Below are 227,581 nucleotides of genomic sequence, written 5' to 3'. Positions count from 1 at the left end.
GGACGCTGCTGGTGGTCACGCCCGACACCGACCATCTCACCGAGTTGGTGGCTGCCCTCGATCTGCTGCGGGTGGCCCCGGACAAGGCTGGCCGGGTGACCGACAGCCTGGGCGGGCACTTCACGCCGGTCAGCTCAGCCGTCCACCGGGCGGAGCTGACACTGACCCGACCGGAGGCCGCCAGCCTGGTCGGGATGGGCCCGAGCGCCTGGCACACCGACCCGGACGCGCTCACCGCCCGGCTGGCCGCCCTTCCCGAACCGGTCCGGGTGACGGTGGCGGTCCGGGTGGACGGGTACCGACCCCGCTGACCTCAGGTGGAGAGGTCGACCTCTTCCCAACCGGGCGGCTCGTCGTGGTACGGCCCGCGCAGGATCACCGCCCACTCCAGCGCCCACCGCCGCTGCCCGATCGCGTTCGCGTCGACCAGGCCCGGCGCACGCCGACCGCCGCGCTCGGTCTCCAGGTACGCCCAGTCCAGGCAGTAGTGCAGGTCGAGCAGGGCCGCCGCGTCGGCCGGGTGCTGCGGCGCCGTCAGGATCCGGGACCGCCAGTACGGGAAGGTCTCCCCTTCGGCGATGTGCGGCAGCCGCTCGACCAGCCGCTCGTCGACGGCGAGCGTGGGGTCGAGCTGCTTGGTCAACCCGAGCACCCAGGCCAGTGCGAAGAGCGCGTCGTGGTGCAGCACGAACGACCGGTGGTCGCCCTTGCCGCCCATCACGAACTGCCACTCCGGCGGGGTCACCGCGTCGACCAGGTGCGAGCCGAGCAGCCAGCTCATCGCCGCCTGCGGAGGCATGCCGAAGCAACGCGCCAGGATCAGGTGCAGCACCGCGATCCGCGCCTCGATCTCCGCGGTCGGTCGCAGGTCGATCTGGTCACCCGGCTCCCAGACGAGGGGAAACTGGGGCGGTGGCAACGGCAGGCCGAGCCGGGACAGTTCGTCCAGGCTCGCCTCGCGCACCTCACGGGGGTCGGGGGCAGCAACGGTCACGGCGGATCTTCCTGTCTGCTCGCGCCGGCGCAAGGCCGGTTGTCCCCCCTTGGCCTGCGACAATAGCGCTCCCACGGGACCGGCACCATGCCCGGGCGACCCCGGATCTGTCAGCTGATGCGTTCGATGACCAACGACGTCGCCGCCGGGGCCGTCGCCGCGATCCGTACCGCGTTGGCGGCCTCGGTCAGCGCGGCCGGAATCCGCGTCGCGTCCTCGGCACGCAGCTCGTAGAGCGGGTCACCGGCCCGCACCTCGTCACCGGGCCGCTTGTGCAGCACCACCCCGGCCGGCACGCTGACCGGGTCCTCCTTGCGCGCCCGACCCGCGCCGAGCCGCCACGCCGCCACCCCCATGGCGTACGCGTCGACGGCCGCGACGTACCCGTCCCGCTCGGCGCGGACCACCTCCACCTCGGCCGCCGCTGGCATCGGCGCGTCCGGGTCGCCGCCCTGCGCCCGGATCATCGCCCGCCAGGAGTCCATGGCCCGTCCGTCGCGCAGGGCCGCCGCCGGATCGGCGTCCGGCAGGCCGGCGGCGTCGAGCATCTCCCGGGCCAGGGCGAGGGTCAGCTCCACCACGTCGGCCGGCCCACCACCGGCCAGCACCTCGACCGACTCGGTCACCTCGACCGCGTTGCCGATCGCCAGGCCGAGCGGGGTGGACATGTCGGTGAGCAGGGCGACCGTCCGCACCCCGTGCGCACCGCCCAGCTCGACCATGGTGCGGGCCAACTCGCGGGCCTGGTCGACGGACTTCATGAACGCGCCCGAGCCGACCTTGACGTCGAGGACCAGCGCGCCGGTCCCCTCGGCGATCTTCTTGCTCATGATCGAGCTGGCGATCAGCGGGATCGCCTCCACGGTGCCGGTCACGTCGCGCAGCGCGTACAGCTTGCGGTCGGCGGGCGCGAGCCCGGTACCGGCCGCGCAGATCACCGCACCCACCTCGTCCAGCTGGGCGATGAACTCGTCGTTGCTCACCGTGGCCCGCCAGCCCGGGATGGACTCCAACTTGTCCAGCGTGCCGCCGGTGTGCCCGAGACCCCGGCCGCTCAGCTGCGGCACGGCCGCGCCACAGGCGGCCACCAGCGGGGTGAGCGGCAGGGTGATCTTGTCGCCGACGCCGCCGGTGGAGTGCTTGTCGACCGTCGGCCGGCGGACCGCCGACAGGTCCAGCCGCTCACCGCTGGCGATCATCGCGGCGGTCCACCGGGCGATCTCCGGCCCGGTCATGCCGTTGATCAGGATCGCCATCGCCAGCGCGGACATCTGCTCGTCGGCGACAACCCCCCGGGTGTACGCGTCGACCACCCAGTCGATCTGCGCGTCCGACAGCACACCCCCGTCCCGCTTGACCCGAATAACGTCAACAGCAGCAAAACCACTCATCAGAAGATCATCCCTAGTCTGTTGCAGATCCCGACCGACGGCCGGTGACCACGAGGGGCGGGGGCCGACCGTGCCCGGCGGAGGGATCAAGCCTGACCGCCCGGAGCCGGGCACGGTCGGCCCAATCCCCACAGCTCAACCCCAGCGAACCGGGATCTCCATAGGCGGCTCACCCTCGCCAGCCCAGAAGATCGTGCCGGTGGCGTCCACCACGACCACGCGGGGCGTCCGCGCCAGACCCCAGGTGATCGCCTCAGCCGGGTCGTCCCAGCTCGGCGCCTCCTCCAGCACCCCGGTTTCGGCGCCGACGTCGTCCCCGGCCGACCGCTCCCAGTACGCCGTCCAGACCTGCTGACCAGCGGACATGTCCGGGTGCACGAAGACGGTGCCGCGCCCGCGCCAGGCGGCGAGCCGCTCCGGGACCACCGGCACGGGTGTCTCGCCGGTGACGGCCTCCAGGTCCTCCACGCCGAAGGCGTGCGGCAGCAGTTCGGCCATCCGCAGTGGCCGGGTCTTGCTCTCGATCAGGCACTCCGGCCCGCCGTGCTCCCAGAGCAGCTGCCGACAACGGCCGCACGGCATCAACGGCTCGCCGGTCGCGTCGACGCAGGAGAGCGCCACGAGCCGACCACCGCCGGTGGCGTGCAGGCTGGACACGACCCCACACTCGGCGCAGAGCGTCACCCCGTAGGCGGCGTTCTCCACGTTGCAGCCGACCACCACCCGGCCGTCGTCGACCAGCGCGGCCGCGCCGACCGGGAACGTCGAGTACGGCGCGTACGCGTGCCGCATCGCCTCGATGGCGGCGGCGCGCAACTGCGCCCAGTCAATGTCGGTCATGCCGCCCATTCTGCCGAGGTAGCCCAGGTCACGCGCGCGCAGGGCCGAGTCCCACACCCCATCGTGTTGATCAAGAAGTTTGCGTCAGGATCGGCGATTCTCCTGACCGAAACCTCTTGATCAACACGAGAGCGGGGTTGGTCAGCCCTTGATGTACGGCTTGCCGTCGGCGGCTGGGGCCCGGACTCGGCCGACCAGGCCGGCGACGGCCAGGATGGTCGCCAGGTAGGGCAGCATGGCCAGGAACTGGCTGGGGATCGAGCTGCTGATCGCGCCCAGGTAGGTGGCGAGCTGGTCGGCGAAGCCGAAGAAGAGCGCGGCGAGCAGTGCGCCGGTGGGGTTCCACCGGCCGAAGATCAGCGCGGCCAGCGCGATGAAGCCCTTGCCGCCGATCATGTTCTTGGTGAACGAGTAGAGCGCGAGGGTGTAGGACGCGCCGCCGATGCCGGCGACCACTCCGGCCAGCAGTACGTTGCGGTAGCGCACCCGCAGCACCTTGACGCCGAGCGTGTCGGCGGCGATCGGGTGCTCACCGACCGAGCGCGTACGCAGACCCCACCGGGTGCGGAACAGCCCGATGTGGATCACCAGTACGAGGAGCAGCCCGACGTACAGGAAGATGTTGCCGCGGAACAACGCCGGCCCGAGCACCGGGATGTCCTTCAGCAGCGGGATCTCCCAGTTGCTGAAGCGGGGCGCGCTGTTGTACTTCTGGGCGTCGGTCTGCATCAGCCGCTCGTAGAGGAAGCCGGTGACGCCGACCGCCAGCAGGTTCAGCACGATGCCCATGACGACCTGGTCGACCAGGTAGCGGATGGCGAAGACGGCGAGCAGCAGCGAGATGAACGCGCCACCGATGGCGGCGGCGACCAGGCCCACCCAGACGCTGCCGGAGATGCTGCCGAACAGCGCGCCGCTGAACGCGCCCATCAGCAGCTGGCCCTCGATGGCGACGTTGACCACGCCGGAGCGTTCGCAGAGCACCCCGGCGAGCGCGCCGAAGATCAACGGCAGGGCCAGGATGAACGTGCCCCGGATGATGTTGACCAGCGGCATGAAGTTCTGACCGACCGGCGCGGCGGAGACCTGCCAGCACAGGAACGACAGCACGAAACCGACGAGCCCGACACCGAGCACGACGAGGAACCACCGCTTCGGCACCCCGGCGAGCAGCGCCGCGCCGGCGGCGATCGTGATGATCCCGAAGAGGATCGCCCCGATCGTGCCGTTGATCTCCAGTGCGGCACCGGCCGCGTCGTCGCTGAGCGTGAACCGGGCCTGCTGGTCGGTGGCGAGCGCGCCGAAGAGCACCGCGGACAGCAGGCCGAGCCCCAGCAGCGTGAGACCGACCTTGCGGCTGCGGGTCCAGAAGCCCTCGTCGACCGGGGCGACGGCGATGTCGGGGACAGCCATGGTGGACATGAGTTACCAGCCCTTCGCCAGGCTCGTCTGCAACCGGGCGGCACGCGCGGCCCGGAGCTGGAAGATCGCCTTCACCAGGGCCGGCGCGGCGATGAAGATGACGATCAGCGCCTGGAGCACTGTCACCAGCTCCAGCGAGATCCCGGAGTACGACTGCATCCGGTTACCACCGGCCTGCAGCGCCCCGAACAGCAGCGCGGCGAGCAACACCCCCCAGGGCTTCACCCGCCCGAGCAGCGCCACCAGGATGCCGTCGAAGCCGATCTGCGCGACCACCAGCGGGGTCAACGCGCTGGCCGTGGAGCCGAGCACCATGTTCGAGCCGCCGAGACCGGCCAGGATGCCGGCGAAGACCATGATCAGAATGTACGTCCGGGTGACGCTGATGCCGGCGGTCCGGGCGGCGTCCGGGTTGGCGCCGACCGCGCGCAGCTCGAAGCCGAGCGTCGAGCGGTTGAGCAGCCAGGCGACCGCCCAGGTGGCCAACACGGCGAGCAGGATGCCGGCGTGCACCCGCAGGTTGTCGCCGAGCAGTCGGGGCAGCTGGGCGGAGCTGTCCACCGCCTTGCTGATCGCGTCGGTACGGGTCGGGTCCTGCACGCCGTTCTGCACGATCAGCCAGGTGAGGAAGTACGTGGCGACGTAGTTGAGCATGATCGTGTTGATCACCTCGTGTGCGCCGGCGCGGGCCTTGAGGATGCCGGGGATGAAACCCCAGATCGCTCCGCCCAGCGCGCCGGCCAGCACCGCCACCAGCAGGTGCAGGCCGGGCGGCAGCGGCAGCAGGAAGCCGGCCAGCGCCGCCATGATCACGCCGATGGTGGCCTGGCCCTGGGCACCGATGTTGAACAGACCGCCGCGGAAGGCCAGCGCCACCGACAGACCGGTGAAGACCAACGGCGCCGCGTAGGTCAGCGTCTCCGAGATCGGCGCGAGCACGGCCTGCCAACCACCGTCGCCGTTCAGCCAGGCAGTGAATGCTTCGGGGTCGAAGATCGAGCCCTTGAACAGGTTCGCGTACGCCTCGCTGACGAGCGTCCAGCTGGAGTTGATCGCATCGGACGGGCGGGAGGTGATGTACGAGTAGGTGGAGAGCACCGCCGGATCAGAAATGATCATCAGCACCGCGCCGACCACGACCGCCAGCACCAACGACAGCAGCGTCACCGTGAAGGTGTTGGCCGCCCAGAGGTTCTCCAGGAACATCCGGCCCAGGCTCGGCTTCGGCTCCGGCTCCCGGTCCGGCTTCGCCACCGGGCGCTGCGGCTCGGTCGACACCTCGGCCCGTTCGGTGTTGTCGAGCGCGTCCTGCGCGGCCTGCGCCTCGCTCGCCGGTTCCTTGTCCGAGGAGCCCGACTGCGGATTGGGGTCGCTCATGCCGTCACTCCGCTTCGCTGCGTGACGCCATGAGGCACCAACGCCCTGCAACTCCGATTCGCTCGCTGCCGCTCGCTCACGCCGTCACTCCGCTTCGCTGCGTGACGCCATGAGGCACCAACGCCCTGCAACTCCGATTCGCTCGCTGCCGCTCGCTCATGCCTCGTCCTCGCTCGCGGAACCGTCGGCACCCGCCGGGCTCTCGTCTGCCGCGTCGGGTCCACCGTCGGCTGGGGCCGCGACCGCGTCGTGGGCCGCGTCCGGGCTGATGCCGGCCATCAGCAGGCCGATCTCCTCACGGGGGGTGTCCGGGCCGACGATGCCGATGATTCGACCGCGGTACATCACCGCGATCCGGTCGGCGAGCCCGATCACCTCGTCGAGTTCGCTGGAGACCACCATGACGGCGGTGCCGACGTCCCGTTCGTGGATGATCTGGCTGTGGATGAACTCGATCGACCCGACGTCGACGCCACGGGTCGGCTGGGCGGCGATGAAGAGCTTCAGCGGCCGGGACAGCTCCCGGGCCACGATCACCTTCTGCTGGTTGCCGCCGGAGAGGGTGCCCACCGCCGCGTCGGCCGATGAGGTACGCACGTCGAACTGCTCGATGCGCTCCTTCGCCGACGCCGCGATCGCGTCGGGTTTCAGCGCGATCCCGGAACCGAACGGCGGCCGGTCGTAGATGTCCAGCACCAGGTTCTCCGCGACGCTGAACTCCTTGACCAGGCCGTCCACGCTGCGGTCCTCGGGCACGTAACCGACGCCCGCCCGGAGCACCTTCTTGGGCTTCCAGCCGTCGATCCGTTCGCCGGCCAGGCTGACCGTGCCGGCGAGCACCGGGCGCAAGCCCATGATCGCCTCGATCAGCTCGGTCTGGCCGTTGCCCTGCACACCCGCCACGCCGAGCACCTCGCCGGCGCGCACGGTCAGGTCGACGCCGTCGACCGCGCGGATCTGCCGGTCGTCGTCGACGACCAGCCCGGCCACCTCCAGCACCGGCTCGCCCGGGGTGGCGGGGGACTTGTCGACGGTGAGCCGGACGTTACGCCCGACCATCAGGGCCGCCAGCTCGTCGCGGCTGGCCTCCGGCGAGGCGGTGCCGACGGTCTTACCGCGTCGGATCACCGTGATCCGGTCGGCGATGGCCTTGACCTCACCGAGCTTGTGGGTGATGAAGACGATCGACTTGCCGGCCGCCTTCAGCGACCGCATGACCGTCAGCAGTTCCTCGGTCTCCTGGGGGGTGAGCACCGCGGTCGGCTCGTCCAGAATGAGCAGGTCGACGTCGCGGGTGAGCGCCTTGACGATCTCGACTCGCTGCTGGACGCCGACCGGCAGGTCCTCGACCACCGCGTCCGGGTCGACCCGCAGGTTGTAGCGCTCGGACACCTCGGCGACCTCGCGCCGGGCCCGACGCCGGTCCAGGAAACCGGCGATGCCGCCCCTGACCTGCTCAGCCCCGAGCATGATGTTCTCGGCGACGGTGAAGACCGGCACCAGCATGAAGTGCTGGTGCACCATGCCGATCCCGGCGCCGATCGCGTCGGACGAACCCTTCAGCTTCAGCGGCTTGCCGTCGACCAGGATCTCGCCCTCGTCGGGCTGGTAGAGCCCGTAGAGCACGTTCATCAGGGTCGACTTGCCCGCGCCGTTCTCGCCGAGCAGGGCGTGAATCTCTCCAGGCTCCACCGTCAGGTTGATGTGATCGTTGGCGACCAGATCACCGAACCGCTTGGTGATGCCGCGCAGTTCGAGTCTCAGCGCAACCTCCTGGAGTGCGAGCGATGGTGCAGCCTAGCTGCCGGTGGAACCGGCCGGACCGGACCGGCCGCCGTGGTGCGCGATCGGCCGCTCCGACCCCTCGGGTGGTACCCGCAGAGCTGGAGCGGCCGATCGGTCGTACCTGTCCCCCGCCGACCCTCCTGATGATCTCACCGGAGGGGCCGGCCGGTTGTCACTTGGTCGGCTGGGCCGCCGAGGTGACGGTGATGGTGCCGGCGGCGATGTCCGCCTTGATCTTGTCGACCTCGGCCTTCAGCTCGGCCGGAACCTTGCTGTCGAAGTCGTGGTACGGGGCGATCGAGACACCGTTGTTGGCCAGGGTGCCGACGAAGCCCGGGTTGGCCGGCAGCTTGTCACCAGCGGCGGCCTTGAGCACGGCCTCCTTGACGGCGTCCGGGATGTTCTTGACCACGGTGGTGATGATCGCCGCGCAGTCCGGGGTGCTCTCGCAGCCGTCCACGTCCACCCAGATGGTGCTGTACTTGCCGTTGGAGGCCTTGGCCGCGGCGGTGGTGCCGAGGCCGGAGCCGCCGGCGACCGGCATGATGATGTCCGCGCCCTGGGCGACCAGCGCGTCGGAGACCTTCTTGCCCTCGTCCTGCTTGGCGAAGTCGTTGGTGAAGGAGCCCTTCTGGGTCTCCTTGTTCCAACCCAGCGCCTGGACATTCTTGCCCTTGGTCTTGTTGTAGTGCGCCACGCCGTCGACGAAGCCATCCATGAAGATGGTCACCGGCGGGATCGGCAGACCGCCGTAGGTGCCCACCTTGCCGCTCTTGCTCATCCCGGCGGCCAGGTAGCCGGCCTGGAACGCGGCCTGGGCGGTGTCGAACTGCATCGGGTAGATGTTGTCCAGACCCGGGTTGGCGTCGACGATGCCGAACTCCTGGTTCGGGTTCGCCGCCGCGATCTTCTTGGTGGCGTTGGCCATCAGACCACCGACCGCCAGGATGAAGTTGCACTTCTGGTTGACGTACTGCGTCAGGTTCGGCTCGTAGTCGGCCTCGGCCTTCGACGCGACGAACTTGATGTCGATGTTGTCGTTGGCGGCCTTAGCCTCCTGCAGACCCTTCCAGGCCGAGGTGTTGAACGACTTGTCGTCGATGCCGCCGACGTCGGTCACCATGCAGGCGCTGAACTTCTTGGCGCCACTGCCGGCGTTGTTGTCATCCTTGGGGGCCTCGCCGCAAGCGGCGGCGGTGAGCGCGAGCCCACTAACCGCGACGATCGAGGCGATCCGCATCCCACGCACCGAGCGCAAGACGTCTCCTTCCCATTGCACACCGCGCCTTGTGCGGTGGCAGCCCATCAGCCGACCTGCGGGTGTGCCGCCGGCTGTCCCACGTTACGGACGGGAGCGTACGCCCGCGTCCACCCACCGGCCGACAATCGTGCACGACTGTTGAGCGCCTGTTACCCGGGTGTAACCCTTGCGTGGGGCACGTCACTCTTCGTGCTGGTAACCGAGCGCCTAGGTGTCCGCAACGTCCGTTTCTTGGAGGCGTTTCCCTCCCCCGGACGTTACCGCCAAAAGACCGCGACCGCCGCGTTGACCAGGGTCAGACCGACGATCGCGAGGAAATGACCGCGGTTGACCACGTCCCGCTTCCGGGAGAAGAAGACCATGACGAAGATCAGTAGCGCGATCACCAACTTCGTCACAAGCTTCGCCGGTGCCGGCTCGTCGCCGTCGCGCAGCGGCGCGGCCAGGCCCAGCCCGGTCAGCAACTGGATCACCGAACCCCAGAGCATGGCCTGGTTGATCCGCAACCGGCCGCTGGCGTACTGGGCGATCGAGCCGCCGAGCAGCAGAGCGAACCCGATCAGATGGACGTAGAGGAGGATGAGTCTGAGAGCTTCCACGGTCGCCATCCTTCCCTATGAACGACGGATCGTAGTAGTGGGAACCGCCGGCGGGCGCGGATCAGGCCAGTCACCCGTGCGCTGTCGGGGTGCGGCGAGAAGAGCCGGCTCGCGCGCCGCTGGCGACTCCGCCCGGCCGTCACCGGCGAGCGCGACAGCGACCCATCCGGCGATGCTCACCGTGGCCAGGAGCAGCACCGGCAGCGTCACCCGTTGCACCGAGGTCGCCAACCACCATTCGATCTCGTTCGGCCCGGTCAGGTAGGTCCCGATCAGCACCACCAGGTAGTAGCCGTTGAGCGCCCACACCCAGCCGTCGGACGCCAACCCGGCGGCCCGTCGTCGCCCACGCAGGAACAGGGCGCCGACCAGCGCCACCACCGCGGCACCCACCAGCACCAGACCCACCACATCCCACATCGCCGCGATGGTGACCTGGAACCGCTGGACCCTCTGGGCCCCCTGGTCCGCGAAGGTGCCGTTGGTGATGTCCGACTTGGCGTCCAGCACGCGGACCAGCACCGCCCAGGCGCCGCCGGCGAGCACCGGCAGCCAGACCAGCGCGGCGCGCCGCAGGTCGGCGCGGCCTCGCACGGTGACCAGCACGGCCAGGCCCGCTACGGCGATCAGCCCCTCGTTCTTGCTGAGCGCCGCGACGGTCAGCAGCAACAACGGCAACAGGGGCCGGCGCAGCGGATCCGCGCCGAGCAGGAGGGCCACCGCCGCCGCGGCGAAGGCGGCGGACCAGAGCGCGTCAGCGAGCCCGCCGGTCACCGCGTACAGGACGTTCGACCAGGTCGCCAGGCCCACCGCGATGGCCAGCACCCAGGCCACCCACGCGGACACCCGAGCCAGCGTCCGGCGGACCAGGTAGACCAGCATCGCGACCGCGGAGACGGTGACCAGCGCGCCAACGAGCTGGGCGGTACGGAAGTCCGGCTCGACGACGCTCCACACGGCCGCGACGGGCGCGGAGGCGAGGGGCGGGTAGTCGGTGTGCGAGAAGACGAATGCGGGGCTGCCGATCGCCGTCCGCGCGTACTCGCTCCCGTTGGCGAAGTAGCCGGCGTGCAACCACCAGATGGAGTGCGCGTCCCACCGGGAGGCCGGCTCGAAGATCATGAGGCACGGCGGGAGCAGGGGTAGCACGATCAACAGCGCGTGCCGCCACCCGCCGTACGGCACCGGCTCGCCGGGGCGACGCAACAGCCACCCGGCGCAGACCAGCCCGGCGGCCAGCACCAGGGCGATCCAGAGGAGCAGCGGACCGCCGACGACCAGCATCAGGACCACCGCGACCGTGCTCAGGAGCGCCGCCGCCAGGGGCGCGAAGAGCAGGGCGAGGAAGGGACTGCGCAGGATCGCGAAGGCCAGCGGGAAGCCGGCGACGAGGAGGGCGAGCACGGCGAGGAGCGGGGTGAGATCCATGTCGTCAGTCGGCCTTCCGTACCACCAGCCGCACGCCCGGGCTGGTCGGACGCTTCCGAACCACCGAGGCGACGCCGACCGAGTAGTCCCACGGCGCTCCCTGGACGACCACACATCCGCGCAGCGCGGCGAGCTCGTTCAACCGCTGATGCCACAGCTCCCTGTTTCGGCGGGGCTCGACGAGCGAGATCCGGCTGCCCGGGGGCACCTGCTCGACGAACTGCTGCCAGAGCGCCTCCATATCCACCTGGTGGTGGAATGCTGGGAGGTCGTGTTTCCGGTCACCCATCAGGACGACGCCCTGACCGGTGGCCTGCACGGCGCCCTGGACGGCCAGGAGGAGGCAGCCCACCCCGACGAGCGCCACGACGACCCGGGCGATCATGGCCGAGCCCCGGCGCTTGGTGGACGTCATCGGTCAGCGAGCGTCTTGGCGGGGATACCGCCAGGACGACGCCGGGCCCGTTCCCGGCCCAGGATCCACAACGCCTCGACTCCGTCCCGCCAAGTGATCTTCTTGCCCTCGGTACGACCCCGCGCCCGGTAGGTGATCGGCACGTCGTAGGGGCGGATCCGCCGGCGCAGCAGTTTGCCCGTCACCTCGGCCTCCATGCCGAACCCACGGGACCGGATGTCCAGCGACCGGTACAACTCCACCGGCATCAGTTTGAAGCACGTTTCCAGGTCGCCGATGTAGGAATTGAATAATACGTTCGCCGCGGTGGTGACGCCCCGGTTTCCGACCACGTACCAGAAGCTGTACGCGCTGTGGCTGCCGAAGGTGCGGTTGCCGTAGACGACGGTCGCGTTCCCCTCCAGCACCGGGGCCAACAGCTTCGGAATGTCCTGGGGGTCGTACTCCAGGTCGGCGTCCAGGATCACCATGTACTCGCCACGGGCGCTGTCCACGGCCGTCTTGATCGCCGCGCCCTTGCCGGCGTTGCGCGGGTGGGTGACGACCCGCAGCCGCGCGTCATCCATCCCAGCGAGGATCTCCGCGGTGCCGTCCGTGCTGCCGTCATCGACAACCACGATCTCGATCTCACACGGGTACTGCACGGCGAGCGCCTGCTTCAGGGCCTCCGCGACGCGGTCCGCCTCGTTGTAGACCGGCATCAAGATCGACAGTTGCACGAAAGTCTCCCCGGGACAGCACCGGACGGCGTTTGAAGGGCGGCGGGCCGCCGCCAGCGGCTAGTGAACCAGGCCCGCAACACGTTCGCTGGCCCGCTCTCGCGAAGCAGCGTCGGCGCGGTGCCGAAGCACCCTACCTCGCGTCACCCCGGGGATCGACCACCCCCGGTCTCATCCCTTGACTGCCCCGGAGGTCAGCCCGGAGACGATGTACCGCTGGAGGAACTGGAAGACCAGCACCGTCGGGATCGCGGTCAGCAGGGTGCCGGCCGCGAAAATGCCGAAGTTGTTGTTGCGCTCGTTCCCTTCCAGCAGGCCGTACATGCCCACCGCCAGGGTCTTGGAGTCGGTGCTGGTGAGGAAGACGTTGGCCATCAGGAACTCGTTGATGGTGCCGATGAAGGCCAACAGCCCGGCGACCGCCAGGATCGGCGCCACCAGCGGCAGCATGATGCGGAAGTAGACCTGGGCGTGTGAGGCGCCGTCCACCGTCGCCGACTCGTCCAACTCCCGGGGCAGCGTGTCGAAGAAACCCTTCATCAACCAGGTGTTCACCCCGAGCGCGCCACCCAGGTAGAGCAGCAACAGGCCCCAGGGGGTGTTGAAGCCGATCGACGGCCACAGGTCGGTGATCGCGCCGAAGATCAGGTAGATCGCCACGATCGCCAGGAACTGCGGGAACATCTGGATCAGGAGCAGCGAGAGCAGCCCCACCCGGCGACCGCGGAAGCGCATCCGGGAGAAGGCGTACGCGGCGAGCGCCGAGAGGAACACCGACGCGAACGACGCCAGCCCGGCGATCAGCAGCGAGTTGAGGAACCATCGCCCGAAGGCGGTTCGCTCGAACAGCCCACCGAAGTTGCCGAGGGAGACCCCGCCGGTCGGCACCAGATCGGTGGTGGACAGGGTGCCGAGGGGGTTGAGCGCGGCGGAGAGCACGAACACGATCGGGAACAGGCTGAACAACACGCCGAGCAGGGCGACCAGGTGCCGCCAGCCGACCTCGGCCAACCACCGGGTACGCCGCCGGCCGATTCGGTTGAGGGTGCGATTGCGGTGGAGCACGCTCACGCGTACACCTCTTCCTGTTTGCGGGTCCGCCGGAAGCTGACCGCGGAGACCACCGCGACGATGGCGAAGATGAACAGTGAGATCGCGGCCGCGAAGCCGAACTGCGCGCCCTGCCCGCCGAAGGCCAGCCGGTAGGTGTACGTGATGAGCAGGTCGGTGGCGCCGTTGGCCGGGTTGTCGGCGGGGAAGGGCGCACCCTCCGTGGTCAGGTAGATCGCGTTGAAGTTGTTGAAGTTGAACGCGAACGACGAGATCAGCAGCGGGGAGAGCGCGACCAGCAACAGCGGGAGGGTGACCGCGCGGAAGGACTGCCAGGGCGAGGCCCCGTCGACCGAGGTGGCCTCGGTCAGCTCGCGCGGGATGGCCTGCAACGCGCCGGTGGCGACCAGGAACATGTACGGGTAGCCGAGCCAGAGCTGCACGAGAATGACCGCGAAGCGCGCCGTCCAGGGGTGCCCGAACCAGTCCACATTCACCCCGAGCAGGCTGTTGATCAGCCCGAAGTCGGCGTTGAACATGTCCCGCCAGGCCAGCAGCATCGCGAACGACGGCATGGCGTACGGCAGGACGAGCACCACCCGGTAGAGGTTGGTGCCACGCATCCGGGGTGCGTGCAGCACCAGGGCGATCAGCATGCCGAGCAGGAACGTTCCGCCGGTGGAGCCGATGGCGAAGGCGAAGTTCCAGAGGAGACTGCTCAGGAAGGGGCCGGAGATGTTCTCGTCGGTGAGCACCCGGGTGAAGTTGGCCAGCCCGACGTTGACCTTCCAGCCCTGGGTCAACCGCTCACCGTCGGCGGCGACGAAGGCACCCGCCTCGTCGTCGGCGGTCCAGGTCTGGCCGGTCTCGGTGTCCCGGACGCAGTCGCAGCCGGCGTCGTACGCCCGTACCGCCGTGCCCTCGTAGGCGCGGGACAGACCGCTGGAGCGCAGCGCGCCACCGGGGGTGGGCACCACCAGGTCGGTGATCTCCTTGCTGCGGGAGCTGGCCTGGCCGACGCTCAGCACGGTGTACCCGTCGGCGGCGGTGACCCTGCCCCCGGCGGCGACCGTGACGTCGGCCGGGTCGAGGCGGCGCAGCCCGTCGGTGTCGCCGACGGAGACCGCCCCGGTGCCCGGGTCGGTGACCAGGAAGACCAGCGCGCCGGTGGCCGGGTCGCCAGTGGTGGCGATCGAGAGGGCGTACTCGGCGGATCCGGGCACCTGGGTGACCGACGAGGACTCGATGGCGACGATGGCGTCGTCCTTGCTGCCCCGGTGCCCGTCCCCGAAGTTGGTGAAGGCGGTGCTGGCGGTGTAGAGCACCGGGAAGACCTGGAAGGCGATCAGGAACAGGGTGCCGGGGACCAGGTACTTGGCCGGGATGTGCCGACGGGTGAGGTACAGGTAGAACAGCCCGGCGGTGGCCGCCGCCAGCAGTGCCAGGCCGACCCACAGGCCGGCGGCGATGAGCGGGAACGCCGCCCAGACCGCGACACCGGCGGTCAGGCCGAGCAGGAGCACCTTGCCGGCGAGCCCGGTCACTGTGATCGGTGCGTCGTCGCGGGAGCGCGGCAGGCGGGAGCCGACGGGCTCCCGGCCCGGCGTCTGCGTGGCAGACCCCGGGCCGGACAGCGGCGTACTCATTACTTGATCTGGCCGGAGATGGTCTTGCCGGCCGCGGTGACGGTGCTGGTCGGGTCGGCTCCGCCGATGACGGCGGCCTCGGCCTTGCCGAACGGGTCCCAGATCGCGGCCATCGCCGGAATGGCGGGGAGCACCTGACCGTTCCTGCCCGCCTCCTGGAACTTGGCCAGGTCCGGGTCGGCGCCCTTGACCTGTTCGAGGGCGGCGGTCAGCGCCGGCGGCCGGGGCTCGGCGTTGTAGAGCGCGACGGCCAGCTCGGGGGTGCTGGTGTAGTTGGCCACGAACTCCTGGGCCAGCGCCTTGTTCTTGCCCTTGGCGGCGACGTAGAACGCCTGCACGCCCACGAACGGCTGGGCCTCCTTGCCGCCGGCGAAGCCGGGGATCGCCGAGATGTCGTAGGCGATGTTGGCCTTCTTGACGTCGGCCACGGCCCACGGTCCGGAGACCAGGTACGCGCACTTCTTGCCGGTGAAGGTGGCGATCGAGTTGGTGTCCGCGATGGAGCGCTTGAGCACACCCGCGCCCTTCTCGCCGAGCGCGCCGATCTTCTTGAAGGCGTCGATCGACTCGGGCTTGCCCACGCCCAGGTCCTTCGGGTCGTAGTCCCCGTTGGCGTCGGTCCCGAAGAGGTAACCGCCGGCCGAGGTGTACAGCGGGTAGATGTGGTACGCGTCGCCGTTCTGACCGACCTGGAGGCAGAGCGTCTCGGTGGCCTTCTTGGACGCCTTGAGCGCCTTGCCGGTGGCGACCAGGTCCTCGATGGTCTTCGGCGCTTCCGGGGCCAGCTCGGTGTTACGGATCAGCGCCAGGTTCTCCTGCGCGTACGGCACGCCGTAGAGCTGACCGTTGAAGGTGACCGCCCTGATGGCGGTCGCGTTGAACGCGCTCTTCTGCTCGGCGGCGAGCTGCACGGGGTCGATGGCGCCGTTCTGCACCAGGTTGCCGATCCAGTCGTGCGCGCCGACCACCACGTCCGGGCCGCTGCCCTGCTGGGACGCGGTGACGAAGTTGGTTTGCAGGTCCTTGCTGACGGCTTGGACCTCGACGGTGACGCCGTTCTCCTGGCCGAACTTCTCGGCGAACGGCTTGAGGGCGGCGGTCCGCTTGTCGTCCGCCCAGATCACCAGTTTGCCGTCGGCGGCCTTGGGGGTGTCCTTCGCGGCCGGCTCGTCGCTGTCGCCACCACAGCCGGAGGCGGCGAGCGCCAGGGCGAAGAGGGCGACCACACCCGCGGTACGGATGCGCATCGGTGCTCCTGTCGTCATGGCGGGTCCGCCGGGGGAAAGGCGACCCGCCAGTGGAAAACGTCTGGAAGTTCTTGCCAACCGGCGCATGGCATTGCGCCGCTGCGCTCGCATGTTGCGGGGACGTTAGCAAGAGGTTGCAGATTATGGAAGGGCTTGCAGAGGACCCCGCAAGAACTTGCCGGTGGGCTACAGTGCCGCCATGCGCGCTCGACTGTCCGACATCGCCCAGCAGGCCGAAGTCAGCGAGGCCACGGTGTCGCGGGTGCTCAACGACCGCCCCGGCGTGGCCGCAGAGACCCGGCAGGCCGTCCTCACCGCCCTCGACGTGCTCGGATACGAGCGCCCGGCCCGGTTGCGCAAGCGCAGCGCCGGGCTGGTCGGCCTGGTGGTGCCGGAGCTGGACAACCCGATCTTTCCCGCCTTCGCCCAGGTCATCGAGTCCACCCTGGCGCAGAGCGGGTTCACCCCGGTGCTCTGCACCCAGACCGCCGGTGGCGTGACCGAGGACGAGTACGTCGAGATGCTGCTGGACCGGCAGGTCTCCGGGATCGTCTTCGTCTCCGGCCTGCACGCCGACACCGCCGCCAACCACGACCGCTACCGGGCGCTGCTCGCGCGACCGTTGCCGGTCGTGATGATCAACGGGTACGTGCCCGGCATCGGCGCGCCCTTCGTCTCCTGCGACGACCGGGAGGCGGCCGAGCTGGCCGTCGCCCACCTGGTCGCTCTCGGGCACCGGCGGATCGGCCTGATCACCGGCCCGGACCGGTTCGTCCCGGTGCAGCGCAAGGTGGCCGGCTGGCGCTCCGCGATGACCCGGCTGGCCGGCGTCGCCGAAGCCGACCTGGGCCCGCTGGCCGAGCTGTCACTGTTCGGAGTGGAGGGCGGCGAGGCGGCGGCCGGCCGACTGCTGGACCGCGGCGTCACCGGCGTGGTCTGCGGCTCCGACCTGATGGCGCTCGGCGCGATCCGGGCGGCCCGCCAACGTGGCCTCAACGTGCCCGACGGCCTCTCCGTGGTGGGTTACGACGACTCCCCGCTGATGGCCTTCACCGACCCGCCGCTGACCACCATGCGCCAGCCGGTCACCGCGATGGCGGTGGCCGCCGTCCGTGCCCTGGTGGACGAGATCAACGGGCACGGCGCCCCGCACTCGGAGTACCTGTTCCGCCCGGAGCTGGTGGTGCGCGGCTCCACAGCTGTCGCGCCGAGCGCCGCACGTCTTTCTTACGCAAGATCTGCTTGACTCTTGCAGCGGCGGGCCGGCATATTGCTCGAATGATCAGCACCACCACCCCGCCGCCCGCCACCGACGACGACTGGTGGCGCGCCGCGGTCGTCTACCAGGTGTACGTCCGCAGCTTCGCCGACAGCGACGGCGACGGCACCGGCGACCTCCAGGGCATCCGGCAGCGCCTGCCGTACCTGCGCGACCTCGGGGTGGATGCGCTCTGGCTGACCCCCTTCTACACCTCGCCGATGATCGACGGCGGGTACGACGTGGCCGACTACCGGGACGTCGACCCGATCTTCGGCACCCTCGACGACTTCGACGCGATGATCAGCGACGCGCACGCCCACGGCCTGCGGATCATCATCGACCTGGTGCCCAACCACACCTCCAGCGCGCACCACTGGTTCACCGCCGCCCTCGCCGCCGGCCCCGGCTCACCGGAGCGGGCCCGCTACCTCTTCGCCGACGGCCAGGGTGCGCACGGCGAGTTGCCGCCGAACGACTGGGAGAGCATCTTCGGCGGCCCCGCCTGGACCCGGATCGCCGACGGCCAGTGGTATCTGCACCTGTTCGACCCGGCCCAGCCCGACCTGAACTGGCGCAACCCGGAGGTCCGCGCCGAGTTCGAGGACGTGCTGCGGTTCTGGCTGGACCGGGGCGTGGACGGCTTCCGCGTCGACGTGGCCCACGGCATGATCAAGGCGGAAGGGCTGCCGGACGTCGGCTTCAGCTCGATGACCACCGGCCAGCGTCAGGTCGAACTGCTCGGCAAGGGCCGGCTGCCGTACTTCGACCAGGACGAGGTACACGAGATCTACCGCTCCTGGCGGCCCATCCTGGACAGCTACCCGGGCGGACGGATGGCGGTCGCCGAGGCGTGGGCCGAGACGCCGCAGCGCCTGGCCCGCTACATCGGCCCGGACGAGTTGCACCAGGCGTTCAGCTTCGACTTCCTCGACGCCACCTGGTCGGCCGACTCGTTCCGCAAGGTGATCGACACCGCGTTGGCCGAGGCGGCCGTTGTCGGCGCGCCCACCACCTGGGTGCTGTCCAACCACGACAAGCAGCGGCACGTCACCCGGTACGGCGACGGCGCCGAAGGGCTGCGCCGGGCCCGGGCCGCCAGCCTGTTGATGCTCGCCCTGCCCGGCTGCGCCTACCTCTACCAGGGCGAGGAACTGGGCCTGCCGGAGGTCCTCGACCTCCCCGACGAGCTACGCCAGGATCCGGCGTTCCTGCGTACCGGTGAGAGCCGCGACGGCTGCCGGGTGCCCATCCCGTGGAGCGGCGAGCTGGCCCCGTACGGCTTCGGGCCCGCCGGCAGCGAGCTGAGCTGGCTGCCCGCCCCGGCGGTCTGGCGGGCGCTGTCCGTCACGGCGCAGACCGACGTGCCCGGCTCCACCCTGGAGCTGTACCGGGCCGCGCTGCGGATCCGCCGCGACCATCCCGCACTCGCGCTCGACGCCGACGGGGTCACCTGGCGGGAGAGCGAGCCGGGTGTGCTGGCCTTCGACCGCACCGCCGGCGCGACAGTGCTGACCTGCGTGGTCAACCTCAGCGGCGCGCCGGTCCGGATCGACGGGTATGGTCAGCCGCTCGTCGCCAGCGACGAACTCACCGAGCAGGGCTCCGGTCATCTGCTGCCCATTGACGCGGCGGTCTGGTTGGAACAGCGCTGAACGGGTAACAGGTTCTCGACCTGGTCGTTCGTCGTGCCCCGCGCCGGCGGGCGACTGGGCTACCGGCCCCTTGTGGTGGGGGGTGAGGTGCCACCGGTGCCGCGCGGAGTCCGCTCCGCGCGGCACCGGTACGGCGCGCCGACCCGCTGACGTCGACGGCCCGAACGGTTCACTTCGCGGTGAGCAACGCCGCGATCCGGGTGAAGCCGGCGCGTACCTCCGCCTCGTCGGGCGGTTCGGCGGGCTCACCGTGGCCCGCCTCGTCCGCGGCCGCGTCCAACTCCTCGTCGATCACGTCGTCGAAGTCCCCGTACAGATCGGCGCTCTCCACCTGCCGGGCCTCGTCCTCGGCGGCCACCTGCGCGGCGGCGATCTCGCTGCGGATCTCGTCGGCGGACAGCGCCGGCAGCAACGGCTCCACCACGGCCACCAACTGCTCGTCGGCCACCACCGCCTCGGCCAGGGCCAACGCGTGCGGCCGCTCGTACGGCCCGCAGACCACCGGCTCCCACTCGTCGAGGTCACCGAGCGGACCGAACGTGATGATCCACGGCAGGCCGAGGAGCGGCGACTCCGCCGGCAGGTCCAGTGTCATGAGTGCGCCCACCGGCTCATCATGGTCCGCGTACGCGAACGCCGACGCCGTTCTGCTCAGTTATCGCCCGTCCGACTGTCGATCAGCGGCCGGTCAGCCGGGGCGGACCGCGTCCAGGGCGGCGCGCACCAGGGCGAGCGCGGTGGCCGACGGTACGCCGAGCCGGGCCGCCTCCGCCGCGTAACCGGCCGCCGCCCGCTGCAACCGGTCGACGGCGTCGTCCCTGCCGGGGGCGACGAAAGTGCCGTTGCGCCCCCGGGTCTCCAGCAGCCCGGCCGCCTCCAACTCCCGGTAGGCGCGGGCCACCGTGTTCGCGGCCAACCGCAGGTCAGCGGCGAGCTGCCGGACGGTGGGCAGCCGGCTGCCCACCGGCAACCGGCCGTCGCCGATCAACTCGGCGAGCTGCACCCGCACCTGCTCGTACGGGGGCACTGACGAGTCCGGGTCAACCGAGATCAGCACCTGCGCGCCTTCCGTCATCAACCCGCACCGCCCGGCGTACCGGGATCGATGCCCTCGTCGACATCCTTCGCTGGCGGGGTGGTTCCGGCCAGGTCCACCACTCGGCCGTTGGTGCTGGTCGCGAGGAGCGCCGCGCCGAACAGCACCAACTGGTTGAGCAGGTAGAGGTAGAGCAGCAGGCCGACGGCGCCGGCCACCACGGTGTACGCCGGGTTCCGCTCGGTACGCACCACGTAGTACCGCCCGACGGTGTTCAGCAGCGTGATGCCGACCGCCACCAGCAGCACCACCGGGCGCAGCCGGGACCTGCTCATCCGCAGCCGGGGCACGGCGAGCAGCAGCGCGGTGGCGAGCACGGTGTTGACCAGCACGCTGAGCACCGCGCTGATCGTGGTCAGACCGACCGAGCCGGTGCTGCGCAGCAGGAAGCGCAGCAGCGACTCCAACGCGTCCACCGCCGCGACCGAGACACCGAGCAGCACGAAGACGCCGATCATCACGCCCAGGTCGACGAGCCGCCGCACCACCAGGTTGCCCGGCTGCTGGTTGAGCCGGTACATCAGCCGCTGCGAGGACCGGATGGCCTCCACCCAGCCGATCCCGGTGAAGACCAGGATGACCAGGCCGACCACACCGACGGTGTTGCTGGAGTTGGCGATCTGCTCGGCGTCCAGGAACGGCAGATTCTCCTTGAGGAAGTCAGCCGCGGCCGCGCTGACCTCGTCGTTGTCCTCCAGGATCGCGCCGAAGACGGAGAACGCGACCAGGGCGAGGGCGAACACCGCGAAGAAGCCGTAGTAGGCGATCGCCGCGGCCAACCGGCCGGCCAGCACCTCGCCGTAGAGCACGCCGGCCCGCCACACATGATCGAAGAACCCCGACCGGTGGCGCGCGGCGCTCACCCAGCGGTCGATGCCCTTCTCGATCCGGCCGATCACATTCACGCCAGCATCCTCGCCGATTCGCCACCGCTTAAGCGGCAACCGGCTTCCGGTGCTCGCCGGCCGGCGCGTCGCCGGCGCGTCAGTTGCCGACGCATCAGTCGCAGACGCTTCAGTCGCCGAGGCAGAAGTCCCGGCGAGGCTGCCACCTGGCCTGCCCGCTGTGCGAGAAGAGGGTGAACGCGCCGACCTCGAACATCGCGGAGAAGTCGGCCAGATCCTCGTACACCTTGTCCAGGGCCTCCGGTGCCACGTCCTGGGCCACCGTGACGTGCGGGTGGTACGGGAACCGCAGCTCGCGGTGCAGGCCCGGCGCCGCGGCGATGGCCGCGGCCAGCAGCTCACACTCGCTGATCCCGGCGGCCACCGCGACGAACACCACCTGGGTGACCGGCCGGAACGTGCCGGTGCCCCGCAGGTGCAGCGTGAACGGCAGGTGCGCGGCGGCGACGGCGGCCAGGTGCCGCTCGATCCCCGGCAGATTGGCCGTCCGGATCTCGGTGGGACCGAGCAGCGTCACGTGCGCGGGCACCGCCAGCGGATCACCGGCCTCGACCCGCCGCCGGGTGAGCTGGGCACCCCACGGCTCGGGAATGTCCACCGCGATGCCGATCTGGATGGTGTCGCCGGTCGGCGGCACCCCACCACTGCGATCCACGCTGCGCGCCGCCCCTCCGACCACCGACCCGTCCACCTGTACCGCGGCGCTACTCGCCGCGCACCGGCGGGAAGAAGCCCACCCGTTCGTACGTGGACCGCAGGGTCGTCGCGGCCACCGCACGGGCCTTCTCCGCGCCGGCCGCGAGCAGCTTGTCCAGCTGCGCCGGATCGTCGAGGTAGCCGCGGGTGCGCTCCTGGATCGGCCGGACGAAGTCCGCCACCACCTCGGCCAGCTCCTTCTTCAGATCGCCGTAGCCGCGGCCCGCGTACGCGGCCACCAACTCGTCGATGCTGCGGCCGCTGAGCGCTGAGTGGATGGTCAACAGGTTCGACACACCGGGCTTGGTCTCGGCGTCGAAGACGATCTCCCGACCGGTGTCGGTCACCGCCGAACGGATCTTCTTCGCCGACCGGGCCGGATCGTCGAGCAGGTCGATGATGCCGGCCGGTGAGGACGACGACTTCGACATCTTCGCGGTCGGGTCCTGCAAGTCGGTGATCTTGGCCGTGTCCTTGACGATGTGCGGCGCGGGCACCGTGAACGTGGCACCGAACAGCGAGTTGAACCGCTGGGCCAGATCCCGGGAGAGCTCCAGGTGCTGGCGCTGGTCCTCACCGACCGGCACCGCGTTGGCCTGGTAGAGCAGGATGTCGGCGGCCTGCAGGATCGGATAGGTGAACAGCCCGACGCTGGCCCGCTCGTTACCCTGCTTCTGCGACTTGTCCTTGAACTGGGTCATCCGGCTGGCCTCGCCGAAGCCGGTGATGCAGCCGAGCACCCAGGCCAGCTGCGGGTGCTCGGGCACCTGCGACTGGACGAACAGGGTGCTGCGTTCCGGGTCGAGCCCGACCGCGAAGAGCTGGGCCGCGGCCACCCTGGTGCGCTGGCGCAGCAGCGCCGGGTCGTGCCCGGCGGTGATGGCATGCAGGTCCACCACGCAGTAGAACGCGTCGTGCGTGTCCTGTAGGGCGACCCAGTGCCGCACCGCGCCCAGATAGTTGCCGAGGTGGAACGAGTCGGCTGTCGGCTGAATGCCGGAGAAGACGCGGGGCCGGGCGGGAACGTCGGACATGGCGATAATTCTGTCAGCAAGCGAGCTGGTCCGTCATGACGGGCCGGCGGGTCGGCTCCGGCCCGCCGGTGCCGAGGTGCTGACCTCGCGTGGTTCGCCCGCGCCGACCCGGCGCGTCGGCGCGACCGGGACCCGGCGGTGCTGCCCCGCCACCACCTCCCGGGCCGGCTGCGGGCCGCCCACCGAGGCCGGCGCGGCGTCGTACCCGCGGCTCTGCCCGGTGCTCTGCTCGCGGCGCTGCTCGGTGTTGCGCGCGGCGGAGACGGCGACTTGGGCAACCCGGCGGCCGTCCACCGCCAGCACCCGCAGCAGCCAGCCGGCCGACAGCTCGGCCGGACCGGGTGCCCCGACGTCGGCCGGTTCAGCGGGCACCAGCACCTCGTCCCCGGTCACCGGAAGCCGACCCAGCGCGGCCATCACGAACCCGCCCACCGTCTCGTACGGTCCGGCGGGTAGTGCCACACCGGTGCGCTCGGCGAAGTCAGCGAGGTTGAGCCGGCCGTCCACCACTGCGGGCAGGCCGGCGCGCTCCGGGTCCGGGGTGGCGTCGTACTCGTCGTGGATCTCACCGATCAACTCCTCGATGAGATCCTCCAGGGTGACGATCCCGGCCGTGCCGCCGTACTCGTCGACCACCACCGCGAGGTGCTGGCCCTCCCGGCGCATCTCGGTCAGCGCGGCGAGCACACGTTTGCTGCCGGGAAGCCGCTTCACCTCCCGGGCCAACTCGCCGACGGTGACGCACGGGTCGGTGTCCGGGCGCAGCAGCACGTCACGGAGGTGCACGAACCCGACCACGTCGTCATGGGTGCCGTCGGTGACCGGGTAGCGGGTGTGCGTCTCGGCGCGGACCAGTCGGGCGGCCTCCACGATGGTCAGCCGCGCCGGGAGGAAGACCACTTCGGTGCGCGGCATCATCACCTCGCGGATCAGACTGGCACCGGCCACCAGGACCTCGTCGATGATCCGCCGCTCGTCCGGGTCGAGCACCGTGTTCGCGGCGACCAGGTCCCGCAGGTCGGCCTCGGAGATGCGTTCCCGGCCAGCCGTCGGGCCGGTTCCGAGCAGGTCGGTGACGAGTCGGGTGGCACCGTCCGCGGCGCGGACCAGCACCCGGGCGACGGCCCGGGCGAGCGGGCCAGGGTCGCGGCGGGGGTGTGCCCGCGCGCGCCGCCGGAGCCCGGTACGGGCCACTTCCCGCATGACAGAGATGGTAGACACCGAGGGCCCACCGCACCGGGGATGTTCGGCTCTGTTTAATCATGAGAGTTTATGATGGAATGAGCCGACGGTGGTGCCGGTGAAGGCCACCGCCCTAGTGTGATCACCGAAGGGCCACGTCCCGGGCGGGCCAGGCAGGGAGGCAACGACGTGAAACTGCTCGTCACCGGGGGCGCCGGCTTCATCGGGAGCGTGGTGACCCGCATGCTGCTCGACGCCGGCCACCAGGTGGTCATCCTGGACGACCTGCGCACCGGCCACCGCGAAGCCCTCGCTCCGGACGCCACTCACGTCGAGGCGTCCATCCACGACGCCGCCCGCGTCATCACCGCGGACGCCGGGTTCGACGGGGTGCTGCACTTCGCCGCCCTGATCGCCGCCGGCGAGTCGATGGTCAAGCCGGAGCTGTACTGGCAGAACAACACCGTCGGCACCCTCGCCCTGATCGACGCGGTACGGGCCGCCGGGGTGCCACGGCTGGTCTTCTCCTCCACCGCCGCCGTCTACGGCAACCCCACCGAGCTGCCCATCACCGAGAACGCGGTCAAGGCACCAACCAACACGTACGGCGCCACCAAACTCGCCGTCGACATGGCCCTCACCTCCGAGGCGATCGCGCACGGGCTGGCCGCCGTGTCGCTGCGCTACTTCAACGTGGCCGGCGCCCACCTCGACGGCGACATCACGCTCGGCGAACGGCACGACCCGGAGACGCACCTGATCCCGATCGCGCTGGACGTCGCCGCCGGTCGGCGGGAGAAGCTCCAGCTCTTCGGGGACGACTACCCCACCGTGGACGGCACCTGCGTCCGCGACTACATCCACGTCGCCGACCTGGCCCGCGCGCATCTGCTGGCGCTCGACGCGGCCACCAGCGGCCAGCACCGGATCTACAACCTGGGCAACGGCAACGGCTTCACCAACCGCCAGGTCGTCGACGTGGTCCGCGAGGTCACCGGGCACCCCCTGCCCGTCGAGGTCGCACCGCGTCGCGAGGGCGACCCGGCCGAGCTGGTCGCCTCGTCCACACTGGCCCGCGACGAGCTGGGCTGGGTGCCACAGAAGCCGACCCTGCACGACATGGTCGGGGACGCCTGGGCGTTCTACCGCGCCCACATCCTGGGGCACCAGTGAGCGCGAGGAGTGAGCCGGGTTTGCGAGCCCCGCAGTCGCGAACGAAAGGCGACACCGTGAGTAACCCGGGCGGCGATGTCGTCGAGCGGGCCGCGGCCGGTTTCTCCGCGCAGTTCGGCGGCGAGGCTTCCGGCCGTTGGGCGGCCCCGGGGCGAGTCAACCTGATCGGCGAGCACACCGACTACAACGAAGGCTTCGTGCTGCCGTTCGCGCTGCCGATGCGTACGATCGTCGCCGCCGACCGGCAGGACGGGGAGCACTGGACGGTCTGGTCCGAGCTCTCCGGCGAGACGATCACCCTCGGCGCGGACGACGTCGCCGAGCCGGGTCGGGTCACCGGCTGGGGCGCGTACGTCGCGGGGGTGGTCTGGGCACTGCGCGAGGCGGGTAATCCGGTGCCGGGTGCCCGGCTGGCGATCGCCTCCGACGTGCCGCTGGGTTCCGGGCTCTCCTCCTCGGCTGCGCTGGAGTCAGCCGTGCTGGCTGCCCTGCTCGACCTCGGCGGGCTGGAGCTCGCCCCGGCACTCCAGCCCCGGCTGGCGCAGCGGGCGGAGAACGTCTACGTGGGCGCGCCGACCGGGATCATGGACCAGTCCGCGGCGATCCGTTGCCGCGCCGGGCACGCCCTCTTCCTCGACTGTCGTGACGAGTCGGTCGAGCACATTCCGTTCGATCTGGACGCCGCCGGGCTGGCTGTGCTGGTCGTCGACAGCCGGGCCCCGCACCGCCACGCCGACGGGGAGTACGCGGCCCGCCGTCGTTCCTGCGAGGCCGGGGCCGGCGCGCTCGGCGTTGCCGCCCTGCGGGACGTGGGCGTCGACCAGCTCGACGACGCGTTGGCGCAGCTCGACGACGAGGAGACCCGGCGACGGGTCCGGCACGTGGTGACCGAGGACCAGCGCGTCCTGGACACTGTGGCGCTGCTGCGCGCCGCCCGGGTCCGCGACATCGGCCCGCTCCTGACGGCCTCGCACGTCTCGATGCGCGACGACTTCGAGATCACCGTGCCGGAGATCGACACCGCGGTCGAGGCGGCGTTGTCGGCCGGTGCGTTGGGCGCCCGGATGACCGGCGGTGGCTTCGGCGGATGCGTGCTCGCGCTGGTCGAGGCCGACCGCGCCGATGCGGTGGCCGACGCCGTGGCCGACGCGTACGCGGAGCGCGGTTTCACCGCCCCCGGCACGGTGACCGTCCTCCCGGCCCCCGGCGCCACCCGCCTGGACTAATCCTCACCCCACCCCGGTGATCAAGAAGTTTGCGTCAATTCGAACCCGAAGGCTGACGCAGACCTCTTGATCACCGGGGGTGGAGGGTGGGGTTAGCTGGCTTCGACGATCATGGCGGCGCCCACCGTGCGGTTGGTCGCCTCGTCGATGATGACGAAGCCGCCGGTGGTGCGGTTGCGGCGGTACTCGTCGGCCAGCAACGGCACGGTCGTACGCAGTCGCACCCGGCCGATCTCGTTGAGCCGCAGCTCGTCGGCCGACTCGTCGCGGTGCAGCGAGTTGATGTCCAGCCGGTAGTGCAGCCCGCGCACGATCGCCCGAGCCGACCGGGTGGTGTGCTTGATCGCGTACCGGCCGCCGATCCGCAGCGGGGCCGTCTCGTCCATCCAGCAGACCATCGCCTCGATGTCCTGGGCCACCGCCGGTGCGTTGTTCGGCCGGCAGATCAGGTCGCCCCGCGAGATGTCGATCTCGTCGGCCAGTCGTACCGTCACCGACATCGGCGGGAACGCCTCCGGGACCGGCCCGTCGGCGGTCTCCACGGCGGCGATCCGGCTGGTGAAGCCCGACGGCAGCACCATCACCTCGTCGCCCGGCTTCAGCACGCCGGAGGCGACCTGACCGGCGTAGCCGCGGTAGTCGGTGACCGTGGTGGACTGCGGACGGATCACGTACTGCACCGGGAACCGGACGTCGACCAGGTTGCGGTCGCTCGCGATGTGCACCCGCTCCAGGTGGTGCAGCAGCGACGGGCCCTCGTACCAGGGCATGTTCTCCGAACGGGTGACGATGTTGTCGCCCCGCAACGCGGAGATCGGCACCACGGTCAGGTCCGGTACGTCGAGTTTCGCCGCGAACGCGGTGAACTCGTCGGCGATCTTCTCGTAGACCTCCTGCGACCAGTCGACCAGGTCCATCTTGTTGACACAGAGGACCAGGTGCGGCACCCGCAGCAGGGAGCAGAGGAACGCGTGCCGGCGGGACTGCTCGACCAGGCCCTTGCGCGCGTCCACCAGGATCAGCGCCAGGTCCGCCGTCGACGCCCCGGTGACCATGTTGCGGGTGTACTGGATGTGCCCGGGGGTGTCGGCGATGATGAACTTGCGCCGGGGGGTGGCGAAGTAGCGGTACGCCACGTCGATGGTGATGCCCTGTTCCCGCTCGGCACGCAGCCCGTCGGTGAGCAACGCCAGGTTGGTGTATTCGTCACCACGGGCGGCGCTGACCGCCTCCACCGCGGCCAACTGGTCGGTGAAGAGCGACTTGGTGTCGTAGAGCAGCCGCCCGATCAGGGTCGACTTCCCGTCGTCCACGCTGCCGGCGGTGGCGAACCGCAGCAGGTCCATCGCCCGGGGCTCCGGCCCGGCCCCGGTGACAGCCAGCGCGTCCGCATTCGCGGAGGCCACGATCTCGGTGCTCATCAGAAGTAGCCCTCCCGCTTGCGGTCCTCCATGGCGGCCTCGCTGACCCGGTCGTCACCGCGGGTGGCGCCACGCTCGGTGATCCGGGTGGCCGCCACCTCCTCGATGACCTTCTCCACGGTGTCCGCGTCGGAACGGACCGCCGCGGTGCAGGAGGCGTCGCCCACGGTGCGGTAGCGCACCTGCGCCTTGAACCGCTCCTCACCCGCGCGGGGGCGGAAGAACTCGTTGACGGCGTAGAACATGCCGTCCCGTTCGATCACCTCGCGCTCGTGGGCGTAGTAGATCGAGGGCAGCGGGATGCGTTCCCGGGCGATGTAGTGCCAGACGTCCAGCTCGGTCCAGTTGGACAGCGGGAACACCCGGATCGACTCACCCGGGTGGTGCCGGCCGTTGTACAGCGACCACAGCTCCGGGCGCTGGTTCTTCGGGTCCCACTGGCCGAACTCGTCGCGGAAGCTGAACACCCGCTCCTTCGCCCGAGCCTTCTCCTCGTCCCGGCGGGCGCCGCCGAACAGCGCGTCGAAGCGGTGCTTCTCCACCGCGTCCAGCAGCACCGGTGTCTGGATCCGGTTGCGCATGCCGTCTGCGGACTCCCGGACCATGCCGCTGGCCAGGGCCTCCGGCACGCTCGCCACCACGAGTTGCAACCCCAGCTCGGCGACCCGTTGGTCGCGGTACTCCAGAACCTCGGGGAAGTTGTGCCCGGTGTCGACGTGCATGACCGGGAAGGGGATGTTGGCCGGGGCGAACGCCTTCTGCGCCAGCCGCAGCATGACGATCGAGTCCTTGCCACCGGAGAAGAGCAGCACCGGGCGTTCCATCTCGGCGACCACCTCGCGCATCACGAAGACGCTCTCCGCTTCCAAGGCGTCCAGATGAGAGACCTGGTAGGCGGCGGGGGTGGTCATGACACCGGCTCGATTCGCTCGCTCATCCGATTTCCAGACCTTTCCGGTCGGGCATGTCAAGAAAGTCCGCTCAGGTTACCCGGAATGTTTCTGCAGCGCTGCAAGCAACCGGGTGGCGAGATCCTTGCGGCAGACCAGGAGGTCGGGCAGCCGCGGATCCGCCTCGTTGTATTTCAGCGCAGAACCGTCGATCCGGGAAGCGTGCAGTCCGGTGGCCGTCGCCACAGCGACCGGGGCGGCCGAGTCCCACTCGTACTGCCCACCTGCGTGGATGTACGCGTCCACCTCGCCGGTGACCACGGCCGCGATTTTCGCGCCGGCCGAGCCCATCGGCACCAGGTGCGCCCCGACGTCCTCGGCGAGATCGCTCAGGAAGACCGGCGGCCGGCTCCGACTCGCCGCCAGGCGGATCTTCCGCTCGCCGGCCGTCGCCGCTTCCACCGTCATCGGCGGGTACGCCGGCGGGTAGTCCGTGCCCAGCACCCGCTGCTGCGCCGGCAACCCCACCGCCCCGGCGATCAGCCCGTGCGGACTCGGCGCGTTGCGCGCCCAGAGCGCCACGTGCACCGCCCAGTCCGAGCGGCCCTCCTCGGAGAACTCCCGGGTGCCGTCCAACGGGTCGACGATCCAGACCCGATCCGCGGTCAGCCGCGACACCGCCCCGGTGTTCACCTCCGCGGCCCAGGCCAACCGCGACCCCTCGTCCTCCTCGGAGAGCACCGCGTCACCCGGACGCCACTTCGCCAACTCGGTGCGGATCAGGTCGTGCGACACCTTGTCCCCGGCCGACTTCAACGCACCGGTGTCGGCGAAACCCATCTCCGTGCGCAGGTCGAGCAGGGCCTGCCCGGCCCGGGACGCCAACCATCGGGCGAACGCGCCATCGATCATCGGAGGACTGCTCATCTGCCCGCTCCCGTCGTCTCGCCGCGCTGCCCGCACGGGCCGATCCGCCGCGACTCGCGTCGCCGGTCGCGGCACGCCGAAAGGCGCAGACTACCGGCCCGCCGTTTCCGATCGGGTACGCCCCGCCCGGCTCAGCTGCCGTGGTAGAGGTTCTGCGTCGGCTCGACGCCCTTGGTGACCACCGACTCCACCATGTCGGCAGCCCGGTCCACCAGGAAATCCAGCTCCTTGCGCTCGGCCGCGCCAAAATCCGACAGCACATAATCCGCCGGATCCTGCCGCCCCGGCGGTCGGCCGACACCGAACCGCACCCGGGCGTAGTCCTTGGTGCCCAACGACTTCGACATCGAGCGCAGGCCGTTGTGCCCGCCCTCGCCGCCGCCGAACTTGACCCGCAGCTGGCCGAACCCGATGTCCAGCTCGTCGTGCACCGCGATCACCTGCGCGGCCGGCACCTTGTAGAACTGCGCCAGCGCCGCGACCGGCCCGCCGGAGAGGTTCATGTACGTCAGTGGCTTCACCAGCACCAGCTTCGGCCCACCGAACCCCAGCCGCGCCTCAGCCACCTCGGCGACCGCCCGCTTGTGCCGACCGAAACGCGCACTCACCCGTCCGGCCAGCAGCTCGGCCACCATGAACCCGACGTTGTGCCGGTTGCCGGCGTACTCCCGACCCGGGTTGCCCAGGCCGACCACCAGCCACGGCCTCGCCTCGTCCGTCACGATTCGTCCCTTCCGACGCCCACCGCAGCGACTCCCGATATGCCGACAGGCGCCCCCGAACATCCGGGGACGCCTGTCGCACAGTACGAACCGATCAGGCCTCGGTGCGCGCCTCGGTCGTCTCGTCGCCCTCGGCGGCCGGGGCGGCGTCCGCGTCCTCGGAGCCCTCGGTGGTCTCGCCGACCTCGGCCTCGGCCTCGTCGGTGGCGACCTCGATCTCGGGCAGCGTCGCCTCGAGCTGCTCGGCGGTCGGGGCGGCGGTCACCGACGCGACGGTCAGCTCCGAGTCGACGGCCAGCTCGACGCCGGCCGGCAGGGTGACGTCGCTGGCGCTGACCTGGGTGCCCGCCTCCAGGCCCTCGATCGACGCCTCGAGGTGGTCCGGGACCTTGGTGGCGTCCGCGGTCACCGAGAGGGTGTCGTGGTCGTGCACGATCAGGGTGTCCTTCGCGGCCTCGCCGGTCAGCTGCACCGGGACCTCGACGGTGACCTTCTCGCCGCGACGGACCAGGAGCAGGTCGACGTGCTCGAAGGTGTCGCGGATCGGGTCACGCTGGATCGCCTTCGGCAGCGCCAGCACCTGGGTGCCGTCGGTGATGTCGATCGCGAAGAGCTGGTTGGCGCCACCCTTACGGATCGCGGCGGCGAACTCCCGCGACGGCAGCGCGATGTGCTTGGGCTTCTCGCCGTGGCCGTACAGCACGGCGGGCACCTTGCCGGCCCGGCGGGTACGGCGGGCACCACCCTTGCCGAACTCGGTACGGGGCTCGGCGCTGATCTTTACCTCGGACACGGGGAAACTCCTGATGCTTTTCGCTGCGGCGGCTTGTCGTCTGGCGGTGCTGGGGCGAGGGGCTCGCTGGGGCTCATGCGTCATGAACGACTGCCCGGAGCACCGCGTCGATGACGGTGCCTCCGTGCGGCGCTTTTCAGCGGCCCGCCGGGCACCCTCGCCGTGGCAACCGCACCAGTCTACCCGAGCTGTTTCCAGGGTTTCCGGCAGTCCCCGGTCACGGCCTAGGACCGGCGCGCCGGTGGTGCTCCCACCAGCGTGCCGGCCCCCTTTTCCGCCAGTGTGCCAGCCCGCCCCGCCCCGCGTGTCAAGTGGCGGAAACCGGGCTCAGGCTCAGCTCAGGCCACCGAAGAGGGTGGTCACCGAGCCGTCGTCGAAGACCTCCCGGATCGCCCGCGCCAGCAGCGGCGCGATCGACAACACCGTGAGCTTGTCCAACTGCTTCTCCGGCGGGAGCGGCAGCGTGTTCGTCACCACGATCTCGCTGATCGAGCTGTTCTTCAGCCGCTCGGTGGCCGGGTCGGAGAGCAGCGCGTGGGTGGACGCGACCACGATCTCCGCAGCACCCGACTCCTTGAGAATGTCGGCGGCCTTGGCGATCGTGCCGCCGGTGTCGATCATGTCGTCGACGATCAGGCAGACCCGGCCTTCCACCTCGCCGACCACCCGGTTCGCCACGACCTGGTTCGGCTTCATCGGGTCGCGGGTCTTGTGGATGAACGCCAGCGGGCAGCCGCCCAGCCGGTCGGTCCACCGCTCGGCCACCCGCACCCGGCCCGAGTCCGGTGCGACCACGGTCATCGGCCGGCCGGCGTACTTGTGCTCCACGTACTCGGCCAGGATGTCCATCGCGAAGAGGTGGTCCACCGGGCCGTCGAAGAAGCCCTGGATCTGCGCGGTGTGCAGGTCGACGGTGAGGATGCGGTTCGCGCCGGCGGTCTTCAGCAGGTCCGCCACCAGGCGGGCCGAGATCGGCTCCCGACCGCGGTGCTTCTTGTCCTGGCGCGCGTACGGGTAGAACGGCAGCACCACGGTGATCCGCTTGGCGGACCCCCGCTTCAGCGCGTCCACCATGATCAGGGTCTCCATGACCCAGGTGTTCACCCCGTGCGTGACGGACTGCACCACGAAGGCGTCCGAACCACGCACCGAGTCCTTGAACCGTACGAAAATCTCGCCGTTGGCGAACTCGTAGGCGTCGGCCGGGGTCGGCGCGACGCCGAGCACCTCGCCGATCTCCTTGGCCAACTCCGGAAAGCCACGTCCGGAAAAGAGCATCAGGCTTTTGCGGTTTTCGGCGACGATGCTGCCCATGGGCCCGTCTGCTCCCGTTTTGTCGGCGGTACCCGACCCGGTGGTGGTGGGTCAGGGACTATTCGGTTGCAGTATCTCCCGAGCCGGATGCGCCGCCCACCGTCTCGGCCACCCCGTGCATTGCCTCACTGTCACTTGCAGCGCCGGCCACCCCCGACGCACCCTCGGCGTCGCCGACTCGCTGCGCACCCTTGGCGTCCCGGGCCCGCTGCGCCGCCTCCGCCGCGGCTGTGCCGGCGCGGCGCATGACCACCCAGCCCTCGATGTTGCGCTGGCGCGCCCTGGCGACACCCATCGCGCCCGCCGGCACGTCGTCGACGATCACCGAACCAGCCGCCGTGTACGCCCCGTCGCCCACCTCGACCGGCGCCACGAACATGTTGTCCGCGCCGGTCCGGGCGTGGCTGCCGATCACCGTGCGGTGCTTGTTGACCCCGTCGTAGTTCACGAAGACCGACGCGGCGCCGATGTTGGTCTGCTCGCCGATCGTCGCGTCACCGACGTACGTCAGATGCGGCACCTTCGAGCCGGCCCCGATCTGCGAGTTCTTCACCTCGACGAACGTGCCGACCTTCGCCTTCTCGGCCAGCTGGGCGGCCGGCCGCAGGTACGCGTACGGCCCGACGCTCGCGCCCGCGCCGACCTCCGCGCCGACGGCGTGGCTGCGGATCACCGACGCGGCGGGGCCGACGACCGTGTCGACCAGCGTGACGTCCGGGCCGATCAGCGCGCCCGCGCCGACCACCGTGCTGCCGCGCAGCTGGGTGTTCTGGTCGACCACCGCGTCCCGGTCGAGCGCGACCGTCACGTCGATCCAGGTGGTGGCGGGGTCGAGCAGGCTCACCCCGGTGCGCATCCACGCCTCGTTGATCCGGTCGCGCAGCAGCCGGCGCAGCGTGGCCAGCTCCACCCGGTCGTTGCAGCCCAACGTCTCGACGTGGTCCACGGCGACGTGCACCGCCACCGGCTCACCGGCCGAGCGGAGCAGACCGAAGACGTCGGTCAGGTACTCCTCGCCCTGGTCGTTGTCGGTGGAGAGCTTGCCCAGCGCTTCGCGCAGCCGCGCCGCGTCGAACGCGTAGATGCCGGCGTTGATCTCCCGGATCGCGCGCTGCGTCGGGTCGGCGTCGCGTTCCTCCACGATCTGCTCCAGCCGGCCGTCGGCGTCCCGGACGATCCGGCCGAGGCCGGTCGGGTCGGGCACCTCGGCGGCCAGCACGGTGGCCGCCGCGGCGGCCTCCTCGTGGGCGGTCACCAGCGCGCCCACCGTCTCGGGTCGCAGCAGCGGCACGTCTCCGTTGATCACCACGACCGTGCCGGCGCCGTCCGGTACGGCGTCCAGCGCGATCCGCACGGCGTGCCCGGTGCCGAGTTGCTCGGCCTGGAGCACCGGGGTGGCGTCCGGGGCGATCTCGGACAGGTGCGCCCGGACCTGGTCGGCGCCGTGCCCCACCACCACGACGGTGCGGTCCGCGCCCAGCGGGGCGGCGGCGCTCAGCACGTGACCGAGGAGGGTGCGGCCCAGCAGCGGGTGCAGCACCTTGGGCAGTGTCGACTTCATCCGCTTGCCCTCACCGGCGGCGAGCACGACGACGGTACGGAGGTGGGGCTGGGGCACGACGTGGCTCCCGTCGGGACGGCGGACACTCTCGCGGCCATGCTAGTCGCGAGGCCCGGCACGGTCCCCCGTTACCCCCACCAGGCCCTAAAACGGACGTAGGTGGGCAGCTCGGCCGCCAGGGTTCGAACCTGAAATACGGGTACCAAAGACCCGGGTGTTGCCAGTTACACCACGGCCGATCAGCGACGCGAGCACGTCGCAGGAGGGATTGGACATCCCGCCGCTACACCTTAGCGTCCCGGCCGCCGGTTGCCATCGCTCATCCCGGCGCCCTGCGCGCGACAGGCGTCGGGCGACGCCGGGACGGTGCCCGGCGGGCAGCCGGGCGGCCCGCTTCCGGGGCCGTTCACGGACCCGTCGCAAACCTTGCTGACCTGCGACTTCGAGCGGTTACGTGAGGGGGATTCGAAACTTCCCCGTGCGATCTACGGTGCCGTAAGTTACGGTGACGTAGGCGTAACTTCGTGATCGTTTTCCTTCCCCCTGCGAGGTCCCATGTCCACTGCCCTGCTCGATCCCAACACCGCCGGCCCCGGCCCCAAACCACTCACCGACGGCAGCCAGTCCCCCGGCATCCTGGCCGCCCTCTGGGCTTTCGTGGTGATCCCCTTCGTCGCCCTGCTGGTCGCCGTGCCGGTGGCGTGGGGCGGCTGGCTGGGCTGGACCGACGTGCTCATCGGCCTGGTCTGGTACGTCGTCTCCGGGCTCGGCATCACCGTCGGCTTCCACCGCTACTTCACGCACGGCTCGTTCAAGGCCAAGCGGTGGCTGCGGGTGACTCTGGCGGTCGCGGGTTCGCTGGCGGTGCAGGGCGAGATCATCCAGTGGGTCGCCGACCACCGGCGGCACCACGCCTTCTCCGACCTGGAGGGTGACCCGCACTCGCCGTGGCGCTTCGGCACCAGCTTCTGGGCGTTGACCCGGGGCCTGTTCCACGCGCACGTGGGCTGGCTGTTCCGCCGGGAGCTGTCCAACCGGGAGCGGTTCGCACCGGACCTCATCGCCGACCGGGACATCAGCCGGGTCGATCGGCTCTTCCCCGCGCTGGTGGCGATCTCGCTGCTCGGCCCGGCGCTGATCGGCGGCCTGGTGACCTGGTCCTGGCAGGGTGCGCTGACCGCGTTCTTCTGGGCCGGGCTGGTCCGGATCGGCCTCCTGCACCACGTCACGTGGGCGATCAACTCGGTGTGCCACGTCTATGGCGAGCGTCCGTTCGCGATGCGCCAGGGCGACCGCGCGTCGAACTTCTGGCCGCTGGCGATCCTGTCGTTCGGCGAGAGCTGGCACAACCTGCACCACGCCGACCCGACCAGCGCCCGGCACGGCGTGTTGCGCGGTCAGGTGGACATCTCGGCCCGGGTGATCTGGTTGTTCGAGAAGGTCGGCGCGGCGACGCAGGTGCGCTGGCCAAAGCCGGAGCGGCTCGCCGCGAAGCTCGTGAAGCCGGTCGCACCGCGCTGAAACCGGGCGGTGCACGGTGATGCCGCCTGGCAGGATGGCCGGATGACCGAGCCATGCGGGGGGACCGGGCGGCTTGGCCGGCGGGGGGCCGGGCCCGATCCGGGTACGGTCGAACGGCGCGGCAGGGTGGTCGGACCGCCCGCCAGTGAGGCGACGACGTGAACGGGCACAGCGGAGGAACCATCCCACGGCAGGGCGTCACCGAGCGCCAGCAAGGCGGCGAGATGCCTGAGGTAAACGGAGACGCGGTGGCCCGCGTCGGCGGCCGACGGGCGGCACCGGCGGCGGCACCGAAAGCCAAGGCACCCTCCCGGGTCCGGATGTCGGCGGCCCAGCGACGGGAGCAGTTGATCGCGACCGGCCGGCAACTCTTCGCCGAGCGCGGCTTCGACGCCACCTCCATCGAGGAGGTGGCGGCTCGCGCCAAGGTCTCCAAGCCGGTGGTGTACGAGCACTTCGGAGGCAAGGAAGGGCTCTACGCGGTGGTGGTGGACCGGGAGGTCCGAGCCCTGCTGGATCGGATCACCACGGCGTTGACCGCCGGGCACCCGCGCGAGCTGCTGGAACAGGCGGCGCTGGCCCTACTGGGCTACATCGAGGAGGAGACCAGCGGATTCCGGGTTCTGGTCCGCGAGTCGCCGCTGATGTCCGCGACCGGCACCTTCAGCAGCGTGATGAACGACGTGGCGCACCAGGTCGAGCACATCCTGGGCGCCGAGTTCAAGAGCCGCGGGTACGACCCGAAGCTCGCCGAGTTGTACTCGCAGGCCCTGGTGGGCATGGTTGCGCTGACCGGCAGTTGGTGGCTGGAGGTGCGCAAGCCGCGCAAGGAGACGGTGGCGGCGCACCTCGTCAACCTCGCCTGGAACGGGCTGTCGCACCTGGAGGCGAAGCCGACCCTGATCACCGCGCGCCGCCACTGACCCTGATCAGCGCACTGCCGCTGCCCCCTGGTCAGCGGCGGTGCATGTCGGCCACCGGGTGCTTGCGGTTCTCCAGCTCCGCCTCGGCGTGCTCCGGTGGCCCGACCTTGTCGTAGAGGCCCGTGCCGAGCAGGATCAGGCCGAACAGCATCGACACGACCACTGTCGACATCGAGAAGTTGAGGAAGTTCGCCTCGGTCTGCAGCACCGACATCATCAGGATGCTGGTCACCAGGAACACCACACCGGCGGTGAGGTTCATGTAGTGGCCGAGGTTGGTGCGCCGCGAGGCCCCGATGATCAGGACGACCCCGAAGATCACCGAGGCGAGCGAGAAGGCCAGGTTGGTCCGGAGCCCGAGCGCCCACGTGCTGGTGCGGGCAAAGAGCGGATCGCCGATCGTCTCGGCGACGCCCCAGACACCGAAGACCAGGATGTAGACGCCGATCAGCCCGGAGAGGACCCGGTAGAGCGGCCGTGCCGGATGGTTGACCGGAAAATGCGGCATACCCCTGACCCCATCCACCTGAGTTCGACCGTTTCAGGGGAATTGTCGCCCAGGTGAAACCCAACTGTCCGAAGAACCACAAAGCCGGAAGGGTCCGCCGAAGGCTGGACCAGGTCAGGTTTTCGCCGGAGCCCGAGCTGCGCAGGGATCAAGCCTGACCGCCCGGAGCAGATCGGGCTCCGGCGAAAACCACAGCCGCAACCAAAAAGTCAGAGGACCAGGCGAGCCTTCTGGAACGCCTCCGCCTCATCCTCCGTACCGACCTTGCCGTACATGCCGACCATGAGCAGCACCAGGGCGGCCGTCATCACCACGATCACGGTGCTGATGCTGAAGTTGAAGATGTTGGCGTCGGTCCGGATGAACGCGAGACCGGCCAGGCTGATCACCATCAGGCCGTACGCCAGCCACTGGTTGATCGCCACGTCGATGTTGCGGCCGAGCGCGGTGCCGACCAGCACGACGAGCCCGAGCAGCGCGCAGAGCAGCGAGAAGCCGAGGTTGGTGCCCTGACCGAGGACCCGGGTGTCGTCCTGGGCGAGGATCTCGTTGCCGGTGCTCGCGATGATGCCGAGCACACCGAAGACGACCAGGTACAGACCGGTCAGCCCGCCGATCGCCCGGTAGATCGGCCGCGCGGGGTGGTTGACGGGGGTGTGGGCCATGTCTGTGTCTCCAACGCCGTGGGGTGAGGTGTCGCCGACGATTGTCTCGCATGTGGTGGTGTGACGCCGCACACGGGGCCCGGGCCGGCGCGCCCGGTCGATCAGCTCTCCGGCAGGTCCTCGGCGAGGGTCATCCAGCTCTCCTCGATCCGCTCCCGCTCGGCACGCAGATCCTTGAGCTGGGCGTCCAACTCGGCGACCCGGGCGTAATCGGTGGCGTCGGCGGCGAGCTGATCGAGCAGCGTGCTCTCCCGTTGGTCGAGCTTGCCGAGTTGCCGTTCCAACCGGGTCAGTTCCTTGCGGGCCTGGCGGACCTCGGCGGCGGACATGCCGCTGGCGGCCGGTCCGCTGGGCGCGACGGTCGGGCTGGACCCGGCGCGGCTGGTCCCGGCCCGCTCGGCGGTCCGCGCCAGGTATTCGTCCACCCCGCCCGGCAGGTGCACCAACCGACCGTCGCCGAACATCCCGTACGCCGTGTCGGTGACCCGCTCGATCAGGTACCGGTCATGGCTGGCCACGATGATCGTGCCGGGCCACGAGTCGAGCAGGTCCTCCAGCGCGGCGAGGGTGTCCGTGTCCAGGTCGTTGGTGGGCTCGTCGAAGAGCAGCACGTTGGGCTCGCCGGCCAGCAACCGCAGCATCTGCAACCGGCGGCGTTCCCCACCGGAGAGGTCGCTGACCGGGGTCCAGAGCCGGCGGTCGTCGAAGCCGAACACCTCGGCGAGCTGAGCCGCGGAGACCTCCCGGTCGCCGAGCTGAACCCGACGGGCGACCTCCTCCACCGCCTCCAACACCCGCAGGTGCCCGGGCAGCTCGCTGAGCTCCTGGGAGAGGAACGCGGGTCGCACGGTGGAGCCGGTGCCGAGGCGACCACCAGCGGGGCGGGTGATGCCGGCGAGCATCCGCAGCAGGGTGGTCTTGCCGGCGCCGTTGGCACCGAGGATGGCGATCCGGTCACCCGGGCCGACCAGCCAGCTGACGTCGCGCAGGATCTCCTTCGGGCCGGCGTGCAGCTCGACGTTCTCCAGCTCGTACACCTGCTTGCCGAGGCGCGAAACCGCCATCCGCTGCAACGACATGGTGTCGCGCGCCGGCGGCACGTCGGCGATCAACGCGTTCGCGGCGTCGATGCGGAACTGCGGCTTGGACGTCCGGGCGGGCGGGCCCCGGCGCAGCCAGGCGATCTCCTTGCGGAGCAGGTTCTGCCGACGGGCCTCGGTGGCGGCGGCGACCCGCTCCCGCTCGGCGCGGGCGAGGATCCAGGCGGCGAAGCCACCCTCGTAGGCGCGGACGGTCTGGTCGGCGACCTCCCAGGTGGTGGTGCAGACCGCGTCCAGGAACCACCGGTCGTGGGTGACCACGACCAGGGCGCCCTTGCGCCCGACCAGGTGCCGGGCCAGCCAGTCGACACCGCCGACGTCCAGGTGGTTGGTGGGCTCGTCGAGGATGAGCAGGTCGGAGTCACGGACGAGCAGCGCGGCGAGCGCCACCCGGCGTCGTTCGCCACCGGACATCGGGCCGACCGGCTGGTCGAGGCCGAGGTGCGGCATGCCGAGGCCGTCGAGGATGGCCCGCACCCCGGCGTCGCCGGCCCACTCGTGCTCGGCGCCCATGCCCTCGTCGAGCCAGGCGGTGCCGAGCACCACGTCCCGGACGGTGGCCTCGGCGGCGAGGGCGAGCTGCTGCGGCAGCCAGAGCACGCGCAGGTCACGGCGGTGAGTCACCCGGCCGTCGTCGGGGTCCTCCTGCTTGGTGAGCAGCCGCAGCAGGGTGGACTTGCCGGCGCCGTTGAGGCCGACCACACCGATCCGGTCGGCGTCGTCCAGGCCGAGCGAGACGTCCGTGAGCAGCCGCCCGGCGGCGCCGTACCCCTTGGACACCCGGTCCAGATTGACGATGTTCGCCACGTTCCACCCTTCATGATCAAAGCGTCCCGGTGCCGGCGGGCACCTGGACGCCTCTCCCAAGGGTACGCGGACGCCCCGAACGCCCGCGCCGTGTGCCGGCCGCCCCGGCGGAACCCGTGGTCAGCCGATGCGGGCGCCGGCCACCGGGCCGTGCGCGACCCTCGCCTGCCGGCAGACGCCCGCGGCGGTCAACTCGGCGGCGATCCGCTCCGCGGCGGCCCCGTCCGCGGCGAGGAACACGCACGTCGGGCCGGAGCCGGAGACGATGCCGGTGAGCGCGCCGGCCGCCTCGCCGGCCTTGAGAGTGTCGGCCAGCGCCGGGCGCATGGCCAGCGCGGCGTCCTGGAGGTCGTTGCCGAGCGTCCGGGCGAGCACCCGGGGGTCGCGCTGACGCAGCGCGCCGAGCAGGGCGTCCGTGCTGCCCAGCGGGGCGCCAGCGGCACCGGACTCGCGGAGCCGATCCAACTCCCGGTACGCGGCCGGGGTGGACAGGCCGACGTCGGCAATCGCCACCACCCAGTGCCAGGAGGTGGGGCGGACCAGCACCGGGCTGATCGCCTCACCCCGACCGGTGCCCAGCGCGGTGCCGCCGTAGATCAGGAACGGCACGTCGGAACCGAGGTCGGCGGCGATACCGGCCAACTCGTCACGGGACAGCCCGGTGCCCCAGAGCGCGTCGCAGGCCACCAGCGCGGCGGCCGCGTCGGCGCTGCCCCCGGCCAGCCCACCGGCGAGCGGGATCTGCTTGCGCAGGTGCAGGCGGGCGTGCGGCAGCACCCCCGCGTACCCGGCGAGGGCGTGCGCGGCGCGGATCACCAGATTGGTGTCGTCCAGGGCCAGCTCGCCGGTGCCCTCACCCTCCATGGTCAGGGCGAGGGTGTCGCCCCGGCGGGCCGTCAGCTCGTCGTAGATCGAGATGGCGTGGTAGATCGTGTTCAGCTCGTGGTAGCCGTCCCGACGCAGCGGGCCCACCCCGAGGTGCAGGTTGACCTTCGCGGGCACCCGCACCCGCACCGGGCCGACGGCCCCGCGTCGCTCGTCCTCGTCATCCGGTCGCCAGGCCTCGGTCACGGGGTGACGTCCCACAGGTGCAGGCGGATGTCGAACGGCTTGGCCACGATCAGCTCCTCGGCGTCCTGGGCGGGCACGGCGTCAGCCTACTTCGCGGCCGTCGTACCGACCGGAGCCGACGCGGCGATGGCGGCGAACTGCTCGACGGTCAGTGACTCGCCACGGGCGCCGGGGTCGACGCCGGCGGCGGTGAGCGCCGCGGCCGCCCGGTCCGCGCCACCGGCCCAGCCGGCCAACGCGGCGCGCAGCGTCTTACGGCGCTGCGCGAACGCCGCGTCCACCACGGCGAACACCCGCTCCCGGGGTACGTCGGCGCGGGGCGGCTCGTGACAGGTGAACGCGACCAGGCCGGAGTCGACGTTGGGTACCGGCCAGAACACGTTCGGCGGCACCTTGCCCGCGCTCCGGGCCTGGGCGTACCAGGCGAGCTTGACCGACGGGATGCCGTACACCTTGGAGCCGGGACCGGCGACGAGCCGGTCGGCGACCTCCTTCTGCACCATCACCAGGCCGTGTCGCAGGGTGGGCAGCACGGCGAGCAGGTGCAACACCACGGGTACGGCGACGTTGTAGGGCAGGTTCGCCACCAGCGCCGTCGGCGGCGGGTCGGCCAGCTCGGCGGCGGCGACGCGCAGCGCGTCCGCGCGGTGCACGGTGAGCCGGGCGGCATCGGCCCCGGCGTGGAGCGCGACCGTCTCCGGCAGCGCCCCGGCGAGCACCGGGTCGATCTCCACAGCGTGCACGTGCCCGGCGGCCGGCAGCAGCCCCAGGGTCAGCGAGCCGAGCCCGGGCCCCACCTCCAGGGCCACGTCGTCGGGGGTCAGGCCGGCGGCGGTGACGATCCGACGCACGGTGTTCGGGTCGTGCACGAAGTTCTGGCCCAGCTTCTTGGTGGGCGCGACGCCCAGCCGGGCGGCGAGTTCCCGGATCTCCGCCGGGCCGAGGAGACCGGTCATGCCTGGCAGCGTAGCGACGGGGTCGGTGCCGACCGTCGGGCCGGGCTCACCATGGGCCGAAAGCCCGGTCGCCGGCGGCGGAGATGGCCGCGCAGAGCTCGTCCAGGTCGCTGCCGGTGGTCACGGCGAGCGCGCGGACGGTCAGCGGAATCAGGTACGACGCGTTCGGCCGGCCGCGGTGCGGCATCGGGGTCAGGTACGGGGCGTCGGTCTCCACCAGCATCTGATCCACCGGAGTGAGCGCGGCGGCCTCGCGCAGCGCCGTCGCGCTGCCGAAGGTGACGGTGCCGGCGAAGCTCAGCAGGTAGCCGCGGCGGACGCACTCGCGGGCGAAGTCGGCGTCACCGGAGAAGCAGTGCAGCACCACCCGGTCCGGAGCGCCCTCGTCGTCGAGGATCCGCAGCACGTCGGCGTGCGCCTCGCGGTCGTGGATGACCAACGTCTTGTCGTACCGCTTGGCGATGGCGATGTGCGCCCGGAAACTCTCCTCCTGCGCGGCACGCCCCTCGTCGCCGGTGCGGAAGAAGTCCATTCCGGTCTCGCCGATGCCCCGGACCCGATCGCGGGCGGCGAGTGACTCGATCTCCCGCAACGCCTCGTCGAGGTCGGCCAGCCGGGGCGCCTCGTTCGGGTGCAGCGCCACGGTGGCCAGCACGGCCGGGTACCGGTCGGCGGTGTCCGCGCCCCACCGGGACGAGGCGACGTCCACCCCCACCTGGACCAGTCGGTCGACGCCGACCTTCGTGGCCACCTCGATGGCCACGGCAACCGGGTCGTCGGCCGGCCCGCCGCCGGGCACACCGGCCTCGCTGACCGTGATGTCCAGGTGGGTGTGACTGTCCAGTACCGCCCGGGGCAGCGGCTCCGGGGCGGGCGGAAACTCTCCGGCCCGCCGGGCGGCACGCTCGCGGCGGGATTCAGTGGGCTCGCTCATCAGCGACAGCATCACACACCGGGCCTGTCCATCTGCCCGCCACCCGACGTTCACCCCGACTACGCCGCGCGACTCTACCGTCGCCACCGAGCGAGCGCGGCGGGCCACCGGCAGGCCCGCAGCGTGGCGCGAAGCGACGGCACAAGGCGAAGCGGAGCGCTGGCGATGAGCGGACTGCACGTGACGTTCGACGGCGGCGTGTACCCGGCCGAGGAGATCGCCCGAGGCGCCGCGTACGAGGTGTTCAGCGCCGACGAGGTGGCCGGCTTCGAGTGGGCGCCACGCCCTGGCAACGCCCTGCCCTGGCGCCGCTTCGTGCACGTGACCGAGGTGACAGCTGTGCACGGGGCGACGGAGCCGGCCGACGAGCCGGAGACGCCACTGCTGATGCCCGCCCACCGCGAGCACGGTTGGGCGTACCTGCACCAGCTCAGCCAGCAGCCGACGGCGGCGACTGACCCGCTGCTGACGGTGGCGCGCGCGTCGGCGGTGGTCCGGCGCGGCACCCGGATGATCAAGGTGCTCTCGGCCCGGCAGGTCGCCGGCTACGTACGGGGTTGGCTGCCGCACGGCTTCTGCTTCCGCGAGCACGATGTGGCACACCTGCGTACGCCGGCGACGACGACCGTGCTGCGTACCGACGGTGAAGCCGGCCGGGACGGCTCGGACGTGGCGTACGCGCTGCGCTGGCGCGCGTCCGACCCGGGCGACTACGACGTGCCGATGGGCCCGGCACACCACGGGCTGACCGCGCTGCCCTCCCGGGACCGGCTCGGCCCCCCGGTGCTGGGGACCGGCTTCGTGCCCAGCAACGGTCAGCTCATCCCGGAGTTCATCACCCGGGACTTCGCCGACCTGCCGATGCCGGCCAACGCCGCTCTCGTCGCCTACCCGGCGGAGGGGGTGGAGGTGGTGCTGTACACCTACCAGGCCGAACAGCGGGGGTGGCTGCGGATGGTGGGCCCGCAGTGGCGGCACCTGCTGGCCGGGGTGCCGGACCTCTCCCCCGACCAGGAGTACCTGCCGAACGCCGACGTGCCCCGCTCCACCCAGCTGGTCGGCGGGTACGGCGACAACGAGTACGAGGCGGTCGCCGACCTGCCCGGCGGGTTCCGGGTGCTGGCGATGACCCGGGCGGCCCGATACCCGGTGGACACGGTGGCCCGCCGGGTCCGGTTCGCCCAGTGGCGGGGGGTGCCGTGTCTGGTGCTGCGGGAGGAGGCCGGCTGGCTGCGGATGCGCCTGCGCCACCCGAACCCGGACACCGTGGTCACGACCGGCGCGCAGTGTCAGGAACGTGGCGTCTACGAGGCCTGGGCGCCGAGCGCCGAGGTGACCGACGACCAGGTGATGGACACCCGGTACGCGCTGTGACGTCACGCGGCGGCGGGACGGCCCGCCGCCGCGCGTCGTGCGGTCAGTCGGCGAGCCGGGCCAGCTCCTCGTCGACGATCGACGGGTCGAGCTTGCGGAACACCGGCTTCGGCGCGACCAGCGGGCGACCCGCCTCGATCGGCACCGACTCCCAGCGCGCGCCGACGGTGTAGTCCCCGGTGAGCACCGGGTACGCCGGGCCGCCGTCCAGGTCGTCGACCTGCTCGATCACCGGCATCGGCGCGTGCACGCCGGTGCCCCCGAGCAGCTCGTGGACCTGCTGCGCGGAGTGCGGCAGGAACGGGGTGAGCAGCGTGTTGGCATCACTGATCACCTGAAGGGCGACGTGCAGGATGGTGCCCATCCGGGGCTTGTCGGCCTCGTCCTTGAGCTTCCAGGGCGCCTGCTCGGAGAGGTACTTGTTGGCCTCGGCGACCACCTTCATGGCCTCACCGATCGCCTGCTTCTGCCGGTGCCGGCCGATCAGGTCGCCGACCGTGCCGAAACCGGCGCGGGCGACGGCGAGCAGGGCCTCGTCGGCTTCGGTGAGCCCGGCCGGGTCGACCGGCGGGATGGCACCGAAGTTCTTCGCGGCCATCGAGACGCACCGGTTGACCAGGTTGCCCCAGCCGGCGACCAACTCGTCGTTGTTGCGGCGCAGGAACTCGGCCCAGGTGAAGTCGGTGTCGTTGCTCTCCGGCCCGGCGGCGGCGATGAAGTAGCGCAACGCGTCGGCGTCGTAGCGCTCCAGGAAGTCGCGAACGTAGATGACCACCTTGCGGGACGAGGAGAACTTGCGCCCCTCCATGGTCAGGTACTCACTCGAGACGACCTCGGTGGGCAGGTTGAGCCGACCCAGCTCGCCCGGCTCCCCGTCGCGGGAGCCCTCGCCGGAGTATCCGGAGAGCAGCGCCGGCCAGATCACCGAGTGGAAGACGATGTTGTCCTTGCCCATGAAGTAGTAGGACTGGGCGTCCTTTCCGGCGTCGTCGGTGGACCACCACTTCCGCCACGCCTCGGGGTCGCCGGAGCGGCGGGCCCACTCGATCGAGGCGGACAGGTAGCCGATGACGGCGTCGAACCACACGTAGATTCGCTTGTCCGGCCGGTCACGCCAGCCGTCGAGCGGGATCGGGACGCCCCACTCCAGGTCACGGGTGATCGCCCGGGGCTGGAGGTCGTCGAGCAGGTTGCGGGAGAACCGCAGCACGTTGGGCCGCCACCCCTCGCGGGTGTCCAGCCACTGCCGCAGCACGTCGGCCAGGGCCGGCAGGTCCAGGAAGAAGTGCTCGGTCTCGACGAACTTCGGAGTTTCCCCGTTGATCCGCGACTTCGGGTCGATCAGGTCGATCGGGTCGAGCTGGTTGCCGCAGTTGTCGCACTGGTCACCGCGGGCGCTGTCGTACCCGCAGATCGGGCAGGTGCCCTCGATGTAGCGGTCGGGCAGGGTGCGGCCGGTGGACGGGGAGATCGCGCCCATGGTGGTCTTCGGCACGATGTAGCCGTTGCGGTACATCCCCTCGAACAGCTCCTGCACCACCGCGTAGTGGTTGCGGGTGGTGGTGCGGGTGAACAGGTCGTAGGAGAGGCCGAGGCCGTGCAGGTCCTCGACGATCACCCTGTTGTACCGGTCGGCCAGCTCGCGCGGGGTCACCCCGTCGGCGTCGGCCTGCACCTGGATCGGGGTGCCGTGCTCGTCGGTGCCGGAGACCATGAGCACGTCGTGGCCGGCCATCCGCATGTACCGGGCGAAGACGTCGGAGGGAACGCCGAAACCGGAGACGTGGCCGATGTGGCGGGGGCCGTTGGCGTACGGCCAGGCCACTGCCGCGAGAACGTGACTCATGAGCAGCAAGCCTAGTGACCCGTCCAGGGCGTCCGCGAACCAATAGGGGGTGCCCGACCGGCGGACGGGCCGACCACCTCGCCCGTTGGTCCGATTTGTCGTCGACACGCGGCTCAGCTGCCCGTTTCGTCTCCTGGCGCGGTGTGCAATGAACGTCGTGACGGGCAGACGAGCGGCGCGGGACCACGAGGACCGGCCCACCGGACCGGCGGTCGGCGACGACCAGGGGCCCGAACCCGCCGTGCCCCGGGTCACCGGGGTCGCGCCCCAGCCCCGGCCGGTGCCTGGGGCCGACCCGGGCCCGCAGCGGCCCACCCCGACGGGGAGGACCGCCGCTCCGACCCGGCCCATTCCGGTGGCGCCGTCGCCCACCCCGGCCCGGCCGACTCCGGCGGCACCCGTGCCCAGCCCGGCCCGGCCCGGTTCGTCGGGCCCGCCGGCCGGGTCGGCGTCGGCCAGCGCGGAGTCCGTCGAGCTGGAGCCGACCACCGGCGCGCCGGTGGACGCGGTGCCGCGTCGGGTGCCGGTCCGGAAGCCGGGCCGTCGGCAGCGGAACCAGCGGCCCGACGGCGACCCGACGGACGACGGGGACGCGTTCTGGGCGCCGATCGAGCAGGTGCACTGGGACGGCACCCCGGTCCGCAAGGACCCGACCCCGGCGCGGGTTCGCGGCCTCTGGCCGGTGCGGCGGCGGGCACCCCGCCGCACTCCCGTACCGCCGGATCCGCTGCCCGGGCTCGCCGCGCTGGTGGCGCTGAGCCTGGCCACGGCCTTCTTCGCCTGGGTCAGCGCCGGCCCGTTCTGGCTCGCGCTCGGGCATGCCCGGACGGGCACGGTGGTGATCGACGAGTGCTCCGGCGGCGGGCTCACCCAGCGGTGCCGGGGGATCTTCACGGCCGAGGACGGCCGGTTCATCGCCCACGGTGTCCGGGTCAGCGGCGTGCCGGTCGGCGCAAGCGCCCCCGGTACGCCACTGCCGGCGCGGATGACCGGCCCGGACAGCGGCACCGCGTACGCGGACGCCGGCCTGGGCCGGCACCTGCGGTGGCTGCCCGGCCTGCTGGGGGTGCTCGGCTGCGCCGCCGGCATCGTCCGGTGGACCGGGTCGGCGCGGCTGCCCGGTCGACGGCACCGCCGCTGGGCGGTGGCCGCCGCCATCGCCGGCCCCGCGCTGATCACCGTCGGGTTCCTGATCGCCGCCTGGTGACCCCGCCGTCCGGCGAGCCCGTCCCGGTCAGCTGTGCACGATCGTGTAGACGTCCCGGCGGCGCAGCGCGTATTCGGTGGCGACGTCGGTGATGGCGTCCCGGCGGGACTGGCCGGCGGCCTCCCGCTCGGCGACGGCGGCCCGCAGGGTGTCGTCGTCGGGGCGTTCGGCGGCGGTTACCGGCGCGCCGGCCACCACCAGGGTGATTTCTCCGCGTGGGTCCCCCTCGGCGGCCCATCGGGCCAGCTCGCCGAGCGGACGGCGGAGCACCTCCTCGTAGGTCTTGGTGAGTTCGCGGCAGAGGGCGGCCGGCCGGTCCGCTCCGAACGTGTCGGCCAGGTCGGTGAGAGTCGCCTTGATCCGGTGCGGCGCCTCGAAGAAGACGAGGGTGCGTTCTTCGGCGGCGAGGGCGCGCAGCCGGGATCGGCGGCCGCCGGGGGTGCGGGGCAGGAATCCCTCGAAGCAGAACCGGTCGCAGGGCAGCCCGGAGACGGCCAGCGCGGTGGTGACCGCGCTCGGCCCGGGGGCGACGGTGACCGGCGCGCCGACGTCCAGGGTGGCCCGGACCAGCCGGTAGCCGGGGTCGGAGACGCTCGGCATGCCGCCGTCGGTGACCAGCGCCACCACGTACCCGCCCAGGATGGCCTCGACCAGCTCGGGGGTGCGCCGCTCCTCGTTGCCCTCGAAGTAGGAGACGATTCGACCGCCGACGGTGAGGTCGAGGTCGCGGGCCAGCCGGGTGAGCCGGCGGGTGTCCTCGGCGGCGACCACGTCGGCGCTGATCAGCACCTCCCGGAGCCGGGCCGAGGCGTCGGCGGGGTTGCCGAGCGGAGCACCGAGCAGAATCAGGCGCCCAACTTCGGACATTTCACCCACGGATTCGTCTCCTTCATTGACTGGGAATACCGGTATCAGGGACGACGGACGCCACCGGCCACCTTGGCAGCCTACGATCGCCGGGTGACGAGTGCGTCGACAGCGCAGAGCCCGAGCGCCGACCCGGACAAGATGATCCAGGTGACGGGCGAGCCCAGTGCCAGCCAGGAGCCGACGGCACCGAGCGCCGAGGGCGGCGGGATGGCCGCCGTAATCCGGCGACGGTTCGCCACCGTCGACACCCAGGTGGACCGGTTCTCCTGGCTGGCCACAGCGGTGGTCGTGGCCATCGCGGCGATCGTGCGCTTCGTCGGGCTGTCCAGCCCGAAGGGCAAGATCTTCGACGAGACGTACTACGCCAAGGACGCCTACGGGCTGATCTCCCGGGGCGTGGAGTGGAACTACAAGGACAACGTCCCGTCGTACGTGGTGCACCCTCCGCTGGGCAAGTGGTTGATCGGCATCGGCGAGTGGGCCTTCGGCTATCAGGACGCGGATTCCAAGGTCTCCGTTCCCGGGCATCTGATCACCACCTCGCCGGAGTTCGGCTGGCGCTTCTCGGCGGCCGTGATCGGCACGCTGTCGGTGCTGCTACTGGTCCGCATCGGCCGGCGGATGTTCCGCTCGACGGTGCTCGGCTGCGCGGCTGGCCTGCTGCTCGCCCTGGACGGCTTCCACCTGGTGCTGTCCCGCGCGGCTCTGCTCGACATCTTCCTGCTCTTCTTCGTGCTGGCCGCGTTCGGCGCGCTGGTCCTCGATCGGGACGCCCGGCGTCGGCGCTGGGCTCGGGCCCTGGACGACGGGCTCGATCCGAGTCAGCCGGGCCGGGCCGGTCGACCGCCGACCGGTTGGCGCACCTGGCCGTGGTGGCGGTTGGCGGCCGGGGTGCTGATCGGCTGCGCGTGCGCGGTGAAGTGGAGCGCCCTGTACTTCGTGCCGGCCTTCGCCCTGCTGGTGCTCCTCTGGGAGGTCGGCGTCCGCCGCTCGGCGGGGGTTCGCCGGCCCTGGCGGGACACTCTGATCGACGAGCTGCCCTGGCTGGTGCTCGCCGGCGTGCTGATGCTCGGCACCTACCTCGCCACCTGGTCGGGTTGGCTGCTCACCGACGACGGCTACTACCGGCTCGCATCGTCGGCGGCCTACCGGACCGACTCGCTCAGCGACCGCCCGGTGATCGGCCCGCTGATCAACCTCATCGAGTACCACCGGGCCGCGTACGGCTTCCACGCCCAACTCGACGACGCGCACAAGTACCAGTCCTGGCCGTGGCAGTGGCTGCTGCTGGGTCGGCCGGTGGCGTTCCACTACGCCAGCGACGGCGTCTGCGGCGCGCCGACCTGCGCCTCGGAGATTCTGCTGCTCGGCACCCCGCTGCTCTGGTGGTCGTTCCTGCCCGCCCTGGTGGCGCTGGTCTGGCTGGGTGTGGCCCGACGGGACTGGCGGGCCGGCGCGATCCTGCTCACCGTGGCCGCCGGGCTGCTGCCGTGGTTCTGGTTCGCCCTCGACGGCCGGACGATGTTCTCGTTCTACGCCGCACCGGCGGTGCCGTTCCTGGTGCTGGCCGTGGTGTACGTGCTGGGCGCGATGATCGTCCCCGACGGGGCGGACGTGGGTGCGGTACGGCCGCTGGTGCCCGGTGACCCGACCTACGAACGCCGGCTGGTGGGCAGCATCGCGGCGGGGGCGTACGTGTTGCTGGTGGGGCTCTGCTTCGCGTACTTCTATCCGATCTTCGTCGGCCGGGTGATTCCGTACTCGGATTGGCTGTCCCGGATGTGGCTCGACGGCCGGTGGATATAAGCATCGGCAGGCGACGCGCCGCTTAGCGCGACGACAGAAGGGCCCGCACGCTTCGGCGTGCGGGCCCTTCTCACAAAGGTGCGCGCCCCGATCGCCTGCCACGGGGGAAGCGGGCGATTGGGGCGCGCATGAAGAGCTTAACCACCGCGCACCACCGGCACAACGGGTCGACTTGGGTCAGATTTCCGACGGATGATGGCCGGGCCGAGACCTCCCCGCACACAGTTGACCGAGGGTGACCCGGCGTGGACCCAGAGCGCGGGCGCGAACCCCCTCCACCCGAACGATCATCCAAAGTGGATCTCACTACACTGCCGGTCGTGATCAACTTCAGACGATCGACGGCGGTCCTTCTCGGACTGCTGGCGACCACCGCGCTGGCCGGGCCCGCCCCGGCACGCGCCGACGAGGAGCCCGCGCCCGAACCGCCCCGCGTCGAGCTGGTGCTCGACGTCAGCGGATCGATGCGCGCCGCCGACATCGACGGACGCACCCGGATCTCCGTCGCCCAGCAGGCGTTCAACGAGGTGGTCGACGCGCTACCCGAGGAGACGCAGCTCGGCATCCGGGTGCTCGGCGCGACCTACCGCGGCAAGGACAAGAAGGTCGGCTGCCAGGACACGCAGCAGATCGTGCCGGTCGGCCCGGTGGACCGGACCGCCGCCAAGGCCGCGGTGGCGACACTTCGGCCAACCGGGTTCACCCCGGTCGGGCTGGCGCTGCGCTCCGCCGCGCAGGACCTGGGCACGGGGTCCACCACCCGGCGGATCGTGCTGATCACCGACGGCGAGGACACCTGCGCTCCGCCGGACCCGTGCGAGGTGGCCCGGGAACTGGCCGCCCAGGGCACCAGCCTGGTCGTCGACACCCTCGGCCTGGCCCCTGACGAGAAGGTCCGCCGGCAACTGCTCTGCATCGCCAGCGCGACCGGCGGGACCTACACCGCCGCGCAGAGCGCAGAGGAGCTGACCGACCGGATCAAACAGCTCGTCGAGCGGGCCGCCGACACGCACACCCGGGCACCCACGGTGGTCGGCGGCACGAACGCCTGCGACTCGGCGCCACTGCTCGCCCCCGGCGTCTACGCCGACCGGGAGGCGTTCTCCGAGCACCGCTACTACCGGGTGCCGATCCGCCCCGGGCAGGAACTGCGGGCCTCGGTGAGCATGGCGCTGGACCGGGCCGTCAACCGGGACTACGGGGTGCTGCTGCGGGCCACCGCGGCCGACGGCCGGGAACTCGTCCGAGGCGCGGACGCCGGCAGCGGACGGGCCGACGTGCTCTCCGCCGGGCTGCGCTGGTCGGCCACCGCCGACAGCGAGGACGCCACCGAGCCCGAGCAGAGCCCCGCGCCGGTCGTCGAACCCACCACCGTCTGCCTGGTGGTCAGCAACTCGTTCGCCCCGCGACCCGGCACCGCGGCGACCCCCGGCATGCCGGTGGAGCTGACCATCGACGTGGTCCCCGCCGCACCCGCACCGGACGGCCCGGACCTCGGGCGGGGCTGGGTGCTGCTCGCCCTGCTCACCGTCGCCGGGCTGATCACCGGCCTGCTCGCCGGCCTGCTCACCCGCTGGTGGGTCGCCACCTGGAGGGAGAACTGATGCGTACCGCGCTGTTCCGGTCGATGGCGGCGCTGCTCGCCGCCGGCGGGGCCGCTCTGCTCCCCGCCGCTGCCGTCGCCGCACCGACCCCCTCCCCCGGTGCCACGCCGGTGAACCGGGCCGGCACGTCGTTCCTCACCGCCACCCCGATCACCGCCGGACAACCGGTACGGGTGGACGCCTCGATCGGCGACCACCTCTACTGGTCGTTCACGGCGACGGCCGGCCAGGTGCACGAGATCAACGCCACCGTCGCCTTCCCGAAGGTACGCAGCGGGGCCTCCACCTGGACGGTGGACGTCTTCGACGGACTCCGGCGACGCCAGGCGTGCACGGCGGGGGCACAGACCCCGACCGTGGACGCGAAGGCGTCGACAGTGGCGCTGGGCTGCACGCTGCGCGAGGTACGACCGTGGGCGGAGCCCTGGTCGGCCGATCCCCTGCCCGGCACGTACGTCATCCGGTTGTCCGTGATCGACCTGCCGGAGCCGGATCTGGGTGCGCCGATCGACGTCGACCTGCTGGTCGGCACCGTCGCCGACCGGGGCGCTTCGGCTGACGACGGCGAGTTGGCCGCCCCGCTGGTGCCGAACACCAAGGCCGGCACGGTGCTCAACGCCGTACCCCCGGTGGACGCGGAGGCCGACGACGAGAGCGACTCGCTGACGGACTGGTTGCCGGATCTCGGCTCGCGTTGGGTCTGGACCGGCATCGGTGGCGCGCTCGCCGCGGTGGCTGGCGTGTTCGGCTTCGCGCTGACCCGGCGGCCCCGACGTCGCTGACGGCACCGCTGGTGGCCCCGCCCGGCGGTGGGGCCACCAGCGGTTCAGCTACGCCGGGAGCCGCGCGGCAACCAGCCGATGAACCGGTCCTGGAGCGACATCACCGGTGCGGTGCGCAGATCCTCCGTGGCAGCGGCGAGGCAGGAGCCCAGATAAACGCTGAGCATGGCGCGATCACCCCCGTACTCCGCCAGCAGCCGGGTGCGCTTCGTCGCACACGGCCACTCGTCACCGCAGGAGCCGCAGCTCCAGCAGGGGGTTTTCGGGGCGTGATCATCCGCCCGCGCCCCCGGCCGTTCCGCACCATCGGTCATCGCACGTCCTTCCAGATGTCCACGGGGCTGGCGGCTGCCATGCCGGCCAGCATTGACGGTGGTCCCCCCGGAGCCATCAGAGAGGGCGCTGCGCGTCCCTCCGGTGTTACATCTTTGCGGTACCTTGGGCGCTCGTGGGAGTCGGAAAGTTGACGGTTGACCTGATGCGCCATTCCTACCGACCAGTAGGCCACCGGGATGCGTGACCTGCTGCCGACGACGGTCGCGGTCGCCATCGCCGGCCCCGAGGACTGGACGGGCGAGTTACTCCCCGCTGAGCAGGCATGTCTCGGCGAGCGGGCCGTGCAGACCCGTCGACGGGACTTTGCCGCCGGCAGGATGTGCGCCCGCCGGGCACTACGCGACCTCGGCCTACCGACGACCGCCGTTCCCGCCGCCGCGGACCGCGCGCCGGTCTGGCCGGCCGGGGTGGTCGGCAGCATCACCCACACCGCCGGCTACTGCGCCGCCGCCGCCGCGCACACCACCGACATCCGGTCCGTCGGAATGGATGCCGAGCAGCACCGCGAGGTCAATCCGGGGGTACGCAGACTCGTGCTGCTGCCCGAGGAGGAGGCCGCCTGCGCGCGATTGCCCCACGGCGCCTACTGGCCGGTGGTGCTGTTCAGTGCGAAGGAGACCGTCTACAAGGTGTGGTATCCGGTCGTCGGCAGTTGGTTGGACTTCCACGACGCCCGACTCGACGTCGATCCGGAGACCGGCACGTTCACCGCGCGGATCGCGCCGGCCCGGGTGGACGCGGCGGGGGTGGCCGACCCGCCGGCATCGATCACCGGCCGCTTCGTGATCGCCGACGGGCTGGTCCGCACCGCCGCGGTACTGCCGCTGCGCTGACCTCACCTGGTTACTCACAGCAATGAGTGGAATACCGACATGCGTCTACGTTCAGTGCCCTCCCGACCACTGTCCATGCTGGTCGGTGCGGTGTCGCGGTGCCTACGGTGGGACGCCGCCAGCGGGGCGGCCGGGCGCCGCGCGACCCACGGTAACGTCGAAGAGTTCCCCGCACCGCACGTACCGAAGCGTCAAGGAGTACGGTGACCCACCCCCAGCCCTCCGCCAGATCGCAGGACCCGCAGCAGCCGAACCCGCAGCAGCCGAACCGTCCGTTCGCGGCGACACCGCAGCCGCCGTTCTCCGGGGCGGCGTACCCGGCGGATGGGCACCCGGACACTGGCGGCGGCTATCGAGCACCTGACGGACCGGGCTACCCGATCATCGCGGCACCCCCGCTGCGGACAGAACGCTCCAAGAGGTCCGCAGTGGTCGTCGCGGTCACCGCGGCCGTCCTCACCCTGCTCGCCAGCGCCGGTGGCATCGTGGCGGTCGTCATCGGCACCAAGAGCGCCGCCACTGCGGTGGGCGAGGCCCGAACCACCGCTTCCCCGTCACCGGTGAACAATGACACCCGCGACATGTCGCCCGGCGACACCCTGGTCATCGACCGCGACGCCGGCACGGTCGAGATCACCGTGACGAAGTTCAGCAGCGCCACCAAACCCTGCAAGTCCCACGGACTGAAGCCCGGCGGGGGCGTGTACGTGATCGCCGACGTGACGGTGGCCGTCACCAAGGGGACCGCGTCGACGAACCCGCTCTTCTTCCAATGGGTCGCCGCCGACGGCACCAAGACCACCGCGATCGGTGGCGCCTTCTCCGGCTGCGGCAAGCCGATGGCGGCCAGCGACGACCTGACCGCCGGCACCAAACGCACCGGCAGTGTGGTGTTCGACGTCCACAACACCTCGGGCGCGTTGGAGTACCAGGACCAGTTCCAGACCGCCGGTTCCTGGAAGCCGTGACCGTCCCAGGGCGCGGGGCCGACCCCACCCGGGTCAGCCCCGCGCCCCGGCGTCGTCACCAGGCGTAGCGGGCCAGCAGGTACACCGTGAGCCGCTTACCGTCGCGTACCGCCACCACGTTCCCGGTCACCACGTCCCCCTCGCGCCGGTAGACCTGATACGACGGCGCGTCGAAGCGCCACCCGATGGTGTCCGGAATGGTCGCGGCGCGAAGCGGAAACCCCGCGTCCGTCGGTGCCATCGTCGGTGGCTCCGCCGGCACGGCCGCCCAGCCCTCGAGGATCCGGTCCAGGCACCCCTGCGACGTGGTGAAGTACAGGTACAGCTCACCCATCGGCCCGGTCACGTCCTCGGCGTTGCTGTACCGCAGGCCGTCCACGTCACACGGCAGGCTGACCTGGTAGTGCGGCAGGATGTCGTCCTCGAAGTCACCCCGGGTCACACCGAACAACCCGTCCGGGTGCCGGTAGGGCCGTGGACCCCAGAAGTGGGCGGGCGGGTAGAGCGCGACCGCCAGCCCGACGACCACCAGCCCGATCACCGCCCAGCGGCGGAGCCGACGGCTGGGCCGTCGAAGCATCGACAGTGCCGCCGGCCGCTCAGCCTCGACCGTCGGAGTGGCTGGGCGAACACCTTCGGCCGGGGCGAACAGCACCTCCCGTACGACTCCCCGGAACAGCGTCGCGGTATCCCCGATGAACCGCAGCCGGCCCACCCCGAGCAGACGCAACGCGGCACCGTGCCCGTACGCGACCACCGCCACAGCGCCGAGCAGCAGCACCCACCACCCCGCCGCCACCGCGGCCCGTACCGGTCGACTGCGCCCCTCCCATCCCTCGCGTAACCGCTGGGTGTGGAAGGGCACGTGCGTCTGCTCGTCGACCAGGATGCGGGCAGCCACGTCAGTGAGCAGTGGATCGGCCGTGCCGTCGCGTACGACCCGGTAGTAGCGCAGGGCGACCACCTCGGCGACCATCAGCGTCATCAGTTCCAGTCGCAACCCCAGGGCCCGCCGGACCGCCACGAACACCCGGTCGGTCCAGTGCCCTTCGATGACAGCCTCGCCCGTGCTGAGCAGCAGTTGCTTGAGGAGACGGGCGTGGTTCTGCTCCTCGGCGACGAACAGTCGAACCGCCGCCAGGTAGGTCGCGTCGCCCGCGTCGACGCTCTTGCGGATCAGGTTCGCGCCATCACCGTCCTCACCGGCCTGGAACCTCTGCAAACTGCGGATCAGCGCGCCCGGCAGTGGACTCGCCGCACTCCACTGCGGTTCCGGTTCCTCGCTCCGACGCTCGGCGTTCGCGGTGAACTCACGTACCCATGTCTCGAAACCCATCTCGCTTCCCCCGTTTCTGCCACGATCGTGCGGTTACCGCCCCCACGCCTCGGTGGTGGTGACGACTGGCCGGCCGGTGCGTACCGATTCTTCGATGGCGACGCTGATCAGGTGGTCCTGGCAGGCTTCGGCGAGGGGGTAGGGCGCGGGTCCCTCGTCCCGCGCCCACGCCCCGGCGCGGGCGACGATGTCGGCCACCGCGATGTCGTCGTCGGACATCCCGCTGCCGACGAACGGATTGCGGTACACCACGTCGCCGTCGAAGCTGATTTGCTTCAGGTCCAGCCCCTCCAGGTTGAGGTCGAGACCGGTCTGGCGTCGCACGAGGAATGACTCCACCGGCGTGGTCGGGTCGACCAGCCGGACGACCCGGTCGTCCACCAGCTCACCGCGCGAGCCCCGCACCACCAACCGGCGGGTACGCAGCGGGTTCCACCACTGGTTGTCGGTGAAGTCGTACAACCCCATCCGCCCACCGAAGTCGATCGTCGCGAGGGTGGTGGAGAGCTGCTGCGGGGTGTCGTCGCCGCTCCAGCCCGCCGGCGAGAGCGGGTTGGCCAGCGGCGCGACGAAGGCACGGGCGTTGACCTCGGCGCTCTCATGGCCGACGCCGAGCAGGCCACGGATCAGCGAGACCGCGTGGTACAGGTGGGTCGACGAGATCTGGACCGACGTCGGCTCGCCGAGCACCCCGGCCCGGACCAGGGAAAGCCGCGCCGCGTGCCCGGGCATCAGCAGGTACTGCTCGGCGACCTGGACCAGACCGCTGTCGCCGACGTCGGCCCAGAGCGAACGCAGACCCGCCAGGTCAGCGGCGGGCGGCGTCTCGGCGAGCACCGGTACGCCCGCCGCGACCAACTCCCGGGTCACCTCGGGTGTCACCGGCCACGGCACCGACACGATGACGAAGTCCGGCCGCTCGTGGGCGAGCAGCTCCGCCGTCGTGCGGAAGGTCCGCACACCCCAGTCGGCCGTCACCGCGTCTCCCCGGGATTCGGTACGCGTCACCACGCCGGTCACCCGGAACCGTTCGGGGAGCAGCCGGGCCAGGCGGAGGAAGAACTCACCCCGCCAGCCGCTTCCGACGATGCCGAACCGGGTCTGGGTCACCGAAGTCATCTGGGCTCCTCACGTAGAGGCCCGGATGCTAACCGTTTCCGGGCCGTCCCGTTCGCTACGGTTGCGGCGATGACGACCGACCCGTTGCCCGCTGTGCCCGTGCTCGCGCCCGACGCGGGACCGCGCCTGGACTACTACCTGGTGGGCGCCCCCGACCCGGCTGCCACTGTGGAGGGTCTGCTCGTCGAGGAGTTCACCCGCCACCCCGACTTCACCACGACGGGTCTGGACAGCGCCGGCTGGACCCCGCAGGACGGCTGGTGGAGTTCCGCCGCGCTGAGTCGCGGTGTACGCACCGACCCCGACGTGCTGGCCCGGGTGTTCCCCACCTCGCGCCGGGAGGCCGAGGACGTCTACCGGGCGCTCGGCGGCGGGCACCTGCCCGACGAGCCGGTGCTCCGTACGCACTTCGTCGACCACCAACCGATCGCCACCGCCCCGCCGCTGCGGCTCGGCCCCGCACAACCCCCGGCCGGCTTCCACGAGCGGCGGGTGTACCGCGTCCTCTTCGCCAAGGACCTCCGCGCCGAGCAGGTGGCGAGCCTCCGGACGGCCTGGCGGACACCGGCGGGCGGCACGAGCACCGCCGCCGCGAGCGGCCGTCTCGACGAAGGCGCGGACCAGATCACCTGGGACCTGCGGCGAGTCGGCCACCACCTCGCCTGGTGCCTCGACGTGACAGTTCTGCTGAGCGGCGCCGCCACCGAAGTGGTGGGCTCGACGCTGGTCGATCTGACCACCGTCCTACGCCAGTACGGCCTGATACCCGTGACGACCGAACGCTTCTCCTGACCAGTCCCAACCTGTCGACTGGACCACCATGCGCAACCGCTGCGCGCCGGTTCGCTTTCGATCTGCGGCTCGGCGATGTTCGGTTCGCGGGCCTGTGGCGTTCGATATGCGGCGGCACGCTGATCGACGAGGAACATCGTCGGCGGCCGACCACTAAGCCACGAGACTCTTGGCCAATGTGTGCTCGCGACGCACGCCGTCGGGCATGAGGTCGCCTAGCTCACCGGTGTCACGGAAGCCGCTCCGCTGGTAGAGCGCCCAGGCGTTCTTGTTGCCCTCCACCACGGTTAGGCGCAGCGTCTCCGCGCCCACCAGCCGAGCCCACTGCTCGACCGCCCGCACAAGGTGATCGCCCACGCTCCGGCCACGCCCCACCGGCGCTACGTACATCGAGATCAGCTTGACGACGCCGTCCTGATCGGTCGGCACGCCGCTGGCCATCCCGGCGGGCCGCCCATCGAGCATCGCCATGATGTTGTACGAGCCGGGGATGGCCAGCCGTCCGCGCCAGCGTTCCTCACGGTCACCCTCGCCCTGCCAGTCCGCCAACTGGGAACCGAACGCGTACGCCGCCTCCGCCAGCGCAGCGAGTCGCAGCTCTCGCCACATCTTCCAGTCGTCCTCGCTGAGCACACGCATCTCGATCATGCGGTGAAGGGTGTCGCAGGCGCGGGGAGCAGGCAACCCGGTATCCGGTGACGCGGTGTGACGACCAGGCCCTGCCATGAGGGCACCTTCCACTCGCTGCGGCACTCCAGCCCGCGGATCACGCTGGACACCTACGTCCACTGGTGGCCGAAGAAGGACCGCCGCCGCAACATCATCAGCGGTGCTCTCCGCGACGCCAGCGCCAAACGAAAACAGGGCCCGAAGGCCCTGGATTCTCACTGATTTGTGCCGGATCCGTGCCCGCCGATCTTGGTCGGCGGGTTTCCCCAGGTAGAACATCGTGCTGGTGGAGCTGAGGGGATTTGAACCCCAAACGCCGTGGGTCGGGTAGAGATCATCCGTAAACGGGCAGATCCGGCCCCTGACCAGCATCGGAACCTCCAGCGACTCTCGACGTTTTACGCCCGTTTCCAGCCTCAGTTGTACTGGATCTGTACTTGATGATCATGAAGGGGCATCGAAGGCTATTGGGCCTTCGGGCTGACGAACGTGCCTCTTTGCGGCACCACGAACAGCACACCCTGATCAACCAGCACGGCGATCGCGCGTCGCACGGTCGCACGGGCGACGCCGTACTCCTGCACCAAATGCGCCTCCGAAGGGACCGCCCGGTTGGGTTGCCAGTCTCCGCGCTGAACCCGGGCCGCGAGGATGCCGGCCAGTTGGCGGTAGGGCGGCAGCGGTGCGCCGTGGTCGATGTGCGCGTCCGGGTCGAACTCCATACGCCTGACGCTAGAAGTCTCCACACTTGCGCCATCGACCTTCTACGTAGCTAGACGTAGGTAGACCACGATTGGTACGGTGCGGATAACCCGCTGTGCTGGCCGTAGAGACGTCTCGCCCCGGTGCGGCGGTACCCCTGCCCGGTTGGGCTCCTTCGACTCGGCCGGGCAGGGCAACCTCCGAGCAGGAAGGGACGCCCGTGCCTGTCGAGCCGCACGGCCATACGTGGGCCACGCCGCAGCCCCGCTCACCCAAGCCTGGCGAGGAGCTGTGGATCGACCGCGAAGCTTCGGTGCAGTTCCGGCGGCAGCGGTTCATGTTTCGGGTGATCTCGGTGTGCCCGAAGCCGACCTATCGGGGCTGGGCGTGGGTGACGGGCTACCAGCTCGACGCCCGGGGCAACGCCGTCGACAAGCGGGAGATCTTCGTTCAGCTAGCCGGCCTGCACCCCGTCCGGCGATCGACGTAGCCCCCTGCACTGGCCTCTGCCATCCCGTCACCGTCGTCCCACACACCGTGGAGCGCGTCCGCCCCTTCTGGACCAGGGTTATGAAGTGTGGGCACGGCGGACGCCGCTCTGCCGTGACCTGGCCTGTCAGGTGCGGACCCTCAACGTTGCCGCTTGCGCTGGCTGCTTCGCTACCAGACGATTCAAGCCATGAAGAAAAAGTTGGTCGGGTTCGGGTTATTACTGTTCGGCTTTGCAGCCATCTCACTCGACCTGACCTTAGAAAATCTCATCCCAATAGGACATGCGCTTGCCAAAATGGCGGACCATTGGCTGATCGCTTTAGGCGCTGCAGGACTCGGCGCCGGGCTTTGGATGTTTCGGCAGGTGCGCAACGCCTCTTCAGATCGCAGTGATGTCAAAAATTCCCTCGGCACTCGACTGCTTTCGGATTATGGCATCACTGTGACCGCTTGCATTATGGTGCTCATTGGCTGCGTTACGCTTTTGGTGATGCTGCAAGTGGCAGGAAACGCAACATCAAAAACTGACCGCTCGCGGCTTCAGATCGAATCGATCAAGTATGGTTTGGGAATTGCGGCCAGCGGTGGGGCTGTAGCCGCCCTGCTGCTAGCGGTCCGGCGTCAGCGTCTCTCTGAGTCAATGCATCAACTCGCCATTCAAACTCAGGCACACACGGAAGCCGACGCTGCCGAACGACGCGTGACAGAGCTATATACCAAGGCTGTCGAGCAACTGGGGTCACCTGACGCCGCCGTCCGCCTAGGCGGAATGTATGCGCTAGAACGCGTGGCCCAATCCAACATTGGGCAGCGCCAGACAGTCGTCAACGTTTTCTGCGCGTATCTCCGGATGCCTTACACGCCGCCTAGCAAATTGCCGCCTACTGTCGACGCCGCAGTTGTGAAGGAGGCAAAAGAGGAACTCGAAGTGAGGTCGGGCGCTCAGGATATCCTCACAAAACACCTAGAGGAACTCGGCAAGGAAGGGCCCATGAAGCGCGAAGACTTGCCTGACCCCAGCCCTTCCTCATGGTTCTGGCCGGGCATGTCCATCAACCTCGCCGGAGCGTATCTTCGCGACTTCCGAATCCTGAGGGGCTATGTCGAGACGGCAAAATTCTCGGGAGCCATATTTGCCGGAGAAGCAAACTTCGAATCTACCTGTTTCCACAGTGCGAGCTGGTGGCATGACGTCACGTTCCAAGACCACGCGACGTTCAGAAACGCCGACTTCTATGTTGCCAGGTTCGACGGTAAGACGGTTTTTGATGGACCTGCCGACTTTACAGGTGTCCGCTTTCGCGGTGTGGCCTGGTTCAATAACGTGAAGTTCCAAGGAAAAGTCAGTTTTTCAAACGCAGATTTCTTGTTCAAGCGTACCCAGAATCCACGAATGCTAGGCGCTCACGCAATAGTGAAGGCTGACGGACAAAAAATCCAGCACATCTGGCCAGAGGGGTGGCATCTCAGAGAAGCTGAAGGGAATTCCAATTATGGGGTGCTTGCTCGCACGAAGGCAGCCGTTCCTCAATCCCGCCTAGAAATTGAAGCGTCAGCAGACCAGAGCGATAACCTCTCCTGAAACGTTATCGTTCACCGCAACCAGAATTGCACTATCGCCATCCCGTCTGCCGCCGACCCACACACCGTGGAGCGGGCCAGGGCCAGGGCGACAAGGGTGGAGCGCCCTACCGGACGAGTCTCAATGACAGTTGTCAAGCGCGGGCGCCGGCGCCGGGGGCGGCCTGGGGATTAGAAGAAGATCGCGGAGGGCTGGTCGAGTGACTGCGCACCTGGTCAGCCCCTCCGTCGTTGTCGGATGGCGTCGGCGTCAGCAGGTGGCCTTGGCTGTACGGATGGCTGTACAGCTACAGGCCGGAGTCCTCGCCTCGCAGCACTTGGACAGCGGCCACGACGTCCGTGACGGTGCGGTCGGGCGGGGTGAGTTCCGTTGGCCAGTCCTTCCCTCGGCTGACCCACAGGGTGGCAAGCCCTGCCGCGCGGCCACCCTCGACATCATGCACAGGGCTGTCACCGATCGCCCAGCCCCCGCCCCGCAGATCGAGGCCGCACCCACGGGCCGCTGCCTCGAAGATCTCGCGTGCTGGCTTCCGGATGCCCAACTCCCCGGACACTGCCCAGGCATCGACGCACTGGTCCAGCCCGGTACGCCTGATTTTCCCTAGCTGGTTGTCGGCCTGGCCGTTGGTCACGATCGCGACCGTCCAGCCCTCGTCGCGCAGTAGTCTCAGCGACGCCCGCACTTCTTGAGGACAGCTCACCAGCTCCGGCATCCGATGTCGGTACTGCCTCCATGCTTCATCCACCGAGGCTGCCAGGCCGAAACGCTCGGTCACCTCGCCGAAGAACCAGTCGCGGGGCACGGCCCCGTCCTGATCCGTAGCGATCAGCCAGGCCAACGCGTCGTCCGGCAGTTCGCGATCGGCGCAGAACTCGACCGCCCAACGTCGGAATGCCTCCGAACGGTCCACGAGCGTGTTGTCGAGATCGAAGAGCGCCAACCGCTGCATGGTCAACAACCGTACCGGGCGGGTAAAGCGGATCTCCTCGTCGGGCAGTCGTCAGACCGTCCAGGTCTCGGTAGTTGGTGATCGTGATCGTCACGGTCGGATTGTGCCTGGCTCTCGGCGGTTCACGCGCCCCTGCGGTTAGGGGTCTCCTCGGTCGGGCAGGCTCGCCCCTGCCCGAGGTTCCCGGTCGGGTCAAGGCTCGCCGGAGGCGACCGCGTAGCGGCTTGGCCTTGACCCGGCCGGGGTTCTCGGGCAGCCCTGTGGGTGCCCGGCCGAGGAGAGCCCGGTTGGTGGTCTCCGAGGGAGGGTCGGGTGCGGGGCAGCGCCCCGCCGGCCAGGTCCGGCAGGTCGAACGTTTCATCGGTGAGTTAGACGGGCGCTGGTGGCGGTGGTTGGAGTTGGAAGCAGCGATTGTCGCGCAGCAGCGCCCACAGCACATCGACGCGGCGACGGGCGAGGGCGATCAACGCCTGCTGGTGTTTGCGCCCCTCAGCGCGTTTGCGCTGGTAGTAGTCCCGGTTCGGGCCGTTCATCCGCAGCGTGCTCAGCGAGGACATGTAGAACACGTGGCGCAGCCGCCGGTTGTAACGCTGCGGCCGGCGTAGGTTGGCGACCCGCTTGCCAGAGTCACGGGCCACCGGCGCCAGGCCCGCGTAGGCGGCCAGGTGATCAGGGCTGGCGAAGGTCGACAGGTCCCCGACCGCGACGATGAACTCCGCCGCCGCCAACGCCCCCATGCCGGGCAGGCTGCGAATGATGCCGGCCTGCGGGTGAGTGCCAAACGCCTGTTCAATGGCCTTGTCGGTGTTCTTCATGCGCTGGTGCAGTTGCAGCAGATGACTGGCCAGCTCACCAGCGAGCGCAGCAGCGGTGTCCTGTCCCGGCAGGGTGAGATCCTGCTCAGCCGCGGCTGCCAACGCCTGATCGGCGACCCTGACGGCGTTCACCGCCCGATGCCGGCGCAGATGAGCGATGAGCTGGTCGCGACCAGCGGCGCGGATCTGCTCGGGCGTCTGATAGGCGCTGATCAGAATCAGCGTCGCGACGTTGGTGAAGGTCAACGCGCGTTCCAACACCGGGGAGATTCCGAGCATCAGGCGGCGCAGCCGATTCACGGTGCGGACCCAGTCCTCGACCAGGTCGGCGCGGTGCGCCACCAACAGCGCCAGCTTGGCGATCAGCTCCGTCGGTGTCTCCACCGGCAGAAAGTCACGCCGCATCCTGGCGGTGTTCGCGATGACCACCGCGTCACGGGCGTCGGTCTTGGCCTCGCCGGCGAACCCGGCAGCCATCGTCTTGACCGTGCGGCCTGGGATATACACCGTCTGCTGCCCGGCCAGCGCCAACATCGCCCGCAGCAGCGCGGTCTCGCAGCCGACCAGGTCGACCGCCCACACCACCTCGTCATCCGCGCCGACCCGCCCGATCAAGTCCGCGATCGTCTGCTGATCATTGGCCACCCGCGTCGACCACAGCACCCGCCCGGCCACGTCCACCGCCGCTGCGTGGTGAGCCTGCTTGCCCGCGTCCACGCCTATCCATACCTGCACCAAGCCGTCCTCCCGAAGCACCCAGATCCAGGTCACCTCGGACGACCCCGCCGGCAGTTCCTTAGCAAGCGACGACTCGCAGATCTCAATCAGCGGCCAAGGGCGCCCTGGGCTGGCTGGGCGGCCGCTCGTCCATAGCCACCTGACGGCAAACGACCTTGAGCCACACCCAACCAACCCGGCGGCCCGGAACACCATCCAGACAAAACAACCCTAAGGAACGACCTTGTCGCCCTGGCCCTGGTCTGCTCGGCTTCGCCTGGGTCGGTGACCGGCGGGATGGCATCCCACCACCCACGAACCGTAAGTTCGGCAACTCCATCTCGGAGTCGTCTGGCCCCCGCCGGAGGCAAAAGCTCTCATCGGCCGGCGCGGCCCGCTTGCGGGCCGCCTTGGTTCAGAAGGGCGGATCTACTCGGCTCCGCCTGGGACGACGGCGACGGAATGCTTCCCCCTCAACCACTTTCCCACCGCACCGCCTGGTCGCCCCTCGCCATCCCGGAGCCCCGAGGCCTCCGCCGGAGGCAGGCTCTGACGTCGAAGGTCCGTATTCCTTGGTCAGGGGCCGGCCTTTCAGTCTGCGTCGGGTCAATACTCGGATAACTTCGCGCTTATCGGCAGGCATCGGCGCGGACGTGGCCACCACACCACGGGTACGGGGCGACGCTCCAGACCCGCCACCCTCCACCGTCGCGGCGCACCTCAAACTGCCACGGGTGTGGGGTGCCGGTCATCGACAGGCCGTCATGGCCCCACCACACTGCTTGAACGGGAGTTGCCACCTGGGCGCGGTCGTCGCCCTGGTCCTCAACGTCGAACACGCCCGCGCTGACTTTCGACGGCTGCGGGTCGGTCCGAGTGATGTCGCGCCGGATGTCGCGCCACTCGTCGAGGAGCTCGTTTCGCTGCTTCGGTGCCAGCACTGCCCGTAGGCCGAGTTCCTCCCCGGATGACAGGGCCAGCATGAAGACGTTCACGGCGGCCTCCGGTGCCGCCTGTCCCCTGTCGGCTTCCGCTGTCTTTACGGCGAACCAGCTCACACCAGCGACAGCCGGACCGCCCACGCATAGAGCTAGCCCGATCGCCAGATAGATCACCCACCGTCGCGGCCGGCGGCGTCGCGGCTCCTCCCCCAAGATCATCCGTCGCACGATAGCCCAGCCACCGAATGACGACCACGACGGCGCGGGCGGCATGCCTGCCAGGGTGAGCGGTCACCGCGAGTCGGCAACCGGGTGACCACGCCTCTCGGTCTTCAAAGCTGGGCCACAGACGCAGCCGGAAACGCACCCAGCAACCCGGAGCCCGGCGCACCCGTCGTGCCACTGCCGCACGGGTCTCCGGTCGAGGCCAGCGCCAGAACTGACGCGCCCCTGGCGGCCATCGCCCGCGGCCTCGCTTGCCACGCAGCAATGTCTACAGCTCTCCACCACCGCGCCGTGTGCGCCGGGGCGTGACCGGCCGCCAGGCCGCACGCGCGCCCCGGCGCGACACGGCGGCGGGCCGAAGGCCCGCCCTTGACCAAGTAAAGAAAGTCTGAACACATTACGCTCCGGCGGCAGGCAACGCGGTCCAGCTTGCGCACAGTCAAGAGGAGCGGTGCACAAGGTCAGCAATCTTCTCCGCTGCTTCGGCTACCGGCACAGAGCCTGTATCGATCCTAATGTCCGCAACCGGCAGACGGTTCGTATGTGCGACCGCTGCAAAGCGCTGCACGTCGTCTCCAGTTTGCCGAGACCGGATCCGGTCGTAGAGTATGGCCGGTTGGCAATGAAGCTCTACCACTGTCCAGATTGCACCTGACGCCGAATCTCTGGCAATTGCTTCAACTGCCTCGACCTGACCAAGGTGCACAACCGGCACGCGACCTAGATCCCAAACCCTTTCAAGCCCAGGCCGATCTACGAAATACGTCGACCCGTACCGACTGTTCTCCCACAGGATCATTTCTGGGCTTTGACGCAGAATTTGAGCCTGCCCATGGTCAATCATCCGGTAGCCGGCACTCCTGCCACTGCCGAACTTCAGGCGCTTAAAGTGCTCAAAGCAAGGCTCACGGTGAACTAGTTCAGCAGTAATCGTGTCCTTGCCGGTGGCCGGAGCACCGTAAAGGATCAGCCCTTTCCTCACAGCGATGTGAACTTACTAAGAAGCTCCCTAGCCTGATCCTGCAAGGGTCTGGCACCTGCGGAGTTGTCTACTATCGCGTGCGGGATCTTGGGCTCGAAAGCGAGGTCAAGACGGCTTACGTATTCTGCCCAATTCGCGATTTTGTAGTCATCTCTGGCAGCCCCGCGACGCCGGATATACATCTGCATGGTCTCGGAGTCGCAGCGCACCCAGACGACTTGAAGCCTGCCGTTATAGGCCGCCACAGTCGCAGCCAGGCGATCGCACCATGCTTTCTCGCGTAGCTCCATAATGAAGGGTGCTGTCACGATCACCGATGAGCCGCACTGCAAGTTCTCCGTCATAGTGGCAAGCAGCGCTTCATACTCAGCGGGTCTTATAGCTGTCAGGTAGGTCTCTGACTCTCGATCGTGCGGGGATTGCCCTAGTCGCTCTAGCGCTGCCTCGACCACTGGCCGCGTGGTGGTGTCCTTATCGAGGATCGCCCAACCTGCTTGACGGGCGATGATGCGCCCAAGCTCCGTCTTGCCTGAGCCCGCATAGCCCCCGATCAAAATCACCCGCGATCCCGTCTTGTCTGCGGAAACTTCCGGGTTGTGAACGATTCGGCTTGAGCGGGCTCGATTGATGACGAGCCCCTCCTCGGCAAGAATCGACATTGCCCGATTGATTGTGGCAACGCTGGTACCCCAAGACTCGGCTAGCGCCCTAGTGCCGGGCAGCTGCCGCCCGTGAGCCAGCCGGCCGGCCTGAATGTCGTTGCGGATGGCCTGCGCGATCACGAGGGCGCTTGTCCCCCTCTGTAGCGCGTCCCCTGGCTCTGGCTGGGTGGTCATCAGACTCCTTGTCTTGGCGGGTCATGGGGCAGAGAAGGGCACTCCCGACCGGGCTGCGCATCAAGGTTTTCGCAGGTCAGCCGTCCCTGATTGCGAATCAGATTGTATCTGTTGACGCACACTGATTCAACCTGTTAGCCTCTGATCCAAGCTGATCCGCTCTGTTACATCGAGCGGTTGGGGTAGGTGCTCTGAGTGCCCACCTGGCGCACAGGCGACACACGGATGACGAGTAGTAACGGCGAAGGAGTGAGGCGAGATGCGGAACATCCCGGTGAACATGGCTGGCTTCAAGCTGCGGGTGGTGGAGGAGCCGTCGATCAAGATGGATCAGGAGGGTCGGGTGCTCACGGCTTACGGGACCGATGACCCGCTGTACGTGGTGGGTGTGTTCGCGAAGCCGCTGGCGACCGATGACGGCTACCGGGGCAAGGGCGAGGAACTGAAGGTCACTCTCTCGGTGAACCCGCAGGGAATCGAGGAGGGCGACCTGGTGGAGCTGATCGGGGCGACGGTGTCGCACTGGGAGCGCGACGGTCGTAGCGGTTTGACGTGGAAGGCGCAGAGCCTCAAGGCGGCGTGAGGTAGGAATTCTGGCCCCGCCCCTTTTTGGTGGGTTACCCGTTCGAGTCGGGTCGGGGCACTTTGTCAAGGCAATGCGGCTTGCGTGCGGGCTGAATCCTTGGCTGCTTGTTCTTTGAGAATTACACAGTGGATACAACCTTGCCTAAAACAGGTTCAATGCGTTTATTCGTACAACGATTTTCGGAAGGGAGGTTGCGGTGTCGGACTTCGAGCTGATTCTTATCGGGTTGCTGTTGCTGTCGGTGTGCTTGAACGTCGGTCTTATTCGTCGTGAGGGGCGTCGGTTGCGGCGGGTGTGGCGTCTGTCCGGTCGGGAGTAGTCACCGGTCGGTGGTTTCTATCCGTCCCTTGGAGTGTGTGTCCGGGGGCGGGTGGTGCCCACCGATGGTGGTGCTCAGGTCGGAAGGAGAGGCATGGATTTGGTGCCGGAGATCGTGAAGTCGCTGACTGGCAGGTCTCGGTATGAGGCGCTGATGGGCAACGTGCAGGGCCTGTCGTTGCTGCTGGACGGCGCGAAGAGCCTGATCAAGGGGTGCGAGCCTCCGCCGGGGGCGTTGTACCAGTTCGCGGCTCGGGTGGAGGACCTGGAAGACGCGCACAAGCAGGCGGTGGAGACGCTGCGGGCGTTCCACACGCGAGTGAAGACGTTCGAGGCCGATTTGGTCGCCAAGCCGTGGAAGGTGGGCTGATGTCGTACCAGATTAGCGACACCTATGACGGGATCGATAAGGCGATGCGGCTGATGCGTTCTTCGATGAAGGGGATGCCGGAGCGGTATCGGTACATGCGGCATTACGACGATCTTCGTCGGGCGGTCGCGGTGTTGCTGGTGTTGCTCGAAGAGGCCGCGCCGTGGATGGAGGAGACGCGGGAAGCGAAGGAGTCAACGAGTCGCGCGAAGAAGTTGTTCGCGGCGGTGAGCTGACAGTAATTGTTTCAACGGAAGGGCCCGGGTTGGTTATCCGATCCGGGCCTTCCCTTTACCCAAAAACAGTGGTCATCGAATTGCAAGAGAACTGATGAAGGTAGGTGCGGGAGATGGGTAAGCGTACTCAGGGGTGGGAGTGGCGGGTCGCGGGTTGGGCTGCGCGGCATCCGGGGTTCGTGGCTGCTCCGGCGGCGGTCGCTACCACGATGGCGCAGCTGGGGCCGGTGACCACCGGTGGTGTGGCGGCGGGTGTGCTCGCGGCGGGTGTGGGCTGGTACCGGGGTCACCCGGACTCGTGGGCGGCGGTGGCGGCTCCGCAGTTGCGGGCGCTGCGTCGGCGGTGGCTGTCGCGGGCGTACCTGGGTCGGTGGTGGAGCCGGGTTACCGAGGAGTGTGGCCTGGTAACGGTGAATCGGCGGACCGGGTTTGTCAACGTGCCTCGGATCGTCCGGATTCGTAGTCACTCGCCGTCGACGGAGACGGTGTACGTGCGTCTTCTCCTTGGGCAGACGGTGAAGCTGTGGGAGGAAGCCGCGGAAGCCCTGGCGGTCGGGTTGAACGCGGAACGGGTGGGCGTCGAGCGGGTGCGGTCCCAGGTGATCGCGCTGATCGTGCAGCGCTCGGAGCCGTTCACTGAGGTGATCGTCCCGCCGGAGATTGCGGCTGACGCCGACGCGACGAGCCTGGCGAACGTGTACCTGGGCGAGACCGAGCACGACACCGACTGGTCTGCGCCGCTGATCGGGCAACACTGGCTGGTCAGCGGGGCCACCGGGTCGGGCAAGAACTCGGTGACGTGGATGGCGCTGCGGGCGTGCGCGCCGCTGATCCGTGACGGCCTGGTGCGGGTGCACGTGGTCAACCCCAAGGGCACCGAGTTGAACGCCTTGCGGCCGGTGTCTTACCGCTACGCCGAGACCGACCGCGACATCGTGGAGGTGGTCGCCGGGTTCTGGGAGACCATGCAGGCCCGGAAGAAGACCTTGGCGGAGCAGGGCCGGCGCACGTTCGAGCTGTCACGCGAAACGCCCCTGGATCTGCTGCTGATCGATGAGCTGGGAGCGGTGACCGGGTACGGCGACCGGTCGCTGACCAAGGGCGTTCAGTCGGTGTTGCCGCTGATCCTGTCGCAGGCTCGCGCTCTGGGTGGCAGCGTCATCGGCGCTCTGCAAGAGCCCACCAAGGACGTGATCCCTCAGCGAGACCTGTTCTCCCTGCGGGTGTGCCTGCGGGCCACGTCGGCCGGACACGTCGACATGGTCCTTGGTGACGACATGCGCCGTCGGGGTGCTCTCGCTGACGAGATCCCGAACGTCGCGGACTCGGCCGGTATCGGGTTCGTCGTCAAGCAGCGTTCGCGGACTCCGATGCGGGTGCGGGCGGCCTACTGCGACGACTCCGACATTGCCGAGCTGGTGCGAGTTGCGGGCTGGCCCCACACCGAACTCACCACCGCGGGCCGGTGACGACGGTGAACAACCACGACAGCACCGAGCGGCCGGCGAAGCAGCCTCGTCCGGTCCGCAAGCTGAGCAAGCGCCTCGACGTCGCCCGGCAGCTGCACGACCTGGAGCAGGACTCCGCGCTGGACATCGTGGAGATTGAGCGGCTGCGGGTGAGCGTGACCCGTTCGCTGTGGCTGTTCCTGGCCATCGGGTCAGTGTTCACCACGACCGGCGTTCAGGACTTCCTCGCCGGTCACCTCACCCCGGCTGACCCGGTGTGGTGGGGCTGCTGGGGCGTCGAGCCGTGCCTGGTCGGCATCCTCATCACCGTTCTGCGCTGGGAAGCCGCGATGATCGCCCGAGAGATCGAGATCGACTCCAAGGCGGTCGACTGGCTCAAGCGGTTCCTGCTGGGCTCCACGCTCGTCATGAACGTCGTACCAGCGATCTTGCCTCGTGAAGGCGGCATCAGCGCCGGGATGTTGGCCGCGCACTTCATGGTGCCGATCCTCGTGTTCTTCCTGGCCGAGGTCATGCCGATCGTGCAGGCACGCTGCACCCAAGCACGACGGGCCATCACCCTGCCCACGAACACCCCAACCCCCGACCCCGCCCCGGCTCCCGCCGCGGCTCCGGCTCCGGTAACCGTGCCGGCCGTCGTCGCGGAACCCACCACCCCGGCACCGGCCCCGATCGCGGCACCCGCTGCGGCGCCGGTTGCGGCCTCGATCCCGGATCGCTGGACGGACTCAACCAGGGACACCACCGGGGAGCCCGCGGCCTTGGACGGCTTGGGCATCCCTTCCGGGATGCAGACCCAGATCCGGCGACTCGTTGCCGACCTGGACCGACCGGTCACCGCCGTCGACATCCAACAGGCCACCCGGCTACCCGCGTCGATCGCGTCGAAAGTCGCCGACCGGTTCACCCCGGCCACGGCCAACGGCTACACGCACTAATTCACCACCTACGCGCACTGATTCCCCCTCGCTCTGACCTGCCGTGCTTCATCCGCTGGAGCACGGCTGGTCCGTCTCCGAAAGGAGAAATCCCGTGGCACTACCAACCCCCGTGTACGACGCCGAAGCGGCGTTGACCCGATGGATGCGCTCGCCGGCCTACAAGCAATGGCGGACTGGCGTCGAGAGCGTCAAAGGCTGCCTGCAACCGGTCCGGCTGGTCGGCAAGTTCGAGGTCCGGCACATGGGCAGCGGTGACCTGATCGCCTCCCGGCAAGGACGGGTCTGGTCCTCCTGCGGCACCCGCCGCGCGGCCGTCTGCCCCTCCTGCGCCGACCGGTACGCCGCCGACGCCTGGCACCTCATCCACGCGGGCATGTCCGGCGGCAAAGGCGTCCCCACCACCGTGGCCCGGTCCACACGCCTCTTCGTCACCCTCACCGCCCCATCGTTCGGCCCAGTGCACAACCGGCCCGGCAAGCGACCCTGCTCCTGCGGACGCTGGCACCCCGAAGGCCACCCGCTGCTGGGTAGCCCGCTCAACCCGACCACCTACGACTACACCGGGGCCGTGCTGTGGCAAGCGCACAGCGGCCAACTCTGGCACCGGTTCACCATCGCCCTACGCCGCGCCGTCGCCGCCGCTGGTGGCCTCACCGTCCGCGCATCCGGCGCACACCTACGGATCTCCTACGCCAAAGTCGCCGAATACCAGCGGCGCGGCCTGGTCCACTTCCACGCCGTCATCCGCGCCGATGGCCCGTCCGGGCCGGACTCCTCGCCCCCAACATGGCTCACCCCTGACGTTCTGGCTGACGCGGTGCGTTCCGCGGCTTCCTCCGTCGAGCTGGACACCATCCGACCCGACGCAACCGCGCTGCTCCTCGGCTGGGGCGCACAGGTCGACGTCAAAGACATCACCGCCACCGACATCGACATCAACGACGGAGACGACGACGGGGACCAGGCCGTGGCCGACACCCGCCTGGCCGGCTACATCGCCAAGTACGCCACCAAGGGCACCGGCGCTACGGAGACCGGAGACCGGCGCATCCGTTCCCAAATGCACATCGACCGACTCCAGGTCTCCGCGCACCACCGGACGATGATCCAAACCGCCTGGGACCTCGGCGGACTCGACCAATACGCCGATCTCAAACTGCGCCACTGGGCACACATGCTCGGCTTCCGAGGCCACTTCCTCACCAAATCGCGCATCTACTCCACGACCTTCAAAAACCTTCGCGCCGAACGCCGAACCCACCAAATCCACACGGCGCTCACCGACGCCGGCCTGCCCGAAGACACCGATGTCCTGGTCGTCAACAACTGGCAAATCCTCGGCATCGGCTACGACACCCCCGAACAACTCGAACTCGCCACCGCAATCGGAGACCGCATCCGAGCCGCACGACAGCAAGCCAGAAAGGAACCCCGATGACCACCCCCACCACCGAACGCCTATGGACCGTCACCGACGTATCGGCGTTCCTCGGCATCCCCATCGGCACCCTCTACCAATGGCGTCACCGCCGAACCGGCCCCCGCGCGTCCCGCGTCGGCCGACACCTCCGATACGACCCCGCCGACGTGCGGGCCTGGTTCACTGACAAGGCGGCCTGACATGCCCATCGATGACCTGTGGTACCTCACCAAACGGGGACCGGACAAGAAGCGGCTTCCCTCCAAGCGGCACGGCGAAGGTAAGCGGTGGCGGGTCCGGTACAACGATGCCGCTGGCAATTCAAAAACCCGGTTCTTTGAGAGAAAGGTCGATGCCGAGGAATTCGACGTTAACGCCCGGGCCGGCATCGCGGAAGAGACCAAGATTGACCAGGCGGACCGGCATATCACCTTCCGCGAGTACGGCGAGCGGTGGCGGCTCTCGCGCCAGATTGGGCAAGCACTCGATTACCAGCGGCACACAGAGTCACGCCTCCGGCACCACCTTTATCCGCAGATCGGCAAGCGGCAGATGCGAGCGATTACCGTCACGGACGTCCTGGAGTGGGTGGCGCTTCTGCTGCGCAATAACGTGGCGCAGTCCTCAGTGAAGACCTACTTCGACCTGTTCAACGCCGTCATGAACGCCGCTGTAGCGGACAAGGTAATTTCCGATAACCCGTGCAAGGCGGTGCGACTGTCGGCCATCCTGCGTGGCTTTTCACGCGCTCCGAAGTGGGTGCCGACCGATGAGGACATGCTCGCCCTGGTCGACGTTGTCCCAGACCGCTACCAGGCTGCGATCTGGTGCGGTGCGGGTGAAGGTCTGCGACTGGGCGAGGTGCTCGGCCTGGAAGATGGCGTGCGGTGTGTCGACCGGCCGCGTCAAGAGCTGCACGTGGTTCAGCAGCTTCGCTTCCACAGAGGAGCTTACAGCGGGTTCTACCTAGCCCCACCCAAGGCCGGTTCTGTCGGTGACGTGGACCTGGACGACCACGTAGCTACGGTGCTCGCGGAGCATGTCCGGAAGTATCCGCCCGCACTGGTGGAGCTGCCCGACATCACCGCCGGGACTCCCGACCCGGGGAAGCAGGCGAAACGCCGGTCAGTCGCATTGCTGTTCACCGACGACCAGGGCAAGCCGATTCATGATCAGCGCTGGTCCGACCTGTGGCGAGGTTGGCGCAAGGCGGCGGGCTGGCCGGACGAAGGCACATTTCACTCCCTGCGGCACTACTTCGCGACTCGCCTGATCACCTCGGGTGCCGACCCGACCGACGTGCAGAACGCACTACGGCACTCCAGTCTGCGGATCACGCTGGAGACGTACGTGCATTGGTGGCCGAAGAAGAACCGCCGTCGCAACATCGTCAGCACGGCGCTTCGGGAGGCCGCGGGGAACCGTCCCGGCTCGGCTCTTCTGGGCTGACTTGTACTGACGTTGTACTAAATGATCAACGGCCAGCGTTTCCGCTGGCCGTTGATGGTATGGGTGGAGCTGAGGGGATTTGAACCCCTGACCCCCTCGATGCGAACGAGGTGCGCTACCAGTCTGCGCCACAGCCCCCCACCGGCGAACCGGCTTCGGTCCCACCCGGCTTACACCGGGCGGGCCGGCAGCAAGGCTAACAGGTCCCCGGCCCCCACCGCGAATCCGCCCCCGGCGCGGCGCTCCACCGCGCCTGAAGATCGACTCGGGTTTCTGAAAATCGGGGCATCCGGGACGCCCCAACCCCCCGACTTCCAGAAACCCGAGTCGATCAAGCCGAGGGCCGGGACGGGGCCGGACCGGGGACGGGACCCAGGGAGGGCGTCAGGCGCCTCGGCCGGCCTCGTAGGGGCGGCCACGGAGGCCACCCGACCGCCGGTACGAGACCGATCCACCGTTGACCGCCGCCGGCAGGTTGCCTGGACGGTCCAGGCCCATGGCGGCTCGGCGTACCCCCTCGCGCTGGGCGGCCAGGCGGCGCTGCGCCTCCCGGCGGGCGGCGGCCCGGCGGGCCTGCTCCCGGCGCACCTCGGCCTGCCGGGCGGCCAACCAGGCGGCCTCGCGGGCTCGGGCACGGCGGCGGCGACGTCCGGCGAGGGCCCGGGCCCGCAGGTGGACCACATAGAGGGCCAGGAGCAGGAAGGTGACGGCGAAGCTGACCCAGAAGCCGGGGCTGACGAACAGCACGCCGACCAGTTCGACGACGTTGAGGAGCAGCAGAGCGGCGAGCACCCGACGGCGCCGGTACACGGCGGGGGTGTGCTGCCGGCGCGGCTGCGGGCGGCGACGGGACCGCTTCGGTGCGGCGGGCACGGCGCGCAGCCGCCCGGAGCGGCGGGCGGCCGGGGGCGCGGAGACCGGCGCACCCAGCGCGCCAGTAGTCACATCCTCACTGAGGGTGATGGTCAGTGAGCGCGGGGGGCGGACGGGTCGCCGTCCGGGCACAGTGCGGCGGCGTCGGCGGCGCTGGAGCACCCGCGCCGTCGACTGCGCCCGCTCCGCCACCAGCCGCTCGGTGGCGTCGTACCGGCGAACCAGCGCCGGGGCCAGGGCGAGCAGGCCGGCGGCGGCGAGGACGGCGAGGAGCACCGAGGTCGGCACCCTCACCCCTCCCGTCACCGAATTCGAAGCAGACGCTCTCCGACCGCAGGATCTTCCACCGACCACGCCCGGGTACGTGGATCGTCCGGCTGGGGAGCGCTTGCCGCAGCTTGCAGTTACTTGAGGTTACGACGCACCGACCGGGATGCCGGCGCGCCGCGCCGATCCCGTCCGTGGGACGGCTCACCGGGCGGCAGCGCGTACCCGGTGCCAGCGGGCCAGCAGGCCACCCTCGGCGGCGATCTCCTCACTCGTCATCGCGTACCCGATGTGGTCCCGCCACGCGCCGTCGATGTGCATGTAGCGCACGTGATACGCCTCTTCGCGGAAGCCCAACTTCTCCACCACCCGCCGCGACGGCCGGTTCTCCGGACGGATGTTGACCTCCACCCGGTGCAGCCCGCCCGGCCCGAACGCGTGGTCCACGGCGAGGGCGAGCGCCGTGGGGATCACACCTCGGCCGGCGACCCGCGCGTCCACCCAGTAGCCGACGTAGCCGGAGCAGAGCGCCCGCCGCACGATGCTGCCCACGTTGATGTGCCCGACCAGCCGGTCCCGGCCGGCCTCGCGCAGGCAGACCGCGAACGGCATGCCCTCGCCCTCGCGGGCCGAGCGCCGCTGGTCACGGTGCACCCAGCGGAACGCGGCCGGCGAGTTCATCTCGTCCCAGCCGCCGGGCAGCGACGACTCCCACGGGGCCAACCAGGCCTGGTTGGCCCGCCTTACCTCCGACCAGGTCGCCGCGTCGGAGCGCCGGTAGGGCCGCAGCAGCACCGGGCCGTCGGCCAACTCCACCGGCCAACCCGGCGACCGCGCGGGACCGAAGAGACTCACCCGCACAGTCTCCCGCGCGGGACCGTGTCTCGCGCAAGTAGCTCCACCACGAGGTGCCGGTGATCGTGCGACGCGGAGACGGCCGGCTGGCGGATCGCGCCGGGCACCGTCACCGGCGGCGGTCCAGCAGCAGGACGTCCACGGTGGAACCGGCCGCGGCGGTGGTGACCCGCTCGCCGAGCACCAGCAACCCGTTCGCCTCGGCCAAGCCGGAGAGGGTGAACGGCCCACCGCTGAGGGGCTGGACGGTGTACCCGCCGCCGCGTCGCTCGGCGACGTGCGCCGGCCGGAATTCCCGCAGCCCCGCCGGGGACGACACGGTCTCCAGCAGGTGCGCCCGTACGCTGGGCCGGAACACCGGTTCGGCACCGGCGAGCAGTTGGATGGCGGGGCGGGCCAGCACCTCGAAGCCGATCAACGCGGCGCCCGGGTCGCCGGGCAGGCAGACCACCGGCACCTCCTCGGCGCCGACCGTGCCGAACCCGAGCGCGGTACCGGGATAGAGCGCCACGTCGGTGAAGGTGACCGGCCCGGCGCGACCGCCCTCGCGGCGGGAGAGGATCCGGCGCACCATGTCCCCGGGGCCGGTGCCGGTGCCCCCGGTGGTGATGATCAGGTCGGCGCGCAGGGTCTGGTCCTCCAGCAGCCCGCGCAGCCCTTCCGGGTCGTCGTCGCAGATGCCCACCCGGTACGCCAGTGCGCCCACCTCGGCCGCCGCGGCCGTCAGCGCGTGCGAGTTCGCGTCCACCACCTGGCCCGGCTGACTGCCCCGGCCCACGTCGACGAGTTCGTCACCGGTGGCCACGATGACCACCCGTGGGCTGGGCCGGACCACCACGTGCCCGATGCCGGTCGCCGCGAAGACGGCGACCAGGGCCGGGGACACGTAGGTGCCGGCGCGGGCGAGCAACGTGCCGGCGGGCAACTCCTCACCCGCGCGGCGTACCCCGTACCCCCGTTTGGGGGTACGGAAGATCTCCACCGCGGCCATGCCCTGGTCGGTCCACTCCACCGGAACCACGACGTCCGCAGCGACCGGCAGCGGCGCCCCGGCGGCCACCGAAAAGCATGAGCCGGGGGTGAGCCGGACCGGCCGCCAACTCGCGGCACCGAGATCGCCGACCACGTTGAGCCGGATGGTGCGGCCACCGGGCGTGCCGGAGGGGGCCGGGACGTAGCTCGGCCCCCGACCCCCTCCGGAAATGTCCTCCCAGCGCGCGGCGTAGCCGTCCACGGCCGCCTGGTCGAAGGCCGGGAAGGCGTGCGGCGCGACGACGTCCTCGGCGAGGACGTTGCCGTGCGCCTGGGTGAGGTCGAGGTCGAGTGGTGGCAGCGCGCGCAACCTGCGCAGCACGCTGCCCAGGTAGTCGGCGAGCGGCGTCAACTCGTTCGCGGCCGCCTCGGCGTCGGCCGTCGCGGTCATGTACCAGATCCGCCTGCCGCGTCGGCCTTGACGAAGTCGGCCAGCCAGGACCGGAACTCGGCGCCGAGGTCGTCGCGCTCGGCGGCGATCTGCACCACCGTCTGGAGGTACCCCAGCGGCATGCCGGTGTCGTAGCGGGTGCCCCGGTAGACGATCGCGTGCACCGGGGTGCCCTCGGTGCGCAGCAACTCCATCGCGTCGGTCAGCTGGATCTCGCCGCCGCTGCCCGGCTTGGTCCGCCGGATCGCGTCGAAGATCGTGCCCGGCAACACGTAGCGGCCGAGCACCGCGAGGTTGCTCGGGGCGTCCTCCGGCTGCGGCTTCTCCACCATCCCGGTCACCTTGACGACCTCGCCGATGTCGGTCAGCTCCGACTCGGCCGGCTCGACGGAGGCGATGCCGTACCGCTTGGTGTCGGCCGGGTCGACCTCGAAGAAGGCGAGCACCACACCGCCGGTGCGGGCCTGCAACTCGATCATCGCCGGCAGCAGCGGCTCCGACGGCTTGACGAACTCGTCGCCGAGCAGCACCGCGAACGGCTGGTCGCCGACGTGCGACTCGGCGTACCCGACGGCGTGGCCGAGCCCGAGCTGCTCGGGCTGCCGCACCGTGTAGATCTCGGCCAGCTCGCTGGGCCGGCGCACGGCGGCCAGCCGTTCGGCGTCGCCCTTCTCCTCCAACCTGGTCTCCAGGTCCGGGCGACGGTCGAAGTGGTCCACCATCGACGTCTTACCCCGGCCGGTGATCAGCAACACGTCGTTGATGCCGGCCTGCGTGGCCTCCTCGACGATGTACTGCAACACCGGCCGGTCCACCACCGGCAGCAGCTCCTTGGGGACCGCCTTGGTGGCCGGCAGGAACCGGGTGGCCAAGCCGGCGGCCGGGATGACGGCCTTGACCGCCAGGGGACGGAAGGTTGCGGCGACCGTCGATGAGAGGTTCGCTGAGTGCTCCGACATGCCGCGAGACTATCGGCCACGGCTCTGCCGCGGCGGGTGTGGCCCAGAAGACGCGCCGCCACCCGACCCGGGCCACGCCGCGTCCGGGCCGGCCCGCGCCGCACCTGGCGCGCCGTCCGGCGTGTCGTCGGCCGAATCCGGTCGGGCGTGCGCCGGGCCCGCCAGCGATGATTCCGGTACGCCCGCAGCCGGGTCGGACCGGGCGGGCCCGCCCGGCTCCCGGTTGCCCGGCACGGGCTGGCCGGCGCGCGGCAGCCCGTCGGGTGGGCTCACCGCACCCGCGAGCACCGGGATCTCCCGGGTCGGCAGATCCGCGCGCACCTCGGCGACCCGGTACGTGTCGCGACCGGCCGCCTTGGCCGCGTAGAGCGCGTCGTCGGCGGCCTCCAGCACCTCCGGCCCGGTGCTGCCGTTGTCGGGGAAGACGGCGATACCCACCGACACCGTCACCAGGACCGGCCCGGCGTACGCCTCGACGGCGATGGGCGTGTCACGTACCGCCGCGCCGAGCCGCTCGGCCACGATCGCCGCACCCCGCGCGTCGGTCTCCGGCAGCAGCAGCACGAACTCCTCACCGCCCTGGCGGAAGGCCAGGTCGACCTCACGGATCTCCCCGCGCACCCGCCGGGCGAACTCGGCCAGCACGGTGTCCCCGGCGGCGTGCCCGTAGGTGTCGTTGACGTCCTTGAACCGGTCGAGGTCCAACGCGAGGACGCTGAGCATCCGCCCGAAACGGCTGGCCCGTTCCACCTCCCGCCGGATCGACTCGCGCAGGTAGCGGTAGTTCCACAGCCCGGTGAGCGGGTCGGTGAGGGAGAGCCGCTGCGCCTCCTCGTGCACCCGGACGTTGTCCACCGCCACGGCCGCGTGGCCGGCGAAGGTGCGCAGGGTGGCCAGGTCGTCGTCGTCGAAGTCGTCGGCGCCTAGCCGGTCGTAGAGGGCCAGCACACCGAGCGCGACCGCCGCGCCAGCCTCGTCGGCCGACCCCGCGGGCCCGCCGGGGGTGGTGGGGGCGTTGCCGCCCGGGGCGGCGAACGGAACCGCGACGTAGGTGCGGCACCGTGGTTCACCCGTTGGGGCCTCGGTCGGCTCCGCCCTGCCCCGCTGCGCTTCCCCGGTGGCGGCGACCGCACCGACCACGCCGACGCCGACCGGCACCCGGAGCGTCGGCGACCCGTCCGCCTCCTCGTCCGGCCAACGCCCGTCCAACCCCTCGGTGCACTGCGCGACGAGCACCCCGCCGGTCTCCACCAGCAGGACCGCGCCGGCCCGAGCACCGGTGGCGCCGATGGCGCTGCGCAGGATCACCCGCAGGATGCGTTGCAGATCGTGCGTGCTGGCCAGGGTGTCCCCGAGCACCGCGAGGTGCCCCCGCAGCTGATCCCGGTTACTGGTCAGCGCGGCGACGTAGGCGCCGGTCTCGCGGGTCATCCGGTTGAACGCGGCGGCCAGCCGCCCCAACTCGTCGCGGCTGCGTACCGGCACCCGGGCGGTCAGGTCGCCCTGGGCCACCCGGTCGACCGCACCGGCCAACTCCGCCAGCGGTCGGGTGGTCACCCGGGCCAGCCGCCAGGCCGCCAGCACGGCGAGCAGTCCGGCCAGCACGACCACCCCGACCAGCGTGGCGGGCAGCCCGGGTGGCCGTTCACTGGGCACGGAGAGCACCAGGGGCAGCGGTTGCGCGTCGGAGGGCCCGAGCCGGCGCACGTACCGGCCCTCGTTCGTCTCGGCGACCTGTTCGCCCCGGACGGCGACAGCGGCGGCGAGCACCGCGTCGCGTACGTCACGGGACTCGGTCGTGTGGGTGGCTCGCGCGGCGCTCGCCCCACTGTCGAGCAGGGTGACCCCCACCCCGGTGACCGCCGCCAGCCGGGCCACGAAGGCCGGGTCGACCAGTTGCGCGGCGGTCACCGTACCCAGCCGGGCACCGCCGCGGTCGTGCAGGTCGACCTGGACCGCCAGCGCACGGACCGGGCTGGTCGAACCGTCGGTCGGGCCGTTGGTCTCCCCGTTGGTCGGTCCGTTGGTTTCCCCGTTGGTCTCGCCGGCGGCTTCCCGGCTGGTCGAACCGGCGCAGTCCTGCCACGGGGTCGACGGCGCGCCGGGCGAGACGTAGGTGACCTGGCCGGCCACGTCGGTGATCAGCACCGCGGCGGCCAGGCCCCGGCCGACCAGTTGCGCGGCGGCAACGGACGGGTCGGCGGTGAGCGCCACCGCGTCGGCCGTGGCACGGAGCTGCTGGCAGAGCGCGTCGACCGAGGTCCGCACGGTGGAGGCTGCCACCGCCAGGCGCTCGGTGGAGCGGCTGCGGTCGACCGCCGCGACGGTGGAGGCCACGAAGAGCGCGCCGAGCAGGACCGGCCCGAGCACCACCACGAGGAAGGCTGCTGTCAACCGCCCGCGTAGCGTCACTCGGTCCCCCCGGAAGTTCCGCCTCCGTTGCTTGCGATGCTGACACAGAGCAACCGTGGGAGAGGCGTTGCGTCAGGAGTGTTGCGTGCCGGAATTTTCTGATGAAGCGGAAGTGACCCGGATGGCGAAGCGGGACACCCGTGCCGAACTGCTCGCTCGCCGCCGGTCACTGCCCCCCGCGACGAGGGCGGCCGCCGCCGGGCGCGTGCAGGCCGAGCTGGTCACGCTGGTACGCCGGCTGCGCCCGCGCAGGATCACGGCGTACGTGCCGGTCGGCTCCGAACCGGGCGGCGCCGACCTGCCCGAGGTGCTGCGGGCAGCCCTGCCGGCGGACGCCGAGCTGCTGTTGCCGGTGCTCCTCGCCGACCTGGATCTGGACTGGGCGGCGTATACCGGGCCGGCTGCCTTGATCGCCGCGGGTCGGGGTATCCGGGAGCCGGTCGGCGCCCGTCTCGGAGTGGCCGCCGTGGCACACGCGGAGCTGGTGGTCGTACCGGCTCTCGCGGTCGATCACCACGGTCGGCGGCTCGGGCGCGGCGGCGGCTCGTACGACCGCGCACTCGCCCGGGTGCCCGAAGACGCCCTGACGGTGGTGCCCCTGCACGACGGTGAGCTGGTCGAGGTGCTGCCGGCGGAGCCACACGACCGCCGGGTGCGCGCGGTCGTCACTCCCGCCGACGGGGTGCGTACGCTTGACGCCGGCCCGGGTGCGGCGCGCGGTGTCGCGCCCCACACGTCCGCTGGACGAACCCGGGGCGAATGACGCACCATTGGCACTCGAATACGTCGAGTGCCAACTGGCTGAGCCCAGATCCGGAGGAGAACGTGCCCACGTACCAGTACGCCTGCACCACGTGCGGTCACCAGCTCGAGGCGGTGCAGTCCTTCTCTGACGAGCCGCTGACCGAGTGCCCGGCGTGTCAGGGGCGGCTGCGCAAGGTCTTCAACTCGGTCGGCATCGTCTTCAAGGGCTCGGGCTTCTACCGCACCGACTCCCGGGCGTCCGGCTCTGAGACGACGGCCGGCGGCACGACCAGCAAGCCGGCCAAGTCCGAGTCGTCCTCCAGTGACAGCTCGTCGTCCGCGTCGTCCTCGTCGGGGTCCTCGTCCTCGTCGGCGGCGTCCTCGGGCTCGTCGTCCTCCTCGGGGTCGTCTTCGGGTTCGTCCTCGGGTGGGTCGAGCGGCAAGGCGGCGGCGGCAAGCTCCGCGTCCTGATCGTCGAAGGCCCGAGTCGAAGGCCCGACCCGTCGGGTCGGGCCTTCCCTTGATCGACTCGGGTTTCCGGAAGTCGGCCCATCCCCGCCGCTTCGATAGCCCGATTCCGTGATCCCGAGTCGGTCACGTCGGACGCCATAGCAAATCGAACCGCAGGATGGGCGTTTTCCACAGGCCGGGCGGTTGTCCACAGGCGTCGCCAGTGGGCCGACCACGGCGGTGCGAAACTGCCTAGCCTGCCGTCCATGGGTGCCACCGCGGCGCTCAGGGGACGGGAGGCGGCACAGGCGATGGAAGACCCGAATTCCGCGCGGGCCCTGCGCCCGCTACGCCAGCTCACTCTGCCCGGCGGGCCTACCGTGCTCCGGGCCGGTCTGGTCGCCGCGCTGCTCGGCCTGGCCGCCGCTGTCCTGCAGACCCCGGCCGGATGCCCGCCGACCACGGTGCCCTCCGACGCGCCGTCGACGCCGACCAGCACAGCCCGGCAGGGTGCGGGCCGACCGGTCGACTCCGGCGCCGGCTTCCCGACGCCCCCAGGTCGGGCACCCACCCCGGACGGGTCGGCCGCCGACCCTGCCAGCGCCACCTCCAGCCCCGCCGGGTCAGGCACCGCCGACGCAGACTCCACCGCCGCGAACGGGCCCTGAACCCAATAGGGCTGGCCCACGCAGCGCCGGGTACAACCAGGGCGAGGCAGGCTCCGCCACGAAGAGCGTTCGGGTCACCGACCGACGTCCTCGGGATCTGGCCAAGCCGCCGGCGGTCAGTCCCAGTGCGGAGGGCGCTCAGCGAGCAGCCAGTCGTCATTGCCACCCGACCGCTCACCCCAACCACGGTCGGTGTCGTCAGAGGTCTGCTCGGGCAGCACCACGAAGTCGTCGCTCAGGTCGACGGCGCGGTCATCGTCGCCGCGTGCGCCGGGCGTGCCGGGGTCGTCGATGCTCACGAGCGGCAAGACTAGCGCAGTGCGACGGCAGCGGACCGGCCGCCGAACGCGGCACCCCGCCCAGAAGCGACCGGGCAGCCGGTGGCGTTGGTAGCGTCGGACGGCGTGACGACCCCCAGCGGCGGCAGCACCCCGGACGACTACTGGCGACGGCCCGACAGCGGCGACGACGCGGTGGCAGGCCAACCTCCCGCCGGGCCCGTGAGCGCTCCACCAGCCGGGCAGAGCGATCCAGCACCAGCCGGGCAGACCGGCCCAGCACCGGCCGGGAGTCCACCCAGCGGATACTCCGGCCCGCCGCAGACGGTGCCGCCGCCGGCGGGTTGGCGTCCACCCGTACATCTGCGGCCGGCGCCGCCGCGACAGCTGCCGCCGCAGGACATGGCCGACCTGGACGCGGCCGAGCAGCGCTCGCAGCGGGTTACCTACGGCTTCGGCGCGGCGGCCGGCGTGGTGTTGCTGGTTCTGTTCTGCCTGCTCTGCTCGCGAGTGATCTTCTGAGGCCCGCCTCGGCGCCGTAGGTCAGCAAGGGCGGCAGCTCAGCAAGGGCGGCAGTCAGAGGGTGGTACCCCAGACGGTCTCGGCGCCGGAGTGGCCGGTCAGGTAGACGTAGACCAGGGCGGCGATGGCGAGCGCCACGGCTGCTACCGCCAGCACGGGAGTGACCAGCGCGGGCAGCTGCGGCACCCGGGGATGCCCACTTGTCGCCACGAGCAGCAGGATGGCCACGATGCCGAGCGGCACCACGATGCGGAACAGGATGTCGCCGTAGCGGGAGTGATTGAAGATCTGATCGAGGATCGGCCCCTGGAAGCCCCTGGCTACCAGCGCATCGGTGAGCGCCTCACCTGACTTGACCGCGACGTAGGCGGTGACCGGCGCGGCCACGGCGAGGAGGCCCAGCGCCCAGTCCAGGCGGTGCCGCCAGCGCGGCAGCCCCACGTACGCGATGGCCAGCACCGCCAGCAGCGGCACGAACACGACGACCGCGTGGACCACCAGGACGTGTACCGGTAGACCCAGGATCTCCTCGAACATCGAACCCTCCAGGTGGATCATGGTCAGGGGTGGTCAGCCTATGGTCCGCCGATCGTCCCCAGGCTCTCGACCGGACACACGCGCGCCGCGTCGATCGGGTTCACCCGCCGGGCCGTACTCTCGATCTTGCCTGGTTGTGTCGGTCGCCACCCGGAGCGGGCGACGGTTGTCGATGCTGATCGGGCGTGCTGTCATTGGCGAATGTCCGGTGCTGAGGAGCTGCTGCGGTCCAGGGGCCTGCGTGTCACCCGGCCGCGCCTCGCGGTGCTCGACGTGTTGGCCGGCGGCGGCCACCTGGAGGTCGACGAGATCACCCGGCGGGTCCGCGAACGCCTCGACTCGGTCTCCACCCAGGCGGTCTACGACGTGCTGGGCGCGCTGTCCCGGGCCGGGCTGTCGCGTCGGATCGAGCCGGCGGGCAGTCCCGCGCGTTACGAGGCACGCGTGGGCGACAACCACCACCACGTGGTCTGCCGAAGCTGCGGGGAGATCGCCGACATCGACTGCGCGGTGGGCAGCGCCCCGTGCCTGGAGCCGAATGTCGCGCACGGGTTCGAGGTGGACGAGGCCGAAGTGACCTTCTGGGGTCTCTGCCCGGGTTGCCGGGCCCGCCGCTCCGCCGACGTCTGACCCGCCGTCCAGGCTCGCACCGGCGGTACGGGACCGGCGTTGCCGGCCGGGCCGTGGCACCCTTGGGCGGTGGACTCCGATGACCTCGGCCTGTTCGGTCCGGGTTCGGTCACGTGGAAGGTGCACGAGGAGCCGATCCTGATCGTCGCCGGCCTGCGTTCGCTCTACCTCCAGGCGTTGCACCCACGGGCCATGGCCGGGGTCGCGCAGAACAGCAACTACCGCACCGATGCCTGGGGCCGGCTGGTCCGCACCGCCACCTACGTGGCGACCACCGTCTACGGGACCACCGCCGAGGCGGAGGCCGCCGGGGCCCGGCTGCGCCGCCTGCACGGCCGGCTGCGGGCCACCGACACGCACACCGGTGAGGAGTTCCGGATCGACGAACCGGACCTGCTGCGCTGGGTGCACGTGACCGAGGTCGAGTCGTTCCTGAGCACGGCCCGGCGCGCCGGGCTGCCGCTGAGCGACGCCGAGGTGGACGGCTACTACACCGAGCAGCGCCGCGCCGCCGCCCTGGTCGGCCTGGACCCGGCCACCGTCCCGGGCACCGCCGCCGAGGTCGCCGAGTACTACGGGGCCGTACGGCCACAGCTGCGGATGACCCGGGAGGCCGCCGAGACGGCGGTGTTCCTGACCGCCCCGCCGCTGCCGTGGAAGCTCAGCCTGCCGGTCCGGTTGGGGCTCACCCTGGGCCCACCACGCTGGGCGTACCTGGGGATCGCCGGCACCGCGTTCGGGCTGCTGCCGCCGTGGGCGCACCGGATGTACGGCGGTCTGGGGTTACCGACCACCGCGCTGTCGGCGGACCTGAGCGTGCGCGCGCTGCGGCTCGCGTTCGCCGCCGTCCCCCGCCGATATCTGGAGGGGCCGTTGATGCAGGCGGCCAAGGAACGGGCCGCACGGCACGCCGCGCTGGCCGGCTGACCCGGCCCTCGTCACTGACGATCAGCCGTCGGCGGGCCGGTCCATGGCCGCCCACGGCTCCTTGCCGGGAACCTGCGCGCCCGCCGGGCAGTGCCGACGGAAGTCGCACCAGCCACAGCGCGGGCTGGGGGCCACCGGGAACGCCTCGTCGGCGTCGGCACCGTCGGCGACCGCCCGTTCGGCGGCCATGATGTCGCGGGCTGTCTCTTCCGCCCGGGTCAGTTGTCGGGCCAGCGACTCGACGGTGTGGTCGTGGCCGGCGACCGTGCCGGTCGGCAGGTGGTGCAGCTCCACCCGACGGCACGGCCGACGGAACACCCGTTCGGCGGCGTACGCGTAGAGCGCCAGCGCCTGCGACCCCCGGGCGTCGTCCGTGTCCAGGCCGGTGCGGCCGGTCTTGTAGTCGACGATGACCAGCTCCGGCCCGTCCGGGCCGGGCCGGGAGTCGATCCGGTCGGCGCGACCGTTGAACGCCAGCACCGCGGTCTTGACCGCCACCACCCGTTCCACGCCGAGCGGGTCGGCATCCGGCTCCAGCGTCTCGACGTACGCCTCCAGCCACCCCAACGCCCGCCGGTAGGCGGCCCGCTCCTGCTCGTCGTCGCGGTAGCCCTCGCGGACCCAGGTGCCCTTGAGCAGCGTGGCCAACGCCTCGGGTCGCCGCCGGTCGGCGGGGAGCGCATACCAGTTTTTCAGGGCGGTGTGCACGCTGGCGCCGAGCGAGTTGTGCGCCCACGGCGGGCCCTTGGATGGGACGGGCCGGTCGAGGTAGGAGTAGCGGTAGCGACGCGGACAGTCTGCGTACGCGCCGAGCTTGCTCGGGGTGCAGACGAACAGCCGCTCCGGCATGCCCTCGAAGCCGAGCTGCTCGGCGTCGCCGGCGCGCTGCCGGGGGGCCCGGCCGCCAGCGGCTGGCCGCCCCGCTGATGAGGATCGTCGCACGCCTGCGATCCTGCCATCCACCCCCGACATCGCACGCGTGCCGTCAGGTCATGTTCACGTAGTGGGTCACGAAGGCGGCCACGGCGTCGGCGATGAGCTGCACGGCGATCGCGGCCAGCAGCAGGCCGGCGATCCGGGTCAGCACCTCGATCCCGCCGGGCCGGAGGATCTTCACGATGCCGCCGGAGAATCGCAGGACGATCCAGACGGCGACCATCACGGCGAGGATCGCCACGGCGATGGCGCTGAACTCTCCCAGCCCGTCGGCCTGCTGGACGAAGAGCATGGTGGCCACGATGGCGCCCGGGCCGGCCAGCAGCGGCGTGCCCAGCGGCACCAGCGCGATGTTGGAGGTGACCTGCTGGCTCGGGTCGTCGGCCTTGCCGGTGAGCAGTTCCAGGGCGACGAGCACGAGCAGCAGACCACCGGCGGCCTGCAACGCCGGCAGGTCCACGTGCAGGTAGTCGAGCAGGGTCTGCCCCGCCACCGCGAAGACCACGATGACGCCGAGCGCCAGGGCGACAGCCTGCCAGGCCGCCCGGTTGCGGTCGCGCGCGGGCAGCGGGCCGGTCAACGCCAGGAAGATCGGCATCATGCCCGGCGGGTCGGTGATCACCAGCAGGGTCACGAAGACCTCGCCGAACAGCTTCAGATCCACGTGATCAACCTAGCCGCGTCGGGATGGGCGAAATACCCGGATCAACCCGAAGCGACCTCGGTCACCCCGTCGGCGACGATCCGCTCGTACGCCTCGACGCTGGTGCTGAACGCGCCGAGCTGAACCGTCTTGTGGGTGCCGTGAAAATCCGAGGAGCCGGTGACGAACAGACCCAGCTCGGCGGCGAGCGCCCGCACATGCTCCCGTTCGGCCGGGCTGTGGTCCTCGTGGTCGGCCTCCAGCCCGGCGAGCCCGGCGGCGGCCAGCTCGGCGATCAGCTCGTCGGGCACGACCCGGCCTCGTCGGGTGGCTCGCGGGTGGGCGAAGACCGGCACGCCTCCGGCCGCCCGGACCAGTCGGATGGCCCGGAACACGTCGATATCCTCCTTGGGCAGCCGGTACCGCTCGCCCAGCCAGTTCGGGCCGAACGCCTCCCGGACGCTGCCGACCAGGCCGACGCGGATGAGTGCCTGCGCGATGTGTGGGCGTCCCACGGTGCCGCCACCCGCGCCGGCCAGGATGTCCGGCCAGTTCACGTCGATGCCGTCGGCCCGGAGGAGGCTGACCATCCGTTCACCGCGTTCTTCCCGGGCGGCCCGGACCCGAGCCAGCTCGGCCACCAACTCCGGATGGTCCTGATCGAACAGGTACGCGAGCAGGTGCAGCGGCACCGCCGGCTGCGCGCCGGACCAGCGACACGACAGCTCCGCACCCCGGATCAGACGCAGACCGGTCGGCAGCGCGCGGACGGCCGGCGCCCAGCCGGCCGTGGTGTCGTGGTCGGTGATCGCCAGCACGTCCAGCCCGGCGTCGGAGGCCGCGCCGACCAGTTCGGCCGGAGTCAGCGTGCCGTCGCTGGCCGTCGAGTGGGCGTGCAGGTCGATCCGGGGGGCGGAGCCGGTACGCGAGGTCACCGCCCGACGCTACCCAGGAAACCGTGAGCCCGGCTCACCTGGGCCGCCCAGGTCACCCGTGGTCAGAGACCCTCCACCAGGATCGGCCGCACGCCGGCTGGCACGCCGGGCACCGCGGTGGCGCTGGCCGGCTCTCCCGCCCGCACCTGGTCGACGTCGACCCGGACCAGTTCGCCGCTGCTGTCGAGGTAGGAGGCGTCGGTCTCGCTGCTCCACACGATCGCGCCGGTCATCGCCGGCCCGGCCGCGACAGCGGTCGCGCCCGGCCCGAGCTGCTGCAGGTCGACCAGCAGGGACTTGTCGGTCTTGCCGACCCTCCCGTTCACCAGCAGCCACCGCCCGTCCGGCGAGACCCCGCCGACGCCGTCCTGGCTCAGGTCCGGGCCGCAGCCGGTGCGGACCGGGTCCAGGTGGTGTGTCGGGGCGAGCACCGCGAGGCAGGTCCGGTCCGCATCGGTTGTGGTGACCTGGCCGACGAGCCGCCCGTCGGGCAGCTGCCCGTAGACGTTGAGGCTCAACTTGTCGAGGGCCTTGGGCAACGGCCCCGCACCGGGCCGCCAGAGGGTGTGACCGGCACCGGCCGGGTCGAGTCGGACCAGGATGCTGTCGTCAACGAACCGGACCGGCTCCGCCTGCGCGGGCAAAGGGGTACGTGCCGCCCCGATGAGTTGGGTGCCGACCACGCCCGCCACCAACAGATCGCCCCGGTCGCGCCAGGCGACCTGAAGGCTGTCCGGGGCCAGAACGATCTCGCCCGCCCCGGCGAGCAGCACCTGCACCAGACCGTCGTCCCGCACCACCCACAGGGTGCGTCCGGCGACGCTCGGCGCACCGACCACCAGCCAACCGTCGCCGTTGGGCAACGGCTGGACGCGCTCGGCCGGCCCGACGTCGCGCAGCACCGTTCGCCGCCCGTCGACGCTGATCAGCGTCTCGCTGACGAGCGGAGCGGTCGACGTCTCGGGCGAGGGGACGGGGGCGGGGATGCTGGCCGTCGGGAACGGCCGGTTGGTCGGGTCGGGGTCGCCGACCACCACGATGGGTGACTGCTCCCGGCTGGTCGCGTCACCGAGCTGGACCATGCCGGCACTGAGCAGCACGGTGGTGACCGCCGCGAGGGCGAGGCCGGTTGCGGTGCGTCGACGCCGGACCCGGTTCGCCCGCCGGATGGCCTGACCGGCCGGATCGACGCTCAGCGGGGGGGCATCAGCGACCTGGCGCGAGAGTGTCTCCCGCACCGCACCTTCCAGTTCGTCAGGCCGCACCTGGTATGAACGCGGCGGGACGTCCGTCAGGTTGTCGTGCCTGCCTGGGAACTCGAACTCATTCACTGCTGCTCACCGGAGCCCGTGCCGACGGGCACGGCCGCCGGGGCAGTGGGCAGCACGACCTGCGGGGTGATCGAACGCGGCACGACGGGGCGCGGAGCCACCCGCCCTGGCCTCGGGGTGCCAGCGGCACCGCCCACCGGGACCCGTCCGGTCCGGGAACCCGAGCCTGTCGTCCGGCCGGCGGCACCGGTCGCGGCCCCGCCACCGGCGGCAGCCGCCGTCCGAGCGGAGGCGCCGGCTGCGGCGGCCGGTCGCCCGGCGACGCCGGCTGCGGCGGCGAGGTCCGGTGCGTCGGCGCCCAATCGCCGGCGCAGCGTGGCCAGCGCCCGCGACGTCTGGCTCTTCACCGTGCCGAGGGAAATGTCCAGCATCGCGGCGGTCTGCGCCTCCGACATGTCCTCGTAGTAGCGCAGCACCAGCACGGCCCGCTGCCGGTTGGGCAGCTCCCGGAGGTGCCGCCAGAGCAGGTCACGGTCAAGTTGCTGTTCGATCTCGTCGACACCGGCCCGCTCGGGCAGCACCTCGGTCGGGCGTTCGCCGTGCCAGCGCCGCCGCCACCAACTGGTCGACGTGTTGACCATCACACGCCGGGCGTACGGCTCGACAGCCTCAATCCCGCCGAGCCGCTTCCACGCGAGGTAGGTCTTGGTCAGCGCGGTCTGGAGCAGATCCTCGGCCGTGGCCCAGTCCCCGGTGAGCAGGTAAGCGGTGCGCAGGAGCGCGGCGGAGCGCGCCGCGACGAACTCGCGGAACTGCTCCTCCAACGAGTCCCTGCTCGCCACTGCCCACCTCCAGACCCCTGCTGTCATGGCAGAGTGCCACGTCAGGGGCCCTTTGGTCCATGACGAAAGGTGCGCAGATGCTCCGATGTTCGGTCAAAAAGCTTCACGCACCGTCATCGGCCTTGGCCTCGTCGGCCTCCTTGCCGAGCCGCGCCTCGACCGCCTGCGGCTCGTACATCTCTTCGACGACACGCAGGTAGAGCTCGTTCGGGTTGGGCAGGTTCTTGATCTCGCGGAGCGCCTGCTCCTGGCCGGCGGACTCCAGCACGAAGGTGCCGTAGTTGAGCGCTCGACCGGTCGGGGTCTGCTCGTACTTCATGTCGGTGACCCGGACCAGCGGCATCATCGCCACCTTGCGGGTGACGATGCCGTTGACCACCATGACCCGCTTGTTGGTCAGGATGAACCGGTCATACCACCAGTCGGCGACCTTCCACGCCACCCAGCCCATCACCGCGAACCAGAGCAGCACGGCGATGGTGGTCAGCGCCCCGACGTTCTGGCCGGCGAGGAAGCCGGAGAGGTAGCCGAGCACGAAGGTCGCCGCGATGCCGATCAACAGCGGGTTGGTGAGGTGGATCCAGTGCCGCTTCCACTCGCCCCGGTAGCGCTCGGTGGGGAAGAGGTAACGAGCCACCAACGAACTGGGTTCGTCTTCCAGGGGCAGCACCCGCCGAGGAGCCGCGCCGGTCGCGTCAGCCCGCAACCCGGCCAGCTCATCCTCGGAGATCTGCGGTGGCTGATAGCCGGCCTCCGGGTCACGGACCCATCCCCGACCGGAGCGGCCCTGACCGGCATAGCCGGGCCCGTCGCCGTAGCCGACGTCGTCCGAAAGGGACGGACCATCGGAGAGACCGGGGCCGGCCCCGTAGCCCGGGCCGTCATCAGGCCCGATCCGCGGGATCGGCTCGGTGTCACGCTCGCGGCGTTCCCGGTCGGGGTCGTCCGGGTCGAAGGGTGGACCGGAGGGGCTGCCCATCGGCGGCTAGGCGACGAGGCTGGTGAAGAAGTCGCCAAACCCCTGGGCGATATCCATGATCCCGCCGCCGAGCGACTTGAACACGTCCGCCGCAGAGTTTGGCCGGTAGGCGACGAAGAAGATCAAGAATGCGATTCCGGCCCAGGTGAGGACCTTCTTGACCATGGCGGGCCATCCTCTCGCGCGGCGCCGGGTCCCATTACCGCAGCGGCACCCAGAGTATCAGTGTGGTGTCGTACAGTGAATATCTGCGTCCGTTCTCCGTCAATCCGGAAGAGTTGTCAAGCTCTACCGGGTAGGTACGGGGACGGTGCGCCGTACACGAGCTCGGGCGGAGTCCACTCGGTCAGGTCGTGTAACACGACATCTTCCGCGAGCAGGTGACCCGCACTCGCCGGCCAGGCTATCGCATGGAGCCACATTCCCCGAGCCTCGCCTGCGTACGCGCTTCGATCTGTTGGCGAACTCACCAACCACAGTGGAGTGGGGTGCCCGCCGACCTTGATCTTTGCCTGTCCGACGTGGTCAGGGTGACCCGAGCCCGGGTCGGTCAGCGCGTCGACCAACTCCGGTCCGGGGTCCGGGCCGGCCAGCCCGGCGAGCCGGGTGCCCAGGCCCACTCCGGGTTCCTCGGCCACGAAGACCAGATCGGCCGGGCCACCGCCGAGTGGCGCCGGGCCCGCGCAGGCCACCGCGGTCGCCCGCACTCCCGTCCGGTCGTCCCCGGCGTACGCCACCCCGGTGAGTGTCCAACCGGGCGGCAGCGGCCACGGGCACCACAGCGGCGTCACCGGCGCATCGCTGGTCGCGGTGATCCGCTCCACCACGCTCGCCACAATCTCCGCTCCGATGTGCTCGGGCACGTGCAGCGGCGGCACCGGGCCGCACCGCAGACACCTTGAGTCGGCGTTCATCAGATCCGGCGCCCGTACCGGGCCCCCGCATCTCGGACAACTCACCGCGACACTCACATCCCCACCGTCTCTCCGGACCACCGGAACGTCAAGCCGGAACGTCCGATTCGGCACCGGACGGGGGTCAGTCCGGCGGCGCGCCGGCGTGCGCCCGGATCCAGGCGTGCATCGCGATTCCGCTGGCCACGCCCGCGTTGATCGACCTCGTCGAGCCGTACTGGGCGATGGAGTAGAGCTGGTCGCACGCGGCGCGGGCCGGCCCGGAGAGACCGGGCCCCTCCTGGCCGAACAGCAACACGCAGTCCCGCGGCAGGGTGCCGGTCTCCAACGGACGCGACCCGGGCAGGTTGTCGATGCCGAACACCGGCAGGCGCCGCTCGGCCGCCCACGCGACGAACTCCTCGATCGTCTCGTGGTGCCGTACGTGCTGGTACCGATCGGTCACCATCGCGCCACGCCGGTTCCACCGTCGCCGTCCGACGATGTGCACCTCGGCGGCGTTGAACGCGTTGGCGTTGCGCACCACAGTGCCGATGTTGAAGTCGTGCTGCCAGTTCTCGATCGCGACGTGGAAGCCGTGCCGGTGCCGGTCCAGGTCGGCGACGATCGCCTCGTGCCGCCAGTAGCGGTAGCGGTCGACGACGTTGCGCCGGTCCCCCTCCGCCAGCAACTGCGGGTCGTAACGGGGGTCGTCCGGTGGGTCCCCCGGCCAGGGGCCCACGCCCACCTCAAGCTGGTCGTCGGTCACGGTCATCAGAGGGTACGGACCGGGTCCGCGCCCGCTGCGACGACCTGCCGGTCAGCTCAGGTCCAAGGCGGCTCCGAGCCGGTCCAGGAAGCGTCGGTCCGCCGGGCTGGTCGGCGGTTCCACCCGGCGCGTGCCGGTGCCGGGCACCGCGCGACAGACCCGGGCCGCGACCGACTGCACCCACTGGCGGTACGCGGCCGAGTCGGCGGGGTCGGCCCGCCGCCGCAGCACCCGGCTCGCCGCCCGGCAGGCGGCCAGCAGGTCCACCAGGTCGGTGAGCCGCTCGGCGGGTTGCGGGGTGCCGTCGTGGCGGGCGTAGATCGTGGCGACCACCGCGCGGACCAGGTCGCTGTCGGAGGCACGGCCGGCCGCCACGGCATCCAGGCCGGCCAGGCCCGCCGTGACTCCCCGCTCCGTCCGGCCGGGACCGGGTGCCGCGACGGCCACCAGCACCCGAGCGGGCAGGCTGGTGAGCAGATCCCACTCGGCGGCGGAGTAGACAGCGGTGGTCAAGGGTGCGGCACGGCGGCCCGCAGAGGACGGCTCTCCCGCGACGGAGTGGCTCATCGGAACCTCCGGCGTCAGCATATGCCCCGAAACGGGAGCCAGGCCCCTTCCCCAGCAGACCCGCGGTGGGAAGGGAGCCCGGCGCGCGTCGACGGTCGAGCCGGCCGCGACGGTCAGCGTGGCGTGGGGAAGCTGGGCCGCTCGGGGTCCACTCCGTCGGGGGCCGCGGCGGCCGCGTACTCCTGCTTGGGCACCATCACCTTGCGCCGGAAGACGCAGACCATCGTGCCGTCCTGGTTGTAGCCGCGAGTCTCCACCGACACCACTCCCCGGTCGGGTTTCGAGCCGGACTCCCGCTTGTCCAGCACGGTGGTCTCGCCGTAGATGGTGTCGCCGTGGAAGGTCGGCGCGACGTGCCGCAGCGACTCGACCTCCAGGTTGGCGATCGCCTTTCCACTCACATCGGGCACCGACATGCCGAGCAGCAGCGAGTAGATGTAGTTGCCGACCACGACGTTGCGCTTGAACTGGCTGGCCGTCGCGGCGTAGTGCGCGTCCATGTGCAGCGGGTGGTGGTTCATGGTGAGCAGGCAGAAGAGGTGGTCGTCGTACTCGGTGACGGTCTTGCCCGGCCAGTGCCGGTAGACCGCGCCGACCTCGAACTCCTCGTAGTAGCGACCGAACTGCATGCTGGTCCCTTCGACGGGCGGCGATGGAGTTCGGCACAGCATGCCTTACCGGTGGTTAAGGCGACCGGTGGGGCGCGACGGCGGCGGAAATGTCACACCGGTCACTCGCACGGGGGGAGACGCAATGAGCGGCGGGGCCCTCCCCGGCACCCGCCGCCCACGCTCTGATGTGAGGAATTCTGCCCTACGCCTGCGTAGGTTCAATAGAGATCGAGGTCACATTTATCTTTTTGTGACATTACACTGCGTGACGAACAGGAGGTTGATCAGCGATCTCCGCAGGCCGGATACCTCCTTGTCACGGCCCAAGTTACCGATTCGTAGAGCTCAATCGGGTGGATCTCCCTGGAAACGCTCCCATTACCGCAGGTCACGCAAGTGCGTCGTGCACTTGCGATCCGCAGGTCGGTTGTGAACAGATGCCTGTCGATGACCCGCGAAGCCCAGCGGCAGCCCCGGCCACGTTTCGGGCCCCACCGCCCGGGAATTCGATACGGTCAGCCCTGGTTCTACGGGACGTAGGTAAACCGCGGTGATCGGAGAGTGCAATGGCAACCGTTGAGCTGACCTCGGCGAACTTCGACGAGGTGACCGGCAACGACGGCATCGTCCTGGTCGACTTCTGGGCCGACTGGTGTGGTCCGTGCAAGCGGTTCGCCCCGGTCTACGAGCGCTCCTCGGAGAAGCACCAGAACATCGTCTTCGGCAAGGTCGACACTGAGGCTCAGCAGGAGCTGGGCGCCAAGTTCGACATCCGCTCGATCCCGACGATCATGGCGATCCGTGACGGCGTCATCGTCTTCGCCCAGCCGGGCGCCCTTCCCGAGTCCGCGCTGGAGAACCTGATCGAGCAGGTCGAGGCGCTGGACATGGACGACGTCCGCAAGCAGTTGGCCGAGCACAACCACTGAGTCGTCCGCGACGACACAAGGCCGGGCCCGAATCGGGCCCGGCCTTCGTCGTACCTCCAGCGACCCTCGCATGATCACCTGCCCGGTCAGGCCGAACTGGCCGTCGGAGGGACCCGGAGCAGGCGGTACATCCCGTATCGTCACGACCCGATGGAGAACCTGACCACCCGCGGGCGCGTGACCCGGCTGGGCGCGACCGCACTCGGTCTCGTCCTGCTCGTCCTCGGCACCTTCTGGGGCAGCGACGACGACTTCCCGTTCGGCCCGTTCCGGATGTACTCCACCTCCAACCCGCCGAACGCGCCCGCACCCGACACCCGCGTCGAGGGGGTGAACAGCTCCGGGACGGTGATCGACCTCGACCAGAACGCGACCGGCATCCGCCGCGCCGAGATCGAGGGTCAGCAGGCCCGGTACGTCGCCGACCCGACGCTGCTCACCGAGGTCGCCGACGCGTACGCCGAACGTCACCCGGACGCCCCCGCGCTGGTCGAGGTCCGCATCATCATCCGCTGGCACGGCATCCACGCCGGCCGGCCGACCGGCGAACACACCGACGAGACCGTCGTCCGCTGGCAGGCCACCCGATGACCCGCTGGCTGACCGAGGCCGTCCCCCGGGGCCGGGTGGCCGCGTTCCGCACCCTGATCTACCTGTTCGTCGCCGCCGACCTGGTGATCTTCACCCCCTGGGTACGCACCCGGGTCAGCGTGCCCGGCGACCTCTACCAGCCACTCCTGATCGGCCGCCTACTCCCACTACCGACGCCAACCGAGACGCTGGTGACGGTGTTCTTCTGGGCGTTGCTGCTGCTCGCCCTCCTCGCCGCCACCGGACGGGCACCCCGGCTGCTCGGCTGGGCGGTGTGCGCGCTGTACCTGGAGTGGATGATCATCGCGATGAGCTACGGGAAGGTCGACCACGACCGGTTCGGCCTGCTCGTCGCACTCGCCGTACTGCCCACCGCCGGTCGCGCCCGACACGGCGACACCACCCGCACCGAGGCCGGCGGCTGGGCCCTCCGCGTCACCCAGATCGCGGTGATCTGCACGTACTTCCTGGCCGCGTTCGCCAAGCTGCGCTTCGGCGGCCTGGACTGGCTGACCGGCTCGGTGCTGGCCCGGGCGATCATCCGACGCGGCACCGACCTGGCGGACCTGATCGCCCAGGTGCCGTACCTGCTGATCGTCGCCCAGTTCGGCATCGTGGCGTTCGAACTGCTGAGCCCGGTGGTCTTTTTCCTGCCACCCCGCTGGCGACACGCCATGGTCGGCTTCTTCTACTCGTTCCACGCGGTCACCATCGCGACCATCACGATCTCGTTCGCGCCGCACCTGGCCGCGATGACCAGCTTCCTCCCGCTGGAGCGGGTGCGCCCGCTGGTCTGGGCCCGCCGGCTCGTCGGCCGCGGCACCCCCGCATCAGCGACGACGGCCGCCCCGGAACCGCGCCCGGCGGACGTCGAGACCGTGCCGGTCACGCCTGGCCAGGGCCCGGTGGCTGCTGGCGCGGAGCGGGCGCTCGACGATCAGGCGCCGGTGGTCGGGCGACCGGCCGGCCCGTAGAGCCGCTCCCGGGCCTCCTGCGGCAGTGAGCAGGCCGCCGTGCCGCCCGGCAGGCGGTGTCGGTTGCGTGCCACCCAGCGGTACAACGGCCAGGCCGCGACGCGCACCGGCGGGATCCGCAGGCCGGCACCGGCGACCCGCCACAGCGGACCACTCGCCGCGAGAAGCTTCGCGATGGCGTCCGGGCCCGCCGCACGAGAGCCGTCCGCGCCGACCCACTGCACGGCCTCCTCGCACTCGGCCACGGTGAGGCCGAGCGCGTCCAGGTCGGCGAACTGCCAGGGCACCACCCGCGCGGTGGTGGGGATGCGGCGCTCGATGAACTCCGCACAGCTCGTGCAGAACGCGCAGTCCCCGTCGTAGACGAAGGTCGACGTCTCCATGCTGTCCATCCTCCCCTCTCCGACCACCCGGACGCCCACCGGTGTACGGCGGGTCACTTGCGCTCACCTCGTACACGTGTTCGAATAGTGCCCATGCGCTGGGACAACCTCACCGCTCCCCCGGTCGAGGGAGACCCCGAGCGGGCAGCGCCAGCGACGCCACCCCTGCCGCTGGCGCTGCCCGGCGCCATCGCACGCACCTTCGACACCCCCGAGTTCGCCGGGATGACCTTCTACGAGGTGCAGGCCAAGTCCATCCTCAACCGGGTGCCCGGGCAGTCGCGCGTCCCGTTCGAGTGGACGATCAACCCGTACCGGGGTTGCTCTCATGCATGCCGCTACTGCTTCGCGAGAAATACTCACACTTATCTCGACCTCGACGCCGGTGCCGACTTCGACCGGAAGGTGATCGTCAAGGTCAACGCCGGTGAGCTGGTCCGACGAGAGCTGGCCGCGCCGAGATGGCGGGGCGCACACGTGGCGATGGGCACCAACGTCGACTGCTACCAGCGGGCCGAGGGCCGCTACCGGCTGATGCCGCAGATCATCGGCGCCCTGCGAGACTTCGCCAACCCGTTCTCGATCCTCACCAAGGGCACGCTGATCCTGCGCGACCTGCCCCTGCTGCGTCAGGCCGCCGAGGTGACAACCGTGGGCATCTCCTTCTCGGTCGGGTTCGTCGACGAGCGGCTCTGGCGGTCCGTCGAGCCGGGCACACCGCACCCGGGCCGCCGGCTGGACGCGGTGCGGGCACTCAGCGACGCCGGTTTCTCCGTCGGGGTGTTGATGGCCCCGATCCTGCCCGGCCTCAGCGACGACGACGCCTCGATCGACGCCACCGTGTCGGCGATCGCCGCAGCCGGTGCGACAAGCGTGACCGCGCTACCGCTGCACCTGCGTCCCGGGGCCCGGGAGTGGTACGCGCCCTGGCTCGCCCGGGAGCACCCGCACCTCGTGCCCCGCTACCGCGAGCTGTACCGGGCCGGCGCGTACGCCCCGCAGGCGTACCAGCGGGAGGTGACCGCACGGGTGCGGATCGCCGCCCGCCGGCACGGGATGCACCGCGGCGAGCGGGGCGACAACCGCAACCTCCCCGAGCCGCCACCACCATCGGCGGCCGAGCAGCTGACGCTGCTGTAGTCGGAGCTACAGTCGGCGGGTGCGTACCGCTCAGCAGATCCTCGCCGACTCCGCCGTGATCGCCGTCGTGGGTGCGTCCCGCGACCCGTTCAAGGCCGCGCACAGCGTGCCGTTGCAGATGCAGCGGCACGGCTGGCGCATCATCCCGGTCAACCCGACGGTCGACGAGTTGTTCGGCGAACGGGCCTACAAGACCCTCGCCGACATCCCGCACCCGGTCGACCTGGTGAACGTGTTCCGGCCGGCAGCCGACGCCGTGCAGGTGGTCCGGGACGCGGCGACGATTGGTGCCCCCGCGGCCTGGCTGCAGTTGGGCATCATCTCGGCCGAAGCACGGCGAATCGCCGAAGAGGCCGGCATGGACTACGTCGAAGACCGCTGCCTGGCCGTAGAACGCGCTGTCCACGCCCTAACCCGCCTCCCCTAATCAGCCATCGCGCGAGGGACGGCGTACGGCTGCGGCCCGCGGTGTGCCGGTCGCTGCGACCCCGCCCGGTGGCCGGCGGCAGGGACACGGCGGTGCCGGAGGACCGGCTGATCGCCGCGTCCGCACGCGCGGGCAAGCTCCGCAGAGAGCGTGATGCCGCTGGGACATATTGATGCCTCAGAGTCATCACGCTCTCGACCGACGGTGCGGACACGGCCGGCCGGACAACGAGCAACCGATCAGCAGGCGCGGGTCAGAGCTTGTAGTCCTTGAGGAGGCCTCGGCTGATGATTGTCTTCTGGATCTCGGAGGTGCCCTCACCGATGAGCAGGAACGGGGCCTCCCGCATCAGCCGCTCGATCTCGTACTCCTTGGAGTAGCCGTAGCCGCCGTGGATGCGGAACGCCTCCTGGACGACCTCGGCGCAGTACTCCGAGGCGAGCAGTTTGGCCATCCCGGCCTCGACGTCGTTGCGCTGGCCGGCGTCCTTGAGCCGGGCGGCGTTGACCATGAGGGCGTGCGCGGCCTCGATCTTCGTGCCCATCTCGGCGAGCTTGAAGGCGATCGCCTGGTGCCTGGCGAGGGGCTGGCCGAAGGTTTTGCGCTGCTGGGCGTAGCTCACCGCCAGCTCGAAGGCGCGGATGGAGATGCCGCAGGCGCGGGCGGCGACGTTGACCCGGCCCACCTCGATGCCGTCCATCATCTGGTAGAAGCCGCGGCCGACCTGGTCGGCGCCGCCGAGGATCGCGGAGTCGGGCACTGTCACGCCGTCGAGCACCATCTCGGTGGTCTCGACGCCCTTGTAACCCATCTTTTCGATCTTGCCGGGGATGGTGAGGCCGGGGGCGGTCTCGCCGAAGCCCGGCTCCTTCTCCAGCAAGAACGTGCTCATGTTGCCGTAGACGGAGTCCGCACCGGTGTCGGTCTTGACCAGGGTGGCCACCACCGAGGAGTACGCCCCGTTGGTGAGCCACATCTTCTGCCCGTTGAGCACGTAGTGGTCACCGTCGCGGACCGCCCGGGACTTGATGGCCGAAACGTCGGAGCCGGTCTCGGGCTCGGACATGGAGAACGCGCCGCGTATCTCGCCGGTGGCCATCTTCGGCAGTAGGCGGGCCTTCTGCTCGGCGGAGCCGTGCTGGGAGATCAGGTACGCCACGATGAAGTGGGTGTTGACGATGCCGGAGATCGACATCCAGCCTCGGGACAGTTGCTCGACCACCAGCGCGTAGGTGAGCAGTGATTCGCCGAGCCCGCCGTACTCCTCGTCGATGGTGAGGCCGAAGAGCCCCATCTCGCGCATGCCGTCGAGGATGTCGGTGGGGTACTCGTCGGCGTGCTCCAGCCGCTGAGCGTGCGGGATGATCTCCTTGTCGGCGAAGTCCCGAACGGTCTCCAGGATCGACTGTTGCACATCGGTCAGGCCGGGCGTCTGGGCGAGTCGGGCCATCTCAGCCTCCGGGGATCCGCGCACTACTCATGGGTAACTGAACGCTGGGTCAGTATCGGCCTCCCGGGTCACCGAGGCCAAGGTGACCAGTCCACACAACCGCTGTGAAAAGGTTCACCGCTACGGGTAGCGTCCGGCAAGAGGGACTTTTCCGGCACCGGCAGGAGGAGGACAGCTGTGAGCTACCCGCCGCCGTCGGGACCGCCCGCGGACGAGCAGCCGCCGTCACCCTACGAGCCACCGAAGGACCAGTCGCCGTACGCCCCACCGCCAGCCGGTCAGTCGCCGTACGCGCCACAGCCGGACCAGCCGGCGTACGAGCTGCCAGCGGAACGGTCACCGTACGGGCCACCGGCGGGCGAACCGTCGCCGTACGGGCACCAGGGGCCGCAGCAGTCGGCGCACTGGAGCCAACAGCCGCCGTACCCCCCACAGGGCCCCTACGGCCAGTACGGCCCACCGCCGTCCGGGCCGGGTCGGGGCACCAACGTGCTGGCGATCCTCTCGTTGGTGTTCGCCTTCGTGTTTCCGCCGGCCGGCGCCGTCCTCGGTCATCTGGCCAAGCGGCAGATCCGCACCAGCGGCGAGGAGGGCGACCAGCTCGCGACGTGGGGACTGATCCTGGGGTACGTCTTCACCGGGCTCACCGTGCTGGCCTGCTGCGGCTGGCTGGCGCTGGTGGCCTTCAGCAACACCGGCGACAGCAGTGGCTACTGACCGACCCGACGGCGCGCGGCGCGGTCAGCGGAAGCGGGCCTCACGGACGCTGTTGCCGCCATCCACCACCAGCATCTGCCCGGTGATGTACGAGGCGGCCGGCGAGCAGAGGAAGCTGATCGCCGCGGCGACCTCGTCGGGCGTGCCCGGACGCCCCACCGGGGTGCCCAGCCCCTGCTTGACCTCGGCCATCGTGGACGCCGCAGTGTAGATGGTGCCGGGCGCCACCGCGTTCACGGTCACCCCGTCGGCGATCATCTCCATGGCCAGGGCCCGGGTCAGCCCGACCACCCCGGCCTTCGCCGCGGCGTACGCGGCCTCGGTGGGCAGGGCGTTGACCGGGCCGGCCGTGGCCGCCAGGTTGACGATCCGGCCCCAGCCCCGCTCGGCCATCCCCCCGATGAACGCCCGACTGCACAGGAACGCGGTGGAGAGGTTGCGGTCGATCTCACCGCGCCACTCGTCGTAGGTCAGCTGCGCCACCGGCCGCAGCACGCCCTGGCTGGCCCTGCTGGCCAGGCCGGCGTTGTTGACCAGCACCTCGACGTCGCCCAACTGCTCGGTGACCGCATCGGCGAGCGCGCCGACCTCGGACTCGTCGGTCAGGTCCGCGACGAAACCGGTCACTCCCAACTCGCCGGCCCGCTCGTGGATGCGCCGGGTGGTGGAGACGATGGCCACCCGAGCGCCCAGGTCGGCGAGTCGCCGGGCGGTGGCGTACCCGATGCCGTCCGGGCTGCCCGCGCCGGTGACCAGGGCGACCCGCCCGTCGAGGCGCATGGTGACCGGGTCGGCGAGCGCGACCGGCTCGTCGGGGCCGGGGCTGCCCGACGGGGCGGTCGTCCGGGTCCGCCGAGGCGCACCCGGGCGGCTGACGTCCCGTCGGGATCGACTGCCGGAGCGGTCCGCGGCGCGCGCGTCGAATGCCATGCCAGGGATCCTGCCCGTTACGACCGGCCCGAGCAACGCGGCACCCGGAAGCGGGGGCGTCGGGTTTGGGCCGCGCTGGCTACCCTGACTCCGCACCCCGACCTGACGGAGAGTTCGCATGACCAACCCGCCATCGCCCGGCAACTGGACCGATCCCACCTGGTCGGCCCAGCCGTCGAGCCCCGCACCCGACCCGACCCTGGTGGCCGGTCAGTCGGTGCCCCCACAACCTGGGCCGGTCGACCCGTACGCCCCCGACCCGTACGCCCCGATCGACCCGTACGCCAGCGCGCAACCGCCAGCCGGCCAGCCGCTGCCCGGATATGCCCCGCCCGCGTACGCCCCGTCCGGGTACGCCCCGAGCGGATACCCGCCGCAGTACCCCGGCTACGGCTACCCGCAGCCCCCGAAGACCAACGGGCTGGCCATCGCGGCGCTCGTGCTGGCCCTGGTCGGTTTCACGTCCTGCATCACCGCGCCGATCGGCGCGATCCTCGGGCACGTCGCGCAGAAGCAGATCCGGCTCAGCGGCGAGGGCGGTGCGGGGATGGCGAAGGCCGCCATCATCGTCGGCTGGATTCTCACCGGGTTCCTGGTACTGGTGCTCGTCTTCTACGTCGCCGCGATCATCTACGCGATCGCGACGAGCAACAACGCCAGCTAGTGACCGGAGGGCGGGTTGGCGTACCGCTGATTGTCGGGCCGGATCGACAGCCGCCGGCTGTCGTCCCGGCCCGGCCGGTCACTGCGCCGGTGGGGTGAACGACGAGGTACGGCTCATCCCGGCGGCCCGGCCCTTGGCGGCGACCACCAGCGCCATCTTGCGGGACGCTTCGTCGATCATTTCGTCGCCGAGCATCACGGCACCGAGCCGGCCGCCGGCCTCCGACGTGTAGTGCTGGTACGCGTCGAGGATCAGCTCGGCGTGGTCGTAGTCGTCCTGCGCCGGCTGGTAGACCTCGTTGGCGGCGTCGATCTGGCCTGGGTGCAGCACCCACTTGCCGTCGAAGCCCAGCGCGGCCGAACGCTTGGCCACCTCGCGGAAGGCGTCGACGTCGCGGATCTGCAGGAAGGGGCCGTCGATGGCCTGCTTGTCGTGCATCCGCGCGGCCATCAGGATCCGCATCAGGATGTAGTGGTACGGGTCGCCCGGGTACTCCGGGATCAGGCCGCCGACCACCATCGACTTCATGTTGATCGACGCCATGAAGTCGGCCGGGCCGAAGATGATGGTCTCCACGCGCGGCGAAGCGGCGGCGATCGCGTCCACGTTGACCAGTCCGGCGGCGTTCTCGATCTGCGCCTCGATGCCGATCCGGCCGACCTCCAGGCCGATCGTCTTCTCGATCTGGGTGAGCGTCAGGTCCAACCACTGCACCTGCGCGGCGGTCTGCACCTTCGGCAGCATGATGCAGTCCAGGTTGGCGCCAGCGCCCTCGACCACCTCGATGACGTCGCGGTAGGTCCACGGGGTGGTCAGGTCGTTGACCCGCACCACCCGGGTCTTGCCGGCCCAGTCACCCTCGTTGAGGGCGGCCACGATGTTCTTGCGGGCATCCGGTTTGGCCAGTGGGGCGACCGCGTCCTCCAGGTCGAGGAAGACCTGGTCGGCCGGGAGCCCCTGGGCCTTGCCGAGCATCTTCACGCTGGAACCCGGCACGGCGAGGCAGGACCTGCGAGGGCGACCGACTGCGGCCATGGATGCGCTCCTTCCAGCGTCCGGCGGGCATGCCGACGCCACCTGACGACAGATCCGAGACCTTAACGATCCCAAAGGGCGTTGTGACGCCACGGTAACCTCGCGCCATGACCGGGGTGAATGGACCTGTGGAAGATCTCACTGGGCGTCGTCGACTGGTGGTGGTGACCGGCGCCAGCTCCGGCATCGGGCTGGCCGCCGCCGTGCACCTGGCCTGCCGTGGCGACCAGGTGGTGCTGGTCGGGCGGGACCCGGCCCGACTACAGGCCGCCGCCGAGCGGGTACGGGAGAACTCCGGTGCGCGCCCAGAGCTGTTCCGGGCCGACTTCGCGATCCTCGACGACGTACGCCGACTGGCCGAGCAGCTCCGGGCGGCGTACGACCGGATCGACGTGCTGGCCAACAACGCCGGCGCGATCGCGCTACAACCACTGCGCACGGTCGACGGCTTCGAGATGTCGATCCAGGCCAACCACCTGGCCCCGTTCCTGCTGACCAACCTGCTCGCCGACCGGGTGGGCCGAATCGTGGTGACCGCCTCCGGCGCGCACCGCTTCGGGGCCCTCGACCCGGACGACCTGAACAAGTCGCTGCGCGCCTACCGGCCGATGGGGGCGTACGGCACCAGCAAGCAGGCGAACATCCTGTTCGCCGCCGAGGCGGCCCGGCGCTGGCCGGACGTCCCCGCGTACAGCTTCCACCCCGGGGTGGTCCGTACCCGGTTCGCCAACGACAGCAGGCTGGTCGCGTTCGGCATGCGCTTCATGCCGTTCCGCAGCCCGGAGAAGGGCGCCGAAACCCTGGTATGGCTGGCAAACCAGGAGCCCGCCCGGCTGATCGACGGGGGTTACTACGCCGACCGTCGGCCGCGTCGGCCGTTCCGGAAGGCGGCCGATCCGCAGCTCGCCGCCCGGCTCTGGGAGGCCAGCGCCAAGGCCGTGGGCATCGACTAGCGTGACGGGCGTGCTGACACTTGTCGCGATCGTTGAGTTCGCCGTCGGTGCCGAGGCGGCCGGGGAGCGTTACGAGGACGCTGTGCTGGCCCTGCTCGAACGGCACGGCGGCCGGTTGGAGCGGCGGCTGCGCGGCACCGACGGGCAGACCGAGGTACACGTGATCCGGTTCGACTCCCGGGCCGGGTACGAGTCGTTCATGGTTGACCCGGACCGGGCGGCCCTGCGGACCGCCCTCGGCGAAGCCGCGCCGACGACCCGGGTCATCGAGGTGCGGGAGGGCTAGCGTCGGATCCGTCGCCGGTCGCGCCGGCCCCGCAGCCGCGACAGCACGGGCATGGCGACCAGGACCGCCAGGACGAACCCCGCCGCGAGCGCCCAGAACGGCGGCGGCCCGTAGTGGGGACGGCCGGATTCGCGTACCGCGCCGCTGATCGCAAGGTCGGCGGCGACCGACAGGTCGGTGATGCCCTCCGGGGTTCGGAAGAGCACGTCCGGGGCGGTCGCGCCCCGGCGGAGCACGACGAGTTCCACGGCCTCCGTGCCGACCTCGTGATACGGCCCCCAGGCGATGTCGTGCTCCTCAGGGAGGTCCTCCGCCTCCGGCCCCGGCACGCCGACCAACGCGACAGCCTCGTCCGCCGAGCGCCAGCCGAGCAGTTGCACGAACGAACGGGAGCGCAGCGGCGGAAACGCCGGGTCCGCCAAGCGGGTGCCGTCGACTGCGGACCGCAGGGCCACCGTCCAGGTGCGCCGGTAGGACGGCACTGGGCACTCGGTGCAGGTGGACCGGCTCAGCACCGCCACCGACCGGCCGTCCGGCAGCCAGGACCCGGCGCCGGCCAGCCGCCCGCCGGCCAACGGCAGCTTCCGGTACGGCTCGGCGACCCGATCCGCGCCCGCGTCGTCCACCCGGGTCAGCCAGACCTCGTCGCGGATCTGGAGGGCGAGGTCGTCGCCGTCCGGCGACAACGCGGCCGTACGCCCCGGCGGGATCCAGGCGGTGCCGACCGGCACCCGCAGCACGTCCATCCCACGATCCCGGTCGTAGACCCCGACGGACGGGGTGGAATAGGTGTTCGGGGACGTGAACGTGGTGTCGGGGTCGGCGTAGACCAGGCGTTTCCCGTTCGGCGCGAAGGCGAGCGGGTAGCCGTCCGGGCGGTCCGGAAGGGTCTTGCCGGACTTCAGGTCGATCAGGGAATCGCCCACCCAGGCGTACCGGCCGTCCGGGGAGAGCGACGCCTCGAAACCCGCGACGGCCGGATCACCGTCCAGCACGCGGTAGCGGTCGTCGTCCGCGGCCACCACACCCATCCGCGTCTCGAACCAGTTGGTACGCACGGCAGGGCCACCGAAGAGCATCGCCGCCACGCCCGGCGCCGAGTAACCCACCGAAGCGGTCCGCAGCGGCGGATCGACGAGCTTGGTCGGCAGGCCAGGGGGGTCGTGCCGCGGGCCGGCGGGCAGTGGCAGGGCCACCGGGTGCAGCGCGTACCCGACGCTCAGGAGCAGGACCAGGACGACGACTGCGCCGGCGACGGCGGCCCGGCGACGACGGTGCCGGGTCCGCGCCGCGTCGAAGAGCCCTTCCGGTACGCGGGCGGGCGGCACGTCGGCGGCGAGGCGACGCAGCGCTTCGGAGAGCCGGGTGGTCACCGGGTCACCTCCTGCGGGTCACGGCCGACGAGTTCGGCCAACTCGGGGGCCAGGACACGGAGTCGGCCGAGGGCGTGCCGGGTCTGGCTCTTCACGGTGCCGACCCGGCAGCCGAGCAGTTCCGCCGTCTCCGTCTCGGTGCGGTCCTCGTAGTAGCGCAACACGAGGACCGCGCGCTGCCGCGCGGTCAGCCGGGCCAACGCCGCCGACAGCACCAGCCGCAGATCGGTGTCGTCACCGGGCCCGGCGCGTTCCGGCAGCGCCCCGTCCAGCCGCTCCGGCGGGCGGGCCCGCCGCCAGCGCCACCAACTGGCCGCCTGGGTGCAGAGCACCCGACGCAGGTAGGCGCGCGGGTCCGCGATCCGCTCCCACCGCACCGCGACCCGAGCGAGCGCCACCTGGACCAGGTCCTCGGCATGGTGCCGGTCACCTGTCAACAGGTACGCGAGCCGGGTCAGCCCGGCGGTCTCGGCCCGGACGAAGTCGGCGAAGCCGTCCCGGGTGCGGTCCTCAGTCGTCAACGGATCGCCCTCCTCATCGGGATAGACGCACGGCGGGTCCGCTACGGAGGGAACCGGCGGGCGATCAGTCGTCGAGCGGGGTCGGGTCGGTCGGCAGCGCGGTGGGTCCCGGCCGCCGGGCGGCGCGGGCACCGCCGAGCACCACCACCGCCACCCCCGCCAGCAGCATCGCCATCCCGAGCAGCGCGTACGGCCGGGGTAACTGCCCCAGCCAGGCCCAGCCGAGCAGAGCCGCGCCGGGCGCCTCCAGCAGGATCAGCACGCTCACCGTGGTCGCCGGGATCTTCCGCAGGGCGTAGTTGAACATCGAGTGCCCGAGCAGTTGGGCGCCGGCCACCAGGGCCAGGATGGCCAACCAGGTACGCCCGTCGAACCCGGTCAGCCGCACGCCGCCGACCAGGCACAGGGCCAGCAGGATCAGCGCGCAGATCCCGTAGCAGATGGTGGTGTAGGTGGTGGTGCTGATGCTGGTCCGCGCCCGCTCCCCGAAGGCGGTGTAGACGGCGGCGAACAGGGCGCCGGTCAACGCCAGCACGTCGCCGAGGACCGCTCGGCCGGAGACCCCCACGTCCACACCGGTGGCGACCACCGCGCCGGCGACCGCTACCACGATGCCGGCCCAGACCACCCGGGGCAGCGGCCGCCCCTGGGCGCGGGCGATCAGCCCCTGCCAGACCGGCTGGGTGGCGACCAGGGCGGTGGACGTGGCGACCGAGGTGAGCTTGGCGCTCGGCACCCACGTCGCGAAGTGCCCGGCCAGGGCGACCCCGGACAGCACACAGAACACCAGTTCCCGCCGGCCCGCGCCCACGGTCAGCCTGCGCAGTTCGGCGCGGCGTCGGGCCAGCGCGAAGGGGCTCAGCACGGCCACCGCGAGCAGGTTGCGCCAGAACGCGATGGCCAGCGCGGGAGCGGCGGCGTACGCGATCAGCGGCGCGGACGACGACACGGCGACCACGGCCAGTCCGACCGCGCCGGTGGTCAGCAGGTCCGGGGTCGGCCGGTGGGAAGGTGGGGGCACGGGACGTAATCCTCACACGTATGACGGTAGGCACGGAGGGTCATCACTCCGTTACGATCACGCGGTTCCGCGCCGGTGACCCTCGACCGCCCGGAGGCGTTCCCCCATGCCCAGCTACCAGGCGGTGCTGTTCGATTTCTTCGGCACCCTGACCCACTCCGTGCGACGCGGTGTCGCCCACCTCGGCACCGCCGAGCTGCTCGGATGTCACACCGACGCGCTGACCGAGGTGCTGAACCGCACCTACTACGAACGGGCCACCGGCCGGCTCGGCAACGCGGAGGCCACCCTGCGCTGGGTGTGCGCCCAGGTCGGCGTACACCCCAGCGACCATGCGGTGCGGGCGGCGGTGGCGTCCCGGCACCGGGCCGTCCGCGCCGACACCTGGCTGCGGGCCGAGGCGGTGCCGGTGCTGGCGGCGCTACGCCAGCGCGGCGTGCGCACCGGCGTGATCAGCGACTGTACGCACGAACTGCCGGCCTTCCTGCCCCAGCTCGCCGTCGCTCCGCTGCTCGACGTGCGGGTCTTCTCGGTGCAGGTGGGGCGGTGCAAACCCGATCCGGCGCTCTACCTGACCGCCTGCCAGCGGCTCGGGCTCGCACCGGGTGACTGCCTCTACGTGGGCGACGGCGGCAGCCAGGAGTTGACCGGCGCCGAGCGGGCCGGGATGACCGCCGTCCGGCTCGCCGCCCCGGATCTGGCCACGCACATGGTGTTCAACGCCGACCGGGACTGGCGCGGCCCGACACTCGGCACCCTGGGTGAGGTGCTCGACCTCGTCGACGCCGACGCGGCTGTCGCGGGCGTCGGCGGTCGGACGGGCTGATCAGCGCCGTCGGCGGCGGTCGGGCGGGCTGATCAGCGGCGGCGGACCCGGTGCAGGCGGAACGGCTTGCGGGTGGCCCGGACCGCCGGGGTCGCCCGGGGCGGCTCGGCCAGCGCGTCGGCCGGCAGCTCCGCTCCGAACAGCGGCGTACCGGCCGGGGCGAGCCGGTTCACCGCGCATCCGTCGGCGGCCCACCGGGCCACCAGATCGGCGGTCGGGCCGGGTGCGTTGAGGCGCTTCGCCGCCACCAGCGGCGCGGTCACGTCCCACGCCTCAGTGCCCGGCTGGAGGCGGGTCACCCGGGCCGGCCAGGTGACGATCCGACCACCGTGGTCGCCGCGCAGGGTGACCTGGGCCTCAGTCGCGTCGGCCAGCCCCGGTGCGGCCTGCTCACCCGGCCCGCTGACCACCAGGAGCGCGCCCTCCAGGGGGGCGCACCAGAGCGCGAGCGCCGGCCCGCCGGCGACACTGACCCAGGCCACCGCGGCCTTCTTCATCGCCTCGTCGACCAGTGGGGTGCTGACCCCGGGCGCGTCCTCGTCCGTCACACCCGCATCCTCCCGCATCGACGCCTCCGCTCAACCCACGAAAGGCGGCACGGCGATCTCACCCCGGGCCACCGGCATCACCTGGCCGGCGACCGTCGCCCCGACCACCGCACCGTTCGCCGCGGTGACCGTGCAGGCCAACGCGGACGGGCGGTTCATCTCCACGCCCTGACGGACGGCGTACTCCGACCGCCCCTCGCCGGGCAGCAGACCGCTCGCCACCAGCCAGACACCCAGGCCGAGCGCCGCCGAACCGGTCGCCGGGTCCTCCGGAACCCCCATTCCCGGCACGAAGACCCGGGCGTGCGCGGTTTGCGCGGCCGCGTCCCAGGAGAAGACGCTGACGTGCGACACCCCGTACCGCTGCGCCGCCGCCGGGTTCACCTGGGCGCGGGCCAACGACTCCGGCCGCACCGGCAGGTACGGGAACTCCAGCCCACAACCGGCGACACGTGGGGCGGGCCCGATGTGGTCGTCGGCGACCAGCCCGGCGATCTCCAACAACGGCTCCGGGTCCAACTCCGGCCCGAGGGTCGGGGTGCCACCGGTCAGCGTCGCCCCGGACGCGGTCACCTCGATCGGCAGCACACCGGCCCCGCACTCCTGGGTGACCTGCCCCAGACCGAACATGCCCCGCCGGTACGCGGTGACCGCCGCGCCGACGCTGGGGTGCCCGGCGAACGGCAACTCCTCCACCGGGGTGAAGATCCTGGCCCGGTAGGTGACGCCCACCTGGGTCGGCGGCAGCACGAACACCGTCTCGGAGAGGTTGAACTCCAGCGCGAGCGCCTGCATCTGCTCGGTGGCCAGCGCCTCCGCGCCGAACACCACCGCCAGCGGGTTACCGGCGAAGGGGCGGTCGGTGAAGACGTCCACGATCTCGTAGGCCAAGGTCGACATGTTGATAAACACTAGGCGCTTAGGCTGGTGCCCGTGAGCACGCCGACCCGGATCTACATCGCCCGTCTCGCCGGAGTCGCCGTCTTCGACCCGAACGGCGACCAGGTGGGCCGGGTTCGTGACGCCGTGGCGCGGCTCCGGGCGACCAAACGTCCACCGGAGGTGGTGGGCCTCGTCGCCGAGATGCCGATGCGTCGTCGGATCTTCCTGTCCATCAACCGGATCACCTCCATCGACGCGGACGCCGTCGTGCTCGGCTCCGGCACCCTCAACCTGCGCCGCTTCGAGAAGCGCCCGAACGAGCTGCTGGTGCTCCAGGAACTGCTCGACCGGCGGGTGCAACTCGACCCGGGCGGCCAGCCCGGCGCGGTCGTGGACGTCGCCATGGAGTGCACCCGGGGCGGCGAGTGGTCGCTGACCCGGGTCGCCGTCCGCGAGCAGACCGGTCGGCTCACCCGCCGCGGCCATCTGCACCAGGTCGAATGGGACCGGGTGCGCGGGCTGAGCGGCATCGCCGACAACCGGGGTACGGCGAACCTGCTCGCCGTCCTGGAGGACATGCGCCCCGCCGACCTGGCCAACGCGTTGCAGGATCTGCCCGACGCGCGGCGCAACGAGGTCGCGGCCGCGCTGGACGACGAGCGACTGGCCGACGTGCTCAGCGAACTGCCGGAGCACGACCAGGTGGAGATTCTCGCCGCCCTGGACCGGGAGCGGGCCGCCGACGTCCTGGAGGAGATGGACCCGGACGACGCCGCGGACCTCCTCAACGAGCTGCCCCCGCCCGAGCAGGACGTGCTGCTGGACCTGATGGAGCCGGACGAGGCCGACCCGGTACGTCAGCTACTGAAGTACACCCCCGGCACGGCGGGCAGTGTGATGACCTCGGAGCCGGTCATCCTCCCGCCGGATGCCACCGTCGCCGAGGCGCTGGCCCGGATCCGGGAGCCGCAGCTCTCCCCCGCCGTCGCCGCGCAGGTCTTCGTGACCCGAGCACCCCAGAACACGCCGACCGGCCGCTACCTGGGCATGGTGCACTTCCAGGCGTTGCTGCGCGAACCCCCGGCCGACCTGCTGGGCAAGGTGGTGGTCAACGACATCGACCCGCTGCGCCCCACCACGCCGCTGCCGGAGATCACCCGCCGGATGGCCACCTACGACCTGGTCGCCATGCCGGTGATCGACCGGAACAACCGGCTGGTCGGCGCCGTGACGGTGGACGACGTCCTGGACCACTCGCTCCCCCGCGACTGGCGGGACCGCGACGCCCTGGTCACCCCGGGCACCGCCGACACCATGCTGGACGGCGCGGATGGCTGAACAGCGGCGTACGGAACGTCTCGACCAGCCACGCGAACCCCGGGGCGTCAAGCTGCCCCGGTTCGACGCGGAGGCGTTCGGTCGGTGGTCGGAGGGCATCGCGCGGGGCATGGGCACCGCGAACTTCATCGTGGTCATGACAGTGGTGATCACGATCTGGTTCGGCTGGAACACGTTGGCCCCGGCGAACCTGCGCTTCGACCCGTACACCTTCACGTTCTTGACCCTGGTGCTGTCGTTGCAGGCCAGCTACGCGGCCCCGTTGATCCTGCTGGCCCAGAACCGGCAGGCCGACCGGGACCGGGTGGCCCTGGAGGAGGACCGGCGGCGGGCCACCGCGCAGAAGGCGGACACCGAGTACCTGGCCCGGGAGATCGCGGCCCTGCGGATCGCCCTCGGCGAGGTGGCCACCCGTGACTTCCTCCGCTCCGAGCTGGCCCGGTTGGCCGAGGAGCTGGACGAGATGGGGCAACGCCGGCAACGACTGGAGCGCCGCCAGCAGGAGAAGGACAGCCGCCAGGAGCGACGTGGCCAGCGGCCGACCGATGGTGTCGGCCTGGACGAACCCCGCGACGACCTGGACGGCGACCTCGCCCCCGACGCCCGACCGGACGGCGCCGGCCCGCGCCGGTCAGAGGGCTGACGAACGGGCCATCGATTGGCTCACACCGACCCGGGCAGCGGCGGCAACGGATGCCCCGCGACGTAGCATTGCGGGCATGTCAGCACCCGTGAGCACCGTCGAGGACGCGATCCAGGCCGCCCTGGCCACCGTCAACGACCCGGAGATCCGCCGGCCCATCACCGAGCTGGGCATGGTCCGCTCCGCCACCATCGGTGCCAGCGGTGTCGTCCGCGTCGAGCTGCTGCTCACCGTCGCCGGCTGCCCGTTGAAGGACAAGCTTCGGACCGACATCACCGCCGCCGTGGCCGCGGTGCCCGGCGTCACCGGTGTGGAGATCGACTTCGGGGTGATGAGCCCCGAGCAGCGGCAGTCGTTGCAGTCGCAGCTGCGCGGCGGGGGCGCCACCGAGGAGCCCGTCATCCCGTTCGCCCAGCCCGGCTCGCGCACCCGCGTGTACGCGGTGGCCAGCGGCAAGGGTGGCGTCGGCAAGTCCAGCGTGACGGTCAACCTGGCGGCGGCGCTCGCCTCCCGTGGGCTCTCCGTCGGGGTGGTCGACGCGGACATCTACGGCCACTCGGTGCCCCGCATGCTCGGTGCGGACGGCAAACCCACCCGGGTCGAAGACATGATCATGCCGCCGCAGGCGCACGGCGTGAAGGTCATCTCCATCGGCATGTTCACCTCCGGCAACGCGGCCGTGGTGTGGCGCGGCCCGATGCTGCACCGGGCGCTGCAGCAGTTCCTCGCCGACGTCTACTGGGGCGACCTGGACGTGCTCCTGCTCGACCTGCCCCCGGGCACGGGTGACGTGGCCATCTCGCTGGCTCAGTTGCTGCCCAACTCGGAGATCCTGATCGTCACCACCCCGCAGACCGCCGCCGCCGAGGTGGCGGAACGGGCCGGGGCGATCGCCCTGCAGACTCACCAGCGGGTGGTCGGGGTCATCGAGAACATGTCCTGGCTGGAACTTCCGGACGGCTCCCGGATGGAGATCTTCGGCGCCGGCGGTGGTACGGCGGTGGCCGAGTCGCTGAGCCGGACCATCGGCGCGCAGGTGCCGCTGCTCGGTCAGATCCCCCTGGACACCCGGGTCCGCGAGGCCGGCGACGCCGGCAACCCGGTCGTCCTGGCCGAGCCGGAGTCCCCGGCCGCGCAGGCGCTCGGCACGGTCGCCGACCGGCTCGCCCTGCGCCGTGAGTCGCTGCTCGGCAAGCCCCTCGGCCTCAAGCCCGCCGGACGCTGAGCATGATCGACTCGGGTTTCAGGATCTCGGGGCGTCCCGCGCCCAACAACCGGCCGACTTCCTGAAATCCGAGTCGATCACCGCCTAGCGGGGCGATTCGATCAACGCCGGGCGAGGGCGAGACGACCTGCCCCGGGCGCGGCGAGACGATCAACGCCAGGCCAGATAACCGACCACCGCCGGGCGCGGCGAGACGACCAGCGTCCGGGACGGACACGGGGCGGGGTCAGGTGGCGTCGTCGTAGCTGACGCGGGGGGCGGGCGTCGACGGGCCGCTGGTGGCCATGCCGGACTTGGCCCCGTTCGACCGCGGGTCGGCGGCGTTGGCCACGTCCTTCAGGTCGTTGTGCACGCCGCTGACGTCCGCCCGCAGGTCGTCGTAGACGCCCTGCAACGGCTTGCGGATCGCCGCCTCGTCCTCCTCGCTGAGGAGGTGCTTGCGGATGAACGCCTTCGGGTGCAGGTCTTCCAACTGGATGTCGGTGCCCAGCTCGCGGCTCAGGTCGCCGGTGGCGTTGCGGGCCATGTTGCGCAGGTTGCGCACCATCCGCAGGCCGTCGGTGATCACGGCGGGGAGCCGGTCGCCGAAGATCAGCAGCGCCAGGAGCAGCAGCGCACCGATCTCCCACACGTTCAGGTTGTCCAGCATCCCGCAGGCCTCCTCTCGGCGTCAGCAGCAAGACTACGCACGCCGGACGGCTTTTGGGCAAGGGGTGCGCCTGCTCACTTCGCGTCCGCGGCGAGAGTTACCGAGGCGTTCTGCCGGGCGGAACCTCGCCGGTACTCGACGGTCACGACCGAGCCTGGCGCGTACTTGCGGACCAGCGCGGTCAGGTCCGTCGGCTCGGTCATCGGCCGCCCGTTGATCTTGAGGATCACGTCGCCGACCTTCAGGCCAGCGCCGTCCGCGGGACCGGCCGGCTCCACCGCGGCCAGCCGCAGGCCACCCCCGGCAACCCCGGTCGGGCCGTCCACCCGGGCGCCGATGACCGTACGCCGGGCCTTGCCGGTGCCGATGATGTCCTGGGTCACCCGCTTGGCCTGATTGATCGGGATGGCGAAGGCGAGCCCGATGTTGCCCGCCTCCTGCCCCTCGGCGACGAGGGACTTGATGGTGGAGTTCACCCCCACGACCCGGCCGGCGCCGTCGACGAGCGGGCCGCCCGAGTTGCCGTGGTTGACGGCGGCGTCGGTCTGGATGGCGGCGTAGTAGCGCACCGGACCGCCCGGTTCGCCGGCCTGCATGGTCCGGTCCAGTGCACTCACGATGCCGGCGGTGACCGTGTTGGCCAGCGACAACGGAGAGCCCATGGCGAGCACGGGGTCGCCGACCGCCAGCGCATCGGAGTCGCCGAACTCCACCGGTCGCAGCCCGGGACGACTCACCTTGATCACCGCGATGTCCGACTCGGCGTCCTGACCGACGATTGTCGCCGGAGCGCTGCTGCCGTCGTTGAAGACCACCGAGGCCTTGCCGGTGCCGCCGGCCACCACGTGGTCGTTGGTGATCACATGGCCGTCGGCGGTGGCGATGAACCCGGAGCCCTCGCTGGTCCCGCCGAGGCTGCTCACCCGCACGGTGACCACGCTCGGCAGGACCCGCTCGGCGACCCCGGCCAGCGACTCCGGTTTGCGCTGCGCCAGCGCCGGCACCTCGGCGGGCGGAGCACCGAGGACCGCGGCGCCAGCGCCGCCGCGTACCGCGAACGCGTAGCCCAGCGCCCCGCCGAGGGTGCCGGCCAGGAGCGCGGTGATCACGGGGATGAGCAACAGGTGGCGCAGCGTCGGTCGGCCCGGCGCGTCGGGGTCGGTGACCGGCTCGGGTTCGGTGCCGGGGGCCACCACCCCGGGCACCACCACGGCGGTCGGCGCCGCGGGGTCGCGCCAGGGGTCGGCGAGCGCGTCCGACCACCAGGGCGAGGCGTCGGCCGAGGTGGGCCCGCCCGCGGCCGGTGTCGGCCAGCTCGGTGCCGGCCCGACGGGGGACGCCGGCCCGCTTGGCGACGCCGGCCAGCTCGGTGCCGGCCCACCGCCCGGCGAGGCGAGGGACGGGTGGTCAGCCCCCGGCATGGTCGGCGGCCCCACCGGCGGGGCTCCTGCCCCGGGCGGTCGCGCCGGAGCCGGAGTCTCACCGCCCCGGCGCCAGTCCCAGCCGTCGGTCACGTCGGTGCCTCCCAGTCCGTCCCCGGATCCCGCGCCGCGTCGCCCGGCCACGCGCCGGCCCGGTCGCGGCTGACGGGATACCGCCTCCAGGATTGCACGGATGTACGCGGTGCAGTCACCGGTTGCCCCGGTGATCGCTTCCGACGGAGGCGCGGCTGCGCGCCGCAACGGTCGCCTCTACGCTCACAGTGCCAACCCGCCCCCGCACCACGCACCGCCCCCGGAGGTGCCCCATCGCCACGGTCGCCGGTTCCGGCAGTTCGACGACGCAGGCGCAGCAGTTCGCCGAGGCGTACGTCACCGAGGATCTCGTTCTGCGTACCGCCCGAAGCCTGGCCCGGGAGGTGGGCCTCGACGCCGTCACCCCCGGTGCGGGAGCCGCGCTGCGGCTGTTGGCCGCCGCCGGCAACGCCCGTGCGGTGGTGGAGATCGGCACCGGCACCGGGGTGAGCGGCGTCTGGTTGCTGCGCGGCATGCGCGCCGACGGCGTGCTCACCACCATCGACGTGGAGGTCGAGCACCAGCGGATCGCCCGGCGGATCTTCGCCGAGGCGGGCTTCGCGGCCGGGCGTACCCGGATCATCACCGGCCGGGCGCTCGACGTGCTGCCCCGGCTCGCCGACGGTGCGTACGACCTGGTCTTCGTGGACGCGGAGGCGACCGGCTTCCACGCCTGTGTGGAGGCGGCGCTGCGACTGTTGCGCCCCGGCGGCGTGCTGGCGCTCAACGGCGTGCTGGCCAGCGACCGGATCGGCGACCCGGCCGCCCGGGACGCGGAGACGGTGACGGTGCGCGAGACGATCAAGGCGGTCCGGGAGTCGGAGCACTGGATCCCCGCGCTTCTTCCGGTCGGGCACGGGCTGCTCGCCGCGGTGAAGTGCTGACCCGGCTCAGTCGACGTCGGCCAGCCAGCGCAGCAACGACCGGACGCCCCAGCCGGTGGCACCACGGCTGACCTCGGCCTGGTCGCCGTCGGCCCAGGACGGGGCGGACATGTCCACGTGCAGCCAGCGGTCGCGCAGGTCGCCGGTGAACTCGCGCAGGTAGAGCGCGGCCAGCACCGAGCCGGCACCCTGTGCCGGCGCGCTGTAGAGGTCGGCGATCTCGCTGCCGAGGTACTCGACGTAGTCGGTGTGCAGCGGCATCCGCCACGCCGACTCACCGGCCGCCTCGGCAGCCGCCAGCACGCCGGCGGCCAGTTCGTCGTTCTCGCTGTACAGGGCGGCGGTGCGCTTGCCCAGCGCCACCGAGTTCGCCCCGGTGAGGGTGGCCAGGTCGAGCAGCAGGTCCGGCTTGAGCTGCTGCACGGCGTACGCCAGCGCGTCGGCCAGGACCAGTCGACCCTCTGCGTCGGAGTTGGTCGTTTCGCTGGTCGTGCCGCCGTAGTGCCGGATGACGTCGCCGGGGCGGAACGCCGAGCCGCTGACCATGTTCTCGGCGAGCGGGGCCAACGTGGTGATCCGCACCGGCAGCCGCAGCGCGGCGGCGCCCAGGGTGGCGGCGACCACCGCGGCGGCTCCGGCCATGTCCTTGCGCATCAGCTTCATCGCCGCCACCGGCTTGATCGAGATGCCGCCGGTGTCGAAGGTGATGCCCTTGCCGATCAGCACCACGTGGGTGCGCGCGTTGGCGGGGTGCCAGTCCAGTTCGACGAGCCGGGGTCCGCTGGCGGAGCCACCGCCCACGGCGAGGATCCCACCGAAGCCCTCGGTGGTCAGCTCGGCCGGGCCACGGACCCGCAGCCGCAGGTCCGGAAGGTCGGCTGCGGCGGCGGCCACCTGGTCGGCGAACCACTGCGGGGTCTTCACCGAGGAGGGGGTGTTGGTCAGGTCCCGGGCGAGATGGGTCATCGCGGCCGTGGTCCGGGCCGTGGCGACGGTGTCCTCGTACGCGCTGGGGTCGGCGAGCAGCAGGTCGACGTCGGTGAGCGCAGGCCGGTCGCCGGCCTCGGTGAGTCGGAACCGGTACGGGGCGAGCAGCAGCCCCTCGGTCAACCCGCGAACCGCGGCCGTGGTCACCTCGGCCGGCAGCGCGATGGTGATATGCGTCTCAGCTGAGGCCGAGCGGGCCAGGGTCGCCCCGGCCGTCCGCCAGGCCGCCTCGTCGCCGTCACCGATGCCGAGCAGCAGCAGCCGGCCGGGGGTACGCCCGGGGCGCAGCTGGGTGTGGATCTCGCCGGCTCGACCCGTCAGCCGGGCCGCTGACGCCAGCGCCGCGGCCTCGTCGGCCGTGCCGTCCGGTGTCGCCACGGCACCCGGCACGGGCTCGGCCGAGGTGTCACCCTCCGCTGTCGAGGCGGCGGGGCGGACGGGCAGGACGAGGACGTCGAGCCGGTCGGGCTCGGCGATCAGACGGATAGCGAGCACGCGGAACCGTACCTCCAGGAAAGTGTCGCGGACCGCAGGCGAACCCACCTGCCCGCAGCGTTGAAGACCCTGAGCCACCGGCGATTCCGATGGCTCAGGGTCCGAAGAACGTCCCGGGCGGCTCACACCGCCCGGAGCACTCCTTACTCAGCCGGCCGCTGCCTTCAGTGCGTCACCGAGCGCGTTGGCCTCGTCGGGAGTCATCTCGACGACGAGCCGGCCACCGCCCTCCAGCGGGACCCGCATGACGATGCCCCGCCCCTCCTTGGTGACTTCCAGCGGACCGTCGCCCGTCCGCGGCTTCATCGCCGCCATGTTGTCTCCCCTCAGACCTACACCAGGGTCGGTGGGTTGCCCCACAGCCACTTCGTCACGACCACCCGCAAAGGTCACGGGGGCGTCGACCAACGATTTTCCCTGATGAACACCGCCGGACCCAAACCGGAGCAGCATTGATGTAACAGCATCTAGCTTATCTTGAGAAGGCCTGTCACAATGTGCGGTCATGCAGGCACGGTCGGCACTCTTCGACCTGTACGGCGACCACCTCCGTCCCAGGGGTGGCCGGGCACCGGTTGCTGCCCTGGTCAAGCTCCTGGCACCGCTGGGAATCGCGCCGCCAGCAGTTCGCACCGCCGTGTCCCGGATGGTGCGTCAGGGCTGGCTCGAACCACTCCGGTTGGTCTCCGGACCGGGATATTCGATCACACCGAAAGCCGCCCGGCGACTCGACGAGGCAGCGGCCCGGATCTACCGGACCGGCCGGGTCACCTGGGACGGCCGATTTGATCTCCTGGTGCTGGAGGCCCCAGGCTCCCGGCGCGACCGCCAGCGGCTCGCCGCCAACCTGAGCTTCCTCGGCTACGGGACGCTCGACGAGCAGACCTGGGTCGCCACCCGCCCCGCCGAGGATGTCGACCTGCTCCTCGCCGAGACCGGCATCCGGTTCGAGCGGTTCACCGCCTCGCACTTCTCCGGCACCCCCGGCGCGATGGGCGTGGTCCGACGAGCCTGGAACCTGGCCGAGATCGGCCGCGCCTACGAGCGGTTCGTCGCGGACCAGCGTCCCCTGCTCGCCGCGGTCACCGTCCGCAGCAGCGACGAGGAGGCGTACGCCGCCCGGTTCCGCCTCGTGCACGCGTGGCGTACGTTCCTCTTCCAGGACCCGCAGCTACCCCCGGCGCTGCTGCCCGAACGGTGGCCTGGCACCGCCGCGGCCAGCTTCTTCGACCGGCACGCGGCCCGTCTGCGTCCGGCCGCCGACCGGTACGTCGAACAGTGCCTCGACGCCGGCAACCGCATCGTTCGACAGAAGGGTCGTTAGACACGTGACCGAGCCGCTGCTGGTCGACCGGACCGATGCTGTCGTCACCCTGACGCTGAACCGCCCGAACGCGATGAACTCGTTCGACGTGGCGCTCAAGGAGGCGCTGCGGGACACGCTCGCGGAGTTGGAGACCGACCGGTCCTGCCGCGCGGTCGTCCTGGCCGGGGCCGGCGGGTCGTTCAGCGCCGGTCAGGACCTGCGCGAGCACGTGTCCACGCTGGAGAACGCCGCCAGTGACCCGCTGGGCACCGTCCGGGCGCACTACAACCCGATCGCCGCCCGGCTCGCCAACCTGCCCAAGCCGGTGATCGCCGCGGTCCGTGGGATGGCCGCCGGCGCGGGTGCGTCGCTGGCGTTCCTGGCCGACATCCGCATCGGTGGTCCGACCACCAGTTTCCTGATGGCCTTCGCCAAGGTCGGTCTCGCCGCCGACACCGGCGCCTCGTGGACGCTGCCCCGACTGGTCGGCCACGCCAAGGCGGTGGAGTTGCTGATGCTGGCCGAGCCGGTACGCGCCGAGGAGGCCTGCCGGTTGGGCCTGCTCAACCGGTTGACGGACGACGACGAGCAGGTGTTGCCGGTCGCCCAGGAGTTGGCCGCCCGCCTCGCCGCCGGCCCGACCGTCGCGTACGGGGCGATCAAGCGGCAGCTCTCCATCGCCGATGCCGGCACGCTCGCCGACGCCCTCGCCGCCGAGGCGCAGGCCCAGTCGATCTGCGGTGCCACCGCCGACCACCGCGCGGCCACGCTCGCCTTCGTCGCCAAGCAGAAGCCGGTCTTCGAGGGGCGCTGAGGCTGCCCGTTAGTCGTCCTCTTCCGGGTCCTGGTTGGCCTGCTCGCCCAGCACGAACGCCTGCATGGCCAGCTCGTCGCCGGCCGGCGAGACGAAGGCGGGCAGCTCACGCGGCCCCAACTCCTGCACGTAGGACCAGAACAGCCGGACCGCCTCGGCGGGGGTGCCGGCCTCGATCGGCAGGTCGAGGCTGACCAGCCAGGTGCGCCGCGCCGGGGGCGGGCCGAGCCGGTCGACCAACGCCCGGAAGGCCGCCGGCTCCACTGCGGTGACCAGCCCGTCGAGCGTCAGCAGGTCGGCCGGCACCGGCTCGTCGAAGGCCCGCCGGGTGTACGCGACGACGAGCGTCCCCGGCTCGACCGGCGACTGCGGATCGTCGGGGTCTTCGCGGTGGCGTTGACCCGGCGCGCTGACCCGGCCGAGGGCCACCAGCCGTGGCGGCGCGTCGACCAGCACGGCCACCTGGTCGCCCGGCCCCGGCCGGGCGACGTCGGTCAGCCCGGTCAGCTCCAGCGTGTCGTGGTGCACGAGCCGCTCGGCTTCGTACCGCTCGGCGGGCAGCAGCACGGCCCAGGTGCCCACCCCGTCGGCGTTTCCGGCCGCACCGGCCCGGTGCGCGGTCTCGGTCGTCATGACTGCCATCTCATCACGCCGCCGGTGCGACGGTGACGTGACAGCCGACGATGTGATCGTCGACCATCCCGGTGGCCTGCATCAGCGCGTACGCGGTGGTCGGGCCGACGAACCGGAAGCCGCGCTTCTTGAGGGCCTTGGCCATCGCCGTCGACTCCGGGGTGATCGGTGCGAGCTCGGCGAACGAGGTGGGGCGAGCGGGGCGGGGCGCCGGCGCGAAGGACCAGAGCAGCGCGGACAGGCCCTCCGGCAGTTCCAGTGCGGCGCGGGCGTTGGCGATCGCCGCCTCGATCTTGGCCCGGTTGCGGACGATGCCGGCGTCGGCGAGCAGCCGGGTCACGTCGGCGTCGTCGTAGCGGGCGACGGTCGGAAGGTGGAACTCGTCGAAGGCCAGCCGGAACGCCGGGCGCTTGCGCAGGATGGTCAGCCAGGACAGCCCGGACTGGAACGCCTCCAGCGTCATCCGCTCGTAGAGCGCGTCGTCGCCGCGCAGCGGCCGCCCCCACTCAGTGTCGTGGTAGATGGCGTAGTCGGGGGTGCTCGACCCCCAGGCGCAGCGGGCCAGCCCGTCCGCACCGATCACCAGGTCAGTCACCTCGTACACGCTAGGGCATCGCACCGACACCCCATTGCCACCGGCCGCCCGGCTGCTGCTGTTGCGGGCACCGGGCTGGCAACCGACGCCGGGCCACCCCGTCAGGGCAGCCGGCCCTGCTCGACCAGACGGGCGAACCTCTTCAGCGCCTGGGTGAGGCCGAGCTTGGAGCCGGGCCAGAGCACCGGCCACGCCAGTCGACCGGCCCGCCCGCCCGGCAGGTGGAACCACTCGTGCCAGACGACCTGGGTGCGGGCCCGACCCAACTGGGTGCAGCGCAGCACCCCCGGGCCGCGCAGCAGCTGGCCGTGGTGCACCACGCCGATCTCGTACGGCTCGTCGACCCGGATCACCCGCATCTCGTCACGCAGCGTCGCCCGGCCGAGCGCGGTCACCGCCTCGATCCGGCTGCCCTCGCGCCCGTCGCCCTCGACCACCCGGACCCGGGTGAACGGGATCCAGTCGGACTGACGTTCCCATATGAGCAGCGCGGCGAAGACCCGCTCCGCCGGGGCGTCGACGATCACCGTGGCGGTCACCTCACCGGCACCGGGTTGGGCCGCCTCCCGAAGATCGTCGGCGCCCGCCGGCTCGGTCACGCCGACTCCGACCGAGCCACCGCGTCACGTTGCTCGGTGCCGTCGGCGGGCGCGCCGGCGGTCTGCTCACGGCCGGCCGACTCGTCGGCGGCGGGTGCGACGGCAGGCGCCACACCGTCGGAGTCCGCCGGGGACGAGGTGGCGGCGGGCAGCGGGTCCGGGGCCGTCGAGCCGACCGGGGCCGGCCTCGCCTCCCCGGCCAGCGGCGCGTCCTTACCCGGTTCGGTCGCCTGGTCCGGCTCTGCTGCCTCGCCGGGCTCCGCCGCGGCCGCGCCCGTCACCTGGCTGGCGGACTGCTCGCGAGCCTGACGCAGCACGTCCGCATCGTCGGTGCGTCCCTCACGCAACGCGATGACCTCCGACTCCAGTACGCCGATCAGCTCGGACTTGTAACCGATGTCGTAGGCGGCGCGGCGCATCGCCTGATCGACCTGGTCCATCCGGTACCCGCGCAACCCGGTGTCGAAACGGACCGCCCCCACGTCGGATTCGCGCAGCGGGCGGGTGCCGGGCAACGCCACGGCCTGCGAATCCGGCTCGGCCGGCGCCAGACCGGGATCACGGCCGCTGACCAGCACCGTCACGCCGAAAATCACCGCCCCGACGGTTAACGCCACGACCAGGAGGAGCAGAAGCTGACCCATGTACTGATCGTGGCATGGCGGCCGGCCCGGAGCGACCCCGCCACCCGCCCCGATCACGATCGGTGCCGACGCCCGGCCGGAGTCGCGCACCGGCGACCGACTAGCGTCGGGACCGGCCGACGCGGCGGCGACGGCGCGAACTTGCAGGAGGCGGGCATGGCCGGGGCGCTTCGGCTGGGTGGGCGCACGTTCGCCCCCGGCGAACTGGTGGTGATGGCGATCATCAACCGCACACCGGACTCGTTCTTCGACCGCGGGGCCACCTACGCCGCCGACAGCGCCCTGCGCGCGGTGGAGCGGGCGGTGGACGAGGGCGCCGGCATCATCGACATCGGCGGGGTGAAGGCCGGCCCCGGCGCGGACGTGAGCGTCGCCGAGGAGATCCGGCGCACGGTGGACACCATCGCCGCCGTCCGGGCCGCGTTTCCGGAGGTGGTGATCTCCATCGACACCTGGCGTGCCGAGGTGGCGGCGGAGGCCGTGGCGGCGGGTGCCGACCTCCTCAACGACACCTGGTCGGGCGCGGACCCGACGTTGCTCCGGGTGGCCGCGCAGACCGGCACCGGCCTGGTCTGTTCGCACGCCGGCGGTCTGACGCCGCGGACCAGGCCGCACCGGGCCGCCTTCAGCGACGTGGTCGCCGACGTGGTCGCGACGGTGACCGGGCTCGCCGAGCGAGCGGTGGCGGCAGGGGTACGCCCCGACGGCATCCTGATCGACCCGGCGCACGACTTCGGCAAGAACACCCGGCACTCGCTGGAGATCACCCGTCGGCTGGACGAGTTGACCGCAACCGGCTGGCCGGTGCTGGTGGCACTCTCCAACAAGGACTTCATCGGTGAGACGTTGGGCCTGCCGGTGGCCGAGCGGCTGGAGGGGACGCTCGCCGCGACTGCGGTCTCGGCCTGGTTGGGCGCTCGGGTCTTCCGGGCCCACCAGGTCGGCCCGACGCGCCGGGTGCTGGACCTGGTGGCCTCGATCCGTGGTGACCGCCCGCCCACGGCGACCCGCCGGGGACTGGCCTGACTGGTTGTCCCCGTAACCGACCGCGAACGGCCGGACGGACCGACACGATCGCCGGAGTCGCGGCGGTCAGGTCCAGCGGAGGATGTTCCTACGCCAGGCGTAGAGGATGCCGAGCGCGAGCACCGCCACGAACACCGCCATCTCCACCACCGTCACCAGACCAAAGCCCGGCCGGTCGAAGACCACCGCCCAGGGGAAGAGGAACACCGCCTCGACGGCGAACAGCACGTACAGGTAGGCGTACACGTAGTAGCGGATCTGCATCTGCGCCCAGTCGGCTCCGACCGGGTCGAGCCCGCACTCGTAGCTGGCCCGCTTGCCGGGCGGGTCGGCCGGACGCGCCGGGCGTAACACCCGGTTGGCCGAGAACGCCGTAACGAAGAAGAGAACGCTGGCGAGCAGCAGGAGCCCGAGCGTCGCGTACGAGCCCAGGTATCCAGTCACAGTCGGCAGCCTACCGTCCGCCCGGACGGGCCGTCCCAAACACGTTACGGATTTGTTTCCAGATGGGACTAGTGCACTGGGGCAACTGTTACGGAACATTGGACATCCACCCATGTCACCGGAGGACAGATGGCCCGCGTGAAGGCATCGCCCGGTAACCGGGTGCAGCGGCGGCGTCCCACGCCCCTGCTGGCGACCGCGCTCGCGCTCGGCCTGCTCGCGGCGCTCGCCGCCGGCCCGGCCTGGGCCGGCGCGGCCGGGCCGGACGCGGACCCGACCGTGACGACGGGCGACCCGGTCAACGATCCGGGAGGGGAGGGGCCCCCGACCACACCGGCGGAGGAGCCCGCCCCGACCGAGGTGCCGGGCGGCGAACCGGGCCCTACCGAACCGGCGCCGGAGACCACGGCGCCACCGCCGCAGACGACACCACCGGCACCGGTGACCACCGCCCCGGAGATCCCGCCGGTGCCGACCACCCTCGCGCCCGCGCCCGACGCCACCACCCGACCGCCCGGCCCGGTGCCCCCGACGGCACCACCGGGCCCGCCGACCAACCCGACCCCGCCGTTCCGCCCGCCCGCGTCGGGTTCGGCGACGCCACCGCAGAGCCCGTTGGGCGTGCAGGTCAGCACCGGCGACGTGACCCTCACCGAGGCGTACTGGAACGCGGCGAGCACGGCCGTCACCCTTCAGGTCACGGTGCACAACACCGGCACCACCACCCAACGGATCCGACTCTCGTACATGCTGCCCGCCGGGCTGACCGACGACGGCACGAAGGGCTGCGCCGCCGCCGACGCCGGTGGCGCGTACCGCTGCGGGGCCTGGACGGCCGAGGCGGGCGTCCGGTTCAGCACCATGCTCGACTTGCGGGTCGCCGGCACGGCCTGGAAGCAGATGCCGCTGGGCGGCTCCGTCCAGGTCACCGCGGACACGCCGGGCGCCCCCGGTGAGGTGACCGACGAGCAGGGTTTCGCGGTGCTCTTCCCACCCGGCCCGCCGGCACCCGGGATCGCGCTCGCCGCCGACGAGGTGGCCTTCGACATCAGCGGCGGCCCCGCCACCCTCACGCTCCGGCTGGGCAACACCGGCACGGTGGACGCCTCCGGCCAGGTCGAGGTGGTCCTGCCGGCCGGGGTGACCGTGCCGACCCCACCGCTCGGCTGCGTGACGGTCGAGCCGACGCGTACCCGCTGCGACACCGGCCTCGTGCTCGCCGGCACCAACACCGAGGTGCAGCTGCCGGTGGAGGCGACGCCGCAGGCCCAGCGGGAAGCGCCGTTGTCCGGCGCCCTGATCGGTCAACTCCAGCCACGCAGCGGGCCAACCCGGCGGGTGCAGATGAGCTTCCGGATCACCGCTGCGGCCGCCCTGGCCCCGCCGGTGGTCTCCCCACCCGCGCCGACCGGCTCGCAAGGCGTACTCCTCCCGGCCGGTGCCGCGACCGAAGCCGATGGGTTGACCTCGGTGCAGCGCACCGCGATCATCCTGATCGCGGTGTCCACGCTGCTGGTGGTGCTGGCTCTCACCCTGGCCACGACCTCGTTGCGCCGCCGGTTCGGCGGCACCCCGCGCGGGCCCGCGCCCAACCCCGCCGACTGATCGACGGACCACCCCGGCGGCGCGCGCCGGGGTGGTCGACCCGGCCGGGTGGTGATCTGAATTACGGCGGGCGGGGCGTAACACCGCAAAGACGGGCATTTCTCGTCGCGATCGGGTCCCAGTCGGCGGACCTCCGGGGATGGTTAGGGCTCCCTTAGACGTAGGCTCTCAGGTGAGGAACGACAGCGGCCGGACCAGCCTGGGCGGTGCGGTGAAGCGTTGCGTCAAGGAGGTTCCGTGGCCGGGCAAGCCCCGCAGTCGCGAACGAAGGTGGCACAGTGACCAAGCAGATCCGTCAACTCGACCGGGTGGTCATCCGGTTCGCCGGTGACTCCGGCGACGGCATGCAGTTGACCGGCGACCGGTTCACCTCGGAGACGGCACAGCTCGGCAACGACATCTCCACGCTGCCGAACTTCCCCGCCGAGATCCGGGCCCCCGCCGGCACGCTGCCGGGTGTGTCGAGCTTCCAGGTGCACTTCGCCGACTACGACATCCTCACGCCGGGTGACGCGCCCAACGTGCTGGTGGCGATGAACCCGGCGGCCCTCAAGGCCAACCTGGCCGATCTGCCGCGCGGCGCCGACATCATCGTCAACACCGACGAGTTCACCAAGCGCAACCTCGCCAAGGTCGGTTACCAGACCAGCCCGCTGGACGACGACTCGCTGGCCGGCTACGTGGTGCACCCGGTGGCGCTGACCTCGATGACGATCGGCGCGCTCGCCGCCCACGAGGTGTCCAAGAAGGACGCCGAACGGTCGAAGAACATGTTCGCCCTCGGCCTGCTCTCCTGGATGTACTCGCGGCCCTACGAGTCGACGCTGCGCTTCCTGGAGCGCAAGTTCGCGGCCCGTCCGGAGCTGGTCGCCGCGAACGTCGCCGCCTTCAAGGCCGGCTGGAACTTCGGCGAGACCACCGAGGACTTCGCGGTCCGCTACGAGGTCAAGCCGGCGAAGATGAAGCCGGGCACGTACCGCAACATCACCGGCAACGCCGCACTCTCGCTGGGGCTGGTGGCCGCCGGGGTCCGCTCCGGGCTGCCGGTCTTCCTCGGCGCGTACCCGATCACGCCCGCGTCGGACATCCTGCACGAGCTGAGCAAGCACAAGCGCCTCGGCGTTGTCACCATGCAGGCCGAGGACGAGATCGCCGCCGTCGGCGCCGCCCTGGGCGCCTCCTACGGCGGGTCGCTCGGCGTGACCACCACCAGCGGCCCCGGCGTGGCGCTCAAGAGCGAGACGATCTCGCTCGCGGTGGCGCTGGAGCTGCCCCTGGTGATCGTGGACGTGCAGCGCGCCGGCCCGTCGACCGGCATGCCGACCAAGACCGAGCAGGCCGACCTCAACATGGCGCTCTACGGTCGGCACGGCGAGGCGCCGGTCGCGGTGATCGCACCGCGTTCCCCGTCGGACTGCTTCTTCGCGGCGCTGGAGGCGGCCCGGATCGCGCTGACCTACCGCACCCCGGTGATCCTGCTGTCCGACAACTACGTCGCCAACGGTTCCGAGCCATGGCTGCTGCCCGACGTGGAGTCGCTGCCCGACCTGCGGGTCGAGTTCGCCACCGAGCCCAACGGCGAGGACGGCACCACCTTCCTGCCCTACCTGCGTGACCCGGAGACCCTGGCCCGGCCGTGGGCGATCCCTGGCACGGCGGGCCTGGAGCACCGGATCGGCGGGCTGGAGAAGGCCGACAAGACCGGCGACATCTCCTACGACCCGGCCAACCACGACTTCATGGTGCGCACCCGGGCGGCCCGGATCGAGACGATCCCGGTTCCGGACATCGAGGTGGAGGATCCGGACGGCGACGCTCGGGTGCTGGTCCTCGGCTGGGGCTCGACGTACGGGCCGATCGGCGCGGCGTGCCGTGGCGTACGCCAGCGCGGCCTCTCCGTCGCCCAGGCGCACCTGCGGCACCTGGCCCCGATGCCGGCCAACCTCGGTGAGGTGCTGCGTTCGTACGACAAGGTGGTCATCCCGGAGATGAACCTGGGCCAGTTGGCCCACGTCATCCGGGCCCGCTACCTGGTCGACGCGATCAGCTACAACCAGGTCCGCGGCCTTCCGTTCACCGCCGCCGAGCTGGAGACGACGCTGGAAGAGGTGCTGAAGAATGTCTGAGCCCGTCGCCGTCAAGCTCACCGCGAAGGACTTCAAGTCCGACCAGGAGGTGCGCTGGTGCCCCGGCTGCGGTGACTACGCGATCCTGGCGGCCATCCAGCAGTTCATGCCGGAGCTGAACATCCCCCGGGAGCGCACCGTCTTCGTCTCCGGGATCGGCTGCTCGTCCCGCTTCCCGTACTACATGAACACCTACGGGATGCACTCGATCCACGGTCGGGCCCCGGCGATCGCGACCGGCCTGTCGGTGTCCCGGCCGGACCTGTCGGTCTGGGTGGTCACCGGCGACGGCGACGCGCTCTCCATCGGTGGCAACCACCTGATCCACGCGCTGCGACGCAACGTCAACCTCAAGATCCTGCTGTTCAACAACCGGATCTACGGGCTGACCAAGGGGCAGTATTCTCCGACGTCCGAGGTCGGCAAGATCACCAAGTCAACCCCGGCCGGGTCGGCGGACGCCCCGTTCAATCCGCTCTCGCTCGCCCTCGGCGCGGAGGCCAGCTTCGTCGGCCGGACCATCGACTCCGACCGCAAGCACCTGCAGTCGGTGCTGCGGGCCGCCGCCGAGCACGAGGGTTCGGCGTTCGTGGAGATCTACCAGAACTGCAACATCTTCAACGACGGGGCGTTCGACCAGCTCAAGGACCCGTCCACCCGGGACGACTACCTGATCCGCCTGGAGCACGGGCAGCCGATCACCTTCGGGGCCGACGGGCGGTTCTGCGTGGTGCACCCGCCGGGCGGCTTCGGCCTGGAGGTCCGGGAGACCAGCTCGGTCAGCCCGGAGGAGATCGTCGTACACGACGCGACGGTGACCGACCCGGCGTACGCGTTCGCGCTGTCCCGGCTGCCCGACCTGGACCTGCGCAACACCCCGATCGGGGTGTTCCGCTCGGTGGACCGACCGTCCTACGACAGCGTGGTGCAGGCTCAGCTCGCGGAGGCCAAGGCGACGGTCACCGAGACCCCCGAGCAGCAGCTCGCCGGCCTGCTGGGCAGCGGCGACACCTGGACCATTCTCTGATCCGTCCGCACTGACAAGAGCGGCCGTCCCCGATTCGGGGCGGCCGCTCTCGTCGTACCGGTGCAGTTCAGCGCTGGGCGTTGGCCGGAGTCCAGAGGTTGTCGATCTCCTTCTCGGCCGCCGCGAGGCTCGCCTCGTGCAGCGGGATCAGCTCGGCCATCGCCGGCACCGACGGCGCCAGGGTCAGTTCGGCGCTGATGAAGCGGGGCTCCAGGCCGGTCATCGACAGACCGTGCGGGAGCCACGGCTCGGCGTGGTCCCAGCCGTTGCGCGGGGTGCCCTCGCCGTAGCCGCCGCCCCGGGTGGCCACCACGACGAAGTCGCGACCGCCGAGCAGGGGCGCCTGGGTCGTCGGGTCGTACGCGAGGCCGGGCGCGATCAGGTGGTCGACCCACGCCTTGACGCTGCTGGGTGCCCCGTAGTTGTAGAGCGGCAGGCCGAGCAGCACCACGTCGGCCTGCTTCACCTCGTTGACCAGCCGCTCGGTGAGCTCCCAGGAGTCACGCTGCTCCGGCGTGTGCTGGTCGGGGGGCGTCATCCGCGCCAGGCCGCCTGCGGCGTCCAGGTGTGGCAGCGGCTCGGCGCCCAGGTCCCGGTAGGCCACCGTGCCGTCGGGGTGGGCCGCACGCCAGGCCTCGACCGCGCGGGCGGTGAGTCGCCGGCTGACCGACCAGTCGCCGCGGATGCTCGAATCAATATGCAGCAGATGCATTATTCCTCCTCCAGGAATCGTCTGTGAAGCACCAACTATTTATAGCAGGCCGATGTTCCGCTGAGTCGGTAGACTGGGTCACATGTCCGCCCCGGCGCTTGATCCCTCGGAGCACCGCTCAGGAGCTCTGCTGGACCATCTGGCCCGGCGGATGCGGCTACGATCGGAGTCCGTGCTGGCGCCACTGGGCCTACGCCCCCGGCACCTCGTCGCGCTCACCGTGTTGCGCGACAGCGGCGGCACCAGCCAACAGGCGCTCGCCACCGTCCTGGAAATGGACAGCACGAACATCGTCGGGCTGCTCAACGACCTCGAGGCCGAGCATCTGATCGAACGACGCCGCTCACCCGAGGACCGTCGCCGACACGTCGTCGACCTCACCGACGACGGGGTCAAACGCCTCAGCGCGGCGGAATGCGCCCTCGCGGGCGCCGAGGACGAGGTGCTGAGCGCGCTGGGTCCCGCCGAGCGGGAGACGCTCTACGAGCTGCTGCGGCGGGCCACCAATACGTCGCCGACCATCTGCACCGAGGCGCTCCAGAGCGACCTCGACAGCTGCTGACGGCAGCGGGAGGTCAGGCGGTGGTGCTGGACTGAGGGCGGTCGTCGCGTACGTGCACCAGCATGTCGCCGGTCTCGATCACCGCGCCGGCCCGGTCGGCCAGGGTGACCACCTTGCCCCGCCGCACCAGGGCGATCACCAACGAGTCCAGCTCGCGCGGCGAACGACCCACCTCGCTGCGCTCCGCGGACCGCATCGCCAGCGCCATGCCCTGGCCGGGAGTGAGCAGATCCTCCACCACATCGATCAGCGGTGGCGCCGAGGTGGAGAGGCCGAGCAGCCGGCCCGCCGTGGCCGAGGAGACGATCACATGGTGCGCGCCGCTCTGCTTGAGCAGCGGGGCGTTCTCCGCCTCCCGCGCCGCCGCGATGATGCGAACCTGCCCGGCGGTGAGCTGCCGTACCGTCAGCGCGACCAGCACCGACGCGTCGTCGCTGTCGGTCGCGATGATCACGGCCTTGGCGTTCTTGACGTGCGCCTCGTTCAACACCGAGGAACGGGTCGCCGAGCCCTCGATCGCCACCAGCCCCGCGGAGGTGGCCTGCCGCAGGGCGGCCGCGCTGCGCTCCACCACCACGATCCGGGAGCGGTCCAGACCGTTCTCCATCAGGGCGGAGACCGCGCTGCGCCCCTTGGTGCCGTAGCCGCAGATGATGACGTGGTCCTTCACGGCTCTCCTCCACCGCGACAGGCGACGGCCGGTCCGGTACTGCTCGGTCAGAACTTCCAGGGTGGTGCCGACCAGGATGATCAGGAAGAGCACCCGGGCCGGGGTGATGAAGAGGACGTTGACCAGCCGGGCCGACGGCGTGGCCGGGGTGATGTCCCCATAGCCGGTGGTGGAGAGCGACACCACCGCGTAGTAGAAGCAGTCGAGCAGGGTCAGGCCGTCCTCATTGACATCGCGGTAGCCGTCCCGGCCCAGGTAGACCGCGGCGACCACGGCGAAGACCAGGCCCAGGGCGGCGGCGAGCCGGAGGCTCAGCGCGCTCAGTGGGCCCCGGCGCTGCGCGGGAAAATGGATCACTGCCGGACCCGCTCCCTCGCCGTCGCCTGCACGCCCACAACATAGCGGGTTCAGCATCGACCGCACGCCCGGGTGCCAGCGGACAACCGGCCGAGCACCCGCACCCGACTACCGGATGACAACGACGAACCGGTGCAGGCCGGCAGACGGAGGGGGCGCAACCCTCGTGACGACGAGCGGCAGACGGCGAGCCGAGGCCGACGACGAATACACCGAGTACGTCCGGTCCCGGATGGTGCAGTGGCGACGCACCGCCTACCTGATGTGCGGGGACTGGGACCGGGGTGACGACATCCTGCAACGGGTGCTCACCGAGCTGTACCGCTCGTGGGCACGGGCACGGCAGGCCGACCACCTGGACGCGCTGGTCCGCACCATGTTGGTGCGGCGACTGGTCGACGAGAGGCGGTTGCGCTGGTCGCGGGTCCGCCTCGGCACCGCACTGCCGGACGTGTCCAGGGCCTTCACCGACCCGACCGACCGGATCACCCTGGTGGGCGCGCTGCGGCAGGTGCCGCCACGGCAACGCGCGGTGTTGGTGCTGCGCTACTTCCAGGACCTCAGCGTCGAGGAGACCGCCCAGGCCATGGGCTGCTCGACGGGGACGGTGAAGAGCCAGACCGCCAAGGGCCTGGCCACCCTGCGCACCCTGCTCACCCCCACCCTGACCGGCAACTGAGAGGAGCGACGATGCTGGACGAACGCCACATTGGCGACCTGATGCTGACCGAGATCGAATCGGCCGAGCGACCCTCCGCCGTGCTGGACGTGGAGCGGGCGATGACCACCGCTCGGCGGCAACGCCGCCTCGCCCAGGGAGCCGGCGCCACGCTGCTCGCGGTGGCGCTGACCGTCGGCGGGCTCACCGTCCCCGACCTGCTGACCCCGGACCGACCGCCGGCCCCCACCCCGTTCGGTTCCGCGACCGTCGCCGGCCAGACCGGGCTCCCGGCCGCGCTCACCACGATCGACCCACAGCGGGTGTACGTCCGGTTCGGCTGGCTGCCGGCCGGTCTCCGCCATTTCCAGTACCAGGCCGGACTGCTCCTCTCCGGCCCCGGTGTGTACCTCGGCGCGTCCAACGGCCACACCGACGACCAACGGCAGTTCGTGACGGTCTCGCTCCTTCCGAAGGGCGTGGAGCCGTCGGCACCACAGCGGGACAGCGGCGAGCCCGCCGTGGCCGGCGACTCCGACGTCGGACCCCGGCTCAACGGTGGGGACAGCGTCTTCGTCAGCTACTCGGGCGCCGAGAAGCCGGAGGCGGTTCTGCGCTGGCGGTACGCCCCGGACGGCTGGGCACAGGTCCGCGTGTTCGGGACCGGATCGGACGTGCGGAAAACGGCAGCGCAGGTCGCCACGTCACTGCGCTTCGGCACCGACACTGTGCCGATGCCGGCGACCGTGACGGGCGTACCGGCCAACCTGCGGATGATCACGGTCAACGTGTCGGAGTCACTGGACGAGCCCAGGGACTGGTACGCGGCGTGGACCTGGAGCCCGGAACCGGCCACCGCCGACCCCGGCCGGCAGCGGGCCCGGACGTTGAGCGTCGGCATCTCCCGCTACCGCAACGTCACCGACCCGGCCGACAAGGCGTACGTCAACCCGAACACGACGGTGGACGGGCACCCGGCGCGGTTCGGCGGAGAAAACGGCGACGAGTCGTTGACCGTCTACGACGTGAACGGGGCGGACGTGTCGATCGACGACAGCGCCCTGCTCCCCGCCGGTGGCACCCGGGCGCTGTTCCCGGCGGTCACGCTGGTGGCCCAACCGGCCACCTGGCACACCCACCTGCACCCGTAGGCGCACCGGGCCCGCGCCGCCGCACCGGCGCGGGCCCGGGGGAGGGTCGGCCCGGACGGGCGGGGACGGGCATGATGAGGGTGTTCCCGACGACGACCGCGAAAGTGAGGCCGGCATGTCGTTGCTGCGACGAGTCATCGGCGGAGTGCTCCGTCGCCACCGCCAGCGCCAGGGCCGCACGCTGCGCGAGGTCGCCGAGTCGGCAGACGTTTCGGTGCCCTACCTGTCGGAGGTGGAGCGGGGCCGCAAGGAGGCCTCCTCGGAGGTGCTCGCGGCGATCTGCCGGGCGCTCGGCATCAGCCTCGCCGACCTGCTCGGGGAGGCCCGCGACGACATGCGCCGGGTCGAACCCCGCCTCCCGGCCGCACCCCGCGCCGCGCTCACCCACCTGGAGCCGGTCGACGCGGTCCGCCGCGAAATCGGCAACGCCACCCTTCTGGTGGGTCCGCTCGGCGGCGGGCTCATCCGTCAGCGAGTGCCCAAGGCCGGCGAGCCGACCATGCGTGTCGGCGCGACGGCCTCCGCTGGTGGCTCCCGCCCCGGCCCGCGTACTCCTTCCCTGGCTGGCGGCGAGTCGGCCCGGATCGGCGCGCGGCGGCTGACCGCCGCGTAGGCCGCGCCGGTTCTGCCGTCGGCGGATCTGCCGGCGGCAGAATCAGTGGGCTCACCGCCGCCGGCGCCCGCACGCTGAAAGGGCCGGTCCACCGGGCGGTCCCCGCCGCCCGCCGGCGCGGCGGAAGGCGGCGGCACATGATCGGGTACGGCGTACACATGCTGGACGGCGGGCAGCCATCCTTTGGTGATCATGTTTTCGAGCGGCTGCTGCGGGAGCGGATCGTCTTCCTCGGCACCGAAGTGACCGACGAGTCGGCCAACCAGATCTGCGCGCAGATCCTGCTGCTCGCCGCCGAGGACGCCGACCGGGACATCTACCTCTACATCAACTCGCCGGGCGGTTCGGTGAGTGCCGGGATGGCGGTCTACGACACGATGCGTTACGTCCGCAACGACGTGGCGACGCTGGCGCTCGGATTCGCCGGCTCGATGGGGCAGTTCCTGCTCTGCGCCGGCGCGGCCGGCAAACGGTACGCGCTGCCACACTCGCGGATCATGATGCACCAGCCGTCCGGCGGAATGGGCGGGACCGCCGCGGACATCACGATCCAGGCCGAGAACATGCTGCACGTGAAGCGGACGATGCAGGAGCTGATCTCCGAGCACAGTGGACGGGCGCTCGACGAGATCCAACGGGACTGGGACCGGGACCGTTGGTTCACCGCCGAACAGGCCCGGGAGTACGGCCTCATCGACCAGGTGGTCACCCGAGCCGAACAACTGCCGGCGCTCTGACCACCGCCGACGATGGTGTACGTCGACAAGGCCTCTGACCTTGCCCGACTGGTCGCCACAGCCATCGTCACCAAGATCGATCCGTGACTTGTCCGCGCCGTAGATGCCGGGGTGCGGGCTCTCCGCGTGAGAGATTGGGAGCCGCAGCGAGCAAGAGGGGGCGAGCCGCGATGTCGAGCAACGCCGAGGGTATGCCCAAGTGGCCGACCGCTGAACACGTACCGGCGGTGGAGCTGGCACGTCGCCAGGGAGTCCGCCGGGTCGCATCCATCGACGACCTCGCGCGGCCGGACCTGTTCGAGTCTGATGACGAACTGGACGACTTCCTCGCCGACCTGTACGCCTCTCGGCGGGCCGGCGCGGCGTGAGCCTGATAGTCCTGCTCCGAACGGCAACTTCGGGTGGCTTCCGGCTGCGCGGGTCGACTGATCGACGCGAGAACGAATGCGCAGACCAGGGAGCGTTTGCTGATCTTTGAGGTGCCCCCGGCAGGATTCGAACCTGCGACACACGGTTTAGGAAACCGATGCTCTATCCCCTGAGCTACGGGGGCGCGAGGGCACAGTCTAGCGACCTAGGCGCTCAACTGGGGTGGCAGGGAGTGGCCCGCGTTCACCCGCGTTCCCCGGATCGCCGTTGTTCCAGCCCAGGACCAGACGCGGAGCACACGAACCCCGGTTTGCGACCGGCGGTTGACGCGCTGACCCGCGTTGGCACCGGTTCACCCCCCTTGGCATCCGCTGGAGGAGTCTCTACGCGAGTTAGCACAGCGCCACCTCTGCTGATCTTGGTTGTTTGGGCTGGTAGGGGGTCTTGTCGCGGATGCAGGCCCAGAGGACGTTGAGGCGTTGTCTGGACAGGGCTGCGGTGGCTTGGCGGTGGGTCTTTCCTTCGGCTCGTTTCTTGTCGTAATAGGCGCGTGATCGTGGGCAGTGGGTCAGGGCGGTGAAGCTGGACATGCTGAACACCCGACGTAGGCCGCGGTGGTAGCGGTGGGGTCGAACCTGGTGGCCCTGGCGGCGGCCGGAGTCCCGGGAGATTGGTGCGAGCCCGGCGTGGGCAGCGAGTGCCGCAGGACTGGCGTAGGTGGTGAGGGTGCCGGCGTGGGCGAGGAACTCGGCGGCGAGAGTGGTGCCAATGCCGGGCAGGCTGGTGACGATCTCCCCCAGCTCGTGCTCGGCGACGACAGCGGCGATGGTTTCCTCGATGGCGGTGATGCGGTCGTTGACCGCTTCCAGATCGGTGGCCATCTGCGCCACAATCCCTGCCGCGGTGGCCTCCCCGGCGACGGCGACGGTCTGTGGCCGCGCGGCGGTGAGACCTTGGCGGTGAGCGCCTTGGCGGCCCAGACGCCGTGCTGGCGTATGTAGGCCAGGACGCGGGCTTCGCCGGCGCGGCGCACTCCGGCGGGGGTCTGCCACTGCGCGAGGAGCCGCAGCGCACCCTTGCTGCGCAGGTTCAGCGCCTTCCCCAGGGCGGGGCTGATCATGGTCAGGAGGTCCTGAATGCGGGCGGCGATACGGACCCGGTCGGCGACCAGGTCGAGGCGGCGGGAGACGAGCAGCTTCAACTGCTGCTGCACCCCGTCCGCGAGGGTGAGCGTCGGAAGGTCGCCGCGCATGCGCAGGGTCTGGGCGATGACGTAGGCGTCGTGGGCGTCGGTCTTGCGTTCGCCGTGGAACGCCTCCGCCATCCGGGAGGTGACCGTGCCGCTGCCGTAGCGCACGTCCGCGCCTCGATCGAACAGGACCGCCAGCAGCAGCGACGCGGGTCCGCCGCGTAGGTCGACGGCCCAGCGGAGCGGCTTGCGGCGTTTGCCGAGCCGCCCGGCGATGCCGGAGATGGGTTGTTGGTCGTTGGGAATCTTCTCGGACATCACCACGGTGCCGTCGTCGAGGATGACGCACACGTGGTGGTGGGTCTTGCCGACGTCGACGCCGGCCCACAGGCTGCCCATCGGGCATCACCCTTCTCGATTGTCTGGTCAAGGGGCGTGGACCCGCCGCCGTTCAGTAGCCACAACTTCGGAGAGGGCGATCGGTCGCAAGTCTCCATCCAGTGCTGATACAGCGGTCATCAGCGGGGGCCGGGGCGTCCTACTCCTAGCTGGCCATGACATCGGCAGCACACATCCAGACAGTCACCCGACCCTCCGGGCCCACATCAGCAAACGATGCAATTCGATGTCTGGTTGCGGGTCCGGACGGACTCCTGGAGCCTGCTGCCGTCGGCGTCGGCTGTCGGGGCGTCACGCCGGTACGCCGCAGCGGCCTGAGGACCTCACCCGCCCTTTGGCGATCGCGGCCGGGCCCAGCAGCGAGTCCGTGCTCTGCGGTAGCCGGTCCGGCCCGGGGGCGAGGTGACCCTGAGTGGGAAGCTGGGTGACACCCAGCAGCCCGTTCGCGAAAGAACGTCGGCATGGCTGGGCGTAAGGGCACCCGGCGCTGTCGTCCTACTCGCCCCCCCGGGCCGACGACGCGCACGTCATCGAAGATCAACGTTCTCCGCCTCGCGCAGCCGCGCCGCCGTTCCCGTAGGTCCGGTCGGCTCGACGGGAGACGCGGATTCTCCGGCGGGCGGGACGCCGCGCCCCACGTGGTGCAGGTGGCGCAGTGCCTGCCGATACGAGTCGAGCAGGCCGGTTTCGACGTAGGGCAGGTCATGCTCGCGGCAGAAGGCGCGGACGATCGGCCGGGCGTGGCGCAGTGCGGCGCGGGGCATGCTGGGAAACAGGTGGTGTTCGATCTGGTGGTTCAGGCCGCCGAGCAGGAAGTCGACCAGCCGGTTGCCGCGTACGTTGCGGGAGGTGAGGACCTGGCGGCGGAGGAAGTCCACCTCCTCGTCCGCGCAGAGGATCGGCATGCCCTTGTGGTTGGGGGCGAAGGCGCAGCCCAGGTACAGCCCGAACAGGCCCTGCTGCACGATGACGAAGGCCACCGCGCGCAGCGGGGACAGCACCACGAAGACCGCGGTGAGGTATGCGGCGGTGTGCAGCCCGAGCAGCAGCGCCTCCCGGCCGCGCTCCCGATAGGTGGACCGGGACAGCGCTCGGACGCTGGCCACGTGCAGGGCCACGCCTTCGAGCAGCAGCATCGGAAAGAACAGGAGCCGCTGGTGGCGGGCGAGCAGCCGTCCCGCGCCGCGCCGCCGGTCGGCCTGCGCCCCGGTGAACGCGAGAGCTTCGCCCGCGATGTCGGGGTCGTGGCCCTCGGTGTTGGGGTGGGCGTGATGGCGGTGGTGCTTGTCGACCCACCAGCCGAAAGCGAGCCCGATGGCTAGGTTGCCGTACACCAGCCCGACCAGGTGGTTGGCGCGTCGGGACCGGAAGATCTGCCGGTGGCCGGCGTCGTGGCCGAGGAAACCGCTCTGGGTGAAGACCACGGCGAGGTACGCCGCGGTGACCAGTTGCCACCACGAGTCCCCCACCAGGACGAAGATCGTCCAGCCCGCGGTGACCAACGCGGCGTTGACGGCGATCATGACCAGGTAGTAGGTCGGGCGCCGCTCCAGCAGGCCCGCCTGGCGCACCCGGCTCAACAGTTCGGCGTAGTCGCTGCCGCGACGGCGCCGCGACCCCGGCGGCGCCGCTCCGACGGTCTGGTCGATGGTGCTCATGGATCCTCCCGGCATGACGCGCAGCGCGTCGCCGGGGTCTGGGGCGAATGCCCCCAGCCTACTCCGCCGCCGGCGCGGCAGGGCGGTGCGGCGATCGTGCCATCGCATCGAGGAGCGCGGCCACCGCCACGGTGGCGAAACCGACCCGAGCGTCGCTGGCCCCGTACGGCAACCACAGCTCGCCGGCGTGGATGAGCCCGCCGCAGGAGTAGACGACGTTGGGTACGTATCCGTCCCGGTCGGCCTCGTCGGGTGACAGGAGCGCGCCGGGCAGCCGGGCGAGGACCCGTTCCGGTCGGTGCAGGTCGAGCAGGAGCGCGCCGATGGCGTACCGGCGCATCGGTCCGACGCCGTGGGTGAGTACGAGCCAGCCGGCGTCGGTTTCGATGGGGGATCCGCAGTTGCCGACCTGGACCAGTTCCCAACTGTCCTGCGGGGCGTGCAGCGGCACCGGTTCCTGCCACCTGTTCGCACCGTCCAGGCGGGTGAGGCCGATGGTCTCGCCGTCGGCACGACACAGGGCGAGGTGCCGGCCGCCGACGGTACGGGGGAAGAGCGCGACGCCCTTGTTGCGGACGCCCGGCCCGCGCATCGGGGTGCTCTCGAAGCGGCGCAGGTCGCTGCTGGCCAGCGCGCGGGTGGCGATGCGCCGTCCGTCGTAGGCGGTGTAGGTGGCCCGGTAGACGGGTCCGGACTCGTCGGTGAACCTGACGAACCGAGCGTCCTCCATGCCGTTGCTCTCCGCCGGAACGGCCGGCCAGAGCACCCGTTGGTGCAGGGCGGTGTCGGTGGGGAAGGTCGTGGCGTAACTGGCGGCGTTGGTGCGGCGTACGTGTTCGAGGGTGTCCGGCCCGGTGCTGCGGGAGAGCAGGTCCGGTGGCAGCTCACCGAGCACCCGCGCGAAGGTGGCCTCGTCGTACCGCTCGGGCAGGGCGTCCAGCACGGTGGCGGTGATCTCGTTGTCGCAGTCCACCTCGGACAGGCCGGCGGCGAGGAGGTCCCGGCGATGCCGCACGGCAATCCGCTGCCCGATGACCGGCGGGCCGGACCGGTCGGCGACGGTGAGCCGGTGCCCGGGCCCGAGGACCGCGGAGGCGAACCCGATGGACGACAGGTGCCCCTCACCGATCTGGCGCAGACTGATCGCCACCCGCAGTTGTCCGGCGTCCAGACCGCCCTGGTCCGGGTGGATCACCATCGACGGGTTGCACAGCGCGGCGGCCTCGACCGCGTACTCGTGGCTGAAGTAGGCGCCGATCAGGAGCCGGGTGGTGGAAGGTAGGTCGCGGGCCCGGGCGATGCGGTGCCGGACGAGGTCGTAGTGATGGTGGAAGGTGCCGTCCAGGTCGCGGTGCCGGGTGCCGAAGCGGTCGAAGGTGTCCCGCAGCAGCCGGCCGGTCTCCTCGTCGTCGAGGTGCGCGACGCGGGTGATGAGCGCCGCCGCGCGGCTGCGTACCAGGGCGGCGTCCTCGCCCGGGACGAAGAGTTTGACGACGACCCGGCGTGGCTCCGGGGCGAGGGTCACGCCGTGCCGGACGGCCAGGGTCCCGGTCACGACCACCGCCGGGCGTGCTGGAGGGTGGAGAGCACGGCGAGGGTGGATTCGGCGCCCTGGTTGAGGTTGGGTCCGTGCGCGGTCAGCCCGTCGTAGCCGCCGCCGGTCGCCGGATCCCACATCCGCGTGCCGACGTCGTTCGCACCCAGGAACCACCCCACCGCCTGCCGCACCCCGACCTCCCAGCCGGGGTCGCCGGTGACGTCGGCGGCCGTGGCGCAGGCGTCGGCGAACGCGGCGACCTCGATCGGCTGCTGGTCGTGGCTCCGCCGCGGCGCACCGCGTTCCCAACCGCCGGCGGGTACGACCGCCAGGTGCCCGTCGCGCAGTTGGACGTCGCGCAGCCAGGTCAGCATCCGCAGGCCGTCGTCGAGGGACGGGCCGTCGTGGCGCAGTTGGCTGGCGGCGATGACGACCTCCGCGAGGGCGGCGTTGGCATAGGTCAGCCGTGGCTGTGGCCAGGGCCAGACCGGGTCGGCTCCGGGGGCGCCGATCGTGTTGGCCGCGTCCGCCAGCAGTGCGGCCGCGGCGGCGTGGGCCGGGTGGCGACGCAGCACCTCGACCGCGCCGAGCCCGGCGAAGGCCATCGCGTGCGGGGTCGGGGCGCGTCGGGTGGCGCCCCGACTGAAGGCGACCAGCGCCTCCTCCCTGATCCAGGGCGCGGGGCTACGGGCCGCGGCGGTGCCCAGCCCCCACAGTGCCCGTCCCCACCAGTCGCCGAGCCTGGGCTCGTCGGTCCATCGCCGGTCGTGACCGAGGCGGTTGCGGAAGGCGCCGCCGACGTCCTGGGCGTGGGTCAGGAAGGCGAGGTAGCGCTCGGCGAGCCGGAGCACCTCCTCGGTGGGCTCTGGCTCGCGGCTGGTGACGACCAGGCCGCGGGCGACGTCGTCGGTGCAGTAGCCGTGCTCGCGCCGGACGATGGCGTGCCGGGCGTGCTCGAACAGCCCGGTGTCGTCACTCATCCGGCTCAGGTGCGCGAAGCTGGGCCGGGGCGTCGGATGTCGGCGGCCGCTGCCGGGCCGGCTGGACAGACCGGTGGTCGCGGTCACGCCAACGCCGCGCTGACCGCGGGCTGACGGGCCGCGACGAGCCGCTCGGCGAGCGCGCCGTAGCGGGCCGCCACCGCCGGCCAGTGCAGGTCCGCGGCCAGCGGCCGGACCCGGCCGGCCAGCCGCGCGCCCAGGCCCGGTTCGGTCAGGATCCGCCGGATCGCGTCGGCCAGCGCCGCCGGGTCCTGATGCGGTACGACCAGGCCGGGGCCGCCGGTGAGCAGCTCGACGGCGTGCGGGAAGGCCGTGGCCACGACGGGCACCCCGGCGGCCACCGCCTCGATGAGCACCCCCGAGGTGACCTGTTCGCGGGAGTCGTAGGGCAGGACGACCACGTCGGCGGAGCGGATCAGCCGGCCGAGGGCGGGCTGGTCGTGGTAGACGTCCTGGTACTCCACGGCGTGGGCGATGCCCAGCTGCGCGCCGAGCCGGTGCAGTCCCGCCCGGTACGCCTCCCCCTGGTGTTCGACCACCTTCGGGTGGGTCCGGCCCGCGACGGTGTAGGTGGGTGTCGGGTCGAGGTCCTGCAACCGCGCGAGGGCCCGCAAGGACCACTCGATGCCCTTGCCGGGCCCGATGAGTCCCCAGGTCAGCAGGTGCGGGCGGGTCCGTCGGTCGGCGGGTACCCGGGCATGGTCGACGGCGCCGTGCGGGATGACCGTCACCTTGTCCGGCCGTACGGTGTAGCCGACGAGCAGCCGGTCACGTGCCGTGTCGGTCATCGTGACGACCGCTCCGGCGGCGGTGACGATCTGCTCCAGCAGGGACTTCTGCCGGACGGAGGGTCGGCGAAGCACGGTGTGCAGGACCACGATGCTCGGCACGGTGAGCCGGCGCAGCAGCGGCAGGACGTCCTCGCCGTCGACGCCGGGATAGATCCCGTACTCGTGTTGCACGACGGCCACGTCGAACGCGTTCAGGGCCGCCGCGGCGTCCCGCCAGCCGGCCTGGGTACGGCTCGACCAGGTGTGCACGACCCCGGGTCCGGCCCGCAGGTCGTCGCCGCGGTCGGTGACCCGGACGATGCCGCCGCGCGTACCGTCGGCGGTCAGCTGGGCGGCGAGGGCGCAGTTGAAGGTGGCCAGTCCGCACCGGGTCGGTGGGTGGGTGCTGAGGAATCCGTAGCTGAGCATGGGTGTCGGGCCTTCCGGTTGTCGGCCGCCTCGAAAGGGCGGGGACGGCCTCACGCGGTGTCGGCGCACGCCGGCCAGCGTGTGTGGCCGGCGGAACAGGTTCGTGGGCGGTGATCGGGCTCAGCGGTGCGATCGGCGGGTGAGATGGTCGTAGACGGCCAGGTAGTCGGTGACCATCCGGTCCGCGCCGAAGCGCTGCCCGGCGCGGGTCCGACAGGCGGCCCGGTCCAGCCCGGCAGCCTGGCCGACGGCGTCGACGGCCTGCTCGACGGTCTGCGCGAGGAACCCCGTCACCCCTTCGTCGACAACCTCCGGCATGGACCCCCGCGCGTAGGCGACGACCGGCGTGCCGCAGACCATCGACTCCACCACCGACAGCCCGAACGGCTCGTCGAAGGCGATCGGGTGCAGCAGCGCGGAGCTCGCGCCCAGCACCTCCGCGCGGCGGCGAGGGCCGACCGAGCCGAGGAAGACGACCTGGTCGCCGTCGATGTGCGGGGCCACCTGTTCGGCGAAGTACCGCTCGTCCTGCACGATGCCGCAGATGGTCAGCGGCCGGCCGGCGCGGCGGGCGATCTCGATGGCCGTGTGGGTGCCCTTGTCCGGGTGGATCCGGCCGAAGGCGGCCAGTCCCGGACCGGCGTCGCGAGTGAACGGCAGTCCGGTGAGGTCGACGCCGTGGTACACCGTGGCGACGTAGTCGAGCTCGGCGCTGCGGTCGGCGTCGGAGATCGACACGTAGGACGAGCGGGCCCGGGCGTACGCGGGGAGGATCCCCGCGCCGGAGAAGCCGTGCACGGTGGTGAGCAGCGGAGCTCGGCAGTGCTCGGCGAAAGCCAGTGGCAGCCAGTCGAGGTGGCTGTGCACCAGGTCGAACTCCGCCGAGCGGGCCATCGCGTGGGAGACGTGCATCGCCTCCCACACCCGGCCGTCCATGCTCGGGTCGTCGGCGTACCCCCGGGGGCACACGCCGTCGAGGTCGGCGGAGGTGACGGAGTCGAGCGTCGCGAAGAGGGTCACGTCCACGCCGCGGGTGACCAGCCCCTCGGCGAGCAGGCCGGTCACCTGCTCCCAGGGACCGTAGTGATGCGGAGGTGTGCGCCAGGCGACCGGTCCGAGCAGGGCGACCCTCACGGGGACGGCGCGTCGGCGAGGTCGGCCGGATCCAGGCGCAGGGTGGCGAGCAGCCCCACGTGCTTGGCGGGGTCCACCCGCTCCGGCAGTTCCCGCTCGACCCACTCGGCTCTGGTCTGCTGTCCGCGCTCGCGCAGCGCGGCAACGATCCGGTGTCTGGCGATCCTCATCGTCTATCCCCTCAATCAGTCGTTCGGGACGGTCGTGGTCAGCGGTCGGCGAACGTCGTGACGAGCACCAGGGGCAGGAGCAGAACGGCTACCAGGAGGAACACCCGCAGGCGGAGCGCGCGGACGTTAAGGGCCCGCCTGACCCGCCCTTCGAAGGTCGAGGGGGTGGATGTCCCGCTGACCGGCGGCGACGACCCGGTAGCGGCGATCCGACGAACGACCACGTCATCGTCTCCGAGGGTGAGCTGATCGTCCACGGCCGTGTATCCCGCATCGGCGGCGCCGCTGAGCGCTCGGCGATCCATGCCGTCGGCACCGGGCCGTGGCACGTTCAGCGACGCCAGGCGGTAGACACCGAGGGCGGCGACGGCGGCCCCGAGTTGGGCGACGGTCACCTCCAGGTCGTCGGCGAGCTCTCGATCCGTCGGTTGGCGACCGCGCTGCTGCGCCAGCCTGCCCCGGGCCTCGGGCACCTGTGCACCCAGTTCCTGAGCCGCACGCGGCACCCGGATCGCCCAGGCCGTGTCGCGGAAGTGCTTCCGGATGCCGCCGAGAATGGTCGGGACCGCGTAGGAGGCGAACGGCACGCCCCGACTGCTGTCGTACCCGTCGACGGCCTTGATCAGGCCGAGCGCGCCGACCTGCGCCAGGTCGTCGTAGGACTCCCCGCGACCGGTGTACCGGCGGGCCAGTCGACCCGCCATCGGCAGGTTCGCCTCGATGATCTGGTCCCGCAGTCGTGCCCGGTCGGGATCATCGGCGTTCAGCGCTGCGCGTCGACGCAACAGGTGTTCGTTATCCGGAGTAGCCGGGTTGAGCGTCGGAGGGGAGGAATCGGCTGTGGGTGTCGCGGCGGAGGTGACCATTGTTCCAACGCCCCTAACGGGCTGGTGGCGGCGAGAATGGCGGCCACCGGGGACCCGGGCGACACCGTCACCGTACGCCTTCATCTCCCCGACCGACACTCGGACGGGCTGTGGGAAGCGCAGTCGGGGGGCGAATCGGTCGTCAGCCGGACCGGTGGGTGGCTGGTGCCGGCGCGAACTGCTCGGAGCCGTCGACGATCGCCTGGGACAGCTCGGACAGTCGCCGGTTGCGGCTGCGGGCGCCGTCGCGCAGTAACGCGAAGGCCTGACCAACGTCCACCTGGAGGCGTTCGGCGAGGATTCCCTTGGCCTGTTCGATCAGGACACGGCTGTTCAGAGCGGTTTGCAGCTGTTCGGTGAGCATGTCGCGTCGGTGGATGGCGCGGTGTTGCAGCAGTCCGATGGTGGCCACGTCGGCGAGCGCCTGACCGATGCGGAGCTTGCCCTCGTCGAGGGCCCCCGGCCGGACGTCGAAGAGGTTCAGCGCGCCGATCACCTCGGAGCGCAGGCGCATGGGCAGGGCGTGCACCGCGGCGAAGCCGACCTCGGCCGCGGCGGCGGTGAACCTCGGCCATCGGGCAGTGGTCTGGGTCAGGTCGGCGACCGACACCGGTTGCCCGGTACGGAAGCAGTCGAGGCAGGGCCCCTGGTCGGTCTGGAGCTGGAACAGCTCCAGCAGTCGGGTGCGTTCGGAGGAGGCGGCGACCACCTGCAGCGTGTCCCGCTGGTCGGTCAGGAGCAGCCCGGCCGCCGACACACCCAGCAGCTCGACACACCTCTCGGTCAGCACGTGCAGGAACTCGATCACGTCGAAGTCGTCGACGAGCGTGTCGGCCATCTCCACGAAAACGTCGGCCAGCGGGGTCTCGGCCATGTCAGTCACCTCGTCAATCAGTGGTTCCACGGGTCACCCGACGGATGGTCCGTGCGACGCCGTCCTGGCGCCGATTCTCTAGTGCACTCATCTCAGTCACCAGGTGTCCCGGCCGGTCCGAGACGCAGGCGCCGGGCGACGACATCAGCTGCCACGTCCCAGAGACGCCGGTCCTGGGAGTACGCGTAGGCGCGCAACCGGATGAGCGCCACCGCCGCGGGCACTCCCAGCTGGACCGTGATCATGCCGGTCGCCTGGTGCACCTCGGGGTGGTGCAGGCCGGTCCCCTCGGGCCACTGACCGTCCCGGTCCACCCCGTGGCGCGTCGCGTTGTCCAGCAGCACCGCGCATGCCGTGTCCGCCAGGACCAGTGCGTCGGCCAGTTGCTCCGTCCCGAGGTCACCGGCACCGACCCGGTAGAGGTCCAGGACACCGAGGCGGATCCCGCCCACCCGTAGTGGCAACGCGAATACCGCACCGGCCCCGGCGAGCACCGCCGCCGGCGCGAACACCGGCCAGCGGTTCCGGCACTCCGGCACGGTCAGATCGGCGACCAGGACAGGCCCACCGCCGGTCGCGTCCACGCACGGCCCCTCACCGAGGGTCAGGGTCAGGTCTTCCAGCTCCGACGCGGTCCGGTCGGTGGCGTACAGCAGCTCGCGCGGCGTGGCATCGAGGACCACTGCGACGGCGGCGGAGTCGACGCCCGCGACCGAGACCGCCGCCGCGCAGACATGATCGACCGCGACGGCGCCACCCCGGGCAGCATCGACGAGAACAGCCCACAGCCGCAGCCTACGATCGACACTCATCGAATCGCTGCGCCCCGGATTACCCTTGCGCACTGCTGACTCCGACCCGGATCAGTCAAATGGACGCACTGCCGTAGGGCGCCGAGGTCCCGGGCGACGGTCCCACCGTACTCCCGCGGGACGCCGCCGCACGACCGGCGCCCACCGGCCCGGCTGCGGCGGCAGACGGGCCGGTCGCGGAGGCGTACGCTTGCGGTGTCGCTCGGGACCCCGGTGGCTGACAGTCCGCCGTCGGCGGACGCACCCCGCCGATCGAGGTCACCGTGTTGGCCATTCACCGCACCGCATGCACCCGTCAGGCCGCCAGATCTCCGTCGCTCTCCCGGCCAGGCACCTCCCTCGCACCGGCACGTCGGACCGCGACAGTCCGTCGCAGGCCCGCCATGATCCAGGCGCGCCGGCGCACCACGGCGTCCAGGCGCGCCAGATCTTCATCGGAAGGCGGCGGTTCGTGATGACCGCACCCCGGAACAGTCATGTTCGATTCTCCCCGCCGGACGGCCGCGGCGGCACCGATGCTCCTCGTGCGACGCCCCGGCGGCCGTCGGTGAAGCGCTCACGGATCGGCGGCGTCTGGGTCGCTGCCGTGGTGTTCGCGTTCGTGCTCCTGCTGCTCCTGATCTTCGTACTGCAGAACGGGCAACGTGCCGAGGTGTCGTTCCTCGGCGCTCACGGCACCCTGCCGATGGGGGTGGCGCTGCTGCTGGCCGCGGTCTTCGGGGTCCTGCTCGTCGCCTTGCCCGGCACCGCCCGGATCGTGCAGCTGAGGATGCTCGACCGCCGTCCCGTCACGCACCCGGGCGACCCGGCCGGGTCCGGCCCGACTCCCCCATCGACGACCGACGTCATCGGCGTCCCGCTGCCGCCCCGCTCACCACGTGAGGGCGGCTGAGCTATGTCCGTCACCCCGCGACGACTCGCCACCCCCGCGCCGGCGCCGTCCGCGCCCCGGCTCGTCCTCGCCCCCGACCGGGATCGGACGGTCCTGGACGGCGGGTGGTGGCCGCGCTCCTGGGACCCGGCCGCCGAACTCCCCGGCCTTGTCCTCGCCCTGTCCGAACGCCACGGCCGGATCCGGCATCTCATGCTCAACCTCCGCACCTGGGAAGGCCGTATCCGCCGGTTGACCGTCGGACCGGACGAGGTCCGGATCGGCTGGTTCGACACCCTCGATCCCGCCCTGCTGATCGCCACCACCGGCCGCGACATACAGGTCGACCTGCTGGTGGTGCCGCCCGCCACGCCACGGGCGGCAGCCGAGTGGGCGATGGCGACCGCCGCCGACCCGACCAACCTCAGGCACGCGCCCGACATCCTGGCCAGCGCACCGGTCGGGCCCCGGGCCGCGGCGGCGACCGGCTCCGCCGCGGACGCGGTGTGGGACAACGAAGGTGGCAGCACCACCGATGGGCCGCCGCCCCGTCAATGACTTCTTCACCACCCCTCCCCGGACCGGAGTGCCCTCATGGACACTCTGCAGACAGTCATCGTGATCGCGATCGTGGCGGTCGGTGTCATCGGTCTCGTCGCCGCCGCCCGAGCGGTACGGGTCGTCCAGCAGTACGAGCGCCCAACCAGCAGGAGAACGGCTGGCCGAGGGAACGGAGGCCGCACCGGGTGATGACGCAGACCTAATCGCGGGTCTGCTCATCGATTCGTCTCGGTGCGGCCCCCACTCCATTTTGGTCACCTCAACAGGGGGCATGTCCGGCGCCGGTTGCCCCTGGGCGGACATCGCCGACGATCGCCCTGCGCCGCATCGGCCATCGATACCCCGACAGGTCCTGAGAACCCCGACCGATTACACGATCAACGCTCAGGACGAGGCACTAGGCGATTTGGCGCCTACGCCGGACCAGCCGGTGGCTCATCACGATGAGCATTCCACCGAGGCCGAGCATGGTCAGTGCGACCGTGGCGTAGGTCGAGATCCGGCTGCCGGTGACGGGCAGCATGCCCTTACGGACCGTGATGCTTGCCGAGGCAGGAGAGCCTGGACCGGTTTCGATCGAGGTGGCGGCCGTCGTGTTGACCTTCTTCCCCGCGGTCTTGCCGGTGACGTTCACCGACACCGTGCAACTCTCGTTGGCGGGCAGGGTGGCTCCGGCCAGGCTGATGCTGCTGCCGCCGGACGTCGCGGTGACCGTGCCGGAGGCGCAGTTGGTCTGCGCGGCGTTGGGATTGGCGACTACCAGACCCGAAGGCAGGTTGTCGACGAAACCGACTCCGGTCAGCGACGTCGCCGGGTTGGGGTTGCGGAGGGTGAAGCGCAGGGACGTCGTCCCGTTCAGGGGGATGGTGTCGTCCCGGAATGCCTTGGCGAGCAACGGTGCTGCGACGGCGCCGACTGTGATGCTTGCCGAGGCAGGAGCACCGGGGCCGCTCTCGTTCGAGTCCACCGGGCCGCTCGTGTTGACCTTCGTTCCGCTGGTCGTAGCGGTGACGTTCACCGAGAACGTGCAGCTCCCGCCACCCGGCAACGTCGCGCCAGCCAGACTGATGCTGCTGCTACCGGCAGTGGCGGTGATCGTGCCACCACCGCACGAACCAATCAGACCATTCGGAGTGGCCACCACCAACCCCGCAGGCAGCGCGTCAGTGAAACCGACCCCGGTCAGCGGCGTATCCGCGTTGGGGTTGCTGAGGGTGAAACCCAGCGCGGTCGTCCCGCCAACCGGAATGGTCGCGTCATCGAAAGCCTTGGCGATCGTCGGTGGCGCGACGACCGCCGCGCCGACGGTGACGGTTGCCGAGGCAGGGGCGCCCGGACCACTCTGAACCGAGGTGACGGCGGTGGTGGTATTGACCTTCGTTCCGGTGGTTGTGCCGGTGACGTTGACTGACACGGTGCAGCTTGCGTTGGCCGGCAGGGTGGCGCCGAACAGGCTGATGGTGCTGCTCCCGGCAGTCGCAGTGATCGTGCCGGAGGCGCAGTCGGTCTCCGCGCCATTGGGAGTGGCGACCACCAGCCCCGCAGGAAGGTTGTCGACGAAGCTGACACCGGTCAGCGTCGTGTTCGCGTTGGGGTTGGTAAGGGTGAACTCCAGCGCCGTCGTTCCGTTGAGCGGGATGGTGGGGTCCTGGAATGCCTTGGCGATTGTCGGTGCTTCCGCAACCCTGACGGTGATGCTCGCCGCGGCGGGGGTGCCCGGGCCGCTCTCGTTCGAGTCCACCGGACTTGTCGTGTTGACCTTCGTACCGCTGGTCGTGCCGGTGACGTTCACCGAGAACGTGCAACTCCCACCAGCCGGCAACGTCGCGCCAGCCAGACTGATGCTGCTACTGCCGGCAGTGGCGGTGATCGTGCCACCACCGCACGAACCAGTCAGACCATTCGGAGTGGCCACCACCAACCCCGCAGGCAGCGCATCGGTGAAATTGACTCCGGTCAGCGGCGTGCTCGCGTTGGGGTTGCTGAGGGTGAAGCTCAGCGATGTCGTCCCGTCCGCGGCGATGGTCGTGGCCTCGAAGGCTTTGGAGATCGTCGGTGGTGTGGCGACGGCGACCGTGACGGTTGCCGACGCGACGGCGCCCGGGCCGCTCTCGTTCGAGTCCACCGGACTTGTCGTGTTGACCTTCGTACCGCTGGTCGTAGCGGTGACGTTCACCGAAAACGTGCAACTCCCACCAGCCGGCAACGTCGCGCCAGCCAAACTGATGCTGCCACTGCCGGCCGTCGCGGTGATCGTGCCACCACCGCACGAACCAGTCAGACCATTCGGAGTGGCCACCACCAACCCCGCAGGCAGCGCGTCAGTGAAACCGACCCCGGTCAATGACGTATCCGCGTTGGGGTTGGTGAGGCTGAAACCCAGCGCGGTCGTCCCGCCAACCGGAATGGTCGCGTCATCGAAAGCCTTGGCGATCGTCGGTGGCGCGACGACCTCCGCGCCGACCGTGACGGTTGCCGACGCGACGGCGCCCGGGCCGCTCTCGTTCGAGTCCACCGGACTTGTCGTGTTGACCTTCGTACCGCTGGTCGTAGCGGTGACGTTCACCGAGAACGTGCAACTCCCACCAGCCGGCAGCGTCGCACCAGACAGGCTGATGCTGCCACCACCGGCCGTCGCGGCGATCGTGCCACCACCGCACGAACCAGTCAGGCCATTCGGAGTGGCCACCACCAGCCCGGCGGGTAGCGCATCGGTGAAATTGACCCCGGTCAACGCAGTACCCGCGTTGGGGTTGGTGAGAGTGAAACTTAACGACGTCGTCCCGCCAACCGGGATCGTCGCAGCTTCGAAGGCCTTCGAGATGGTCGGGGGCGCGATGGATGCGGCACAGAACGGTCGCGTGATCGTGTTGTGGATCAGCGTGACGGCGCCGTTGCGGGCCAGTACCCGTCCGGCGACGGTGGCTCCCTCACCCAGAGTCGCCGACTGCAGCGCCAGGATGCTTCCGACGAAGACGGTCCGGGTGTTCAGGGTCGCCGAGCTGCTGACCTGCCAGAACACGTTGCACGCCTGGGCGCCGTTGACCAGGCTGACCCGGCTGTCAACCGCGGTGATCAGATCGGACCCCGCTTGGAAGATGAACACCGAGTTGGGATCGTTCTGCCCGTCCAACGTGACGGTGCCGGTCAGAGACATGGTGGCGGGTGACGTGTACACCCCGGCGACCAGGGTTTGCCCGCCGAGTTCGCCCACCGTGCTGGTCGTGGGCTCGGCCGCGGCGAAGTTGTACGCCGTGGTCAGATCGGACTGGGCCTGCATCGCTTCTGCGTCGCCGATGTGCGTGGCGCCGTTTACCACGGGAGCCCCGGTGACCGACGTGCCCGGCCAGACGCCCAGGTCCCCGTTGATGACCGAAGGACCGACGGGGGGCGGAACGTCGGTGACGGCCTGACCGGCCAACACCCCGTAGGTCTCGGCAGTCCCCAACGGCACCGGAGACTGGGCCCAGGCCGGCGCCCCCGCGACGCCGACAAGGATGGTCGTAGCGGCGACGGCCCCCGCCATCAGCATCGCAGTGGACCGACGACGCACGCGATACGCGAGCCAAACGGATCTCGACACGGATTCCCCCACCAATAAAGCCCGCCAGCGGGCAGAGATTCAGAACGCGAAAGCTGCACCGACGCTCGCGATGAGCAACCCAGAAGCCTCGGACCGGAGTGTAGCGGTGCAAACATGCTTCAAACCGACAAGATGCACTAAAACGGCAGTAACCAGATAGGTCCTCGTACCGCTCGTCCAGTCCTGCTGGCCGTGTCTCACAGCGAGGCCCGGCGTCGGAATCGGGCGTGCCACGTCGCATGAGGCCAACCCGGCGCTCCGTGGGAAGTGAGGCTGAGCAGCGCTTATGCACTTGCGCTGAGCTTCAGCAGGCGATCACAGCGACACACCCGTGCGACCGGGGTGCCTAGAAGGAGAAAAGTTGCAGGTCACCTGCCTGCAGAGCGACCTCCGAGGGCCCGCATTCAAGCAGATCGAACGCGGCTCAGCCGCATGGACGGCTGAGCCGGAATGCCTCGACGGCAGTCGGTCTCAGTAGGCGAGCAGGGCGATGAGGAGCGAGGACACCGCGGCGACCAGGAGCACCACGCCGGTGCCGAGCCCGACCACCGCGCTTACCGTCAGGGCGCGGGCCCGGGCCACGAAGATGGCCGCGATCGCCACCACAGTGACCAGCACGCCAACGACGTGGATCAGTGGGTAGTCGAGCAGCGCCGCCACGGGGAAGAGGTGCACGCCCACCACGAGGGCGACCCAGGGGGCGATCAGCTCACCGCGCCGCAGCAGGGTGAGCGCTCCGGCACCGAGCGCGGCGAACCCGAATTCGATACCGACGATGATGCCGAAGGTTCGGCTGGTGTCGGCGTCGAAGACCGTGCCGTCGGATCGGTGACTCCAACCGAGGAACACCCCGGCGGCAGCGGTGAGCAGTGCGAGAACCGAACCGGCGATGAGCACCGGCCGCCAGCGTCTCGGTGGCGCCTCCTGTGCCCAGCCGAACCAACTGGACGCGAAGAACCCGAAGACGAACGCCGTCACCGCCGCATCCCGGACATGTTCGGTCACCATTGCGCTCCCCGGATGCCGCTTGGGTCGACGACTGTCGTCGCCTGCCCGCCTGCCGCTTCACGGAGCAGCAGCCCATGACGCAAGAGATATTGCCCTACCGGGCCCGACGCGCGCAGGCGCCATTGTGCTGACGAGCCGGGGTTTCGACGCCAGGAGGCCCGGCGCGGAGGGTGGATCTCCGAGCCGGGCCTCCTGCATCGGATGGGTGTCAGCTGGTCACGCAGTTCGCCGACACGCCCGGGCCGGTGCCGGTGCCCTGGAAGCCGAAGTTGGTCGACTGCCGGCCGAGGACGCGTCCGTTGTAGCTCACGTTGGCGAATCGGACGGTGCCGCTGCTGCCGCTGGCCTGGGCGTTCCAGGTGTTGGTGACCGCGGAGCCGCCGGGCAGGTTGACGGTCACGGTCCAGCCGTTGATGTCCGACTGACCGGCGGTGACCGTCACGTTCGCGGTGAAGCCTCCGGACCACTGGTTGAGCTCCACCGACGCGGAGCAGCCGTCGCCGGCCGGCGGAGTGGTCGGCGGAGTGGTCGGCGGGGTTGTCGGCGGAGTGGTGGGCGGAGTGGTCGTCGGCGGCGTGGTGGTGGGCGGGTTGGGCGCGCCGTTGGCCAGGCTGAAGGCCAGTTCGGGCTGGAACGAACCGGCCGTGTAGCGGCAGCCGTCGGCCTCACCCGGCGGCTTCACCCACAGGTACGCGTCGATGTTGACGTCGCCGGTGTTCGTCGTCGGGTACTGCCCGATGCGCCGGTCGGTGTTGTCGTCACCGCACCAGTCCCCGCTGGCGCCGCCGTTGCGGCTGGTGTCGATGACCTGGCGCTTGCCCTGGATGCCCATGCCGTTGAGGGCGGAGATGACCGCCCGGCCGAAGTTCGCCTCGTTGGAGGTGGAGTTGTAGTTCGACACGTTGCTGAAGAAGCCGTCGGCGTACTGCACGCCGGCCGCCCGGAGCCGGTTGGCCGTCTCACCGGCGCTGTTCCAGGTGGAGTGGCCAGCGTCGAGGTACACCTTGGCGTTGGGGTTGGCCGATTTGATGGTTTGGGTGGCCGTCGAGATCGCCTGGTTGCGGGCGTTGATCTCAGCGGGGCTCAGGCACGTCAGCAGGGCGAGCGAGTCGGTCTCCAGGATGATCAGGACGGTCTGGTTGCCCAGTCCCCTGGCGAAGTTGGACACCCACGTCTGGTACTGGTTGAGGTCCGGCGCCCCACCAGCGCTGGCCCCGCCGCAGTCCCGGTTGGTGATCTCGTAGACCGCCAGCACCGGGATCTGCTGCGCCGCGTTGGCGGCGCCGATGAACCCGGAGACCTCGGACTGCACCGTCGACGGGTTGAAGTTGGCGAACCAGCGGGCCTGCGGCTGACTCGCGATCTTGTCGCGGATGACGGCGGTCCGCGAGTCGCCGGGGTTGGCGGCGACCCAGCGGACGACGGCGGAGTTCGGGTCGCGGTAGAGCGACCCGGACACGGTGCCGGCTGAGGCGCTGCCGACGGTGAGGCAGACGCCGACGGCGGCGGCGCCCGCGACAGCCGCCACGCTGGCGGCCACCGATCTGCGGCGGAGCGAGGAGAGGGTAGCCACGACGTGTTGCCTCCTGATCACATCCATGTATCCAAGTTTGTGGGAGCGTTCCCATGGACGGTAGCGGAGGCGCGCGTCACTGCCAAGACGTTCAGAGCGGTCGATGCGTCAATCAGCGGAGATCGGGCCGCGGCACCGGGTCGTCGATCGGCGTGCCGGAGCGGGCGGCCCGTTCGGTGCCCCAGTCGTAGAGCGCCTGAAGGACCGGTGCCAGGCTGCGACCCTCGTCCGTCAGGCGGTACTCGACGTGCGGCGGGACGGTGTGGTGGTCGTGCCGTGCGACGAGGCCGTCCGCTTCGAGCTCCCGGAGCCGCTGGGTCAGCATCTTCTCGCTCACGCCGGGCAGACGCCGGCGCAGCTCCCCGTACCGGTGCACGCCCTCCTTGAGGTACGCCAGAATCACCGTGCGCCACTTGCCGCCGAGCAGATCGACGGTCAACTCCACCGGGCAGCGGTACCGCTCGGCCATGGCCACCTCCTCGCCGGGTACGCACCGATCGGTGCGTACTTGATCATGGCATTCGGACGTGTTGAGCTGGTCCCATGGTCACCGAGTACATCAGGTACCGCCTCTCACCCGAGCGGCTGGACGGTTTCGAGGCCGGGTACGAGCGGGCAGCCGCCGCGCTGCGCGCCGCACCGCAGTGTGTCGACTACGAACTCATGCGCAGCGTGGCGGATTCCGACCGGTACATCCTGCGCATCACCTGGACGTCCGCCGACGATCACCTGCGCGGCTTTCGGGGCGGGCCGCACTTCGCCGCGTTCTTCGCCGAGATCCGCCCCTACGTGCAGGACATCGAGGAGATGACCCACTACGCGCCGACCCCCGTCACCGGGCCCGGCGGCGGCGCGCCACCCACGCTGTACGAATGGGCCGGCGGTACTGACGCGTTCCTCCGGCTGTGCGACGCGTTCTACCGACTGGTGCTCGCCGACGACCTGCTGGCGCCGCTGTTCGCAGGGTTGGAACCCGACCACGCCCGGCACGTGGCGACATGGCTGGCCGAGGTTTTCGGCGGCCCGGAGACGTACAGCGCCAGGCGCGGCGGCTATCCGGCCATGCTGAGCCGCCACCTCGGCAAGGCCATCACCGAGCCACAGCGGCGGCGCTGGGTCAACCTGATGATGGACGCCGCCGACGAGGTGGACCTGCCCGCCGACCCTGAGTTCCGGGCCGCGTTCGTCGGCTACCTCGAATGGGGCACCCGGCTGGCGCTGAGCAACTCGCAACCCGGCGCGACCCCGCCGCGCAGAGCCCCCGTACCGCACTGGGGTTGGGGAGTGGCGCCGCCGTACCAGGGCTGACCGGGCGCCTCAGCAGCTCGGTCGGGCCGGGCCGCACCGCCGCTGGTCGCGGAACTGACCCCGACCGCGCCGTTCGGCCCGGTCACACCCGGACCAACCCCAGCGCGCGTACGTCGACTGCCGCGTCCGGACCGTAGGACTCGGCGAGGCGGCGCTGGAAGACGTCGGCGTGCACCGAGTATTCCTGCGGGCCCTCGACCTCCAGCACGTGTGCCGCCAGGACGCAGCCCACCTGTGCGGCGCGTTCGATGGGCAGGTCGGCGGCGAGCGCGGCGAAGAAGCCGGCCCGGAAGCCGTCGCCGACACCGGTCGGGTCGACGATGCCACCCACCCGCGCCGCCGGCACCAGGACGTCGCCGTCCTGGCTGGTGATCCGTACCCCGTTGGCGCCCAGGGTCACGACCCGCGCACCCACCCGGCGCAGGATGTCGTCCTCGCTCAGCCCGGTCTTCGACTCCAGCAGCGCCGCCTCGTACTCGTTCGTCAACAGGTAACGAGCGCCGTTGATCATCGCCTCGATGTCGGCCGCCGGCATCCGGGCCAACTGCTGCGACGGGTCGGCGGCGAAGGGCAGGCCCAGTCGACGGCAGGCGGCGGCGCGGGCGAGCATCGTGTCCGGGTTCTCCGCGGCGACGATGACGAGCCCGAGCCCACCGGCCCGGGCGGCCACACCGTCGAGGCTGATCCGGTCGGGCTCGCCCATCGCGCCGGGATAGAACGACGCGATCTGGCAGAGGTCGGTGTCGGTGGTGCAGATGAACCGGGCGGTGTGCGCGACGGAGCTGACCTGCACCTCCGAGCAGTCGACCCCGTGCCGCTCCAGCCAGCTGCGGTAGTCGCCGAAGTCGCCGCCGACCGCGCCGAGCAGCACCGGCCGGTGCCCGAGTTGGGCGAGCCCGTAGGCGATGTTCGCCGCGACCCCGCCGCGTCGGACGACGAGATCGTCGACGAGGAACGAGAGCGAGACGGTGTCGAGGCTCCCGGCGATGAATTGCTCGGCGAACCGCCCCGGGAAGCGCATCAGATGGTCGGTCGCGATCGAGCCAGATACGGCGATCATGCGGGACGGCCCTCTCAGTAGCGGTAGTGGTCGGGCTTGTAGGGGCCTTCGACCGGGACGCCGAGGTAGTTGGCTTGTTCCTTGGTCAGCTCGGTGAGGCGGACACCCAGCGCGGCGAGGTGGAGTCGGGCGACCTTCTCGTCCAGGTGTTTGGGGAGGGTGTGCACCCCGACGGGGTACTGGTCGGTGCTGGTGAACAGCTCGATCTGCGCGATGGTCTGGTTGGCGAAGCTGTTCGACATCACGAAGCTCGGATGCCCGGTGGCGTTGCCGAGGTTCAGCAGCCGACCCTCCGACAGCACGATGATCGAGTGGCCGTCCGCGAACCGCCACTCGTCCACCTGCGGCTTCACGGTGATCCGTTCGACGTCGTCGCGTTTCGCGAGGCCGGCCATGTCGATCTCGTTGTCGAAGTGACCGATGTTCCCGACGATCGCCTGGTGCTTCATCCGCGCCATGTGCTCGTTGGTGATCACGCTGAAGCAGCCCGTGGCGGTCACGAAGATGTCCGCGGTCTCGACCACGTCGTCGATGGTCGCGACCTGGTAGCCGTCCATCGCCGCCTGGAGGGCGCAGATCGGGTCCACCTCGGTCACGATGACCCGCGCCCCCTGACCACGCAGACTCTCGGCGCATCCCTTGCCCACGTCGCCGTAGCCGAACACGACGGCGACCTTCCCGCCGATCAGGACGTCGGTGGCCCGGTTGATCCCGTCGATCAACGAGTGGCGGCAGCCGTACTTGTTGTCGAACTTGCTCTTGGTCACCGAGTCGTTCACGTTGATCGCCGGGAAGAGCAGGGTGCCCGCCTGCTGCATCTCGTAGAGCCGGTGCACGCCGGTGGTGGTCTCCTCGGTCACCCCCTTGATCCCGGCGGCGACCCGCGTCCAGCGGCGGTTGTCCTCCCGCAGCGACCGGGTCAACACACCGAGGATGACCTCGTACTCCTCGGAGTCCGCGCTCTCCGGCGACGGGACCGCCCCGATCGCCTCGAACTCGGCTCCCTTGTGCACCAGCAGGGTGGCGTCGCCGCCATCGTCGAGGATCATGTTCGGGCCCTGCCCGTCCGGCCAGAGCAGCACCTGCTGGGTGCACCACCAGTACTCGTCGAGGGTCTCGCCCTTCCAGGCGTAGACCGGCACCCCCGCAGGCGCGTCCGGCGTGCCGGTCGGGCCGACCACCACCGCCGCCGCCGCGTGATCCTGGGTCGAGAAGATGTTGCAGGACGCCCAGCGGACCTGCGCGCCGAGCGCCACCAACGTCTCGATCAACACCGCCGTCTGAATCGTCATGTGCAGCGAGCCGGTGATCCGCGCACCCTTCAACGGCTGCCGCGAGGCGAACTCCCTCCGGATCGACATCAAACCCGGCATCTCATGCTCGGCCAGCTCGATCTCCTTACGCCCGAAGGCCGCCAACGACAGATCCGCCACCTTGAAATCGCTGAAGTTGCCAGTCATGCCGGCACCCTCCCCCACCCGCGTCGAGGACCGTTGGAGTCCCGTTCAACCGTGCTCGGGGCTCCGCACACCGGGCCACCCCGGGCCCGGGTGCGGAGCGAGCGCCGTCAGGAGTTGCGGCTGGCCGGGTCGACCCGCGCGTACGTGAGCAGGTCAGCCATCGTGAACTGGCCCGCGAAGCGGGCCGGCAGGGTCGGACGCCAGTTGGGCTGCACCTTCAGGTAGCTGCCCGGGTCGAGCTGGGCGACGCCGATGAGCACCTCCGCCACGATCCGCCCACCGACGGCACCCAGTGAACCGCCGCCGGCCTGCAGTTGTGCCTCCTTGAGGATGTAGTAGAAGAGCGGGGTGTTGGCGTCCAGGCCGAGGCCGTACCCACTGAGCTCCGGGAAGTTGAAGCTGCCGAGTGCGGGCGCGCCGATGTATGCGGCGATCCGCTGGCCCGACGGGATGCCGAAGGTGAGCTGACGGAGCAGGTCGCGGCCGAGCAGGTTGGCCGACGGCGAGCCGGACGGCGGCGGTGGCAACGGAAAGCCGAACAGCGGCGTGGAGTTGCGTACGTCGATCCACTTGCTCCACCGCACCTGGCCGTCGAAGAACTGGAACCAGAACTGGTGGTCGAGGTAGCGGCGGGCGGCCCGTTTCCCGCCGCGCAGGTCGGCCGGGTCGGCACCGCCCAGCGCGGAGTCGAAGAGCATGGCGTAGAACTCGTCACCGCCGTTGCCGGTGCGGTTGACCAGGTAGGCCGGTCGTGGCTGGCTGTGGCCGAAGCGGAACGCCGCGGCGGTGAACTCGACCGGGATGAACGTCGCGTTCGGCTCCGGCCGGTAGAAGCGGCGGCCCCCGCTGAGCACGCTGGAGACCGGACCCGGGCCGGCGATCAGCGGGAGGAACTCGTTGAGCACGATCCACTGGTAGTGCCAGGTGACGAGTTGCCGGGCGGTCGCGAAGACCTGTGACGCCGGTGTTCCCTGTGCGCGCACCAGGTCGACCACCCGGTTGTGGAAGAGGATGAACGCGGCCGTGATCTGCGCGATCGGCAGGTTCTCGTCGTTGCGGGGGTCGAAGACGATTGCGCTGCCGTTGGAGTTGCGCGGCAGGTCCTCGAAGCGCCCACCCGATTCGATCTTGAGCTTGGCGGGATCGGTCGAGTTGTAGAGCTGCGGGCTTCCGGTCGGCCCGGCACCGTAGAGCGAGTCGAGGTCGAGGGCGGGCGTCCGGGGGTTGGGCACCGTGGTCGGGTCGACCGGCGTGCCCAGCGGCGCGGTCGTCTCGAAGGCCAGGTCGTGGTCGACGAACTGGCCAAAATACGTCATGCCCTGCGGGATCGAGAAGTTGTCGGGGTTGTTGATGCTGTGCTGCTGCAGGTCGGAGAGCGCCTCGGCCCCGACGCTGAGCGGGTCGCGTGCGTCCATCGGGCCACCGACGCGGGACAGGTCGATCAGCGCGTTACGCATCTGGGTCGTGGCAGAGCCGAACGCCGGCAGCGACGGGAACATCCGCCCGAACCGGTTGGAGAACGCGGCGGCCGCGGGCGCCGCGTCGAGCAGGACCCCTCCGGTGCCGGCGACGAGCGCCCCCGCGCCGACTCCGGCCAATAATCGCCGTCGGCTGACACCTCGAGAAGCGTTGTCATTTGCCATGTCGGCCACCTTCCGTCCGCAGGCGCCCGCGTGGACGCACGGGCCGTAAACCCGCGAACCGGCAGCAGTGTGAACCCCTCGGTTAGTGGCGCTCTGGAGCCTCGGTGGTGTCCGGCTGGAGGCCGGTGAGCATGGTGTCGACCAGGGAGGTGTCATGTTTCGCGGCGCGGAACAGCGGGTGGTCGAGCGTCGATCGGAGGAAGTCGCGGGTGGTGGCCACACCCGGCCCTTCGACGGCGCACTCGTCCAGGGCGCGGGCCATCCGGGCCACCGCCTGGGTACGGTCGGGCGCCCAGACGACCACCTTCGCGAGGAGTGAGTCGTAGTCGGCCGGCACCCGGTACCCGGCGTACCCGTGCGTGTCGACCCGGACGAACGGGCCGGCGGGCAGGTCGAAGCGGGTCAGCTCGCCCGGTGTCGGCACGAAGCCGCGCGCCGGGTCCTCGACGTTGAGGCGGCACTCGATCGCCGTGCCTCGGGGTGTCACGTCCGCCTGGTTCAGCGCGAGCCGCTCGCCGGCCGCGACGAGGATCTGTTGCCGCACCAGGTCGACGCCGGTCACCAACTCGGAGACCGGGTGCTCGACCTGGAGCCGGCAGTTGACCTCCATGAGGTGGAAGTCGTCCCCACCGCCCACCAGGAACTCGAACGTGCCCGCACCGACGTAGCCGACGCCGAGCGCGCCGGTGACCGCGGCGGCGGTCATCCGGTCGACCATGTGGTGCGGCAATCCGGGCGCGGGCGACTCCTCGATCAGCTTCTGGTGACGGCGCTGCACCGAGCAGTCGCGCTCGCCGAGGTGGATGCCGTTGCCGTAGCGGTCGGTGAGCACCTGCACCTCGACGTGCCGGGCCGATTCGAGGTAACGCTCGATGTAGACCCGATTGTCGCCGAAGAGCAGCTGCGCCTCGGCCCGCGCGGCGGCGAACTCCCCCAGGAACGCGCCTGGGTCGCGGACCACCCGCACCCCCCGGCCGCCACCACCCGCGACCGCCTTGATGATCAGCGGGAAGCCGATCTCCGCTGCTACCGCGCGGGCGTGCGCCGCCGACTCGACGGCGTCGGTGGTGCCGGGGAGCACCGGCAGGCCGAGGCCCGCCATGATGCCCCGCGTCCGGGCCTTGTCGCCCAGCGCGGCCATCACGGCGGGCGGCGGCCCGATGAACGTGATCCCGTCGGCCGCACAGATCTCGGCGAAATCCGGGTCCTCGGAGAGGAATCCGTAGCCCGGATGGATCGCGTCGGCTCCCGTGCGGCGGGCCGCTTCGATGATGGCCGGGGCGCTCAGGTAGCTGCGCCGACTCGGACCCGGCCCGATCTGGACGGCTTCGTCGGCCAGGCGCACCACCGCCGAGTCGCGGTCAGCGGTCGAGTAGACCGCCACGGTACGCAGCCCCATCTCGCGGCAGGTCCGTGCGATCCGGACCGCGATCTCGCCCCGGTTGGCGATCAGCACCGACTCGAACACTGTCAGCCCTCCGAGACAGCTAAGGCGATCAACCGTTCGCCGTACTCGACCGGGGTCGCGTTGGGCACCAGCACCTTCACGACCTCGCCCGCGCGGTCGGCTTCCACCGGGATCATCATCTTCATCGCTTCGAGGATCGCGACCTGTTGGCCGGGGATGACCTGATCGCCCTCGCGGACGAACGGATCAGCGCCGGGCGACGGCGCGAGGTAGAGCGTCGCGACCATCGGCGCGCACACGTAGTGCAGACCGGCGTCGGCCTCCACCGGCGCAGCCGCCGGGACCATCGCCACCGCAGGTGCGGCCTCCGGCCACTCCACCTCGACCACCAGATCGCCGTGCTGGAGCCGGGCACGGCGGACCGGGCCTGGCGTCGACCCGATCAGCCGCGCGAGACTGCGGACCGCGGCATCCAGCGGGTCGGCGTTAGCCTCCGACATTCGTCAACCCTCCGATCTGTCGGAAGCGGGCCCGGCGATGGGCCCGCACCTCCTCGCGGTTGAGACCGACCAACTCCGCCAACGCGTCGACAACCGCCCGGTGTACGGCCGACGCGGTCGCACCGGGATCGGCCGGCGCCCCGCCGGGTGGTTCGGGGACCACCCCGTCGACGACGCCGAGCGCGAGCAGGTCGCCGGCCTGGAGCTTGAGCTGCGCGGCTGCCTCGTCGGCCCGACCGGAGTCGTTCCAGAGGATCGCGGCGCAGCCTTCCGGGCTGATCACCGAGTACGTCGCGTTGGCGAGCATCAGCACCCGGTTGCCGACACCGAGGGCGAGCGCGCCCCCGCTGCCACCTTCGCCGGTCACGACCGCGACGACCGGCACCGTCAGCCCGGCCATCAGCCGGATGTTGTCGGCGATGGCGAGGGCCTGGCCGTTCTCCTCGGCCGAGATGCCGTGGTATGCGCCCGGCGTGTCGATCAGCGTCACGATCGGCGTACCGAGCTTCTCGGCCAGGCGCATCAGCCGGGCCGCCTTGCGATAGCCGGCCGGTGTCGCCATGCCGAAGTTGCGGCTCGCCACCTCGGCGACCGTGTGGCCCTTCTGGTTGCCGATCACCACGGCTGGCCGGCCGTCGATCAGGCCGACCCCGCCGACGATCGCCGGGCAGTCGCTCGCGAGCCGGTCCCCGTGCAGCTCGACGAAGCCGTCCACGAAGTGACCGATGTAGTCCAGCGTGGATGGTCGACCGAGATCGCGGGATCGGGCCACGACCGCCCACGGGTCATCCGGATCCGGGGGCGCGCTCGCCCGTACCCGGTAGGAATCCGGCGCGGGGCGCTCGGCCCCCGCGAAGGCCAGCAACCGGCCGATGGTCGACCGCAGGTTCGACCGGGGCACCAGGTCGTCGAGCATGCCGCGGGCGAAGAGGTACTCCGCGGTCTGGAAGCCGGCCGGCAGCGGCTGGCGCAGCGTCTGCTGGATGACCCGCGGCCCGGCGAAGCCGAGACGCGCACCGGGCTCGGCGAGGATGACGTCGCAGAGCGTCGCGAACGATGCCGCGACGCCACCGTAGGTCGGGTCGCTGACCAGCGAGATCGTCAGCACTCCGGCCTCGTCGAGGGCCTCGAGCGCCGCGCTGGTCTTGGCCATCTGCATGAGCGACAGCACGCCCTCCTGCATCCGGGCGCCGCCGGAGGCGCTGACGATCAGCAGCGGCGTACGGGTCTCGAGCGCAAGCTCGGCCGCCCGGGTGATCCGCTCGCCGACACCCGAACCGAGGCTGCCGCCGAGGAACCGGAAGTCCATGACAGCCGCGATCAACGGCTGCCCCTCGACCGTGCCCCGGACGCAGACGACTGCCTCGTCGAGGCCGGTACGCCGGCGGGCGGCCTCGATCCGTTGCGGATAGGGCACGGTGTCGACGAACCCGAGCGGGTCGCCGAACGCGCCGACCGGGGCCAGCTCCTCAACCGAGTCGAGATCGAAGAGCTGCTCGATCCGCTGGTGTGCGGTGACCTGGTCGTGGTGGTCACACTCCGGGCAGACACCCAGGTTGCGCTCGACCCGGCGCTGGTAGAGCAACGCCCGGCAGCCCGGGCAGATCAGCCAGCTCTTACCGACGGGTGTGTTGACGGTGGCGGTCATGACTGCCCGCGTTCGGCCGCGGCCTTCTCCACGATCTCCCGGATGCGTGCCTGTTGCTCGCGTGTGGTCCGGTTGAGGTGTGCGGTCATGGCCTCGTCGTCGGCGTGCCCGCCCGGGCGCATCTCGAAGTCCTGCACCCACCGCATCCGCACGCCGCCGTCCGGGATCTCGGTGTACTCCCAGAACAGGTTCATGTACTTGAAGGCGCCGGTCTCCAGCCGCCGTGCCCGCACCACCCGCTCGCCGTGGTCGGGCACCCGCTCGGAGACCCAGCTCCAGACCCGGCCGGCCGGATCGGGGTGCATCGTCAGGCGGAAGACGACAGCGCCGTCGGCGGACGTCGAGAGCACTTCCGTGCTGGCGTACTCGCTGAACAGGGAGGGCCAGTTCGGCACGTCGTTGGTCAGGTCCCAGACCAGGTCGAACGGTGCGTTGATGACAACGGCGTTGTCCGTGTGTCCGGCCATGGGTTCACCGATCCGCGAGTCGTTGGTTGACGTAGTCGACGGCGAGCCGCGGCGTCTTCATGATCGACACGGCGTCGTCGGGGATGCGCACCTCGTACTCCTGCTGCACCCGCGCCGCCAGCTCCAGCAGCGCGAGCGAGTCGTAGCCGAGGTCTTCGAACGGCGCGTCGAGCGTCGCCGGGTCGGCCCAGTCGGTCTGCTCGACCACCCCGGAACTGGTCTCCAGGATCCGACGCAGGTCGTCGAGGGTCAGCTGGCTCATTTGTTTCCTCCCGTCGGTCGCTGCCACCCGTCGCGCACGCCGCCGACCTGCGGCACCGGCGAATCGGGGTGCGGGACCTCCTCGGTGTCGACGTGGCCCAGCTCGGGACGCGGGGCGAGCGGACTGATCTGGAACACGATCAGCGCGGTGTCGCCACCGGCGTTGACGATGCGGTGCCGTTGGCCGCGCCGGACCATGAGAGCCTCGTCGGCCGCGAGCTTGACCTCCGTACCGTCGACCCGGATCACGACCTCGCCGCGCACCAGGTAACAGAACTTGTCCGAGTACGGGTTGTACTGCTCGGCCAGGAACTCGCCCGGCTCCAGCCGGACCGTGCCCATGAAGCCCTCCGTCGCGTCGACGGTCTTCGGGCTGAGCAGGATCCGCACCTCGCCGCCGATCCGGTTGATGCCGGGCACGTCGGTGGCGGCGACCTTCACGATCGGTTGCCGATGCATGGTCATCCCTTCTCTGCGACGAGCACTCGGAACGGCAGGTCCGTCGGGTGGACGGTGGCCGGGCCGAAACCCGCCGCGGCGAGGACCCGGTTGTAGGCGGCGACGGAGTGCGACTCCCCCTCGAAGGTCCAGACCAACATCAGGACCGAGAAGAGGTACGGCGCCGGGTCGAGTGCCGGCGACTCGTCGCCGGTGGTGAAGCCGACGATGACGAGCCGTCCACCCGGCTTGACCACCGTGCCGAGCCGGCCCACCAGCTCACGCACCCGATCCTCGGAGAAGTGGTGGGTGACGTTGGTGAGCAGCACGACGTCGTAGGGGCCGCCGAGATCGGTGGTGAACATGTCGCCGGGCAGGAATGACGCCCGGTCGCGCACGCCGAGCCGCTCGGCGTGCTTCTCCGTCACGGCGAGCACGTTGGGCCAGTCGAGCGAGGTCACCGCCGCCTGCGGGTTGTGCTGCGCGAGTGTGTAGCCGTAGACGCCGTGGCCGCAGGCGACGTCGAGGATGTCCAGCTCGGCGCGCTCCTTCGTCCACGGCGCGAGCGCCTCCGCCATCACCTCAGCGGTCGGCTGGGCGACCTTCGTCGCGTACGCGGCGAAGTCCTCCCAGTAGGTGTACTCCGGGGTCTCGGCGTGCACGTCGAGCACGGTGCCGCCGGCCCGTACGGCGGCGCTGAGGTCACGCAGCGCGTCCCACTCCCAGTCGCTCGACATCACCTTGACCATTCCGCCCAGATAGTCAGGACGGGTGCTGACCAGGTGGTCGGCGGCCGCCGGGGTGAGCGAGAAGTGCCCGCCGACCCGGTCGGTGAGGCGGATCGCGGTGAGCGCGTCCAGCAGGATGCGCGCGCCGCGCGGGTGGATGCCGAGCTTCGGGGCGAGCCCGCTGGCCGTCGCCGGGCCCTCGGCGAGCGCGTCGAAGACGCCCAGCTCCACCCCGGTACGCAGCAGGCTCGTCTTCTTGTACGCCTGCATCATGTCGTTGATGTCGCGGCGGGTCAGCGTCACGTGATGCTCCCTGTCTCGGGGCTCCAGGTGTAGAAGGGCGTGGCTTTCGAGTCCTGCAGCTCGCTCATGCTGTCCGGCGCGTAGCGCTGCAGGTAGGCCGCGAGGCGCCGGTTGACCTCCTGAAAGTCCGCGCGGGCGCGGGCCGCGAGGAGCTTGTCGAAGACGTCGGTGTCGGCCTCGAGCAGGTGCATGTAGAGGTCCTGGTAGCGGAAGAGCGTGCGCCGCGAGATGCCGACGACGTGCGGCATGTCGCCCTTGTCGTGCTCGGCGAAGAGCTCGGCGACCGCGTCGGCGTGGCCGGGGGCCATCCGCATGACCATGAGGGCCCGGTAGGACATGTCAGGCTCCCCGCAGGATCGTGGCCAGGGCGGCGGCCAGGGTCTGCGTCTGGTCTTCGACCGGGCCGGCGCTGCGCCAGGCGACGATGCCGTCGGGGCGGACCAGCAGCGCGCCGCCGGGGCCGACGCCGCAGCTGGCGAGCCACGTGCCGTCGTCGGCGAGGTCGCCGCCGGGGCCGGCGGTCAGCGCCTGGATCGGGAGGCCGGTCTGCGCCGAGACGGCCTGGGCGGCCGCGAGCCAGGTGCCGTCGCCGGGAGCGGTGACCAACGTCCAGCCCTCGGTCAGCACGTCGATCGTGGACACGCGACTGCCGTTGTGGTCGACCCAGCCGTGCGGCGCACGCGATCCGGGTTGGCCGGTGAAGGTGAGCTCGCGGGGCAGCAGCTCGGCGTCGGCGGGCGCCCCGACGATCGCGTTCGAGGTGTACCGGTAGCCCATCGTCACGATGACGAAGTCCCGGTAGGCGGCCTTGTCCTCGTCGGCGAGCTGCCCCCGGGTGCGGAACAGCATCCACGCCTGGTCGGCGGTCGCGGCACCGACCGGACGACGCTCGGCCTCGTAGGAGTCGAGCAGGCTCTCGTCGGCGTGGCCCTGGAGCACGTCGGCGAGTTTCCAGGCCAGGTTGTGGGCGTCCTGGATGCCGGCGTTGACGCCGAAGCCGCCGGCCGGCGGGTGGGCGTGACAGGCGTCGCCGGCGAGGAATACCCGCCCCGACTGGTACGCGTCGGCGACCATGTGCCGCGCGTCCCAGGGCTGGGCCGATTCGACCTCGACCTCCAGCTCGGGGTCGCCTGCGGCGATGCGGGCCAGCTCGACGCAGCGCTCCGGGGTGAAGTCGGCCGGCGACTGCCCCCGCTCGGGGTAGTAGTTGACGCCGAACATCCACCGCCCCGGCTCGATGAAGAGCAGCAGGCCCTGGGCCAGCTGGTTCATCAGGTAGATCAGGGTGAACCGGGGCGCGGTGTCGGGCAGGTCGACCTTGGCGCGGAAGATGATGCTGACGAAGTTCCCGGCCACGCCGTTGCTGCGGTTTCCGATCTGGAGCATCTCGCGGACGGGGCTCTTCACGCCGTCCGCCGCGACGACGTAGCGCGCCCGGATGGTGCGTGGCGTGCCGTTGTCGTTGACTGTCGCGGTCACCCCGTCGGAGTCTTGGACCAGCCCGACCAGCTCGTTCTGGAAGCGGATCTCCGCGCCCGCTTCGACGGCGGCGTCGAAGAGCAGCGGCTCGTAGTGGTCCTGGCCGCACCAGATCGGCCAGCTCGGAGTGAACCTGTCGTAGTCGACGTCGTGCGCCTCCATGACGAACGACTTGTGGAGGTCGGCCAGCGACTGGGCGCCGAGCATGACCAGTGGCGTGGCTCGGCCGGCGCGGACGAGGTCGAGTTCGGCACCCGGCCCGACGATCTTCATGCCGGCCTCCTGCACGGCCGGCTCCAGGCCGACGGTGCGGAAGATCTCCACCGTGCGGGCGTGCAGACCGGTCGCGCGAGGGATCGTCGACAGCCGGGGCCGACGTTCGACCAGGATCGGCCGGATCCCCTTGCGGGCCAGGAAGAGCGCGGTCGAGAGGCCGACCGGGCCACCGCCGACGATCAGGACGTCGGTGCTTCCGTCAGACATGAGCGTCCTCCGTGTAGACGACTTTGTAGAGGTGGCGTTCCGGCGTGGCGATCGCGCGTACCTCGCCGAAGTGCGGGTGGACCTCGGGGTTCTTGAGCATCGCGGTGAAGTGCTCTTCGCTCTTCCACTGCGCGTAGTTGACGACCCGGGTGCCGTCGAGGCTGGCGTGGATGTTCGCCGACACGAACCCGTCGACCTTGGACATCACCGCGTCGGTTGCCTCGATCAGGATGTCGACGAGCTTCTGCTGGTTGGCCGGCTCGACGGTGAAGACGTTGACCATCGTCACGACCGGCTGGTCGATGCCGATGTGTGCCATTGCGGGCTTCCTTTCCTAGATCGGACGCGCTTCGAGCAGGGCCCAGCCGCGGGACGCGGGGGTGTTGACCAGCTCGAAACCGGACGCGGTGAACAGCGCTTGCCATTCGCGGAGGTCGCGCTCCTTGCCGCCGAAGAGCACCAGCATGTCGATGTCGATGATCTTGGCGTGGTCCCACTGGTTGCGCGGCGGCACGATCTGGTCGATCGCGATGAGGCGGGAGTCGGCGTCGCCGATCGCCGCGCGGATCCGACGCAGCAGCGTGACGCAGGTGTCGTCCGGCCAGTTGTGGACGATCGACTTCAGGATGTACGCGTCAGCGCCGGCGGGCAGCTCGTCGGTGAAGAAGTCACCGCCGCGCACCTCGACCCGCTCGGTGACACCGTGCTCCTTGAGCAACGGCTCGGCGTCGGCCACCACCTCGGGCAGATCGAAGAGGACGCCGGTGCCCTCAGGGTGGCGCTGGAGCATCTTGGCCAGGAAGTAGCCGTTGCTGCCGCCGATGTCGGCGATCCGGCCGAACCGTTCGGGCGCCAACTCCGCCGCGAACCGGTCGGCGAGCCGCCGGCTCCAGTGCGCCATGAAGCCCTCGAAGAACCGGTTCGCCTCCGGGTGAGCCTGGAGGTAGTCGTAGAAGCCCATGCCGAAGACCTTGTTGAACGCCGGCTCGCCGGTGCGGACGCTGTGCATGATCTCCGCGTACGGGAGGCGGTTGAAGTCGGCGCCGCTGAACTGCACCATCGGCCGCAGGCCGCCGATCCGGGCCGACGTCAGCCCCTCGCCCAACGGGGTCAGCGCGAACGACCCGTCCTCCTGCTCGTCGAAGATGCCGACCGCGGCGGCCGCGCGGAGGATCCGCCGCAGCGCGTCCTCGTGCGACTCGGTCGCCGCCGCCAGCCGGGCGACCGGCACCGGGCCGTCGACGAGCAGGTCGGCGACGCCGAGCTCGGTGACCACGTAGATCACGTTGGCGATCTGTTTGGCGCTTCCCAGCACCGCGATCTGCCGTTCACGCAGGTCAAGCGCCTGCTGATCGTCGAAGTTCGCGACGGCGGCGAGGCTGGCGTCGGTCATCGTCCATTCCTTTCGTCGGTCACGACCATGGCCGCGTTGAACCCGCCGTAGCCCCTGGCGAGCACGAGCGCCGCGCGTACGGGTGTCTCCCGCGCGACGTCGCGCACCAGGTCCAGTTGCAGGCCCTCGGCCGGCTGGCGGATGTTGGTGGTGGGCGGGATGACACCGTGTCGGATCGACAGCAGCGCGGAGACGAGGTCGAGCGCCGCCCCGCCCGAGTAGAGCCGGCCGGTCATCGTCTTGGGTGCGGTCACCGGCACCCCACGGGCACCGAAGACGGCGGTGATCGCCTCGGCTTCGACGCGGTCGAGTTCCGCGACCCCGGCGCCGTCGGCGAAGACGACGTCGATGTCGGCTGGCGTGAGACCGGCGTCGGACAGGGCCATCTCGGCCGCGCGACGCAGGCCCGGCGGGCGGCCGGAGCCGGGCCGGGGGTCGAACGTCGCGCCGTAACCGGCGATCACCCCGTAGACGGCGGCCCCGCGTCGGGCGGCGGCGCGTTCGTCCTCCAACACGAGGATCGCCCCGCCCTCGCCCGGCACGTAACCCGACGCGTTGGCGTCGAACGGTAGGAACGCCGTGGCCGGATCGCGTCCCGTACTGAGCAGGCCGTTGGCGAGTTGGGCCGTCCAGCCCCACGGGCAGAGCGACGCGTCGACACCGCCGGTCATCACCAGCTGCACGCCCTTGCGTACCTGCCGCCGGGCCTGCGCCACCGCGTCGAGCCCGCCCGCCTGCTCGGTGACGAGCACCCCGGTCGGCCCGCGCATCCCGTGCCGGATCGAGATCTGACCGGTGTTGACCGCGTAGAACCAGGCGAACGACTGGTACGCGCTGACGTGCTCGGAGCCCTTGCTCCAGAGCTTCTCCAGCTCACGATGGCCGAACTCGAAGCCACCGGAGGCGCTGGCGGTGACGACACCCATGCCGAACTCGGGCAGCGCCGACGGGTCGACGGACGCGTCGGCCAGCGCCCACTGCGCCGCCGTCAGCGCCAGCCGGGTCATGTGGTCGGTCTGCGCCATCAAGCGGCTCGGAATGTGCTCGGCCGCCGCGTATCCGGGAACCTCGCCGGCCAGCTGCGCGGGGTAGTCCGAAGGATCGAAACGGCTGATCGGCCCGATGCCGCCCACCCCGGCGACGGTGGCCGCCCAGAAGGCGTCGCGGCCCAGCCCGTTGGGCGCGGCCACGCCGACCCCGGTGACGACAGTGGTCATGCCACACGCGCCAGGAGCATCGCGCTCTGGAAGCCGCCGAACCCGCTGCCCACGCTCAACACCACGTCGGTCTGCTGCTCGCGGGCGGTGAGCGGCACGTAGTCGAGGTCGCACTCCGGGTCGCGTTCATGCAGGTTGGCTGTCGGCGGCACCACACCGTGCTTGATCGCCAGGGCCGACGCCGCGATCTCGATCGACCCGATGGCACCGAGCGAGTGGCCGATCATCGACTTGATCGAACTGACCGGTGTGCGGTACGCGTGGTCCCCGAGGCTCCGCTTGAACGCCGCTGTCTCGTGCCGGTCGTTCTGCTTCGTCCCCGAACCGTGCGCGTTGATGTAGTCGACGGCGTCGCCGGGCAGCCGGGCGTCGGCGAGCGCGACCCGGATGGCCTCGGCCATCTCCCGCCCGTCGGGTCGCAGACCGGTCATGTGGAACGCGTTGGAGCGGGAGGCGAACCCGACCAGCTCGGCGTAGATCTGCGCACCCCGCCGGCGGGCGTGCTCCAGCTCTTCGAGGACGAACATCGCCGAGCCCTCGCCGAGGACGAACCCGTCGCGGCTGTTGTCGAACGGCCGCGACGCGTGCGTCGGGTCGTCGTTGCGGGCCGTGGTCGCCTTGATCGCGTCGAAGCAGGCCACCGTGATCGGCGAGATCGGGGCATCGGTCGCACCGGCGATCATCACGTCGGCCGAGCCCTCGCGGATCAGCTCCCGGGCGTGACCGACCGAGTCGAGACCCGACGTGCACCCGGTGGAGACCACCGTCGCCGGGCCTTCCGCATCGACCGACCACGCCACCTCACGAGCGAACGAGCTCGGCACCAGATAGTCGTAGAGGTGTGGGGTGGCGTACCGGTGGTCGGTCAGCCATTTCCGGCCCCCGTCGCTGACCACGACGTACTCCTCTTCGAGGCTCATCGTGGCCCCGACGGCCGTGCCGACACTGACGCCGACGCGGGTCGGGTCGGCGACCTCGAAGCCGCTGTCGGCCAGCGCCTCCCGGGTGCAGACCACGGCCATCTGGGCCGCGCGGTCCATCCGGCGGATCTCCTGCGGCGACAGGCCCTCGGCGGCCGGGTCGAAGTCGGCCTCCGCGGCCACCCGCGACCGGAAGGGGGTGGCATCGAAGAACGACAGGGTACGGGTGGCCGTACGGCCAGCGGTCAACAGTTCCCAGAACGCCTTGGTGCCCAGTCCACCGGGGGCGATGACGCCAATCCCGGTGATGACCACCCGACGGTCGGATGTGCTCGTCATGGAAGACCTCCTGGCCGCGATGTCCGTGTGAAAGCTAGGGACGGCCGGTCGAACGGCGCTGGAGCGTCGGTCGAGGGCCTGTCACGAGGCCCTGGCGAGCCCGGGGCGCAGTGGCGCACCGGCGGCCAACACCTCCCGCTGGAGCCGCTGGAGGTCAGGCGAAGGGTCCAGGCCCAACTCCTCACTGAGCACCCGGCGCAGGTGGTGGTACGCCTGCAACGCCTCGCCCCGTCGTCCCGACCGGCTGAGCGCCACGATCAGCTGGCGGTGGAACCACTCGTTGAGCGGGTACGTACCCACGAGGTAGCGCAGCTCGCCGATCAGCTCACGATGGCGCCCGAGCGTGATGTCGGCCTGGATGCGCAGCTCCAACGCGCGGATCCACTGCTCCTGTAGGTGGATCGCGTGCGCCTCCAGGGCCGGCCCGAACGTCACGTTCGCGCCCACCGGCCCCGTCCACATGGCCAGCGCCCGCCGCAACACCTCCGCGCCCTCCTCGGGCCGGTCCGACTCGATGTGGGTGCGGCCCTGGTCGAGCAGCGTCTCGAACACCTCGGCGTCGAGCTGGCCCGGCTCCACCCTGAGCAGGTAGCCGCGGGCCCGGCTCTCCAGCACGGTCCGCTCCGGGGTCTCGATGCCCTCTTTCGCGAAGAGCTTGCGCAGGTGGTAGATGTAGGTCTGCACCGTGGTGACCGCACTGCGCGCCGGATCGTCACCCCACAGCTCTCGGATTATCGAGTCGACCAGGACGACCCGGTTGGCCCGCATCACCAGCAGCGCCAGCACGGTCCGCACCTTCGGCGGCGTCGGCGTGCAGATCCGGCCCTCGTGGATCACTTCCAGCGACCCGAGAATCTCGTACCTGACCACAGTGGTCCCCCATTCCCCATAGCGCTCGTCGAGACGCTCTCAAGCTATGGATGAGCGAGGTGTGTCGGAATGACCGCAGGTAGCGACATCGCAGGTTCTTCCGAGGATCGATGTGTGTCGAAAGTTGTACGACGGATACCCCTTTGATCGCTCGATGCTTCCTCCAGGCAACCTCCACCGGCGGAGGGCAGACTCGCCGGGCCCGCACGCCCCCTGGGTTAGGAGTCACACATGTCGCGCCGTCTCTTCACCTCCGAGTCGGTCACCGAAGGTCATCCCGACAAGATCGCCGATCAGATCAGCGATGGGATCCTCGACGCGCTTCTGGCGCAGGACCCGCACAGCCGGGTCGCCGTCGAGAGCCTGATCACCACCGGCCAGGTCCACGTCGCGGGCGAGGTCACCACGCAGGCCTACGCCGACATTCCACGGATCGTGCGTGACACGGTCCTGAACATCGGTTACGACTCGTCGAAGAAGGGCTTCGACGGCGGCTCCTGCGGCGTCAGCATCTCGATCGGCGCCCAGTCGCCCGACATCGCGCAGGGCGTCGACACGGCGATCGAGCTGCGCGACGGTTCGTCCGGCGGCGGGCTCGACGCCCAGGGCGCCGGTGACCAGGGCATGATGTTCGGCTTCGCCTGCTCGGAGACGCCGGAGCTGATGCCACTGCCGATCGCGCTGGCGCACCGCCTGGCCCGTCGTCTGGCCGCCGTCCGCAAGGACGGGACGGTGCCCTACCTGCGGCCGGACGGCAAGACCCAGGTCACCGTCGAGTACGACGGTCTCCGCCCGGTCCGGCTCGACACCGTCGTGGTCTCCTCGCAGCACGCGGCCCACATCTCCCTGGACGAACTACTCGCCCCGGACATCCGGGACCACGTGATCACGCCGGAGTTGGAGGCGCTCGACCTCGACACCGAGGGTTACCGGCTACTGGTCAACCCGACCGGGCGGTTCGAGATCGGTGGCCCGATGGGCGACGCGGGCCTGACCGGACGGAAGATCATCGTCGACACCTACGGCGGGTACGCCCGGCACGGTGGTGGTGCGTTCTCGGGGAAGGACCCGTCGAAGGTCGACCGGTCGGCGGCGTACGCGATGCGGTGGGTGGCGAAGAACGTGGTCGCCGCGGGCCTGGCGGAACGGTGTGAGGCGCAGGTGGCGTACGCCATCGGCAAGGCCCACCCGGTGAGCCTGTTCGTGGAGACGTTCGGCACCGAGACGGTGCCGCTGGACCGGATCGAGAAGGCGATCGGCGAGGTCTTCGACCTGCGCCCGGCGGCGATCATCCGTGACCTGGACCTGCTGCGCCCGATCTACCAGCAGACGGCGGCCTACGGCCACTTCGGCCGTGAGCTCCCGGACCTGACCTGGGAGCGCACGGACCGGGCCGCCGACCTCAAGGCCGCCTGTTGAGCAACGTCCGCGGTCGCTAAGGCGACGGGCGGCGAGGGCGTGGCACCAACCGGTCGTGTGGCAGCGTCACCAGTGACGCTGCCACCGCCTTGTTGACCGCGTCGATGCGGGAGACCGCACCGAGCTTGGCGAAGATGCGACGCAGGTGGCTCTTCACCGTGGCCTCCGTCAGGTCGAGCCGGCGCGCGATCTGGGCGTTGGTCATCGCCTCGGCCGCGAGTTGGAGGATCGCCAGCTCGACGGGGGACAGAATGGCGGGCTCCGCGTTCTGCACCTGCACCAGACTCTGGCCGGAGACCGAGAGCAGCACCGAGCCGCTGCCGTCCCGCGCCTTACGGATCGCGGCGACCAGCTCCTCCCGGCCCACGCTCTTGAGCAGGTACGCACGCACCCCCGCGGCGATCAGACGGCGCAGCAGGTCGGGGCTGTCGTACATGCTGAGGATGACGACTGCGCTGTCGGGCGACACCTCACGGATGCGACGTACCGTGACCACCGGATCGTCGCCGGGAATCTCGACGTCGAGCAACACCACGTCGGGCCGTTCGGACGCCGCCTTGGCGACCGCGCTGGCGGAGTCGCCCGCCTCGTCGACCACGTCGAGGTCGGCGTGGACCTCAAGCACCCAGCGCAGCCCTTCGCGGACGAGAGCGTGGTCGTCGACGATGAGGATGGTGGTGGCGCCGGCGGAGGACCCACCGTCGGACCGCGTCAACCTGACCCCCAGACCCCATCCCCCGCCGCCAGCGCGCGCATGATGGGCACCGTATCGCGGACGCGTGACGCCACGGCTATCGTGGCGTCCTCCCGACACGAGAACGCCACGATCGCCGCGCGATTCTGTCAGTCTCGTATGGACAGACGAACCAACTCGCCGTTGCCGAGGCCCTTGTTCGCGATGTAGAAGCTGCCGTCCGGTGCGATGGCGAACGACATCGGAGAGTCGAGACCCGTGCTCGCCAACTCCCGGTGGCTGCCGTCGCGTTCCACCCGGATCAACGCACCGGTGGAATCGCCCGAGCTGAGCCCGTTCTTCGCGATCTCCAACACCACCAACCGGCCCCGCTTGTCGAACGCGAGGTCGATGATGTTGGTGAAGCCGGTCGCATAGATCGTCGGCTCCTGGCCGGGCACCAGCCGCCACACCCGGGCACCGCCGTTCGGGAACGGGTGTCCGGTCAGCTGGCCGATGTAGAGGGCGTGGTCCGGGCCACGGGCGATGGTGACCGGCACGAACTGGATCGGCGTCGTCGAGCCGGGCGGCAGACCCCACTCCGGTGGGGCCGGCACGTCTTCCTGCGGCCAGACGTGTTCGGTCGTGACCCTGCCGCGACGGTCGATCCGGAGCACGTCGTTGGCGGCCGCGTCGAGCGCGTAGATGTTCCGCCCATCGTCGATGGCGGCGTACGGCTGGCTCTCCGGAATGACGCCGTCTGGGTTGTGCAGCCCCTCGTAGGCGGAGAGGTCGCCGACAACCGACCACCGGCGCTTCCCCTCGACCCGCAGGATCGTCCCCATCGTGGCCCCGGCCGCGCCGAGCAGGTCACGTGAGACCGGATCGGTGCTGTAACCCATCGCCACCAACAGCTTGCCGTGCCGATCGAAGGCCAGGTCGTGTGCGCCGTAGACGGAGAAGCCGCCACCGGTGCTGCGCAGCGACGGCAGGCCCGTCACGACTCGCTTCTGCCAGCCGTGCCGGACGGCCGTGATCGCACCGGTCGAGCCGTAGCAGAGGTTCGTGCCGAACGTGCCGGGGATGCAGACGTCGTCGCCGCCGAGCCCGGCCTCGGCGACGTAGACGGTGCCGGCACGGTCGATGGCGACCCCGCGCGGGTTGTCGAGGTTGCGGGCGACGACGGTGAGTCGCCCGTTGGTCGATGTGGCCGCGGTGGCGGGCGCGGCAATGCCGACCACCAGTACCAGCGGCACGGCCAGCGACAACGTTCGTCGCATCGCGTCGAGCATGGGTTCTCCTCAGCAAGAGGGGTACGGATGCGAACGACGCTGCCGGCGTTGCCTCGAGGCCCGGTGGAGGGAGGCTCGACAGGCCCGCCTACTCCGGCTGGTTGGGAGTGCCGCGCCCCAGCTCATAGGGGGACGTCACGCCCTCGTAGGCGAGGTGCATCACCATGCCGTTGGCCGCGTGGTCGAGGTTGTGGCAGTGGTCCATCCAGAGCCCCGGGTTGTCCGCCTTGAAGCCGATCTCGTAGATCTGGCCGGGGATCACGTCGAGGCTGTCGATCCACCACGGCGACCCGGTCGCGCGGACCCCGTCGCGCGACAACACCAACGCGTGGTGGCCGTGCAGATGCATCGGGTGGTTCTGGTGGCTGCGGTTGACGATCCGAACCTTGACCAGGTCGCCCATCCGAACCATCAAGGTCGGCGTATTGGGGAAACTCTTCCCGTTGATGATCGGCACCAGGTGGAGCCCGCCGTCGTAGAACGATAACCGGTCGTCGAGCAGCTGGGTGAACGAGCGGTCGTACGACGAGCCCGCGTCGAAGGGCCGGGAGCCCTCGGAGCCGTACGAGAGCGGGTCGAACTGGTCCCCGTCGTCGACGACCTTCGGCGTCGAGGTGTCACCGGGCGGCGCCAACACCAACCCGCCGTCCCGGTTGGCGAGGTCGGTCAGGCGCACGGCGTTCGCCGGCATCGTGAACGTCACGTCGTAGCGTCCGCCGGTCGCCAACCCGAACCGAGGGTCGGTCAGCGGGGTCGGGCCGCTGAGGTCGACCCCGTCGATCGCCGCGACCCGCACCGGCGTGCCGTTAACCGTGAGGGACCGCGGACGGCTGTCGGTGGACGGATTGTTGTCGGTGTTGATCAGGCGCAGCCGCACCGGCGTGCCCGGGGCGATCTCCTGGCGTTGCAGCGTGTCACTGGTGCCGAAGGAGACGATGTTGTCGTCCGGCGTACGCCACTCGTGCGCCATCACGACGACGTCACGCTCGCCGGGTGGTGGGCCGTCGCGCGGCTCGACGATCAGCGCGCCGAACAGCCCTCGCCGGATCGCCTCGAGCGGGTTCTGATGCGTGTGGTACCAGAATGTGCCGACCTGCTCGGCGATGAACCGGTAGGTGAAGCTGCCGCCCATCTCCACCGCGTTCTGGGTCGCGCCGGCCACACCATCCTCACGGTTGGGCACGTCGAGGCCGTGCCAGTGCAGGGTCACGTTCTCGTCGGGGATCTCGTTGTGCAGCGTCACCTCCACGAGGTCGCCCTCGCGGACCCGCAGCTCCGGCCCCGGGGACTGACCGTTGTACGTCAGGGCCTTGATCTCGGTGCCCGACGACAGCCGTACCGTGGCGTTCTTCGCGGTCAGGGTGAAGGCCTTGTTGGGCTTGCCGGTCTGTGGCCCGCGCAGGTCGTCGACGGAAACCCCACCGTGACCACCGTGGCCGAACGAGGGGCCGCCGCCGTAGTCGACGTTGTCGTGGGACGTCATGCTCATGCGGTCGGGCAGCCTGCTGCTCTGGGCCACGTAGGCGATGCCGGCGGCGACGACGAGCACCACGACGGCGGTCTGCGCGGTGGCGCGCAGGGCACTGGCCCGTCGGCCCCGGCGGACGAAGTCGGTCGCCGTGGCGGCCCGCAGGCGCCGCCCCTGCCAGAACCACAGCACCAGCACCGAGAGGAGGATCGGCGCGGCGTGGGTCGCGATGTCGTCGAGGTACGAGGGGACCGGACGCGACACGTACGCGAAGTAGACGCCGACGACCGTCGCCACGGCCGTCACCTGGACCGGAACGACGAATCGGGGATCGGCGGCGGCGGAGCGCGTCGCCACGTCGAGCGGTGCGTCGTCGCGGTTGGCCAGGGCGCGCAGGCCCGGCACGGTCCAGACGGCGACGGCCAGCATCGGCAGCAGCAGGAGCGGCATCTGCACGATCACCCGGTTGTCGGCGAAGATCCAGTCGACGGCGAGCATCAACCCGATCGCGACGCACTTGACGACCAGCACCACGAGCGCGGCGACCAGCAGGCGCAGCAGCCGGCGGGCGCTTTTCCGCAGTGCCTCGGGCGTGGGCCGCCAGGCCAGCCGTGTGGCGAGGATCGCCGCGGCCAGCCAGATCAGGAAGAGGACCCCGGCCAGGATCCCATCGGCGTTCTCTCCGACCTCAAACATGACGCCAACATACGGAAGGTGTGCGACACATGGCATCCGGTGACGACCGACCAGGGTGTACGGCGATCGCCGTAGCCGGAATCCCCGGCGAAACAGGGGCCGTAGCTAGCTGCCGGGCGCGACGAGCCCCGTCTGGTAGGCGAGCACGACGAGTTGCGCGCGGTCGCGGACGCGCAGCTTGACCATGGCCCGGTGGACGTGGGTGCGGGCCGTGGCGGGGCTCATCGACAGCCGACGCCCGATCTCCTCATTCGTCAGCCCGTTGGCCACCAGGCTCATCACCTCCCGTTCGCGGTCGGTCAACACCGCCAGCCGGCCGCCGTCGACCGGTGCCGGCGCGACCTTGCTGACGAACGCGCTCACCAGCCGACTCGTCACCCGCGGCGAGATCAACATGTCCCCGCCGGCCACCACCCGCACCGCCTGGCGCAGCTCATCGGGCTCGATGTCCTTGAGCAGGAACCCGCTCGCGCCGGCGCGCAGCGCCTCGAAGACGTACTCGTCGAGCTCGAAGGTGGTCAGGACGATGACCCGCACGGCGGGGAACCGCTCGACGATCGCGGCCGTGGCCTTCACCCCGTCGAGCACGGGCATGCGCACGTCCATCAGCACGATGTCGGGTCGGGTCGCGGCGACCATCTCGACGGCCTGGGCGCCGTTGGCCGCCTCACCGACCACCTCCAGGTCGTCGCTGTGGTCGAGCAGGCCCCGGAAACCGGCCCGCACGAGGGTCTGGTCGTCCGCCAGCACCATCCGGATCGTCACGCTGTCTCCTCCACCTCGACCGGCAGCCGCGCGGCCACTCGGAACCCCCCGCCCTCCGGCCGGGGCCCGGCCTCGAGCGAGCCGCCCGCGGCCGTGGCCCGTTCCCGCATGCCGGCCACCCCGTGCCCCCGCTGGCTCGCGCCGGCCCCGACCCCGTCGTCGACGATCTCGACCGTGACGGCGCCACCCGCGTAGGTGATGGTGACGTCGACGGTCGTCGCCTCGGCGTGTTTGACCGTGTTGGTGATCGACTCCTGCACGATCCGGTAGACCGACAGCGCCACCTCCGGCGGAATCGGGCGCGGGGTGCCGACAACGCCGGAGCGCACCTTCACGCCGGCCTGTTCGGCGACCGCGTAGACGCGGGCCAGATCGGGCACCTCCCCGGCGTCGCGGAGCATGCCGATCGCCGCGCGGACCTCGTGCATCGCGTCGCGGGCCGCACCCCGGATGCTCCGCAGCGCGGCCCGCGCCTCGGCCGGCTTGCTGTCGAAGATGTCGTCGGCGAGGCTCGCCTGCACACTGATCGCGGCAATCGTGTGACCGAGCACGTCGTGGACTTCGCGGGCGATGCGGAGCCGTTCCTGGGCGACCTCGTGTTGACGTTCCTGGCGCATGACGGCGAGACGCTGCTGCGCCTCGGCCAGCCGGATCCGACGGGTACGGATCGTCTCGGCGAGCAGCACCACGGCCGCGAGCAGCGAGCCCTCTTCGAGGGTGGCCGAGAGCGCGGGGAAGAAGCCCTCGCCGAGCAGCGAGTACCGCATGATCAGCTCAAGGACGACGAAGAACCCGGCGACGACGAGCGCCCAGGTGAACCGGCCGGCGGCCGCGACGGAGAAGAGGGCCGCGGCCAGCGGGAGAGCCGGCGGGATGCCGGGGTACTCGAGCGCGTAGTAGATCATCAGCGCGGTGACCGAGCCGACGAGCACCAGCAGCGGCCAGCGCCGCCGGAAGACCAGCAGCAGCCCGATCGCCGCGCCGATCGCGTAGGCGCGCGCGTCCGGCGGCCGGGCGCCGGGCTCGTTGGCGACTCGGATCGCCACCGCGACGACGGCCGCGACCACGATGCCGAGGACGACATCGATCGCGATGCGGCGGATGGCCGGGGTCATGTCCGCAACGGTACGACGCGCGCACGGTCCGTTAGCGAGGGCCCCTTCCTGACCCGGAAACCGTCAGCAAGGGGCCCGTCCCTTCAGGCTCGGCGAAGCGTGAGGAGGGTCTGCCCGGTGGGGATCACCGTGCTGCCGTCCACCTGGAGCCCGGCCTTCTCGCCCAGTTCGGCGTACTCGCGCCAGGTCCTCGCCTTGCCGGCCATCAGCGAGAGGAGGCGCAGGTCCATCTGGGTGATGAACATCAGCCGGGCCGGGTCGTCGGGGAAGTTGTCGTTCTCGTCCTTCACGAGGATCTGCACGATCAGCACCTTTCCGGTCGTGCCGATCGCGTCCGCCGCCCGCTGGAGGATCTTCTCGGCGGCGCTGTCGTTCCAGTCGTGCAGAACGTTCGACAGGATGTAGACGTCGGCGCCGGCCGGGAGCGGGTCGAAGATGCTCCCGCTGACGACCTCGGCGCGGTCGGCGATGCCGGCCGCCTCGAACCGGGCCCGGCCCTGCTCGACGACGCCCGGCAGGTCGACCACGGTGCCGCGCAGGTGCGGTTGGGCCTTGAGGATCTCGGTGAGCAGGGCGCCGGTGCCGCCGCCGACGTCGATGACGTGGTTGACGGCCCTCCAGTCGTAGCCCTGGACGACCTGGTCGAAGTAGCTCGCGTGGGTGGCCATCAGCGCGCCGAACGACGTGGCCCGGTCGGGGTTGGTGGCCAGGTCGTCCCAGAACTCGATGCCGTAACGCACCGGGTACGCCGCGTCACCGGTGCGGATCGAGTGGGTCAGCGAGCTGAACGTGCCCTCGATCCGGCCGGCCATCGAGTCGACGTCGAGCCAGGGGCGCTGGGCGGCGGGGTGGTCGGTCTTGAGGAACTCGGCGGCTTCCGTCAGGGCGTACACCCGCGGCTCGGTCTCCTTGAAGACGCCACGGACCGAGAGGTAGCGCAGCAGCCGGTGCAGCGCGTCGGGATTGGCCTTCGTCGCCGCGGCGAGCTCGTCGAGCGTGGTGGTGCCCGCGGCGATCAGGTCGGCGAGGCCGAGCGTCGCCGCGGCCCGCACTGCCCACGGCGTGATCGTGTCGGTCAGCGAGTAGAGATTGACCCGATTTTCCGTCATGGCGGCGAGCTTCGACGACGGCGCTCGAGACCGGCTCGAAACCGCGTCGATCGACCCGTTCTCCAGCAAGGTTCGAGTGGCCCGACGCAGGCTGCGCCTGTCACGGCCGCCATGCGAAGGGGACACGATGGGCGCCAGCCACCAGGAGCGCGGAGCGATCGAGGTCATTCAGGACCTCATGCAGCAGAAGTGGGTCTACGAGCTGTTCGGCGAGATCGGCGCGCGCCAGGGTGCCTCGGCCGCGCACGTCGAGCAACTGAGGGCGGTCGACGCCGCCGCGCACGTGTTCTGGCCGTTCCAGGCACCGCCGTTTCCGGTCATCGCGGCCACCGCGAACGGATCGACACTGACCGACATCGACGGCAACACCTACCTCGACTGCCACATGGGGTACGGCGCTCAGGCGCTGCACGGTCACAACCCGGCCCCGGTCGTGGACTTCGTCCGCGAGCGGCTCGGCAAGGGCACCGGCAACGGCTACACCAACGCGTTGGAGCTGGAACTCGCGACGCTGCTGCGGGAGATCCTCCCGCACAACGAGAAGTTCGCCTTCCAGCACTCGGGTACGGGTGCCACCCAGTCGGCGATTCGGCTCTGTCGTGCGTTCACGGGGCGGCGGATGGTCGCCAAGTTCGAGGGCACCCTCCACGGGTCGCACGACCTGGCGGTCCACAACACCGCGCCCTGGTATCACGGGCACCCCGCGGTGCCGTTCCCGGAGATCGGCAAGGACGGCATCCCGCTGGTGTCGGCGTTCGCCGGTGTCACCCCGGCCGAACCGCGCGACCTGCTGATCCTGCCCAACGACACCGCGCTCGCGGTTGAGTTGATCGAGCGTCACGCGGGCGAGTTGGCCTGCATCCTCGCCGAGCCGGCCGCGTCGTCGTTCCCGTTCGAGGAGACGACGATCCCGATGATCCGTGAGGTGGCGGTGGCTGCCCGGCGGCTCGGGGTGCCGTTCATCCTCGACGAGGTGCTGACGGGCTTCCGATCGGGGCTCGGCGGCGCCGCGCAGAAGTTCGACATCCCGACCGACCTGGTCACCTACGGCAAGGTGATCAGCGGGCTCGGGCTGCCGCTGTCGGCGATCGGCGGTCGGGCCGACATCCTCGACATCTCGCAGACCAGTGGGCAGTCGTGGACCGACTTCGGCCAGAAGACCGGCCTGCAGGGCAGTCACACCGGCAACTACCTGTCGGTGGCGGCGTCGCTGGCCACGCTCCAGCTGCTCCGCGACAAGGGACCCGCCTACTACACCGACCTGAAGACCAGGATCGACCGGGTTCAGGCACGGCTGGCGGCGTTCCGGGCGGCCGAGGGGATTCCGCTGCGCATGGTGGGGTTCGGCGACTACATCGGGTGCTTCCAGTTCCTCCCGGAAGACTCCTACACCGACTACCGGGACTACTCGCGGGCGCTCAACCCGGCGACGTTCATCCTCACCCTGCTGCTGCGCAAGCGCGGCATCTACACGCTGGGCATGCCGATGTTCTTCGCCGGCGGCGCCCACAGCGACGCCGACGTCGACCGGCTCACCGACGCCGTGCTGGAGAGCACGCTGGAGCTTCGCGCCAACGACTTCCCCTTCGAGCTGGCGTGGCCGGCGACGTCGGAATGGGGCGCGGATTCCTCCGACTGGTAGCCGCCGTTGCGTCACCGGGCCCGGGTCAGCTGCTGACCCGGGCCCTCCTCATGTGCCGTACATGTCCTACGCAAATAGCCGTACTTGACTATTCGTATGCGACAGCGTGTAGTCGGATGGGTGGGTCCGCTATCGACCCCCGTCCAACATCAGGAGGAACGCGATGACGGAGAGCTGGACCGACGAACACAGCGCGGCACCACCCAATCCGCGCCGATGGCTGGTCCTGGCCGTCGTTCTGGCCGGGGCGTTCATGATCCTGCTGGCTACGACGATCGTCAATGTGGCGATCGCACCGATCCAACGCGACCTCCAGTCGACCTACACGGCCATGGAGTGGGTCATCGCCGGCTACGCGCTCGGCTACGGCCTGCTGCTCATCCCGGCCGGCCGGATCGGCGACCGGTTCGGCCACCGCAAGCTGTTCCTCATCGGCGTCGCGGGGTTCACGCTCGCCTCGGCGGCGTCGGCGCTCGCGGCCACCCCCGGCCAGCTCATCGCGTTCCAGGTGGTGCAGGGCATGATGGCCGGCATCCTCAACCCGCCGGTGCTGGCGCTGATCCAGACCACGTTCCCGGCGAAAGAGACCGGCAAGGCCTACGGCATCTACGGCGCGATCGGCGGCATCGCGACCGCCAGCGGCCCCCTCCTCGGCGGCCTGCTGATCGCGTGGGACCTGGGCGGTTGGGACTGGCGGCCGGTGTTCCTGCTCAACGTACCGATCGGCCTGGCCACGTTCGTCGCGGCGCTGATCCTGGTGCCCGAGTCCCGAGGCCGCCGCGGCGGGCTCGACGTGATCGGCATGCTGCTCGTCTCGGTCGCCGTCCTGCTGCTGGCCATCCCCCTGGTCGAGGGGCAGCGACTGGGCTGGCCGGCCTGGACGTTCGTCTCGATGGCGGCGGCACTGCCCGCGTTGGCAGCCTTCGCGGGCTGGGAGTTGCGCCGCGCCCGACGCGCCCAGGTCCCGCTGGTGAGCATGCGCCTGTTCGCCCACCGTTCGTTCTCCGCCGGCGTCGGTATCAGCCTCTGTTACTTCGCAGGCTTCATCGGCCTGCTCTTCGCGCTCTCGCTGCACCTGCAGATCGGCCTGGAGAAGTCGGCTCTGACGACGGGTCTGATCCTGCTGCCGTTCTCGTTCGGCACGTTGGTCGGCGCGGCCATCTCGGACAACGTCGCCCGTGCGCTCGGCCGCGGCGTCCTGATGCTCGGCGCGGGCATCGTGATCGTGGGCATGGTGGGCATCATCGCGACGATCCACTGGTGGGGCTCCGGCCTGGAGCTGCTGCCGGCCCTGCTCTTTGCCGGCTTCGGCTCGGGCCTGGTGATCGCGCCGAGCGTCGAGATCGTGCTGGCCGGCGTGCCCTGGCAGGACGCGGGCGCGGCCAGCGGTGTGCTCGGCACCGCACAGCGTCTCGGCCAGGCGATCGGCGTCGCGGTGGCGGGCGTGGTCCTCTTCGGGACGCTCGGTTCCTACTCGGCGACGGCGGCGGAGAAGGCGAGCCCGGAACTCCAGGCGTCGCTGGTGGCCGCCGGTCTGCCGCCGGCCGAGGCGAGCGCGGCGACGACAGCGTTCGCCGACTGTTTCATCCGCCAGTCGCGCGCGTCGGACCCGACGGCCACACCGCCCGGCTGCGAGGACTCGGCGCCAGGTCCGGTCGGCGCGGCCTTCGACGACGCGGCCACGTCGGCGCTGGAGACCAACTTCAACCGCGCGGTCCAGTGGACGGTCGGCGCCGTCCTGGTCGGCGTGATCCTCACCTTCCTGCTCGTCTACCTGCTGCCCCGCCGACCCGAAGAGCCGTGGGCCCAGGCGAGCAAAACCGACTGGATCGTCACCACCGAGCCCGAGCCCGCGCAGTGACAGCGCGCCAGCCCCGGCACCACAGCGGCGACCGGGGCCGGGGCTGGCGCCGTCACGAGGTGGTCATCGATGTCGGCTGGTTGGCCATCAGCTTGGGCAGCTGGTCGAGCAGCTCGTCGTGCCAGGCGAGCTCGGTACGGAGACGGAGCTCGGTATGACGGAAGGTCGTCCACTCCAGACCGCGAATGTGCGGTGCCGCGAGCTCACGGAGCGCGAGCCACGAGTCGAGCTGCGCGGCGAGCGCCTTCCGACGCTCGACGATGATGGCGCGGAGCGCTTCTTCGTCGAGGTCGATCACGTTCTGCAGGGCCAGGTCGACCGGGTCGTGACGAAGCTTGGTGTCACGCAGCGCCTCGTCGCGGTGGTCGATCAGCTCCGCCGCACCGGCCGGGGTGAGCGCGTAGATCGTGCGGGCGGGCCGGTTGCCCTCCTGCTCGGTACGGACCGCCTCGATGACGCCCTCGACCTGCATCCGGTGCAACGCGCCGTAGAGCGAGCCCGGTTTGACGTCGCTCCACAGCTCAGTGCGGTCGACCTGCGCTGCCCGGCGGATCTGGTGCCCGTGCATGGGGCCGCCACGTGCGAGCGCTCCGAGTACGAACAGGCGAGTGCTATTCACGGCATTAGTCGAACACGAGTGCCCGTTTGCGGGCAAGTTACCCACAGCAGTCCTCGACCAGCCCGCTATCCACCGTGAAACGTCGGGTCGACGCAGAGCCTGGGCAGGACGATCAGCGAAGCCGCGATGGCCCGGTTGACCGCGTCGATCCGCGACACCGCGCCGAGTTTGGCGAAGATGTTGCGCAGGTGCCGCTTGACCGTCGCCTCGGACAGGCAGAGCCGGCCGGCGATCTGGGCGTTGCTCATCGCCTGACCGACCAGCTGCAAGACCTCGCGCTCACGGTCCGACAGCGTGCTGTGCACCGGCCCTTGCACCTGGGTCAGGCTCTCGCGCGACACCGCCAGCATCACCGGCGCGTCATCGGCGCGGGCACCGCGGATGGCCGCCACCAGCTCCTGGCGCGTCGAGTTCTTCAACAGGTAGCCGCAGATGCCGAGGGTCAACAGCTCGCGCAGCAGGGCCGGGCCGTCGAACATGCTGAGAATGATGACTCGGCTCGCTGGCGCGACGTCACGGATCCGACGGACCGTGGTGGTCACCCTGTCACCGGGGATCTGCACGTCGAGCAGCACGATGTCGGGCTGCCGGACGCGGATCTCGTTGATCGCGGCACAACTGTCGCCGGCCTCACCGACGACCACGAGGTCACGCTGAGCGTCGAGGATCTCCCGGAGGCCGTCGCGCACCACGACGTGATCGTCGACGAGCACGATGCGGGTCGGCTCGATCATCGTGGCGGTCACCGGCCGACCCCCGCCCCGACGGCGAGCAGCGGCACGACGAGCTCGACCGAAACGCCCTGACGGCCTGCCGCCCGAACGGCGAGACGACCACCGACGGCGGCTGCCCGCTCGGCCATCGCGCGCATGCCGGAGCCGTCGCGCGCCGTCGCGGGGTCGAAACCCACCCCGTCGTCGGCGACTGTCGCCCGCAGCTCGTGCGGTGTGATGTCGACGACCGCGCGGATCACTCGCGCGTCGGCGTGCGCGACCGCGTTACGCAGTGCTTCACGGACGACCAGGAACACCTCGTCGAGCACCTCGGGCGGCACCCACGACTCGTCGCCGTTGATCTCGGTGTGCAGACGTGTCCCGCCCGTCTCGACGGTCGACAGGAAGTTGGCCAGCGCCTCGTCGAGTGACCCGAGCGGCTGAGAGAGCCGCAGGTCGGCGATGAGCACACGCAGGTAGCCGACCGCGTCGTGGAGTGACTCACGGGCGATCACCACCCGGCGGTCGACGTCCTCGTTGCGCCGTTCCTGGGCGAGCTCGTGGGCCTCCAGGTTGCGGTACGCCGCGCTGAGGCTGTGACCCAGCCGGTCGTGCAGCTCGCGCGCGATCAGTGAGCGTTCCGCGATCTGCGCCTGGTGGACCTCGTTCATCAGGCCGGCGGCGTAGCGCGAGCTCGAGTCGAGCAGCCGGGTCAGGGTCGTGCGGGTGAGCGCGTCGGCGACCAGCGCCAGCACCGCGCTCTGGTTGGGCTGACCGCACATCTGCTCCAGTGCGTCTGCCAGCACGATGTCGGCCAGCGCGATGACCGCGCGGAAGCACTCGCGAGGGTGCAGTTCGACGGCGTCGGCGCAGACCGTCGGCGGCGGTGTCGACAGTGGATCGGTCGGCGCGCCACGAAGCTCGGCCAACGCCTCCCGGACCAGGACGTCGGCCTGCGTTGTGTAGCTGTCGATCAGGTCAGCGGCCGCGGCGAGGTCGTCACTCGCGGCGGCGAGACGCTGACGGTAGGCGGCAAGAATCGGTTGACGCCTGCGTTCGAGAACCTCGGCAGCGGTCCTCCGCAGCGCATCGTTTCCAACAACCATTGCGGATCCCCCGGTGTGTGCCTTGTTGCTCCCCAGGTGCGGGCACGAACGCTCCCCCCAGCGCCGGCTGCCCACCGTGTCGTCGACCCCCCCGTTGCGTGGACGACAAAGCACTCAGATCGGATCGGCCTTCTACGAGTTGTCACAGCCGATTACTCGCACGAGTCTACGGTCTCACCGCGCGCCGTTGGAAGCATCGAAGCTTAGCTTTTGGTAGTCGCACCAAAACTTAAGGTGAAATCCAGACTTTGCCGCTATCAGCTTTCGACGGCGCGTCGAGCGATCTCCGCGACAGTTCACCGAAACCTCGACCACCAGGAGTGGAGCGACCAAATGGTGAGCAGACGCAACGTCATGAAGGCCGGGGCCACCGCGGGGGCGGCCGCGCTGGTCACGACCACTGCCGCGGCAGCGGCCCACGGGTCCACCCCACCCGCGACGCCAGCCCACGGCACCCACACCGGCCACGGGGCGACAGCCCACGTCGCGGCCGCCGCCGCCCCGTTCAGTGTCCGGATGCCGATACCGCCCGTGCAGCAACCGATCGCCTCGGTAGCGAACACCGACTTCTACCTCCTTTCCACACGTAAGGCTCAAGCGGAGATCCTGCCCGGGACGCGCACCGACGTGTTGACCTACAACGGGCTGTTTCCCGGCCCGACGTTCCGGGTCAGGACCGGCCGGCTCGCGGTCATCGCCCACACCAACCACCTCGACATGCCGACCGCGGTCCACGTGCACGGCGGTCACACACCGTCGAGCAGCGACGGATTCCCCACCGATGTGCTGGAGCCGGGCAAGAGCCGGATCTACAGCTACCCCAACAAGCAGCGGGCGGCCACGCTCTGGTACCACGACCACGCCCACCACATGGAGGCCGAGCATGTGTTCCGCGGGCTCGCCGGCTTCTTCCTGATCGACGACCCGGACCAGGCGGAGCTTCGGCTGCCGTCCGGCAACTACGACATCCCGATCATGTTGCGCGACGCCCGGTTCGCCGACGACGCGAGCCTGGTCTTCGAACACGACGACTTCCAGTTCCGCAACACGATCCTCGCCAACGGCAAGCCGCAGCCCTACTTCCAGGTGGCCGCCCGCAAGTACCGGCTGCGTTTCGTGAACGCGTCCAACCTCCGTACGTTCACCCTGCGGCTCGGCAACGACGTCGAGGTCGCCCAGATCGCGAGCGACGGCGGGCTGCTCGCCGGGCCGACGCCGATCCGCTCCTGGAGCCTGACGCCCGGTGAGCGGATCGAGATCGTCGTCGACTTCGGCGCGTTCCCGATCGGCAGTCAGGTCTTCCTCGACGACGTCGAGGCCGGGCCGGTCCTGCGCTTCGACGTCAACCGGGCCGCCGCCGACAGCAGCCGGGTGCCGGATCGGCTGAGCACCATCCCCACACTGCCGGCGGCCACGAAGGAGCGGGCATTCACCCTCAACCTCAACCCGTCGACCGGCCAGTTCCTCATCAACGGGAAGACATTCGACGCCGACCGGGTCGACACCGAGATCAAGCGGAACACGACCGAGGTGTGGACGGTGACCAACGGCGACACGCTCTTCGGAATCCCGCACAACTTCCACCCGCACCTGGTCCAGTTCCGGGTGCTCAGCCGCAACGGCCAGCCGCCCGCGCCGGGCGAGGCCGGGATGAAGGACACCATCGCGGTGGGGCCGGGCGAGACGGTCCGACTCCAGGCGACATTCGGGCCGTACCTTGGGCGGTATGTCTACCATTGCCACATGATCGACCACTCCGCGAGTGGGATGATGGCACAGATGAAGATCGTTCCCTGACCCGGAGAAAGGTGTCTTGTGCCCTCCGCAGAGAAGACTGTGCAGATCGGACGGACTCCTGAGGCCGTCTTCGCCTTTCTCGCCCGTGGCGAGAACGACGCGCGCTGGCGCCCCAACGTGCTCGACGTCGCGCGGGTTTCGGGAGAGGGGGTCGGCGCCCGCTACAGACAGGGGCTCAAGGGCCCCGGTGGGAGCCGCATCCCGGCCGATTACGAGGTGACCGAGTTCGAGCCGGGGCGGCGTCTGGCCTTCCAGGCCACCGGCAGCGTGGTGCGTACCCAGGGCGAGTACACGCTCGCGCCGTCCGACGGCGGCGGCACCGCGCTCACCCTGAAGTTGGCGTGGCAGCCGAGTGGGCTGTCGCGCTTCCTCGGCCCGGTCGTCGGCAAGACGTTCGAGGAGGAGATCGCCGCCCTCGACGCCCTCCGCGACCTGCTGGAGAGCGAAGCCTGAGCAGAGGGTGAGTCGGTAGCGCCGGCGGGTGTCAGCCGCGGGCCCGGAGCCAGGAGGCTCCGGGCCCCTCATCCTGCCCCGGTCAGGGGCTGGTGCAGCTGACGTTGCTGGGTGCGGTCGCACCGTTGCCCGTGGCGGTGAAGCCGAACGTGGTCGACGCGTTCGGGTTCACCGTGCCGTTGTAGGGGGCGTTCCGGACGGTGACGCTGCCGGTGGTGCCCGTGTTGACGCCACTCCACAGGCTGCTGATGGCCTGACCGCTGGCCAGGGTCAGGCCCACGGTCCAGCCGTTCAGGGGTGCGGTGGAGTTGTTGGCAACTGTCACCTCCGCCTGGAAGCCGCCAGGCCAGGTGTTGAGCGTCCGGTAGGTGGCCGCACAGGCACCTGGCTCGCCGGTCGGCGGCGGGGTGGTCGGCGGATCCGTCGGCGGGTCCGTGGGCGGCGGAGTCGTCGGAGGCGTCGTCGACTCGAACTGGCTGAAGAACCTCCAGATCTCACCCGAGGTCCAGGTGCGCGAGTCGTTGGGGCTGCCCGACCCGTCGACCGGGCTGGGGGTGTGGTCCCCGTCGAACGCCGCCCACTGCACCGGGTAGCCGGCTCGGCAACCCGAGTAGGCGGTGGTGATGTGGGTGAGGCTGCCCCGGCTCGGTTCGCGCGGGCTCTGCGCGGTGCACCCGTTGTTCCGCACGAACGTGTCGCGCAGCTGCCGACCCTGGGAGATGTTCAGCACGCTGTCGTAGATGCCGTGGATGCCGAAGTACGCAACGGGCTGGGTGCCGCCGTTGCATCCGCTGAGGTTGGCGCCGGATATGACCGTGACGGCGCGGATGACCGTGGGCCGGGCACAGGCCACCGCGTAACTCATCGCCCCGCCGTAGCTCCAGCCCAGCGCGAAGCGCTGGGTGGTGTCCACGCACAGGTCGTTCTCGATCTGGCGGGAGATGTCGTCGAAGAGGGTCAGGTCCCGACCGTTGGTGTTGGCCCAGCCGGCGTTGAGACCCTGCGGAGCGACGAAGATCGCGCTGTTGTTCGACAGCGGCTGGAGGCCGTAGTAGCCGGCCGAGGTGACGTTGTTGGCCGAGCCGTTCAACCAGTGGAAACCGAAGATCAGTCGGTAGGGGCGGTTCCGGTCGTACCCGTCCGGGATCCGCAGGTTGTACGTACGACTCTGTCCGCTGCTCTGGATCGTCCGCGTCCCGCTGGCGAGGGTGGGGGCCTTGCCGCAGCCGGCGGTCGCCGCGAGGGTGCCGTTGGTGGCGGCCACCGCCGTCGCGCCAAAGCCGCCGCTCAACACGCCGCCGGTGGTGGCCGCGAGGAGAAGCGCCGCGGCCGCGATGGATGGGAGGAAGAACCTACGTCTCAGCATTGCTTGGGCTCCTTGCCGTTCGGCGTCTGGTGCTCGTGACTTGGCAGCGGCACAAGGCGATGTGCAGCTGCCACCCGTCGGCCCGGACTGCCTGCGGTGGAGCGTCGGAAGCTGGGTCTGCGGCCGGCGCGACATCGACTGACGACCAACAATGGTCGCCTGGCATCGACGGGGCCCGGACTGGTCACCGACCGGCTCAGGTGACCGGGAGTGCGCCCTTCACTCCGGATGAAAGATAGCATGTTATCGATAACACACCGAGCCGATCGAGCCCTCCAGGCTCACCTGCCGAGCGGCCGGCCTGCCCATTCGGCGGCAACTTCCCGCAGGTCACCGATGATGAAATGCGGCGGTTCGTGCAGGAGGAAGTCGCGGTGGCTGATGTTCCAGGCGTACGCGCCGGCCATGGCGAAGGCCAGCACGTCGCCCACGCCGATCGGCCCGGCGGTGCTGGAGAAGGACAGCACGTCCTTCGGGGTGCAGAGCTGCCCGACCACGGTGACCGGCCCACCGTCGGTACGGGGACCGGCGGCACCGCGTCGCCGGTGCACGGTGAACGGCTGAGCGTGCCCCTTCGCGGCCGGTGTCCGCAGATGGTGCGTCCCGCCGGCCACCACCACGAACCACTCGCCGTAGGAGCGCTTCACGTCGATGACCTCGGTCAGGTACGCCCCGCAGTGGGCCGTGACCGACCGGCCCGGCTCGATGCGCAGCCGCACACCTGGGTAGCTGTCCAGGACGTCCGCCAGGGCCAGGCCGTAGCCCTCCCAGTCGAACCGCGCGTCGGGGTCGGTGTAGTCGACAGTCATACCGCCGCCGACGTCGACCTCGGCGGCGTCGACCTCGGCCACCGCCCAGTCGACCACCGCGGCGGCGACCGTCGCGGCGAGCGGTGCATCCAACCCGCTGGCCAGGTGGGCGTGGACTCCGCGGACGTCGACGCCGGCCGGCGGGCGGCGGGCACACCCGACGGCGTCGGCCGGGTCCATGCCGAACGGGCTGGGCCCACCGCCCATGACCAGGCTCGCGCCCGGCGCCTCGACCGGCAGGTTCACCCGCAGCAGCACCTGAGCCGACCGGCCCGTGGCGGTGGCCAGCGCGCCGAGCCGGGCCAGCTCGGCGGGCGACTCGACGTGGATGCGGTGCACCCCGGCGTCGAGCGCGGCGGCGAGATCCGCGTCGGTCTTGCCCGGCCCGGCGTACGCGGCCGGCGCCCGTCCCGGCAGCACCTCGGCCAGCCTCCGCAGCTCGCCCCGGCTCGCGGCCTCGAACCCGTCGACGATCGGGGCGAGGGTTCGCAGCACACCGGGGTCCGGGTTGGCCTTGACCGCGTAGAGCAGCTCGACCGGCTGGGGCAACGCCGCCCGGACGGCTCGGGCCTGCCCGGCCAGCGCGTCGAGGTCGTGGACGTAGACCGGTCGGGTCATCGTGGCCCACCCATCGGGTTCGGCAGCGGCACGAACGGCGCGGCCCGGTCGGCGTCGCGCCGCCAGCGGACCAGCAGGTTCGCCTTGGCCGGCAACGGCTCCCCGTCGAGCAGCACGCGCAGCTCGACGGGATCACCGAGGTCGGCGGCGACCGCCTCGACGACGGTCCGCAGCTCGTGCCACAGCCGCCGCTCGATGCCCGGGTGCGCCTCGGCGAGAGCCCCGCTGATGCCGGCGAGATGGTTGACGAACAGGCAGTAGACGACCCGGCGGTGGGCGGCCCGGGGGTCGTAACGGACCTGCACCGGGACGCCGTCCGGCCAACCGCCCCACCGGTCGGCGTCCACCTTCACCCCCTCCAGGTCGCGCAGCAGCATGCGTACCGGGTGGCGATCCCGGTCGAGCACGACGACCACGTTCTGCAGGTGCGCCTCGTACACGACGCCGTGGCTGAGCCAGCTGTGCAGCACCGCCGGCACCAGCAGGCCGACGTACCCCCGCCACCAGGCCACCGGATCCGGTGTGACCAGCGGCGCGGCGGCCAGCGCCGCCGCCAGCAGCGGGGTGTCGCCGGGACGCAGGTGGGGGCGCAGTCCGGTGCGCACAATCGTCCCGTACGCCTCGTCCGCGCCGGGGGCGTCGACCGTGCGGTAGGCGGGCTCGGCGAGCAGCCGCACCCCGTCGGGCAGTGGCACCCGGGCCAGCAGGTCGGTCAGCGCCACCGCGCCGGTGAGCTCGTAGCGGGCGTTCTTGCGCAGACAGTTGGTGATCCGCACGTGCAGACTGGTCTTCACGAACAGGTCGGCCTCGGGGGCGTAGAGGGTGCGGACGCTCGCCGTTGGCCGCACCGGCGCACCGGCCGCTCCCAGCTGGCGCAGCCGTGGGTCGGTGGGCGGGATCAGCGACAGCTGCCAGGGGTGCACCGGCAGGACGCGGTGCCCGCGCGGGGGTCGTGGCGGGTCGAGGGCGGCCAGCAGCGGGTCGAACGGCCCGGCGTCGGCGGTCAGGTCGTCCGGTACGGCCAGCCAGTGCAGCCGGAACGCGGTGCGCAGCTCCGGCGCGTACGCCCGCCAGCTGGCCGGGTCGCCGCTGCGCCACTTCGGGGTGGGGTGGTGCGGGTGACCGAAGACCAGTGACTGCTCGGAGTCGACGTACGCGTCGATGGCGGGCTCACCGGTGGGGGTCGGATCCTCGGCCGGCCGGTCGGACAGCAACCGGGCCACCGTGTCCCGGCTGGCCCGGACCTGCTCGACGAACTCGTCGTTCGCCACGCCGGTACGGGTGGTGAGCTCCGCCGCGACCAGGGCGGCCAGCCCGTCCGCGTCCAGGTCTTCCCACCGTCCGCCGCCGGTCCTGCGTTGCACCGGTCCGGTGTAACGGTGCGCGCCGAGCGGCGAGGCGCGCGCGACCTCGCAACGCACGGTGACGTCGAGGTGCCGCAGCAGCAGCCGGACGGCACCGTCGACCACACTCGGGCTGCCGTCCGGCGGGGCCAGCTCGCGCAGCAGGCAGCCGAAGAGGGCGTGCGCGGCGGCCTGGTCGGCGACCTGACCGGTGTCGACGACCGGCCGGGAGCGCACCTGCGCGCTCGTCATCGTGTCTCCCGCAGATAGTTCGGGCCGGTACGCAGGTAGTACTTGTTGATGTCGGCGCAGCCGAGGCGGTGTTTGGGCAGCAGGGTGCCGGCGGTGAGCATCGCCTTGATGGGCAGGTGGGTGGCGTGCAGGACCCGCTCGGCGAACGTCCGCACCGCCGGTCCGTCGCCCCACCGGTCACCGGCGACGGCGAGCCGGGGCACCAGCGCGTCGGCGGGCGACGGCACGGGCAGCCCGCGCGCGGCCAGCGCGAGCAGCGGCGCGGCGGCGGCCAGGTGCAGGGTGATGGTGATGAACACGTCGGCCAACTCCTGCGGGTCACGCGCCCACATCCGGTCGTCGTGCAGGGCGAGCCCGCTCGGGCCGGCGTGCCGTGCGTCGAGCCGGGCGCCGTCGTTGTCCTTGTAGAGCAGGCCGGCCGCGCCGTCCGGGCGCACCAGCAGGTGGATGTTCTGCGGGTGCGCCTCCAGGGCGATCCCGTGGCGGAGCCAGAGGAAGACGTGCCAGTCGAGCAGCAGGTCCAGGTAGGACTCCAGGAGCGCCACGGGCCGGTGCGGGCTGATCCGTTCGAGGACGGTTCCCGCCACCGGGTCGGCGGCGGCGAGGGCCGCGACCGGCACGACCTGCACGCCGGCCAGGTCGCGCGGAAATCGGCGCAGCAGGAAACCGCGTCGCTCGTCGCCGTCGACGTGCGCCCAGGTGCTCTCGTCGGCGTGCCGGATCCGGCCGGCGAAGCGGGGTTCGGCGCTGGCGATCCGGTCGAGCAGGGCGGCGACCGCCGCGCCGTCGGCGAGCGACCCCGGTTGCAGCGTGCGTCGGTTGCGTGCGCCGAGACTCGCGGTCGGCAGCGGCAGTTTCAGATGCAGGTACGGGTCGTGGTCGAGCGCCACCGTCCGCATGGACAGGGTTGGCCGCACCGGGGTCACCGGCAGGTCGACCACCGGGAACGCCTCGCGGGCCACGGTGATCGGATGCGCTGGCAACAGCAGCCGGTCCGATCGCGGCGTACGCGGCCACCACGCCGGGAGCTCGCCCGTGAGCCGGACGTCCGCGGCGGGGGCGGCGTACCAGCGCAGCGCGAACCGTGGGGCGTGCTCCGGGGCGTACCGGAGCAGTTCGTCGTCGCGCAGACCGTGCCGGCACCGGTCGGTGGGGTAGACGGGGTGGCCGTGGTGGGCGGCGAGCACGTCGTCCAGGAGAGCCGCCGGCAGGCCGGTCGGGGTGACCGCGCGTTCGGCGGCCACCTCGGTGAGCACCCGTGGCCGGTTCCGCGCGGCGAGCCGTCGGGCCCGCAGGTCGGCGCGGCACTCGACGCCGAAGTCCCGCCAGCCGGCCTCGGCCTCGGCGTTGCCGTGCGGGGCGAGCAGCGTCAACAGCCCGTCGAGGGTTTCCGTACGCCGCGGGTCGCCGTCGCCGACCACCAGCAGCACCATCGGGGCGGCGCTGCGCAGTGCCTGCTGGAAGCCGTCCGCACGGACCGGAATCCGCAGCAGGCCAGCGGGGTGCGGCACCTGCCACCAGTCGGGTCCGTCCGCGCGGCCGGCGCTGAGCAGACCGAGGTGATCCTCGCGCAGCAGGGCGTCGAGCACCCGGGTGAAGACCTCCCGCTCGCAGTCGTCGTTCACTCGACGATGGTCCACTGGAGGTCGCCGCGGAGGGCGGCCAGCGACCGCCGGACGGTGCGCTCGTCGGGGCCGATCCCGTGCAGCACGGCGAGGTAGTCGCGGTTCGTGCCGGTGTGCTCGGCGGTGCGGCCCACCTCGCGCAGCGGATGGCAGCCCAGCCGGACGTCGCCGTGGACGGTGTCCAGCCGGCCCGGTGCGGCGACGAGACGGCCGGACCGGTCCGCGCAGACGTACTCGACCCGGGCGTAGCGGTCGACCGTGTCGGGGAGCCCGAGGGCGGCGAGTGGTTCGCCGAGGTGCAACCGGATGACGTACTCGAACAACGGCACACCGAGCAGGTCGGCGAGGATCAGGTCCATCCGGTCGCCGATGAGGCGGTAGTTCACCTCGATGAGCCGGATTCGGCCGGCGGAGATGACGTACTCGGTGTGGCAGGCGCCGAAGCCGACCCCGAGCGCGTCGAGCCGCTCCCGCAGCTGGGCGCGGGCCTGCGCGTCCGGGGGCGACCAGGCGAGACTCTCCTCGGTGAAGGTCGGTGGCGGGCCGAGGCCGGTATGCCACCCGCCCAGGTCGGCCAGCTCGGTGCCGTCGCCGAGGGTCTCGAAGGTCCGCAGCTCGCCGTCGAGGTACTCCTCGACCACCAGCGCCACCTCCGGCCGCCGGCTGCGGATCTCGGCGACCCGGACGACCAGCTCGGCGGGCTCGGTCACCAGGTACGCGTCCTCACTGGCCACCCCCTCGCGGGGTTTGACCACCGCCGGGAACATCCCGCTGGGCACCTCCGGCGCGGCGTGCGGGTCGATGGTGACGGTGCGTACCAGATCGAGGCCCGCCGCGGCGATGGCCCGGCGGGCCGCGGCCTTGTCCTTGCAGAGACGGGCGGCCTCCGGGTCCTTGCCGGGCAGGCCGAGCCTGCGGGCGGCGATCGCGGTGGCCTCCTGGAGGTGGTCGCTGTTGGACAGTAGCGCCACCGGTCGGGTCGATGCCGCCGCCGCGACCACCGCGGTCGCGTCGCGGACCGCGCACCGGGTGACCGGCACGTCCGTCGGCCATTCGGCGGGCCGGTCGGTCAGCACGGTGGCCGACAACCCGAGCGACGCCGCCGCCGGGAGAAACCCGTCCAGGACGGCGTCGGTGGGGTTGAGCGCGGTCAGGTAGAGCCGCATACCGCTTGTCACGCCACCGCCGGGACGCCGTCCGCCGCGGACTGCTCGCTCGGCGGGCCGGCGGTCGGGCCGGGCCGGCGTGGGAAGCGGCGCTGGTGGGCGAGGCCGAGGGCCACCCCGGCGGCCACCAGCACGATGGCCGCCACGGCGACCGCCGGATAGCCGACCCGGTCGGCCGCCGCGAGCCCGATGGACGCCGCCACGAACGAGCACACCAGGCCGAACGACGACAGGACGGTGAAGTCGGTGCCGCCGGTGTCGGGCCGGGAGTAGTCCATGTTGACCGTGTAGAGCACGACGTTGGCGATGGTGTAGGCCACCATGAAGCAGCAGAGCGCGGCGACCGTCCCGCCCAGCGGTGCCTGGCCGTTCATCAGCGGCAGCAGCAGCAGCGTGGACACGGTGAGCGCCCCACCGCCGACCACGAGCACACCGGCGCGCCCGAACCGCCCGATCCCGAGCCCCGCGACCAGACCCGCCACGATGGCCGGGGCGCTGGTCACCACACCGGTGACGACGCCGATCCGCCCCAACGACCAGCCGGCGTCGACCAGCGCCGGGGTGACCAGGGCGTACGCCATCCCCGCGCCGACGTAGACCAGCGGCACCACACCGAACGTCCACCACCGGCAGCCCGGCTGGCCGAACACCGACAGCAACGCCCGGTAGGCCGCGCCGACCCGTTCCACCCGATCGGTACGGGGAGGCTCCCGGAACCGCCACACCACCAGCAGACCGACCGCCGTCATGGCGGCCAGCAGACCGATCGCCGGCACCCAGCCGAACTGGTCGTAGACGAGGACGCAGGCACCACCACCGAGCAGGTTGCCGAGGTAGCTCGCGGCGACCTGGATGCCGTTGCCGGTCCCCCGGGCCGACTCGGCGAGCATCCGGACGGCGACGGCGTCCACGGCGATGTCCTGGGTGGCCGAGAAGAACACGTACGCGGCGCAGATCGCGATGATCGGGCCGAGCGCGTCGGCCGGGCTGGCGAACGGCAGCAGCGCCAGCAGGGCGAGCACCAGGGCGGTCTGGAGCACGAGCAGCCAGGAGCGGTAGTGGCCGCGGTGCCGTGAGCCGTACCGGTCGAGGATCGGCGCCCAGAGGAACTTGACGGGCCAGATCAGGCCGACGATCTGCAACAACGCCAGCGTGTCCAGCGAGGTACCGCCGTCGCGGAGGATGGCGGTGAGCCCGACGGTGATGAAGCCGACCCCGAGGTACTGGGTGACGTACAGCGCGGTCAGGGTGCCGAGCCGGCCCTTCATGCCGCTTTCCAGTAACCGAGGGAGGTCAGCCGCTCCTTGCCGACACCCAGCGTCCGCCGGATGTGTCGGGTGATGCCCCGGGTGGTGGCCGCCTCGCAGGCCACCCAGTAGTGGCTTGTGTCGCTGGCCGGCAGGGCGGCGCAGACCGTGTCGACGAGGTGTCGACCCGCGTCCCGCCGCGGCACCCAGGTGACGTCGTGGTGCGCCCGGGCCCGCAGTGCGAGCGCCTTCTCGCCCTCGTGGGCGTACTCCAGCCAGACCGTCGCCGGAATGTCGGCACCGGCGTCGAGCAGGCTGTTCACCGCGGGCAGGGAGGCCGCGTCGCCGACCAGGTAGAGGTGCTCGGGCGCGGGGTCGGGCAGCTCGAACGCGCTGCCCTGCACGGTCGCGCCGATGGTGTCGCCGACCGTGGCCGTGGTCGCCCAGCGGGCCGCGCAGCCGTCGTGGATGGCGAATTCGAGGGTGAAGCGGCCGGTGGTCGGGTCCGGGTCCACCAGCGTGTACGCGCGCTGGTGCGCCCGGCCGTCGTCGTCGAACCACAGCCGGATCCACATCGTGGGGTGCACCCCGCAGGTCTCCAACAGGCCGCCGCCGTCCAGGAGAAGCCGCTGGTAGTGCCCGTCGATCGACTCGGTGCTCAGGACGGTCAACCGAAAGTCCCGACCTCCCATGGCCTTGAGGACCAGGGCCTCCCAGTTCCGTTTCACGCACCCCTCCAGGTAAGGTCATCCTTGGTTAGGGGAGGTTAACCTAAGTTGCGCCCCGGATGGAACAGAGGACAGCGCCCGATGACGTACCAGGAGAAGATCGACGGTCTCGGCGAGCTGTCGTTGGTGACCGTGGACCCCGACCGGGACGCCGCACTCCTGCACGGCTGGGTGACCCTGCCCCGCAACTCCTTCTGGGGCATGGGTTCCCACAGCCTCGACGAGGTACGCGAGATCTACGCCTTCGTGGACAGTCTGCCCACCCACCACGCGTACCTGATCATGGTGGACGGGGAGCCGGTCGGCCTCTTCCAGAGCTATCAACCCGAGGCGGACCCGGTCGGCGAGCGCTACCCCGTCCAGCCCGGCGACGTGGGGATGCACCTGCTGCTCAGCCCCGACCGACGCCTCGCCCGCAGCCTCACCAACGCGGTCGGCCCGGCGGTGGCCCGCTTCCTGTTCCGCGACCCGGCCGCGCAACGGATCGTCGTCGAGCCGGACGTCCGCAACCACCTCGCCCTGCGCCGACTGGAGATTGAGGGCTTCACCTTCGACTCGGAGATCGACATGCCGGACAAGCGGGCCCAACTCGCGTTCCTGACCCGCGCCCGGTTCGCGGAGCGACACCCGACGCCGGCCTGACCAGCGGCCGTCAGCGGTCGGCGGCGCTTGGCGGCCGTCCGCGGCCGGCGACCGTCAGCGGTTCGCGACCGCCAGCGGTTCGCGGACGTCAGCGGTTGGCGTTCCAGAAGCCGACGAGGGTCGCGGTCCACCAGCCGATCTGCGAGATCGTGGCGGCGGCGACACCCGGCAGCAGGGCGGACCAGGGTGGGCGGCCCGGCACGGCCACGAGTCGGTCACGCACCCGGCCGAGGAACAGCCCGTTGATGCCGACCACCAGCACCGCGAGCAACTTGACCCAGACCAGCCCGGACGAGGTGTCGGGCCCCAGGGCCGCCCCGCTGGCGAGCAGACCCACCAGGCCAAGCCAGATGAGCAGGTGCGCACCGCGGGCGGCGGTCAGCACCGTGCCGAGCGGTTCCCGGCGCAGCACCCAGCGGAGGCTGAACCAGTCCACCGTCAGTACCGCACCGAAGCCCACCACCAGGCAGGTCAGGTGGCAGAAGAGGGCGATCATCCGCGCACCCGGCGAGAGCGCGACGTGCGGCGCGACGAGGACCGCGAGCAGCCACCCGAGACTGACCGCCACCACCGAGGCGACGGCCGCGCCACGACCGGCGGCGCGACGGTGGCCACCGCGCCACCCTGCCGTCGGTGCCGAGGCGACCGCGTCGGGCGGCGACCCGCTGCGGGGCCGGTGCGCCGCGCGCGGCATCGGGCGGGCGACGTCCGGCGCGACGGCCCGGCGCGCGGGGCGGGCCGCCCGCGCCGGGGGGCGAAGGTCGGTGTGCAGGTCAGACGTACGCATCGGTCGGTCTTCTGGACGGCATGCTCAACCGACCGGTACGGCGACGGGCGCGCCGGGCCGATTGTCCAGCGCGCTCAACTCGGCGGCCCGCGCCTTCTGGATCCGGCCGGCGATCGCCTTCAGCTCCGGACTCCCCCCGGCGTTCTGCGCACCTCGACACAGCACCACGGTCTGCGCGAGGTGCGCCCGGATCAGGGCGGCCGCCCGGGACGGCACCTCGGTGTCGGGCGCGGCACGTAACTCGGCGAGGTCGGCATCGGTGACCATGCCGGGCATCTGGTGCCCCTCGTGGATGTTCAGCTCGGGCATGTTGCCCGCGGCCAGCAGCCCTCGCAGGTCCCGCAGCTCCGCCTGGTGAGCCTGCCGGACCTCGCCGAAGAGGGCCCGCAACGACGGATCCGTCGGTCGGGTGTCGAGCTGGTCGATCAGCGCGAGCGCGCCCTCGTTCATCGGGATCAACAGTTGGATGAAGGCGTCGTCGGTGGCGTTGAGCACCACCGGCCCAGCCGGCACCGCAGCGGCCGGCACCGCTGCGGCCGACGACGCGGCGGCCGACGACGCGGCGGCCGACGACGCGGCGGCCGACGACGCGGCGGCCGACGACGCGGCGGCCGACGAGGCCATCGGCGCTTGGTCGGGGCGCTCGGCGCGGCCCCAACCCTGGGCCAGACCGACGGCCAGTGCCGTGGCGACCAGGGTCGCGACGACGCCGACCTTGCGCCCGACCCGGTGGCGAAGCCCGGGGCGCTCCGCCCTGATCGGCTCGTCGACCCCTTCTCCCCGGCTCAACGGGCGGCTTGCTCCCCGGCTCAACGGGCGGCCTGGAACGCGCGGCCGACAACTGTCGTCTCGGTCCCGGTGCTGAACAACCCGGACCGATCCTTGTCCGTGGCGGGTAGCCCGAACCAGGCGTACCGCTGGAGGTAGGAGAGTTGGCCGAGCATGGCGGTGGCCGCGGTGAGGAAGGCGGCCTGCTGCTCCTGGCTGGGAAACTGCGAACCGCCCCCGCCGAAGCGGATCAGCGCGAACTCGGTCAGCCAGATCGGCTTCCGGTACCGCTGGTAGACGGCCTGGAGGTACTGCCGGAGTTGGGCCACCGCGGTGGCGGTGGTGAAGTCGGCGCCGAACCAGTGCAGGGTGATGAAGTCCACCCGGTAGCCGCGGGCCTGGGCGCCGGTCATGAACCGGTCCAGCCAACCCTGCGGGTCCGGGCCGCCCCAGGCGACCGCTGGGCTGCCCAGCCTGCTGCCCGTCGCCATCAACTGCGGCCACAGGTCCAGCGCCTGCTCGACGGTCATGTTCGCCTGCTCGGCCAGGTCCGGCTCGTTGAAGGTGAGCAGGTACGGCCCGGCGGCCCTGGCCCGAGCCAACTCGGGGGCGGTGACGTTCTCCGCGCTGCGGATCATCGGCACGAACGTCGCGCCGCGCGGGGTGCTGATCCCCGGGTGTTGGGTGCCCCAGGTGTAGTACCAGCTGGCCTTGGAGTTCGCCAACGCCTGACTCGCCCCGGCGAAGTTCCACACCCCGACGCCCTTGCGCGTGGAGCTGACCACCGGTGTGACCGAGGGCTTCGACGAGGGCCGCACGCTCGGTGTGGGCGCGACGGTCGGGGTGGCGACGGCGGTGGGCGCCGCCGTGGGCGGAGCCGCCCACGAGGGCGCGGACGGATCGTCCGGCAGGATCACCACCGCCGTGGTGATGGCCAGGACGGCGGCGGCCACACCGGCGGCGAGGGACGGCACGAGGCCACGGGGCCGGTTCACCGCGAGGTCGACGACGCTCGGGCCGCCGCCCGCGTCGGTGGGCGCTCCGCCGGGTGGGGTCGCCCCGGCGGACGGCCCGACCGGCGGGCCCGGAGGCGCGACGGCCGGTGCGGCGGCTGCGGGGGCCGCCGCGCTCGGCAGGTGGGCGCCGAGGCCCGCCGGCAGCGGCAGCAACGGCAGGCCGGCGAGGAGCCGGTCGATCGGCAGCAGCGTGGTTCCCAACCGGTCACAGAACGCGCAGTCGCGGACGTGTCGAGCCAGGCGCTTGCGCCACAAGGGGCTCGGCGTGCCGTCCCAGTCAGCGGTCACGACGCCGAGGTCCGGGCAGCCCGGGCGGGCACGGAGGGCGCGTACGACGCCGCGGGCGCTCTGGATCTGCTCCTTCATCCGGTGGATCCGTACCGCGACGTGCCCGGGTGACAACCCGAGCGCGTCGGCGACCTCGTTGCGGGTGAGCTCGCCGGTCTCCTCCAGCCACCACAGTGAGAGCAGCTCCTGGTCGTCCGGGTCGAGCCAACGGGTCGCCTCGGCGACCTCGCGTCGTTGGTCGGTGAGGCCGAGCCGGAGAATCGTCATCCCCGCGAAGTCGGAGGCCGGGTCGGGCACGTTGTGGATCGCGTCGAGCCCGGCGTCACGGTTGAGCGCGACGCGGCGGCGCGTCTCCCAGTCCCGCACCTGGCGGATGGTGATCGCCACCAGCCAGGACCGGTATGCCGCCGGGTCGTTGAGCGCGGGCAGGTACCGGATCACCCGTACCAACGTCTCCTGGACCACGTCGTCGACGTCGGCGTGCCCGCGCAGCGCACGCCCGACGATGTTGTAGACCAGCGGGAGCGAGGCCGCGACGACGTCGTCGAGGGCGCGCTGGTCGCCCTGCCGGGCCGCGACGACCAACCCGACATCGGGCAGTGCTCGACCGGCTGACGACATGGGTTCCACTCCTTGTGTGCTCGTCCGCGCGGCGCCCGCGCTGGATGCGCTGACCGCCCTCAAGATCGGAGACTCGCGACACCAGGCGGGATTACAGAATTCTCAGGCAGCCTGCTCAACGAGAAGTGACGTGGGTCCGTCGGCGGTGCGTACGGGGCGACGGTGCCGGGTATGGTGCGGGGTGTCGGTGTCGCCGGGCGCTCGCCCGTGCAGAGGACACCGCCATTCGGGCGCCAGCGTGTGCGCCGACGTGTCACCAGCTCGCACGGCCGACGCCGAGGCCTCAGCCGCACCCTTTCCGTAGAGACAGGATCCCTGCATGACATCGAACGACGACCGTCGTCCCGCCCTCTTCCTCGCCACGTCGAACGGCGACGCGCTGGACGGACCGGCGGTGACCTTCGACAGCAGCGAGGAGGCCATGCGGCGACTGCGACACCCGTTCGCGGTGAAGCCCGCCCAGCCGGCCCCGGCCGCTGTCGACGCCCCCGATCAGCGCGGCTGATTTCGCGCCGTCCACCCCCTCCACCCGCACACCTGCCCCGACTCATACTTTCGGGTAGTAAATCGTCGGCCTTTCGGGTAGGGTCCAGGTCATCAACTGAACGACATGACGCGGTGGCGTGGCCCGTGATCGTGGCCTTGCGACAGCGCACTTCTCGCCCGCACGTGCGCCCCGGCTACAGCCGGTTCGGAGATCCTTCCGGTCGACCCGATCGGCGGGCGTGCGCGGGAGGGACCATTTCATGTCCACCATCGTCGAGAACGCCAGCAGCACCCGCATCGGCCAGCGGAGCAGCGACCAGAGCCCGGACGACCTCCTCGCCGACCTGGCGGTGACCCCGGCGGACGACCCTCACCGGCCGGCCCTGCGGGACCGCACCATCGAGGCGTGGCTGCCGCTCGCCCGGCACCTGGCCCGCCGCTACAGCGGACGCGGCGCACCCGACGACGACCTGGCCCAGACCGCCTTCGTCGGGCTCATCAAGGCCGTGGACAACTTCGACCACAGCCGGGGGATCGACTTCAGCGGGTACGCCATTCCCACAATCATCGGCGAGATCAAGCGATACTTCCGGGACCGCACCTGGTCGGTGCGCGTGCCCCGCCGTCTCCAGGAGCTGCGTCTCTCGATCAGCGCGGCGAACAGCACCCTGACCCAGAACCTCGGTCGCTCGCCGACCGTCGCCGATGTCGCGGCCTACCTCGACGTGTCCGAGGAGACCGTCCTGGAAGGGCTGGAAGGGGCGCGGGCCTACCGGGCCACGTCGCTGTCCACCCCGACCGGCGCGGACGGCAGCCGCGAACTCAGCGACACCCTGGGCGACGACGACCACGCGTTCGATCTCGTCGAGATCCGCGTCGCCCTCGGCCCGGCCCTCGCCACGCTGCCGGAGCGGGAACGCCAGATCCTGAGCCTGCGCTTCCACGGCAACCTCACCCAGGCCCAGATCGCCGACCGGATCGGCGTCTCGCAGATGCACGTGTCCCGGTTGATCACTCGCTCGCTGGCCGCGCTCCGCCGCCAGCTCAGCGACGACATCGCCGCCTGAGCCGGCACGGCCGGCCGTTCAGAGCTGGACGACGTGGCCCACCCGTGGCGGCGTACGACCGGCGAGAACGTCGAGCCACGCGTGTCGCAGCGCCTCCGGCCCGGCACCCACCCGAACGTCGAGCCACCCGCCCACGATGGCGGCGAAGCGTTGCCAGGCCTCGGTGAACCGCTGGTCGAGCCCGTCGCGGCCCCAGTCGTGGCTGCGCTTGCGCATCTGCACCGGCGCGAAGAACACCTCCTCGGCGGCGTCGGCGTTCGGCGTCTGGTTGGTGAGCCCGACCGCGATGTCCCGGACGAGCCGGTCACCAAGGCGCTGGCGCAGGGCCGCCCGGGTCGCGGGCGCACCGGACAGGTCGAGGTAGGCGGTCGGGACGACGTCGAGGGAGTCGATGTCGTCGTATGACACGACCTCGTCGTAGCAGCCGAGTGACCGGGTGAACGCCAGGTTGCCGGGTGAGGTGAGACCGACCATGCGCGGTCCGCGCCGGTGCAGCTCGAACGCGGCGGCGTACGCGGTCTTGCTGGACGCCGATGACACCAGCAGCGCCTCGGCACCGTAGAAGTCGTTGTCGACAACCTGGTCGGCCAGCATGAACGAGGTGAAGAAGAGCGGCCGGAACAGGATCAGCAGGTCCTCCTGGTCGCGCTGGTACGCCGGGTCGCCGGTGGTCGACCGGTACGCGTTGTACGGCGACGGCAGCTCGGCCCGGTGCGGGCTCGCCTCACGGAACCCGGACGCGTCCACCCGGTCCGGCCGCACCACGAGGTGACCGGCGGGCGGGAGGTAACCGTAGATCCGTTGCCCCACCTCGACCCCTGCCGCCGCCGAGGCAACCACGTCGGCGAACCCCCAGAGCGGCGGGAGGCCCCACCGCGGCCCGAGCCCCTGGGCCGCCGGCGGGAAGAACTGCCAGTAGCGCATCGAGTCGCCGAGCACCGCGTAGGTCACGTTGTTGGCGGTGAGGCCGACGCGGTCCACGCGCAGCAGCGCCTCGCCGTCGGCCACGGCGGGGGCGACGCCATCGACGAGCGTGGTCTGCCCGAGGTCGTCACGCGCCACGGCGAAGGTCCATGAGTCAGCCATGAGGTGACGCTAGACAGCCTCGCAACCGGAGACAAGTGCACTGTGAGTGCAAAATCCCACCCTCGACCCGAACGAGCGCGTCACTCCAGCGGATAGAGGCGCGCCGGGTCACCGGGGCGGAGGCTGTCCGGCACGTCGTCCACGGTGCTGGCGGCGATCGAGCCGAGCAGCGCCAACGAACGCGCGGACTCCGTACCGGGCTCCGCGTGGTAGATCACCAGAAGTTGCCCGTCGGCACCCGCCACCGCGAGCTTGTCGCAGTACAGGTCGAGTTCGCCCACCTCGGGATGCCGCAGCCGGCTGACGATGCCCTCCCGTCGACGCACCTCGTGGCGCGCCCACAGCTGCCGAAAGCAGTCGCTCTTGAGCGACAACTCCCCCACCAGCGCCGTCAACCGTGGGTCGTCGGTCGCCCCGACCGAGTCGGCACGCATCTGCCCCACCACGCCCTGCATCGCCTGCCGCCAGTCACGGAACAGCTCCCGCTCGGCCTGGTCCAGGAACACCGCACGGAGTCGGTTGGCACCCGGGGCGAGATTCGGCGACAGCGCCCTGGCCATCGAGTTCGAGGCCAGGATGTCGAGGTAGCGGTTCTGCACGAAGGCCGGCATGGGAAGCTCGCGCAGCAGGTGCAGGATGCTGGCCGGCACCCGCTCAGCGGCCGGTCGGGCCGCCCGCCGCGACCGCGCACGGCTCAACCCGATCATGTACGCGGTCGCCTCCGGGTCGAGCCGCAGCACCCCGGCCAGGGCGTCGAGGACCTGCACCGAGGGGTGCCGCTCGCGACCCTGCTCCAACCGGAGGTAGTAGTCGGCGCTGATGCCGGCCAGCATCGCCACCTCCTCACGCCGCAGCCCCGGCACCCGGCGCAGGCCGACGCCCGGACCGAGCCCGACATCCTCGGGCCGGGTCTGCTCGCGGCGGGCACGCAGGAAGTCGCCGAGCGGGTTCGTTGCGTCCATGACACCGACGGTAGATCGCCGGACGGCCCGGTGACTGGCTGTGTCACTACCAGGAACAGCTCGCCCTGCCACCCCGGTGGATGTCGGCGGACAGTCGTCGGAGGGCCGCCTCCCACCGGCCGCAGACGTCACGACAACGGACAGAGGATGACATGAGCGACAACCTTCCCGGCGGTGCTGTCACCCCCGCCGACGGCCTCACCCTGAGCCGGATGGGTTACGGGGCGATGCAGTTGGCCGGCCCGGGTGCCTTCGGCCCGCCCCGCGACCGCGAACAGGCACTCGCCGTACTCCGTGAGGCCGTCGACCTGGGCGTCCGACACATCGACACCAGCGACTTCTACGGGCCCGTCGTCGTCAACGAGCTGATCCGCGAGGCGCTCCACCCGTACCCCGAGGATCTGCACCTGGTCACCAAGGTCGGCGCGCGACGCGGCGCCGACGGCTCGTGGATCCCGTCGCTGACGCCGGATGACCTCAAGGCCCAGGTCCGGGAGAACCTTGAGCATCTCGGCCTGGACGTCCTCGACGTGGTCAACCTTCGGGTGGGTACGCCGAGGGGCGCCATCGAAGCGCCGCTCGGTCCGCAGTTCGCCGCCCTGGCGGAGCTGCGGGACCAGGGGCTGATCCGACACCTCGGACTCAGCAACGTCACGCTCAACCAGCTCACCGAGGCCCAGGCCATCGCCCCGGTGGTGACCGTGCAGAACCTCTACAACCTCGCCAACCGGCAGGACGACGCCCTGGTGGACAGGTGCGCGGCCGAGAACATCGCGTTCGCGTCGTTCTTCCCGCTCGGCGGGTTCACGCCGTTGCAGTCCGACAGGCTCGACGGCGTGGCCGCCCGACTGGACGCCTCACCGCAGCAGGTCGCCCTCGCCTGGCTGCTCCAGCGCTCCCCCACCACCGTGCTGATCCCCGGCACCTCCAGCATGGCGCACCTGCGGGAGAACGTGGCCGCCGCCGACCTGAAAATGCCGGCCGACGCGATCGAGGAGTTGGACGGGCTCGCGTTCTAGTCCGTGCGCGGCCGGCGTGCTCGTGCGTGCGCGGTCGGCGTGCTAGTGCTTGTGCGGCCGGCGTCCTCGTGCGCGTGCGGCCGGTGTACTAGTGCTTGTGCGGCCGGTTGCGGATGAGGGTGAGCGCGAGCACGGCGGTGACGAGGAAGACGATCCCGCTGATCCGCAGCCCGGCCTGGACCCCGGAGGTCAGTGCCTCGGCGAGGGCCGCCCGGACCGGGTCGGGCAGCGGTTGGTCGCCGCTGGCACCGGAGGCCACCGCCGCCTGCACGGCCGTGCGGGTGGGTTCGCCGACCTGGTGCGCGGCGAGACGACCCGGCAGGTCGGCCACCATCGTGGTGGTGAGGAGCGTGCCGAGCAGGGACGAACCGAGCACCGAGCCGACCTGCCGGGCGGCGTTGACCGCCCCGGAGGCCATGCCTGCCTGGGCAGGCGCGACGCTGGCCATCGCCGCCGCCGTCGCCGGAGCCACCACCAGCGCGCTGGCCGCGCCGAACAGGGCGAACAGGGCCCAACGGTCACCGAACGACGTGGTCGGTCCCTGGTTCGCCAGGGCGAAGCTCGCCACCGCGGCGAGAACCAGGCCGAGGGTCAACGGCGCCTTGAATCCGGTACGACGGATCGCCCGCCCGGCACCGAAGGCGACCAGCACGTAGGCGCCGAAGAGCACCAGCATCCGCCAGCCGGTGTCCAGCGGGCTGAGCGCCTGGGCACGTTCATGGAAGAGCACCAGCAGGATCGCCACACCGGTGAAACCGAACAACGACACCGCGCCGACGACCATGACAGCGCTGAACGACGCGGACCGGAACAGCCGTACGTCAAGCATTGGCGCGCTGGTACGCAGCTCGACCAGCACGAAGGCGACCAGCGCGACGGCCGCGACGACCCAGGCCGTCGACACCACCGGGCTGGTGTAGCCGACCTTGCCGCCCTGGATCAGCGCGTACACGGCGGCGGCGATGGCGACGGTGCCCAGCAGCAGGCCGGGCACGTCGAGCCGAGCGGCGCTCGACCGGGATTCGGCCACCCCGACGATGGCGACGACGAGGGTGACCACGCCCAGCGCGATCGTCGACAGGTAGACGCTGTGCCACGAGTGGTGCCGCAGCAGGGCACCGGCGATGAGCGGGCCGAACGCGAGCCCGATGCCGGACGCCGCCGACCAGGCGGTGATGACCTCGGTCCGTCGGTGCGGGTCGGTGAAGGTCGCGCCGAGGATCGCCAGGCTGTTCGGCAGGATCAGGGCTCCGCCGAGGCCGGCGATCAACTGCCCGACGATCACCCAGGCGACCGTCGGACCGCTGGCCACGACAGCTGCGCCGATGATCATCGTGACGATCCCGGCACCGAACATGCGCTTGCGGCCGTAGCGGCTGCCCAGGGTGGCCCCGGACAGCACGACACTCGCCACCATCAGGGTGTAGGCGCTGGGAATCCAGACCACGGTGGTCGGGTCGACCCGCAGGTCCCGCTGGATCGTGGTCAGCGCGGAGACAGTGGCGGTGATCTGTAGGAACGTGATCATCGCGCCCAGACACATGGCGATCAGGGTCACCGGGCGGGAGCCGCGGAACGACGAGCGGGCAGTGGCGGCCGGCCCAGGTGGCGCCGCTGTGGGTGGGGTCGCTGTGGGTGGGGTCGCTGCGGGTGGAGTCGGGGCCGGGGCGCTGGTGGTCACTGAAGATCCTTCAGGCTAGAGTCTGACTTGCTTGTGCCGAAGTCAGCGCGACCCAGTGAAGCACCTGGCTACTCCTAACGCAAGTCAGGTACGCTGGACGGCATGGCAGACCTACGTGACGATCGCGACTCCTGGACGAGTGAGAACTGCTCGGTGGCCCGGGCGATGGACATCGTGGGCGGCAGGTCGACGGTGCTGATCATGCGCGAGGCCCTGCTCGGCACACGCCGCTTCGACGACTTCGTCCGCCGGGTCGGCGTCGGCGAGCCCGCCATGGCCGCCCGACTCAAGGAGATGGTCACCGCCGGACTGCTCGAACGAATTCCCTACCGCGAGCCCGGTCAGCGCACCCGCCACGAGTACCAACTCACCCAAAAGGGCCGCGAACTCCTGCCCGTCATCACCGCACTGCGCAACTGGGGCGACACCTGGGCCCCCACCGAAACCGGCCCCTCCGTCATCGCCACCCACCACGACTGCGGTGAACCGATCCGCGCGGTACTCCGCTGCGCCGCCGGCCACGAGATCACACACGGCGAGATCGACATCACCGCCGGGCCCGGACTCGTCAGGCGCGACTGACCAGAGCGTCACCGACCACGCAACCCTGGACCACCGGTTCCGGCCCGCGCTTCGCCGGCCGGCCCCTCTCGCGACACCCTGGCACGACCTCTCTCGCGTCACCTGCCCCGGCGGCAACCACGAGCTGGCGCGGCGCGGCGCGGCGCAGCGCGGCACGGCACGGCACGGCACAGGCGGCTCAAGCAGCACGGCACGGCGCGGCACAGCGCGGCACGGCACGGCACGGCACGGCACGGCGCGGCACGGCACGGCGCAGCGCGGCACGGCGCGGCGCGGCACGGCGCGGCGCGGCACGGCGCGGCACGGCACGGCGCGGCACGGCACGGCGCAGCGCGGCACGGCGCGGCACGGCACGGCGCGGCACGGCACGGCGCAGCGCGGCACGGCGCGGCACGGCACGGCGCGGCACGGCACGGCGCGGCGCGGCACGGCGCGGCGCGGCACGGCGCGGCGCGGCACGGCGCGGCGCGGCACGGCGCGGCGCGGCACGGCGCGGCGCGGCACGGCGCGGCGCGGCGCGGCGCGGCGCGGCACAGCGCCACACGGTCCTTAAATGATCGCGCCTGGCCCGGCCTGGTCGCAGAGGCGCCTTGATTGGCATTAGGCGCCGCCAACCATTGATCATGGCGACTGAAAGTGTCGTACACGTGTTCTAGTCTTGGGTCATGGTTGAGGAGTTGGCGCAGGCAGACGACGCGGTCGCCGCCTGTGTTGACGCTGCCGCCTGGGCTCTCAGCGAGGATGATCTGGTCGGTGCGCTGGAGGCCGCGCACCGGTTGGAGCAGCGTCTCGCCGCCGTCAAACTCGCCTTGGTCCGCGAGGTCGACGGTCGTGGCATCGCCCGCGCGCAAGGGGCCTCCTGCACCGCGGTCTGGTTGCGCGAAAGGCTGCGGCTGACCGTTCCGGCCGCCCGCCGGCTCGTTGACCTCGCCACCGCCCTGGACAGCGGCAACCCCGGCGTCCGCCAAGCGCTGGCCGACGGTGTCATCACCCTGGATCAGGCCCGGGTCATCACGGACACCGTCACCACCGTGCAGACCACGGCCGGCGCGGAAGCCGCCGACAAAGCGGTCGGTGTGCTCGTCGAGTGGGCCGGGCAGTTCGACCCCACCCTGCTGCGCAAACTCGGCACCCGCATCCTCGACCACGTCGCCCCCGACCTCGCCGACGCCGCCACCCAAAAAGCCCTGGACGCCGACGCCGCCCGCGCCGACCGCGACCGGCACCTCACCCTGTCCACACAAACCGACGGCCGCCTACGACTCACCGGCATCCTCGACGCCGAAACCGCCGGCCTTCTCCGCGCCACCATCGACCCACTCACCGCCCCGTCCGGACCGGACGACACCCGGACCCCCGGGCAACGCCGCCACGACGCCCTCACCGACGTCTGCCGACTCGCCCTACGCACCGGCGAACTACCCGACAGCGGCGGCGAACCCGCCCAGATCGTCGTCACCACCACCTACGACGAACTGACCCACCAACTCGGCACCGGCACCCTCGACACCGGCCCGCAACTCACCCCCGAGGTCGTACGCCGCCTCGCCTGCGACGCCGCCATCCTCCCCGCCGTCCTCAACAGCACCGGCCAACCACTCGACCTCGGCCGACAACGCCGCCTCATCACCGGACCCCTCCGCCGCGCCCTCGTCCTGCGCGACAAAGGCTGCGCCTTCCCCGGCTGCGACCGACCACCCCGCTGGTGCCACGCCCACCACATCCACCACTGGGCCGACGGCGGCACCACCAACCTCACCAACGCCGTCCTGCTCTGCGGCCACCACCACCGACACCTCCACCACACCAACTGGACCGTCCGACTCGCCAACGACGGCCACCCCGAATTCACACCACCCACCTGGCTCGACCCCAAACAACTCCCCCGCCGCAACCACTACCACCGACGCACGTAGGAGCCCTCGCTCGTCCCCCGCAGCCCCGGCCCCGCCCCGCACCTGGCCCCCGGGCCCCGGCTCCGCAGCCGGCCCCCAGGCCTTGGGCCGCGCCCACGCCCTACACCCCGACCCCGCGCCCCCTGGCGGCGCAACTCCCGCCGCTGGCGGTGGGCTGGCTCCGCACCAGGGCCTTGGGCCCCACACCCCGACCCCCACACCCCGGCCCCCACACCCCGACCCCCACACACCGGCCCCGCACCCGGCCCTGGGCCTTGGCCCACCACCCCCGGACCCCGGTCCCACACCCCAACCTCGGGCCTTTGGCCCTGCGCCCTCGCGCACCCCGCACCCCGCACCCCGCACCCCGCACCCCGCACCCCGCACCCCGCACCCCGCACCCCGCACCCGACATGATCGGCACGCGGCCCGTCGGTGGGGACGTGCCACGGGCCGGTTCATGGCGTCACCAACCGCCAGGCGTGGACCAGGGCTGGCACGTCGGGGTACCGGGCGGCTGGCGCCTGCCTCGTCGCTCGTTCCACGACCCGGCGCTGCTTGGCGGTGCCCCGCCAAGCCTCCGGTGTATCCCGCCGGCGCTTCGCGGCCCGTGCGGAACGGCGGTGGCCGGCGGCATCGCCGGTGCCCTCCGGCGAATCGAGCAGGTGGTGCAGGGTGCGGCCGAGCACGTGCACGGTGGTCCGCTCGTCGATGACCGCGCCACGGACGAACTCCTCCGGCGCCATGTAGCGGCGTGATCCCGGCAGCCGGTCCGCCTCCAGCACGAACGGCCCGGGTCGGTACTCGTCGAGGTCGACCAACCGCATTCGACCGGCGGCGAAGTCGTACAGGAAGCAGCCGTCGTAGAGGTCGACGGCGACGAGGCCGGCGGCGCTGACGGCGAGGTGGGCGTCGAGGATCGCGTCGAGCGCCGCCTCGACGTGCGGAAGCGGGAGCTGCTGGAATCGGGCCAGCGCGCTGCGGTCCGTGCCGTGCACGGTGGCATGGTTCAGCACGCTGCCGTCGTGCCAGGGGTAGATGAGCGTCGGACCAGCCGCGCCGTGGATCGTCCGGACAGGACGGACGATCGCCGGATGGCGGACTGCGGCGTGCATCGCGCAGGCCCGGGTGAGCGAGGCTCGGCCTTCGACCGTGACGGCCGTCTTGACGAGCCAGCGGCGGCCCGCCTCCTCGACCCCGTACGACAGGCAGCCGGAGCTCTGGGCGTCGAAGACCACGAAGGCGGACTCGACCGGCGGCACGGACAGTCGACTAATCGTCATGGATCCCCCGAGTCGACGTCCCGAAATGACGCGCAAAGTACCTGTTGTGTTACGAGCTTGTTTCCAAGATGACGGCCAGGTTACGGGCGCTTCTCGATGATCGGTACCGATCCTAGGTTTCGGCCACCGCCATCAGTCGTGGCGGCCGGCACCGAACGTGGAGGCAACGACGTGCCACAACCGAACACACATCGGACCGGACGGGCCAGGCACGGGATCAGCCTGCTGGCCGCGGCGGCGCTGACCGCCGCCGGCCTGACCAGCCTGCCCGCCAGCGCCACCGCGGCGCCGGCCAGCAGTGGACCGACAGTCCGCTACCTCGTCCAGCTCGACGAGGAGCCGCTGGCCACCTACACCGGCGGGGTCCCCGGGATCGCGGCCACCAAGCCGGCCGACGGCGCCAAGCTGAACCGCACGTCCGGGAACGCCAACGCCTACCGGGATCACCTGCGTCAGAAGCGTCAGTCGGTGCTGGACCGTGTCGGCGTGCCCGCCGAGCGCACCCGCGTCACCATGGAGACCGCGTTCAACGGCTTCGCCGCCGACCTGACCGGGCGACAGGCCGCCCAGTTGCGCGCCACCAAGGGCGTCCGAGCGGTGTACGAGAGCCGCAAGGTGCACGCCGCCACCTCACACACGCCGGACTACCTGGGCCTGACCGGCAAGGGTGGGGTGTGGGAGAAGGAGTTCGGCGGGGACCCGCACGCGGGCGAGGGCGTCATCGTCGGAGTCATCGACAGCGGCTTCTGGCCGGAGAGCGCGAGCTTCGCGCCGCTGCCCAGTCCACGCCCCGACCAGGCCATCATCGACGCGAAGTGGAAGGGCACCTGCGACGTCGGCGTCGAGGCGCCGGTCACCTGCAACAACAAGGTGATCGGGGCGCGTTGGTACAACGACAGTGGCATCGCCGACGCGTTCCCGGACGACTACGCCTCGCCGCGCGACCGTAACGGCCACGGCACCCACACCGCGAGCACCGCCGCCGGCATCCACGGCGTGCGGGCGACGTCGGGCACCCAGGACCTGGGCATGATCTCCGGCATGGCGCCGGCCGCCCGGTTGGCGATCTACAAAGCGCTGTACGACAACGGTGCGGGTGGAGCGACCGGCACCGACATCGACATCGTGCACGCCATCGACGACGCGGTCGCGGACGGCGTCGACGTGATCAACTACTCGATCGGTGACGACACCGAGCGGTTCGGGGCGGTCGACGCGACGTTCTTCAACGCGGCCGCTGCCGGGGTGTTCGTCGCCGCCGCCGCCGGCAACTCCGGCCCGTTCGCCAACACCGTCGACAACTCGACGCCCTGGCTGACCACGGTGGCCGCGAGCACGACCGACCGGCAGAACACCCGCACGCTCACCCTCGGCGACGGCACCACCATCGCCGGTGTGGGCATGGGCGAGACCGGCGTCGGGCCGGCCCGACTGGTCTTCTCGAAGGACAGCGCGGTCGACCCCAACAGCGCCTACGGTGCCAGCTTCTGCGCGGACGACACACTGGACCCGGCAAAGGTCAAGGGCGCGATCGTGCTCTGCCTGCGCGGCGAGGTCCCACGTACCGACAAGAGCATCGAGGTGGCGCGGGCCGGCGGGGTCGGCATGGTGCTGTACAACGACGAGCTGAACTCCCTCAACGCCGACGTGCAGACGGTGCCGACCGTGCACATCAACGAGGTCGACCTGGCCACGGTCACCACGTACGTCGCCAAGGGCAACGCCACGGCGACCATCTCGCCGAGCAAGCTGGAGATCGTCGAGGCTCCCGCGGTCGCCGCCTTCTCCTCGGCGGGCCCGTCGAACCTGAACGCCGGCGAGCTGCTCAAGCCGGACATCAGCGCGCCCGGCCAGGACATCATCGCCGCGTTCTCCCCGTCCATCGGCGGCAACGACTTCGCGCTGGAGTCGGGCACCTCGATGGCGGCCCCGCACATCGCCGGTATCGCCGCCCTGCTGCTGGCCAAGCACCCCGGCTGGTCGCCGGCTGCGGTCCGCTCGGCGCTGATGACCAGCGCGGTGGACAAGACCGACAAGGGCAACCCGATCAAGATCGGCACGTACGACGCCACCCCGCTCAACTACGGTGCCGGTCAGGTCGAGCCGGGTGGTGCCTTCGACCCGGGCCTGGTCTACGACTCCAACCAGCAGGACTGGATCAAGTACCTGTGCGGGGTGTCCGCCGACCGGGGCGGTGAGTACGGTCTCGGCGACCTGGACGGCTGCGACACGATCGGCGCGATCGACACCGCCCAGCTCAACTACCCGTCGATCTCGCTGGGTCGGATGGTGGGCACGCAGTCGGTCACCCGTACCGTCACCAACGTCAGCGACAAGACCAGCACCTACACCTCGTCGGTGCAGGCCCCGCCGGGCTACAAGGTCAAGGTCACCCCGGCCAAGATGCACATCAAGCCCGGCCGGACCGCCCGCTTCACCGTGGAGGTCACCAACACCGGCGGCGCGTTCGACACCTGGTCCGACGGTTCGCTGACCTGGCGTGACCAGTTCAAGCACGAGGTACGCAGCCCGCTGGTCGTACGCAACTCCGGGCTGATCGCCCCGGACGCCATCACCGGCAAGGGCACCTCCGGCAGCGTCCGGATCGCCGCCGAGGTCGGCTACAAGGGGAAGCTGATCTCGGAGCTCTCCGGCCTGACCGCGGGGACCAGCAGCGAGGTCACCCTGCACGGTGACGGCCCGTCCTGGGACTGGGGTTCGCTGGACAACCTGCCGGCACCGCTGCCCGCGTCCATGCACAAGAGCACGCTGCACGTGCCGGCCGGCACCCGCAACCCGTACGTGCACGTGACGTCCGACCTGCGCACCTGCTCGTACGACCCGGAAGATGGCGACGACACGACGGAGTGCGTCGAATTCGACCTCAGTGTCTACGACAAGGCCGGTAAGTACATCGGCGGCCACCCCAGCAGTCGCATCGGTGCCAAGGTGGAGCTGCCGGAGGGCCCCGGGGACTACACCCTCATCCTCACGCAGGTGTACACCGAGAACATGCCGGTGGGGCACGAGGACAGCACGTACACCATCACCAGTTACCTGCCGGGCGCGCCGGGCACCTCCGTCGGCCGGACCGTCGTCGACCCGAAGCAGCGCAGCGTGCAGCCGGGCGCGACGGCGAACCTGACCCTGCGCTGGTCCGGGCTCGCCCCGGGGAAGCGCTACGTCGGGGTGCTGGAGTTCCGCAACGGTGACGGTTCGCTGAAGGCCGTGCCGGTCACCGTCGAATCCTGACGGACCTGACAGACCTGACGGGCCGGCGGCCCGGTGCGTGACCCAGGTCACCATCGGTCCGCCGGCTGGCCGTTGGCCACCGCCGGAGTGATCTGCTCGGCCCACGGTGATCGACGGCGGCCAGGACACGACACGGGGCGGCGGGAGCCCATCTCCCGTCCGCCCCGAACGTCTGCGCGGGCCCGTCGAGTTCGTCGGCCGCGCGACGGAGCTGGCCCAGTTACGCCAGCTCGTCGCCACCCCGCCCTGCCTGATCCTGCTCGAAGGCGAACCCGGCATCGGCAAGAGTCGCCTGGTCGCCGAGTTGCTCGCCGACCTTCCCGGGCGGCACCTGGTCGGCGAGTGCGACGACGTGCCCGAGCCCTTCCCGCTCGGCGTCCTGCTGGACGCGATCCGGGGCAGCGCCGACCGACTGGGCCCGCTCAGCCCGGTGGCCGGCGCCCTCGTGCCACTGCTGCCCGAGCTGGTCGACGTACTGCCGGACGCGCCACCGGAGTTGGCCGACCCGGCGGCCGAGCGGCATCGCCTGCTCCGTGCCGTCGCGGCGGTGCTCGCCGCCCTGAGCCCCGCCACCCTCCTGCTGGAGGACCTGCACTGGGCGGACCCGGTGACCTGCGAGTTCGTCGGTTACCTGAGCACCCACCCGGTGGCCGGGCTGGCCGTGGTGTTGACCGCGCGTACGGCGACGCCGGGGAGCAGCACACCGATCCACGATACCCTTGCGCGGACTCCTCCGTGGAGCGTCACGCGCGTTCCGCTCGGTCCACTGGACGCCGACGACGTACGCCGGCTGGCGGCCCGCACCCTGCGGCTCGCTGACCCGCCGCAGCAGCTGACCGCCACCCTGCTCGACCGCACCGCCGGCATCCCGTTCGTGGTCGAGGAGGTGCTGCGTACGCTCGCCGAGCGGGGCGGCGACCCGTTGGCGGACGACAGTGTCCCGTTCGTCCTCCGGGACGTACTCCTCTGGCGGCTGCGCCCGCTCGACGAGGCCACCCGGGAGGTGCTCGGCGCGGCGGCCGTGCTGGGGATGACGCCCGATCAGCGCATCCTCGCCTCGGTGCTCAGTCTGGACCGGATGGCGATCGGCACGGCGTTGACCGCCGCACACCGGGCCGGCCTGCTGCATGACGCCGAGGACGGCCTACGGTTCCGCCACGACCTGGCCCGACAGGTGGTCTACGACCTGGTGCCCCGGGAAAGCCGGGAGTGGCTGCACCTGCGCGTCGCACGGGTGTTGGAGCAGGAGTTGCCCAGGCCGGTGGCCCAGTTGGCGCACCACTACCGTCGGGCCGGCAGCGGGGCAGACTTCGTCCGCAATGCCGAGGCGGCCGCTGACCTGGCCACCGAGCGCGGCGACGACGCGACCGCCGCCAGCTTCCTGCTCCAGACGATGGACATCGCCGAACTTCCCCGACCGGTACGGGTTCGGCTGGCCGCCAAGCTGGGCCGGTCGGCCATCGACGGGCTCAGCCAGGCCGAGGCGATCCCGGTGCTGGAACGACTGCTCGGCGACCGGCGGCTGCCGCCGGGTGCCCGCGGTGAGCTGGGCCTGGTGCTCGGGCGGATGCTGCGCCAGCAGGGCGAGGCGCTGCGCGGGTACACCGAGATCGAGCGTGCCGTGCCGTACCTGCGCGCGCCGCGCCGCAAGGCCCCGGCGCTCGCGGTCCTCGCCGCCCCCGACACCGTCGTCGGCCGGCACGTCGACGACCACCTGGCCCGCTGCGAGGAGGCGGAGAGCGTCGCCGAGGCCAGCGGTTATCCGGCGGCGCACCTCGCGGTCCGCATCGCCCGAGCCTCGCTGCTGTTGGAGCTGGGCGACCCGGCGGCCTGGGCGATCATCCGGGAGCTTCGCGCTTCCGCCGAGTTGGCCGACCGACCCCGCGAGCATGCGCGGGCCTGCTTGAACTGGGCCCAGGGCGCGCTGCACGCCGGTCACCCGGAGCAGGCCGAAGCGCTCCTGGCGGCCGGGCGGGTACTGGTCGACGAGACCGGGTACGAGCGGCTGGCGACCCTGGTGGAGGCGACCGAACTGTCACTGGACCGGGCCGCTGGCCGACTGGACGGACTCGCCGAACGGCTCCGCCGGCTGGTCGCCAGCGCCGAACGGATGCCGGTCACCCTCCTGGACGCGCGGGCCGAACTGGCGACCGTGCTGGCCCGTACCGCCGGCACCGCCAGCGGCGGCGACGACAGCGCCGAGGAGGTGGAGATGGCCGAACGGGCGCTGCGGGAGGTGGTGGCCGACGCGGGACGGGTCGGGGCGATCTGGCCGCTGGTGCAGGCGCTCTCGGCGTTGGCCCGACTGACCCTGGCTGAACGCCCGGACGAGGCCGTCCGGCACGCGACGGACGCGCTGGCGCTGGTACGCGGAAAGGGCATCCTGGCGTGGGCCGGCGATGCCGTGTTGGTGCTGGCCGAGGCGGCAGCCGCAGCCGGTGATCCGGCACGGGCCGCGGCGGCGGTCGCCGAGTTGGAGGCCGGGATCGCGGGCCGGGACGCACCGCTGGCCCTGGCCGCCCTGCGCCGATGCCGGGAACTCGTCCCGGCCTGACCACGCTGGCGTGGTGGCGGGCCGTCAACCGACGGCCCGCCACCGTGGATCAGAGGATGACCTGGTGCACCCGGTCGTCCACGCCGCGTACCGCCAGCCAGGCGCTGCCGTTGGCACCGGCGGCGGCCCCGGGCGCACCCCGGAACGCGTCGGTGGCGAACTCACCGCGTCGGAACCAGCCGCCCCAGGCGCCGTCGGTCAGGTTGCGCTGCCAGAGCCGGTTGTCGGCGGCCAACGCGAACAGGTAGACCCGGCCGGAGGTGGCGAGCAGGGTCGGGCTGCCGCTGGTGGTGCCGCCCAGGTTGGCCCAGGCCGACCAGGTGGTGCCGGTCCGGCTGCTCCACCACACCTCGTCGGTGCGACTGCGGACCGCCACGTGCAGCACGCCGGCGTCGTCGACGACAGCGCTCGGCCGGCCGTAGAACGGCCGGTCCTCGGGAGCACCCACGCCGGTCCAGCCGGCGCTCGGCGTGCGCGACCAGAGCTTGCCGTCGGCACCGCGGGCGACCAGCGTCCACCGCGTCGGGCTGGTCCAGGCCACAGTGGGTGCGTCGGTGAGCGTGCCGCCGAGGCTGTGCCACGGTCCCCACCTGCCGGCGACGTAACTGCGCTGCCAGGCAGCGTTGTCGGTGCCGCGGACGAAGACGTCGATCCGCCCGTCGGCGGAGCCGTACGCCGTCGGCTGGCCGAGGATCCGGCCGCCGACCGGGCCGCCGAGGGAGGTCCACCGGCTTTCCCACGTCGTACCGGAACGGGTGTTGACCGTCAGGGCACCCTGAGCGTCGCGGACGAAGGCGGTGGCGTGCGTGTCGTCCACCCGGACCAGCGCGGGGCTGGCGCTGGCGGTGCCACCGAGGTCGGCGCCGGCGACCTGGTCGGTGCCGGTCAGGCCGAGCATGGCCACCCCGTGTGCCGGCACCTCGACGGTGTACGAGCCGGTGAACGGCTGTACGCCCGGGGTGCCCGGCTGGGCGTCCACCGTGGACCGGGACCACAGGTCACGGACCCGGACCGACCCGCCGAGAGCGACGTCGGCGAAATTCACGGTGATCTGCTGGACGGTGTCGTGCCGGTTGAGCAGTGCGACGGCCCGTTTGCCGGAGCCGGCGAGCACCTTGCTCCAGACCTGCGCGTCGGTGCCGGTGTCGGCGACCTTGACACCCTGCCGCACCAGCGGGTCCTGGTCCACGGCGATGATCTCCGGGTTGGTCAGCGCCGAGATCATCTCCTGCGGCAGGCCACGCGGGTCGGAGCCGATCACCAGCGGCGCGGCCATGATGGCCCACATGCCGAGCTGCGTCTTGGACTCCTCCAGGCTCAGCTCGTACCCGCCGTCGGGCAACGGACGCATCGGCAGCAGGTAGTCCGGGTCGTTGTAGTGTCCCGGCCCGGTGGCCGCCGGGTGGTACGCGTTGACGTCCATGTTGCGCAGCACCCACGGGTACGCCCACTGCGGGGTCGGGTCGGTGAGCCCGACGTCGGTGTAGGTCCGCCAGGAGTCGGCGATGGTGGGCGCGTACGTGTAGCTCCAGGTGGAGAGCTGCTCCGGGGTGTACGGGCCGCCGCCCCAGTCCGAGCTGACCGGGTTGCAGATGTTGAGCAGCATCGGTCGGGGTGACTGGCGGACCGCCTCGGCCAACTCCCGGAAGGTGGTCTCCGGGTCGAGGCCGGCGGCCCGGCCGCAGAGCCAGTCGGCCTTGAGCGCGTCGAAGCCCCAGCTGGCGAACTGGGCGATGTCCGCCTGGTAGTGGCCGTTGCTGCCGAGCCCGCACTGCCCCGGCAGGTAGGGGCCGGCGTCGGTGTAGATGCCGGCCTTCATGCCCTTGCTGTGGATGTACGCCGCCAGCGCCGCCATTCCGCCGGGGAAGCGGGCCGGGTCGGCGACGAGGTTGCCGGCCTCGTTACGCGGGGTGGGCGCGGCCCAGTTGCCGTCGATCCAGACGTACGTGTAGCCGGCGTCGCGCAGGCCACTGTGGACCATGTGGTCGGTGACCGACCGCACTTCGGCCTCGGTGGGATCGCCACCGAGACCGAAGTAGGTGTTCCAGCCCTGGTAGGGCGTGGGGGCGAGCCCGCTGTTGAAGAAGGTCGGCGCGCCCTGGTCCTCCGCGCCGGTGGCCGTCGGGGCGTGGCCGGGGCGGCCGGGCCCGTGGCCGGCCTGCGGTGGGTCGGCGTGGGGTGGGCCGGCCATCGCCGGCACGGGGCTGGCCAGGCCCAGGCCGAGCACGGCCAGGGCAGCGGTCAGCTGTCGGTTCAGGCGCATGGAGGTACTCCTGTCCCTCGGGGGTGGGGGTGGTGGTACTCCGACCTCAGCCGCGGGTCAGCACGATGAGGTCGGCGTCATGGGTCGCGCTCCACTGCACGGGCAGGCCGACCGCAGTTAGGTGGCTGCCGGAGTAGTGCCGGTCGCCGTGCGAGTAACGGGCTGCCGGGTCGAGGCCGCGCAGGGGCAACCGGACCGGGCGGGACGGCAGCAGGCCGGTGCCGTCGAGCCGGCCGGTGTGCCAGGCCAGGACGACCACCCGGTCCCCGTCCGGCGCGGTGTACTGCACCGCGCAGCGGGCCTGGTCGGGGCCACCGATCAGGTGCACCTCGCCGTGCGTGACGACGTCCCGGATCTCCTTGTAGCGGGCGATCCAGCTGGCCGCCTCGGCCCGCTCGGCGGGGGTCCACGCCCGGATGTCCGCGCCGATGCCGAGCACACCGGCCATCGCCAGCACGAACCGGAACGCCAGCGTGCGCGGCCGGGGGTCGAACAGGCCGGGCGCGTCGGTGACCCAGGAGCTGAGCAGGTGCGGGGCGTTGGCGTGCAGGAAGCCGTACTGGATGGCCAGCCGGTCCAGCGGGCCGGTGTTGTCGCTGGGCCAGAAGACGTCGGCGCGGGCGGCCATCGCCAGGTCGGTCCGCGCGCCCCCGCCAGCGCACGCCTCGATCAGTACACCGGGATGGTCGCGGCGCAACCGCTCGTAGATCCGGTGCAGGTTGGCGACGTGCGCGCCGTCCAGGTCGACCGGGCCCACCCCACCGGACCGCCCCGGCTCGGTGCGTGGCCGGTTGAAGTCCCACTTCAGGTAGTCGATGTCGTAGCGGCGCAGCAGACCGTCGACGGTGGAGTGGACGAACTCGGCGACCTCCGGCCGACCCAGGTCGAGCAGGTACTGGTTACGGACCGGGGTGAGCGGTCGACCGTCGACGGCGTAGACCCAGTCCGGGTGCTCGGCGTACAGGGACGACTTCGGGTTGACGCACTCCGGTTCGACCCAGAGCCCGAAGTTCAGCCCGAGGGCGCGGACGTCGGCGATGAACGCGTCGAACCCGGCCGGGAACTTCGCCGGGTCGGGTGTCCAGTCGCCCAGCCCGGCGGTGTCGTCGTTGCGGCCGACGAACCAGCCGTCGTCCACGACGAACGTCTCCACGCCCAGCTCGGCGGCGATCCGGGCGAGCGCGAGCTGACTCTGCGCCTCGACCGCGAAGTAGGTCGCCTCCCAGGAGTTGTAGAGCACCGGGCGTCCGGTGAGCCGGTCGGCGGCCAGCAACCGTTGGTGGGTGTGCCAGACCCGGGCCAGCCCGTCCAGGCCGTCCGGGCTGTACGCCCCGGTGACCACCGGCAGGGTCAGCCGCTCGCCCGCGGCCAACTCCAACGGGCCGTCGACCAGCTGACGGCCGACCCGGACCCGGGTCAGCCCGCCGGTGTCCCGCTCGGCGCTGATCTCCCACGAGCCGGTCCAGGCCAGCGCCATCCCCCACGCCGGTCCGGCCGGCTCGGCGGTGTCCCGCACGGCCAGCCACGGCACGTGCAGATGCCCGGGTACGCCCTGGGAACTGCCGATGCTGAACGCGCCGTGGCCCAGCTCGATATGGGAGAGCTGGAACTCCTGCGCCCACTGCCCCCACTGGTGGCTGAGCAGCGCGCCGTGCGGCGTCGGTACGCAGAACCCGCCCGATCCGGCCCGGATCACCCGCAGCGCGTCGGTGCCGTCGTTGGTCAGCTCGACCCACCGCTGCACCACGTCGGTGCCGACGGGCACCCGGTAGTGCACGGTGGCGCGCAGCCCGGTGACCGGGTCGGCGAAGTCGACGGCCAGCTCCCGCTGGTCGGCGTCGACCCGCGCGTCGGTGTGCACGAAGCCCACCCGACGCTGCCCGTTCGCGGTCTCGATCACCAGGTCGGCGCCGGTGAACGGGCGGTCGGCATCGGTGGCGTACTCGATCGGGGCCGCGTCCCCCGCGGTGAGGAACGGGACCGGGCCGTCGTAGCCGACCGGCGAGGGCCCGTCGGAGACCCCGTGCGGCCCCCAGGCGACGAGTTCCAGCCAGCGGCCGTGGGCGGGCACCCGCACCGTGTACTCGGTGTGCGTACCGCGCAGCGTCCAGCGCCGCCCGGCCTCGGCGGTCACTTGACCGCTCCGAGCGCCAGGCCGGAGACGAAGTGCCGCTGGAAGCGCAGGAACACCGCGACGGTGGGGACGGCCGCGATGACCGTACCGGCGGCGATGACGTTCCAGGACGAGACGAACTGCCCCTGGAGGGCGAGCAGCGCCGGGGTGACCGGCATGTTGTCGTCGGTACGCAGAACGGTGATCGCCCAGAGCAGGTCGTTGAAGATCCAGGTGAAGGAGAGCGCCCCGAGAGCGGCCAGCGCCGGTCGGGTCAGCGGCAGCATCACCCTGGTGAAGATCTGCGCGGTGCCGGCCCCGTCGATGGTGGCCGCCTCCTGGATCTCGTGCGGCAGGTCCCGCATGAAGCCGTGCAGGACGAAGGTGTAGAAGCCGAGCCCGAAGCCGACCTGCACCGCGATCAGCGCCCAGAGCGTGTCGTACAGACCGGTCAGCTCGCTGAACTTGGCCACCGGGATGAGCAGGATCTGCGGTGGGAGCAGGTTGCCGGCGAGCATCAACAGCAGGATGGTCCGCCGACCGGGGATCCGGAAGCGACTGAGCGCGAAGGCGGCCATCGCGGCCAGCCCCAGGCTCACCAGCACCGACGGGACGGTGACCAGCATGCTGTTGATCAGCGCGCGCAGTTCGCCGCCGTCGGTCCACGCCTGTCGGTAGGTGTCCAGGGTGAACGAACGGGGCAGGCTGCCCACGCCGTGCGCGGCGATGTCGTCGAACGACCGGGTGGACATCACCACCACCCAGAGCACCGGGCCCAGCCAGAGCAGCGAGAGCAGGATCATGCCGGTGTGGAAGGCCCCGGTACGGAGCTTGTTCATGACGCTTCCTCCCGGAACGCGCGGACCAGGTAGCCGAGGATGACGGCCAGCGCGAGCACGAAGATCACGACAGCGATCGCGGAGGCGTAGCCCAGCCGCAGGCTCTGGAACGCGGTCGAGTACATGTAGGTGCTGAGCAGCTCCGACGAGTGGTACGGCCCGCCCTTGGTCAGCGACCAGACGATGTCGAACGAGCGCAGCGAGTCGATCACGATGACCGACAGCACCACCGCGTTGACTCCCTTGAGCTGGGGGATGGTGACGTGCCGCAGTCGTTGCCAGGAGTTCGCGCCGTCCATCCGGGCCGCCTCGTGCAGCGCCGGGTCGATCGCTTTCAGCCCGGCCAGGAACAGCACCATCACGTAGCCGATCTGCCGCCACAGCGCGGGCAGGATCACCGCGTACAGGGCGGTCTGGGGGTCGGCCAGCCAGGGCCGGATCAGCTGCTCCAGCCCGACCGCCCGCAGCAGCGTGTCGGCGATGCCGTCGGGCTGGTAGAAGACCCGCCAGACCAGAGCGGTCACCACCAGCGAGAACACCACCGGGGTGAACAGCGCGGCCCGGTAGAAGCCGACCCCGCGCCGCTCCTTCTGCAGGACGAGCGCCATCCCGAAGCCGCCCAGCACGGAGAGGCCACCGAAGAGCACCAGCCAGATCACCGTGTTGACCAGCGCACCCCGGAAGGTGGCGTCGCCGGCCAACTCGACGTAGTTGTCCGTGCCGACGAAGGTCGGCGGCGTCATCCCGTCCCAGCGGGTGAGGGAGAACCAGAAGCCCTGGATCGCCGGCCAGAACACCCAGACGCTCTCCACCGCGAACGGTACGAGGACGAACGCCACCAGCAGCGGCGACAGTCGAGCCGACCGTCGCCGCCGCCGGGTGGGGGTGACCGAAGTCGTGGAGATCGTTGCCGTCACGTCAGCCCTTGAAGACCTTCTCGGCGCCGGCCTGCCACTCCCGCAGGATCGCGTCGATCTGGTCCGGTTTGTCCATGAACTTGGTCAGTGCGGTATCCGCGGTCGGCTGGAGCGCGTCGCTGGAGTCCCGGTTGAAGAACTGGGTCAGCTCCCTGGCCTCGCCCAGCATCGCCTTGCCCTTGGCCACCAGTGGCGAGTCCGATGCCCTGGCCTTGGGGTTGGCCGGCAGCACGATGCCGGAGCTGGCCTTGACGTACGCCTCCTGCGCCTCGACCCCGGCCAGGTAGGTGAGCAGGGCCTTGGTGCCGGTCGGGTTGGCGCTCTTCGCGCTGGCGAAGAAGCCGTCGGTCGGTGCCTCCTCAGCCAGCGGCACCGCCGGGTCGATGATCGGGAACCGGAAGAAGTCCAGGTCACCGAGCGCGTCCTTGGGTGCCGCGTCGGCGAAGAACGTACCGATCAGGAACATGCCGGTCTTGCCGGCCAGCAGCGCGGTGGTCGCCTCCTGGAACGGGTACGCCTTGCCCTTGGGATCGAAGTAGGGCAGGGCCTCGCGCCAGCGGCTGAAGACCGCCTTGACCTTCGGGTCGTCGAAGCGCTGCTTGCCAGCGAGCAGCTCGCGGTGGAACGGTGCGCCGTTGATCCGGATGTTGAGGTAGTCGAACCAGGCCGAGGCCACCCACGGGGTGTCGCCCAGGCCGATGCCGATGGGCGGGATGCCCTTGCTCTTCAACGTCTCGCAGAGCGCCAGGAACTCGGTCCAGGTCTTCGGCTCCTGTACGCCCCACTTGGCGAAGTTGGACTTGCGGTAGAAGAAGCCCCACCAGTAGTTGTTCATCGGCACGAAGATCTGCTTGCCGGTGGCGTCGGTGGAGAGGGTGCGCAGCGACTCGGGGTAGTCGCCCAGCGACTTCCAGACGTCGGAGACATCCAGCAGCAGGTTCTTGCTGGCGTAGTCGTTGGCGACCGAGCCCGCGTACCAGGTGTAGAGGTCCGGAGGGTTGGCCGAGGTGAGGTAGGTCGGCAGCTGGGTCCGGAAGGTCTCCGAGGCGATGGTGTTGAGGCTCGCGGTGCCCTTGCCCTGCGCGTTGAAGGTCTCGATCAGCTTCTCCATCGCCGCCTTGGCCTGCGGCGAGGAGAGGTTGGACTGGATGGTGACCGCGCCCGAGCCGTTGCTCGTGCTCGGCCCGCTGGCGGAGCTGGCGCACGCGCTGAGGAACGAGCTGGCGCCGAGCGCGCCCAGGCCGGCAAGCCCGAGGTGGCCAAGGAATCGCCGGCGACCGGGGTCGAAGTCGCTCACGGAGGTATCCCTTCCTCTACGACACGCAGCGTCACCGCGCGATGTGTCGTCCATGTGAATGCTGTGACGAGAAGGTTGCATCGACCCTCGCCGGCTGTCAAGATATCTTCGTAATTAATGATTAGACGAGACCAAGGCGAGGGTCAGGTGGATCAGCCTATGCGCCGGCTTGAGGGCAAAAATGCGCTGGTCACCGGCGCAATGGGTGGGATCGGTGCGGCCATTGCGCGGCGGCTCGCCGCCGAGGGAGCGGGCGTCGCGCTGCTCGACGTGGCCGATCCGACCCCGCTGGCCGAGGAGCTGACCGCGCGCGGCGACCGCGCACTGTCCGTAGTGGCCGATGTCAGCGAGGAGGCGGACTGGACGGCCGCCGTGAGCGCCGTACGGGACCGCCTCGGCCCCGTCGACATCCTGGTCAGCACCGCGTACGCCGTGCGGGTCGCCCCGGCGCACGAGACCAGCCGGCAGTCCTGGGACCACCAGCTCGGCGTCAGCCTCACCGGCTCGTTCCTCGGCGTCCGCGCCTGCCTGGACGACCTGCGGGCCCGCTCGGGCGCGGTGGTGCTGATCTCCTCGGTGCACGCGCTGGTCGGGTTGCCCGGCCGACCCGCGTACGCCGCCGCCAAGGGTGGCCTGGTCGCACTCGGCCGCCAACTCGCCGTCGAGTACGGCCCCCAGGTCCGGGTGAACACCGTGCTGCCCGGGCCGATCCTCACCGCGGCGTGGGCCGACGTGTCCGAAGAGGACCAGCGACGCAGCATCGGGGAGACCGTCGCGAAGCGCTTCGGCACACCGGACGAGGTGGCCGCGACAGTCGCCTTCCTCGCCTCGCCGGACGCCGCCTACGTCACCGGCGCGAGCCTGGTGGTGGACGGTGGCTGGACAGCGGTGAAAGCCTCGGCCTGAGAGATCGATACCGACCAGCGAAAAGGCCAGGAGCATTGGCACAGTACGCACGCCGCGGCGTCCACGGGCAGACCGTCGAAGCGATCGCCCGTCGCATCCTCACCGGTGAGATCGCCGCCGGCGCTACCCTGAACATCGCCGCGTTGCAGGAGGAGTTCGACGTCAGCCTCACGGCGCTCCGTGAGGCGCTGAAGGTCCTCTCCGCCAAGGGCATCGTCGACGCGCGACAGAAGCGCGGCACCTTCGTCCGACCCCGTGCGGACTGGAACCTGCTCGACGGCGACGTGATTCGCTGGCAGTTCGCCGAGGGCACCGACCAGCGGTTGCTCGACCAACTGCACGAGGTGCGCGCCATCATCGAACCGGCCGCCGCACGACTGGCCGCCACCCGCGCCACCGAGGACGACCTGACCGCCCTCGACCGGGCACTGGACGAGATGGCCCAGGCCAACGGCGATCCCGCCGCCGCCATCGCCGCTGACCTCGCCTTCCACCGCGCGCTGCTCACCGCCACCCACAACGAGCTGCTGGAGCGGATGGAGGTGGTGATGGAGACCGGGCTCGCCGAACGGGACCGGCTGGTGCACGGCGGCACCCCGCACGACGACCCGGTGCCCAGCCACCGCGCGGTGGTCGACGCGCTGCGCGACCGGGACGAGACGGCGGCCGAGACCGCGATGCGTCAGTTGCTGGACAAGGCCGTCCGCGACGTCGAGAAGGCACGGGGACGAAGGGGCAGTCAGTGAAGATCGAGCGGATCGAGACCTTCCTGGTCGCGCCACGGTGGTTGTTCTGCCGGGTGGAGACCGACGACGGGCTGGTCGGGTGGGGTGAGCCGGTGGTCGAGGGCCGCGCCGAGGTGGTGCGCAGCGCGGTCGAGGTGCTCGCCGAATATCTGATCGGCGCCGACCCGCTGCGCATCGAGCAGCACTGGCAGGTGCTCACCAAGGGCGGCTTCTACCGGGGCGGCCCGATCCTCTCCAGCGCGGTCGCCGGCCTCGACCAGGCGCTCTGGGACATCGCCGGGCAGGCGTACGGCGCGCCGGTGCACGCGCTGCTCGGCGGGCCGGTGCGCGACCGGGTGCGGATCTACTCGTGGATCGGCGGGGACGAACCCGGCGAGGTGGCCGACGCCGCCGCCGCGCAGGTCGCCGCCGGTCTGACCGGGGTCAAGATGAACGCCTGTGGGCGGCTCTCGCCGATCCCCACCTCGGCCGAGGTGGACGCGGTCATCGGCCGGGTCGCCGCCGCCCGCGAGGTGCTCGGCCCCGACCGGGACATCGCGGTGGACTTCCACGGTCGCGCCGGAATGGCCGCCGTCCGCCGGATCCTGCCCGAGCTGGCCGCCCTGCGCCCGTTCTTCGTGGAGGAGCCGGTCCTGCCCGACCAGGCACACCACCTGGCCGGCATCGTCGCCAGCACGCCGATCCCGGTGGCCACCGGCGAACGGCTCTACGACCGGTCCGAGTTCCTCGGCCCGTTGCAGGCCGGGGTCGCCGTGGTTCAGCCGGACCTGTCGCACGCCGGTGGGATCTCCGAGGTCCGTCGGATCGCCGCGCTGGCCGAGACGTACGGCGCGCTGCTCGCCCCGCACTGCCCACTGGGCCCGATCTCCCTGGCGGCCAGCCTCCAGGTGGCCTTCGCGACACCGAACTTCCTGATCCAGGAGCAGAGCATCGGCATCCACTACAACGCCGGCTCGGAGCTGCTGGACTATCTGATCGACCCGGAGCCGTTCCGGTTCGTGGACGGGCACATCACCCGCCTCGACCGGCCCGGCCTGGGCATAACGGTCGACGAGACGGCGGTCCGCAAGGCCGCCCAGACCCCACACGCCTGGCGCAACCCGGTCTGGCAGCACGCCGACGGGTCGTTCGCCGAGTGGTGACCGACGCGACGCCGGTGGCGCTGCGGGTGGCGTACGACGCGGCGCACGGCGGCCGGTGGACGAGTCTGCACGGCGGTGGCCGGGAGTGGCTCTGGCGCGGCCCGGCACCCGGCCGGCACGACGTACGCCCCGACGACACGTTCGTCGACGCCGGTGGGCTGGAGGAGTGCCTGCCCACCGTGCGCGGCGAGCCCGACCACGGCGAGGTGTGGTCGCGGCCGTGGCGCGACGCCGGCCCCGGCACCGTGGTCATCGAACGGCCGACGTTCACTCTCACCCGCCGGATCACCGACGAGAGCGGCGTGGTGGTGGCCGACTACCGGCTGGCCGCCGACCCTGGGCACCGGTTCGTCTGGGCCGCGCACGCCCTGCTCGACCTCTCGCCCGCCGCCCGCCTCGACGCGCCCGCCGGCACCCCGACCCGGCTGCACCCGGAGGCCGCCGCGCTCCTGCCCCCGGGCGGTTGGCCCACCGGCGACCCGTGGTTGACCGGGCCGTGGCCGGCCCCGGCCGGGCTGGCCCTGGACGAATTCGGTCCGGACGACGGAACCGCGCTCGGCGCGGTGCTGCTCGACTGCGCCCGGGTCCAGGTGATCGACGGAGTCGACCGGTTGACCCTGGAGCTGGAGTGCGCGGACCAACCCCACGGCACCGCGCTCTGGCGCAACCTGGGCGGCTGGCCGGTCGATGGCCCCTACCGCAGCGTCGGCGTCGAACCGATGCTCGGCGCCGCCTTCGACCTGGCCGACGCCGGCCCCGACGACGCGGCGGTCGTCCCACCCACCGGTGAGGTCACCTGGCGACTCACCATCTCCGCTCACCGCATCCACTGAGGACACCTGATGAACCTGCTCGACGAGCTGCGTACCCATCGACTGTTGGCCATCGTGCGCGGCCCGGACCCGGCCGCCGCGCTGACCGCCGTGCTCACCCTGGCCGAGAGCGGCGTCGCCCTGATCGAGGTCTCGCTGACCAGCGCCGACGCGCTCGGCGTTCTCCGCCGCGCCCGCGCCGCCATCGGGCCCGACTTCGCCCTGGGCGCGGGCACCGTGCTCAGCGCCGAGGACGCCCGCGCGGCGGCCGACGCGGGTGCCGGTTTCCTGGTCACCCCGGCGATCGCACCGAGCCTCGCCGAGGGTGGCCGGCTCGGCCTGCCGGTGCTCGCCGGCGCCCTCACCCCCACCGAGGTCGTGCAGGCCAACGACGGCGGGGCCGCCGCGATCAAACTCTTCCCCGCCTCCCTCGGCGGGCCCGACTACCTCGGCGCGCTACGCGACCCGTTCCCCGGCACCGCGTTCGTGCCGGTCGGTGGGGTCGACGCGGACGGCTCGCGGCGCTACCTCGATCGGGGCGCGACAGCGGTCGGCGTCGGCTCCCCACTGCTCGGCGACGCCGTCCGAGGCGGCGACACGGCAGCGTTGCGCGACCGCGTCGCCGCCTTCCTCGCGGCGGTGCGGGCATGACCGACCTGCTCACCCTCGGCGAGACGATGGCGGCGTTCCGCACCACCGGCCCACTGCGGCTGGGCGGCACCGCCGGGATCTCCGTCGCCGGTTCCGAGTCGAACGTGGCGATCGGCCTGGCCCGGCTCGGCCACCGGGCCGCCTGGGTCGGAGTGACCGGCGCCGACGAGCCCGGTGAGCTGGTCCGCCGTACGCTGCGCGCCGAGGGCGTCGACCTGACCTGGTCCCGGGTCGACGCGACCGCTCCGACCGGGCTGATCCTCTTCGAGAACCGGGTCGCCGACATCAACCGGGTCACCTACCACCGCGCCGGCTCGGCCGGATCCCGACTGGGCCCGGCCGACGTGACCCCCGCCTTCGACACGCCCGGGCCAGCACCCCGGCTGTTGCACGTCACCGGCATCACCTGCGCGCTCGGCGTCGAGCCGTACCAGGCGGTGGTGGAGGCGGTACGGCGCGCCCGCACGGCCGGCACCACTGTCTGCCTGGACGTCAACCACCGCAACCGCCTCTGGTCGGTGGCGCAGGCCGCCGCCGCGCTGCGCCCGCTGCTGCC

The 227,581-nt window shown here is 71.0% G+C and carries 223 protein-coding genes, 3 tRNA genes and 2 pseudogenes (2 of these 228 only partly in view); 82 read left to right on the top strand and 146 right to left on the bottom strand.

The features are described 5' to 3' along the window. Positions 1-311: the 3' portion of a putative RNA methyltransferase gene (locus EV382_RS29315; RefSeq protein WP_130407173.1), read on the top strand. Its footprint begins 574 nt before the window's first position; only the last 311 of its 885 coding nucleotides appear in the window; the start codon falls outside the window, past its left edge; the stop codon is at positions 309-311. A 2-nt stretch (positions 312-313) separates the two neighbouring features. Here EV382_RS29315 and EV382_RS29310 read toward each other — a convergent pair whose 3' ends face one another. From EV382_RS29310 to EV382_RS29245, 14 genes are all read right to left on the bottom strand, one after another. Next, on the bottom strand, positions 314-994 hold the full coding sequence (locus tag EV382_RS29310) for a DUF4272 domain-containing protein (protein WP_130407171.1): 681 nt from the start codon (positions 992-994) through the stop codon (positions 314-316). Positions 995-1,104: 110 nt separating this feature from the next. Further along, positions 1,105-2,385, bottom strand: coding sequence for a thymidine phosphorylase (locus EV382_RS29305; RefSeq protein ID WP_130407169.1), 1,281 nt, complete (start codon positions 2,383-2,385; stop codon positions 1,105-1,107). A gap of 135 nt (positions 2,386-2,520) precedes the next feature. Continuing rightward, positions 2,521-3,234 carry a cytidine deaminase gene (locus tag EV382_RS29300; protein ID WP_130409304.1) on the bottom strand — a complete coding sequence of 238 codons (714 nt, stop codon included), beginning with the start codon at positions 3,232-3,234 and terminating at the stop codon, positions 2,521-2,523. Between the two features lie 132 nt (positions 3,235-3,366). Next, on the bottom strand, positions 3,367-4,647 hold the full coding sequence (locus EV382_RS29295) for an ABC transporter permease (RefSeq protein ID WP_130407167.1): 1,281 nt from the start codon (positions 4,645-4,647) through the stop codon (positions 3,367-3,369). Between the two features lie 3 nt (positions 4,648-4,650). After that, positions 4,651-6,024: an ABC transporter permease gene (locus EV382_RS29290; protein ID WP_130407165.1), complete on the bottom strand. Its 1,374-nt coding sequence runs from the start codon at positions 6,022-6,024 to the stop codon at positions 4,651-4,653. Positions 6,025-6,180: 156 nt separating this feature from the next. Continuing rightward, positions 6,181-7,728, bottom strand: coding sequence for an ABC transporter ATP-binding protein (locus tag EV382_RS29285; RefSeq protein WP_341870194.1), 1,548 nt, complete (start codon positions 7,726-7,728; stop codon positions 6,181-6,183). A gap of 253 nt (positions 7,729-7,981) precedes the next feature. Then, positions 7,982-9,049 (bottom strand): BMP family lipoprotein, encoded by a 1,068-nt coding sequence (locus EV382_RS29280; RefSeq protein WP_130409302.1) that lies wholly within the window; start codon positions 9,047-9,049, stop codon positions 7,982-7,984. A gap of 278 nt (positions 9,050-9,327) precedes the next feature. Then, positions 9,328-9,669, bottom strand: coding sequence for a hypothetical protein (locus EV382_RS29275; protein ID WP_130407160.1), 342 nt, complete (start codon positions 9,667-9,669; stop codon positions 9,328-9,330). A gap of 15 nt (positions 9,670-9,684) precedes the next feature. After that, on the bottom strand, positions 9,685-11,097 hold the full coding sequence (locus EV382_RS29270; RefSeq protein ID WP_130407158.1) for a hypothetical protein: 1,413 nt from the start codon (positions 11,095-11,097) through the stop codon (positions 9,685-9,687). A gap of 4 nt (positions 11,098-11,101) precedes the next feature. Next, positions 11,102-11,512, bottom strand: a complete 411-nt coding sequence (locus EV382_RS29265) for a hypothetical protein (RefSeq protein WP_130407156.1) — start codon at positions 11,510-11,512, stop codon at positions 11,102-11,104. After that, the gene (locus EV382_RS29260; RefSeq protein ID WP_130407154.1) at positions 11,509-12,231 is read right to left on the bottom strand and encodes a glycosyltransferase family 2 protein; all 723 of its coding nucleotides are present in this window, start codon (positions 12,229-12,231) and stop codon (positions 11,509-11,511) included. The genes EV382_RS29265 and EV382_RS29260 overlap by 4 nt, the downstream gene beginning before the upstream one ends. A 171-nt stretch (positions 12,232-12,402) precedes the next feature. Beyond that, positions 12,403-13,296 carry a sugar ABC transporter permease gene (locus tag EV382_RS29255; protein WP_425272010.1) on the bottom strand — a complete coding sequence of 298 codons (894 nt, stop codon included), beginning with the start codon at positions 13,294-13,296 and terminating at the stop codon, positions 12,403-12,405. Between the two features lie 2 nt (positions 13,297-13,298). Beyond that, positions 13,299-14,927 (bottom strand): ABC transporter permease subunit, encoded by a 1,629-nt coding sequence (locus EV382_RS29250; RefSeq protein WP_130407150.1) that lies wholly within the window; start codon positions 14,925-14,927, stop codon positions 13,299-13,301. Continuing rightward, positions 14,927-16,174 (bottom strand): sugar ABC transporter substrate-binding protein, encoded by a 1,248-nt coding sequence (locus EV382_RS29245; RefSeq protein ID WP_130407148.1) that lies wholly within the window; start codon positions 16,172-16,174, stop codon positions 14,927-14,929. Before EV382_RS29245 ends, EV382_RS29250 begins: the two co-directional genes overlap by 1 nt. Before the next feature lie 199 nt (positions 16,175-16,373). On the opposite strand from EV382_RS29245, the gene EV382_RS29240 reads away from it, so the two are divergent. After that, positions 16,374-17,420 carry a LacI family DNA-binding transcriptional regulator gene (locus EV382_RS29240; RefSeq protein ID WP_208758516.1) on the top strand — a complete coding sequence of 349 codons (1,047 nt, stop codon included), beginning with the start codon at positions 16,374-16,376 and terminating at the stop codon, positions 17,418-17,420. Between the two features lie 32 nt (positions 17,421-17,452). Beyond that, entirely contained in the window at positions 17,453-19,087 is a 1,635-nt protein-coding gene (locus EV382_RS29235; protein WP_130407144.1) for a glycoside hydrolase family 13 protein, read from the top strand. A 169-nt stretch (positions 19,088-19,256) separates the two neighbouring features. Here the strand turns inward: EV382_RS29235 and EV382_RS29230 are convergent, their stop codons facing one another. The 6 genes from EV382_RS29230 to EV382_RS29205 form a co-directional block, all read right to left on the bottom strand. After that, on the bottom strand, positions 19,257-19,694 hold the full coding sequence (locus EV382_RS29230) for a hypothetical protein (RefSeq protein ID WP_130407142.1): 438 nt from the start codon (positions 19,692-19,694) through the stop codon (positions 19,257-19,259). An 81-nt stretch (positions 19,695-19,775) separates the two neighbouring features. Beyond that, positions 19,776-20,162: a GntR family transcriptional regulator gene (locus EV382_RS29225; protein ID WP_130407140.1), complete on the bottom strand. Its 387-nt coding sequence runs from the start codon at positions 20,160-20,162 to the stop codon at positions 19,776-19,778. Further along, on the bottom strand, positions 20,162-21,088 hold the full coding sequence (locus tag EV382_RS29220; protein WP_130407138.1) for a YihY/virulence factor BrkB family protein: 927 nt from the start codon (positions 21,086-21,088) through the stop codon (positions 20,162-20,164). Before EV382_RS29220 ends, EV382_RS29225 begins: the two co-directional genes overlap by 1 nt. A 109-nt stretch (positions 21,089-21,197) precedes the next feature. After that, positions 21,198-21,767: a 2'-5' RNA ligase family protein gene (locus tag EV382_RS29215; protein ID WP_208758515.1), complete on the bottom strand. Its 570-nt coding sequence runs from the start codon at positions 21,765-21,767 to the stop codon at positions 21,198-21,200. Between the two features lie 25 nt (positions 21,768-21,792). Continuing rightward, entirely contained in the window at positions 21,793-22,818 is a 1,026-nt protein-coding gene (gene trpS, locus EV382_RS29210; RefSeq protein ID WP_130407134.1) for a tryptophan--tRNA ligase, read from the bottom strand. 33 nt (positions 22,819-22,851) lie between these two features. Further along, complete coding sequence (locus tag EV382_RS29205) at positions 22,852-24,021, bottom strand: hemolysin family protein (protein ID WP_425271952.1); 1,170 nt, start codon at positions 24,019-24,021, stop codon at positions 22,852-22,854. A 222-nt stretch (positions 24,022-24,243) separates the two neighbouring features. Between EV382_RS29205 and galE the strand changes: the two genes are divergently transcribed. Together galE and galK are read left to right on the top strand one after the other, a co-directional pair. Then, positions 24,244-25,173 carry a UDP-glucose 4-epimerase GalE gene (gene galE / locus EV382_RS29200; protein ID WP_244237011.1) on the top strand — a complete coding sequence of 310 codons (930 nt, stop codon included), beginning with the start codon at positions 24,244-24,246 and terminating at the stop codon, positions 25,171-25,173. 56 nt (positions 25,174-25,229) lie between these two features. Beyond that, the gene (gene galK, locus EV382_RS29195; RefSeq protein WP_130407130.1) at positions 25,230-26,399 is read left to right on the top strand and encodes a galactokinase; all 1,170 of its coding nucleotides are present in this window, start codon (positions 25,230-25,232) and stop codon (positions 26,397-26,399) included. A 92-nt stretch (positions 26,400-26,491) separates the two neighbouring features. On the opposite strand, the gene EV382_RS29190 is transcribed toward galK, so the two are convergent. The 8 genes from EV382_RS29190 to EV382_RS29155 form a co-directional block, all read right to left on the bottom strand. Beyond that, complete coding sequence (locus tag EV382_RS29190; protein WP_425271951.1) at positions 26,492-27,820, bottom strand: sulfate adenylyltransferase subunit 1; 1,329 nt, start codon at positions 27,818-27,820, stop codon at positions 26,492-26,494. Next, on the bottom strand, positions 27,820-28,731 hold the full coding sequence (gene cysD / locus EV382_RS29185; protein ID WP_130407128.1) for a sulfate adenylyltransferase subunit CysD: 912 nt from the start codon (positions 28,729-28,731) through the stop codon (positions 27,820-27,822). Before cysD ends, EV382_RS29190 begins: the two co-directional genes overlap by 1 nt. A gap of 75 nt (positions 28,732-28,806) precedes the next feature. Beyond that, on the bottom strand, positions 28,807-29,637 hold the full coding sequence (locus EV382_RS29180; RefSeq protein WP_130407126.1) for an inositol monophosphatase family protein: 831 nt from the start codon (positions 29,635-29,637) through the stop codon (positions 28,807-28,809). Between the two features lie 131 nt (positions 29,638-29,768). Further along, positions 29,769-30,359: an aminoacyl-tRNA hydrolase gene (pth, locus tag EV382_RS29175; protein ID WP_130407124.1), complete on the bottom strand. Its 591-nt coding sequence runs from the start codon at positions 30,357-30,359 to the stop codon at positions 29,769-29,771. Positions 30,360-30,453: 94 nt separating this feature from the next. Further along, positions 30,454-31,152, bottom strand: a complete 699-nt coding sequence (locus EV382_RS29170; protein WP_130407122.1) for a 50S ribosomal protein L25/general stress protein Ctc — start codon at positions 31,150-31,152, stop codon at positions 30,454-30,456. A 333-nt stretch (positions 31,153-31,485) separates the two neighbouring features. Further along, positions 31,486-32,466, bottom strand: a complete 981-nt coding sequence (locus tag EV382_RS29165; protein ID WP_030329105.1) for a ribose-phosphate diphosphokinase — start codon at positions 32,464-32,466, stop codon at positions 31,486-31,488. A gap of 58 nt (positions 32,467-32,524) precedes the next feature. Continuing rightward, the gene (glmU, locus tag EV382_RS29160) at positions 32,525-34,084 is read right to left on the bottom strand and encodes a bifunctional UDP-N-acetylglucosamine diphosphorylase/glucosamine-1-phosphate N-acetyltransferase GlmU (protein WP_130407120.1); all 1,560 of its coding nucleotides are present in this window, start codon (positions 34,082-34,084) and stop codon (positions 32,525-32,527) included. Positions 34,085-34,194: 110 nt separating this feature from the next. Further along, positions 34,195-34,266: transfer RNA gene (locus tag EV382_RS29155), tRNA-Gln, on the bottom strand. 316 nt (positions 34,267-34,582) lie between these two features. Between EV382_RS29155 and EV382_RS29150 the strand changes: the two genes are divergently transcribed. After that, positions 34,583-35,548, top strand: coding sequence for an acyl-CoA desaturase (locus EV382_RS29150; RefSeq protein WP_130407118.1), 966 nt, complete (start codon positions 34,583-34,585; stop codon positions 35,546-35,548). A gap of 224 nt (positions 35,549-35,772) precedes the next feature. Then, on the top strand, positions 35,773-36,471 hold the full coding sequence (locus EV382_RS29145) for a TetR/AcrR family transcriptional regulator (RefSeq protein ID WP_130407116.1): 699 nt from the start codon (positions 35,773-35,775) through the stop codon (positions 36,469-36,471). A gap of 31 nt (positions 36,472-36,502) precedes the next feature. Here EV382_RS29145 and EV382_RS29140 read toward each other — a convergent pair whose 3' ends face one another. From EV382_RS29140 to EV382_RS29115, 6 genes are all read right to left on the bottom strand, one after another. Next, on the bottom strand, positions 36,503-36,979 hold the full coding sequence (locus tag EV382_RS29140) for a DUF4383 domain-containing protein (RefSeq protein ID WP_130407114.1): 477 nt from the start codon (positions 36,977-36,979) through the stop codon (positions 36,503-36,505). 209 nt (positions 36,980-37,188) lie between these two features. Continuing rightward, on the bottom strand, positions 37,189-37,644 hold the full coding sequence (locus EV382_RS29135) for a DUF4383 domain-containing protein (protein WP_130407112.1): 456 nt from the start codon (positions 37,642-37,644) through the stop codon (positions 37,189-37,191). 101 nt (positions 37,645-37,745) lie between these two features. Then, positions 37,746-39,551, bottom strand: coding sequence for an ABC-F family ATP-binding cassette domain-containing protein (locus tag EV382_RS29130; RefSeq protein WP_130407110.1), 1,806 nt, complete (start codon positions 39,549-39,551; stop codon positions 37,746-37,748). A gap of 120 nt (positions 39,552-39,671) precedes the next feature. Continuing rightward, complete coding sequence (locus tag EV382_RS29125) at positions 39,672-40,622, bottom strand: 4-(cytidine 5'-diphospho)-2-C-methyl-D-erythritol kinase (RefSeq protein WP_130407108.1); 951 nt, start codon at positions 40,620-40,622, stop codon at positions 39,672-39,674. Between the two features lie 86 nt (positions 40,623-40,708). Beyond that, positions 40,709-41,578, bottom strand: coding sequence for a 16S rRNA (adenine(1518)-N(6)/adenine(1519)-N(6))-dimethyltransferase RsmA (gene rsmA, locus EV382_RS29120; RefSeq protein ID WP_130407106.1), 870 nt, complete (start codon positions 41,576-41,578; stop codon positions 40,709-40,711). A gap of 46 nt (positions 41,579-41,624) precedes the next feature. Further along, complete coding sequence (locus EV382_RS29115; RefSeq protein ID WP_130407104.1) at positions 41,625-42,524, bottom strand: TatD family hydrolase; 900 nt, start codon at positions 42,522-42,524, stop codon at positions 41,625-41,627. Positions 42,525-42,677: 153 nt separating this feature from the next. Between EV382_RS29115 and EV382_RS29110 the strand changes: the two genes are divergently transcribed. Then, on the top strand, positions 42,678-43,886 hold the full coding sequence (locus EV382_RS29110) for a hypothetical protein (protein ID WP_130407102.1): 1,209 nt from the start codon (positions 42,678-42,680) through the stop codon (positions 43,884-43,886). 43 nt (positions 43,887-43,929) lie between these two features. Here EV382_RS29110 and metG read toward each other — a convergent pair whose 3' ends face one another. Beyond that, positions 43,930-45,732, bottom strand: a complete 1,803-nt coding sequence (gene metG / locus EV382_RS29105) for a methionine--tRNA ligase (RefSeq protein ID WP_130407100.1) — start codon at positions 45,730-45,732, stop codon at positions 43,930-43,932. Positions 45,733-45,880: 148 nt separating this feature from the next. Here metG and EV382_RS29100 point away from each other — a divergent pair, with 148 nt between their 5' ends. Beyond that, complete coding sequence (locus tag EV382_RS29100) at positions 45,881-46,939, top strand: hypothetical protein (RefSeq protein WP_279636521.1); 1,059 nt, start codon at positions 45,881-45,883, stop codon at positions 46,937-46,939. A 27-nt stretch (positions 46,940-46,966) separates the two neighbouring features. Here EV382_RS29100 and rsmI read toward each other — a convergent pair whose 3' ends face one another. Then, positions 46,967-47,806: a 16S rRNA (cytidine(1402)-2'-O)-methyltransferase gene (gene rsmI, locus EV382_RS29095; protein ID WP_425272009.1), complete on the bottom strand. Its 840-nt coding sequence runs from the start codon at positions 47,804-47,806 to the stop codon at positions 46,967-46,969. Positions 47,807-47,899: 93 nt separating this feature from the next. Between rsmI and EV382_RS29090 the strand changes: the two genes are divergently transcribed. The 3 genes from EV382_RS29090 (at position 47,900) to EV382_RS29080 (ending at position 52,001) form a co-directional block, all read left to right on the top strand. After that, on the top strand, positions 47,900-49,615 hold the full coding sequence (locus tag EV382_RS29090) for a dolichyl-phosphate-mannose--protein mannosyltransferase (protein WP_130407096.1): 1,716 nt from the start codon (positions 47,900-47,902) through the stop codon (positions 49,613-49,615). A gap of 320 nt (positions 49,616-49,935) precedes the next feature. Then, positions 49,936-51,219: a VWA domain-containing protein gene (locus EV382_RS29085; protein WP_130407094.1), complete on the top strand. Its 1,284-nt coding sequence runs from the start codon at positions 49,936-49,938 to the stop codon at positions 51,217-51,219. Further along, positions 51,219-52,001 (top strand): peptidase, encoded by a 783-nt coding sequence (locus EV382_RS29080; RefSeq protein WP_130407092.1) that lies wholly within the window; start codon positions 51,219-51,221, stop codon positions 51,999-52,001. Before EV382_RS29085 ends, EV382_RS29080 begins: the two co-directional genes overlap by 1 nt. Before the next feature lie 44 nt (positions 52,002-52,045). On the opposite strand, the gene EV382_RS29075 is transcribed toward EV382_RS29080, so the two are convergent. Further along, complete coding sequence (locus EV382_RS29075) at positions 52,046-52,315, bottom strand: hypothetical protein (protein WP_130407090.1); 270 nt, start codon at positions 52,313-52,315, stop codon at positions 52,046-52,048. A 198-nt stretch (positions 52,316-52,513) separates the two neighbouring features. Between EV382_RS29075 and EV382_RS29070 the strand changes: the two genes are divergently transcribed. Beyond that, positions 52,514-53,170 (top strand): 4'-phosphopantetheinyl transferase family protein, encoded by a 657-nt coding sequence (locus EV382_RS29070; protein WP_130407088.1) that lies wholly within the window; start codon positions 52,514-52,516, stop codon positions 53,168-53,170. Positions 53,171-53,373: 203 nt separating this feature from the next. Beyond that, a complete protein-coding gene (locus EV382_RS29065) occupies positions 53,374-54,138 on the top strand; it encodes a DUF4352 domain-containing protein (RefSeq protein WP_130407086.1) in 765 nt (254 codons plus the stop codon). A gap of 55 nt (positions 54,139-54,193) precedes the next feature. Here the strand turns inward: EV382_RS29065 and EV382_RS33180 are convergent, their stop codons facing one another. Beyond that, positions 54,194-55,474: a ferritin-like domain-containing protein gene (locus EV382_RS33180; RefSeq protein WP_208758514.1), complete on the bottom strand. Its 1,281-nt coding sequence runs from the start codon at positions 55,472-55,474 to the stop codon at positions 54,194-54,196. A gap of 33 nt (positions 55,475-55,507) precedes the next feature. Continuing rightward, positions 55,508-56,593, bottom strand: a complete 1,086-nt coding sequence (locus EV382_RS29055) for a Gfo/Idh/MocA family protein (RefSeq protein WP_130407084.1) — start codon at positions 56,591-56,593, stop codon at positions 55,508-55,510. 69 nt (positions 56,594-56,662) lie between these two features. Here EV382_RS29055 and EV382_RS29050 point away from each other — a divergent pair, with 69 nt between their 5' ends. Next, the gene (locus tag EV382_RS29050) at positions 56,663-57,385 is read left to right on the top strand and encodes a hypothetical protein (protein WP_130407082.1); all 723 of its coding nucleotides are present in this window, start codon (positions 56,663-56,665) and stop codon (positions 57,383-57,385) included. A gap of 153 nt (positions 57,386-57,538) precedes the next feature. Here the strand turns inward: EV382_RS29050 and EV382_RS29045 are convergent, their stop codons facing one another. After that, positions 57,539-58,033 (bottom strand): GNAT family N-acetyltransferase, encoded by a 495-nt coding sequence (locus EV382_RS29045; protein WP_130407080.1) that lies wholly within the window; start codon positions 58,031-58,033, stop codon positions 57,539-57,541. 57 nt (positions 58,034-58,090) lie between these two features. Here EV382_RS29045 and EV382_RS29040 point away from each other — a divergent pair, with 57 nt between their 5' ends. Continuing rightward, complete coding sequence (locus EV382_RS29040; protein WP_130407078.1) at positions 58,091-58,276, top strand: hypothetical protein; 186 nt, start codon at positions 58,091-58,093, stop codon at positions 58,274-58,276. A gap of 242 nt (positions 58,277-58,518) precedes the next feature. Here EV382_RS29040 and EV382_RS29035 read toward each other — a convergent pair whose 3' ends face one another. Further along, the gene (locus tag EV382_RS29035) at positions 58,519-58,776 is read right to left on the bottom strand and encodes a GntR family transcriptional regulator (RefSeq protein ID WP_130407076.1); all 258 of its coding nucleotides are present in this window, start codon (positions 58,774-58,776) and stop codon (positions 58,519-58,521) included. Positions 58,777-58,976: 200 nt separating this feature from the next. Here EV382_RS29035 and EV382_RS29030 point away from each other — a divergent pair, with 200 nt between their 5' ends. Together EV382_RS29030 and EV382_RS29025 are read left to right on the top strand one after the other, a co-directional pair. Continuing rightward, on the top strand, positions 58,977-59,246 hold the full coding sequence (locus EV382_RS29030) for a hypothetical protein (RefSeq protein ID WP_130407074.1): 270 nt from the start codon (positions 58,977-58,979) through the stop codon (positions 59,244-59,246). Positions 59,247-59,435: 189 nt separating this feature from the next. Next, positions 59,436-60,830, top strand: coding sequence for a pentapeptide repeat-containing protein (locus EV382_RS29025; RefSeq protein ID WP_130407072.1), 1,395 nt, complete (start codon positions 59,436-59,438; stop codon positions 60,828-60,830). Between the two features lie 286 nt (positions 60,831-61,116). Here EV382_RS29025 and EV382_RS29020 read toward each other — a convergent pair whose 3' ends face one another. From EV382_RS29020 to EV382_RS29000, 5 genes are all read right to left on the bottom strand, one after another. Beyond that, on the bottom strand, positions 61,117-61,779 hold the full coding sequence (locus EV382_RS29020) for an HAD family hydrolase (RefSeq protein WP_130407070.1): 663 nt from the start codon (positions 61,777-61,779) through the stop codon (positions 61,117-61,119). Positions 61,780-62,147: 368 nt separating this feature from the next. Beyond that, positions 62,148-63,329 carry an IS110 family RNA-guided transposase gene (locus EV382_RS29015; protein ID WP_244236846.1) on the bottom strand — a complete coding sequence of 394 codons (1,182 nt, stop codon included), beginning with the start codon at positions 63,327-63,329 and terminating at the stop codon, positions 62,148-62,150. Between the two features lie 611 nt (positions 63,330-63,940). After that, complete coding sequence (locus EV382_RS29010; protein WP_130407068.1) at positions 63,941-64,471, bottom strand: hypothetical protein; 531 nt, start codon at positions 64,469-64,471, stop codon at positions 63,941-63,943. A gap of 445 nt (positions 64,472-64,916) precedes the next feature. Continuing rightward, the gene (locus tag EV382_RS29005) at positions 64,917-65,459 is read right to left on the bottom strand and encodes a kinase (protein ID WP_130407066.1); all 543 of its coding nucleotides are present in this window, start codon (positions 65,457-65,459) and stop codon (positions 64,917-64,919) included. Further along, positions 65,456-66,295 (bottom strand): AAA family ATPase, encoded by an 840-nt coding sequence (locus tag EV382_RS29000; protein ID WP_130407064.1) that lies wholly within the window; start codon positions 66,293-66,295, stop codon positions 65,456-65,458. The genes EV382_RS29005 and EV382_RS29000 overlap by 4 nt, the downstream gene beginning before the upstream one ends. Before the next feature lie 259 nt (positions 66,296-66,554). Here EV382_RS29000 and EV382_RS28995 point away from each other — a divergent pair, with 259 nt between their 5' ends. The 8 genes from EV382_RS28995 (at position 66,555) to EV382_RS28960 (ending at position 73,084) form a co-directional block, all read left to right on the top strand. Then, on the top strand, positions 66,555-66,878 hold the full coding sequence (locus EV382_RS28995; protein ID WP_130407062.1) for a hypothetical protein: 324 nt from the start codon (positions 66,555-66,557) through the stop codon (positions 66,876-66,878). Positions 66,879-67,293: 415 nt separating this feature from the next. Next, a complete protein-coding gene (locus EV382_RS28990) occupies positions 67,294-67,569 on the top strand; it encodes a hypothetical protein (RefSeq protein ID WP_130407060.1) in 276 nt (91 codons plus the stop codon). Next, a complete protein-coding gene (locus EV382_RS28985) occupies positions 67,569-67,805 on the top strand; it encodes a hypothetical protein (protein ID WP_130407058.1) in 237 nt (78 codons plus the stop codon). Before EV382_RS28990 ends, EV382_RS28985 begins: the two co-directional genes overlap by 1 nt. Positions 67,806-68,014: 209 nt before the next feature. Further along, complete coding sequence (locus EV382_RS28980; RefSeq protein ID WP_425272008.1) at positions 68,015-69,274, top strand: FtsK/SpoIIIE domain-containing protein; 1,260 nt, start codon at positions 68,015-68,017, stop codon at positions 69,272-69,274. Then, the gene (locus EV382_RS28975) at positions 69,271-70,212 is read left to right on the top strand and encodes a hypothetical protein (protein WP_208758512.1); all 942 of its coding nucleotides are present in this window, start codon (positions 69,271-69,273) and stop codon (positions 70,210-70,212) included. Before EV382_RS28980 ends, EV382_RS28975 begins: the two co-directional genes overlap by 4 nt. A gap of 145 nt (positions 70,213-70,357) precedes the next feature. Further along, complete coding sequence (locus tag EV382_RS28970; RefSeq protein WP_130409292.1) at positions 70,358-71,653, top strand: replication initiator; 1,296 nt, start codon at positions 70,358-70,360, stop codon at positions 71,651-71,653. Continuing rightward, positions 71,650-71,835, top strand: coding sequence for a helix-turn-helix transcriptional regulator (locus tag EV382_RS28965; protein ID WP_130407053.1), 186 nt, complete (start codon positions 71,650-71,652; stop codon positions 71,833-71,835). The genes EV382_RS28970 and EV382_RS28965 overlap by 4 nt, the downstream gene beginning before the upstream one ends. A gap of 1 nt (position 71,836) precedes the next feature. Further along, positions 71,837-73,084, top strand: a complete 1,248-nt coding sequence (locus tag EV382_RS28960; protein WP_130407051.1) for a tyrosine-type recombinase/integrase — start codon at positions 71,837-71,839, stop codon at positions 73,082-73,084. 64 nt (positions 73,085-73,148) lie between these two features. Here EV382_RS28960 and EV382_RS28955 read toward each other — a convergent pair. From EV382_RS28955 to EV382_RS34035, 6 genes are all read right to left on the bottom strand, one after another. Next, positions 73,149-73,222: transfer RNA gene (locus tag EV382_RS28955), tRNA-Ala, on the bottom strand. A gap of 246 nt (positions 73,223-73,468) precedes the next feature. Next, the gene (gene sepX / locus EV382_RS28950) at positions 73,469-74,251 is read right to left on the bottom strand and encodes a divisome protein SepX/GlpR (RefSeq protein WP_208758511.1); all 783 of its coding nucleotides are present in this window, start codon (positions 74,249-74,251) and stop codon (positions 73,469-73,471) included. A gap of 177 nt (positions 74,252-74,428) precedes the next feature. Continuing rightward, complete coding sequence (locus tag EV382_RS28945) at positions 74,429-75,079, bottom strand: GNAT family N-acetyltransferase (RefSeq protein WP_130407047.1); 651 nt, start codon at positions 75,077-75,079, stop codon at positions 74,429-74,431. Between the two features lie 109 nt (positions 75,080-75,188). Then, positions 75,189-76,502 (bottom strand): molybdopterin molybdotransferase MoeA, encoded by a 1,314-nt coding sequence (locus tag EV382_RS28940; RefSeq protein WP_030329151.1) that lies wholly within the window; start codon positions 76,500-76,502, stop codon positions 75,189-75,191. Continuing rightward, complete coding sequence (locus EV382_RS28935) at positions 76,499-77,461, bottom strand: UTP--glucose-1-phosphate uridylyltransferase (RefSeq protein WP_130407045.1); 963 nt, start codon at positions 77,459-77,461, stop codon at positions 76,499-76,501. The genes EV382_RS28940 and EV382_RS28935 overlap by 4 nt, the downstream gene beginning before the upstream one ends. 9 nt (positions 77,462-77,470) lie before the next feature. Further along, positions 77,471-79,873, bottom strand: a complete 2,403-nt coding sequence (locus tag EV382_RS34035) for a GGDEF domain-containing protein (protein ID WP_208758510.1) — start codon at positions 79,871-79,873, stop codon at positions 77,471-77,473. 85 nt (positions 79,874-79,958) lie between these two features. On the opposite strand from EV382_RS34035, the gene EV382_RS28925 reads away from it, so the two are divergent. Together EV382_RS28925 and EV382_RS33665 are read left to right on the top strand one after the other, a co-directional pair. Next, the gene (locus tag EV382_RS28925) at positions 79,959-80,636 is read left to right on the top strand and encodes a 5-formyltetrahydrofolate cyclo-ligase (protein WP_130407043.1); all 678 of its coding nucleotides are present in this window, start codon (positions 79,959-79,961) and stop codon (positions 80,634-80,636) included. Beyond that, a pseudogene (locus EV382_RS33665) lies at positions 80,633-80,839 on the top strand (FmdB family zinc ribbon protein); the annotation flags it as partial. The gene EV382_RS28925 and the pseudogene EV382_RS33665, both read left to right, overlap by 4 nt. A gap of 14 nt (positions 80,840-80,853) precedes the next feature. On the opposite strand, the gene EV382_RS33660 reads toward EV382_RS33665, so the two are convergent. Then, entirely contained in the window at positions 80,854-81,060 is a 207-nt protein-coding gene (locus EV382_RS33660; RefSeq protein WP_244237024.1) for a hypothetical protein, read from the bottom strand. A gap of 273 nt (positions 81,061-81,333) precedes the next feature. Between EV382_RS33660 and EV382_RS33175 the strand changes: the two genes are divergently transcribed. Beyond that, positions 81,334-81,735, top strand: coding sequence for a hypothetical protein (locus EV382_RS33175; protein ID WP_208758509.1), 402 nt, complete (start codon positions 81,334-81,336; stop codon positions 81,733-81,735). Positions 81,736-81,851: 116 nt separating this feature from the next. Here EV382_RS33175 and EV382_RS28910 read toward each other — a convergent pair whose 3' ends face one another. Further along, positions 81,852-82,034, bottom strand: a complete 183-nt coding sequence (locus tag EV382_RS28910; protein WP_130407039.1) for a hypothetical protein — start codon at positions 82,032-82,034, stop codon at positions 81,852-81,854. Between the two features lie 105 nt (positions 82,035-82,139). Between EV382_RS28910 and EV382_RS28905 the strand changes: the two genes are divergently transcribed. Next, entirely contained in the window at positions 82,140-82,535 is a 396-nt protein-coding gene (locus EV382_RS28905; RefSeq protein WP_130407037.1) for a hypothetical protein, read from the top strand. Positions 82,536-82,589: 54 nt separating this feature from the next. On the opposite strand, the gene EV382_RS28900 is transcribed toward EV382_RS28905, so the two are convergent. Further along, the gene (locus EV382_RS28900; RefSeq protein WP_130409288.1) at positions 82,590-83,072 is read right to left on the bottom strand and encodes a DUF2231 domain-containing protein; all 483 of its coding nucleotides are present in this window, start codon (positions 83,070-83,072) and stop codon (positions 82,590-82,592) included. Between the two features lie 201 nt (positions 83,073-83,273). On the opposite strand from EV382_RS28900, the gene EV382_RS28895 reads away from it, so the two are divergent. After that, the gene (locus tag EV382_RS28895; RefSeq protein WP_130407035.1) at positions 83,274-83,702 is read left to right on the top strand and encodes a Fur family transcriptional regulator; all 429 of its coding nucleotides are present in this window, start codon (positions 83,274-83,276) and stop codon (positions 83,700-83,702) included. Between the two features lie 69 nt (positions 83,703-83,771). After that, positions 83,772-84,629: an oxygenase MpaB family protein gene (locus EV382_RS28890; protein WP_130407033.1), complete on the top strand. Its 858-nt coding sequence runs from the start codon at positions 83,772-83,774 to the stop codon at positions 84,627-84,629. 21 nt (positions 84,630-84,650) lie between these two features. Here the strand turns inward: EV382_RS28890 and EV382_RS28885 are convergent, their stop codons facing one another. The 11 genes from EV382_RS28885 to EV382_RS28840 all read right to left on the bottom strand — a co-directional run bounded on the left by EV382_RS28885 (position 84,651) and on the right by EV382_RS28840 (position 93,093). Further along, positions 84,651-85,601: a RecB family exonuclease gene (locus EV382_RS28885; RefSeq protein ID WP_425271949.1), complete on the bottom strand. Its 951-nt coding sequence runs from the start codon at positions 85,599-85,601 to the stop codon at positions 84,651-84,653. A gap of 13 nt (positions 85,602-85,614) precedes the next feature. Further along, positions 85,615-86,229, bottom strand: a complete 615-nt coding sequence (locus EV382_RS28880) for a MarC family protein (RefSeq protein ID WP_130407029.1) — start codon at positions 86,227-86,229, stop codon at positions 85,615-85,617. Between the two features lie 41 nt (positions 86,230-86,270). Further along, the gene (locus EV382_RS28875) at positions 86,271-87,143 is read right to left on the bottom strand and encodes a PHP domain-containing protein (protein ID WP_130407027.1); all 873 of its coding nucleotides are present in this window, start codon (positions 87,141-87,143) and stop codon (positions 86,271-86,273) included. Between the two features lie 62 nt (positions 87,144-87,205). After that, positions 87,206-88,381, bottom strand: coding sequence for a hypothetical protein (locus EV382_RS28870; protein WP_130407025.1), 1,176 nt, complete (start codon positions 88,379-88,381; stop codon positions 87,206-87,208). Between the two features lie 89 nt (positions 88,382-88,470). Further along, positions 88,471-89,256 carry a SigE family RNA polymerase sigma factor gene (locus EV382_RS28865; RefSeq protein ID WP_244236845.1) on the bottom strand — a complete coding sequence of 262 codons (786 nt, stop codon included), beginning with the start codon at positions 89,254-89,256 and terminating at the stop codon, positions 88,471-88,473. A gap of 103 nt (positions 89,257-89,359) precedes the next feature. After that, a complete protein-coding gene (locus EV382_RS28860) occupies positions 89,360-90,235 on the bottom strand; it encodes a PH domain-containing protein (protein WP_130407021.1) in 876 nt (291 codons plus the stop codon). Positions 90,236-90,241: 6 nt separating this feature from the next. Then, entirely contained in the window at positions 90,242-90,400 is a 159-nt protein-coding gene (locus EV382_RS32965; RefSeq protein ID WP_007455302.1) for a hypothetical protein, read from the bottom strand. Between the two features lie 116 nt (positions 90,401-90,516). Then, positions 90,517-91,194, bottom strand: a complete 678-nt coding sequence (locus EV382_RS28855; protein ID WP_341870178.1) for a DUF6758 family protein — start codon at positions 91,192-91,194, stop codon at positions 90,517-90,519. A gap of 79 nt (positions 91,195-91,273) precedes the next feature. Beyond that, entirely contained in the window at positions 91,274-91,897 is a 624-nt protein-coding gene (locus EV382_RS28850; RefSeq protein ID WP_130407017.1) for a TrmH family RNA methyltransferase, read from the bottom strand. A gap of 51 nt (positions 91,898-91,948) precedes the next feature. Beyond that, a complete protein-coding gene (locus EV382_RS28845; RefSeq protein ID WP_208758508.1) occupies positions 91,949-92,485 on the bottom strand; it encodes a hypothetical protein in 537 nt (178 codons plus the stop codon). 92 nt (positions 92,486-92,577) lie between these two features. After that, positions 92,578-93,093: a MaoC family dehydratase gene (locus EV382_RS28840; RefSeq protein WP_130407013.1), complete on the bottom strand. Its 516-nt coding sequence runs from the start codon at positions 93,091-93,093 to the stop codon at positions 92,578-92,580. 548 nt (positions 93,094-93,641) lie between these two features. On the opposite strand from EV382_RS28840, the gene trxA reads away from it, so the two are divergent. From trxA to EV382_RS28825, 3 genes are all read left to right on the top strand, one after another. Next, positions 93,642-94,004 carry a thioredoxin gene (trxA, locus tag EV382_RS28835; RefSeq protein WP_030329190.1) on the top strand — a complete coding sequence of 121 codons (363 nt, stop codon included), beginning with the start codon at positions 93,642-93,644 and terminating at the stop codon, positions 94,002-94,004. Between the two features lie 150 nt (positions 94,005-94,154). Next, a complete protein-coding gene (locus EV382_RS28830) occupies positions 94,155-94,595 on the top strand; it encodes a hypothetical protein (protein WP_130407011.1) in 441 nt (146 codons plus the stop codon). Beyond that, positions 94,592-95,569, top strand: coding sequence for an HTTM domain-containing protein (locus tag EV382_RS28825; RefSeq protein WP_130407009.1), 978 nt, complete (start codon positions 94,592-94,594; stop codon positions 95,567-95,569). The genes EV382_RS28830 and EV382_RS28825 overlap by 4 nt, the downstream gene beginning before the upstream one ends. On the opposite strand, the gene EV382_RS28820 is transcribed toward EV382_RS28825, so the two are convergent. Then, positions 95,533-95,952 (bottom strand): thiol-disulfide oxidoreductase DCC family protein, encoded by a 420-nt coding sequence (locus EV382_RS28820; protein ID WP_130409286.1) that lies wholly within the window; start codon positions 95,950-95,952, stop codon positions 95,533-95,535. The two genes, EV382_RS28825 and EV382_RS28820, sit on opposite strands and share 37 nt — an antisense overlap. Before the next feature lie 93 nt (positions 95,953-96,045). Here EV382_RS28820 and EV382_RS28815 point away from each other — a divergent pair, with 93 nt between their 5' ends. Both EV382_RS28815 and EV382_RS28810 read left to right on the top strand, forming a co-directional pair. Then, entirely contained in the window at positions 96,046-97,092 is a 1,047-nt protein-coding gene (locus tag EV382_RS28815; protein ID WP_130407007.1) for an Rv2578c family radical SAM protein, read from the top strand. Between the two features lie 19 nt (positions 97,093-97,111). Next, positions 97,112-97,519 (top strand): CoA-binding protein, encoded by a 408-nt coding sequence (locus tag EV382_RS28810; protein ID WP_130407005.1) that lies wholly within the window; start codon positions 97,112-97,114, stop codon positions 97,517-97,519. Between the two features lie 253 nt (positions 97,520-97,772). Here EV382_RS28810 and EV382_RS28805 read toward each other — a convergent pair whose 3' ends face one another. Beyond that, complete coding sequence (locus EV382_RS28805; RefSeq protein WP_130409284.1) at positions 97,773-98,969, bottom strand: acyl-CoA dehydrogenase family protein; 1,197 nt, start codon at positions 98,967-98,969, stop codon at positions 97,773-97,775. Between the two features lie 177 nt (positions 98,970-99,146). Between EV382_RS28805 and EV382_RS28800 the strand changes: the two genes are divergently transcribed. Continuing rightward, on the top strand, positions 99,147-99,686 hold the full coding sequence (locus EV382_RS28800; RefSeq protein WP_130407003.1) for a DUF4190 domain-containing protein: 540 nt from the start codon (positions 99,147-99,149) through the stop codon (positions 99,684-99,686). Positions 99,687-99,710: 24 nt separating this feature from the next. Here EV382_RS28800 and EV382_RS28795 read toward each other — a convergent pair whose 3' ends face one another. Continuing rightward, positions 99,711-100,616 carry an SDR family NAD(P)-dependent oxidoreductase gene (locus EV382_RS28795; RefSeq protein ID WP_130407001.1) on the bottom strand — a complete coding sequence of 302 codons (906 nt, stop codon included), beginning with the start codon at positions 100,614-100,616 and terminating at the stop codon, positions 99,711-99,713. A 118-nt stretch (positions 100,617-100,734) separates the two neighbouring features. On the opposite strand from EV382_RS28795, the gene EV382_RS28790 reads away from it, so the two are divergent. Continuing rightward, positions 100,735-101,280 carry a DUF4190 domain-containing protein gene (locus EV382_RS28790; RefSeq protein ID WP_130406999.1) on the top strand — a complete coding sequence of 182 codons (546 nt, stop codon included), beginning with the start codon at positions 100,735-100,737 and terminating at the stop codon, positions 101,278-101,280. Positions 101,281-101,358: 78 nt separating this feature from the next. On the opposite strand, the gene EV382_RS28785 is transcribed toward EV382_RS28790, so the two are convergent. Further along, positions 101,359-102,315, bottom strand: coding sequence for an HpcH/HpaI aldolase/citrate lyase family protein (locus tag EV382_RS28785; RefSeq protein ID WP_130406997.1), 957 nt, complete (start codon positions 102,313-102,315; stop codon positions 101,359-101,361). Positions 102,316-102,443: 128 nt separating this feature from the next. Between EV382_RS28785 and EV382_RS28780 the strand changes: the two genes are divergently transcribed. Both EV382_RS28780 and EV382_RS28775 read left to right on the top strand, forming a co-directional pair. Then, a complete protein-coding gene (locus EV382_RS28780) occupies positions 102,444-103,268 on the top strand; it encodes an SDR family NAD(P)-dependent oxidoreductase (RefSeq protein ID WP_130409282.1) in 825 nt (274 codons plus the stop codon). Positions 103,269-103,278: 10 nt separating this feature from the next. Next, a complete protein-coding gene (locus EV382_RS28775) occupies positions 103,279-103,554 on the top strand; it encodes a DUF1330 domain-containing protein (RefSeq protein WP_244236844.1) in 276 nt (91 codons plus the stop codon). Here the strand turns inward: EV382_RS28775 and EV382_RS28770 are convergent. The 3 genes from EV382_RS28770 to EV382_RS28760 form a co-directional block, all read right to left on the bottom strand. Next, positions 103,551-104,927, bottom strand: coding sequence for a WD40 repeat domain-containing protein (locus EV382_RS28770; RefSeq protein ID WP_130406993.1), 1,377 nt, complete (start codon positions 104,925-104,927; stop codon positions 103,551-103,553). The genes EV382_RS28775 and EV382_RS28770 overlap by 4 nt on opposite strands. Then, positions 104,924-105,448: a SigE family RNA polymerase sigma factor gene (locus EV382_RS28765; RefSeq protein WP_130406991.1), complete on the bottom strand. Its 525-nt coding sequence runs from the start codon at positions 105,446-105,448 to the stop codon at positions 104,924-104,926. Before EV382_RS28765 ends, EV382_RS28770 begins: the two co-directional genes overlap by 4 nt. Positions 105,449-105,512: 64 nt before the next feature. Next, on the bottom strand, positions 105,513-106,469 hold the full coding sequence (locus tag EV382_RS28760) for a DMT family transporter (RefSeq protein WP_130406989.1): 957 nt from the start codon (positions 106,467-106,469) through the stop codon (positions 105,513-105,515). A gap of 106 nt (positions 106,470-106,575) precedes the next feature. On the opposite strand from EV382_RS28760, the gene EV382_RS28755 reads away from it, so the two are divergent. Beyond that, positions 106,576-107,295, top strand: a complete 720-nt coding sequence (locus EV382_RS28755; RefSeq protein WP_130406987.1) for an HAD family hydrolase — start codon at positions 106,576-106,578, stop codon at positions 107,293-107,295. A gap of 32 nt (positions 107,296-107,327) precedes the next feature. On the opposite strand, the gene EV382_RS28750 is transcribed toward EV382_RS28755, so the two are convergent. Together EV382_RS28750 and EV382_RS28745 are read right to left on the bottom strand one after the other, a co-directional pair. Continuing rightward, positions 107,328-107,861 carry a hypothetical protein gene (locus EV382_RS28750; protein ID WP_130406985.1) on the bottom strand — a complete coding sequence of 178 codons (534 nt, stop codon included), beginning with the start codon at positions 107,859-107,861 and terminating at the stop codon, positions 107,328-107,330. 12 nt (positions 107,862-107,873) lie between these two features. Then, a complete protein-coding gene (locus tag EV382_RS28745) occupies positions 107,874-108,743 on the bottom strand; it encodes a PhzF family phenazine biosynthesis protein (RefSeq protein WP_130406983.1) in 870 nt (289 codons plus the stop codon). A gap of 33 nt (positions 108,744-108,776) precedes the next feature. On the opposite strand from EV382_RS28745, the gene EV382_RS28740 reads away from it, so the two are divergent. From EV382_RS28740 to EV382_RS28730, 3 genes are all read left to right on the top strand, one after another. Beyond that, entirely contained in the window at positions 108,777-110,063 is a 1,287-nt protein-coding gene (locus EV382_RS28740; protein WP_130406981.1) for a magnesium transporter MgtE N-terminal domain-containing protein, read from the top strand. Next, positions 110,056-110,706 (top strand): DUF1003 domain-containing protein, encoded by a 651-nt coding sequence (locus EV382_RS28735; protein WP_130406979.1) that lies wholly within the window; start codon positions 110,056-110,058, stop codon positions 110,704-110,706. Before EV382_RS28740 ends, EV382_RS28735 begins: the two co-directional genes overlap by 8 nt. Positions 110,707-110,782: 76 nt before the next feature. Beyond that, a complete protein-coding gene (locus tag EV382_RS28730; RefSeq protein ID WP_130406977.1) occupies positions 110,783-111,931 on the top strand; it encodes an Mrp/NBP35 family ATP-binding protein in 1,149 nt (382 codons plus the stop codon). Positions 111,932-112,157: 226 nt separating this feature from the next. Here the strand turns inward: EV382_RS28730 and EV382_RS28725 are convergent, their stop codons facing one another. Together EV382_RS28725 and EV382_RS28720 are read right to left on the bottom strand one after the other, a co-directional pair. After that, positions 112,158-112,580 carry a twin-arginine translocase TatA/TatE family subunit gene (locus EV382_RS28725; protein ID WP_130406975.1) on the bottom strand — a complete coding sequence of 141 codons (423 nt, stop codon included), beginning with the start codon at positions 112,578-112,580 and terminating at the stop codon, positions 112,158-112,160. 74 nt (positions 112,581-112,654) lie between these two features. Next, positions 112,655-114,109, bottom strand: coding sequence for a S1C family serine protease (locus tag EV382_RS28720; protein ID WP_425272007.1), 1,455 nt, complete (start codon positions 114,107-114,109; stop codon positions 112,655-112,657). 299 nt (positions 114,110-114,408) lie between these two features. Between EV382_RS28720 and EV382_RS28715 the strand changes: the two genes are divergently transcribed. Then, positions 114,409-114,978, top strand: coding sequence for an O-methyltransferase (locus EV382_RS28715; protein ID WP_030329239.1), 570 nt, complete (start codon positions 114,409-114,411; stop codon positions 114,976-114,978). A 6-nt stretch (positions 114,979-114,984) separates the two neighbouring features. On the opposite strand, the gene EV382_RS28710 is transcribed toward EV382_RS28715, so the two are convergent. Continuing rightward, complete coding sequence (locus EV382_RS28710) at positions 114,985-116,460, bottom strand: leucyl aminopeptidase family protein (protein ID WP_130409278.1); 1,476 nt, start codon at positions 116,458-116,460, stop codon at positions 114,985-114,987. 147 nt (positions 116,461-116,607) lie between these two features. Next, entirely contained in the window at positions 116,608-116,775 is a 168-nt protein-coding gene (locus EV382_RS28705; protein ID WP_007455245.1) for a DUF3117 domain-containing protein, read from the bottom strand. A gap of 190 nt (positions 116,776-116,965) precedes the next feature. Here EV382_RS28705 and EV382_RS28700 point away from each other — a divergent pair, with 190 nt between their 5' ends. After that, positions 116,966-117,784, top strand: coding sequence for a PaaX family transcriptional regulator (locus EV382_RS28700; protein WP_130406973.1), 819 nt, complete (start codon positions 116,966-116,968; stop codon positions 117,782-117,784). Positions 117,785-117,788: 4 nt separating this feature from the next. Then, positions 117,789-118,580, top strand: a complete 792-nt coding sequence (locus EV382_RS28695) for an enoyl-CoA hydratase-related protein (protein WP_130406971.1) — start codon at positions 117,789-117,791, stop codon at positions 118,578-118,580. A 9-nt stretch (positions 118,581-118,589) separates the two neighbouring features. Here the strand turns inward: EV382_RS28695 and EV382_RS28690 are convergent, their stop codons facing one another. The 4 genes from EV382_RS28690 to EV382_RS28675 form a co-directional block, all read right to left on the bottom strand. Beyond that, complete coding sequence (locus tag EV382_RS28690; protein ID WP_130406969.1) at positions 118,590-119,213, bottom strand: hypothetical protein; 624 nt, start codon at positions 119,211-119,213, stop codon at positions 118,590-118,592. A 13-nt stretch (positions 119,214-119,226) separates the two neighbouring features. After that, on the bottom strand, positions 119,227-119,808 hold the full coding sequence (locus tag EV382_RS28685; RefSeq protein WP_130406967.1) for a DNA-3-methyladenine glycosylase I: 582 nt from the start codon (positions 119,806-119,808) through the stop codon (positions 119,227-119,229). A gap of 101 nt (positions 119,809-119,909) precedes the next feature. Beyond that, complete coding sequence (locus EV382_RS28680; RefSeq protein WP_130406965.1) at positions 119,910-120,407, bottom strand: SRPBCC family protein; 498 nt, start codon at positions 120,405-120,407, stop codon at positions 119,910-119,912. Further along, a complete protein-coding gene (locus EV382_RS28675) occupies positions 120,404-121,051 on the bottom strand; it encodes a DivIVA domain-containing protein (RefSeq protein WP_130406963.1) in 648 nt (215 codons plus the stop codon). Before EV382_RS28675 ends, EV382_RS28680 begins: the two co-directional genes overlap by 4 nt. A 156-nt stretch (positions 121,052-121,207) precedes the next feature. On the opposite strand from EV382_RS28675, the gene folP reads away from it, so the two are divergent. Then, entirely contained in the window at positions 121,208-122,077 is an 870-nt protein-coding gene (gene folP / locus EV382_RS28670) for a dihydropteroate synthase (RefSeq protein ID WP_130406961.1), read from the top strand. Positions 122,078-122,143: 66 nt separating this feature from the next. Here folP and ndhC read toward each other — a convergent pair whose 3' ends face one another. Beyond that, complete coding sequence (ndhC, locus tag EV382_RS28665; RefSeq protein ID WP_088986508.1) at positions 122,144-122,521, bottom strand: NADH-quinone oxidoreductase subunit A; 378 nt, start codon at positions 122,519-122,521, stop codon at positions 122,144-122,146. 129 nt (positions 122,522-122,650) lie between these two features. Here ndhC and EV382_RS28660 point away from each other — a divergent pair, with 129 nt between their 5' ends. The 3 genes from EV382_RS28660 to EV382_RS28650 all read left to right on the top strand — a co-directional run bounded on the left by EV382_RS28660 (position 122,651) and on the right by EV382_RS28650 (position 127,279). Beyond that, positions 122,651-124,126, top strand: a complete 1,476-nt coding sequence (locus EV382_RS28660) for a hypothetical protein (protein ID WP_130406959.1) — start codon at positions 122,651-122,653, stop codon at positions 124,124-124,126. Between the two features lie 278 nt (positions 124,127-124,404). Continuing rightward, complete coding sequence (locus EV382_RS28655; protein WP_130406957.1) at positions 124,405-126,252, top strand: 2-oxoacid:acceptor oxidoreductase subunit alpha; 1,848 nt, start codon at positions 124,405-124,407, stop codon at positions 126,250-126,252. Continuing rightward, positions 126,245-127,279, top strand: coding sequence for a 2-oxoacid:ferredoxin oxidoreductase subunit beta (locus EV382_RS28650; RefSeq protein ID WP_130406955.1), 1,035 nt, complete (start codon positions 126,245-126,247; stop codon positions 127,277-127,279). Before EV382_RS28655 ends, EV382_RS28650 begins: the two co-directional genes overlap by 8 nt. A 67-nt stretch (positions 127,280-127,346) precedes the next feature. Here EV382_RS28650 and EV382_RS28645 read toward each other — a convergent pair whose 3' ends face one another. Continuing rightward, positions 127,347-127,991: an FMN-dependent NADH-azoreductase gene (locus EV382_RS28645; RefSeq protein ID WP_244236842.1), complete on the bottom strand. Its 645-nt coding sequence runs from the start codon at positions 127,989-127,991 to the stop codon at positions 127,347-127,349. Positions 127,992-128,073: 82 nt separating this feature from the next. Here EV382_RS28645 and EV382_RS28640 point away from each other — a divergent pair, with 82 nt between their 5' ends. Beyond that, on the top strand, positions 128,074-128,553 hold the full coding sequence (locus EV382_RS28640; RefSeq protein WP_130406951.1) for a MarR family winged helix-turn-helix transcriptional regulator: 480 nt from the start codon (positions 128,074-128,076) through the stop codon (positions 128,551-128,553). A 13-nt stretch (positions 128,554-128,566) separates the two neighbouring features. Here the strand turns inward: EV382_RS28640 and EV382_RS28635 are convergent, their stop codons facing one another. Next, a complete protein-coding gene (locus EV382_RS28635; protein ID WP_130406949.1) occupies positions 128,567-129,580 on the bottom strand; it encodes a potassium channel family protein in 1,014 nt (337 codons plus the stop codon). A 166-nt stretch (positions 129,581-129,746) separates the two neighbouring features. On the opposite strand from EV382_RS28635, the gene EV382_RS28630 reads away from it, so the two are divergent. The 5 genes from EV382_RS28630 (at position 129,747) to EV382_RS28610 (ending at position 133,107) form a co-directional block, all read left to right on the top strand. Beyond that, positions 129,747-130,259 carry a SigE family RNA polymerase sigma factor gene (locus EV382_RS28630; RefSeq protein WP_244236841.1) on the top strand — a complete coding sequence of 171 codons (513 nt, stop codon included), beginning with the start codon at positions 129,747-129,749 and terminating at the stop codon, positions 130,257-130,259. Positions 130,260-130,270: 11 nt separating this feature from the next. Further along, positions 130,271-131,389, top strand: a complete 1,119-nt coding sequence (locus tag EV382_RS28625; protein ID WP_130406945.1) for a hypothetical protein — start codon at positions 130,271-130,273, stop codon at positions 131,387-131,389. 115 nt (positions 131,390-131,504) lie between these two features. Continuing rightward, positions 131,505-132,002 carry a helix-turn-helix domain-containing protein gene (locus EV382_RS28620; RefSeq protein ID WP_130406943.1) on the top strand — a complete coding sequence of 166 codons (498 nt, stop codon included), beginning with the start codon at positions 131,505-131,507 and terminating at the stop codon, positions 132,000-132,002. A gap of 137 nt (positions 132,003-132,139) precedes the next feature. Next, entirely contained in the window at positions 132,140-132,739 is a 600-nt protein-coding gene (locus EV382_RS28615) for an ATP-dependent Clp protease proteolytic subunit (RefSeq protein ID WP_130406941.1), read from the top strand. A 170-nt stretch (positions 132,740-132,909) separates the two neighbouring features. Continuing rightward, entirely contained in the window at positions 132,910-133,107 is a 198-nt protein-coding gene (locus EV382_RS28610; RefSeq protein ID WP_130406939.1) for a hypothetical protein, read from the top strand. A 112-nt stretch (positions 133,108-133,219) separates the two neighbouring features. Here the strand turns inward: EV382_RS28610 and EV382_RS28605 are convergent. The 11 genes and pseudogenes from EV382_RS28605 to EV382_RS28560 form a co-directional block, all read right to left on the bottom strand. Then, positions 133,220-133,292: transfer RNA gene (locus EV382_RS28605), tRNA-Arg, on the bottom strand. Positions 133,293-133,500: 208 nt separating this feature from the next. Further along, positions 133,501-134,696, bottom strand: a pseudogene (locus tag EV382_RS34030) (IS110 family RNA-guided transposase). A 527-nt stretch (positions 134,697-135,223) separates the two neighbouring features. After that, on the bottom strand, positions 135,224-136,354 hold the full coding sequence (locus tag EV382_RS28595; protein WP_130406937.1) for a fatty acid desaturase family protein: 1,131 nt from the start codon (positions 136,352-136,354) through the stop codon (positions 135,224-135,226). Positions 136,355-136,412: 58 nt separating this feature from the next. Beyond that, positions 136,413-137,909: a glycoside hydrolase family 130 protein gene (locus tag EV382_RS28590; RefSeq protein WP_130406935.1), complete on the bottom strand. Its 1,497-nt coding sequence runs from the start codon at positions 137,907-137,909 to the stop codon at positions 136,413-136,415. Next, a complete protein-coding gene (locus EV382_RS28585) occupies positions 137,906-138,958 on the bottom strand; it encodes a glycosyltransferase (RefSeq protein ID WP_425271948.1) in 1,053 nt (350 codons plus the stop codon). The genes EV382_RS28590 and EV382_RS28585 overlap by 4 nt, the downstream gene beginning before the upstream one ends. Further along, on the bottom strand, positions 138,955-140,091 hold the full coding sequence (locus tag EV382_RS28580; RefSeq protein WP_130406933.1) for a glycosyltransferase: 1,137 nt from the start codon (positions 140,089-140,091) through the stop codon (positions 138,955-138,957). The genes EV382_RS28585 and EV382_RS28580 overlap by 4 nt, the downstream gene beginning before the upstream one ends. Before the next feature lie 120 nt (positions 140,092-140,211). Beyond that, a complete protein-coding gene (locus EV382_RS28575; RefSeq protein ID WP_130406931.1) occupies positions 140,212-141,225 on the bottom strand; it encodes a glycosyltransferase family 4 protein in 1,014 nt (337 codons plus the stop codon). After that, positions 141,222-141,395 carry a hypothetical protein gene (locus EV382_RS32960; RefSeq protein ID WP_165435883.1) on the bottom strand — a complete coding sequence of 58 codons (174 nt, stop codon included), beginning with the start codon at positions 141,393-141,395 and terminating at the stop codon, positions 141,222-141,224. Before EV382_RS32960 ends, EV382_RS28575 begins: the two co-directional genes overlap by 4 nt. 38 nt (positions 141,396-141,433) lie before the next feature. Then, positions 141,434-142,180 carry a sigma-70 family RNA polymerase sigma factor gene (locus EV382_RS28570; protein WP_165435882.1) on the bottom strand — a complete coding sequence of 249 codons (747 nt, stop codon included), beginning with the start codon at positions 142,178-142,180 and terminating at the stop codon, positions 141,434-141,436. A gap of 223 nt (positions 142,181-142,403) precedes the next feature. Further along, the gene (locus EV382_RS28565; protein WP_130406927.1) at positions 142,404-143,135 is read right to left on the bottom strand and encodes a GAF and ANTAR domain-containing protein; all 732 of its coding nucleotides are present in this window, start codon (positions 143,133-143,135) and stop codon (positions 142,404-142,406) included. A 92-nt stretch (positions 143,136-143,227) separates the two neighbouring features. Continuing rightward, the gene (locus EV382_RS28560; protein ID WP_130406925.1) at positions 143,228-143,947 is read right to left on the bottom strand and encodes a GAF and ANTAR domain-containing protein; all 720 of its coding nucleotides are present in this window, start codon (positions 143,945-143,947) and stop codon (positions 143,228-143,230) included. A 547-nt stretch (positions 143,948-144,494) separates the two neighbouring features. Between EV382_RS28560 and EV382_RS28555 the strand changes: the two genes are divergently transcribed. From EV382_RS28555 to EV382_RS32955, 3 genes are read left to right on the top strand one after another with little or no spacing between them, the layout of a single operon-like run. Next, positions 144,495-144,839, top strand: coding sequence for a LapA family protein (locus EV382_RS28555; protein WP_208758506.1), 345 nt, complete (start codon positions 144,495-144,497; stop codon positions 144,837-144,839). Between the two features lie 3 nt (positions 144,840-144,842). Further along, entirely contained in the window at positions 144,843-145,376 is a 534-nt protein-coding gene (locus EV382_RS28550; protein ID WP_130406921.1) for a DUF5994 family protein, read from the top strand. Between the two features lie 36 nt (positions 145,377-145,412). Continuing rightward, positions 145,413-145,568, top strand: coding sequence for a hypothetical protein (locus EV382_RS32955; RefSeq protein WP_165435881.1), 156 nt, complete (start codon positions 145,413-145,415; stop codon positions 145,566-145,568). Between the two features lie 208 nt (positions 145,569-145,776). On the opposite strand, the gene EV382_RS32950 is transcribed toward EV382_RS32955, so the two are convergent. From EV382_RS32950 to EV382_RS28530, 4 genes are all read right to left on the bottom strand, one after another. Continuing rightward, positions 145,777-148,974, bottom strand: coding sequence for a DUF7933 domain-containing protein (locus EV382_RS32950; RefSeq protein ID WP_165435880.1), 3,198 nt, complete (start codon positions 148,972-148,974; stop codon positions 145,777-145,779). Between the two features lie 459 nt (positions 148,975-149,433). Beyond that, on the bottom strand, positions 149,434-149,970 hold the full coding sequence (locus EV382_RS28540) for a hypothetical protein (protein ID WP_130406919.1): 537 nt from the start codon (positions 149,968-149,970) through the stop codon (positions 149,434-149,436). A 208-nt stretch (positions 149,971-150,178) separates the two neighbouring features. Further along, complete coding sequence (locus tag EV382_RS28535) at positions 150,179-151,570, bottom strand: glycoside hydrolase family 6 protein (protein ID WP_130406917.1); 1,392 nt, start codon at positions 151,568-151,570, stop codon at positions 150,179-150,181. Between the two features lie 85 nt (positions 151,571-151,655). Continuing rightward, a complete protein-coding gene (locus tag EV382_RS28530; protein ID WP_130406915.1) occupies positions 151,656-152,012 on the bottom strand; it encodes a winged helix-turn-helix transcriptional regulator in 357 nt (118 codons plus the stop codon). 74 nt (positions 152,013-152,086) lie between these two features. Between EV382_RS28530 and EV382_RS28525 the strand changes: the two genes are divergently transcribed. Beyond that, positions 152,087-152,851, top strand: a complete 765-nt coding sequence (locus tag EV382_RS28525) for a group II truncated hemoglobin (RefSeq protein ID WP_130406913.1) — start codon at positions 152,087-152,089, stop codon at positions 152,849-152,851. 82 nt (positions 152,852-152,933) lie between these two features. On the opposite strand, the gene EV382_RS28520 is transcribed toward EV382_RS28525, so the two are convergent. The 17 genes from EV382_RS28520 to EV382_RS28440 form a co-directional block, all read right to left on the bottom strand. Beyond that, entirely contained in the window at positions 152,934-153,911 is a 978-nt protein-coding gene (locus EV382_RS28520) for a carbohydrate kinase family protein (RefSeq protein ID WP_130406911.1), read from the bottom strand. Between the two features lie 14 nt (positions 153,912-153,925). Beyond that, the gene (gene ahcY / locus EV382_RS28515) at positions 153,926-155,371 is read right to left on the bottom strand and encodes an adenosylhomocysteinase (protein WP_130406909.1); all 1,446 of its coding nucleotides are present in this window, start codon (positions 155,369-155,371) and stop codon (positions 153,926-153,928) included. 107 nt (positions 155,372-155,478) lie between these two features. Further along, the gene (locus EV382_RS28510; RefSeq protein WP_165435879.1) at positions 155,479-156,969 is read right to left on the bottom strand and encodes a peroxidase family protein; all 1,491 of its coding nucleotides are present in this window, start codon (positions 156,967-156,969) and stop codon (positions 155,479-155,481) included. Between the two features lie 127 nt (positions 156,970-157,096). Further along, on the bottom strand, positions 157,097-158,482 hold the full coding sequence (locus EV382_RS28505) for an acetyl-CoA carboxylase biotin carboxylase subunit (RefSeq protein WP_130406904.1): 1,386 nt from the start codon (positions 158,480-158,482) through the stop codon (positions 157,097-157,099). Positions 158,483-158,484: 2 nt separating this feature from the next. After that, a complete protein-coding gene (locus EV382_RS28500; RefSeq protein WP_130406902.1) occupies positions 158,485-158,922 on the bottom strand; it encodes an acetyl-CoA carboxylase biotin carboxyl carrier protein in 438 nt (145 codons plus the stop codon). Continuing rightward, the gene (accD, locus tag EV382_RS28495; protein ID WP_130406900.1) at positions 158,909-160,570 is read right to left on the bottom strand and encodes an acetyl-CoA carboxylase, carboxyltransferase subunit beta; all 1,662 of its coding nucleotides are present in this window, start codon (positions 160,568-160,570) and stop codon (positions 158,909-158,911) included. The genes EV382_RS28500 and accD overlap by 14 nt, the downstream gene beginning before the upstream one ends. Beyond that, complete coding sequence (locus EV382_RS28490) at positions 160,567-161,037, bottom strand: SRPBCC family protein (RefSeq protein ID WP_130406898.1); 471 nt, start codon at positions 161,035-161,037, stop codon at positions 160,567-160,569. The genes accD and EV382_RS28490 overlap by 4 nt, the downstream gene beginning before the upstream one ends. Positions 161,038-161,041: 4 nt before the next feature. Continuing rightward, positions 161,042-161,299, bottom strand: coding sequence for an acyl carrier protein (locus EV382_RS28485; RefSeq protein ID WP_130406896.1), 258 nt, complete (start codon positions 161,297-161,299; stop codon positions 161,042-161,044). Then, on the bottom strand, positions 161,296-161,757 hold the full coding sequence (locus EV382_RS28480; RefSeq protein WP_130406894.1) for a cupin domain-containing protein: 462 nt from the start codon (positions 161,755-161,757) through the stop codon (positions 161,296-161,298). The genes EV382_RS28485 and EV382_RS28480 overlap by 4 nt, the downstream gene beginning before the upstream one ends. 2 nt (positions 161,758-161,759) lie before the next feature. After that, entirely contained in the window at positions 161,760-162,767 is a 1,008-nt protein-coding gene (locus EV382_RS28475; RefSeq protein WP_244236839.1) for a class I SAM-dependent methyltransferase, read from the bottom strand. Next, on the bottom strand, positions 162,764-163,105 hold the full coding sequence (locus EV382_RS28470) for a TcmI family type II polyketide cyclase (RefSeq protein ID WP_130406892.1): 342 nt from the start codon (positions 163,103-163,105) through the stop codon (positions 162,764-162,766). The genes EV382_RS28475 and EV382_RS28470 overlap by 4 nt, the downstream gene beginning before the upstream one ends. 1 nt (position 163,106) lies before the next feature. Further along, on the bottom strand, positions 163,107-164,729 hold the full coding sequence (locus EV382_RS28465) for an FAD-dependent oxidoreductase (RefSeq protein ID WP_130406890.1): 1,623 nt from the start codon (positions 164,727-164,729) through the stop codon (positions 163,107-163,109). Then, the gene (locus tag EV382_RS28460) at positions 164,722-165,048 is read right to left on the bottom strand and encodes an antibiotic biosynthesis monooxygenase family protein (protein ID WP_130406888.1); all 327 of its coding nucleotides are present in this window, start codon (positions 165,046-165,048) and stop codon (positions 164,722-164,724) included. The genes EV382_RS28465 and EV382_RS28460 overlap by 8 nt, the downstream gene beginning before the upstream one ends. A 15-nt stretch (positions 165,049-165,063) precedes the next feature. After that, positions 165,064-166,122: a methyltransferase gene (locus tag EV382_RS28455; RefSeq protein ID WP_130406886.1), complete on the bottom strand. Its 1,059-nt coding sequence runs from the start codon at positions 166,120-166,122 to the stop codon at positions 165,064-165,066. Then, positions 166,119-167,339 carry a ketosynthase chain-length factor gene (locus EV382_RS28450; protein WP_130406884.1) on the bottom strand — a complete coding sequence of 407 codons (1,221 nt, stop codon included), beginning with the start codon at positions 167,337-167,339 and terminating at the stop codon, positions 166,119-166,121. The genes EV382_RS28455 and EV382_RS28450 overlap by 4 nt, the downstream gene beginning before the upstream one ends. Continuing rightward, positions 167,336-168,598: a beta-ketoacyl-[acyl-carrier-protein] synthase family protein gene (locus tag EV382_RS28445; protein ID WP_130406882.1), complete on the bottom strand. Its 1,263-nt coding sequence runs from the start codon at positions 168,596-168,598 to the stop codon at positions 167,336-167,338. The genes EV382_RS28450 and EV382_RS28445 overlap by 4 nt, the downstream gene beginning before the upstream one ends. Positions 168,599-168,679: 81 nt before the next feature. Continuing rightward, positions 168,680-169,468, bottom strand: a complete 789-nt coding sequence (locus EV382_RS28440) for an AfsR/SARP family transcriptional regulator (protein WP_130406880.1) — start codon at positions 169,466-169,468, stop codon at positions 168,680-168,682. A gap of 231 nt (positions 169,469-169,699) precedes the next feature. Between EV382_RS28440 and metK the strand changes: the two genes are divergently transcribed. Beyond that, on the top strand, positions 169,700-170,887 hold the full coding sequence (gene metK, locus EV382_RS28435) for a methionine adenosyltransferase (RefSeq protein WP_130406878.1): 1,188 nt from the start codon (positions 169,700-169,702) through the stop codon (positions 170,885-170,887). A gap of 16 nt (positions 170,888-170,903) precedes the next feature. Here metK and EV382_RS28430 read toward each other — a convergent pair whose 3' ends face one another. The 6 genes from EV382_RS28430 to EV382_RS28405 all read right to left on the bottom strand — a co-directional run bounded on the left by EV382_RS28430 (position 170,904) and on the right by EV382_RS28405 (position 178,005). After that, the gene (locus tag EV382_RS28430) at positions 170,904-171,602 is read right to left on the bottom strand and encodes a response regulator (protein WP_130406876.1); all 699 of its coding nucleotides are present in this window, start codon (positions 171,600-171,602) and stop codon (positions 170,904-170,906) included. A 128-nt stretch (positions 171,603-171,730) separates the two neighbouring features. Beyond that, the gene (locus tag EV382_RS28425) at positions 171,731-172,852 is read right to left on the bottom strand and encodes a ScyD/ScyE family protein (RefSeq protein ID WP_130406874.1); all 1,122 of its coding nucleotides are present in this window, start codon (positions 172,850-172,852) and stop codon (positions 171,731-171,733) included. A gap of 88 nt (positions 172,853-172,940) precedes the next feature. Continuing rightward, complete coding sequence (locus tag EV382_RS28420; RefSeq protein WP_130406872.1) at positions 172,941-175,016, bottom strand: multicopper oxidase family protein; 2,076 nt, start codon at positions 175,014-175,016, stop codon at positions 172,941-172,943. 105 nt (positions 175,017-175,121) lie between these two features. Beyond that, positions 175,122-175,781 (bottom strand): response regulator, encoded by a 660-nt coding sequence (locus tag EV382_RS28415; protein WP_130406870.1) that lies wholly within the window; start codon positions 175,779-175,781, stop codon positions 175,122-175,124. Further along, a complete protein-coding gene (locus EV382_RS28410) occupies positions 175,778-176,896 on the bottom strand; it encodes a sensor histidine kinase (RefSeq protein WP_130406868.1) in 1,119 nt (372 codons plus the stop codon). Before EV382_RS28410 ends, EV382_RS28415 begins: the two co-directional genes overlap by 4 nt. Positions 176,897-176,979: 83 nt before the next feature. Then, a complete protein-coding gene (locus EV382_RS28405) occupies positions 176,980-178,005 on the bottom strand; it encodes a methyltransferase (RefSeq protein ID WP_165435878.1) in 1,026 nt (341 codons plus the stop codon). Between the two features lie 127 nt (positions 178,006-178,132). Here EV382_RS28405 and EV382_RS28400 point away from each other — a divergent pair, with 127 nt between their 5' ends. Beyond that, positions 178,133-179,647: an aminotransferase class III-fold pyridoxal phosphate-dependent enzyme gene (locus EV382_RS28400; protein ID WP_165435877.1), complete on the top strand. Its 1,515-nt coding sequence runs from the start codon at positions 178,133-178,135 to the stop codon at positions 179,645-179,647. Positions 179,648-179,810: 163 nt separating this feature from the next. After that, positions 179,811-181,508, top strand: a complete 1,698-nt coding sequence (locus tag EV382_RS28395; RefSeq protein WP_130406862.1) for an MFS transporter — start codon at positions 179,811-179,813, stop codon at positions 181,506-181,508. Between the two features lie 52 nt (positions 181,509-181,560). On the opposite strand, the gene EV382_RS28390 is transcribed toward EV382_RS28395, so the two are convergent. From EV382_RS28390 to EV382_RS28380, 3 genes are all read right to left on the bottom strand, one after another. Further along, positions 181,561-182,127, bottom strand: a complete 567-nt coding sequence (locus tag EV382_RS28390; RefSeq protein WP_130406860.1) for a PadR family transcriptional regulator — start codon at positions 182,125-182,127, stop codon at positions 181,561-181,563. Positions 182,128-182,192: 65 nt separating this feature from the next. Next, entirely contained in the window at positions 182,193-182,873 is a 681-nt protein-coding gene (locus EV382_RS28385; protein ID WP_244236838.1) for a response regulator, read from the bottom strand. Next, a complete protein-coding gene (locus tag EV382_RS28380; protein ID WP_130406858.1) occupies positions 182,870-183,946 on the bottom strand; it encodes a sensor histidine kinase in 1,077 nt (358 codons plus the stop codon). The genes EV382_RS28385 and EV382_RS28380 overlap by 4 nt, the downstream gene beginning before the upstream one ends. Positions 183,947-184,279: 333 nt before the next feature. On the opposite strand from EV382_RS28380, the gene EV382_RS28375 reads away from it, so the two are divergent. Further along, complete coding sequence (locus EV382_RS28375; RefSeq protein ID WP_130406856.1) at positions 184,280-185,743, top strand: multicopper oxidase family protein; 1,464 nt, start codon at positions 184,280-184,282, stop codon at positions 185,741-185,743. 18 nt (positions 185,744-185,761) lie between these two features. After that, positions 185,762-186,196 (top strand): SRPBCC family protein, encoded by a 435-nt coding sequence (locus EV382_RS28370; RefSeq protein ID WP_130406854.1) that lies wholly within the window; start codon positions 185,762-185,764, stop codon positions 186,194-186,196. 82 nt (positions 186,197-186,278) lie between these two features. Here the strand turns inward: EV382_RS28370 and EV382_RS28365 are convergent, their stop codons facing one another. The 7 genes from EV382_RS28365 to EV382_RS28335 form a co-directional block, all read right to left on the bottom strand. Beyond that, entirely contained in the window at positions 186,279-187,562 is a 1,284-nt protein-coding gene (locus tag EV382_RS28365) for a CE1 family esterase (protein WP_130406852.1), read from the bottom strand. A 281-nt stretch (positions 187,563-187,843) separates the two neighbouring features. Continuing rightward, positions 187,844-188,989 (bottom strand): alanine racemase, encoded by a 1,146-nt coding sequence (locus tag EV382_RS28360; protein WP_130406850.1) that lies wholly within the window; start codon positions 188,987-188,989, stop codon positions 187,844-187,846. Then, the gene (locus EV382_RS28355) at positions 188,986-190,584 is read right to left on the bottom strand and encodes an IucA/IucC family protein (protein ID WP_130406848.1); all 1,599 of its coding nucleotides are present in this window, start codon (positions 190,582-190,584) and stop codon (positions 188,986-188,988) included. The genes EV382_RS28360 and EV382_RS28355 overlap by 4 nt, the downstream gene beginning before the upstream one ends. Continuing rightward, on the bottom strand, positions 190,581-192,209 hold the full coding sequence (locus tag EV382_RS28350) for an IucA/IucC family protein (protein ID WP_130406846.1): 1,629 nt from the start codon (positions 192,207-192,209) through the stop codon (positions 190,581-190,583). The genes EV382_RS28355 and EV382_RS28350 overlap by 4 nt, the downstream gene beginning before the upstream one ends. Next, the gene (locus tag EV382_RS28345) at positions 192,206-193,375 is read right to left on the bottom strand and encodes an ATP-grasp domain-containing protein (protein WP_130409270.1); all 1,170 of its coding nucleotides are present in this window, start codon (positions 193,373-193,375) and stop codon (positions 192,206-192,208) included. The genes EV382_RS28350 and EV382_RS28345 overlap by 4 nt, the downstream gene beginning before the upstream one ends. 8 nt (positions 193,376-193,383) lie before the next feature. Further along, entirely contained in the window at positions 193,384-194,643 is a 1,260-nt protein-coding gene (locus EV382_RS28340; RefSeq protein WP_130406844.1) for an MFS transporter, read from the bottom strand. Further along, positions 194,640-195,350: a siderophore-interacting protein gene (locus EV382_RS28335; RefSeq protein WP_130406842.1), complete on the bottom strand. Its 711-nt coding sequence runs from the start codon at positions 195,348-195,350 to the stop codon at positions 194,640-194,642. Before EV382_RS28335 ends, EV382_RS28340 begins: the two co-directional genes overlap by 4 nt. An 81-nt stretch (positions 195,351-195,431) precedes the next feature. On the opposite strand from EV382_RS28335, the gene EV382_RS28330 reads away from it, so the two are divergent. Further along, positions 195,432-195,992: a GNAT family N-acetyltransferase gene (locus tag EV382_RS28330; RefSeq protein WP_130406840.1), complete on the top strand. Its 561-nt coding sequence runs from the start codon at positions 195,432-195,434 to the stop codon at positions 195,990-195,992. An 88-nt stretch (positions 195,993-196,080) separates the two neighbouring features. Here the strand turns inward: EV382_RS28330 and EV382_RS28325 are convergent, their stop codons facing one another. From EV382_RS28325 to EV382_RS28315, 3 genes are read right to left on the bottom strand one after another with little or no spacing between them, the layout of a single operon-like run. After that, complete coding sequence (locus EV382_RS28325) at positions 196,081-196,779, bottom strand: hypothetical protein (protein ID WP_130406838.1); 699 nt, start codon at positions 196,777-196,779, stop codon at positions 196,081-196,083. Between the two features lie 24 nt (positions 196,780-196,803). After that, a complete protein-coding gene (locus EV382_RS28320) occupies positions 196,804-197,568 on the bottom strand; it encodes a DUF305 domain-containing protein (RefSeq protein ID WP_244236836.1) in 765 nt (254 codons plus the stop codon). Between the two features lie 20 nt (positions 197,569-197,588). Then, entirely contained in the window at positions 197,589-199,472 is a 1,884-nt protein-coding gene (locus tag EV382_RS28315) for a sigma-70 family RNA polymerase sigma factor (protein ID WP_130406836.1), read from the bottom strand. Positions 199,473-199,791: 319 nt separating this feature from the next. Between EV382_RS28315 and EV382_RS28310 the strand changes: the two genes are divergently transcribed. Then, positions 199,792-199,977 (top strand): hypothetical protein, encoded by a 186-nt coding sequence (locus EV382_RS28310; protein ID WP_130406834.1) that lies wholly within the window; start codon positions 199,792-199,794, stop codon positions 199,975-199,977. Positions 199,978-200,218: 241 nt separating this feature from the next. Then, on the top strand, positions 200,219-201,025 hold the full coding sequence (locus tag EV382_RS28305; RefSeq protein ID WP_130406832.1) for an RNA polymerase sigma factor SigF: 807 nt from the start codon (positions 200,219-200,221) through the stop codon (positions 201,023-201,025). 18 nt (positions 201,026-201,043) lie between these two features. On the opposite strand, the gene EV382_RS28300 is transcribed toward EV382_RS28305, so the two are convergent. Then, a complete protein-coding gene (locus tag EV382_RS28300) occupies positions 201,044-202,111 on the bottom strand; it encodes a DUF2855 family protein (RefSeq protein ID WP_130406830.1) in 1,068 nt (355 codons plus the stop codon). Positions 202,112-202,191: 80 nt separating this feature from the next. After that, positions 202,192-203,073 (bottom strand): helix-turn-helix domain-containing protein, encoded by an 882-nt coding sequence (locus EV382_RS28295; RefSeq protein WP_130406828.1) that lies wholly within the window; start codon positions 203,071-203,073, stop codon positions 202,192-202,194. A 152-nt stretch (positions 203,074-203,225) separates the two neighbouring features. Between EV382_RS28295 and EV382_RS28290 the strand changes: the two genes are divergently transcribed. Further along, complete coding sequence (locus tag EV382_RS28290; RefSeq protein ID WP_130406826.1) at positions 203,226-204,092, top strand: oxidoreductase; 867 nt, start codon at positions 203,226-203,228, stop codon at positions 204,090-204,092. Between the two features lie 88 nt (positions 204,093-204,180). Here EV382_RS28290 and EV382_RS28285 read toward each other — a convergent pair whose 3' ends face one another. Further along, a complete protein-coding gene (locus tag EV382_RS28285) occupies positions 204,181-205,773 on the bottom strand; it encodes an MFS transporter (protein ID WP_130406824.1) in 1,593 nt (530 codons plus the stop codon). A gap of 102 nt (positions 205,774-205,875) precedes the next feature. Between EV382_RS28285 and EV382_RS28280 the strand changes: the two genes are divergently transcribed. From EV382_RS28280 to EV382_RS28270, 3 genes are all read left to right on the top strand, one after another. After that, positions 205,876-206,355 (top strand): winged helix-turn-helix transcriptional regulator, encoded by a 480-nt coding sequence (locus EV382_RS28280; RefSeq protein WP_130406822.1) that lies wholly within the window; start codon positions 205,876-205,878, stop codon positions 206,353-206,355. After that, on the top strand, positions 206,255-206,908 hold the full coding sequence (locus EV382_RS34025) for a histone H1-like repetitive region-containing protein (protein WP_425271946.1): 654 nt from the start codon (positions 206,255-206,257) through the stop codon (positions 206,906-206,908). The genes EV382_RS28280 and EV382_RS34025 overlap by 101 nt, the downstream gene beginning before the upstream one ends. 112 nt (positions 206,909-207,020) lie before the next feature. Beyond that, on the top strand, positions 207,021-208,271 hold the full coding sequence (locus tag EV382_RS28270; RefSeq protein ID WP_130406820.1) for an HNH endonuclease signature motif containing protein: 1,251 nt from the start codon (positions 207,021-207,023) through the stop codon (positions 208,269-208,271). 437 nt (positions 208,272-208,708) lie between these two features. Here the strand turns inward: EV382_RS28270 and EV382_RS28260 are convergent, their stop codons facing one another. After that, positions 208,709-209,533, bottom strand: coding sequence for a protein kinase family protein (locus EV382_RS28260; RefSeq protein ID WP_130406816.1), 825 nt, complete (start codon positions 209,531-209,533; stop codon positions 208,709-208,711). A gap of 171 nt (positions 209,534-209,704) precedes the next feature. Between EV382_RS28260 and EV382_RS32945 the strand changes: the two genes are divergently transcribed. Continuing rightward, positions 209,705-212,785, top strand: a complete 3,081-nt coding sequence (locus EV382_RS32945; protein WP_165435876.1) for a S8 family serine peptidase — start codon at positions 209,705-209,707, stop codon at positions 212,783-212,785. 106 nt (positions 212,786-212,891) lie between these two features. Next, positions 212,892-215,339, top strand: coding sequence for an ATP-binding protein (locus EV382_RS33855; RefSeq protein WP_130406812.1), 2,448 nt, complete (start codon positions 212,892-212,894; stop codon positions 215,337-215,339). Between the two features lie 49 nt (positions 215,340-215,388). Here the strand turns inward: EV382_RS33855 and EV382_RS28240 are convergent, their stop codons facing one another. The 5 genes from EV382_RS28240 to EV382_RS28220 are packed head-to-tail and all read right to left on the bottom strand — an operon-like array spanning position 215,389 to position 222,768. Continuing rightward, the gene (locus tag EV382_RS28240) at positions 215,389-217,602 is read right to left on the bottom strand and encodes a DUF8189 domain-containing protein (RefSeq protein WP_130406810.1); all 2,214 of its coding nucleotides are present in this window, start codon (positions 217,600-217,602) and stop codon (positions 215,389-215,391) included. Positions 217,603-217,648: 46 nt separating this feature from the next. Next, positions 217,649-219,736: an alpha-galactosidase gene (locus EV382_RS28235; protein WP_130406808.1), complete on the bottom strand. Its 2,088-nt coding sequence runs from the start codon at positions 219,734-219,736 to the stop codon at positions 217,649-217,651. Beyond that, the gene (locus EV382_RS28230; protein ID WP_130406806.1) at positions 219,733-220,554 is read right to left on the bottom strand and encodes a carbohydrate ABC transporter permease; all 822 of its coding nucleotides are present in this window, start codon (positions 220,552-220,554) and stop codon (positions 219,733-219,735) included. Before EV382_RS28230 ends, EV382_RS28235 begins: the two co-directional genes overlap by 4 nt. Then, the gene (locus EV382_RS28225) at positions 220,551-221,471 is read right to left on the bottom strand and encodes a carbohydrate ABC transporter permease (RefSeq protein WP_130406804.1); all 921 of its coding nucleotides are present in this window, start codon (positions 221,469-221,471) and stop codon (positions 220,551-220,553) included. The genes EV382_RS28230 and EV382_RS28225 overlap by 4 nt, the downstream gene beginning before the upstream one ends. 1 nt (position 221,472) lies before the next feature. Beyond that, positions 221,473-222,768 (bottom strand): ABC transporter substrate-binding protein, encoded by a 1,296-nt coding sequence (locus EV382_RS28220; protein WP_130406802.1) that lies wholly within the window; start codon positions 222,766-222,768, stop codon positions 221,473-221,475. A 159-nt stretch (positions 222,769-222,927) separates the two neighbouring features. Here EV382_RS28220 and EV382_RS28215 point away from each other — a divergent pair, with 159 nt between their 5' ends. The 6 genes in view from EV382_RS28215 to EV382_RS28190 are tightly spaced (at most 35 nt apart) and all read left to right on the top strand, a layout consistent with a single transcriptional unit that may run on beyond the window. After that, positions 222,928-223,674 (top strand): SDR family NAD(P)-dependent oxidoreductase, encoded by a 747-nt coding sequence (locus tag EV382_RS28215; protein WP_130406800.1) that lies wholly within the window; start codon positions 222,928-222,930, stop codon positions 223,672-223,674. A gap of 35 nt (positions 223,675-223,709) precedes the next feature. Further along, positions 223,710-224,420, top strand: a complete 711-nt coding sequence (locus EV382_RS28210; RefSeq protein ID WP_130406798.1) for a FadR/GntR family transcriptional regulator — start codon at positions 223,710-223,712, stop codon at positions 224,418-224,420. Then, positions 224,417-225,562, top strand: coding sequence for a galactonate dehydratase (gene dgoD, locus EV382_RS28205; RefSeq protein WP_130406796.1), 1,146 nt, complete (start codon positions 224,417-224,419; stop codon positions 225,560-225,562). Before EV382_RS28210 ends, dgoD begins: the two co-directional genes overlap by 4 nt. After that, entirely contained in the window at positions 225,556-226,395 is an 840-nt protein-coding gene (locus EV382_RS28200; protein WP_130406794.1) for a hypothetical protein, read from the top strand. Before dgoD ends, EV382_RS28200 begins: the two co-directional genes overlap by 7 nt. Before the next feature lie 9 nt (positions 226,396-226,404). Then, a complete protein-coding gene (locus tag EV382_RS28195; protein ID WP_130406792.1) occupies positions 226,405-227,025 on the top strand; it encodes a bifunctional 4-hydroxy-2-oxoglutarate aldolase/2-dehydro-3-deoxy-phosphogluconate aldolase in 621 nt (206 codons plus the stop codon). Continuing rightward, positions 227,022-227,581, top strand: the 5' portion of a protein-coding gene (locus EV382_RS28190) for a sugar kinase (RefSeq protein WP_130406790.1). The gene runs 382 nt beyond the window's last position; 560 of the gene's 942 nt are visible here — the first part of the coding sequence; the start codon lies at positions 227,022-227,024; its stop codon lies off the right edge, out of view. The genes EV382_RS28195 and EV382_RS28190 overlap by 4 nt, the downstream gene beginning before the upstream one ends.

This window comes from Micromonospora violae (assembly GCF_004217135.1).
GTDB classification, from domain to species: Bacteria; Actinomycetota; Actinomycetes; order Mycobacteriales; family Micromonosporaceae; genus Micromonospora; species Micromonospora violae.
This window is presented reverse-complemented; position numbering and strand designations above follow the sequence as displayed.

Bases quoted from the DNA above. Each gene is read 5' to 3' on its own strand.
- EV382_RS28935 (WP_130407045.1), bottom strand. From the start codon at position 77,461: ATGTCGGAGCACTCAGCGAACCTCTCATCGACGGTCGCCGCAACCTTC.
- EV382_RS28750 (WP_130406985.1), bottom strand. From the start codon at position 107,861: ATGCGGGAGGATGCGGGTGTGACGGACGAGGACGCGCCCGGGGTCAGC.
- EV382_RS28705 (WP_007455245.1), bottom strand. From the start codon at position 116,775: ATGGCGGCGATGAAGCCGCGGACGGGCGACGGTCCGCTGGAAGTCACC.
- metK (WP_130406878.1), top strand. From the start codon at position 169,700: ATGTCGCGCCGTCTCTTCACCTCCGAGTCGGTCACCGAAGGTCATCCC.
- EV382_RS33180 (WP_208758514.1), bottom strand. From the start codon at position 55,474: ATGGGTTTCGAGACATGGGTACGTGAGTTCACCGCGAACGCCGAGCGT.
- EV382_RS32955 (WP_165435881.1), top strand. From the start codon at position 145,413: ATGGACACTCTGCAGACAGTCATCGTGATCGCGATCGTGGCGGTCGGT.
- EV382_RS28620 (WP_130406943.1), top strand. From the start codon at position 131,505: ATGTCGTTGCTGCGACGAGTCATCGGCGGAGTGCTCCGTCGCCACCGC.
- EV382_RS28830 (WP_130407011.1), top strand. From the start codon at position 94,155: ATGGAGAACCTGACCACCCGCGGGCGCGTGACCCGGCTGGGCGCGACC.
- EV382_RS28305 (WP_130406832.1), top strand. From the start codon at position 200,219: ATGTCCACCATCGTCGAGAACGCCAGCAGCACCCGCATCGGCCAGCGG.
- EV382_RS29165 (WP_030329105.1), bottom strand. From the start codon at position 32,466: ATGGGCAGCATCGTCGCCGAAAACCGCAAAAGCCTGATGCTCTTTTCC.
- EV382_RS29280 (WP_130409302.1), bottom strand. From the start codon at position 9,049: ATGCGGATCGCCTCGATCGTCGCGGTTAGTGGGCTCGCGCTCACCGCC.
- EV382_RS29295 (WP_130407167.1), bottom strand. From the start codon at position 4,647: ATGTCCACCATGGCTGTCCCCGACATCGCCGTCGCCCCGGTCGACGAG.
- EV382_RS29140 (WP_130407114.1), bottom strand. From the start codon at position 36,979: ATGCCGCATTTTCCGGTCAACCATCCGGCACGGCCGCTCTACCGGGTC.
- EV382_RS28380 (WP_130406858.1), bottom strand. From the start codon at position 183,946: ATGGTTGTTGGAAACGATGCGCTGCGGAGGACCGCTGCCGAGGTTCTC.
- EV382_RS29180 (WP_130407126.1), bottom strand. From the start codon at position 29,637: ATGAGCAGTCCTCCGATGATCGATGGCGCGTTCGCCCGATGGTTGGCG.
- EV382_RS28615 (WP_130406941.1), top strand. From the start codon at position 132,140: ATGATCGGGTACGGCGTACACATGCTGGACGGCGGGCAGCCATCCTTT.
- EV382_RS29025 (WP_130407072.1), top strand. From the start codon at position 59,436: ATGAAGAAAAAGTTGGTCGGGTTCGGGTTATTACTGTTCGGCTTTGCA.
- EV382_RS29245 (WP_130407148.1), bottom strand. From the start codon at position 16,174: ATGCGCATCCGTACCGCGGGTGTGGTCGCCCTCTTCGCCCTGGCGCTC.
- EV382_RS29045 (WP_130407080.1), bottom strand. From the start codon at position 58,033: ATGATCGAGATGCGTGTGCTCAGCGAGGACGACTGGAAGATGTGGCGA.
- EV382_RS28375 (WP_130406856.1), top strand. From the start codon at position 184,280: ATGGTGAGCAGACGCAACGTCATGAAGGCCGGGGCCACCGCGGGGGCG.
- EV382_RS28660 (WP_130406959.1), top strand. From the start codon at position 122,651: ATGGCCCGCGTGAAGGCATCGCCCGGTAACCGGGTGCAGCGGCGGCGT.
- EV382_RS29100 (WP_279636521.1), top strand. From the start codon at position 45,881: ATGAACGTCGTGACGGGCAGACGAGCGGCGCGGGACCACGAGGACCGG.
- EV382_RS28465 (WP_130406890.1), bottom strand. From the start codon at position 164,729: ATGTCTGACGGAAGCACCGACGTCCTGATCGTCGGCGGTGGCCCGGTC.
- EV382_RS28480 (WP_130406894.1), bottom strand. From the start codon at position 161,757: ATGCATCGGCAACCGATCGTGAAGGTCGCCGCCACCGACGTGCCCGGC.
- cysD (WP_130407128.1), bottom strand. From the start codon at position 28,731: ATGACCACCCCCGCCGCCTACCAGGTCTCTCATCTGGACGCCTTGGAA.
- EV382_RS28455 (WP_130406886.1), bottom strand. From the start codon at position 166,122: ATGACCGACGCCAGCCTCGCCGCCGTCGCGAACTTCGACGATCAGCAG.
- EV382_RS28815 (WP_130407007.1), top strand. From the start codon at position 96,046: ATGCGCTGGGACAACCTCACCGCTCCCCCGGTCGAGGGAGACCCCGAG.
- EV382_RS28450 (WP_130406884.1), bottom strand. From the start codon at position 167,339: ATGACCACTGTCGTCACCGGGGTCGGCGTGGCCGCGCCCAACGGGCTG.
- EV382_RS28500 (WP_130406902.1), bottom strand. From the start codon at position 158,922: ATGTCGGAGGCTAACGCCGACCCGCTGGATGCCGCGGTCCGCAGTCTC.
- EV382_RS29205 (WP_425271952.1), bottom strand. From the start codon at position 24,021: ATGCGGGAAGTGGCCCGTACCGGGCTCCGGCGGCGCGCGCGGGCACAC.
- EV382_RS28360 (WP_130406850.1), bottom strand. From the start codon at position 188,989: ATGACCCGACCGGTCTACGTCCACGACCTCGACGCGCTGGCCGGGCAG.
- EV382_RS29150 (WP_130407118.1), top strand. From the start codon at position 34,583: ATGTCCACTGCCCTGCTCGATCCCAACACCGCCGGCCCCGGCCCCAAA.
- folP (WP_130406961.1), top strand. From the start codon at position 121,208: ATGGCCGGGGCGCTTCGGCTGGGTGGGCGCACGTTCGCCCCCGGCGAA.
- EV382_RS28985 (WP_130407058.1), top strand. From the start codon at position 67,569: ATGTCGTACCAGATTAGCGACACCTATGACGGGATCGATAAGGCGATG.
- EV382_RS28790 (WP_130406999.1), top strand. From the start codon at position 100,735: ATGACCAACCCGCCATCGCCCGGCAACTGGACCGATCCCACCTGGTCG.
- EV382_RS28675 (WP_130406963.1), bottom strand. From the start codon at position 121,051: ATGGGTCAGCTTCTGCTCCTCCTGGTCGTGGCGTTAACCGTCGGGGCG.
- EV382_RS28840 (WP_130407013.1), bottom strand. From the start codon at position 93,093: ATGCAGTTCGGTCGCTACTACGAGGAGTTCGAGGTCGGCGCGGTCTAC.
- EV382_RS28640 (WP_130406951.1), top strand. From the start codon at position 128,074: ATGTCCGCCCCGGCGCTTGATCCCTCGGAGCACCGCTCAGGAGCTCTG.
- EV382_RS28355 (WP_130406848.1), bottom strand. From the start codon at position 190,584: ATGACGAGCGCGCAGGTGCGCTCCCGGCCGGTCGTCGACACCGGTCAG.
- EV382_RS28540 (WP_130406919.1), bottom strand. From the start codon at position 149,970: ATGGTGACCGAACATGTCCGGGATGCGGCGGTGACGGCGTTCGTCTTC.
- EV382_RS28330 (WP_130406840.1), top strand. From the start codon at position 195,432: ATGACGTACCAGGAGAAGATCGACGGTCTCGGCGAGCTGTCGTTGGTG.
- EV382_RS29145 (WP_130407116.1), top strand. From the start codon at position 35,773: ATGCCTGAGGTAAACGGAGACGCGGTGGCCCGCGTCGGCGGCCGACGG.
- EV382_RS29190 (WP_425271951.1), bottom strand. From the start codon at position 27,820: ATGAGCACCGAGATCGTGGCCTCCGCGAATGCGGACGCGCTGGCTGTC.
- EV382_RS28650 (WP_130406955.1), top strand. From the start codon at position 126,245: ATGTCTGAGCCCGTCGCCGTCAAGCTCACCGCGAAGGACTTCAAGTCC.
- EV382_RS29110 (WP_130407102.1), top strand. From the start codon at position 42,678: ATGAGCGGACTGCACGTGACGTTCGACGGCGGCGTGTACCCGGCCGAG.
- EV382_RS29300 (WP_130409304.1), bottom strand. From the start codon at position 3,234: ATGGGCGGCATGACCGACATTGACTGGGCGCAGTTGCGCGCCGCCGCC.
- EV382_RS28610 (WP_130406939.1), top strand. From the start codon at position 132,910: ATGTCGAGCAACGCCGAGGGTATGCCCAAGTGGCCGACCGCTGAACAC.
- EV382_RS28820 (WP_130409286.1), bottom strand. From the start codon at position 95,952: ATGGAGACGTCGACCTTCGTCTACGACGGGGACTGCGCGTTCTGCACG.
- EV382_RS29075 (WP_130407090.1), bottom strand. From the start codon at position 52,315: ATGACCGATGGTGCGGAACGGCCGGGGGCGCGGGCGGATGATCACGCC.
- EV382_RS28365 (WP_130406852.1), bottom strand. From the start codon at position 187,562: ATGCTGAGACGTAGGTTCTTCCTCCCATCCATCGCGGCCGCGGCGCTT.
- EV382_RS28525 (WP_130406913.1), top strand. From the start codon at position 152,087: ATGGTCACCGAGTACATCAGGTACCGCCTCTCACCCGAGCGGCTGGAC.
- EV382_RS28445 (WP_130406882.1), bottom strand. From the start codon at position 168,598: ATGACGAGCACATCCGACCGTCGGGTGGTCATCACCGGGATTGGCGTC.
- EV382_RS28195 (WP_130406792.1), top strand. From the start codon at position 226,405: ATGAACCTGCTCGACGAGCTGCGTACCCATCGACTGTTGGCCATCGTG.
- EV382_RS28940 (WP_030329151.1), bottom strand. From the start codon at position 76,502: ATGACCGCGACGGCCGACGCCGAGGCGGCCGCGAACGAGTTGACGCCG.
- EV382_RS29000 (WP_130407064.1), bottom strand. From the start codon at position 66,295: ATGACCACCCAGCCAGAGCCAGGGGACGCGCTACAGAGGGGGACAAGC.
- EV382_RS28215 (WP_130406800.1), top strand. From the start codon at position 222,928: ATGCGCCGGCTTGAGGGCAAAAATGCGCTGGTCACCGGCGCAATGGGT.
- EV382_RS28410 (WP_130406868.1), bottom strand. From the start codon at position 176,896: ATGACCCCGGCCATCCGCCGCATCGCGATCGATGTCGTCCTCGGCATC.
- EV382_RS28990 (WP_130407060.1), top strand. From the start codon at position 67,294: ATGGATTTGGTGCCGGAGATCGTGAAGTCGCTGACTGGCAGGTCTCGG.
- rsmA (WP_130407106.1), bottom strand. From the start codon at position 41,578: ATGACCGGTCTCCTCGGCCCGGCGGAGATCCGGGAACTCGCCGCCCGG.
- EV382_RS28700 (WP_130406973.1), top strand. From the start codon at position 116,966: ATGCAGGCACGGTCGGCACTCTTCGACCTGTACGGCGACCACCTCCGT.
- EV382_RS28425 (WP_130406874.1), bottom strand. From the start codon at position 172,852: ATGCTCGACGCGATGCGACGAACGTTGTCGCTGGCCGTGCCGCTGGTA.
- EV382_RS28735 (WP_130406979.1), top strand. From the start codon at position 110,056: ATGGCTGAACAGCGGCGTACGGAACGTCTCGACCAGCCACGCGAACCC.
- EV382_RS29135 (WP_130407112.1), bottom strand. From the start codon at position 37,644: ATGGCCCACACCCCCGTCAACCACCCCGCGCGGCCGATCTACCGGGCG.
- EV382_RS29070 (WP_130407088.1), top strand. From the start codon at position 52,514: ATGCGTGACCTGCTGCCGACGACGGTCGCGGTCGCCATCGCCGGCCCC.
- EV382_RS28550 (WP_130406921.1), top strand. From the start codon at position 144,843: ATGTCCGTCACCCCGCGACGACTCGCCACCCCCGCGCCGGCGCCGTCC.
- EV382_RS29270 (WP_130407158.1), bottom strand. From the start codon at position 11,097: ATGGATCTCACCCCGCTCCTCGCCGTGCTCGCCCTCCTCGTCGCCGGC.
- trpS (WP_130407134.1), bottom strand. From the start codon at position 22,818: ATGTCCGACGTTCCCGCCCGGCCCCGCGTCTTCTCCGGCATTCAGCCG.
- EV382_RS28535 (WP_130406917.1), bottom strand. From the start codon at position 151,570: ATGGATGTGATCAGGAGGCAACACGTCGTGGCTACCCTCTCCTCGCTC.
- EV382_RS28240 (WP_130406810.1), bottom strand. From the start codon at position 217,602: ATGCGCCTGAACCGACAGCTGACCGCTGCCCTGGCCGTGCTCGGCCTG.
- EV382_RS28315 (WP_130406836.1), bottom strand. From the start codon at position 199,472: ATGTCGTCAGCCGGTCGAGCACTGCCCGATGTCGGGTTGGTCGTCGCG.
- EV382_RS29240 (WP_208758516.1), top strand. From the start codon at position 16,374: ATGCGCGCTCGACTGTCCGACATCGCCCAGCAGGCCGAAGTCAGCGAG.
- EV382_RS28895 (WP_130407035.1), top strand. From the start codon at position 83,274: ATGTCCGGTGCTGAGGAGCTGCTGCGGTCCAGGGGCCTGCGTGTCACC.
- EV382_RS28795 (WP_130407001.1), bottom strand. From the start codon at position 100,616: ATGGCATTCGACGCGCGCGCCGCGGACCGCTCCGGCAGTCGATCCCGA.
- EV382_RS28310 (WP_130406834.1), top strand. From the start codon at position 199,792: ATGACATCGAACGACGACCGTCGTCCCGCCCTCTTCCTCGCCACGTCG.
- EV382_RS29235 (WP_130407144.1), top strand. From the start codon at position 17,453: ATGATCAGCACCACCACCCCGCCGCCCGCCACCGACGACGACTGGTGG.
- EV382_RS28270 (WP_130406820.1), top strand. From the start codon at position 207,021: ATGGTTGAGGAGTTGGCGCAGGCAGACGACGCGGTCGCCGCCTGTGTT.
- EV382_RS28405 (WP_165435878.1), bottom strand. From the start codon at position 178,005: ATGACGGAAAATCGGGTCAATCTCTACTCGCTGACCGACACGATCACG.
- EV382_RS28690 (WP_130406969.1), bottom strand. From the start codon at position 119,213: ATGACGACCGAGACCGCGCACCGGGCCGGTGCGGCCGGAAACGCCGAC.
- EV382_RS28625 (WP_130406945.1), top strand. From the start codon at position 130,271: ATGCTGGACGAACGCCACATTGGCGACCTGATGCTGACCGAGATCGAA.
- accD (WP_130406900.1), bottom strand. From the start codon at position 160,570: ATGACCGCCACCGTCAACACACCCGTCGGTAAGAGCTGGCTGATCTGC.
- EV382_RS28490 (WP_130406898.1), bottom strand. From the start codon at position 161,037: ATGGCCGGACACACGGACAACGCCGTTGTCATCAACGCACCGTTCGAC.
- rsmI (WP_425272009.1), bottom strand. From the start codon at position 47,806: ATGTCCGAAGTTGGGCGCCTGATTCTGCTCGGTGCTCCGCTCGGCAAC.
- EV382_RS28340 (WP_130406844.1), bottom strand. From the start codon at position 194,643: ATGAAGGGCCGGCTCGGCACCCTGACCGCGCTGTACGTCACCCAGTAC.
- EV382_RS28295 (WP_130406828.1), bottom strand. From the start codon at position 203,073: ATGGACGCAACGAACCCGCTCGGCGACTTCCTGCGTGCCCGCCGCGAG.
- EV382_RS28395 (WP_130406862.1), top strand. From the start codon at position 179,811: ATGACGGAGAGCTGGACCGACGAACACAGCGCGGCACCACCCAATCCG.
- EV382_RS29010 (WP_130407068.1), bottom strand. From the start codon at position 64,471: ATGATCTTGGGGGAGGAGCCGCGACGCCGCCGGCCGCGACGGTGGGTG.
- EV382_RS28470 (WP_130406892.1), bottom strand. From the start codon at position 163,105: ATGTCCTACCGGGCCCTCATGGTCATGCGGATGGCCCCCGGCCACGCC.
- EV382_RS33175 (WP_208758509.1), top strand. From the start codon at position 81,334: ATGGGTGCCACCGCGGCGCTCAGGGGACGGGAGGCGGCACAGGCGATG.
- EV382_RS28730 (WP_130406977.1), top strand. From the start codon at position 110,783: ATGTCAGCACCCGTGAGCACCGTCGAGGACGCGATCCAGGCCGCCCTG.
- EV382_RS29050 (WP_130407082.1), top strand. From the start codon at position 56,663: ATGACGACCGACCCGTTGCCCGCTGTGCCCGTGCTCGCGCCCGACGCG.
- EV382_RS28325 (WP_130406838.1), bottom strand. From the start codon at position 196,779: ATGCGTACGTCTGACCTGCACACCGACCTTCGCCCCCCGGCGCGGGCG.
- ahcY (WP_130406909.1), bottom strand. From the start codon at position 155,371: ATGACTGGCAACTTCAGCGATTTCAAGGTGGCGGATCTGTCGTTGGCG.
- EV382_RS28580 (WP_130406933.1), bottom strand. From the start codon at position 140,091: ATGCTCAGCTACGGATTCCTCAGCACCCACCCACCGACCCGGTGCGGA.
- EV382_RS28485 (WP_130406896.1), bottom strand. From the start codon at position 161,299: ATGAGCCAGCTGACCCTCGACGACCTGCGTCGGATCCTGGAGACCAGT.
- EV382_RS28825 (WP_130407009.1), top strand. From the start codon at position 94,592: ATGACCCGCTGGCTGACCGAGGCCGTCCCCCGGGGCCGGGTGGCCGCG.
- EV382_RS29290 (WP_130407165.1), bottom strand. From the start codon at position 6,024: ATGAGCGACCCCAATCCGCAGTCGGGCTCCTCGGACAAGGAACCGGCG.
- EV382_RS29305 (WP_130407169.1), bottom strand. From the start codon at position 2,385: ATGAGTGGTTTTGCTGCTGTTGACGTTATTCGGGTCAAGCGGGACGGG.
- EV382_RS29250 (WP_130407150.1), bottom strand. From the start codon at position 14,927: ATGAGTACGCCGCTGTCCGGCCCGGGGTCTGCCACGCAGACGCCGGGC.
- EV382_RS28970 (WP_130409292.1), top strand. From the start codon at position 70,358: ATGCGCTCGCCGGCCTACAAGCAATGGCGGACTGGCGTCGAGAGCGTC.
- EV382_RS28965 (WP_130407053.1), top strand. From the start codon at position 71,650: ATGACCACCCCCACCACCGAACGCCTATGGACCGTCACCGACGTATCG.
- EV382_RS28300 (WP_130406830.1), bottom strand. From the start codon at position 202,111: ATGGCTGACTCATGGACCTTCGCCGTGGCGCGTGACGACCTCGGGCAG.
- EV382_RS29115 (WP_130407104.1), bottom strand. From the start codon at position 42,524: ATGCTGTCGCTGATGAGCGAGCCCACTGAATCCCGCCGCGAGCGTGCC.
- EV382_RS28290 (WP_130406826.1), top strand. From the start codon at position 203,226: ATGAGCGACAACCTTCCCGGCGGTGCTGTCACCCCCGCCGACGGCCTC.
- EV382_RS28845 (WP_208758508.1), bottom strand. From the start codon at position 92,485: ATGCTGACGCCGGAGGTTCCGATGAGCCACTCCGTCGCGGGAGAGCCG.
- EV382_RS29020 (WP_130407070.1), bottom strand. From the start codon at position 61,779: ATGCAGCGGTTGGCGCTCTTCGATCTCGACAACACGCTCGTGGACCGT.
- EV382_RS28995 (WP_130407062.1), top strand. From the start codon at position 66,555: ATGCGGAACATCCCGGTGAACATGGCTGGCTTCAAGCTGCGGGTGGTG.
- EV382_RS28755 (WP_130406987.1), top strand. From the start codon at position 106,576: ATGCCCAGCTACCAGGCGGTGCTGTTCGATTTCTTCGGCACCCTGACC.
- EV382_RS28230 (WP_130406806.1), bottom strand. From the start codon at position 220,554: ATGAACAAGCTCCGTACCGGGGCCTTCCACACCGGCATGATCCTGCTC.
- EV382_RS28460 (WP_130406888.1), bottom strand. From the start codon at position 165,048: ATGGCACACATCGGCATCGACCAGCCGGTCGTGACGATGGTCAACGTC.
- EV382_RS28980 (WP_425272008.1), top strand. From the start codon at position 68,015: ATGGCGCAGCTGGGGCCGGTGACCACCGGTGGTGTGGCGGCGGGTGTG.
- EV382_RS29080 (WP_130407092.1), top strand. From the start codon at position 51,219: ATGCGTACCGCGCTGTTCCGGTCGATGGCGGCGCTGCTCGCCGCCGGC.
- EV382_RS28260 (WP_130406816.1), bottom strand. From the start codon at position 209,533: ATGACGATTAGTCGACTGTCCGTGCCGCCGGTCGAGTCCGCCTTCGTG.
- EV382_RS28885 (WP_425271949.1), bottom strand. From the start codon at position 85,601: ATGTCGGGGGTGGATGGCAGGATCGCAGGCGTGCGACGATCCTCATCA.
- EV382_RS28900 (WP_130409288.1), bottom strand. From the start codon at position 83,072: ATGTTCGAGGAGATCCTGGGTCTACCGGTACACGTCCTGGTGGTCCAC.
- EV382_RS28725 (WP_130406975.1), bottom strand. From the start codon at position 112,580: ATGCTGGACAACCTGAACGTGTGGGAGATCGGTGCGCTGCTGCTCCTG.
- EV382_RS28420 (WP_130406872.1), bottom strand. From the start codon at position 175,016: ATGTTTGAGGTCGGAGAGAACGCCGATGGGATCCTGGCCGGGGTCCTC.
- EV382_RS28860 (WP_130407021.1), bottom strand. From the start codon at position 90,235: ATGGGCAGCCCCTCCGGTCCACCCTTCGACCCGGACGACCCCGACCGG.
- EV382_RS29265 (WP_130407156.1), bottom strand. From the start codon at position 11,512: ATGACGTCCACCAAGCGCCGGGGCTCGGCCATGATCGCCCGGGTCGTC.
- EV382_RS28785 (WP_130406997.1), bottom strand. From the start codon at position 102,315: ATGGCCGCAGTCGGTCGCCCTCGCAGGTCCTGCCTCGCCGTGCCGGGT.
- EV382_RS28280 (WP_130406822.1), top strand. From the start codon at position 205,876: ATGGCAGACCTACGTGACGATCGCGACTCCTGGACGAGTGAGAACTGC.
- EV382_RS32965 (WP_007455302.1), bottom strand. From the start codon at position 90,400: ATGGTCAAGAAGGTCCTCACCTGGGCCGGAATCGCATTCTTGATCTTC.
- EV382_RS28805 (WP_130409284.1), bottom strand. From the start codon at position 98,969: ATGGCCCGACTCGCCCAGACGCCCGGCCTGACCGATGTGCAACAGTCG.
- EV382_RS28645 (WP_244236842.1), bottom strand. From the start codon at position 127,991: ATGCATCTGCTGCATATTGATTCGAGCATCCGCGGCGACTGGTCGGTC.
- EV382_RS29035 (WP_130407076.1), bottom strand. From the start codon at position 58,776: ATGGAGTTCGACCCGGACGCGCACATCGACCACGGCGCACCGCTGCCG.
- EV382_RS28560 (WP_130406925.1), bottom strand. From the start codon at position 143,947: ATGAGTGTCGATCGTAGGCTGCGGCTGTGGGCTGTTCTCGTCGATGCT.
- EV382_RS28595 (WP_130406937.1), bottom strand. From the start codon at position 136,354: ATGAGCACCATCGACCAGACCGTCGGAGCGGCGCCGCCGGGGTCGCGG.
- EV382_RS32960 (WP_165435883.1), bottom strand. From the start codon at position 141,395: ATGAGGATCGCCAGACACCGGATCGTTGCCGCGCTGCGCGAGCGCGGA.
- EV382_RS28960 (WP_130407051.1), top strand. From the start codon at position 71,837: ATGCCCATCGATGACCTGTGGTACCTCACCAAACGGGGACCGGACAAG.
- EV382_RS28565 (WP_130406927.1), bottom strand. From the start codon at position 143,135: ATGGCCGAGACCCCGCTGGCCGACGTTTTCGTGGAGATGGCCGACACG.
- EV382_RS28530 (WP_130406915.1), bottom strand. From the start codon at position 152,012: ATGGCCGAGCGGTACCGCTGCCCGGTGGAGTTGACCGTCGATCTGCTC.
- EV382_RS29055 (WP_130407084.1), bottom strand. From the start codon at position 56,593: ATGACTTCGGTGACCCAGACCCGGTTCGGCATCGTCGGAAGCGGCTGG.
- EV382_RS28520 (WP_130406911.1), bottom strand. From the start codon at position 153,911: ATGATCGCCGTATCTGGCTCGATCGCGACCGACCATCTGATGCGCTTC.
- trxA (WP_030329190.1), top strand. From the start codon at position 93,642: ATGGCAACCGTTGAGCTGACCTCGGCGAACTTCGACGAGGTGACCGGC.
- metG (WP_130407100.1), bottom strand. From the start codon at position 45,732: ATGAGTCACGTTCTCGCGGCAGTGGCCTGGCCGTACGCCAACGGCCCC.
- EV382_RS29225 (WP_130407140.1), bottom strand. From the start codon at position 20,162: ATGACGGAAGGCGCGCAGGTGCTGATCTCGGTTGACCCGGACTCGTCA.
- galE (WP_244237011.1), top strand. From the start codon at position 24,244: ATGCTGCTCGACGCCGGCCACCAGGTGGTCATCCTGGACGACCTGCGC.
- EV382_RS28345 (WP_130409270.1), bottom strand. From the start codon at position 193,375: ATGCGGCTCTACCTGACCGCGCTCAACCCCACCGACGCCGTCCTGGAC.
- EV382_RS28745 (WP_130406983.1), bottom strand. From the start codon at position 108,743: ATGTCGACCTTGGCCTACGAGATCGTGGACGTCTTCACCGACCGCCCC.
- EV382_RS28400 (WP_165435877.1), top strand. From the start codon at position 178,133: ATGGGCGCCAGCCACCAGGAGCGCGGAGCGATCGAGGTCATTCAGGAC.